205 protein-coding genes, 1 tRNA gene and 12 pseudogenes (1 of these 218 running past the window's edge) are annotated in these 226,414 nt (G+C 63.1%); 130 read left to right on the forward strand and 88 right to left on the reverse strand.

Annotated features, from left to right (window positions below):
• Positions 1-201 precede the first annotated feature (201 nt).
• Positions 202-4,206, reverse strand: a complete 4,005-nt coding sequence (locus tag AC3CCE_RS25035) for a PAS domain S-box protein (protein WP_023834052.1) — start codon at positions 4,204-4,206, stop codon at positions 202-204.
• A 324-nt stretch (positions 4,207-4,530) separates the two neighbouring features.
• On the opposite strand from AC3CCE_RS25035, the gene AC3CCE_RS25040 reads away from it, so the two are divergent.
• Together AC3CCE_RS25040 and AC3CCE_RS25045 are read left to right on the forward strand one after the other, a co-directional pair.
• Positions 4,531-4,989, forward strand: a complete 459-nt coding sequence (locus AC3CCE_RS25040; protein ID WP_023834051.1) for a phasin — start codon at positions 4,531-4,533, stop codon at positions 4,987-4,989.
• A gap of 346 nt (positions 4,990-5,335) precedes the next feature.
• Positions 5,336-5,412, forward strand: a tRNA-His gene (locus AC3CCE_RS25045).
• A gap of 469 nt (positions 5,413-5,881) precedes the next feature.
• Here AC3CCE_RS25045 and AC3CCE_RS25050 read toward each other — a convergent pair.
• From AC3CCE_RS25050 to AC3CCE_RS25070, 5 genes and pseudogenes are all read right to left on the reverse strand, one after another.
• Positions 5,882-6,004, reverse strand: a pseudogene (locus tag AC3CCE_RS25050) (glutathione-dependent formaldehyde dehydrogenase); the annotation flags it as partial.
• A gap of 194 nt (positions 6,005-6,198) precedes the next feature.
• Positions 6,199-6,303: pseudogene (locus AC3CCE_RS25055) on the reverse strand (SDR family NAD(P)-dependent oxidoreductase); the annotation flags it as partial.
• A gap of 68 nt (positions 6,304-6,371) precedes the next feature.
• Positions 6,372-6,689 (reverse strand): hypothetical protein, encoded by a 318-nt coding sequence (locus AC3CCE_RS25060; protein ID WP_031208350.1) that lies wholly within the window; start codon positions 6,687-6,689, stop codon positions 6,372-6,374.
• A 91-nt stretch (positions 6,690-6,780) separates the two neighbouring features.
• Positions 6,781-7,080, reverse strand: a complete 300-nt coding sequence (locus AC3CCE_RS25065) for a hypothetical protein (RefSeq protein WP_156939228.1) — start codon at positions 7,078-7,080, stop codon at positions 6,781-6,783.
• A 1,095-nt stretch (positions 7,081-8,175) separates the two neighbouring features.
• Positions 8,176-8,982 carry an IclR family transcriptional regulator gene (locus AC3CCE_RS25070; protein ID WP_023723361.1) on the reverse strand — a complete coding sequence of 269 codons (807 nt, stop codon included), beginning with the start codon at positions 8,980-8,982 and terminating at the stop codon, positions 8,176-8,178.
• Positions 8,983-9,210: 228 nt separating this feature from the next.
• Between AC3CCE_RS25070 and AC3CCE_RS25075 the strand changes: the two genes are divergently transcribed.
• Genes AC3CCE_RS25075 through AC3CCE_RS25090 form a run of 4 tightly spaced genes read left to right on the forward strand, consistent with a single transcriptional unit; the run spans position 9,211 to position 13,719 of the window.
• Positions 9,211-10,263: an ABC transporter substrate-binding protein gene (locus tag AC3CCE_RS25075; protein ID WP_023723360.1), complete on the forward strand. Its 1,053-nt coding sequence runs from the start codon at positions 9,211-9,213 to the stop codon at positions 10,261-10,263.
• A gap of 26 nt (positions 10,264-10,289) precedes the next feature.
• Positions 10,290-11,789, forward strand: a complete 1,500-nt coding sequence (locus AC3CCE_RS25080; RefSeq protein ID WP_023723359.1) for a sugar ABC transporter ATP-binding protein — start codon at positions 10,290-10,292, stop codon at positions 11,787-11,789.
• On the forward strand, positions 11,786-12,751 hold the full coding sequence (locus AC3CCE_RS25085) for an ABC transporter permease (RefSeq protein ID WP_023710147.1): 966 nt from the start codon (positions 11,786-11,788) through the stop codon (positions 12,749-12,751). The genes AC3CCE_RS25080 and AC3CCE_RS25085 overlap by 4 nt, the downstream gene beginning before the upstream one ends.
• On the forward strand, positions 12,748-13,719 hold the full coding sequence (locus tag AC3CCE_RS25090; RefSeq protein WP_023723358.1) for an ABC transporter permease: 972 nt from the start codon (positions 12,748-12,750) through the stop codon (positions 13,717-13,719). The genes AC3CCE_RS25085 and AC3CCE_RS25090 overlap by 4 nt, the downstream gene beginning before the upstream one ends.
• Here the strand turns inward: AC3CCE_RS25090 and AC3CCE_RS25095 are convergent.
• On the reverse strand, positions 13,693-14,634 hold the full coding sequence (locus tag AC3CCE_RS25095) for an amidohydrolase family protein (protein WP_023710145.1): 942 nt from the start codon (positions 14,632-14,634) through the stop codon (positions 13,693-13,695). The two genes, AC3CCE_RS25090 and AC3CCE_RS25095, sit on opposite strands and share 27 nt — an antisense overlap.
• A 71-nt stretch (positions 14,635-14,705) precedes the next feature.
• Here AC3CCE_RS25095 and AC3CCE_RS25100 point away from each other — a divergent pair, with 71 nt between their 5' ends.
• The 4 genes from AC3CCE_RS25100 to AC3CCE_RS25115 are packed head-to-tail and all read left to right on the forward strand — an operon-like array spanning position 14,706 to position 18,630.
• Complete coding sequence (locus tag AC3CCE_RS25100; RefSeq protein ID WP_352626316.1) at positions 14,706-16,031, forward strand: alanine racemase; 1,326 nt, start codon at positions 14,706-14,708, stop codon at positions 16,029-16,031.
• Positions 16,032-16,069: 38 nt separating this feature from the next.
• The gene (locus AC3CCE_RS25105; RefSeq protein ID WP_023670576.1) at positions 16,070-16,414 is read left to right on the forward strand and encodes a RidA family protein; all 345 of its coding nucleotides are present in this window, start codon (positions 16,070-16,072) and stop codon (positions 16,412-16,414) included.
• Between the two features lie 2 nt (positions 16,415-16,416).
• On the forward strand, positions 16,417-17,427 hold the full coding sequence (locus tag AC3CCE_RS25110; RefSeq protein ID WP_023686805.1) for a succinylglutamate desuccinylase/aspartoacylase family protein: 1,011 nt from the start codon (positions 16,417-16,419) through the stop codon (positions 17,425-17,427).
• A 21-nt stretch (positions 17,428-17,448) separates the two neighbouring features.
• Positions 17,449-18,630, forward strand: a complete 1,182-nt coding sequence (locus tag AC3CCE_RS25115) for a hypothetical protein (RefSeq protein ID WP_352513142.1) — start codon at positions 17,449-17,451, stop codon at positions 18,628-18,630.
• 74 nt (positions 18,631-18,704) lie between these two features.
• On the opposite strand, the gene AC3CCE_RS25120 is transcribed toward AC3CCE_RS25115, so the two are convergent.
• From AC3CCE_RS25120 to AC3CCE_RS25130, 3 genes are read right to left on the reverse strand one after another with little or no spacing between them, the layout of a single operon-like run.
• Entirely contained in the window at positions 18,705-19,556 is an 852-nt protein-coding gene (locus tag AC3CCE_RS25120; RefSeq protein WP_352513140.1) for a TIGR01459 family HAD-type hydrolase, read from the reverse strand.
• Positions 19,553-20,842, reverse strand: coding sequence for an FGGY-family carbohydrate kinase (locus AC3CCE_RS25125; RefSeq protein ID WP_031201226.1), 1,290 nt, complete (start codon positions 20,840-20,842; stop codon positions 19,553-19,555). Before AC3CCE_RS25125 ends, AC3CCE_RS25120 begins: the two co-directional genes overlap by 4 nt.
• The gene (locus tag AC3CCE_RS25130) at positions 20,826-21,869 is read right to left on the reverse strand and encodes a class II aldolase/adducin family protein (protein ID WP_023804496.1); all 1,044 of its coding nucleotides are present in this window, start codon (positions 21,867-21,869) and stop codon (positions 20,826-20,828) included. Before AC3CCE_RS25130 ends, AC3CCE_RS25125 begins: the two co-directional genes overlap by 17 nt.
• 192 nt (positions 21,870-22,061) lie before the next feature.
• On the opposite strand from AC3CCE_RS25130, the gene AC3CCE_RS25135 reads away from it, so the two are divergent.
• The 7 genes from AC3CCE_RS25135 (at position 22,062) to AC3CCE_RS25165 (ending at position 29,589) form a co-directional block, all read left to right on the forward strand.
• A complete protein-coding gene (locus tag AC3CCE_RS25135) occupies positions 22,062-22,844 on the forward strand; it encodes a DeoR/GlpR family DNA-binding transcription regulator (RefSeq protein WP_352513136.1) in 783 nt (260 codons plus the stop codon).
• Positions 22,841-24,220 carry an FGGY-family carbohydrate kinase gene (locus tag AC3CCE_RS25140; protein ID WP_023701286.1) on the forward strand — a complete coding sequence of 460 codons (1,380 nt, stop codon included), beginning with the start codon at positions 22,841-22,843 and terminating at the stop codon, positions 24,218-24,220. Before AC3CCE_RS25135 ends, AC3CCE_RS25140 begins: the two co-directional genes overlap by 4 nt.
• 44 nt (positions 24,221-24,264) lie before the next feature.
• Positions 24,265-25,761: a sugar ABC transporter ATP-binding protein gene (locus AC3CCE_RS25145; RefSeq protein WP_050588083.1), complete on the forward strand. Its 1,497-nt coding sequence runs from the start codon at positions 24,265-24,267 to the stop codon at positions 25,759-25,761.
• A complete protein-coding gene (locus tag AC3CCE_RS25150; RefSeq protein ID WP_023701287.1) occupies positions 25,758-26,750 on the forward strand; it encodes an ABC transporter permease subunit in 993 nt (330 codons plus the stop codon). Before AC3CCE_RS25145 ends, AC3CCE_RS25150 begins: the two co-directional genes overlap by 4 nt.
• Before the next feature lie 76 nt (positions 26,751-26,826).
• Positions 26,827-27,765: an ABC transporter substrate-binding protein gene (locus tag AC3CCE_RS25155; RefSeq protein ID WP_023670567.1), complete on the forward strand. Its 939-nt coding sequence runs from the start codon at positions 26,827-26,829 to the stop codon at positions 27,763-27,765.
• Between the two features lie 66 nt (positions 27,766-27,831).
• Entirely contained in the window at positions 27,832-28,725 is an 894-nt protein-coding gene (locus tag AC3CCE_RS25160) for a sugar phosphate isomerase/epimerase family protein (protein WP_352626317.1), read from the forward strand.
• A gap of 621 nt (positions 28,726-29,346) precedes the next feature.
• Positions 29,347-29,589: a DUF768 domain-containing protein gene (locus AC3CCE_RS25165; protein ID WP_023670565.1), complete on the forward strand. Its 243-nt coding sequence runs from the start codon at positions 29,347-29,349 to the stop codon at positions 29,587-29,589.
• Between the two features lie 33 nt (positions 29,590-29,622).
• Here AC3CCE_RS25165 and AC3CCE_RS25170 read toward each other — a convergent pair.
• Both AC3CCE_RS25170 and xseA read right to left on the reverse strand, forming a co-directional pair.
• Positions 29,623-30,741 (reverse strand): annotated as a pseudogene (locus AC3CCE_RS25170) (DmpA family aminopeptidase).
• An 8-nt stretch (positions 30,742-30,749) separates the two neighbouring features.
• Complete coding sequence (gene xseA, locus AC3CCE_RS25175) at positions 30,750-32,423, reverse strand: exodeoxyribonuclease VII large subunit (RefSeq protein ID WP_023735728.1); 1,674 nt, start codon at positions 32,421-32,423, stop codon at positions 30,750-30,752.
• 91 nt (positions 32,424-32,514) lie between these two features.
• On the opposite strand from xseA, the gene AC3CCE_RS25180 reads away from it, so the two are divergent.
• Positions 32,515-34,713, forward strand: a complete 2,199-nt coding sequence (locus AC3CCE_RS25180) for a bifunctional diguanylate cyclase/phosphodiesterase (protein ID WP_352513127.1) — start codon at positions 32,515-32,517, stop codon at positions 34,711-34,713.
• Positions 34,714-34,719: 6 nt separating this feature from the next.
• On the opposite strand, the gene AC3CCE_RS25185 is transcribed toward AC3CCE_RS25180, so the two are convergent.
• Positions 34,720-35,676 (reverse strand): LysR substrate-binding domain-containing protein, encoded by a 957-nt coding sequence (locus tag AC3CCE_RS25185; RefSeq protein ID WP_023670561.1) that lies wholly within the window; start codon positions 35,674-35,676, stop codon positions 34,720-34,722.
• A 178-nt stretch (positions 35,677-35,854) separates the two neighbouring features.
• Here AC3CCE_RS25185 and AC3CCE_RS25190 point away from each other — a divergent pair, with 178 nt between their 5' ends.
• The gene (locus AC3CCE_RS25190) at positions 35,855-36,145 is read left to right on the forward strand and encodes a DUF1127 domain-containing protein (protein ID WP_023670560.1); all 291 of its coding nucleotides are present in this window, start codon (positions 35,855-35,857) and stop codon (positions 36,143-36,145) included.
• Positions 36,146-36,378: 233 nt separating this feature from the next.
• Here AC3CCE_RS25190 and AC3CCE_RS25195 read toward each other — a convergent pair whose 3' ends face one another.
• The 4 genes from AC3CCE_RS25195 to AC3CCE_RS25210 form a co-directional block, all read right to left on the reverse strand.
• Positions 36,379-37,440 (reverse strand): DUF937 domain-containing protein, encoded by a 1,062-nt coding sequence (locus AC3CCE_RS25195; RefSeq protein WP_352513125.1) that lies wholly within the window; start codon positions 37,438-37,440, stop codon positions 36,379-36,381.
• A 90-nt stretch (positions 37,441-37,530) separates the two neighbouring features.
• The gene (locus AC3CCE_RS25200) at positions 37,531-38,904 is read right to left on the reverse strand and encodes a glutamate--cysteine ligase (protein WP_352513123.1); all 1,374 of its coding nucleotides are present in this window, start codon (positions 38,902-38,904) and stop codon (positions 37,531-37,533) included.
• A 114-nt stretch (positions 38,905-39,018) separates the two neighbouring features.
• Entirely contained in the window at positions 39,019-39,753 is a 735-nt protein-coding gene (locus AC3CCE_RS25205; RefSeq protein WP_023818657.1) for a 16S rRNA (uracil(1498)-N(3))-methyltransferase, read from the reverse strand.
• 31 nt (positions 39,754-39,784) lie between these two features.
• Complete coding sequence (locus AC3CCE_RS25210) at positions 39,785-40,423, reverse strand: hypothetical protein (RefSeq protein WP_352513121.1); 639 nt, start codon at positions 40,421-40,423, stop codon at positions 39,785-39,787.
• An 86-nt stretch (positions 40,424-40,509) separates the two neighbouring features.
• Between AC3CCE_RS25210 and AC3CCE_RS25215 the strand changes: the two genes are divergently transcribed.
• Both AC3CCE_RS25215 and AC3CCE_RS25220 read left to right on the forward strand, forming a co-directional pair.
• The gene (locus AC3CCE_RS25215) at positions 40,510-41,208 is read left to right on the forward strand and encodes a type 1 glutamine amidotransferase (RefSeq protein WP_352513119.1); all 699 of its coding nucleotides are present in this window, start codon (positions 40,510-40,512) and stop codon (positions 41,206-41,208) included.
• Positions 41,209-41,579: 371 nt separating this feature from the next.
• Entirely contained in the window at positions 41,580-41,720 is a 141-nt protein-coding gene (locus AC3CCE_RS25220; protein ID WP_006206855.1) for a hypothetical protein, read from the forward strand.
• Here AC3CCE_RS25220 and AC3CCE_RS25225 read toward each other — a convergent pair.
• The 3 genes from AC3CCE_RS25225 to AC3CCE_RS25235 are packed head-to-tail and all read right to left on the reverse strand — an operon-like array spanning position 41,717 to position 44,486.
• The gene (locus AC3CCE_RS25225) at positions 41,717-42,484 is read right to left on the reverse strand and encodes a metallophosphoesterase family protein (protein ID WP_352626318.1); all 768 of its coding nucleotides are present in this window, start codon (positions 42,482-42,484) and stop codon (positions 41,717-41,719) included. The genes AC3CCE_RS25220 and AC3CCE_RS25225 overlap by 4 nt on opposite strands.
• A 55-nt stretch (positions 42,485-42,539) precedes the next feature.
• A complete protein-coding gene (locus AC3CCE_RS25230; RefSeq protein WP_023815110.1) occupies positions 42,540-43,676 on the reverse strand; it encodes an alpha-hydroxy acid oxidase in 1,137 nt (378 codons plus the stop codon).
• A gap of 12 nt (positions 43,677-43,688) precedes the next feature.
• Entirely contained in the window at positions 43,689-44,486 is a 798-nt protein-coding gene (locus AC3CCE_RS25235; RefSeq protein WP_023695102.1) for an FCD domain-containing protein, read from the reverse strand.
• A 205-nt stretch (positions 44,487-44,691) separates the two neighbouring features.
• Here AC3CCE_RS25235 and AC3CCE_RS25240 point away from each other — a divergent pair, with 205 nt between their 5' ends.
• The 4 genes from AC3CCE_RS25240 to glcF all read left to right on the forward strand — a co-directional run bounded on the left by AC3CCE_RS25240 (position 44,692) and on the right by glcF (position 50,553).
• Positions 44,692-46,014: a DUF3422 family protein gene (locus AC3CCE_RS25240; protein WP_352513115.1), complete on the forward strand. Its 1,323-nt coding sequence runs from the start codon at positions 44,692-44,694 to the stop codon at positions 46,012-46,014.
• A 265-nt stretch (positions 46,015-46,279) separates the two neighbouring features.
• Complete coding sequence (locus AC3CCE_RS25245) at positions 46,280-47,776, forward strand: FAD-linked oxidase C-terminal domain-containing protein (protein ID WP_352513113.1); 1,497 nt, start codon at positions 46,280-46,282, stop codon at positions 47,774-47,776.
• A gap of 235 nt (positions 47,777-48,011) precedes the next feature.
• Entirely contained in the window at positions 48,012-49,223 is a 1,212-nt protein-coding gene (locus AC3CCE_RS25250) for an FAD-binding protein (RefSeq protein ID WP_352513111.1), read from the forward strand.
• A 4-nt stretch (positions 49,224-49,227) separates the two neighbouring features.
• Entirely contained in the window at positions 49,228-50,553 is a 1,326-nt protein-coding gene (gene glcF / locus AC3CCE_RS25255) for a glycolate oxidase subunit GlcF (protein ID WP_352513109.1), read from the forward strand.
• Between the two features lie 4 nt (positions 50,554-50,557).
• Here the strand turns inward: glcF and AC3CCE_RS25260 are convergent, their stop codons facing one another.
• Positions 50,558-51,478 (reverse strand): bifunctional 5,10-methylenetetrahydrofolate dehydrogenase/5,10-methenyltetrahydrofolate cyclohydrolase, encoded by a 921-nt coding sequence (locus AC3CCE_RS25260; protein WP_352513107.1) that lies wholly within the window; start codon positions 51,476-51,478, stop codon positions 50,558-50,560.
• Between the two features lie 270 nt (positions 51,479-51,748).
• Positions 51,749-52,492 (reverse strand): L,D-transpeptidase, encoded by a 744-nt coding sequence (locus AC3CCE_RS25265; protein WP_023686831.1) that lies wholly within the window; start codon positions 52,490-52,492, stop codon positions 51,749-51,751.
• Positions 52,493-52,701: 209 nt separating this feature from the next.
• Between AC3CCE_RS25265 and AC3CCE_RS25270 the strand changes: the two genes are divergently transcribed.
• On the forward strand, positions 52,702-53,340 hold the full coding sequence (locus AC3CCE_RS25270) for a DNA-3-methyladenine glycosylase I (RefSeq protein WP_352513105.1): 639 nt from the start codon (positions 52,702-52,704) through the stop codon (positions 53,338-53,340).
• A gap of 127 nt (positions 53,341-53,467) precedes the next feature.
• Here the strand turns inward: AC3CCE_RS25270 and AC3CCE_RS25275 are convergent, their stop codons facing one another.
• Positions 53,468-53,710, reverse strand: coding sequence for a hypothetical protein (locus tag AC3CCE_RS25275; RefSeq protein WP_352513103.1), 243 nt, complete (start codon positions 53,708-53,710; stop codon positions 53,468-53,470).
• 203 nt (positions 53,711-53,913) lie between these two features.
• On the opposite strand from AC3CCE_RS25275, the gene hisS reads away from it, so the two are divergent.
• The 5 genes from hisS (at position 53,914) to AC3CCE_RS25300 (ending at position 60,640) form a co-directional block, all read left to right on the forward strand.
• On the forward strand, positions 53,914-55,458 hold the full coding sequence (hisS, locus tag AC3CCE_RS25280; protein ID WP_352513101.1) for a histidine--tRNA ligase: 1,545 nt from the start codon (positions 53,914-53,916) through the stop codon (positions 55,456-55,458).
• Positions 55,459-55,630: 172 nt separating this feature from the next.
• Entirely contained in the window at positions 55,631-56,752 is a 1,122-nt protein-coding gene (locus AC3CCE_RS25285) for an ATP phosphoribosyltransferase regulatory subunit (protein ID WP_352513099.1), read from the forward strand.
• Positions 56,749-57,450 carry an ATP phosphoribosyltransferase gene (gene hisG / locus AC3CCE_RS25290; RefSeq protein ID WP_352626319.1) on the forward strand — a complete coding sequence of 234 codons (702 nt, stop codon included), beginning with the start codon at positions 56,749-56,751 and terminating at the stop codon, positions 57,448-57,450. Before AC3CCE_RS25285 ends, hisG begins: the two co-directional genes overlap by 4 nt.
• Positions 57,451-57,679: 229 nt before the next feature.
• A complete protein-coding gene (locus AC3CCE_RS25295; RefSeq protein ID WP_352626320.1) occupies positions 57,680-59,440 on the forward strand; it encodes an AMP-binding protein in 1,761 nt (586 codons plus the stop codon).
• Between the two features lie 96 nt (positions 59,441-59,536).
• Positions 59,537-60,640: a calcium:cation antiporter gene (locus tag AC3CCE_RS25300; protein ID WP_023704465.1), complete on the forward strand. Its 1,104-nt coding sequence runs from the start codon at positions 59,537-59,539 to the stop codon at positions 60,638-60,640.
• A 107-nt stretch (positions 60,641-60,747) separates the two neighbouring features.
• Here AC3CCE_RS25300 and AC3CCE_RS25305 read toward each other — a convergent pair whose 3' ends face one another.
• Complete coding sequence (locus AC3CCE_RS25305; RefSeq protein ID WP_023667719.1) at positions 60,748-61,656, reverse strand: hydrogen peroxide-inducible genes activator; 909 nt, start codon at positions 61,654-61,656, stop codon at positions 60,748-60,750.
• Between the two features lie 140 nt (positions 61,657-61,796).
• On the opposite strand from AC3CCE_RS25305, the gene katG reads away from it, so the two are divergent.
• Positions 61,797-63,992 carry a catalase/peroxidase HPI gene (gene katG / locus AC3CCE_RS25310; RefSeq protein WP_027050224.1) on the forward strand — a complete coding sequence of 732 codons (2,196 nt, stop codon included), beginning with the start codon at positions 61,797-61,799 and terminating at the stop codon, positions 63,990-63,992.
• A gap of 64 nt (positions 63,993-64,056) precedes the next feature.
• On the opposite strand, the gene AC3CCE_RS25315 is transcribed toward katG, so the two are convergent.
• Complete coding sequence (locus AC3CCE_RS25315; protein WP_023681822.1) at positions 64,057-64,734, reverse strand: MIP family channel protein; 678 nt, start codon at positions 64,732-64,734, stop codon at positions 64,057-64,059.
• 319 nt (positions 64,735-65,053) lie between these two features.
• On the opposite strand from AC3CCE_RS25315, the gene AC3CCE_RS25320 reads away from it, so the two are divergent.
• From AC3CCE_RS25320 to AC3CCE_RS25360, 9 genes and pseudogenes are all read left to right on the forward strand, one after another.
• On the forward strand, positions 65,054-66,343 hold the full coding sequence (locus AC3CCE_RS25320) for an RsmB/NOP family class I SAM-dependent RNA methyltransferase (protein ID WP_352627485.1): 1,290 nt from the start codon (positions 65,054-65,056) through the stop codon (positions 66,341-66,343).
• Between the two features lie 84 nt (positions 66,344-66,427).
• Entirely contained in the window at positions 66,428-66,772 is a 345-nt protein-coding gene (locus tag AC3CCE_RS25325; RefSeq protein ID WP_352627487.1) for a TspO/MBR family protein, read from the forward strand.
• An 85-nt stretch (positions 66,773-66,857) separates the two neighbouring features.
• A complete protein-coding gene (locus AC3CCE_RS25330) occupies positions 66,858-68,054 on the forward strand; it encodes an IS256 family transposase (RefSeq protein ID WP_488377099.1) in 1,197 nt (398 codons plus the stop codon).
• A gap of 31 nt (positions 68,055-68,085) precedes the next feature.
• The gene (locus tag AC3CCE_RS25335) at positions 68,086-68,217 is read left to right on the forward strand and encodes a tryptophan-rich sensory protein (RefSeq protein WP_488377219.1); all 132 of its coding nucleotides are present in this window, start codon (positions 68,086-68,088) and stop codon (positions 68,215-68,217) included.
• Positions 68,218-68,301: 84 nt separating this feature from the next.
• The gene (locus AC3CCE_RS25340; RefSeq protein WP_023701303.1) at positions 68,302-68,760 is read left to right on the forward strand and encodes a PaaI family thioesterase; all 459 of its coding nucleotides are present in this window, start codon (positions 68,302-68,304) and stop codon (positions 68,758-68,760) included.
• Complete coding sequence (locus AC3CCE_RS25345; protein WP_023745697.1) at positions 68,760-69,425, forward strand: 5'-methylthioadenosine/S-adenosylhomocysteine nucleosidase; 666 nt, start codon at positions 68,760-68,762, stop codon at positions 69,423-69,425. The genes AC3CCE_RS25340 and AC3CCE_RS25345 overlap by 1 nt, the downstream gene beginning before the upstream one ends.
• 55 nt (positions 69,426-69,480) lie before the next feature.
• Entirely contained in the window at positions 69,481-71,043 is a 1,563-nt protein-coding gene (gene guaA, locus AC3CCE_RS25350) for a glutamine-hydrolyzing GMP synthase (RefSeq protein ID WP_023732330.1), read from the forward strand.
• Positions 71,044-71,341: 298 nt separating this feature from the next.
• Positions 71,342-71,592, forward strand: a pseudogene (locus tag AC3CCE_RS25355) (Arm DNA-binding domain-containing protein); the annotation flags it as partial.
• Between the two features lie 189 nt (positions 71,593-71,781).
• Complete coding sequence (locus AC3CCE_RS25360; RefSeq protein ID WP_023667727.1) at positions 71,782-72,330, forward strand: hypothetical protein; 549 nt, start codon at positions 71,782-71,784, stop codon at positions 72,328-72,330.
• A 172-nt stretch (positions 72,331-72,502) separates the two neighbouring features.
• Here AC3CCE_RS25360 and AC3CCE_RS25365 read toward each other — a convergent pair whose 3' ends face one another.
• A complete protein-coding gene (locus AC3CCE_RS25365) occupies positions 72,503-72,811 on the reverse strand; it encodes a MucR family transcriptional regulator (protein ID WP_155923233.1) in 309 nt (102 codons plus the stop codon).
• Positions 72,812-73,079: 268 nt separating this feature from the next.
• On the reverse strand, positions 73,080-74,426 hold the full coding sequence (locus tag AC3CCE_RS25370; RefSeq protein WP_023667728.1) for a family 1 glycosylhydrolase: 1,347 nt from the start codon (positions 74,424-74,426) through the stop codon (positions 73,080-73,082).
• Between the two features lie 919 nt (positions 74,427-75,345).
• On the opposite strand from AC3CCE_RS25370, the gene AC3CCE_RS25375 reads away from it, so the two are divergent.
• The 7 genes from AC3CCE_RS25375 (at position 75,346) to AC3CCE_RS25405 (ending at position 83,002) form a co-directional block, all read left to right on the forward strand.
• Positions 75,346-76,560: an ROK family transcriptional regulator gene (locus tag AC3CCE_RS25375; RefSeq protein ID WP_023681814.1), complete on the forward strand. Its 1,215-nt coding sequence runs from the start codon at positions 75,346-75,348 to the stop codon at positions 76,558-76,560.
• Positions 76,557-77,810 carry a M20 family metallopeptidase gene (locus AC3CCE_RS25380; protein WP_023667730.1) on the forward strand — a complete coding sequence of 418 codons (1,254 nt, stop codon included), beginning with the start codon at positions 76,557-76,559 and terminating at the stop codon, positions 77,808-77,810. Before AC3CCE_RS25375 ends, AC3CCE_RS25380 begins: the two co-directional genes overlap by 4 nt.
• 31 nt (positions 77,811-77,841) lie before the next feature.
• A complete protein-coding gene (locus AC3CCE_RS25385; RefSeq protein WP_023667731.1) occupies positions 77,842-78,903 on the forward strand; it encodes a substrate-binding domain-containing protein in 1,062 nt (353 codons plus the stop codon).
• A 68-nt stretch (positions 78,904-78,971) separates the two neighbouring features.
• Positions 78,972-80,033, forward strand: a complete 1,062-nt coding sequence (locus tag AC3CCE_RS25390) for a substrate-binding domain-containing protein (protein ID WP_023681811.1) — start codon at positions 78,972-78,974, stop codon at positions 80,031-80,033.
• A gap of 35 nt (positions 80,034-80,068) precedes the next feature.
• On the forward strand, positions 80,069-81,037 hold the full coding sequence (locus tag AC3CCE_RS25395; RefSeq protein ID WP_023686847.1) for an ABC transporter permease: 969 nt from the start codon (positions 80,069-80,071) through the stop codon (positions 81,035-81,037).
• A 12-nt stretch (positions 81,038-81,049) separates the two neighbouring features.
• Positions 81,050-82,249, forward strand: coding sequence for an alanine racemase (locus AC3CCE_RS25400; RefSeq protein ID WP_352627009.1), 1,200 nt, complete (start codon positions 81,050-81,052; stop codon positions 82,247-82,249).
• 9 nt (positions 82,250-82,258) lie between these two features.
• The gene (locus AC3CCE_RS25405; protein WP_023681808.1) at positions 82,259-83,002 is read left to right on the forward strand and encodes an ATP-binding cassette domain-containing protein; all 744 of its coding nucleotides are present in this window, start codon (positions 82,259-82,261) and stop codon (positions 83,000-83,002) included.
• Between the two features lie 40 nt (positions 83,003-83,042).
• Here AC3CCE_RS25405 and AC3CCE_RS25410 read toward each other — a convergent pair.
• Positions 83,043-83,278: pseudogene (locus AC3CCE_RS25410) on the reverse strand (MBL fold metallo-hydrolase); the annotation flags it as partial.
• On the opposite strand from AC3CCE_RS25410, the gene AC3CCE_RS25415 reads away from it, so the two are divergent.
• Positions 83,238-83,402, forward strand: a complete 165-nt coding sequence (locus AC3CCE_RS25415) for a hypothetical protein (protein ID WP_352627035.1) — start codon at positions 83,238-83,240, stop codon at positions 83,400-83,402. The pseudogene AC3CCE_RS25410 and the gene AC3CCE_RS25415 overlap by 41 nt on opposite strands.
• A gap of 16 nt (positions 83,403-83,418) precedes the next feature.
• Positions 83,419-83,543, forward strand: a pseudogene (locus tag AC3CCE_RS25420) (aldehyde dehydrogenase family protein); the annotation flags it as partial.
• 10 nt (positions 83,544-83,553) lie between these two features.
• Here AC3CCE_RS25420 and AC3CCE_RS25425 read toward each other — a convergent pair.
• A pseudogene (locus AC3CCE_RS25425) lies at positions 83,554-83,829 on the reverse strand (GMC oxidoreductase); the annotation flags it as partial.
• A 30-nt stretch (positions 83,830-83,859) separates the two neighbouring features.
• Between AC3CCE_RS25425 and AC3CCE_RS25430 the strand changes: the two are divergent.
• A pseudogene (locus AC3CCE_RS25430) lies at positions 83,860-84,452 on the forward strand (ABC transporter permease); the annotation flags it as partial.
• A gap of 204 nt (positions 84,453-84,656) precedes the next feature.
• Here the strand turns inward: AC3CCE_RS25430 and AC3CCE_RS25435 are convergent.
• The 6 genes from AC3CCE_RS25435 to AC3CCE_RS25460 all read right to left on the reverse strand — a co-directional run bounded on the left by AC3CCE_RS25435 (position 84,657) and on the right by AC3CCE_RS25460 (position 91,559).
• The gene (locus AC3CCE_RS25435; protein ID WP_023667739.1) at positions 84,657-85,508 is read right to left on the reverse strand and encodes a sugar phosphate isomerase/epimerase family protein; all 852 of its coding nucleotides are present in this window, start codon (positions 85,506-85,508) and stop codon (positions 84,657-84,659) included.
• Positions 85,505-86,530 carry an ABC transporter permease gene (locus AC3CCE_RS25440; RefSeq protein WP_023667740.1) on the reverse strand — a complete coding sequence of 342 codons (1,026 nt, stop codon included), beginning with the start codon at positions 86,528-86,530 and terminating at the stop codon, positions 85,505-85,507. Before AC3CCE_RS25440 ends, AC3CCE_RS25435 begins: the two co-directional genes overlap by 4 nt.
• Entirely contained in the window at positions 86,527-87,534 is a 1,008-nt protein-coding gene (locus AC3CCE_RS25445; RefSeq protein WP_352627014.1) for an ABC transporter permease, read from the reverse strand. The genes AC3CCE_RS25440 and AC3CCE_RS25445 overlap by 4 nt, the downstream gene beginning before the upstream one ends.
• A complete protein-coding gene (locus AC3CCE_RS25450) occupies positions 87,527-89,041 on the reverse strand; it encodes a sugar ABC transporter ATP-binding protein (RefSeq protein ID WP_023704356.1) in 1,515 nt (504 codons plus the stop codon). The genes AC3CCE_RS25445 and AC3CCE_RS25450 overlap by 8 nt, the downstream gene beginning before the upstream one ends.
• Before the next feature lie 80 nt (positions 89,042-89,121).
• A complete protein-coding gene (locus AC3CCE_RS25455; protein WP_352627016.1) occupies positions 89,122-90,114 on the reverse strand; it encodes a substrate-binding domain-containing protein in 993 nt (330 codons plus the stop codon).
• A 365-nt stretch (positions 90,115-90,479) separates the two neighbouring features.
• A complete protein-coding gene (locus tag AC3CCE_RS25460) occupies positions 90,480-91,559 on the reverse strand; it encodes a LacI family DNA-binding transcriptional regulator (RefSeq protein ID WP_023667744.1) in 1,080 nt (359 codons plus the stop codon).
• A 1,015-nt stretch (positions 91,560-92,574) separates the two neighbouring features.
• Here AC3CCE_RS25460 and AC3CCE_RS25465 point away from each other — a divergent pair.
• The 8 genes from AC3CCE_RS25465 (at position 92,575) to AC3CCE_RS25500 (ending at position 101,113) form a co-directional block, all read left to right on the forward strand.
• A complete protein-coding gene (locus AC3CCE_RS25465) occupies positions 92,575-93,597 on the forward strand; it encodes a LacI family DNA-binding transcriptional regulator (RefSeq protein ID WP_023686868.1) in 1,023 nt (340 codons plus the stop codon).
• Positions 93,598-93,770: 173 nt separating this feature from the next.
• A complete protein-coding gene (locus tag AC3CCE_RS25470) occupies positions 93,771-94,784 on the forward strand; it encodes an SIS domain-containing protein (RefSeq protein WP_023686869.1) in 1,014 nt (337 codons plus the stop codon).
• Positions 94,785-94,812: 28 nt separating this feature from the next.
• On the forward strand, positions 94,813-96,135 hold the full coding sequence (locus tag AC3CCE_RS25475; protein ID WP_023686870.1) for an ABC transporter substrate-binding protein: 1,323 nt from the start codon (positions 94,813-94,815) through the stop codon (positions 96,133-96,135).
• 10 nt (positions 96,136-96,145) lie between these two features.
• Complete coding sequence (locus AC3CCE_RS25480; RefSeq protein ID WP_023682778.1) at positions 96,146-97,105, forward strand: carbohydrate ABC transporter permease; 960 nt, start codon at positions 96,146-96,148, stop codon at positions 97,103-97,105.
• Positions 97,102-97,962, forward strand: a complete 861-nt coding sequence (locus AC3CCE_RS25485; RefSeq protein WP_023714949.1) for a carbohydrate ABC transporter permease — start codon at positions 97,102-97,104, stop codon at positions 97,960-97,962. The genes AC3CCE_RS25480 and AC3CCE_RS25485 overlap by 4 nt, the downstream gene beginning before the upstream one ends.
• A 21-nt stretch (positions 97,963-97,983) precedes the next feature.
• Positions 97,984-98,838, forward strand: coding sequence for a sugar phosphate isomerase/epimerase family protein (locus AC3CCE_RS25490; RefSeq protein WP_352627020.1), 855 nt, complete (start codon positions 97,984-97,986; stop codon positions 98,836-98,838).
• Complete coding sequence (locus tag AC3CCE_RS25495) at positions 98,835-99,698, forward strand: PfkB family carbohydrate kinase (protein ID WP_023749047.1); 864 nt, start codon at positions 98,835-98,837, stop codon at positions 99,696-99,698. Before AC3CCE_RS25490 ends, AC3CCE_RS25495 begins: the two co-directional genes overlap by 4 nt.
• The gene (locus AC3CCE_RS25500) at positions 99,641-101,113 is read left to right on the forward strand and encodes an NAD(P)/FAD-dependent oxidoreductase (protein WP_352627022.1); all 1,473 of its coding nucleotides are present in this window, start codon (positions 99,641-99,643) and stop codon (positions 101,111-101,113) included. Before AC3CCE_RS25495 ends, AC3CCE_RS25500 begins: the two co-directional genes overlap by 58 nt.
• A gap of 177 nt (positions 101,114-101,290) precedes the next feature.
• Here AC3CCE_RS25500 and AC3CCE_RS25505 read toward each other — a convergent pair whose 3' ends face one another.
• Positions 101,291-102,385 (reverse strand): LacI family DNA-binding transcriptional regulator, encoded by a 1,095-nt coding sequence (locus tag AC3CCE_RS25505; RefSeq protein WP_352627024.1) that lies wholly within the window; start codon positions 102,383-102,385, stop codon positions 101,291-101,293.
• 213 nt (positions 102,386-102,598) lie between these two features.
• Between AC3CCE_RS25505 and AC3CCE_RS25510 the strand changes: the two genes are divergently transcribed.
• From AC3CCE_RS25510 to AC3CCE_RS25555, 10 genes are all read left to right on the forward strand, one after another.
• Complete coding sequence (locus AC3CCE_RS25510; RefSeq protein ID WP_352627033.1) at positions 102,599-103,441, forward strand: ABC transporter substrate-binding protein; 843 nt, start codon at positions 102,599-102,601, stop codon at positions 103,439-103,441.
• A gap of 94 nt (positions 103,442-103,535) precedes the next feature.
• Positions 103,536-105,077 (forward strand): amino acid ABC transporter permease/ATP-binding protein, encoded by a 1,542-nt coding sequence (locus AC3CCE_RS25515; RefSeq protein WP_023710087.1) that lies wholly within the window; start codon positions 103,536-103,538, stop codon positions 105,075-105,077.
• A 59-nt stretch (positions 105,078-105,136) separates the two neighbouring features.
• Entirely contained in the window at positions 105,137-106,264 is a 1,128-nt protein-coding gene (locus AC3CCE_RS25520) for an NAD(P)/FAD-dependent oxidoreductase (protein ID WP_023710086.1), read from the forward strand.
• Positions 106,265-106,451: 187 nt separating this feature from the next.
• Positions 106,452-106,667, forward strand: coding sequence for a hypothetical protein (locus AC3CCE_RS25525; RefSeq protein ID WP_023667757.1), 216 nt, complete (start codon positions 106,452-106,454; stop codon positions 106,665-106,667).
• Positions 106,668-106,680: 13 nt separating this feature from the next.
• Positions 106,681-106,926: a hypothetical protein gene (locus AC3CCE_RS25530; protein ID WP_023667758.1), complete on the forward strand. Its 246-nt coding sequence runs from the start codon at positions 106,681-106,683 to the stop codon at positions 106,924-106,926.
• Positions 106,927-107,100: 174 nt separating this feature from the next.
• A complete protein-coding gene (locus tag AC3CCE_RS25535; RefSeq protein ID WP_023707234.1) occupies positions 107,101-107,289 on the forward strand; it encodes a hypothetical protein in 189 nt (62 codons plus the stop codon).
• 132 nt (positions 107,290-107,421) lie between these two features.
• Positions 107,422-107,565, forward strand: coding sequence for a hypothetical protein (locus AC3CCE_RS25540; RefSeq protein WP_023686882.1), 144 nt, complete (start codon positions 107,422-107,424; stop codon positions 107,563-107,565).
• 10 nt (positions 107,566-107,575) lie between these two features.
• Positions 107,576-109,342 (forward strand): thiamine pyrophosphate-dependent enzyme, encoded by a 1,767-nt coding sequence (locus AC3CCE_RS25545; protein ID WP_023710085.1) that lies wholly within the window; start codon positions 107,576-107,578, stop codon positions 109,340-109,342.
• A gap of 23 nt (positions 109,343-109,365) precedes the next feature.
• On the forward strand, positions 109,366-109,530 hold the full coding sequence (locus AC3CCE_RS25550; protein ID WP_023710084.1) for a hypothetical protein: 165 nt from the start codon (positions 109,366-109,368) through the stop codon (positions 109,528-109,530).
• Between the two features lies 1 nt (position 109,531).
• A complete protein-coding gene (locus tag AC3CCE_RS25555) occupies positions 109,532-110,401 on the forward strand; it encodes an SDR family oxidoreductase (RefSeq protein WP_027050197.1) in 870 nt (289 codons plus the stop codon).
• Between the two features lie 303 nt (positions 110,402-110,704).
• On the opposite strand, the gene AC3CCE_RS25560 is transcribed toward AC3CCE_RS25555, so the two are convergent.
• Positions 110,705-111,217 carry an OmpA family protein gene (locus AC3CCE_RS25560; protein ID WP_023686887.1) on the reverse strand — a complete coding sequence of 171 codons (513 nt, stop codon included), beginning with the start codon at positions 111,215-111,217 and terminating at the stop codon, positions 110,705-110,707.
• A gap of 10 nt (positions 111,218-111,227) precedes the next feature.
• Positions 111,228-111,887: a L,D-transpeptidase gene (locus AC3CCE_RS25565; protein WP_023686888.1), complete on the reverse strand. Its 660-nt coding sequence runs from the start codon at positions 111,885-111,887 to the stop codon at positions 111,228-111,230.
• A gap of 1,009 nt (positions 111,888-112,896) precedes the next feature.
• On the opposite strand from AC3CCE_RS25565, the gene AC3CCE_RS25570 reads away from it, so the two are divergent.
• On the forward strand, positions 112,897-113,061 hold the full coding sequence (locus tag AC3CCE_RS25570) for a hypothetical protein (RefSeq protein ID WP_023667766.1): 165 nt from the start codon (positions 112,897-112,899) through the stop codon (positions 113,059-113,061).
• Positions 113,062-113,271: 210 nt separating this feature from the next.
• Here the strand turns inward: AC3CCE_RS25570 and AC3CCE_RS25575 are convergent, their stop codons facing one another.
• On the reverse strand, positions 113,272-113,883 hold the full coding sequence (locus AC3CCE_RS25575; RefSeq protein WP_352627030.1) for an EF-hand domain-containing protein: 612 nt from the start codon (positions 113,881-113,883) through the stop codon (positions 113,272-113,274).
• A 399-nt stretch (positions 113,884-114,282) separates the two neighbouring features.
• Here AC3CCE_RS25575 and AC3CCE_RS25580 point away from each other — a divergent pair, with 399 nt between their 5' ends.
• On the forward strand, positions 114,283-114,750 hold the full coding sequence (locus AC3CCE_RS25580) for a hypothetical protein (protein WP_023667769.1): 468 nt from the start codon (positions 114,283-114,285) through the stop codon (positions 114,748-114,750).
• Between the two features lie 283 nt (positions 114,751-115,033).
• Here the strand turns inward: AC3CCE_RS25580 and AC3CCE_RS25585 are convergent, their stop codons facing one another.
• On the reverse strand, positions 115,034-115,291 hold the full coding sequence (locus AC3CCE_RS25585; RefSeq protein ID WP_245260390.1) for a hypothetical protein: 258 nt from the start codon (positions 115,289-115,291) through the stop codon (positions 115,034-115,036).
• Positions 115,292-116,430: 1,139 nt separating this feature from the next.
• On the opposite strand from AC3CCE_RS25585, the gene AC3CCE_RS25590 reads away from it, so the two are divergent.
• Positions 116,431-116,655: a hypothetical protein gene (locus AC3CCE_RS25590; protein ID WP_155922421.1), complete on the forward strand. Its 225-nt coding sequence runs from the start codon at positions 116,431-116,433 to the stop codon at positions 116,653-116,655.
• A 254-nt stretch (positions 116,656-116,909) separates the two neighbouring features.
• Here AC3CCE_RS25590 and AC3CCE_RS25595 read toward each other — a convergent pair whose 3' ends face one another.
• From AC3CCE_RS25595 to AC3CCE_RS25610, 4 genes are all read right to left on the reverse strand, one after another.
• Entirely contained in the window at positions 116,910-117,458 is a 549-nt protein-coding gene (locus AC3CCE_RS25595; RefSeq protein ID WP_023667774.1) for a hypothetical protein, read from the reverse strand.
• Between the two features lie 10 nt (positions 117,459-117,468).
• Complete coding sequence (locus AC3CCE_RS25600; RefSeq protein ID WP_023682758.1) at positions 117,469-118,644, reverse strand: zinc-dependent alcohol dehydrogenase; 1,176 nt, start codon at positions 118,642-118,644, stop codon at positions 117,469-117,471.
• A 307-nt stretch (positions 118,645-118,951) separates the two neighbouring features.
• Complete coding sequence (locus tag AC3CCE_RS25605; protein ID WP_488377099.1) at positions 118,952-120,148, reverse strand: IS256 family transposase; 1,197 nt, start codon at positions 120,146-120,148, stop codon at positions 118,952-118,954.
• Positions 120,149-120,517: 369 nt separating this feature from the next.
• Positions 120,518-121,147, reverse strand: a complete 630-nt coding sequence (locus tag AC3CCE_RS25610) for a TetR/AcrR family transcriptional regulator (protein ID WP_352625423.1) — start codon at positions 121,145-121,147, stop codon at positions 120,518-120,520.
• Positions 121,148-121,276: 129 nt separating this feature from the next.
• Between AC3CCE_RS25610 and AC3CCE_RS25615 the strand changes: the two genes are divergently transcribed.
• Entirely contained in the window at positions 121,277-122,173 is an 897-nt protein-coding gene (locus AC3CCE_RS25615) for an NAD(P)/FAD-dependent oxidoreductase (RefSeq protein WP_352625425.1), read from the forward strand.
• Between the two features lie 332 nt (positions 122,174-122,505).
• Here the strand turns inward: AC3CCE_RS25615 and AC3CCE_RS25620 are convergent, their stop codons facing one another.
• The 3 genes from AC3CCE_RS25620 to AC3CCE_RS25630 all read right to left on the reverse strand — a co-directional run bounded on the left by AC3CCE_RS25620 (position 122,506) and on the right by AC3CCE_RS25630 (position 126,063).
• On the reverse strand, positions 122,506-123,219 hold the full coding sequence (locus AC3CCE_RS25620) for an alpha/beta hydrolase (RefSeq protein WP_352625427.1): 714 nt from the start codon (positions 123,217-123,219) through the stop codon (positions 122,506-122,508).
• Positions 123,220-123,329: 110 nt separating this feature from the next.
• Positions 123,330-124,778 carry an NAD-dependent succinate-semialdehyde dehydrogenase gene (locus AC3CCE_RS25625; RefSeq protein ID WP_352625635.1) on the reverse strand — a complete coding sequence of 483 codons (1,449 nt, stop codon included), beginning with the start codon at positions 124,776-124,778 and terminating at the stop codon, positions 123,330-123,332.
• A gap of 58 nt (positions 124,779-124,836) precedes the next feature.
• Complete coding sequence (locus AC3CCE_RS25630; protein ID WP_352625429.1) at positions 124,837-126,063, reverse strand: iron-containing alcohol dehydrogenase; 1,227 nt, start codon at positions 126,061-126,063, stop codon at positions 124,837-124,839.
• 172 nt (positions 126,064-126,235) lie between these two features.
• Between AC3CCE_RS25630 and AC3CCE_RS25635 the strand changes: the two genes are divergently transcribed.
• Positions 126,236-126,934, forward strand: coding sequence for a GntR family transcriptional regulator (locus tag AC3CCE_RS25635; RefSeq protein ID WP_023667782.1), 699 nt, complete (start codon positions 126,236-126,238; stop codon positions 126,932-126,934).
• Between the two features lie 158 nt (positions 126,935-127,092).
• Positions 127,093-127,686, forward strand: coding sequence for a DJ-1/PfpI family protein (locus AC3CCE_RS25640; RefSeq protein ID WP_023667783.1), 594 nt, complete (start codon positions 127,093-127,095; stop codon positions 127,684-127,686).
• Positions 127,687-127,956: 270 nt separating this feature from the next.
• Here AC3CCE_RS25640 and AC3CCE_RS25645 read toward each other — a convergent pair whose 3' ends face one another.
• The 5 genes and pseudogenes from AC3CCE_RS25645 to AC3CCE_RS25665 all read right to left on the reverse strand — a co-directional run bounded on the left by AC3CCE_RS25645 (position 127,957) and on the right by AC3CCE_RS25665 (position 130,491).
• Positions 127,957-128,589: a class I SAM-dependent methyltransferase gene (locus AC3CCE_RS25645; protein WP_352625431.1), complete on the reverse strand. Its 633-nt coding sequence runs from the start codon at positions 128,587-128,589 to the stop codon at positions 127,957-127,959.
• Positions 128,590-128,726: 137 nt separating this feature from the next.
• Positions 128,727-129,326: an NADPH-dependent F420 reductase gene (locus AC3CCE_RS25650; RefSeq protein ID WP_023695174.1), complete on the reverse strand. Its 600-nt coding sequence runs from the start codon at positions 129,324-129,326 to the stop codon at positions 128,727-128,729.
• A 32-nt stretch (positions 129,327-129,358) separates the two neighbouring features.
• Positions 129,359-129,472: an SDR family oxidoreductase gene (locus tag AC3CCE_RS25655; protein ID WP_488377245.1), complete on the reverse strand. Its 114-nt coding sequence runs from the start codon at positions 129,470-129,472 to the stop codon at positions 129,359-129,361.
• Between the two features lie 12 nt (positions 129,473-129,484).
• Positions 129,485-129,706: pseudogene (locus AC3CCE_RS25660) on the reverse strand (SDR family NAD(P)-dependent oxidoreductase); the annotation flags it as partial.
• A gap of 50 nt (positions 129,707-129,756) precedes the next feature.
• Positions 129,757-130,491: an SDR family NAD(P)-dependent oxidoreductase gene (locus tag AC3CCE_RS25665; RefSeq protein ID WP_023699875.1), complete on the reverse strand. Its 735-nt coding sequence runs from the start codon at positions 130,489-130,491 to the stop codon at positions 129,757-129,759.
• A 229-nt stretch (positions 130,492-130,720) separates the two neighbouring features.
• On the opposite strand from AC3CCE_RS25665, the gene AC3CCE_RS25670 reads away from it, so the two are divergent.
• Positions 130,721-131,617 (forward strand): LysR family transcriptional regulator, encoded by an 897-nt coding sequence (locus tag AC3CCE_RS25670; protein WP_023667788.1) that lies wholly within the window; start codon positions 130,721-130,723, stop codon positions 131,615-131,617.
• Between the two features lie 131 nt (positions 131,618-131,748).
• Here the strand turns inward: AC3CCE_RS25670 and AC3CCE_RS25675 are convergent, their stop codons facing one another.
• From AC3CCE_RS25675 to AC3CCE_RS25695, 5 genes are read right to left on the reverse strand one after another with little or no spacing between them, the layout of a single operon-like run.
• A complete protein-coding gene (locus AC3CCE_RS25675) occupies positions 131,749-133,341 on the reverse strand; it encodes an indolepyruvate oxidoreductase subunit beta family protein (protein WP_023692298.1) in 1,593 nt (530 codons plus the stop codon).
• Positions 133,334-135,487: a thiamine pyrophosphate-dependent enzyme gene (locus AC3CCE_RS25680; RefSeq protein WP_352625434.1), complete on the reverse strand. Its 2,154-nt coding sequence runs from the start codon at positions 135,485-135,487 to the stop codon at positions 133,334-133,336. The genes AC3CCE_RS25675 and AC3CCE_RS25680 overlap by 8 nt, the downstream gene beginning before the upstream one ends.
• A gap of 44 nt (positions 135,488-135,531) precedes the next feature.
• A complete protein-coding gene (locus AC3CCE_RS25685; protein ID WP_352511440.1) occupies positions 135,532-136,014 on the reverse strand; it encodes a MarR family winged helix-turn-helix transcriptional regulator in 483 nt (160 codons plus the stop codon).
• Positions 136,014-137,585, reverse strand: a complete 1,572-nt coding sequence (locus AC3CCE_RS25690) for a phytoene desaturase family protein (RefSeq protein WP_352511442.1) — start codon at positions 137,583-137,585, stop codon at positions 136,014-136,016. The genes AC3CCE_RS25685 and AC3CCE_RS25690 overlap by 1 nt, the downstream gene beginning before the upstream one ends.
• A gap of 14 nt (positions 137,586-137,599) precedes the next feature.
• Complete coding sequence (locus tag AC3CCE_RS25695; protein WP_023686911.1) at positions 137,600-138,391, reverse strand: cyclase family protein; 792 nt, start codon at positions 138,389-138,391, stop codon at positions 137,600-137,602.
• A gap of 119 nt (positions 138,392-138,510) precedes the next feature.
• On the opposite strand from AC3CCE_RS25695, the gene AC3CCE_RS25700 reads away from it, so the two are divergent.
• From AC3CCE_RS25700 to AC3CCE_RS25760, 13 genes are all read left to right on the forward strand, one after another.
• Positions 138,511-140,085, forward strand: coding sequence for a phytoene desaturase family protein (locus AC3CCE_RS25700; RefSeq protein WP_352625437.1), 1,575 nt, complete (start codon positions 138,511-138,513; stop codon positions 140,083-140,085).
• A 110-nt stretch (positions 140,086-140,195) separates the two neighbouring features.
• Positions 140,196-141,722: an ABC transporter substrate-binding protein gene (locus AC3CCE_RS25705; protein ID WP_352625439.1), complete on the forward strand. Its 1,527-nt coding sequence runs from the start codon at positions 140,196-140,198 to the stop codon at positions 141,720-141,722.
• A gap of 88 nt (positions 141,723-141,810) precedes the next feature.
• Positions 141,811-142,818: an ABC transporter permease gene (locus tag AC3CCE_RS25710; protein WP_488377220.1), complete on the forward strand. Its 1,008-nt coding sequence runs from the start codon at positions 141,811-141,813 to the stop codon at positions 142,816-142,818.
• Positions 142,811-143,659, forward strand: coding sequence for an ABC transporter permease (locus tag AC3CCE_RS25715; RefSeq protein ID WP_352625443.1), 849 nt, complete (start codon positions 142,811-142,813; stop codon positions 143,657-143,659). The genes AC3CCE_RS25710 and AC3CCE_RS25715 overlap by 8 nt, the downstream gene beginning before the upstream one ends.
• Positions 143,656-144,534 carry an ABC transporter ATP-binding protein gene (locus AC3CCE_RS25720; RefSeq protein WP_023686914.1) on the forward strand — a complete coding sequence of 293 codons (879 nt, stop codon included), beginning with the start codon at positions 143,656-143,658 and terminating at the stop codon, positions 144,532-144,534. The genes AC3CCE_RS25715 and AC3CCE_RS25720 overlap by 4 nt, the downstream gene beginning before the upstream one ends.
• Positions 144,527-145,357: an ATP-binding cassette domain-containing protein gene (locus AC3CCE_RS25725; protein WP_352625445.1), complete on the forward strand. Its 831-nt coding sequence runs from the start codon at positions 144,527-144,529 to the stop codon at positions 145,355-145,357. The genes AC3CCE_RS25720 and AC3CCE_RS25725 overlap by 8 nt, the downstream gene beginning before the upstream one ends.
• Positions 145,358-145,433: 76 nt before the next feature.
• Entirely contained in the window at positions 145,434-146,033 is a 600-nt protein-coding gene (locus tag AC3CCE_RS25730; protein ID WP_352625447.1) for a VOC family protein, read from the forward strand.
• Between the two features lie 141 nt (positions 146,034-146,174).
• On the forward strand, positions 146,175-148,469 hold the full coding sequence (locus AC3CCE_RS25735) for a bifunctional salicylyl-CoA 5-hydroxylase/oxidoreductase (RefSeq protein ID WP_352625449.1): 2,295 nt from the start codon (positions 146,175-146,177) through the stop codon (positions 148,467-148,469).
• Positions 148,466-149,239, forward strand: coding sequence for an SDR family NAD(P)-dependent oxidoreductase (locus AC3CCE_RS25740; protein ID WP_352625451.1), 774 nt, complete (start codon positions 148,466-148,468; stop codon positions 149,237-149,239). The genes AC3CCE_RS25735 and AC3CCE_RS25740 overlap by 4 nt, the downstream gene beginning before the upstream one ends.
• Positions 149,233-149,703: a MarR family winged helix-turn-helix transcriptional regulator gene (locus AC3CCE_RS25745; protein ID WP_023710056.1), complete on the forward strand. Its 471-nt coding sequence runs from the start codon at positions 149,233-149,235 to the stop codon at positions 149,701-149,703. Before AC3CCE_RS25740 ends, AC3CCE_RS25745 begins: the two co-directional genes overlap by 7 nt.
• On the forward strand, positions 149,700-150,512 hold the full coding sequence (locus AC3CCE_RS25750) for an enoyl-CoA hydratase family protein (protein WP_352625453.1): 813 nt from the start codon (positions 149,700-149,702) through the stop codon (positions 150,510-150,512). Before AC3CCE_RS25745 ends, AC3CCE_RS25750 begins: the two co-directional genes overlap by 4 nt.
• Positions 150,512-151,660: an acyl-CoA dehydrogenase family protein gene (locus AC3CCE_RS25755; protein WP_023699858.1), complete on the forward strand. Its 1,149-nt coding sequence runs from the start codon at positions 150,512-150,514 to the stop codon at positions 151,658-151,660. Before AC3CCE_RS25750 ends, AC3CCE_RS25755 begins: the two co-directional genes overlap by 1 nt.
• Positions 151,661-151,714: 54 nt before the next feature.
• Positions 151,715-152,110, forward strand: a complete 396-nt coding sequence (locus AC3CCE_RS25760) for a RidA family protein (RefSeq protein WP_023738338.1) — start codon at positions 151,715-151,717, stop codon at positions 152,108-152,110.
• Here the strand turns inward: AC3CCE_RS25760 and AC3CCE_RS25765 are convergent, their stop codons facing one another.
• Complete coding sequence (locus tag AC3CCE_RS25765; protein WP_352596977.1) at positions 152,111-153,202, reverse strand: LLM class flavin-dependent oxidoreductase; 1,092 nt, start codon at positions 153,200-153,202, stop codon at positions 152,111-152,113.
• A 120-nt stretch (positions 153,203-153,322) separates the two neighbouring features.
• Here AC3CCE_RS25765 and AC3CCE_RS25770 point away from each other — a divergent pair.
• The 5 genes and pseudogenes from AC3CCE_RS25770 to AC3CCE_RS25790 form a co-directional block, all read left to right on the forward strand.
• A pseudogene (locus tag AC3CCE_RS25770) lies at positions 153,323-154,078 on the forward strand (HpcH/HpaI aldolase family protein); the annotation flags it as partial.
• 161 nt (positions 154,079-154,239) lie between these two features.
• Complete coding sequence (locus AC3CCE_RS25775; protein WP_023745664.1) at positions 154,240-155,439, forward strand: pyridoxal phosphate-dependent aminotransferase; 1,200 nt, start codon at positions 154,240-154,242, stop codon at positions 155,437-155,439.
• A 75-nt stretch (positions 155,440-155,514) separates the two neighbouring features.
• Entirely contained in the window at positions 155,515-156,312 is a 798-nt protein-coding gene (locus AC3CCE_RS25780; protein ID WP_023682726.1) for an ABC transporter substrate-binding protein, read from the forward strand.
• Between the two features lie 150 nt (positions 156,313-156,462).
• Positions 156,463-157,137, forward strand: a complete 675-nt coding sequence (locus AC3CCE_RS25785) for an amino acid ABC transporter permease (protein WP_023667812.1) — start codon at positions 156,463-156,465, stop codon at positions 157,135-157,137.
• A 45-nt stretch (positions 157,138-157,182) separates the two neighbouring features.
• Positions 157,183-158,454 carry a cysteine desulfurase-like protein gene (locus AC3CCE_RS25790; protein WP_023740559.1) on the forward strand — a complete coding sequence of 424 codons (1,272 nt, stop codon included), beginning with the start codon at positions 157,183-157,185 and terminating at the stop codon, positions 158,452-158,454.
• Between the two features lie 7 nt (positions 158,455-158,461).
• On the opposite strand, the gene AC3CCE_RS25795 is transcribed toward AC3CCE_RS25790, so the two are convergent.
• From AC3CCE_RS25795 to AC3CCE_RS25805, 3 genes are all read right to left on the reverse strand, one after another.
• Positions 158,462-160,423, reverse strand: a complete 1,962-nt coding sequence (locus tag AC3CCE_RS25795; RefSeq protein WP_023699851.1) for a 3-hydroxyacyl-CoA dehydrogenase NAD-binding domain-containing protein — start codon at positions 160,421-160,423, stop codon at positions 158,462-158,464.
• Between the two features lie 224 nt (positions 160,424-160,647).
• A complete protein-coding gene (locus AC3CCE_RS25800) occupies positions 160,648-161,625 on the reverse strand; it encodes a UDP-glucuronic acid decarboxylase family protein (RefSeq protein WP_023667815.1) in 978 nt (325 codons plus the stop codon).
• 179 nt (positions 161,626-161,804) lie between these two features.
• Positions 161,805-161,987, reverse strand: a complete 183-nt coding sequence (locus AC3CCE_RS25805) for a hypothetical protein (protein WP_023667816.1) — start codon at positions 161,985-161,987, stop codon at positions 161,805-161,807.
• Positions 161,988-162,089: 102 nt separating this feature from the next.
• Between AC3CCE_RS25805 and AC3CCE_RS25810 the strand changes: the two genes are divergently transcribed.
• Positions 162,090-163,370: a nucleotide sugar dehydrogenase gene (locus tag AC3CCE_RS25810; RefSeq protein WP_023686926.1), complete on the forward strand. Its 1,281-nt coding sequence runs from the start codon at positions 162,090-162,092 to the stop codon at positions 163,368-163,370.
• Between the two features lie 31 nt (positions 163,371-163,401).
• Positions 163,402-164,421: an NAD-dependent epimerase gene (locus AC3CCE_RS25815; protein ID WP_023667818.1), complete on the forward strand. Its 1,020-nt coding sequence runs from the start codon at positions 163,402-163,404 to the stop codon at positions 164,419-164,421.
• Positions 164,422-164,491: 70 nt separating this feature from the next.
• On the opposite strand, the gene AC3CCE_RS25820 is transcribed toward AC3CCE_RS25815, so the two are convergent.
• A complete protein-coding gene (locus tag AC3CCE_RS25820; protein WP_023686927.1) occupies positions 164,492-165,388 on the reverse strand; it encodes an AraC family transcriptional regulator in 897 nt (298 codons plus the stop codon).
• Between the two features lie 148 nt (positions 165,389-165,536).
• Here AC3CCE_RS25820 and AC3CCE_RS25825 point away from each other — a divergent pair, with 148 nt between their 5' ends.
• The gene (locus tag AC3CCE_RS25825; RefSeq protein WP_023682721.1) at positions 165,537-166,262 is read left to right on the forward strand and encodes an SDR family oxidoreductase; all 726 of its coding nucleotides are present in this window, start codon (positions 165,537-165,539) and stop codon (positions 166,260-166,262) included.
• A gap of 83 nt (positions 166,263-166,345) precedes the next feature.
• Here the strand turns inward: AC3CCE_RS25825 and AC3CCE_RS25830 are convergent.
• From AC3CCE_RS25830 to AC3CCE_RS25840, 3 genes and pseudogenes are all read right to left on the reverse strand, one after another.
• Positions 166,346-166,519 (reverse strand): annotated as a pseudogene (locus AC3CCE_RS25830) (helix-turn-helix domain-containing protein); the annotation flags it as partial.
• Between the two features lie 74 nt (positions 166,520-166,593).
• Positions 166,594-167,340, reverse strand: a complete 747-nt coding sequence (locus tag AC3CCE_RS25835; protein WP_352625459.1) for an IclR family transcriptional regulator — start codon at positions 167,338-167,340, stop codon at positions 166,594-166,596.
• 268 nt (positions 167,341-167,608) lie between these two features.
• The gene (locus AC3CCE_RS25840) at positions 167,609-168,478 is read right to left on the reverse strand and encodes a helix-turn-helix domain-containing protein (RefSeq protein WP_352625461.1); all 870 of its coding nucleotides are present in this window, start codon (positions 168,476-168,478) and stop codon (positions 167,609-167,611) included.
• A gap of 92 nt (positions 168,479-168,570) precedes the next feature.
• Between AC3CCE_RS25840 and AC3CCE_RS25845 the strand changes: the two genes are divergently transcribed.
• The gene (locus AC3CCE_RS25845; RefSeq protein WP_352625463.1) at positions 168,571-170,115 is read left to right on the forward strand and encodes a 4-hydroxyphenylacetate 3-hydroxylase N-terminal domain-containing protein; all 1,545 of its coding nucleotides are present in this window, start codon (positions 168,571-168,573) and stop codon (positions 170,113-170,115) included.
• A gap of 6 nt (positions 170,116-170,121) precedes the next feature.
• On the forward strand, positions 170,122-170,631 hold the full coding sequence (locus AC3CCE_RS25850) for a flavin reductase (RefSeq protein ID WP_023692271.1): 510 nt from the start codon (positions 170,122-170,124) through the stop codon (positions 170,629-170,631).
• 10 nt (positions 170,632-170,641) lie between these two features.
• On the opposite strand, the gene hpaR is transcribed toward AC3CCE_RS25850, so the two are convergent.
• Complete coding sequence (gene hpaR / locus AC3CCE_RS25855) at positions 170,642-171,037, reverse strand: homoprotocatechuate degradation operon regulator HpaR (protein ID WP_023704722.1); 396 nt, start codon at positions 171,035-171,037, stop codon at positions 170,642-170,644.
• A 201-nt stretch (positions 171,038-171,238) separates the two neighbouring features.
• Here hpaR and AC3CCE_RS25860 point away from each other — a divergent pair, with 201 nt between their 5' ends.
• Genes AC3CCE_RS25860 through hpaH form a run of 5 tightly spaced genes read left to right on the forward strand, consistent with a single transcriptional unit; the run spans position 171,239 to position 175,857 of the window.
• Entirely contained in the window at positions 171,239-171,625 is a 387-nt protein-coding gene (locus AC3CCE_RS25860) for a 5-carboxymethyl-2-hydroxymuconate Delta-isomerase (protein ID WP_352625637.1), read from the forward strand.
• Between the two features lie 11 nt (positions 171,626-171,636).
• On the forward strand, positions 171,637-173,154 hold the full coding sequence (hpaE, locus tag AC3CCE_RS25865) for a 5-carboxymethyl-2-hydroxymuconate semialdehyde dehydrogenase (RefSeq protein ID WP_352625465.1): 1,518 nt from the start codon (positions 171,637-171,639) through the stop codon (positions 173,152-173,154).
• A 14-nt stretch (positions 173,155-173,168) separates the two neighbouring features.
• Positions 173,169-174,149, forward strand: a complete 981-nt coding sequence (gene hpaD / locus AC3CCE_RS25870; protein WP_023686936.1) for a 3,4-dihydroxyphenylacetate 2,3-dioxygenase — start codon at positions 173,169-173,171, stop codon at positions 174,147-174,149.
• 29 nt (positions 174,150-174,178) lie between these two features.
• Entirely contained in the window at positions 174,179-175,054 is an 876-nt protein-coding gene (locus AC3CCE_RS25875; protein ID WP_352625467.1) for a fumarylacetoacetate hydrolase family protein, read from the forward strand.
• Positions 175,048-175,857, forward strand: a complete 810-nt coding sequence (hpaH, locus tag AC3CCE_RS25880) for a 2-oxo-hept-4-ene-1,7-dioate hydratase (RefSeq protein WP_023710038.1) — start codon at positions 175,048-175,050, stop codon at positions 175,855-175,857. The genes AC3CCE_RS25875 and hpaH overlap by 7 nt, the downstream gene beginning before the upstream one ends.
• A 17-nt stretch (positions 175,858-175,874) precedes the next feature.
• Here the strand turns inward: hpaH and AC3CCE_RS25885 are convergent, their stop codons facing one another.
• From AC3CCE_RS25885 to AC3CCE_RS25910, 6 genes are read right to left on the reverse strand one after another with little or no spacing between them, the layout of a single operon-like run.
• On the reverse strand, positions 175,875-176,906 hold the full coding sequence (locus tag AC3CCE_RS25885) for a phosphotransferase enzyme family protein (RefSeq protein ID WP_352625469.1): 1,032 nt from the start codon (positions 176,904-176,906) through the stop codon (positions 175,875-175,877).
• Complete coding sequence (locus AC3CCE_RS25890; RefSeq protein ID WP_023686940.1) at positions 176,903-178,210, reverse strand: aminotransferase class III-fold pyridoxal phosphate-dependent enzyme; 1,308 nt, start codon at positions 178,208-178,210, stop codon at positions 176,903-176,905. The genes AC3CCE_RS25885 and AC3CCE_RS25890 overlap by 4 nt, the downstream gene beginning before the upstream one ends.
• A 33-nt stretch (positions 178,211-178,243) precedes the next feature.
• Positions 178,244-179,593: an aminotransferase class III-fold pyridoxal phosphate-dependent enzyme gene (locus tag AC3CCE_RS25895; RefSeq protein ID WP_352625472.1), complete on the reverse strand. Its 1,350-nt coding sequence runs from the start codon at positions 179,591-179,593 to the stop codon at positions 178,244-178,246.
• Positions 179,594-179,613: 20 nt separating this feature from the next.
• A complete protein-coding gene (locus tag AC3CCE_RS25900) occupies positions 179,614-180,276 on the reverse strand; it encodes an HAD family hydrolase (protein ID WP_023714910.1) in 663 nt (220 codons plus the stop codon).
• The gene (locus AC3CCE_RS25905) at positions 180,273-181,556 is read right to left on the reverse strand and encodes a Tm-1-like ATP-binding domain-containing protein (RefSeq protein WP_352625474.1); all 1,284 of its coding nucleotides are present in this window, start codon (positions 181,554-181,556) and stop codon (positions 180,273-180,275) included. Before AC3CCE_RS25905 ends, AC3CCE_RS25900 begins: the two co-directional genes overlap by 4 nt.
• Entirely contained in the window at positions 181,556-182,326 is a 771-nt protein-coding gene (locus AC3CCE_RS25910) for an IclR family transcriptional regulator (protein ID WP_352511457.1), read from the reverse strand. The genes AC3CCE_RS25905 and AC3CCE_RS25910 overlap by 1 nt, the downstream gene beginning before the upstream one ends.
• Positions 182,327-182,493: 167 nt before the next feature.
• Here AC3CCE_RS25910 and AC3CCE_RS25915 point away from each other — a divergent pair, with 167 nt between their 5' ends.
• The 3 genes from AC3CCE_RS25915 to AC3CCE_RS25925 all read left to right on the forward strand — a co-directional run bounded on the left by AC3CCE_RS25915 (position 182,494) and on the right by AC3CCE_RS25925 (position 186,683).
• A complete protein-coding gene (locus AC3CCE_RS25915) occupies positions 182,494-183,942 on the forward strand; it encodes an APC family permease (RefSeq protein ID WP_352511458.1) in 1,449 nt (482 codons plus the stop codon).
• 63 nt (positions 183,943-184,005) lie between these two features.
• Positions 184,006-185,199, forward strand: a complete 1,194-nt coding sequence (locus tag AC3CCE_RS25920) for a cytochrome P450 (protein WP_352511460.1) — start codon at positions 184,006-184,008, stop codon at positions 185,197-185,199.
• A complete protein-coding gene (locus AC3CCE_RS25925; protein WP_352511461.1) occupies positions 185,196-186,683 on the forward strand; it encodes an aldehyde dehydrogenase in 1,488 nt (495 codons plus the stop codon). Before AC3CCE_RS25920 ends, AC3CCE_RS25925 begins: the two co-directional genes overlap by 4 nt.
• A 177-nt stretch (positions 186,684-186,860) precedes the next feature.
• Here AC3CCE_RS25925 and AC3CCE_RS25930 read toward each other — a convergent pair whose 3' ends face one another.
• Positions 186,861-189,149: a mechanosensitive ion channel family protein gene (locus AC3CCE_RS25930; protein WP_352625477.1), complete on the reverse strand. Its 2,289-nt coding sequence runs from the start codon at positions 189,147-189,149 to the stop codon at positions 186,861-186,863.
• Positions 189,150-189,431: 282 nt separating this feature from the next.
• On the opposite strand from AC3CCE_RS25930, the gene AC3CCE_RS25935 reads away from it, so the two are divergent.
• From AC3CCE_RS25935 to AC3CCE_RS25970, 8 genes and pseudogenes are all read left to right on the forward strand, one after another.
• Positions 189,432-190,034, forward strand: coding sequence for an ANTAR domain-containing response regulator (locus AC3CCE_RS25935; RefSeq protein WP_352625478.1), 603 nt, complete (start codon positions 189,432-189,434; stop codon positions 190,032-190,034).
• 2 nt (positions 190,035-190,036) lie between these two features.
• Positions 190,037-191,275, forward strand: a complete 1,239-nt coding sequence (locus tag AC3CCE_RS25940; RefSeq protein ID WP_031245870.1) for a CmpA/NrtA family ABC transporter substrate-binding protein — start codon at positions 190,037-190,039, stop codon at positions 191,273-191,275.
• Positions 191,276-191,619: 344 nt separating this feature from the next.
• Positions 191,620-192,948 (forward strand): CmpA/NrtA family ABC transporter substrate-binding protein, encoded by a 1,329-nt coding sequence (locus tag AC3CCE_RS25945; protein ID WP_352625480.1) that lies wholly within the window; start codon positions 191,620-191,622, stop codon positions 192,946-192,948.
• A 92-nt stretch (positions 192,949-193,040) separates the two neighbouring features.
• The gene (gene ntrB, locus AC3CCE_RS25950; RefSeq protein ID WP_352625482.1) at positions 193,041-193,931 is read left to right on the forward strand and encodes a nitrate ABC transporter permease; all 891 of its coding nucleotides are present in this window, start codon (positions 193,041-193,043) and stop codon (positions 193,929-193,931) included.
• Between the two features lie 10 nt (positions 193,932-193,941).
• Positions 193,942-194,739, forward strand: a complete 798-nt coding sequence (locus AC3CCE_RS25955) for an ABC transporter ATP-binding protein (protein WP_023751804.1) — start codon at positions 193,942-193,944, stop codon at positions 194,737-194,739.
• Between the two features lie 4 nt (positions 194,740-194,743).
• A pseudogene (nirB, locus tag AC3CCE_RS25960) lies at positions 194,744-196,938 on the forward strand (nitrite reductase large subunit NirB).
• Positions 196,939-196,943: 5 nt separating this feature from the next.
• Entirely contained in the window at positions 196,944-197,273 is a 330-nt protein-coding gene (gene nirD / locus AC3CCE_RS25965) for a nitrite reductase small subunit NirD (protein ID WP_023745647.1), read from the forward strand.
• A gap of 3 nt (positions 197,274-197,276) precedes the next feature.
• The gene (locus AC3CCE_RS25970) at positions 197,277-200,114 is read left to right on the forward strand and encodes a nitrate reductase (RefSeq protein ID WP_352625484.1); all 2,838 of its coding nucleotides are present in this window, start codon (positions 197,277-197,279) and stop codon (positions 200,112-200,114) included.
• Positions 200,115-200,181: 67 nt separating this feature from the next.
• On the opposite strand, the gene AC3CCE_RS25975 is transcribed toward AC3CCE_RS25970, so the two are convergent.
• Genes AC3CCE_RS25975 through AC3CCE_RS25995 form a run of 5 tightly spaced genes read right to left on the reverse strand, consistent with a single transcriptional unit; the run spans position 200,182 to position 204,905 of the window.
• Positions 200,182-201,477 (reverse strand): NAD(P)/FAD-dependent oxidoreductase, encoded by a 1,296-nt coding sequence (locus tag AC3CCE_RS25975; RefSeq protein WP_023710024.1) that lies wholly within the window; start codon positions 201,475-201,477, stop codon positions 200,182-200,184.
• Entirely contained in the window at positions 201,474-202,457 is a 984-nt protein-coding gene (locus tag AC3CCE_RS25980; RefSeq protein WP_023692250.1) for a branched-chain amino acid ABC transporter permease, read from the reverse strand. Before AC3CCE_RS25980 ends, AC3CCE_RS25975 begins: the two co-directional genes overlap by 4 nt.
• Positions 202,454-203,362 (reverse strand): branched-chain amino acid ABC transporter permease, encoded by a 909-nt coding sequence (locus AC3CCE_RS25985; protein ID WP_023745643.1) that lies wholly within the window; start codon positions 203,360-203,362, stop codon positions 202,454-202,456. Before AC3CCE_RS25985 ends, AC3CCE_RS25980 begins: the two co-directional genes overlap by 4 nt.
• Entirely contained in the window at positions 203,359-204,108 is a 750-nt protein-coding gene (locus AC3CCE_RS25990; protein ID WP_023692249.1) for a branched-chain amino acid ABC transporter ATP-binding protein, read from the reverse strand. The genes AC3CCE_RS25985 and AC3CCE_RS25990 overlap by 4 nt, the downstream gene beginning before the upstream one ends.
• Entirely contained in the window at positions 204,105-204,905 is an 801-nt protein-coding gene (locus tag AC3CCE_RS25995) for an ABC transporter ATP-binding protein (protein ID WP_023735676.1), read from the reverse strand. The genes AC3CCE_RS25990 and AC3CCE_RS25995 overlap by 4 nt, the downstream gene beginning before the upstream one ends.
• A gap of 124 nt (positions 204,906-205,029) precedes the next feature.
• On the opposite strand from AC3CCE_RS25995, the gene AC3CCE_RS26000 reads away from it, so the two are divergent.
• The 6 genes from AC3CCE_RS26000 to AC3CCE_RS26025 are packed head-to-tail and all read left to right on the forward strand — an operon-like array spanning position 205,030 to position 209,369.
• Entirely contained in the window at positions 205,030-205,752 is a 723-nt protein-coding gene (locus tag AC3CCE_RS26000) for a GntR family transcriptional regulator (RefSeq protein ID WP_023682687.1), read from the forward strand.
• Position 205,753: 1 nt separating this feature from the next.
• Positions 205,754-206,242: a DUF3830 family protein gene (locus AC3CCE_RS26005; RefSeq protein WP_023667857.1), complete on the forward strand. Its 489-nt coding sequence runs from the start codon at positions 205,754-205,756 to the stop codon at positions 206,240-206,242.
• Complete coding sequence (locus AC3CCE_RS26010; RefSeq protein ID WP_023682686.1) at positions 206,243-206,596, forward strand: TIGR04076 family protein; 354 nt, start codon at positions 206,243-206,245, stop codon at positions 206,594-206,596.
• Positions 206,593-207,648: an aldo/keto reductase gene (locus AC3CCE_RS26015; protein ID WP_352625487.1), complete on the forward strand. Its 1,056-nt coding sequence runs from the start codon at positions 206,593-206,595 to the stop codon at positions 207,646-207,648. The genes AC3CCE_RS26010 and AC3CCE_RS26015 overlap by 4 nt, the downstream gene beginning before the upstream one ends.
• On the forward strand, positions 207,645-208,073 hold the full coding sequence (locus AC3CCE_RS26020; protein ID WP_023818578.1) for a DUF4440 domain-containing protein: 429 nt from the start codon (positions 207,645-207,647) through the stop codon (positions 208,071-208,073). The genes AC3CCE_RS26015 and AC3CCE_RS26020 overlap by 4 nt, the downstream gene beginning before the upstream one ends.
• A gap of 36 nt (positions 208,074-208,109) precedes the next feature.
• A complete protein-coding gene (locus tag AC3CCE_RS26025) occupies positions 208,110-209,369 on the forward strand; it encodes an ABC transporter substrate-binding protein (protein ID WP_023692246.1) in 1,260 nt (419 codons plus the stop codon).
• Between the two features lie 81 nt (positions 209,370-209,450).
• On the opposite strand, the gene AC3CCE_RS26030 is transcribed toward AC3CCE_RS26025, so the two are convergent.
• Genes AC3CCE_RS26030 through AC3CCE_RS26055 form a run of 6 tightly spaced genes read right to left on the reverse strand, consistent with a single transcriptional unit; the run spans position 209,451 to position 214,277 of the window.
• Positions 209,451-210,473: a LacI family DNA-binding transcriptional regulator gene (locus tag AC3CCE_RS26030; RefSeq protein WP_023732245.1), complete on the reverse strand. Its 1,023-nt coding sequence runs from the start codon at positions 210,471-210,473 to the stop codon at positions 209,451-209,453.
• On the reverse strand, positions 210,467-211,258 hold the full coding sequence (locus AC3CCE_RS26035) for a transporter substrate-binding domain-containing protein (RefSeq protein ID WP_023695228.1): 792 nt from the start codon (positions 211,256-211,258) through the stop codon (positions 210,467-210,469). The genes AC3CCE_RS26030 and AC3CCE_RS26035 overlap by 7 nt, the downstream gene beginning before the upstream one ends.
• A gap of 17 nt (positions 211,259-211,275) precedes the next feature.
• Complete coding sequence (locus tag AC3CCE_RS26040) at positions 211,276-212,196, reverse strand: isoaspartyl peptidase/L-asparaginase (RefSeq protein ID WP_352625490.1); 921 nt, start codon at positions 212,194-212,196, stop codon at positions 211,276-211,278.
• Positions 212,197-212,198: 2 nt separating this feature from the next.
• The gene (locus AC3CCE_RS26045) at positions 212,199-212,933 is read right to left on the reverse strand and encodes an amino acid ABC transporter ATP-binding protein (protein WP_352625492.1); all 735 of its coding nucleotides are present in this window, start codon (positions 212,931-212,933) and stop codon (positions 212,199-212,201) included.
• A gap of 1 nt (position 212,934) precedes the next feature.
• Positions 212,935-213,606, reverse strand: coding sequence for an amino acid ABC transporter permease (locus AC3CCE_RS26050; protein ID WP_352625494.1), 672 nt, complete (start codon positions 213,604-213,606; stop codon positions 212,935-212,937).
• The gene (locus AC3CCE_RS26055; RefSeq protein WP_023827980.1) at positions 213,606-214,277 is read right to left on the reverse strand and encodes an amino acid ABC transporter permease; all 672 of its coding nucleotides are present in this window, start codon (positions 214,275-214,277) and stop codon (positions 213,606-213,608) included. Before AC3CCE_RS26055 ends, AC3CCE_RS26050 begins: the two co-directional genes overlap by 1 nt.
• A 177-nt stretch (positions 214,278-214,454) precedes the next feature.
• Here AC3CCE_RS26055 and AC3CCE_RS26060 point away from each other — a divergent pair, with 177 nt between their 5' ends.
• Complete coding sequence (locus tag AC3CCE_RS26060) at positions 214,455-214,631, forward strand: hypothetical protein (protein WP_023692240.1); 177 nt, start codon at positions 214,455-214,457, stop codon at positions 214,629-214,631.
• A gap of 12 nt (positions 214,632-214,643) precedes the next feature.
• Here AC3CCE_RS26060 and AC3CCE_RS26065 read toward each other — a convergent pair whose 3' ends face one another.
• The 4 genes from AC3CCE_RS26065 to AC3CCE_RS26080 all read right to left on the reverse strand — a co-directional run bounded on the left by AC3CCE_RS26065 (position 214,644) and on the right by AC3CCE_RS26080 (position 219,280).
• On the reverse strand, positions 214,644-215,747 hold the full coding sequence (locus AC3CCE_RS26065) for an alcohol dehydrogenase family protein (RefSeq protein WP_488377221.1): 1,104 nt from the start codon (positions 215,745-215,747) through the stop codon (positions 214,644-214,646).
• Between the two features lie 8 nt (positions 215,748-215,755).
• Positions 215,756-217,135, reverse strand: a complete 1,380-nt coding sequence (locus AC3CCE_RS26070) for an aminotransferase (protein ID WP_488377222.1) — start codon at positions 217,133-217,135, stop codon at positions 215,756-215,758.
• Positions 217,136-217,167: 32 nt separating this feature from the next.
• The gene (locus AC3CCE_RS26075; protein WP_352625497.1) at positions 217,168-218,661 is read right to left on the reverse strand and encodes an NAD-dependent succinate-semialdehyde dehydrogenase; all 1,494 of its coding nucleotides are present in this window, start codon (positions 218,659-218,661) and stop codon (positions 217,168-217,170) included.
• Positions 218,662-218,791: 130 nt separating this feature from the next.
• Entirely contained in the window at positions 218,792-219,280 is a 489-nt protein-coding gene (locus tag AC3CCE_RS26080; RefSeq protein ID WP_023686966.1) for an Lrp/AsnC family transcriptional regulator, read from the reverse strand.
• A gap of 82 nt (positions 219,281-219,362) precedes the next feature.
• On the opposite strand from AC3CCE_RS26080, the gene ehuR reads away from it, so the two are divergent.
• The 8 genes from ehuR to AC3CCE_RS26120 all read left to right on the forward strand — a co-directional run.
• A complete protein-coding gene (gene ehuR, locus AC3CCE_RS26085) occupies positions 219,363-220,748 on the forward strand; it encodes a MocR-like ectoine utilization transcription factor EhuR (RefSeq protein ID WP_352625499.1) in 1,386 nt (461 codons plus the stop codon).
• 124 nt (positions 220,749-220,872) lie between these two features.
• Positions 220,873-221,658, forward strand: a complete 786-nt coding sequence (ehuA, locus tag AC3CCE_RS26090) for an ectoine/hydroxyectoine ABC transporter ATP-binding protein EhuA (RefSeq protein ID WP_023682675.1) — start codon at positions 220,873-220,875, stop codon at positions 221,656-221,658.
• A 63-nt stretch (positions 221,659-221,721) separates the two neighbouring features.
• Positions 221,722-222,573, forward strand: coding sequence for an ectoine/hydroxyectoine ABC transporter substrate-binding protein EhuB (gene ehuB, locus AC3CCE_RS26095; RefSeq protein ID WP_023682674.1), 852 nt, complete (start codon positions 221,722-221,724; stop codon positions 222,571-222,573).
• A gap of 163 nt (positions 222,574-222,736) precedes the next feature.
• A complete protein-coding gene (gene ehuC / locus AC3CCE_RS26100) occupies positions 222,737-223,396 on the forward strand; it encodes an ectoine/hydroxyectoine ABC transporter permease subunit EhuC (protein ID WP_023667875.1) in 660 nt (219 codons plus the stop codon).
• A 34-nt stretch (positions 223,397-223,430) separates the two neighbouring features.
• A complete protein-coding gene (gene ehuD, locus AC3CCE_RS26105) occupies positions 223,431-224,090 on the forward strand; it encodes an ectoine/hydroxyectoine ABC transporter permease subunit EhuD (protein WP_352625501.1) in 660 nt (219 codons plus the stop codon).
• A 7-nt stretch (positions 224,091-224,097) separates the two neighbouring features.
• Positions 224,098-224,877, forward strand: coding sequence for an ectoine utilization protein EutA (gene eutA / locus AC3CCE_RS26110; RefSeq protein ID WP_352625503.1), 780 nt, complete (start codon positions 224,098-224,100; stop codon positions 224,875-224,877).
• A 5-nt stretch (positions 224,878-224,882) separates the two neighbouring features.
• Complete coding sequence (eutB, locus tag AC3CCE_RS26115) at positions 224,883-225,869, forward strand: hydroxyectoine utilization dehydratase EutB (protein WP_352625505.1); 987 nt, start codon at positions 224,883-224,885, stop codon at positions 225,867-225,869.
• Between the two features lie 232 nt (positions 225,870-226,101).
• Positions 226,102-226,414 carry the beginning of a cyclodeaminase gene (locus tag AC3CCE_RS26120; RefSeq protein WP_352625507.1) on the forward strand. Its footprint extends 680 nt past the window's final position, so 313 of the gene's 993 nt are visible here — the first part of the coding sequence; the start codon lies at positions 226,102-226,104; its stop codon lies off the right edge, out of view.

Here is a 226,414-nt window from a genome sequence, read left to right on the forward strand (position 1 = left end):
TTCGTAAATTTTTTGGACGGCCGGTAAGGAGTTGTTAAGGCCCGGCGTCGATAGTCGCACGTAACTTGAGGGAGAAATCCCGTTCCTCGTCCCCTGAGGATCAGATTCGCTCAAGCCCCCGTTGTGACAGCAAATCCCATTTAAGGCGTCCTGTTGGACGCCTTTTCTTTGTCCGGGATTCTCGCCCGGGAATGGCCGGCCCTATTCGGCCAGCACCCGCGTCGACGGGAAGGCGACCTCGACCAGCGTCCCTTCGCCCGGCGTCGAGGTGATGGTGAAGCGGGCGCGGTTGGCTTCCACCATCGCCTTGGTCAGCGGCAGGCCGAGACCGGTGCCGTCGCCACGCCCGCGCTTCAGCGCATTGATCTGCTTGAACGGCTTCAGCGCCTGCTCGATCTCGGCATGGCTCATGCCAATGCCGGTATCGCGCACCCGCATGACAACGTCGCCGGAGGTTTCATAGGCGGTCGACACGATCACCTGTCCGCCGGCTTGCGTATACCGAATGGCGTTGGACAGGATGTTGAGCGCGATCTGGCGCACGCTTCTGAGGTCGGCGACGACTTCCGGCAGTCGCGAGGCGAAGCTGGAGCGAATGATGACACGCTCGCGGTTGGCCTGCGGCTGCATCATCGCCACCGTCTCGGCCAGCGTATCGTTGAGCGACACCGCCTCGTAGTCCATTTCCTGCTGGCCGGCCTCGATCTTCGAAATGTCGAGGAGGTCATTGACGAGATCGAGCACATGGTTGCCCGAGCGGTTGATGTCTCTGAGATAGTCGCGGTAGCGGTCATTGGCTACCGGGCCGAACTTCTCGTCCACCATCAGCTCGGAAAAGCCGATAATGGCGTTGAGCGGCGTGCGGATCTCGTGGCTGATGCGGGCGAGGAAATCGGTCTTCTGCGAGGAGGCGCGCTCGGCCACCGCGCGCGCCTGGGTCAGATCCTCTTCGGCCCGCTTCCACTGCGTGATGTCGCGCACCACGGCGCAGAAGCCGCTGTCATTGGGCAGCCTGCCGATGGTCATGAACAGCGGGATGAAGCGCCCTTGCGCCTCGCGCCCGATCACCTCGCGGCCATCGTTCATCACACTCGCCACGCCGGGCTCGGACAGGCCGTTCAGATAGTCGCGCGCCGCGCGCTGGCTTTCGATGGCAAACAGGGAGGCGAACGGTTTACCGGTGACGTCGTCGCTGTCGAAGCCGAACAGCGCCTCGGCCGGCCGGCTGATCGAGCGGATGTCGCCGTCGCGGCCGATCAACACCACACCATCGGTCGCGGTGTCGATGATGGTGCGCATCTCGGCAATGCGCGCTTTGAGTTCGGAGACATCGGGCTGCGTCTGCTCGTCGGCTGCGAGATGCGCAACCATCGGCGGCTCGTTGTCGCCGGTACGTCGCACCACCAGCATCAGCGCCTTGCCGGCGCGCCACGGCACCGAACGCAAAATGGCTTCGATCGGAAATTCCTGGCCCTCGCGCGTCTTCAGTTTGAGTGTGTGGTCGCTTTCGCCGGCCATTTCTGAATAGGGATCGGCAAACAGCGCGTCGAGCCCGCCGGCGTCGCTCAGGTCCTCAAGCGTGTCATAGCCGGTCAGGCCGAGGAATTCCTCATTGGCGTAATGAAGCTCGTCGCCCGAATGGATGAGCAGCGGCACCGGCAGCTTGCCGAGGATCGACGTGTCAGGGGCCTTGTGTTCATCTCCGGCCGAGAATGCCGAAGGCATGAACCCCTCAAGCTTGAGCGGCGGCACTTTCAGGCGCTGTGGTTCTGCCGGCACTGTGTCCGCATCGCCGGCCTTGTCCCCGTCTTCCACGGCGGAATCGGTCGCCTCGTCGGACGGCGCCCAATCCTCATTGTCCTCGGCATCGCGGAAGTCGGCCGACGTCATGCTGTCGTCTTCACCGGCATTGGCCGGCGTCTCGGCAACAACCGGCTGTGGCTCTGCGGCCTCGACGATCTCTTGGGCTTGCGTATCATCCGGTTCGGAAGCCGGCGCAAGTTCGTCGTTGGACGACGTTGCTTCCGTACTGTCTTCGGTGACGGAGCCTGGTTCGGGATCGGCATAGTCGAGCAGGGAGCGCGACACTGTCGGCGCCTTCGCCTCGCCTGCTTCGCTGTCCGCAAGGCCGTCGTCCGGCTGCTCGCCGTCAAGCCGCGTCAGGTCCTTTTCGTCCTCGGCATCGCTTTCCGGCGGTTCGGCCACAGCCGTTTCGCTTTCGGGTGCGGCTGCCGATGGTTCAGCCACGGCAGCCGGACCGGCTTCGTCCGGACTCGAGACCTCGGCGGGTTGTCGGGCTGGCGCGGCTGTTTCAGGCTGGTCCGCCTCGACATGATCCGGCTTGGGCTCATCTGCCTTGGCCTGGTCTGGCGTTACCTGATCCGGATTGGCCGGTTCGGCCTGCTTGGCAGTCTCCGGCTGCTCCGGCGGGGGATTGTCCTTCTTCAGCCGCTCGCCGATTTCGCGGAAAGCGCTGCGCTCCAGCGTCGACAGGCCCCTCTCGCTTGTCGGCTGCTTGTCGTTGGCGGGCTGCCGATGCTCGGCCAGCCGGATGACCTTGTCGGCAAAACGACGTTCCTGCTTCGGCACGATGGTCAGTGCCGGCACTTCGCCCTCGAACGGATCGGCCGCCTTGGGAGCTTCCGCCACGGGCTGTTCCGGGGCCGGCTCGGCTGCTGCCGGTGGCGCGCCATTGGGGACCAGCGCCATGCCGATTGCTTCCGGATCGACCACCGCATCGCCGGCGCGGGCGACGCCGAAACCACGAAAACCTTCGAAGGCGCGGCTGCGGCCATAGACAGGCAGTGCTGCCAGATCGACCGGTATCTTCAGGTCGGAGCCGGCAACCGGCCACAGTACCGAGCGGCCCGACCAGGTGTCGCGCCGTTCAAGCAGGCCCGCGATCTCGCCCGAGGCGTCGAGGCCGAAAGTTGTCGCGACGTCCTTGAAGCGGCGCCCGATCACGTCGGCGGCGGCTTTGCCAACAATGTCGCCGAATTCCGGCGACAGCGCGCTGAACTTGCCGTCGGCGTCGGTGCGCCAGACGAAGCGCAGCGGCGGCGCCGAGCGGTCGACCTCACGTTTGGCGGGAGGCGTAGCCGGTGGGGCTGCGTCAGACGGCAGGGCGGGCGCAGCGGCACTGCTGTCCAACTGCGCACTCTCGGCCGGGGAAACAGAGTCCGGCTCGGCCTGCGCCGGGCTGTCCGGCTCGCCCGCCTGCGGCTCTTCACCGGCATGGAAGTACCAATGATCATGTTGCGCCGGCGCGCTGTCATTCGCCGCCTGCTCGCGGCCGGTCGTCTGCTCGCGATGGTCCGCCTTTGTATCGGTTGACGCCGAAGCATCATGCTCGGTGGCAGCCGGACCTGTCTCCCCGACATCAGGCGCGGCCGCGAGTGGAGCGCCCTGATTCCCGCTTGCGGTGGGGTGGTCAGCCACCGCATCCACCGTTACCGCGTTCTCCGCGGCGGCTTGCGCCGGGCCATCGTCGACCTGCGCTGCAGCAGGTTCGGCATCCAGCTCGCCGACAGGATTTTCCTCGCCGAGCTGATCCTCGTCGATGACCACCAGCAGATGCCTGGACTCGGTCAGGCGCGCGAAGCCGGCCGGATAGGACGTGGCGCCGCCGGGGACCAGCCGCTTGACGATGCGGTCGTCCTGGCTCGCCACGTCGGCGACAAGCGCGGCCAGCGTCTCAGGCCGGATGGCGAGCGCGCCAAAGCCATCCGAAGCCGCCTCGACAGTGCCGGCGGCGTCGACAAAGGCGATGAAATGGCCGTCTTCGGTAAAGCCGCTGATGGCGCGGGCCGCAATGTCGGCAGCACTGCGCGAGCCGGCCTGCGCTGCCGGCACCACCAGCATAATGGCGCTTTCGCCGTCCGGCATAGTCACCGCACTGGCCAGGAAGCCGACGGCGCGGCTGGTGATGCCGGTCGCCAGCCGTACCGTAATGGCGCGGTCGCTGCCGATCTGCGGGAAGCCCGCGGTCGCCATGATCTGGCGCCTGGCGATCAGCGGCAGCTGAGCCGAGGCGCCGATGATGGCCTCGATATCGGGATAGCCGAACACCGCAGCGCCCGGGCCGTTGGCCCAGATCACCTGTTCGAGGTCGGCCGACAGAATCGCGATCGCGTCGCCGGCGGCGAAGCGCTGGCGAACCGCATCAAGCACGGTGACATCGAGGAAAGAGTAGTTCTCGGAAGGCATGCGCTTGGCGGACCCTTTCGGTGAAACCTCTTGGCGAACCCCTCTTGGCGAACCTACAAGGCGGGCAATTTGCAGTTAACGCTTTGTTAATAAAAGCCCGCGCGGCGAAGGTCCACAAGCCATGGCGGGAAGCAGGTGGAATCTCTGGCCACTTGGTTAACAGCCTCTCGGAATGTCCCTGGATAACCTCTTGGGTGACGCATGGGAAGAAATTTATGGTGCACTGCAACAAACATATTGCATCGCACAAAAAAACCGCTATATTGCCATCATACATGAACGAGACGGCTTTTTGTCAAAGCCGCTACCCCGAAAGGATGGAAAATGACCAAGGCCAAGACCGCTGAGACCATCGAAAGCGTCGAATTCCCGAGCTTCGACGCTTCCAAGGCAACCGACCAGATCCGCGCTTTCGCCGAAAAGGGCGTCGAGCAGTCGAAGGAAGCCTACTCCAAGCTGAAGACCGGCGCCGAAGAGACCCAGAAAGTCCTGGAATCGACCTTCGAGACTGCCAAGACCGTTTCCAGCGACCTGTCGCTCAAGACCATCGCCGCTCTGCGCGCCAATGCCGAAGCCGGCTTCTCGCATCTCGAGGCCCTCATCGGCGCCAAGTCGCTGTCGGAAGTGGTCGAACTGCAGACCGCCTTCCTGCGCAAGCGCGTCGAGACCACGGTCGAGCAGGCCAAGGACTTCCAGGCTGTTGCTTCGAAGGCTGCCGAAGACGTCTCCAAGCCGGTCAAGACCGCTTTCGAGAAGGCCCTGAAGGACATCAAGGCCGCCTAATAATTGCGCACAACTCTGCGATGCATCAAAACGTCGCATTTCGTCAGACAAATAGGTGTGCGATAGAGTTGTCCAAATGAATACCCGGCGAGTGGAACCTCCTCCCTCTGCTCTCCGGGGTGACCAGCCAGCACCTCCTCCCGCTGGCTCGTAACAGGAAAAGGCCGGCACCTCCTCCCGCCGGCCTTTTTCTTTTGCCGAAGAAACCGGCGCCTGTTGGCGGAACCGGCTTTGCCTTATCAAAGGCCTTGAATTAGTCTCTGATAGACCGTATTGGACGCATCGCCGAACGACAGAGCGGATCTCGGAGAATGAATTTTCACCACGATCTGGCTCAGGCGAACGTGCCGTTGTAGCTCAGATGGTTAGAGCGCCGGATTGTGGATCCGGAGGTCGCTGGTTCGATCCCAGCCAACGGTACCATCGAATTTCCCGCTAAAGTATTGATTGCCGATCCCGACGATCCACGAGAGATCAAGACACCTGTATGGCCCTTTCGGCAGGGCAGGAAGACCCTGACTGCGCACACACACCGCGGTGCGGATACCCGCGCCGCAGCTTAGGTTTCATCTTACTCCAGCGGTTCGTCGGTCGGCCGAGGCGTCGTGCCTGCCTGACGAGGACGGCCGGCATTGCGATTTGCAATACGGCTGTCGAGCGGCGATCTGGACGCTTGCTGGGCGCCAGCGGTCTTGGGTGCCGTCGGCTTGGCGCCGGAATCGCTGTCTTCAGCATCGCGACGGGGATGTGGCAGGCCGGCGGCGTCAGGCGACCTGACCGGGGGTGTGGCGGCCGGGTTTGTCGATGCGGGTTTATCCTTGGCCATTTTCAACTCTCGCCTTTTCAGCATGCAGACGGCCGGACAACAAAGTCGGGCCATTGGATAGAACGGTCAGCCGTGCGGGCGCATCACCACTTTGATGCAGCCGTCCTCCTTGTCGCGGAAGGTTTTGTAAAGCTCGGGCCCGGCCTCGAGGCCAGCCGGATGGGTGATCACGAATGACGGGTCGATATCGCTGTTGTGAACTTTCTGCAGCGATGTCGCGTTCATCCTGGATCGTCGGATCGGCCACCTGATCGCAGCGTATGTCGCCTTTGCCGTGCCATGTGAGGGCCTGCATGTGCTGTTCCTTGACGACAAGCTCTGCAAGCCCGAACTTGGCTTGATGTGAAATGTTCCCGCTTCGAACGAGCATCCGGCCTCAACCCTTGGGCCGAGCCGGGTTCGGCCATGCCGCAATGCTGCTCGGCCAGGGTGCCGGCCGGCGTTCCATGCGCCGCTGCAACCTGCAGCTTGTTTTTCCAGCCGCTGATCGCCTGCTGCCACGACCGCATCCCTGATCGCTTCGCAGGGCAGAGGTTTGGCGCAAGCGCAGGATCTGCTATCGCGCCAGCATCGCGGCGACAACGAACACGACGGCGGCAACGACGACAAGCGCGACAATGGCCAGCACCGGGCCGTTTTTACTCGGGGCCGGAGCGCGCTCGTCGTCCGGCCGCCGCATTGCATTGGCGAAGCTTGCTTGATTAGCGAAAGCCGGCGTGCCCGTCGCTGCGGGAACCGGCACGGCGCCGGTGTCTGCCGCTTCGGCATCGGTTTCCATAGGCGCCGCCGCCGGGTCGAATCCCGGCGTCTTGTCCTCTGTCACCCCAGACTGAATATCGCCTCTGTCTTCGGCCGGGTTACGTTCGACGTTCATGATGATGCTCCTGCCGCTGGCCCGGGCTTCCCCAACCGCGAGCGGATCAGGATGTTCCATCGGGCGGAATCGCCAACAACGAGGAGCAAATTCAGATAGCCTTCAAACAGATGTCCCTGGTGGCAACGCGGGCCATGCAACCGGTCAGCACCGGATTGGTGGTCTCGTTGTAGTCGGCCATGGTCGGCAACGCGGCAGATTCGGCAAAGTTCCAGTCTGGCTCGCAATGCCCGCTTACGCACACCGCCGCTCGTTGACCTTGAGCTGGCTCGTTCCAGCCACTCCAACCCAAATTGCCAGTCCGGCTCCCGGCGGCGCGCTGTTTGGATTCCGTGGGAACATCAACAGCGCCAGCGAGTTCGGTATGTGCAGCGAGTTCCCTGTTCGCCACATGGCCAACATCCGGAGCTCTTGACTGCCCGCGTCTTCGCTCCTGGAGCGCGGGCCACTCCTCTTAGCCCAAGGTTGCGATCATGAGCAGAAACATTCCGGAAAAGCGGGCCAGGCAGGGTGGCTTGGGGCGACCGGTCCTTGGCGTGCTCTTGGCAGGCCTTGTCTTGGCGCTCGTTGCCTGGGGGATCGCTGAAATCTATGGCGAGCAGGCTAAGACACCGGCGACACAGCAAAACAGCCGGGTTCCATCGCCAGATACTTACAGCCCAAATCCTGGCCAAACGGACCCTGCAAACTCCAAGGCCGACGATGTGAATGGCGAACCGGTGGACCGGAATCCCAAGCTCGACAAGGATCCCACGCCGCGATCAAGCACTGGCGGGGATCAGCCAGGAACGCCGCCAGCTCAACCTGCTTCGCCATAGCGTTCGCGCTAGTTGATAAACACAATTCAAACAGATGCGGAAATGTGGAGGGCGATTTCAGCCAATTTCAAGAGCCGGGTCTGTCAATAATCGCCGGCGCTCTCTGATAGCTGGGGAGCCACAAAACCTCCGCTGATTCTTACCGCTTGCTGGATGGCACTGGCGGCTCCAGACCGACTGCGCGCTGTGTCACGCCGGTAGACCTTTGCACCTCTGGGCGCTTTTGAACTTGCAAGTCGATGGAATCGGGCAAGCTGGGTGTAGATGATGCAGTCGTCATCTTATCGAGGTCCGGCAGCAACACCATCTTTGCGTAGCGTGGAGGAACCAGATGGCCTCCGAAAACAGCGAATATCCCGCACACGAATAAAGCGAGAAGCAGGGCCGTAAGCACATCTGTGAAAATCTCGACAAATCTCATGTGCTCGCTCCGCGCGTAAGGATCCCGCCGCGCTCTCGACAGTAAGAGCGGCGGGATCCTCAACCGGCGATGAAGGGACTTTGATCGACGGTCTTCTCCTAATGTGGCTTCCGGTTGCGTGTTCCCTGGTTCGGACCTTATCCACCGACTATGGGACTAAGGTCCGGAACCTAAATGGAACCAATGGGGAAGAGCGGAATCCATGTGCCTTTAAGAGGCTTCAACCTGAGTGCACGACGGCTGATCGTCAGCCTCCCGCCAGAGACAGTCCACGGGCGCGCTCGCGCAGCAACGCAAGCAGTTCGTCGCGCCGTGGCTCCGGCGTGTCGACGGGTAACACCAAACACAAGGTCCTTTTGATGGCGCCGTGGCCGTCACGGATGGGGGCCGCCATGCACCAGGTGAAACGGTCGGCCAAGGCTGTGGTCTCGCTGAAACCCTGCCGGTGGGCCAAGGCAACATCGGCAAAGAATTCGGCTGGTGCAATGATGCGGCCGTCGGGAAGCCTGTAGTCGCCAGATGGGATGAAATCCCTCAACTCTTGCTCGTTCATATGGCCGAGGAGCAGCCGTCCGGATGCCGTCCATGGGATCGGCACCTCAACCCCAACATCGCTTGAGATCCGGAACGGGCCTGGGGAATCTCGGCAGTCAAGAACGACGTATTTGTTGCCACGCAGGCCGCATAGCTGGACCGTCTCGCCTGTCTCGGCGGCCAACTTATCCAAGGTCTCGATGATGCGACGGTAATGGGCATTGTGATGTGAGTAGGCCCAGCCGAACAGATGCATGGCGCGTCCGAAATAGACGTAACCTTCACCGCCGACGTTTTCGAGCATTTCGGCGTCGAGCAGGCTGTTGACGATCTCGTAGGTGGTCGAACGCGGCGCGCCGATCATTTTGGCGATGTCGCCGACGCGCATTGGCGCGCGGTGCCGCAGCAACGCCTCGAGCAGCATGATGACGCGGTCAATGCCGCGTCGTCGTTCGCCGTTGCGCGGCTCCGCGCCGGCTTCCTTCCCGATCGCATCGTTAGTGCCGTCGCTCATGACCATCCGCCAAAATCATTTCGGTTCTCGTCTCAAGGCGCTTGAAAGATGTCAAGGCTCGGTCTAGCATCCAATTTGTCCGATATACAGACACATTGTCTGAAATACCAGACAAACTAACGAGCCTGACGCAGACAAATCCCGAGGCGACACACGGTTTCCAAGATCCGGGACCGACGGGTTTCCTCGCCCTTGTTCTGCACGTCGAGGCCACAACCTCTGAAGGGAACAGTCATGATGAAATCACCGTTTTTCGCATCCGCCAGCGCGCTTTGCCTCGGTCTCGTGCTGAGCTTTGGCGCCGGCTCGGCAGCCAATGCCGCCGCCAACTGCATCAAGGGCGACCGCAAGGCGCCGTACACGATCGGCTGGGCCAACATCTATTCCGTGCCGACCTGGATGAAGCAGACCCAAGGCACGATCGAAGCCGAAGTCGAGACCCTGAAAAAGCAGGGACTGGTCGACAAGCTCGTCGTCACCGACGCTCAGGGCGATGCCAACGTCCAGATCCAGCAGATCCAGTCGATGATCGATTCCGATGTCGACGCCATCATCCTGATCGCCGGTTCGTCGACCGCACCGGCACGCGTTCTGGCCGACGCCTGCGCCAAGGGCATCGCCATCATCAACTTCGACAGCCTCGTCGATACCGACAAGGTCACCGCCAAGGTCAACACCGATTCTTCGCAATGGGGCGACCAGGCCGCCAAGTTCCTGATCGACGCCATCGGCGGCAAGGGCAAGATCCTGATCCTCAATGGCCCCGCCGGGGTTTCGGTCAGCGATGACAGGCGCAAAGGCGCCGACGCTGAGCTCAAGGCCCATCCCGACGTGACGGTGCTTGCCGAGACCAACACGCCCTACAACGTCGCGCCGGCACAGGAAGCCGTCACCAGCCTGCTCTTCGCCAACCCCGAGATCGACGGCATCCTGTCGCTCGGCGGCGCTCTGTCGGCAGGCGCCGTGCTGGCCCTCGACAAGCAGGGCCGTGAACAGGTGCCGATCACCGGTGAGAACGCCCGGCAGTTTTTGGAACTCTGGAAAGAAAAGGGCTTGAAGAGCTGGGCGACGATGCAGCCGAACTGGCTCGGCGCCTTCGCCACCTACACTGCCGTCCAGGCGCTGGAAGGCAAGGATGTGCCGGCTTTCGTCAAGATTCCGCTGCCGGTAATCGACAATTCCAACATCGACGAATACCTCGCCCGGGCCAAGGACTTCCCGGCTGACGGCTACATCTTTTCTCCTTACGATGAGGAGCTGTTCAAGAAGCTGCTGGCTCAGAAATAAGCCTGAAGGGTGTAGCGTTGACAACCATGGCTCCGCTGCTCGCGGCGCGGGGTGTGTCGAAGTCTTTCTTCGGCAACCCCGTCCTGCGCGACGTTTCAATCGCTCTCCAGCCGGGCCGCGTGCATGCGCTGCTCGGCGAGAACGGCGCCGGAAAGTCGACCTTGATCAACCTTTTGTCCGGCGCCTTGAGACCGGATAGCGGGACGATCGAGGTCGATGGACGCGCGGTCTCACGCATGACGCCGGCTGTTGCGCGGCAGGCCGGCATCGCCGTCGTCCAGCAGGAACTCAGCCTGACGGCCAGTCTTTCCATCGCCGAAAATATTGGTCTCGGCGCCTATCCCAAACGGTTCGGCCTGATTGACTACCGCGAACTCGCTGCGCGGGCGAGGACCGCATGCGAACTTGTCGGGCTGCACGAGCCGCTGTCGACGCCGGTCGGGCATCTGTCGCTCGGCCGCCGCCAAATGGTGGAGATCGCCAAGGCGCTCTACCGCCGGCCGCGCGTGCTCATTCTCGACGAACCGACATCGTCGCTATCGGCAACCGAAACCAAAATTCTCACCGATCTGCTGCAGCGGTTGCGCGGCGAAGGCATCGCCATTCTCTACATCTCGCACCGACTGAACGAAGTCATGGCGCTGTGCCAGCACGTCACCGTTCTGAAGGACGGCACCTGCACGGCCGACCGCACCCTGGAAGGCACCGACGCCGCCGGGTTGGTTCGGCTGATGGTCGGCCGCGATCCCGGTGATCTTTTTCCGCAATGGCAGCCTTCCAGTTTGCCTGCCGACGCTATCTCTGTCCGAAATCTTTCGGCCGGCCTGATGCGCGACGTCGATCTTGATATCAAAACGGGCGAAGTGCTTGGCATTGGCGGCCTGGTCGGGCAAGGGCAGGAAGATCTGCTGCTCGGTCTCTACGGCGCCATTCCGGCACGGACGGCGTCGGCGACCGTCAACGGCGCCTCCGGCCTGCCCGGCGGCGTGCCGAAAGCCAACGCGCTGGGGCTGGCCTATGTGCCCGCGGATCGCAAGCGCGAGGGCCTGCACCTGATCCATCCCATCATCACCAACATGATGCTGCCCGCCTTTGCCAGGCTGCCGGCGCTGAAGCTGCGCAGCCGCCGCGCAGAGCGCGAGACGGCCAAAAGCCTTGCCGCCCAACTCGGCATCAAGGGTCACCTCGGCCGGGCGGCGCAGGCTCTATCGGGCGGCAACCAGCAGAAGGTGGCGCTGGCGAAATGGATGCCGCACGACCCGCTGGTGCTTCTGCTCAACGATCCGACGCGCGGCGTCGACGTCGAAACAAAACGTGAGATCTACATGATGCTTCGCAATTTCGCCGCCGCCGGCAAGGCGGTCGTGCTGCTCAGTTCCGACACGCCCGAACTGGTGCACCTTTGCGACCGTGTAGCCATCGTCCGCGAAGGCCGCATCGTCGCCATGCTGGCGCGTGGAGCGCTGAGCGAGGAAGCCATCGTCTCCGCGGCGATGGGCGCCGAACAGCGGAAGGTTGCGGCATGAACACATCTTCCTCCGCCCGGCAGACCGGCGCGCTCTACTGGCCGGTGCAACTGCGTCGCAATGTCGGCGTGCGCAGCCTGTTTGCCGTCGTCCTGGTGTTTCTCATCGCCTATGGCGTCCTCTTTCCGGGTCTGTTCACGGCGTCCGGCTTCGCCAAATTCACGCAGAGCTGGTTTCCATTGGCTCTGGTCGCGATGGCGCAGGCCATCCTGATGCTCACCGGCGGCATCAGCCTGGCCATCGGCGCGACGGTCAGCTTGGGCGCGGTCATCGCCGCGACGACGATGGCCGGGCCGCTGGGCGTCGCCGGGGGCACTGCCGCAGTGGCGCTGACGGGCCTCGGCATCGGGGCGGCGACCGGCTTCATCGTGGTACGGCTTCGCCTGCCGGCGATCGTGGTGACGCTTGCCGGGTCGTTCATCATCGGCGGCGCCGCACTGCTGATCCTGCCGCGGCCCGGCGGCGCAATCCCGGCGTGGCTGTCCGACCTGCTTGCCGGCAACACACCGGCGGCATTCGTGCTGCTGGTGGTCATCATTCTCCTGTGGAAGCTCTATCTCGCCACGCCGCTTGGCTTGAGCCTCTATGCCGCCGGCGAGAATCCGGTCGGCGCCTATCGCTCCGGCGTGCCGGTCGACGGCGCGCGCATTGCGGCCTATGCGATCAGCGGTCTGCTCTCCACTGGCGCCGGCTTGTTCGTCGCCGCACAGACCGGTTCGGGCGACCCGGTCATCGGCGCCGCCTTTACCCTGAACTCGATTGCCGCTGCGGTGCTCGGCGGCATCGGCTTCCTCGGCGGCCAGGGCACGATGCGCGGCGCGCTTGCCGGCAGCCTGCTGCTCAGCCTGATGATCAGCGTCATGTTCTTCCTCGGCTTCACGCCGGTCGCACAATATGTGGCCCAGGGCCTGATCATCATCGGCGCGGTCGCCATCCCGCAATTCCGCAAGGCACAGCAATGACAGCATGGAATGACAGCGCGGGCGGCAAACGCGCCCTGACGGTCCTGCGCAGCCGGCCGTTTCTCACCGTTGCCATCGTTGCCGCGGTCTGGATCGTGGCGAGCTTCGTTTCGCGCGGCTTCGGCGCTTATGGCCATCTGCGCTATCTGGTGGAGCTCGGCGCCGTCATCGGCCTGGTTGCCGCGGGCCAGACTTTTGTGGTGATCGCCGGCGGCATCGACCTTTCCGTCGCGGCCATCGTCACGGTCAGCGCCGTCAGCCTGCCGCTGCTGTCGTGGCAGGTGGATCCGACCGGCATCACCTCCATTCTTGCCGTTCTGGTGCTGACCACGGCAATCGGCCTGGTCAACGGGCTCGGCGTCGCTTTGCTGCGCGTCCACCCGATGATCATGACATTGGCCATGGCGACATTCTTGCAGGGTCTGTTGATCATCATCGCCGGCGGCAGCGCCGTGACCGCCGAGAACCCGCTGGTCCACTGGCTCGGCAATGGCCGGCCGGCCGGCATTCCCGCTGGCGTATTGTTGTGGGTGGTCGTGTCGGCGATCGTGCTGACCACGATGCATGCGACATCGCTCGGCGCCCGCATCTTCGCCATGGGCGCCAACCCGCTTGCCGCGGCGCTGTCCGGTGTTCCGGTCACGTCCACGACGCTTGCGGTCTACGGCATCAGCGGCTTCTGCTCGGGACTTGCCGGCGTGCTCGTGTTGGGCATGAACGGACAGGGCTATGTCGGCATCGGCGATCCCTATCTGCTCGCCTCGATTGCCGCTGTGGTCCTCGGAGGCACCTCGATCCTCGGCGGGCTTGGCACCTATGCCGGCACCATCCCCGGCGCCATCCTGCTGGTCACCATCACCGCGCTGATCACCGTCGTCAACGCATCGCCCGGCTGGCGCAGCATCCTGTTCGGCTCGCTGATCCTCGGCCTGCTGCTGCTCTCAGGCCGGGAGCAGGCGCGCCGATGACACATCGTCGAGCCGATAGATGCGCCTTGCGTTGCCGAAGAACAGCGCCGTCTGCTCGTCGGCGGAAAAGTCCGCTGTGATGGTTTTGAAGCCGTCATATATGTCATCGAACGAGGCATGCAGGCCGGCGACCGGAAAGTCGCTGCCGAACATGGCGCGACCGGTGCCGAAACAATCGATGCAATGCAGGACGACGGGCTTCAGGCTGTCGAGCGTCCAGTCATGATCGTAGGCGACCAGATCCGATATTTTGATGGCGACGTTGTCGCATTGCGACAGAAGCCGCAGCCCGTCGCGCCATCTCTGCATGCCGTCGGCGTCGCGGTCGATCGGACTGCCGCAATGGTTGAGCACGAATTGCTGATCGGGGAAGGCAGCCGCAAGGCGAGCCGCGCCGGCGAGCTGGCGCGGAAACACCATCAGGTCGAAGGCCAGCCGATGCTGGCCAAGCAAGGCAAGCCCGGCGCGCCAGGCCGGATCGTCCATGATGCCGTCACGGGTCGCAAAACGCCGGGCAGGGTCGGGATCCCAGCTCAATATGTCGCGCACGCCGGCGACACGCTCGAACGCGGCTTGCGCTTCGATCAGCGCAGGCGTCTGGCGACCGGCGAGCGGCACGTGAACGACATAGCGGGCGGCGACGCCGCGCGATTTGTCGAGTGTTTCAAGCCAGCGCGTTTCTCCGATGCAGTCGCCACTCGCCCAGCCGGCTTCGACATGGACGGTGGCGACGACATTATGCCCTATGGCATCGCGCGCATAATCCCCGGGCAGATAGTTCCGCCGCAAGGGGCCAAGCTCGCCGAGGCCGCCGCGCTCGCCGGCCATGGCGTCGAGCCAGGGATGCCGTCCCAGGCTGAGATCCCAAAGATGATGATGGGCGTCGATGATCGGTCCGGCGTAAGGTTCTGGCACGTATCTCTCTCAGGCTGTGACCGGCGATCGATTCTGGCTTCGTTCTGCGACGGTGAAAGGGTTAGCATCGGATGACTGAAAACTCACCGGTTCCAGCCCTTTCGGTGCACGAAAATTTTCAGCTCGACGACCGCATCCGCGGCGTGCCTCCCGGCACAACCGGGCTTGACAGCAGCCTTGTCGCGGCCGAGCATTGGCATCCCGCCGATGGACGCATGGCGCTTCCGGTGCTGACCCTCCACGAGGCGGCCTTCTCCGCCAATCGCGACCTGTTCCTGCGCTATGCGCGCGAACACAATGTTGAGATCGCTCCGCATGCCAAGACGCCGATGGCGCCCGACCTTGCCCGGTCGCTGGTCGAGGCCGGCGCATGGGGCACGACGGTCGCCGACATCAGGCAAGCGACAGTGATGCTGAAGGCCGGCTTGACACGGCTGATCATCGCCAATGAGGTTGGCGGAGCCGGCGGCGCCAACCGGCTGGCCGTGCTTGCTGGTGCCTGGCCGGATGCCGAGCTCTATGTCTTTGCCGACTCGGTCGACGCCGTGAACGCGCTTGCCGAGGCTTGGCGCGCCAATGCGGCACTGCCGCCTTTGCATGTGCTGGTCGAACTTGGTGCGGGCAGGGCGGGCGCCCGCACCACCGCGCAAGCCGAGGCCATCGCCGATGCGATCACGGCTGCCGGCGGGCGGCTGCTGATCGCCGGCGTTACGACCTATGAAGGGGCGGCGGCGCAACCCGAGCCCGGTCGCACCGATGAGGTGATATCCGGCCTGCTGGCAATGACCGCCGACATGTTCCTGCGGCTGCGTGCCCGCGTCGGCGGCGACGCACCGCTGATCGTCACAGCCGGCGGCTCCGCCTTCTTCGACCAGGCGGTCGCGGCGCTTGCACCCCTCGTTTCCAGCGACGGCAACGCAACGCTGGTGCTGCGCAGTGGCGCCATCTTCTTCCACGACCACGGCACCTATGACCGTTCGCTCGGCGCCCTCGATGCCCGCAAGGGTTTTGCCATAGGCGGCATCAGCGCTTCGGCGCGGCATTCCTTTCGCCCTGCGCTACGCCTGTGGGCCGAAGTGCTGTCGCGGCCTGAGCCCGGCCTCGTCATCTGCGGCATGGGGATGCGCGACGTGTCGTTCGACCAGGGATTTCCAACGCTGCTCACGGTCTTCCGCGCCGGGAAGCCGTCGCCGACGCCCATCGCGCGCGCCGAGGTGGTCAAGCTCAACGACCAGCATGCCTTCCTGTCGATTGCGCCTAGCGACGACATCGCCGTCGGCGACGTCATCGAATTCGGCATCTCGCACCCCTGCACCTGCCTCGACCGTTATCGTGTGATCTTCGGGGTCGACGCCACCGGCCACGTCCGCCACGCTTTCCCCACCTGGTTCGGCTGACCAGATCCCCGAAAAAGAGAACCTCGAAAGGATCCGATATGATCAAGTATTTTCAGTCCGGCTCGCGCATGTCGCAGGCAGTCGTCTATGGCGGCCTCGTTCACATAGCCGGCCAGGTGGCCAACGATCGCAAGGCCGGCATCGAAGGCCAGACCAGCGACGTGCTTGCCAAAGTCGAGGCGCTGCTGGTCGAGGCCGGCAGCAGCAAGTCGAAGTTGGTGGCGGTCAACATCTTCCTGCCGCAGATCGGTGATTTCGAGGCCATGAACAGCATCTACGATGCCTGGATCGATCCTGCCCGCCTGCCGGCGCGGGCCTGCGTCGAGGCGCGGCTTGCCGACCCTGATCTGCGCATCGAAATCACCGCGGTCGCGGCGGTCTGACCATGCACACCGGCCTCGCCCACACGCTCGATTTCGACCGCGACGGCAAGACGCTCAGCCATCTAAGCATTCCGTTCTCGATCGATCGCTCGCCCTACTTTCAGGTCAAGGTGCCGATCTGCCTCATCCGCAATGGCGACGGCCCGTCACTGCTTTTGATGGCCGGCAATCACGGCGACGAATATGAGGGCGAGCTGTCGCTGGCAAAACTGGCGCGCCGGCTCGATCCGAAGCGCATCAAGGGCCGCATCACCATCATGCCGATGGCCAACGCCCCTGCGGTGATGGCCGCCAAGCGCTGCTCGCCGCTCGACGGCGGCAATCTCAACCGGGCGTTTCCCGGCGATCCCTCGGGAACGCCGACAAGCCGGCTCGCCAATTTCCTTGAGACGGAGCTGTTTCCTCGTCACGACGTCGTCTTCGATATCCATTCGGGCGGCACGTCGATGGAGCATCTGCCGACCGCGCTGGTCGAACGCAACGCCGATCCCGAGCGCCACCGGCGTGGCGTCGAGCTGATGCGCACGCTCGGCATGCCCTACGGCTTTATCGCTGATAACGGCCAGGCCTCGCCAACCTCGATGGGCGCAGCGCGCCGCGCCGGCGCCGTCGGCGTCAGCGGTGAGTTCGGCGGCGGTGGCACCGCAACGGTCGATTCGATGGCGATCACGGCCCGCGCGCTCGACCGTCTGATGATAGCAATGGGTGTGGTCGACGCGCCGGTTCTTGGCGCGGGCGAAAAGCCTTCGGCGCCGACAAGGCTGCTGTCCCTGTCCAGGCACAGCCAGGGCCTCTATGCCACCCGCCGCGGCTGGTTCGAGCCCGCCGCCAGGCTCGGCGACAGTGTCACTTCAGGACAATTGGCCGGCTGGTACCACGATCTCGAGCGGCTCGATGTTGCCGAGGAGGCCCTACATTTCGCCGAAAGCGGCTTGGTGCTGTCGCGCCGGCTGCACACGATGTGTGAGGCGGGCGACTGCCTAATGCAAGTCGCAGAGCCGGTCGACGGCTGAGCCAAAGGCAGAGGATATTCCATGCAGCAACTGTCCATGTGGACCTATCCCTGGGACATCCAGGATCTCGGCCTGGAGACGGTCGAACGTGATCTTGTCGGGCGCGCCGGGCTCAACATGATCAGCCTGGCGACATCCTATCATGCCGGGCGCTTCCTGCAGCCGCGCAGTCCGCGCCGCAAGGCCTATTTCCCTGAGGACGGCACCATCTATTTCAAGCCGACCGCTGCGCGCTGGGGAAGTCTAGCCATCCAACCCAAGGTGGCTGACGTGATCACCGAGGGCGGCGACGTGCTCGGTCAGCTCATCCGCCGTCGCGACGCGGGCGGGCTAGGCGTTTCGTGCTGGACGGTCTGCCTGCACAACACCCGCCTGGGCATGCTGCATCCGCAGGCCGTCACCCGCAACGCCTTCGGCGATGCCAACTACTACAATCTCTGCCCGTCCCATCCCGATGCGCGCGCCTATGTCCGCGCGCTGATCGCCGACATCTCGCACAGCTATCGGCCGGACCGGATAGAACTTGAAAGCCCGTCCTTCATGGGCTTTGCCCATGAATACCATCACGAGAAGGACGGTGTCGGGCTGACGCCGGAAGACGATTTTCTTTTGTCTCTGTGCTTCTGTCCGTCCTGCGTCGCCCGTGCGGCAAAAGCCGGCATCGATGCCGAGGCGGCGCGTAAGCTCACCAGGCAATGGATCGTCGAGACCTGCGAGCGTGCGGTGCCTGAGCGGCGCTTTCCCGATTTCCCCGCCTGCGGCCTCGACGCCTTTGCGCCGTGGCCGGAGCTCCATGCCTATCTCTTGTGGCGATTCGAGCCAGTGACCAGCCTGGTCGCCGAACTGCGCGAGGTAGCCGATCCCACGACGCGGGTCGTCATTATCGATCTGAAAGACGGCTGGCTTGGCGGTTGCGATCTGGCAGCGCTGGGCAAGGTCTGCGACGGGGCGATCCTGTGCGCCTACGACATGCAGGCCGGCGATGTCGCCAGCCTGATGGCGGCCGGCCGTGCGGCACTGGGCGCGGACAAATTCCTCGGCGCCGGCTACCGGCTGTTCTATCCGGAAATGGCCCGCCCCGACATCCTCGCGGCCAAGGTGAAGCCGGCGCTGGCGCCCGGTGTGGACGGCGTCAATTTCTACAATTACGGCCTCATTCCAGCCGCGCGGCTCGACTGGATCCGCGCTGTTCGGCAGTCTTGAGCCAGCCGGCCAATGCTCGTGGCCACGAGGCGTTGAGGCCGGATTCGGGCGCGAGCGCTGCCGGGTTAATCAAATCAGCGAAACCTGAAGCCATCCATGGTGTAATCCGGGTAGGCGTCCATCGTGTCTAATAGGTCGAACAGGTCAGGTGTGTCCGCCAATATTCCTGACAGAACCAGCACCGTGGCCACGCCGGCAGCAAGTCCGCCGGCGATGTCGTGTTCGACGCTGTCGCCGACGCAGACCACAGTGCTGCGGTCTGGATTGCCTGCCACCGCTAGCGCAGCGCCGAATATAGTGGGGTAAGGCTTGCCGATACGCGTGACGCTACCACCGAGGTCCTCGTAGAGATCCGCCAGCCGGCCGGCGCCGAAGCGCGGCCCCACTGCCGTCAGCATGATCTTGTCAGGGTTGGTGCAGAAGCATGGCACCTGCCGCACCGCAGCCGGCGCAAGAAGCCGGCGATAGTGCTCGAGATCGTAGCGGTCGCCCTCGCTGGCCGAGATCAGCACCAGCTCGGCATCGTCACCGTCCTTGGTCAATGCGAAGGGCAGACCTTCAATCGCCGAGCGGTCATCGTCGCGGCTTATCAACAGGCATTTCGTGTTTGGCAGTAGCTTTCCGGATACCGCCATGTCGTGGAAGAACTCCCACGCGACCTCGCCGGAAGAAACAAAATGGTCCCAGCTTCCCGGTTCGAAGCCGAGCTTTAGCAGCCGGCTCTCGTTGGGCCCCGCCCGCTTGCCGGAGTTCGAGATCAGCACAATGGTCTTGCCGGCGCGCTTCAGCGTCGACAGTGCTTCCACCGCCCCTGGATAGGGGCTGGCACCGTCATGCAGCACGCCGAACTGATCGAGCAGGAAAACATCATAGCGCTCGGCCAGCTGGTTGACGCCGTTGAGGTGTTCGACTGTTTTCGCGCTCATAGAAGCCCCGCCGCGCTTGCGCCCGTCAGCGCCAGTCGCGCCGTGCCGGCGGCGGCTTCGTCCGAAAGTGCCGGCAGGAAATCAACACCAAGTCTGCGCCGCCGGATCGCCGTCCAGGCGGCATTCGCCGCACCGCCGCCGACGCTTCTGACCGACGTCAGCCGCGGCGCGCCGAGCTCGGCGAGCCTGTCATAACCGAGCGCCTCGATCGCGGCGATACCCTCCAACATGGCTTTCAGATAGTCGGCGTCCTCCACCGGTCGGGGCACAAGACGCGGCGGCAGTGCCGGATCGGCGATCGGAAAGCGTTCGCCTGCAGTGGCAAGAGGATAGTAGTCGAGGCCGGTCTCGGTCATCGGGTCGATCGCCATGCTCAGCTCGACGATGCGCGCCAGAGGGAAATGCTGTGTCAGCACCTTGCCGCCGGAGTTCGATGCGCCGCCCGCCAGCCAGACATCTCCAAGCCGATGGCTGTAGATGCCGAAGCGTGGCGCCGAGATAGGCCGGTCGGACAGGATCTTGACGGTCAACGACGACCCCAGCGCGGTGACGCCGTCGCCTATTGCCGCGGCACCTGTTGCCAGGAACGAGGCGCAGCCATCGGTCGTTCCGGCGACGACGGCGATTTCGCGCGGTAAGCCGAACACATCCGCGGCATCCGCGGTGAGCTTGCCGACGACATCGCCCGGCCTGGCGACACCGGGCAGCAACTCCATGCGCATTTCGGTGGCCGCAATCCAGTCCGGCCAGCAGCGGGCCGTGGCGTCGTAACCGGTTTTCAAGGCATTGTTCTCGTCGCTAACATCGAAGCGACCGGAGAATTGTCCCGCGATCCAGTCCGCCTGATGCAGCACCGCGGCAACACCGGGCGTGCGCTGGAACCAGAGCGCCTTGGCAAGACCGGACGTTGCCCCAAGTGCGGCACTGGTCGCTGGGGCTTCGCGAGCGATCGCGACCAGAATGGCGTTGTCGGCGACCGTATCGTTGTACATCAACGGCTCGGCCAGCGGCCGCCCGGCGCCGTCGACCGGCAGCAACGTACCTGAAGTGCCGTCAACAGCGATCGATCGGACCACTGTTCGGTCGATGCCCGAAAGCAGTTCCGCCAGCGCTGCGCCGACCGCTGACCACCACACTGCAGGGTCGCGGGCATTCCGGCCAAACAACTCGAGCGAAACGGCGGAACGCGCGGCAATGGAAAAATCCGGACGCATGGCGACCGCGCGCGCGCCGGACGTGCCGATGTCGATGCCTATGGCAAGCGGCGTGTCAGCGGCTGGCGGCATTGAGTTTCTGGCGATACTTCTCGGCGTCCCAGTTGACCAGTTCATCGTTCTCGGCGGCGGTGAGGTAGTTCAGCCGCGCTGCAATGTCGATGCGTGCCGTCACGTCGGCAAGGCAGCGTTGCATGGCGTCGGCGCCCGCACTGGCATCGCCGCGCATCAGCACGCCCAGCCCCGGAAACAGGATCGCCACGGGGTTTGCACCGCACCGCTCGATGACGCGCGGCACATCCTCACCGGGGTTTGCCACCACCGACCCCCGACCCAGAAAGATGACGTGATCGGGGTAGAGGCTGCCCCCGGACGCCATGCGGCGGCTTTCGGGATCGATGGCGACGGCGTGCGCCTCGATTTCCGCCGGCAGCCTGTAACCGGTTTTCCCGGCCAGCGCCGCCAATCCCGCAACATCCGGTTCCGCCACTTGGCGCGCCGGCCGCGCCAGAAGCAGCGTGACGCGGCGCAGCAGCACTTCGGCCTCGGCGACGGTATCGGCCGCGACGACCAGCCCGTGATTGGCAAGGATCAGCACGTCGACCCCAGCCTGAAGCCGCTCGGCAATACCCTGGGCAAGCGGCAGGCCTGGCCGGAAATAAGGAACATACGCCCATTTGAGACCATCAAGGCGTCTGGCGGCTTCCACCTCGCAATTGGCCTGTACCGCCAGCGAAATGGTTTCGACGCAATGGACATGCAGGACGACGCGCTGCGGCATCAGCGCGTGAACGGTGGTTTCAATCGAAGGGCGCAGGCGCCGGGCGTTGAGCGTCTCGATGGCGAAGATCTGCGGCTGGTCGGCGGCGCTGTCGCGCTGTTCGACAGCCCTGAGCAGCGGCGCCATCGCCACCGGGACCATGATGTCTTCGGAGAGCGCATCCTTCAGCCATGTGCCGGAAGCCTTGATCCACAGCGTGTCGCCGGCTTTCAGCGAGGTGTTGCCGCCGGCGGCCTGGGTCAGATTTGGATTGCGCCCGATGCTGGCCGAAAGCGCCCGCAAAGCAGCCATTTCCTGCGCATCCGCATAGCTCGCCATGGCGCATTTCCTCTATCAGCTCCGTCAGCCTCGCAGCTTCGGATACCCGTCGTGGGATGTTGATGTGTATCGCAGATGCGAGCGACTTACGTCAATAGTGATCTAATGTCATCAAAGGTTCTTGCAATCGGAAAGATGTTGAGTAAGTTACGTCAAATGCCGTGGCAAAAACGGCTCCTGGGAGGAAAACGATTGAGCGACTCCGGCCGCCAGCGTCAGATCGTCGAGTTGCTGCGGGATCGCCCCTTCGCGTCGGTGCGCGAACTGCAGGGGCAGCTCGGCGTGTCGGCGGCGACGGTGCGGCGCGACATCGACAAGATCGACGAGGCCGGTGAAGCACGGAAGGTCTATGGTGGCATCTCGGCGCTCGACGGCGCTTCACAGGCGGGTGTTGCCTATGCCAGGCCCTATGACGAGAACCGCGACCTCGCGGTCGAGGCCAAGCGGCAGATCGCCGCTCTCGCGGCCACGATGGTGCGCGACGGCGATGCGGTCATCGTGCATGGCGGTTCGACCTGCTTCCACCTTGGGGTCAAGCTGGCTGAGCGCAGCATCCGTCTCTATACCAATTCGATGCCGCTCGCGGCCTATCTGAGCGACCACGGCCATTGCAGCCTGACCGTTGCCGGCGGCGATCTGCATCGTGAGCCGGGCATCATCCATTCACCGACCCAGGCGGAGCCGTTCTACGCATCGAAGTTCTTTCTCGGCGCGCAAGGCCTTGGCCAGGAGGGCGTGCTGGAATCGCACCCGCTGCTGGTCCGCTCCATCGCCGATCTCAGCCTGTGTGCCGACCAGATCGTGGTGCTGGCCGACAGCCGCAAACTGTCGATCCACGCCCGTAACATCGCGCTGCCCTTGTCGCGCATCGGCACGCTGGTGACCGATGACGGCCTGTCCGACGTCGACGCGCGCATGCTGGAAGACGCGGGCGTCATGGTGCGCATCGCTTCGGCTTCGGGAGCCATCCAGTGAAGATGGCCGTCCTCGATTTCGGCAAGACCAATTCGAAGCTGTTCGTCTTCGCTCAGGACGGGCGCATCGTCGACGAGCGCCGGACCCGGCCGAACTGGATGCGCAAAGATGGCTTCAGCGTGCTTGATGAGGCAGCACTTCACAGTTGGGCGGTTCGCGCCGTAAGCGAGGCCTCCGACGTCCATGGCGTACAGGGCGTGATGGTGTCGGGCCATGGCTGCACCTTTGCCCTGGTCGACGAGGCGGCGCTGACGCATCCGATACTCGATTATGAGCAAGAGCCGCCCGCTGATATTGCCGCGCAAATTGATCGCCTCGTTCCGGATTTCACCGAGACCTTCTCGCCGCGATTGCCGCTCGGCTTCAACTACGGTCGCCACATGCTGTGGCTACAGGCGGTGCAACCCGGTGCATTCACGGCCGCGAAATCGATCCTCGGCTATCCACAATACTGGAGCTGGCGGTTTGGCGGCCGGGCGGTCTCGGAAGTGTCCTATCTCGGCTGCCACTCGCATTTATGGGCGCCGCGCAAGCGCGACTTCAGTTCGCTGGTCGATATTGAGGGCTGGCGCGACCGGATGCCCGCTTTCGAGCGGGCGGGCTCGGTTGTCGGCGAGCAACGCCTCGGCGACACGAAGCGGCGGATCGCCATCCACAATGGTGTCCATGACAGCAATGCCGCGCTCCATGCCTATCGCCGGCAGGAGCTTGGCCCGGTCACCGTCGTCTCGACCGGCACCTGGGTCGTCGTGCTTAATCCGGATTGCCTGCTCGACGCGCTCGATGGCCAGCGCGACATGCTGGTCAATGTCGATATCGACGGCGGCCCTGTGCCGACCATCCGCTTCATGGGCGGGCGCGAATTCGCCACGATCAGCGACGGCTGGCAAGGCGCGATCGCGCCGGCGGCAGTGCAGCGGGTGATCAACGCCGGCAGCATGGCGCTGCCGAGCTTCGCGCCGGGCGGACCAATGCCCGGCCGCGCCGGCAAATTGGTCGGCCGCATGCCAAGCGCCGAGGAACGCGCAGCCGTGGCGCTGCTCTACGTCGCGCTGATGGTCGACCTCTGCCTCGACCAGATCCATTCGGACAACACCGTGATCGTCGATGGCGGACTGAACGCTGGCGGCCTGCTCGCCGGGCTAGTGGCGCAACTGCGTCCCAGCCAGGCCTTCCTGCAAGGGGCCACACTGGAGGGCAGCGCCACCGGGGCGGCGGCGCTGGCCTTCGAGACCGTCGGCCGCGAATTTGCCGCGGAAGTGCCGGAGCCCGTGCGTGCCGCAAGCTTCACCGGACTTGCCCGATATCGCGACACATGGCGTGGCCTCATCGGCGAGCAGGGCATCCCCCGCGCGGCAGCGGGAGGCGCACGGTGATTGTCGCTGCTCAGGCCGAAGTCACGCGCCAGCCAGTGCTGGAAATGCGGCACATCTCGAAGACGTTCGGGCCAGTCCGCGCCTTGCAGGACGTGTCGCTGACCGTCCATGCCGGCGAAGTCCATGCGCTGATGGGTGAAAACGGTGCTGGCAAGTCGACTTTGATGAAGGTGCTGTCCGGCGCCTATCGGCCTGATGCCGGCGGCGAGATACTGATCGACGGCGTGCCGGTCGCCACCGGCGACCCGATCAAGGCGCGGGCTCACGGCATTGCGGTTATCTATCAGGAACTGTCGCTGGCGCCCAACCTGACGGTCGCGCAGAACATCTTCCTCGGCAATGAGCCGAGGCGTTTCGGCATCGTCGACCGCGACCAATGCTACCGGCGCAGCAATGAGATCATCAAGCGTCTCGGCGTGTCCTTCTCCGCACGGGCTCAGGTTTCCAGCCTGTCGCTCGGCGAGCGTCAGCTGGTCGAAATCGCCCGCGCGCTTTCGACCAGCGCGCGCATCATCGTCATGGACGAGCCAACCACCTCGCTGACCTCGCGCGAGACCGACCGTCTCTTCGAGGTCATCGCGACGCTGAAGTCGCAAGGCATCGCCATCATCTACATCAGCCACCGCATGGAAGAGGTCTACCAGTTGGCCGACCGTGTCAGCGTGCTGCGCGACAGCGGCTATGTCGGCACACTCGAGCGTGCCGAGCTGAACGCCTCGCGCCTCGTCTCGATGATGGTTGGCCGCGACCTGTCCGCTTTTTACAGGAAGGATCATCGCCCGCCGGACAACAAGCGCGCGGTCGCCTTGTCGGTGCGCGGCATGGCGGACGGCAATCTCCTGAAGAACTGCTCCTTCGAACTGTACAAGGGCGAGGTGCTGGCTCTGGCTGGCCTTGTCGGCTCGGGCCGCACCGAACTCGCGCGACTGATCTTCGGTGCCGACAGACGCATCGCCGGCACGCTGGAACTCGACGGCAAGCCCGTAACCATCGGCTCGCCAAGCGAGGCACTGAATGCCGGCATCGCCTATCTCACCGAAGACCGCAAGGAGCTCGGCCTCTTTCTCGACATGTCGATCTCCGACAACATCAGCATGGGCGTGCTGGCCAGGGATGCGCGGCCCGGCGGCTTGCGCGATTTCAAAGCCGCCGAGAGACGTGCTGCCACTGCCGTTTCGGATCTCTCCATCCGCACCAGGTCGGTACAGGCCAATGCCGGTTCGCTGTCGGGCGGCAACCAGCAGAAAGTGTTGCTTGCCCGCCTGCTCGAGACCGAGCCGCAAGTGGTCATCCTGGATGAACCGACGCGCGGCGTCGATGTCGGAGCGAAGTCGGAAATCTACCGGCTGATCGACAATCTCGCCAAAAAGGGCATCGCCATCCTGATGATCTCCAGCGAACTGCCGGAGGTGATCGGCGTTGCCGACCGCGTGCTGGTAATGCGCGACGGCACGATTGCCGGCGAGGTTACGGCGTCCAAAGACCAGCCGCTGCGCCAGGAAGCAATCATGGAACTTGCAACGGGAGCGGCCAAGGGATGACCGACAAGGCGACCGAGATCAGTGGCCAGGTTGTCGGCAGGAGCCGGCGGTTGCGCACCGCCTTCGCCGCCCTTGGCATGCTGCCGATCCTGATCCTGCTGGCGGTCGGCTTCCAGTTGATGAACGCGCGCTTCTTCACCCAGACCAATTTGCTGATCGTCATGCAGCAATCGTCGATCAACATCGTGCTGGCAGCGGGCATGACCTTCGTCATCCTGACCGGCGGGATCGACCTGTCCGTCGGCTCGATACTTGCCGCCTCGGCGATGGTGGCGGTGATGGTGTCGCTGGTGCCCGATTGGGGACTGCTGGGCGTGCCGGCGGCCATTCTCGTCGGCCTCGGCTTCGGCGTCATCAACGGGCTGCTGATCGCCTATATCAGACTGCCGCCCTTCATCGTCACGCTGGGGTCGCTGACCGCTGTGCGCGGCGTCGCCCGCCTGCTCGGCCAGGACACCACGGTGTTCAACTCGGACCTGCCGTTCGACTTCATCGGCAACGGTTCGCTGTTCGGCATTCCGTGGCTGGTCATCATCGCCTTGTCGATCGTGGTGCTGTCCTGGCTGGTGCTCAAGCGCACCGTGCTCGGCACCTGGATCTATGCCGTTGGCGGCAATGCCGAAGCGGCGCGGCTGACCGGCATCAAGGTGCCGCTGGTGCTGCTCTTTGTCTATGGCGTTTCCGGCCTGCTGGCCGGCCTTGGCGGCGCCATGTCAGCGGCCCGGCTCTATGCGGCCAACGGGCTGCAGCTTGGGCAGTCTTACGAACTCGACGCCATTGCCGCGGTCATTCTCGGCGGCACCAGCTTCGTCGGCGGCGTCGGCTCGATCTGGGGTACGCTGATCGGTGGCCTGATCATAGCGGTGCTATCCAACGGGCTCATCTTGGCCGGTGTCTCGGACATCTGGCAGTACATCATCAAGGGATTGGTCATCATCGTGGCAGTCGCCCTCGACCGCTACAGGCTCCAGGCAGGAGCGAGAACGTGATTGACCTTGGTCGCCGGCGTAAACGACCGGTTTGTGTAACGCACCGTGAGAGGCGCGGGGCAATTGGAGGAAAGCAATGAAGACCATCGCTAAACTGCTCTGCGGCGTCGCACTCGCGGCCGCCGCCATCGCGCCCGCATCGGCCAAGGACCTCAACAAGGTCGGCATCTCGGTCGGCCTGCTCGGCAACCCCTTCTTCGTCGCCACCATCAAGGGCATCGAGGACGCAGCCAAGAAGATCAACCCAAAGGTCGAGGTAACCTCAGTGTCGGCCGACTACGACCTCAACAAGCAGGTCTCTCAGGTCGATTCCTTCATCGCCGCCGGGGTCGACGTGATCATGCTCAATGCGGTCGATGCCAAGGCGATCGGCCCGGCGGTGAAGAAGGCGCAAGCAGCGGGCATCGTCGTTGCCGCCTTCGACGTCTCGGCGCCAGGCGCCGACGTCACCGTGATGACCAACAACGTCAAGGCCGGCGAAGAGGCCTGCCAGTATCTGGTCGACCACACCGGCGGCAAGGGCGACTACGTTATCCTCAACGGCCCGGCGTCGTCGTCGATCCTGGAGCGGGTGAAGGGCTGCAAAGACGTCCTTGCAAAACACCCCGACATCAAGATCCTCTCCGACGACCAGAATGCCGAAGGCTCGCGCGACGGCGGCCTGAAGGTCTTCCAGTCGCTGCTCACCCGCTTCGACAAGATCGATGCGGTGTTTGCCATCAACGATCCGACGGCGATCGGCGCCCAGCTTGCGGCCAAGCAGCTCAATCGCTCGGAGTTCATCTTCACCGCAGTGGATGGCGCTCCCGATATCGAGAAGGAACTCGCTTCCGGCACCTCGATGATCAAGGCCTCGGCTTCGCAGGATCCCTACGTGATGGCTGGCCAGTCGCTGACGATGGCGGCTGAGCTGCTTGCCGGCAAGAAGCCGGCGGAGCCGACCGTGCTGCTCGACCCGAAGCTGATCACGGCCGAGAACCTGAAAGACTACAAGGGCTGGACCGCAGCCCGCTAAGCCTCCCAAGGCCGATGCGGCCGGGGCAACCCGGCCGCAACTCAATTCCAGAAACGGGAGACGATCATGTCGCGCATCGGTATTCATTCCTTCGTCTGGTCGGCGAGTTCGGCGCAAGGCGACCTCGAACGGACGCTGGCCAACACCAAGGAGGCCGGTTTCGACCTGATCGAGTTCTCCTATCTTGACCCCGCCAATGTCGACGTTGGCGGGCTGGCCAGGCGCATCGCCGACCTCAAGCTTGGCGTGGCGATCAGCATCGGCCTGCCGGCCGACCGCGACATTTCGAGTGCCGACAAGGCGGTTGCCGCGCGCGGCGTCGAGATCCTCAACGAGACGATCGCGCTCACCCGCGATCTCGGCGGCCAGAAGATTGGCGGCATCCTCAGTACCAGCCACGGCTTGCAGACGCAGGCGCCGACGCGCGATCAGTGGAACCGCAGCGCGGGTACACTTGCGAAGGTTGCGGAGACGGCCAAGGCCGCCGGCGTCACGCTCAATCTGGAGATCGTCAATCGCTTCGAAAGCAATCTTCTCAACACCGCTTCACAAGGCCTGGCCTTCATCGCGGACACCGGCTCCGACAACATCTTCCTGCATCTCGATACCTTCCACATGAACATCGAGGAGGCCGATGTCGGACTGGCTATCCGCCATGCCGCTGACAAGATCGGTTATGTCCATATCGGCGAGAGCCATCGCGGTTTCCTCGGCACCGGCAATATCGACTTTGCCGCCATCTTCGATGCGCTGACCGCGATCGGCTATAGGGACGACCTCAGCTTTGAATCCTTCTCGTCGAAGATCGTCGACGAGAACCTGTCACGGAAGACGGCGATCTGGCGCAATCTGTGGTCCGACAATATGGAATTGGCCCGGCATGCGCGCGCCTTCATCTCAATCGGTCTGGAGACGGCGCAGCGAAAGGCAGAGCTTGTTGCATCGAGACATCGTCCTTAGCAGGAGCGCGCTGCCAAAGCGCCAATGTTGTCGTTCATCCGGCCCGCGCCTTACGTGCAAGGAATCGACGTCGGAGGCGCTGAGTGTGGCGGAGGCAGTCGAGCGGGGTGACGCTGACGAGAGCTTTCTGATTTTGGCCCACGAAACGCAATAAAATCAACATCTTCATACGCCCTCCGGGGCCATCCGATCTCCATACTGGACGGGGATGACGTTTGACACAGCGCGGCGGAAAGAAGCAGGATGGCTGATAGAGTCGACATCGCATAATGATGTCACTATATAGCGGCGGCTTCGACCGTGTAGCTGTGGCGGTGTACCACGAAGCAGCAGAAAATGTGTTACGCGTTGTGATCCCTATTGTGATACAAATCGGCCGTCGACAGCAGGAAAAGATCGTAAGAACAATAGCATAGAGCCGAAGCCGATCCCGGCCAACGTACCACTCTATCAAACAATCAGAACGTGCTCATTGAACCCTTCCCTTCATTCGGCTCTTCGGACCTCCGACAAGATCAACTTGCCGGGCGAAGCCGACTCGGTTCGAATGGCAGCATGCATCCTTTACCGGGTGCGGACGTTTACGGTTACCAACCGGCATAGCCGCCAGGGAAAAGCAGTATGAGTGAACATGCGATCGAGTTCTTGCGCGGATGGATCGGTGAAAAGGTTCACTGCCAGCACTCGCCGGTAAAGATCGAGAAGCAGGCCGAGACCCTCGCCAAGGAGTGCGCGGCCAAGGCCGCTGAGGTCGGCATTCCGCTGGAAGATATCCAGGAAGAAGTCGGCGACATCCAGGAACTGATCGCATCGCGGCTCGAAGAGGCGGCCGAGGCCGACCAGAGCAACGCGGCCAAGCCGTGACGCAACAGGCCTGGCGCCGCCAGGCCTTGTCCTCTATCCAAATCGATCTTTCAGCCAGGCCTTCGGCAGCGCCGGCACGAAATTGCCGTCGCGTCCGCTCATATCCTCATTGGCGACCATTGCATTGAGGATCGCCTCCTCTACGCCTTGCGCCACCGCATCGAAGAACGGATCGATATCGACGTCCGGGATGTAAGCGGCGTTTGCGGTTCATCCCGACGGTGCAAGTGCTGCTTGCGGATTGGCGGTGGTGAAGGCCAGAAAAATGTCGCCCGAACTGTGGTAGCCGAAGCCGCCTGTCATGGCGATGCCGAGCGGCACGCGCTTTGCCAGCCGCTTCATCTGGTGCGGCAGAAATGGCGCATCGGTGGCGACGATGGCGATGATCGAGTCCTTTTCGGCACGCGGCGTGCCTTCGCGCATCGCCGGCTCTACCAGATCGGGCCCGACGCGGGCGCCGCGCAGTGTGAAATTGCGCCGCTTGCCGAAATTCGCCTGCAAGAATACGCCGACCGTATGCCTGATGCCCTGCCACTCGACGATGCGCGATGCCGTGCCCGAGCCGGCCTTGAAGCCAAAGGCAATCATGCCGGTGCCGCCGCCGACACTGCCTTCCTCGATCGCTCCACCGGCGGCACCGTCGAGCGCGGCTTCGACATCTTCGAAGCCGACGTGATGACCGTTGATGTCGTTGAGGAAACCATCATAGGTCTCCGCCGCAACCGGCAGGCCCCAGCCGCTGTCGAGCGCCGCCGGCAGCACGCGTTGCATCCAGCGCAGCGTGCCGTCGCGGGTGACGCCGCAGGAATGCGTGTTGGTGATGGTGACCGGCAGGTTGAAGGCGCCGACTTCCTCGATAATGTGCGACCCCGTCAACTCGCCATTGCCGTTCTGGCTGAAGACACCGGCAAACACCGGCGTGGCGAGCTCAGCCAACGGCCGCGGCAGGATGGCGGTGACGCCGGTGCGCACCGGCCCCGTGCCAACCTCGAGCAGACCCTCGCCGGAAATCAGCGTCGCATAGCCGACCGATACGCCGGGCACATCGGTGATGGCGTTGAAGCCGCCCGGCGTGCCCTCGAAGGCAATGCCGAAAGCACGGGCGCGCGGCTTGCCCGCCGGCGTTTGAAGATGCGGGTCATGTCCGGTCATGCGGTCCTCTAAAAAAGCGAGCCCTGATTGCCCGGTTCTTTCGGTTTGCTGGCCGTCGGCTTTGCGGCGGGTTTGCTGGCGGGCGGCGTGGCCGCTGGTTTGGCAACGGCCTGCACCCGCTCGGCGTCGCCGGTCGCGACTGCATTTACGATGCCGTCGGCGAACTCCAGCTGCAGGCCAGCGCCCGGCGCCACATCAACTGCCAGTTTGATCACCGCGCCGTCGGCATCCTTGACCAGTGCGAAGCCGCGGGCCAGCACAGCCTTGTGCGACAGCGTTGCCATCAGCCTCTCGGATTGGACGATGCGGCCGCGCAGTCGCTCCAGCCTGAGCAGTACCGCTTGCGTGCCGCGTCTCGTCAAAGCTGTCAGCAGATCCCTCTGCACGGTTTGCCGCCGTGCCGTTGGCTCGATCGTAATGCGGCCTTGCAGCAAAGCCAGTTGCTGCCTGTGCCGTTGCAGGGATGCTTTCGCACATTTTGGCAACTGATCCGCCGCACGATTCAACTCCGCGCGCCGGGCTCTCGCCAATGCGCGCAGCGCCCCTTGGGCGCGCAAAAGGTTGCGGTCGTTGGTGCGTCGCGCCTCGGCAATCCGCCGCGACAGCGTTGCCGGAGTGAGCTTCACGGCGAAGAACCGAGCTTGCTTTCTTTCGGTGGAGACCATCAGCCCCCGGCTAAGCCGGCTGGCCGCCTCGTCCAGCCGCCGTCGCGGCAGCGCCAGCAACTGGTCGGGCGAGGGCAGCGCGCGGGCGGCCGCACGCGAGGCCTGCCGCTTGCGTTCGAAATTGCGCAAGGTAGCTGCTTTGAGCCGTGCGCCAAGACTGGCTAGTGTCGCTTCGAGGTCCGCTTTCACCGGCACCGCGATCTCCGCCGCACCTGTCGGCGTCGGTGCCCGCATGTCGGCGACGAGATCGATCAAGGTCCAGTCGGTCTCGTGGCCGACGGCCGAAATCACCGGGATGCGCGAGGCAGCGACGGCGCGCGCCAGCCCTTCATCGTTGAACCCCCAGAGGTCCTCGAGGCTGCCGCCGCCGCGCGCCACGATCAGAAGGTCGGGCGGCACGATCGCTCCATCCCAGGCCAGCGCGTTGAAGCCGTTGACGGCCGCCGTCACTTCCGCCCCCGCCGTCTCGCCCTGCACTCTCACCGGCCAGACCAGCACATGCAGCGGAAAGCGGTCCTTGATGCGATGGATGATGTCACGGATCACCGATCCGGTCGGCGAGGTGACGACGCCGATGGTGCGCGGCATGAAGGGCAGCCGCCGCTTGCGGCCGGCATCGAACAGCCCTTCGGCCTGCAGTCGCCGCTTGCGCTCTTCCAAAAGCGCCATCAGCGCCCCGGCGCCGGCGGGTTCTAGATTGTCGATGACGATCTGGTAGTTGGATTTGCCGGGATAGGTGGTGAGTTTGCCGGTGGCGATCACCTCCATCCCCTCTTCGGGGCGGAATTTCAGCCGGCTCATCGTGCCTTTCCAGACCACGGCATCGAGCCGCGCGCGGTCGTCCTTCAGGGTGAAATAGGCATGGCCGGAAGAGTGCGGCCCACGATAGCCGGAAATTTCGCCGCGCACCCGCACATGGCCGAAGACATCCTCGACCGTGCGCTTCAGCGCGCCGGAAATCTCGCTCACCGTGTATTCGGTGGCATTGGTTCGTGATTCGGATTCTGCGTCGCTCATCGGCCGATTGAGCGGCTGTTGTCGCTCCGCGTCAAGATTCCATAACTTGATCTTAAGCCTGTCCTGATTGACTCTGGGCCAAGGAGGACGCATGAGCGCCCGCAGACAACGCAGCCCGTTGACGTTCCAGGTCACCCTGACGGTGCTGACGCTTGCCGTTTTTGCACTGGCCATCGTTGTCGGCTTCGGCCTTTACGCCACCATGCAGGCCGACCGGGTCTCGCTCGAGCGGCAGAAGGTTTTCCTGGCCAACGGCCTGCAGGACCAGGTCGCCGCGGTAAAGCGCGAGCAGGAAAGCGTCGCCGTCTGGGATGATTCCGTTATCAACGCCAAGGCCGGCAACCAGACCTGGATGGCAGAGAATCTCAGCGTCTGGATGTCCTCGTATTACGGCCACAACCGGGTCTATGTGCTGGACGACGCCAACCGGCCGGTCCACGCCATGCGCGAAGGCAAGGTCGTGTCGCCTGCCGTCTTTGGCGAGGACGAACCCGCTTTGCGGCCGACCATCGCCAGGTTGCGCCAGATGATGAGCAAGGACGCAAGCCAGGCCGGCGCAAAATTCGTTGCCGACGATCTGGTCTCGCTTGGCGGTCAGCCTGCCATACTCAGCGTCATGCCTCTGGTGCCGAGTTCGGATCGCGTCACCCAGGCATCCGGCAGCGAATATCTGCATGTCTCCATAGAGTTCATCAACGACGCGGTGATCGGCAAGATCGCGCAGAAATATCTGCTGGCGGGGGCGCATCTCCTGCCGATGGCTCAGCCGCTTGGCTCTGCTGCCATTCCGCTTATCGACAAACAGGGTGTCATCCTCGGCTATATTGCCTGGGACCAGGAACGGCCCGGCCTGACGCTGGTGGGCAAGGCCAGCCCGGCCCTGGCTCTGGCCGCGCTGGTTGCGGCGAGCGTGCTCGCCTTTCTGCTCCGGCGTCTGCGCCGTGCGTCATCGGCGCTGCAGACCAGCCAGGCCCAGGCGCAATATCTCGCCTTTCACGACACGCTCACCGGCCTGCCCAACCGGGCACTGTTCGAGGACAGGCTGCGGCGTGCCTTGCTTACCTCCGGCAATGAAAGCAAGGTCGCGCTGCTTTATCTCGATCTAGATCGCTTCAAGCATGTCAACGACACGCTTGGTCACCCGGCAGGCGACGAACTCGTGCGCCAGACGGCGGCCAGGCTTCAGCATACGGTTCGCGACGTCGACACGGTGGCAAGACTGGGTGGCGACGAATTCGCGGTGATCCTGATCGATGTCCGCGACGTCAGGAACGCAGAGGATATTTCCGAGAGGGTGCTGCAGAAACTGCAGGAGCCGTTCAAGCTGATGGACGATCAGGTCTTTATCAGCGCCAGCATCGGCATAGCCTTGTCGACAGGCCCTGATGCCGACGCAGACGATCTGCTGCGCAAGGCCGACATCGCGCTCTACGAAGCCAAGAAGAACGGCCGTGGCCGCTACCAGGTCTTCGCCGGCGACATGGACGACCTTTTGCTGCGCAAGCGCAAGGTCGAGAGCGAGCTGCGCAGCGCGCTGAATGGCGGCACCGGTATCAAGCTCGCCTACCAGCCGGTCTTTGCCAGCGACGGCAAGACCATTGTCGGCGCCGAGGCGCTGATCCGCTGGGCGCATGAGGTCCATGGCGCACTGCCGGCGGCGCAGTTCATCGCCATCGCCGAGGAACGCGGCATGATCGGGCAGCTCGGCGCATGGGCCCTGCTGGAAGCCTGCCGCTTCGCCGTGAAGACCAAACTGCCGTGGCTCGCCGTCAATGTCTCGCCGCTGCAATTGCGCGACGCCGGCTTTGCCGAAGAGGTTGCCTCGATCCTCGCCGAAACCGGACTGGCGCCGAAGCGCCTGCAGCTCGAAATCACCGAAAACGTTCTCCTGGAAAACAACGACACCACCAGAGCGGCTCTGGCAGCCTTGCGCCAGTCGGGCGTCGGCATTGTGCTCGACGATTTCGGCACCGGCTATTCGTCGCTGAGCTATCTGCGCCGCCATGCCATCGACAAGCTCAAGATCGACCGCTCCTTCGTGCGGCTTCTCGACGGCGACGGCAATTCGGGCGCCATCGTCAAGGCGCTGATCGATCTCGCCGGCGCGCTCAAGGTCGAGGTCACCGCCGAGGGCGTAGAGACCGAGGTGCAAAAGGCGCTGCTGGTCGCCATGGGCTGCCAGCAGCTGCAGGGCTACCTCTTGTCGCCGCCGCTGGAGCCGGCGCAATTGGTGGCGCTGTCCGGCCTGTCGTCGGCCAACGCAACGACGGAGGCGGCAGCGTCGGCCTGATCGTTCCTACCAGCCAGGCAGGATCTGGTTCGGCTTGCTCCGCTTCATCTTGGCGAAGGCGAGCGAGGCGAAATCGAAGCTTCCCGTTTCTTCGCCGAGCGGCACGGAAATATTGTCGAGGCTTTCCGAGATGTGTCGGGCCAGAGCGTCGACGATTTCGGGACGCGAGGTCTGGCCGCGCATGATGCCGATGCGGCAGTCGGGCAGGGCGCCAAAACCGTCGGCTTCGCCCAGCACCCGCATGCCGGGCCGCAGCGCGCATTCCGGCAGCACCGAGATCGCCAGTCCCGACAGCACCGCGGCGGTGATGACGGTGGCCGAGAAGCTGGTGAACAGGATTCGATAGTCGCGGCTTTGCCGGTCGAGCACATCGACGGCGGCGCGCCGCCAGATGCAGTTCGGCCGGCCGAAGGCCATCGGCAGCACTTCCTGTTCGTGCGTGGCATGGTTGGCCGAGGTCACCCATAGCAGCGGCTCGCGCCGCACCACTTCCGACTGGCCGCGCGTGTCGTTGTGCGTCACCAGCGCAAGATCGAGATTGCCGCGCTTGATATGCTCGACCAAGCCTGGTGTCGGCTCGCAGATGACGGTCAGTTCGACGCGTGGGTTGGAGCGCGTGAAGCGTGCCATGATTTCGGGCAGGAACCGGTCGGCATAGTCGTCGGGGGTGCCGATGCGGATGGTGCCTTCGAGCCGCTGGTCATCGAAGGCGGCCAGCGTTTCGCGGTTGAGATAGAGCAGGCGGCGCGCGTAGGAGAGCAGCTTGTCGCCTTCCTCAGTCAGCCTGTTGGTGCGGCCGTCCTTTTCGAACAGCGGCTTGCCGATCCGCTCTTCCAGCCGGCGCATCTGCATCGACACCGCCGATTGCGTGCGCAGCACTTCCTCGGCCGCGCGGGTAAAGCTGCCGGTATCGGCAATCGAGATGAAGGTCTGCAACTGGTCGAGATCGAGTGGCGCTTTCATCGGTCCAATCCATCACTAGCGTTGATGCTAAAGATTAGAAACATTCGTTGGATTAATCAATCGGTGCGTGGCAAATTCACATTGTCCACATGAAGGCATGTGAATCGAGACCGGAACGGCCGCTGTCCCCAGTGCCGATCGCCTGGTCTTGTCCAGTTCGAGTCTGAAGGAGACCGACATGACCACGTTTGATTTCGCCACCGAGACCTCGCGCATAACCTCGCGTCCGGCCGTTGCGACGCGCGTGGCCAACACCCTTCTCAATGCCTACCAGGCCTGGAAAAATCGCCGGGCCTTCTATCGCCTCGGCGAGATGTCGGACGCCGAACTCGCCGATATCGGCCTGACGCGCGCGGATCTCCATGTCGCCATCGATGTGCCGTTCGGCGCCGATCCGACCGTGAAGCTGCGTGCGATTGCGAGCGATCGTGCCGATACGATCGAAGATCTCGCCCGCCAAATAGCGTGATATCGGGCGCATTGTTTCGGTTGCCGTGAACCTTTCTCAGGCTCGCTGCGACCAACGAGTATAGCAGGCTCCCCACTCCCTGCCGGGTCCCCGCCGGCCAGCCTGCACACTGGCCCGGTCCTCCTCCAGGACCGGGCTTTTCTTTTAAAGCTCCGTCGTCATCGTGCGGTCTGCGCCGCGTCGCTTCGTTCCTTGCTCCGAAGCCGCGAAGGTCAGCGCCCAACTACCGCCAACTACCGCCGGTCCATGTCCCGCTTGAACTGGTCGAAGATCGTTTCCACGCCCTTCTGATAGTCGTCGCGCTGCTGGGCGCCGGTCTCGAACATCTTGCCGAAAATATCGTCGAACGGATTGCGTGGCCTGCCGCTCGGATTGGCCTGCGGTTGCGGCGCCTGGCGCTCCTGCGGTGCCTGTCGCGGCTGGGGTGCTTGCGGCTGCTGCGGCGCCGGCTGCCCACCGGGCAGGCCGAAGCCGCCACCACCGCCTTGCCGCATCATCTTTTCAAAAATCTTGCCCAGCGGGTTCTCGCCGTAAGGGCTCTGCGTCTGTTGCGGCTGTGTTGGCTGTTGCGGCCGGCCCTGCGGTTGCTGTGCCGCGCCACCGCCGAACATATCCTGCAGCACCTTGCCCAGCGGATTGTCGCCATAGGGGTTGGGCGCCTGTTGCGGCTGGCTTTGCGGCTGTTGGGCGCCGCCGCGGAACATGTCCTGCAGCACTTTGCCCAGCGGGTTCTCACCGTAAGGATTGGGTGCTGGCTGCGGCGCAGGCTGTGCCCCGCCGCCCGCCTGCCGCATCATCTGTTCGATGATCTCGCCGAGCGGATTGCTGCCGCCGCCGAAGCCACCGGCGGCCTGCATCTGACCCCCGGTCAACTGGTTTGTCGTCTGCTTGAACAATCCGCCCATCACCATCGAAGCGATGGCCGGCAGCATCTGCTGCAGGATCTGCTGGCTGACGCCGGTCGCCTGCGCGGCCTGGCTGGCCACCGCGCGCGACAGCTCCTTCGAGCCGAACAGATGACCCAGAATGCCATTGCCCTCATTGACGCCTTGCGGTGAGAAAGCCCTGGTCGCGTCCTCGAAGTATTTGGCGTGCTGGCCGCTCGCCATCGCCGTCATGAAAGCGCCTAGCCCATAGGGATCGGCGGTGTTGCGTTGCAACCCTTGCGAGAAGGCCGGCAGCAGAGCGGCGACAGCCGCCTGCGTCTGCTGCATGGAAAGCCCGTACTGCTGGGCAAGCGCCTGCATGCCGTTGCCGTTCTGCGCCTGCGCCAATATGTCGAACAAGGTAGGCATCGGTTTCTCCTCCGGGAAATCCTCGAGGGAGAACCTAGTTCGTTTCGATGTTCGATTGAAGCGGCTTTTGCCGCTGCTCAAGGCGCGACGCTAATACGCATATTCCATGAACACCGGCTCGATCGAGCCGCCCCAGCGCGTGTGGTAGGCCGACAGCATTTCCTCGGCACTGGTGGTACCGCGCGCCACGACTTCGTCCAGCGTGTTGAGGAACGAGGTCTCGTCATAGCCGTCGCGGTTCTTCCTGCCGCGATTTTTCAGCCCAAGGCGCGAAATCGTCATTACATCGCGGCCGATCTCACGCAGCGTCGTGTTGCGGAACGGCGCGGAAATGCCTTGTTCCGGCACCGCATTGCGCATCGCCAGCGTTTCTTCATAGGTCCAGCTCGAAGTCAGCGCCTCGGCGGCGTCGAGCGCGGCCTCGTCATAGAGCAGCCCGACCCAGAAGGCCGGCAGTGCGCAGATGCGGCGCCACGGCCCGCCATCGGCGCCGCGCATTTCGAGGAAGCGCTTCAGCCTGACGTCGGGGAACAGCGTCGACAGATGGTTCGCCCAGTCGCCCATGGTCGGCAGTCCGTCTGGTACTTCATTGCGGGCAGCGCCGGTCATGAACTGGCGGAAGGTGATGTGCGTCATGTCGTGATAGTGGCCGTCGCGGATGACGAAATACATCGGCACGTCGAGCGCCCATTCGACATAGTCGGCAAAGCCGAACTCGGGCGAGAAGCAGAATTCGAGCAGGCCCGAGCGCTGGTTGTCGGTGTCGCGCCAGATGTCGCCGCGCCAGCTCTGCAGCCCGTTCGGCCGGCTGTCGGTGAAGGGCGAGTTGGCAAACAGCGCCGTCGACAGTGGCTGCAGCTTCAGCGACACCTGCATCTTGCGGCGCATGTCGGCTTCGCTTTCGAAGTCGAGGTTCACCTGGATGGTGCAGGTGCGATACATCATGTCGAGACCCTTGGTGCCGACCTTGGGCATGTAGCGGGTCATGATTTCGTAGCGCGATTTCGGCATTTTCGGCGTCTCGGCCAGCGACCATTTCGGGCTGCCGCCGAGGCCGAGAAAGCGGATGCCCATCGGCTCGGCGATCTCGCGGACCTGCGCCAGATGCGCATTGCCCTCGCGACAGGTCTGGTGGATCGTTTCCAGCGGCGCGCCCGACAGCTCGAACTGGCCGCCCGGCTCGAGCGAGATCGCGCCCTGGCCGGTCGGCTCGACCAGGCCGATGATGCGGCCGTCATCGATGATCGGGTCCCAGCCGAGCTTTTGCTGCATGCCTTCGAGGATGGCGCGGATGCCGCGCTCGCCGCCATAGGGCACCGGCGCGTTGCCGTCGACATAGAAGGGGAACTTCTCGTGCTCGGTCCCGATGCGCCACTTGTCGCGCGGCTTGTTGCCTTCGGCCAGATGCTCGACCAGTTCGTCGATGCCTTCGATTGGCCGGAAATCGGTTGTGTCGCGCGCCATGGGGCCCCCTCTGCGGCTCTCGGAGCCCGCCGGCGCTAAATGGACGAAATGTCAGCAGCCGATCAAGCGAAAAATCCTGAGCCACAGGTCAACAGGAATTGATCTTTACGCCTCTTACCAGTCTCCGACCGTCGCCTGCATCACCGCAAGCGCCGCTACAGCTGCTGTGTCAGCGCGCAGGATGCGCGGTCCGAGCGGGATGGCAGTGACGAAGGGGAGCGCCCGCAGCATCTTGCGTTCGTCGTCGGAAAAGCCGCCTTCCGGCCCGACCAGCAGCGCCAGCTTCCTCTCCGGCACCGCCTGCAATGCCGGCAGCGGGTTGTTGGTCGAGGCATCCTCGTCGCAGAAGATAAGCCGGCGTTCCTTGTCCCAGCCGGAGAGCAGGCGCTCGAATTTCTCGGCCTCGCGCACTTCCGGCACCGCCAGTATGCCGCATTGCTCGGCCGCCTCGACGACATTCGCGCGCAGCCGGTCGATGGAGGGTTTTGCCACTTGCGTGTGCTGGGTGATCACCGGCTGCAGGATGCCGGCGCCCATCTCCACCGCCTTCTGCACGAGATAGTCGAGCCGGCCCTGCTTCAGCGGCGCGAAACAATAGACGAGATCGGGCAGCGGCGGTTGCGGCCGCTGCGAGGCCAGCACCTTCAGCCGCACCGCCCTTTTCGACCTGGTGGCAATCGCCGCCGACCACTCGCCGTCGCGGCCGTTGAAGACCAGGATCTCGGCGCCTTCGCCGAGCCGCAGCACATGCGTGAGATAATGGCTCTGCTGCTGGCCGGCATCGAATTCGATGCCTGCCGCGAGGTCGTCCGGCACGAACAGCCGCTGCATCTTGTAATTGGCGCGCATCGCCGAGGAATGGGCGAGGCGGTGCCTGGCGTCAAGTCTCGGCGGAACGATGCCACACCGGTTCAAAACCGTGCCGCAGCACCGAAACGGTCGTGGCCGGTGTGAGCAGGCGCAGCGACCGGCCGGCAAGGCTGTCGAAGGCCGCCGCATCGCCATAGCCTGCGAACGACCAGGGCAGCGCGTTGCCGCCGCGCAGCGCATAGGCCGAGCCGCCATCCGCGATCATCGCTCCGTCCGGCAATTCGGCAAGCTCTCCCATGGTGACATCAGGTGGCTTGCCGCCGGAAGCCAGCCGCTCCTTGTGCAGCCGCTTGTCCACCATTGGCGCGCGCGGTTCGTTTACACCGAAGACTTTGCCGACAAAATCCGTGGCTCGCTCACGCCGGCAATAGAAACAGGGACGGTGCCCGGCGGCCAGCGCCGTCACCTCGTCGAGGAAGAACAACTCGGTCCAGCCGGCCCTGCCGCCCGGCCTGTTCCTGCCCATCGGCTCGCGCCGCGCATTGCGGAATTGGCAGACGCAGATGATCCAGGCCGGCAAGGCCCAACGCTTTTTCAGCAGCGTCTTGGTCTCAGGATCGTGGATGATGCCGCGATTGCCGGTGAACAGGCCGCGCTCGGATATGGCATGGATGGCGCCGAACGGATCGACCCGGTTCTGCAGTGGCATAGCTCTCTCCCGAATACGCATCTTGGCTGCAATACGGGCGACATGATATCGCTCGTCGCGTCATTTCATGTCAGCAGGGTTTTGCGATGCGGGTGCTGGTGGTCCAGAACTACGACAACACCGGCCTTGGCCAGGTTGGTGCCGCGCTCGCCGAAGCCGGCGCCGATCTCGACCTGCGCCGGCCCTACAAGGGCGATGCGCTGCCGGACGACGCGACCGGACACGATGCCATGGTGATGCTTGGCGGCGGTCAGAATGCGCTGGCCGACGATGACTACCCGTATTTCCCGGCGCTGCTCGAACTGACCCGCGATTTCGCCGCCAAGGATCGCTCGGTTCTCGGTATCTGCCTGGGCAGCCAGTTGGTTGCCCGCACTTTCGGCGGTGAGAACCAGATCGGCGGCGCCTCGGAATTCGGCTGGCACAAGGTATCGCTGACGCCGGACGCCAAAACCGATCCGGTGCTTGGCGCACTTCCCCAGGATTTCCCCATCTTCGAATGGCACGACGACACTTTCGCGCTGCCGTCAAATGCGGTGCGGCTTGCCGGCAGCGAAATTGCCGAGAACCAGGCGTTCCGTATCGGCCGCGCTGTCTACGGCTTCCAGTTCCATTTCGAGGCCGACCGGCCGATGGTGAGGGACTGGAGCACATCCTTCGCGCCGCTGATTGCCGATCGCCATCCCGACTGGCAGGATCGCCTCGACAGCGAAATGGCACGCAACGGCCCCGAGGCCGACGCCGCGGGCTTGGCCATTGCCCGCGCCTGGGTGGCGACGATCTGAGACTGGCCGCGCGCAGTCAGCAATTCCAGGAAAAGTGTGAAGCGGTTTTCCGTCCGAAATTGCGTCAGATAAAAGGATAGAGCGGTTCGCCGTAGCGGCGAACCGCTCTATCCGTTGCATAATTGGCACGCGGCGGGGAATCTGCCGGGGACAACTTCTTTCGTCCTTGGTTTGTGGCCGAACGCTATCCTACAAGGCGCGCGCTCTGCATCGGCAATGCAACCGCGATGAACCTTCTGTGTGCTCCGCGCGACACACCGCCGATACAGAATCGACCTACAAGCGCGAAATCGTCGAAACTTTGAGACGAATTCGTTGTTTCAACGCATTGGTAACCGCCTCGTGCCCAGATGCAGGAAGCTCAACTAGAGATGACGTCCGTGAAAGCAGCGCTTCTGTCCTTTGTCATGCTGTCTGCCATCGTTTTGTGCGGTCTCGGCATATATTCCGCCGATGCAGCCAACAACCACCAAGCCGTCGACGGCTACGGCGTCACCGCCGCCCTCCGTTAAAACGCTTTTCCCTGTACCGTCAGGATACGCTTGTCCGCGCCGTCTACGGCGAGCGCGCTGAGCATTCCTGACTGCCAGGCGAGCGTGTCGACATTGACGCGGCTGGGCATAACTTCGGCCTCCGGCACCGGCGTGTGGCCGTGCACGATCACCTTCGGGTAAAGCCCTGGATGGTTGTGGAAGACGTCGCGGATCCAGACCAGATCCTGTGGGCTCTGGCTCTCCAGCGGCACGTCAGGCCTGATGCCGGCATGGCAGAAGAAGAAATCACCTGATATCAGTGACAATTGCAGCGACCGCAGGAAGTCGACATGGGCTTGCGGTACAGCATTGACCAGTGCCTGGTGTCCCCGCCGTAACGCCTCGGCCTTGCCGAACCAGCTTGCGTGTCCCGCTAGGTCGACGCCATAGGATTGTGCCGTCTGCACGCCGCCATAGCGGATGAACAGCCCTTCCGGGTCAGGCTCGTCGAGAAAATCGAGGAAGCCGATATCGTGGTTGCCGGCGAGCATCAGATGCCGTGGATCGCGTTTCTGTGCCTCGATCAGGAAGTCTATGACGCCCTTGGACTCTGGTCCGCGGTCGACATAGTCGCCGAGGTGGATGACGCGCCAATCGCTGGTCGGCTTGTATTCGAGTTCGCTCTCGATGCGGCGATGCATGGCGGCGAGCAGATCGAGCCGGCCATGCACGTCGCCGATCGCATAGAGGCGCATGCCATCGGGCGCGCGCGCGTCGAGGTAGTGGATGCCGGTCTCGGTCAAGGCGGCTTCGTCTCCGTGATCCAGCGAGGCTAGGGTCTAATCGGTGAACAAGACCCTATCGCCGCAACTGGTCCTTGCCCATCTCGGTCACCAGCCGTTTGCCGCACAGTGCCAGCGTGATGTCCATCTCCTTGCGGATGATGTCCAGCGCCAGGGTCACGCCTTGCTTGCCCATGGCGCCCAACCCGTACAGGAACGGGCGGCCGATATAGGTGCCCTTGGCGCCGAGGCAAAGCGCCTTCAGCACGTCCTGGCCCGAGCGGATGCCGCCGTCCATATGCACTTCGATCCTGTCGCCGACGGCATCGGCGATCTCCTCCAGCGCCATGATTGACGACGATGCGCCGTCGAGCTGGCGCCCGCCATGGTTGGAAACGATGATGGCGTCGGCGCCGGTCTCGACCGCCATCAGCGCGTCCTCTTTGTCGAGAATGCCTTTCAGGATCAGCTTGCCGCCCCAGCGCTCCTTGATCCAGGCGACGTCCTTCCACGACAGGTGCGGGTCGAACTGCTCCGTCGTCCACGATGCCAGCGAAGCGACGTCGCCGACGCCCTTGGCATGGCCGACAATGTTGCGGAAGGTGCGGCGCTTGGTGCCGGCAATGCCCATCAGCCAGCGCGGTCGCATGGCGATGTTGGCAATGTTGGCCAGCGTCATCTTGGGCGGCGCCGACAGCCCGTTGCGGACATCCTTGTGGCGCTGCCCCAGGATCTGCAGGTCGAGCGTCAACACCAGCGCCGAGCATTTTGCAGCCTTCGCCCTGTCGATCAGGTCGAGCACGAAATCCTTGTCGCGAAGCACGTAGAGCTGGAACCAGAACGGCTTCTTCGTCACCGACGCGACATCCTCGATCGAGCAGATGCTCATCGTCGACAGCGTGAACGGCACGCCGAATTCCTCTGCCGCCTGCGCCGCCAGCATCTCGCCATCGGCATGCTGCATGCCGGTCATTCCAGTTGGGGCAAGCGCCACCGGCATCGCCACTTTCTCGCCGATCATGGTCGATTCCAGCGAGCGGTTGCTCATGTCGACCAGCACGCGCTGACGGAATTTTATCTTCTGGAAGTCCTCCTCGTTGGCGCGGTAGGTGCTTTCGGTCCAGGCGCCGGAATCGGCATAGTCGTAGAACATCTTCGGCACCCGCCGGCGCGCCAGGTCCTTGAGATCGGCAATGGTGAGGATGTCGCTCATGGTGGTTCCTCGTTAGCCAGTCGTCTTGAAGCCGTCGTCGGCGTCGGAGCGCTGCTTGAGCCTGAGCCGCGACACGCGCTGCCAGTCGCCGCTGCGTTCGGCCTCGAGCATCGAGCGCTCGACATAGGAGATATGGTCCATCGCCGCCTGGCGGGCAGCTGAGGGATCGCCGGCCTTCACGGCTTTGTAGATCGCGCCGTGCTGGGCCAGCAGCGCCTCGCGCGCTCCGGGCACGCTGAACACCAGAAGCCGGTTCTGGAACACGCCTTCAGACAGCAGCCGGTAGCAGGAGCGCAGCGTATGCAAGAGGATGATGTTGTGCGCGCATTCGCACACAGCATGGTGGAACTCGACGTCGATTTCCGCCTCGTCGTCGAAATCGCCGGTGCGGTGCGCCTCGTCCATACGCGCCATGATGCGGTCGAGCAGCGCAATGTCGTCCGCTGTCGCGCGTCGCGCCGCATATTCGGCCGCAACACCTTCGATCTCGCGGCGGTATTCCAGATAGTCGGTCACCGCCTTGCGGTGCATCGAGATGAGGTCGGTCACCGGCTTGGTGAACAACTGGCCGATGACGTCGGCGACATGGGTGCCGCCGCCGGCCTTGGTGATCAGCAGCCCGCGCCCTTCCAGCGCCTTCAGCGCATCGCGCAGGATCGGCCGCGACACGTCGAACTGGCGCGCCAGCTCGCGCTCGCCCGGCAGCCGGTCGCCGGTGCGCAGCACGCCTTCAAGGATCAGGCTTTCGATCTGCTGCACCACCTCGTCGGCGGTGCGCGAATGCTCGATCCTGGAGAAAATATCGCTCAACGGGGGCCTGGGAAATTGAACCGGCGTCGCGCAAGATAAAGCCAGCGTCGCCAACTGGTCAAATTATTTATCCAATTTGCCCAATCGGGTCGGTCTGCGCGTCGCGCCGGCAGGACCTACGATGCTAGATTTTGGTGTTTACGCGCCTCATGGATTGCCTTTAGAGGACGCCATCACACGAAGGGTCGAGAACAGGGGGACCACCGTGTCGGACGAGACGTCCAACCTCGAATTCCAGCCGCGCGCCCAGGGCAGCGTGATGGGCTTTCCCGCGCATGAGGGACGGCCTGGCGCGATCGGCGAGGTCCATGCCCGGCCGCATCCGCTGATCGAGAAGCCGCGCGTGCTTGTGCAACTCGCCTTCATGACCGAGGGCGGCTCCGGCGTCGACATGGCCGTGCTCTCCGAACTGTCGCGGCGCCTCGGCATCGCGGCGCCCGACCGTCATGCCCGCCACCACGCCATGAAGTGGGGCAAGGGTACGCTGCGCTGGGAGCGGCATACGGAATTTTCGACCTATCTGTGGGAAGGACCGCTGGCCGAAAGCAGCAGGGCGCAGGAGGATTCTCCTTTCGGCAACGGGTTCTCGCCGCCGGGAACGGTGATCTCAGGCATAAGGCTGGAGATTCGCAAATGGACGCCGGCAAGCGAGAAGCTGATTGCGGCCTTCGACCCGACGAGCCTCTGCTATTCGCTGGTCGAGCGCGGCAATGCGGCCATCGTCACCGATTTCCGCCAGGACGGCGACGGCCTGACCCGCATCCTGGTGCTTGATCGCGGCCTGACGCCGGCGCGGACCGGCGCGCTGTCGCAGCGGCTGATCGACGTCGAGACGTATCGCACGCTTGCCATGCTCGGCCTGCCGCTGGCGCTGACGCTGTCGGGCCGCGCCCGCCGCATCGAGGACCGGCTGGCGCAGACCACGCTGGAAATGAAGGTCGCTGAAACCCGCGACAGCCAGACGCTGCTCGCCGACCTGACCGAGCTTGCCGCTGAACTCGAGGCTGATGCCGCCTCCAGCCTCTATCGCTTCGGCGCCAGCCGCGCCTATGACGGTATCGTTGTCGAGCGGCTGGAAGCGCTGGAGGAAGAAGCCGTGCCCGGCTACGACACTTGGGGCGGCTTCCTGCAGCGGCGGGTGGCGCCTGCCATGCGCACCTGCCGTTCGGTCGAGGAGCGCCAGGCCAACCTGTCGCGCAAACTAACCCGCGCCACGACGCTGCTGCGCACGTGGGTTGATGTCGAGGTCGAGAAGCAGAACCGCGATCTGCTGGCGTCGATGAACAACCGCGCCCGGCTGCAACTGCGGTTGCAGCAGACGGTCGAGGGCCTGTCGGTGGCAGCAGTGTCCTACTATGTCGTCGGCCTGATCTCCTATCTCGCCAAGGGCGCATCGATCTTCGGCCATGCCTTTGCACCCGAAATCGTCACTGCCGCGGCGGTGCCGGTCTCCATCGTGCTGGTCTGGTGGGGCGTGCGGCGAGTCAGGCGGATGCACTCCGAGCCGGCGAAACATCCGGGGGAGTAGGAGCGCACTTTACCCTCCCCCTTGTGGGGAGGGTCGATCCGCATAGCGGATCGGGGTGAGGGTGCTCGTAAAGAGCTTTCGTCGCGCGGACCCCCACCCCGCTCACTGCGTTCGCGACCCTCCCCACAAGGGGGAGGGTTAAGATCCATAGCGGCAGATTGCCGCTGCGGAAGGCGGGCAGTACGCTCTTTGCCCGACGCGGTGTTTGCAACATCCGGATGTAACTGGTAAAAGATTTTTACCAGCTAAGCGGAGGACGCCGCCGATGTCCGGCCTTGTCATGCCCAAGCCAGACGACGCCACGATGCGAAGGCGCGCAGAGATCGTCGCCGACATGCGCATCATCGTGCCGGGCGAGGGCGTCGTCGACGCCACCAATGAGATGCGCGCCTTCGAAAGCGACGGCCTCACCGCCTACCGGCAATTGCCGCTGGTCGTGGTGCTGCCGGAAACGGTGGCGCAGGTGTCGCGCATCTTGAAATACTGCAACGACCGCAACATCCGTGTCGTGCCGCGCGGCTCCGGAACCTCGTTGTCGGGCGGCGCGCTGCCGCTCGAGGATGCCGTGCTGCTGGTCATGAGCCGCTTCAACCGCATTCTGGCCATCGACTATCCCGACCGCATCGTCGTCGCTCAGCCAGGCGTTACCAATCTTGGCATCACCATTGCCGTCGAGCAGGAGGGCTTTTACTACGCCCCTGACCCATCCTCCCAGATCGCGTGCTCGATCGGCGGCAATGTCGCGGAAAATTCCGGCGGCGTGCACTGCCTGAAATACGGCCTGACCGCCAACAATGTTCTGGGCATCGAGATGGTGCTGATGAACGGCGAGGTGGTGCGCCTGGGCGGCAATCATCTGGACTCGGAAGGCTATGATCTCCTCGGCGTCATGACGGGGTCCGAAGGCCTGCTCGGCGTCGTCACCGAGGTCACGGTACGCATCCTGAAGAAGCCGGAGACGGCGCGCGCTCTGCTGATCGGCTTTCCGACCAGCGAGCAGGGCGGCCAATGCGTCGCCGACATCATCGGCGCCGGCATTATCCCTGGCGGCATGGAGATGATGGACCGGCCGGCGATCCATGCCGCGGAAGATTTCGTCCATGCCGGCTACCCCCTTGATGTCGAGGCGCTGCTGATCGTCGAACTCGACGGGCCGGGCGTCGAGGTCGATCACCTGATCGGTCTCGTCGAAGCGATCGCCTATAGGAACGGCTCCACCACCTGCCGCATCTCGCAATCCGAACAGGAGCGGCTGAGTTTCTGGGCCGGCCGCAAGGCGGCCTTCCCGGCGGTCGGCCGCATCTCGCCCGACTATTACTGCATGGATGGCACCATCCCGCGCAAGGAATTGCCGCGTGTGCTCGCCGGCATGCGCGAACTGTCGGAGAAATACGGCCTTGGCGTCGCCAATGTCTTCCACGCCGGCGACGGCAATCTGCATCCGCTGATCCTCTACGACGCCAACGTGCCGGGCGAACTCGACAAGGCGGAAAGTTTTGGCGCCGACATCTTGCGGCTCTGCGTCAAGGTCGGCGGCGTCTTGACCGGCGAGCACGGCGTCGGCGTCGAGAAGCGCGATTTGATGCCGGAGATGTTCAACCAGATCGACCTCGACCAGCAAATGCGCGTCAAATGCGCCTTCGACCCCAACCATCTGCTCAACCCCGGGAAGGTGTTTCCACAACTGCGCCGCTGCGCGGAGCTTGGGCGCATGCACGTGCATCGCGGCCAGGTGGCGTTTCCGGACATTCCGAGGTTTTGATGGGGGCGGAATGTCTCACGTCGGCGATCCTTCGCGCCCCCCTCTGTCCTGCCGGACATCTCCCCCACAAGGGGGGAGATCACCAGTCATCTCTGCCTTCGCCAATCTTCGACGTTGCTAGAGAGGCGCGGTCGCCAAAGCTGCTAATCTCCCCCCAAGTGGGGGAGATGTCCGGCAGGACAGAGGGGGGCACGAAGGAACTCGACGTCTCTGCACTCGCAAGCGGCGCGTCGCCATGACCACCTTCACTCCCACCTCGTCCACCGAAGTCCTCTCCACCGTCCAATGGGCGGCTGCGGAGGAATCGCCGCTGGAGACCATCGGCCACGGCTCCAAGCGCGGCATCGGCCGGCCACAGCAGAGCGAACACACGCTCGATCTTTCGAAGCTCACCGGCGTCACCCTCTACGAGCCGGCCGAGCTGGTGCTGTCGGCCAAGGCTGGCACGCCGCTTTCCGAGATCGAAAACCTGCTCGCCGAAAACGGCCAGCAACTTGCTTTCGAGCCGATGGACTACGGCCCATTGTTCGGCGGTATCAAGGGAAGAGGCACGATCGGCGGCGTGCTTGCCGCCAACCTGTCCGGCCCGCGCCGGCTGAAGGCGGGCGCCGCGCGCGACCATATCCTTGGCATCAACGCGGTTGCCGGTCGTGGCGAAGCGTTCAAATCAGGCGGCCGCGTCGTCAAGAATGTTACCGGCTACGATCTGTCGAAGCTGATGGCCAACAGCTGGGGCACGCTGGCCGTGTTCACCGATGTCACCTTCAAGGTGCTACCGGCGGCCGAGACCGAGGTGACGCTTGCCATGCGCGGCCTACTCGACGATGCCGCCTCTGCCGCCATGGCGCTGGCGCTCGGCTCCAGCGCCGAAGTGTCGAGCGCGGCCCATCTGCCCGAACGCATCGCCGCGCGCGTTGCCGGGGGCAGTCTAGGCACCGACGCTGCAACGCTGCTGCGCGTCGAAGGGTTTGGCCCATCGGTCGCCTATCGCATTGAGGCGCTGAAGACCCTGCTGAAAAATGCCGGCCCGCTGCAGGAGATCGCAGGTGAGACATCACATACCCTCTGGCGTGACATAAGGGACTGCACGCCATTCGCCGACCGTAGCGAAAAGCCGGTCTGGCGCGTCTCCATGGCGCCGTCTCAGGCCCATCAGATGGTGCTGACGCTGCGCATGCAGATCGGTGTCAGCGCCTTCTACGACTGGCAGGGCGGGCTGGTCTGGCTGCGCATGGAGGAGGGCGATCCCGAGGCCGCCCTGCTGCGCGGGCTGATCAGAAAGCTTGGCGGCGGCCACGCCACGCTGGTGCGCGCCACCCCTTCGCATCGCGCCGCCGTCCCGGTGTTCGAGCCGCAGGCACCGCATAAGGCCGCACTGTCGGCGCGGCTCAAGGCCGAGTTCGATCCCAAGTCCATCCTCAATCCCGGCCGCATGGCCCAAGGCTAAGATAATGCAAACCAACTTCTCCCTTGCCCAGCTTGCTGATCCGCATGTCGCGGAATCGGAGAAGATCCTGCGCAAATGCGTGCATTGCGGCTTCTGCACCGCCACCTGCCCGACCTATGTGACGCTTGGCAACGAACTCGATTCGCCGCGCGGGCGCATTTATCTCATCAAGGACATGCTGGAGAATGGCCGCCCGGCCGACAAGGAGATCGTCACCCATATCGACCGCTGCCTGTCCTGCCTGGCCTGCATGACCACCTGCCCGTCGGGCGTCAACTACATGCACCTGGTCGACCATGCCCGCGCCCATATCGAGGAGACTTACAAGCGGCCGCTGCTCGACCGGCTGACCCGCGCCATGCTGGCCTTCGTGCTGCCCTATCCCGCGCGCTTTCGCGCCGCGCTGAAATTGGCGAGACTGGGCAAGCCATTCATCGGCCTGTTCGAAAGGCTGCCGGCGCTGAGGCCGCTGGGCGCGATGCTGAAGCTGGCACCGGCCTCGATCCCGACGGTCTCGCCAATGGCCTCTTCCGGCATTCATGCCGGGCAGGGGACGAAGAGAGGCCGCGTCGCCATCCTCACCGGCTGCGCCCAATCGGTACTCGACCCCGCCATCAACGAGACGACGATTGCATTGCTGACCAGGCTTGGCGTCGAGGTCGTGGTGCCGCAGGGCGAAGCCTGCTGTGGCGCGCTGGTCCATCATATGGGCCGCGAGGCAGCAGCCCTTGCCTCGGCCCGGCAGAATGTCGATGCGTGGACGCGTGCCATCGACCAGGGCGGGCTCGATGCCATCGTCATCACCGCGTCCGGCTGCGGCACAACGATCAAGGACTACGGCTTCATGCTGCGCCTCGATCCGGCCTATGCCGACAAGGCCGCGCGGATCTCGGCGCTGGCCAGGGACATTACCGAATATCTCGCAAGCCTCGACCTGCCCGAGCCGGTGCGCAAACCCGGCACCGTCGTCGCCTATCACTCCGCCTGCTCGATGCAGCACGGCCAGAAGATCACCCGCCAGCCGAAGGAATTGCTCGCCAGGGCCGGCTTCGTCGTGCGCGATCCGCGCGAGGGACATCTGTGCTGCGGCTCGGCCGGCACCTACAACATCCTGCAGCCGGAGATTTCGGAGAAGCTGCGCGACCGAAAGGTGAAAAACATCGAGGCCACCGGCGCGGAGATCGTTGCCACAGGCAATATCGGCTGCATCACCCAGATCGCTTCGGCTGCAAAGCTGCCGGTGGTGCACACGATCAAGCTGCTCGACTGGGCCTATGGTGGTCCGAAGCCGGAGGGCGTCTCCGAAGGAAACCTGGTCGCCGCCGAGTAAGCAGCTATTCCGCTGCCAGCCGGTCCACCACGCCATACGTCGCCTGGTAGCGCGCGCGCTGGCGGCTGAGCGCGACCATTGTGTTGCGCAAGAGGATCGCCACAGTGATCGGGCCGACGCCGCCCGGCACCGGCGTGATCCAGGACGCGACTTCCTTCACGCTCTCGGTGTCGACGTCGCCGACGATGCGGCTCGTGCCCTCCGGGCCGATCTCGGAATTGATGCCGATGTCGATGACGGCCGCACCGGGCTTCACCATGTCGGCCTTGATCAGCCGCGGCTTGCCGACGGCGACGAACAGCGCATCGGCGCGGCGCGCATGTGCCGCCACCGAGCGCGTCATGTGATGGCACACCGTCACCGTTGCGCCTTCGCTCATCAGCAGGAAGGCAATCGGCTTGCCGACGATCTCGGAATGGCCGACGACGACGACTTCGAGCCCCTTGAGGTCGAGGCCGGTTTCCTTGAGCAGCTCGACCGAGGCCGCAGCCGTGCAAGGCGCGAGGTCGAGTTGATTGTAGACGATATTGCCGATCGACGCCGGATGCATGCCCTCGACGTCCTTCAGTGGATGCACCGCCGCTTGCAGCGTCTTGATCGGGATATGCGCCGGCACCGGCCGCTGGATGATGATGCCGGTGACGCGCGGGTCGGCGTTCAGGCCATGGATCGCCGCCTCGAGTTCGCCTGCGCTGATGTCGGCGGGGAACCGCCGCTCCTCGAAACCGATGCCGGCAAGCGCGGCCTTGGCGCGCTGGTTGCGCACATAGACATCGACGGCAGCGGTATCGCCGACGGTGATCGACACCAGCTTGGGTGGAAAACCTTCGGCGGTGGCGATGGCGGCATCCTCGCGCACGGATGCCATGATGCGCTGGGCGACCGGGCCGCCCCGGAGATAGCGGCTATCGTCTGGCGGAGACATGGCTGAACCTTTGCAGCGAGTTTGGCGCAGGGGAGTTTGGCCGACCCTATAGCAGGGAAAATGCGGCAAGGCAGCGTGAAAGCGAACCGTCATCCCCCTGGCGCGACGTTCTGGCGCAGCCTGGCTCAGCTATAGCCGCAAAGAGAAAGGGCAGCGCGGTTTCCCGGGCTGCCCTTTCCTGACTGGCCGCATCCCCACACGGCCCGTCCCCCGTAAACTCTTCCCGATCCTGAAGCTCTAACCTTTTGGACCAGATGATTCGGTAGCCGACTATATCACGACCACGGTCGTTCCAACATTGACCCTCTCGTAAAGGTCAACCACGTCCTCGTTGCGCATGCGGATACAGCCGGAAGACACCGAGCCGCCGATGGTCCATGGCTGGTTGGTGCCGTGGATGCGGTATTCCGTCGTGCCGAGATAGAGCGCGCGGGCGCCAAGCGGGTTTTCCTCGCCGCCGGCCAGATAGGTCGGGAGGTAGCGGCCCTTGGCGGCCTCGCGCTTGATCATCTCCGCTGGCGGGCGCCAGTCCGGCCAGACGCGCTTGTTGGTGATCTTGTGCGTGCCAGACCATTCGAAGCCAGGCTTGCCGGTGCCGACGCCATAGCGCCGCGCCTTGCCGTTCTTCTCGACCAGGAACAGGAAGTTCTGCGTCGTATCGATGACGATCGTGCCCGGCTTCTGCGGGCCGTCATAGGCGACTTCCTGCGGCAGGTAGAGCGGATTGATCTGCGGCCGCATCACCACGCGCTTGGCCGGCGCCTGCACGGAAGCAGTGCGCACCCGATCGGGTCGCGCCGGCTGCGCATAGCGAAGTCGCGGCTGCTGGACCACCTGTCGGCTCTGCCGCACGATGCCGGGCGCCCGGCCTAGCTGCAGCACCCAGGGTGCGGAAAGGTCGGGGCTCACCATCACCGGCGGCCTGTCGGCATAGCGGTCGTTGGCGGCAGACGAGGTGACGCCGGCGGCCAGAATGGCCACGGCGCCGAGCACGGAACGCAAAAAGATCTTCATCGGAACGCACCTTGATCGTCGAACGGACGGAGGCGGAACTTGCCCCCGGTTGCGCGATCCTTGGCGCGAAGCCACAACCGAAACATGAATCGGAATGCGTAAAATGCCGCTTTGTCAGTAAACCTTTTGGTGTGGTTACCGCCGGGTTCAGGAATCTGGTAAAGCCGCGGTAAATGCAGCGCGAAAGCGCGTTAACGAATGGATTGGCCATGACTCAAGACAACACCGGACTGCTTACCGGCTCCGACGGGATCACGCGCTGCTTCTGGCACGGCAATCTGCCGGACTATCTGCACTACCACGACCATGAATGGGGCCGGCCGGTCGCCGACGACCGCAGGCTGTTCGAAAAGATCTGCCTCGAAGGCTTTCAGTCCGGCCTGTCCTGGCTGACCATTCTGCGCAAGCGCGAGAATTTCCGCGAGGCCTTCGCCGGTTTCGACTTCTACAAGGTCGCTGCCTTCACCGACGAGGATGTCGAGCGCCTGGTCGCCAATGCCGGCATCATCCGCCACCGCGGCAAGATCGTCTCGACCATCAACAACGCCAAACGGGCGTGCGAAATGGTCGACGAGTTCGGCTCGCTGGCCGCCTGGTTCTGGAAGTTCGAGCCGGGGCCGGAGGAGCGGCCGGCGGTGGTGGACATGGCGCATCTACGCGCCAACCCGACGACAGGGGTCTCGATCAGGATTTCGAAGGAGTTGAAAAAGCGCGGCTGGACCTTTGTCGGCCCGACGACGGTCTACGCCTTCATGCAGGCGATGGGTCTGGTCAACGACCATCTCGAAGGCTGCGTGTGCCGGGAGCAGGTGGAGAAGGAACGCAAGGCCTTTAAGAGGCCGAACTAGGGCGCTGTCCCCCTACCTCCCCCTTGTGGGGAGGTCGCGCCGAAGGCGCGGGTGGGGGTATCTTGGCGCCGCACCCCCACCCCGACGCTACGCGTCGACCCTCCCCACAAGGGCGAGGGTAAGGAACTCACGTCCCGCTGGCGCCCGTCAGAAAAAGCCCGGCGACAATCGCCGCCAGTGCCGCAAAGGCCGGATAAATCACCAGCAATCCAGTCATCAGCGCCTCGCGCACGGTGGAACCCTTGCGCTCGTCGGCAGTGACCTCAAACGGACCGGGGCTCGCCGTCACCTGCGCACGGCTCTCGGCCGGCCGCAGCCGGACTTCATGCAAGCCGTCGTCTCTGATGTCGAACTTGTGTGCCGCAGTCATGGCCCCAACCCTTTGTTTCGGCGCGCTTATCGGCTCTGATTGTGTCGGCACGATGCCGCGCCGATGGCGGAATTGTTTCCTTTCGGTGCGTTTTGTTTCGGACGAGAAGGAAAGAGCGCAAACCCTTGCCGCACCAAGCCGCTTCGGTTAGGACACGCCCACTCCAAACAAGTCATCGATTACTAAGCGAAAAGACCCATCCCATGGCCGACAAATCGGAAAAGACGAAAGCGCGGCTGCCGCGCGGCTTTGCCGACCGCAGTGCCGACGATATCCGCGCCGTCGAGAAGATGATGGCGACGATCCGTTCGGTCTATGAGCTCTACGGTTTCGAGCCGGCCGACCAGCCGCTGATCGAATACACCGATGCGCTGGGCAAGTTCCTGCCCGACCAGGACCGGCCTAATGAGGGCGTATTTTCTTTCCAGGACGATGATGAGCAGTGGCTGTCGCTGCGCTACGATTTGACTGCGCCGACGGCGCGTTTCGTCGCCGAGAACTTTGAGCGGCTGCCGAAACCTTACCGCAGCTACCGCTCCGGCTGGGTGTTTCGCAACGAAAAGCCCGGCCCCGGCCGCTTCCGCCAGTTCATGCAGTTCGACGCCGACACCATCGGCACGCCGGGCGTCGCGGCCGATGCCGAGATGGCGATGATGATGGCCGACGTGATGGAAGCGCTCGGCATCAAGCGTGGCGACTACGTCATCCGCGTCAACAACCGCAAGGTGCTGGATGGCGTGCTGGAGGCGATTGGCCTTGGCGGCGATGAGAATGCTGGCCGCCGGCTGCATGTCCTCCGGGCGATCGACAAGCTGGATAAATTTGGCCCAGACGGCGTGGCTCTTTTGCTTGGAGCCGGACGATGGGATGGCGGTAAGGAAGGCGAAGGGGACTTTACTAAAGGCGCGGGCCTTGGCGCAGCTCACATCGAACGAGTGTTGAGCCTTGCAGCATATCCGGATGCATTGGGTGGTGCATTAGGGCTTTCCAACGATGAAACCCTTGCGAGTATGGCAAAGGCAGTAGAGGGCAATGCTCGCGGAGTAGAAGGCTTGGAGGAGCTTTCTGTCATCGCAAAGTTGGCGCATGCATCTGGTTACAACAATGACCGCATCCGCATCGATCCCTCCGTTGTCCGCGGCCTCGAATATTACACCGGCCCGGTCTTCGAAGCCGAGCTGTTGGCCGAGATCCCGAACGAAGACGGCCAGATCGTGCGCTTCGGCTCGGTCGGCGGCGGCGGCCGCTATGACGGGCTGGTCTCGCGCTTCCGTGGCGAGCCGGTGCCGGCGACCGGCTTTTCGATCGGCGTCTCCCGCCTGATGACGGCGCTGAAGAACCTCGGCAAGCTGGACACCACCGATGTCATCGCGCCGGTCGTCGTGCTGGTCATGGACAAGGATACCGATAGCCTTGGCCGCTACCAGAAGATGGTCGCAGAGCTGCGCGCCGCCGGCATCCGCTCCGAAATGTATCTCGGCGGCGCCGGCATGAAGGCGCAGCTGAAATATGCCGACCGCCGCGGCAGCCCGGTCGCCGTTATCCAGGGCGGCGATGAGCGCGCCAAGGGCGAGTTGCAGATCAAGGATCTGATCGAGGGCGCGCGCATGTCGGCCGAGATCACTGACAACGCCGAATGGCGCGCCGCAAGGCCGGCACAGGTCACGGTGGCGGAGAGCGAGCTGGTCGCCGAGGTGAAGAAGATCTTGGCGGCGCAGGTCGCTGACCGTGCGAAGGGTGGCGCTTGAACGCCCCCCTCTGGCCTGCCGGTCATCTCCCCCTCAAGGGGGGAGATTGGATGTCGCGCATGGTTTCGCCAATCTCCGGCGTTGAAGAAGAGGCGCTGCGCTCCAAGCTGCCAATCTCCCCCCTTGAGGGGGAGATGGCCGGCAGGCCAGAGGGGGGTGCCTCGCGCCACGCATGACCTCCCGCTATCCCGCCATCGCATCCGAAATCACAAACCTCTTCGCCACCCGCAACACCCATGCGGTCGAGGTCGCGGTGCTGCAGCCGGCCGACCCATTCCTCGACATGGCCGGCGAGGATCTGCGCCGCCGCATCTTTCTCACCGAAAGCGAGACCGGCAAGACGCTGTGCCTTCGTCCCGAATTCACCATCCCCGTCTGCCTCGACCACATCGCCTCGCAGGCCGGCACGCCGCGCCGCTATTCCTATCTCGGCGAAGTGTTCCGCCAGCGCCGCGAGGGCGGCAACGAGTTTTTCCAAGCCGGCATCGAGGATCTCGGCGACCGCGATACGGCCGAGGCCGATGCCCGTTCGCTGGCCGATGCGCATGCGCTGCTGCAGTTGGTGCTGCCTGGCCAGGAGCTGGCGATCACACTCGGCGACCAGACCATTTTCGAAGCGGTGCTGGCCGCACTCGGCCTGCCGCGCGGCTGGCGCATGCGACTTGCGCGTGCCTTCGGTTCGGCGCCGATGCTGCAGGCAGCGTTGTCCGATCTCGCCAACCCGCCACGCAACGGTCAGCTTGACGGCGAAGTCGCGGCCCTTGTCCTCGATCGCGATCTCGAAGCGCTTTCCGCCCACATTGCTGGCGGCATGGAAGAGGCCGGCCTGCTGGCATCCGGCGGACGCGCGCCCGCCGACATTGCCCGGCGGCTGATCGAAAAGGCCGAACTGCGCAGCGTGCGGTTGTCGAACGAAGCGTTTGCGGCGCTCAGGGATTTTCTCGCCATCGACGTGCCGCTCGACGGCTCGAGTGCTGCGCTCGAAAGTTTTGCGGCCTCTGCCGGGCTTTCGCTGGGCGCGGCGCTGGAAAAATTCGCCGCCCGCGCCAAAGCCATCGAGGCACATGGCCTGCCTGCAAAGACGATCCGCTACGACGCTGCCTTCGGCCGTCCGCTGGATTACTACACCGGCATCGTCTTCGAGATCGCAGCACTTGGTGGCGAGCGGCCGCTGGCCGGCGGCGGTCGCTACGACCGGCTGCTGACCCTGCTCGGCGCCAAGACGCCGATCCCCGGCGTCGGCTTCTCCGTCTGGCTCGACCGCATCGAAGCGCTGCGGGGAGAGCCGCAATGATCACGCTGGCGATCCCATCGAAAGGCCGGCTCAAGGAGCAGGCCTTGGAGGTACTGGCCAGGGCCGGGCTTGCCGTCAGCCTGCCCGGCGATGAGCGCCAGTACCGCGCCCGCATCGACGGCGCCGAGGGCATCGAGGTGGCGTTCCTGTCGGCGTCCGAAATCGGCGGCGAGATTGGGCAAGGTTCGGTCGACCTCGGCATTACCGGCGAGGATCTGCTGCGCGAAAACCTCGCCGACTGGGAGGCGCGCGCCGAAATCGTCGCTCGCCTCGGCTTCGGCCATGCCGATGTCGTGGTCGCGGTGCCCGGCATCTGGCTCGACGTCGATACTATGGCCGATCTCGACGATGTCGCCGCCGATTTCCGCCAGCGCCACGGCAGGCGACTGAGGATCGCAACCAAATACTGGCGGCTCACGCAGCAGTTCTTCTCGCAAAAGCACGGCATCCAGGTCTACCGCATCGTCGAAAGCCTCGGCGCCACCGAAGGCGCACCGGCCGCCGGCCTCGCCGATGTCATCGTCGACATCACCACCACCGGCTCGACCCTACGCGCCAACCATCTCAAGGTGCTGGCCGATGGGGTTGTGCTGGAGTCGCAGGCTTGCCTGGTGGCTGCCCGGAAAGATCGTGCGCCGGCGGATGAGGCGCTAGTGCGGGAAATAGCCGCGAAGATGAGCGCGCTCCCTCCCCCTTGAGGGGAGGGTGGACAGCCGCCAAAGGCGGATGGACGGGTGGGGTCGCTCCGGCAGTGCTCGACGCGAGACGACCCAAGCCGGGTCGACCGTGACCAAGGAAGTCGAGCACTTCGCTGAGGACCCCACCCGCCTCGCTTCGCGAGGCACCCTCCCTCGAGGGGAGGGAAACCACCTGTACTTTCCACCACCCCATCAGGCTGCTAGGCTCACTCATCGGGAGGAGACGGCGATGGCGATCAATCTCGACGAGCTCAAGAACGCCACCAATCTGCGCGGGCGCGGCAGGGCGTTCATCGCGCCGATCGATGGCAGGGCGCATGTCTCCGGCGAGCGCACCCCGTCGCTGCTCGACAAGACGATCCCTCAGCTTTTCTCCGGCACGGTCAGCAAATACGCCACGCAGGATGCTGCCGTCTTCGTCGGCCAGGACAAGCGCTTCACCTGGAGCGAATTGTCGGACACGGTCGATACGCTCGCCGCCGGCTTCCTGGCGCTCGGCCTCGAAAAAGGCGACCGTGTCGGCATCTGGTCGCCCAACCGCTGGGAATGGCTGGTCACCCAATTCGCCACCGCTCGCATCGGCCTGATCCTGGTCAACATCAACCCGGCCTACCGGCTGACGGAGCTGGAATATGCCCTCAACAAGGTCGGCTGCAAGGCGCTGGTCACCGCCGCCAGTTTCAAGACCTCCGACTATCTCGGCATGATCGAGACGCTGGCGCCTGAGCTCGCCAAGGCCACCCCCGGCAAGCTCAAGGCGCAGAAATTGCCGGCGCTGAAGATCGTCATCCGCATGGGCGATGACAACTCGCCCGGCATGTTCAATTTCGCCGACGTGCTGTCGATGGCCGGCCGTGACGAGCATGACAGCCTCGACCGCATCTCCGAAGGGCTGAAGCCGGGCGAAGCCATCAACATCCAGTTCACATCAGGCACGACGGGCGCGCCCAAGGGCGCGACGCTGACCCACACCAACATCGTCAACAACGGCAATTTCGTCACCGCGGCAATCAGGCTCACCGTCGACGACCGGCTCTGCATCCCGGTGCCGCTCTATCACTGCTTCGGCATGTCGATGGGCACGATGGGCTGCGTCACCAAGGGCGCGACCATGGTTTTCCCGGGCGAGGGTTTTGACGCCGGCGCCACGCTGAAGGCGGTGGCGCAGGAACGCTGCACCGGCCTCTACGGCGTACCGACCATGTTCGTCGCCATGCTCGACCATGCGGATTTCGCCAGCTTCGATCTCTCCAGCCTGCGCACCGGCATCATGGCGGGCTCACCATGCCCGATCGAGGTGATGAAGAAGGTGGTGACGCTGATGCATATGGAAGAGGTGACCATCGCCTACGGCATGACCGAGACCAGCCCGGTCTCGTTCCAGAGCAGCGTCGACGATCCGCTGGAAAAACGCGTCTCCACTGTCGGCCGCATCCATCCGCATGTCGAGGTCAAGGCCATCGACGCCGACGGCGCCACCGTCGCGGTCGGCGCGCCGGGCGAGCTTTGCACACGCGGCTATTCCGTGATGAAGGGTTATTGGGACGACGCGGAAAAAACCCGCGAGGCGATCGACAGCGATGGCTGGATGCACACCGGTGATCTCGCCACCATCGACTCCCAGGGCTATTGCAACATTGTCGGCCGGGTCAAGGACATGGTCATCCGCGGCGGCGAAAACGTCTATCCCAGAGAGGTCGAGGAATTTCTCTATCGCCATCCCAAGGTCAAGGAGGTGCAGGTGTTCGGTATTCCCGACGCCAAATATGGCGAGGAGCTGTGCGCCTGGATCGTGCTGAAGCCCAACCAGATCGCCACCGAGCAGGAGATCAAGAATTTCTGCGCCGGCCAGATCGCCCATTACAAAATCCCCCGCTACATCCGCTTCCGCACCGAACTGCCCATGACGGTGACGGGAAAACCGCAGAAGTTTCTGATGCGCGAGGCGATGGTGGAGGAACTGGGGCTGGTGGTGCAGAAGACGGCTTGAAGGTTGAACGCCGGGGGACGGGACTGCCCGGCTTCGAAACGACACTGGGGTGCTCGACAGGCTTCCGCAAGGTTCGCCGAACGCATTGGGGCTTGAATGACTGGTTTCGCACGATCAGCGACTTCCTATGCGATGCCTTTGGCCGCGCTGGCACTAGCCGTTGCGGTCAGAGTCAGCGGGCTATCGGTGGACGAAGGTTCGCCGAGCGTCAGGATTCTCGTCGGAGCGCTCTCGAGTGCGATCATGTTCATCACTATTTTCGTGGTGCTCGATCACGCCGAGGCGGTGGCCCACCGTGTGGGGGAGCCTTACGGCACATTGGTGCTGACTTTTGCCGTGACGGCAATCGAAGTGTCGATCATCGTTTCCATGATGCTGCATGGAGAGAACAACCCCACGCTTGCACGTGAATCGGTCTTCTCGACAGTGATGATTGCCTCCACCGGCGTTGTCGGAATGTGTCTCACGTTTGGCGGCTGGCGGCATCGCAAGCAGGCAATTGTCCGGCAAGGGACCAGCGCATATCTGGCGGTTTTGGCCGCACTGACCGTCATGACGCTTATCCTGCCGACCTACACGCGGACCACCGATCCCGGCACATTTTCGGCAGCTCAGCTTGGCCTGGTAAGCGTTCTTTCCGTGCTGCTCTATGCAAGCTTTGTGTTCGCGCAGACAGTCCGGCACCGGGACGATTTCATCGAAGGACTGGCACACGACCTTTCGGCGCGAACCGCCCCTCACAAAAGCATCTCTTCCAGCGCTCTGCTCCTGGTAATCGGACTGATCGGAATTGTCATGCTCGCCGAGCAGGTCGCCGCAAGTGTTGAAAATGCGCTCGTTGCTTACCAGGTGACCCAGGCTGACAGCATTGTGGGGGCAATGATCGCGGGTCTGGTTTTGATGCCGGAAGCCATTTCGGCGGTTCGCGCTTCACTCAACAATGAGCTGCAGCGCGGCCTGAATGTCGCAATGGGTTCGGCTTGCGCCACGATTGGTTTGACGATACCTGCGGTCGCAGCAGCCAGCCTGCTTACGGGACGAGGGTTGACCCTGGGGCTCCCGGAAGCTGACGCCGTACTTTTGGTTTTAGCGCTTTTCATATGCGGCGTAAGCTTTAGCAACGAAAGGACGACCTTCCTGACCGGAATCGTCCATGCCGTTGTGTTTTTTACGTATGTATTTCTGGTATTTATCCCTTGAGGCTTTGGTGCGATCTGGCGACCAACCATCAAGGCGGGTATTCTCGAACGCGCCTGATTTGAGTTTCTTTTCGGTGTTCCCAAGGCGCCATCTAAGACCCGAACGACTCACACCCCCAGCACCGCCGCATCCAACCCCCGAATGATCTTCGCCAGTTCCACGCATTCATCATGCCGCACCTTGTTGCGGCGCCAGGCGAGGCAGATCGTGCGTTGCGGCATTGGCTCCTGGAACGGCACGATCTTGAGGTCCGGCATGGCGCTGGCCGGCCTTGCCGCCATTTCGGGGATGAGCGTGACGCCGAGACCATGCGCCACCATCTGCAGCAGCGTCGTCAGGCTGGTGGCGCCGTAGCTTGCCATCGCTACGGGACGCACGCTGCCGCACAGGGCCAGCGCCTGTTCGCGCAGGCAGTGGCCTTCCTCCAAAAGCATCAACCGCTCCAGCGCCGGGCTTTCCGGCGGCACCGGTGGCGAGGCGAAGGCTGGATCTCCGGCTGGCACGGCGAGGAAGAAGCGGTCGGCGAACAGTTCCTCGGTGACCAGGCCCGGCTGCTCGAGCGGCAGCGCGGCGATGAAGGCGTCGAGCCGTCCGGTTGCCGTGTCCTCGACCAGTGATGCCGTCACTGCTTCGCGCAGTTCGAGCTGCAGGGACGGAAAATGCCGTTTCAGTTCCGGGAGCACATGCGGCAAAAGATACGGCGCCACGGTCGGGATGATGCCTAGCCGGAAGCGGCCTTCCATGGCCGGGCGGCCGCGCCGGGCCGTCGTCTCGACGTCGCTGATATCGCGCAGGATGCGCTCGATGCGTGGCAGCAGCGCTTGCGCCTCTTCCGTCATCCGCACCGTCTTGCCGCCGCGCTCGAACAGCCGGCAGTTCAGCCTTTGCTCCATCTCGGCGATTTGCGCGGACAGCGCCGGCTGGCTGACACCGGCGAGTTTTGCGGCGCGGCCGAAATGCAGCGTTTGCGCCAAAGCCTCGAAATATTGCATCTGCCGCACGGTCAAGCCAATCATAAGGAAAGCCTATCGCAACAAACAGGAAAGGCAATTTGTTTTTATCGAAGAGACGGCTTAGTCTGGAACCATTCCAGAGTGGCGCGGCTCCCGGCCGGCCCGGAAAAAACAACACATAAATCAGCAATTCGGAGGCCAAGATGGACGCGATGACCGACGACAACAGCGCCGGCAAATGCCCGGTCGCGCATGGAACCTCCGCCAGGACCAACCGCGACTGGTGGCCGAACCAGCTCGACATCGGCGTTCTCCACCAGCAGTCGAGCCTTTCGGACCCAATGGGCGAAGCTTTCGACTACGCCGCGGAGTTCAAGACGCTCGACCTCGACGCGGTGATCGAGGATTTGCACAAGGTGATGACGGATTCGCAGGATTGGTGGCCGGCCGATTTCGGCCATTACGGGCCGCTGTTCATCCGCATGGCCTGGCACAGCGCCGGCACCTATCGCATCGGCGACGGCCGGGGTGGCGCCGGTGCGGGCCAGCAGCGTTTCGCGCCGCTGAACAGCTGGCCGGACAACGCCAATCTCGACAAGGCGCGCCGGCTTTTGTGGCCGGTCAAGCAGAAATACGGCCGCAAGATCTCCTGGGCCGACCTGTTGATTCTCACCGGCAACGTCGCGCTGGAATCGATGGGCTTCAAGACCTTTGGCTTTGCCGGTGGCCGCGCCGATGTCTGGGAGCCCGAGCAGGATGTCGACTGGGGTTCGGAAACCAAGTGGCTCGACGACAAGCGCTATTCCGGCGACCGTGAGTTGCACGGCCATCTCGGCGCGGTGCAGATGGGCCTGATCTACGTCAACCCGGAAGGGCCGAACGGCAAGCCGGATCCGCTGGCCTCGGCCCGCGACATCCGCGAGACCTTCGGACGCATGGCAATGAACGATGAGGAAACCGTGGCGCTGATCGCCGGCGGCCACACCTTCGGCAAGACCCATGGCGCCGGTGATGCAACACTGGTCGGCGCCGAGCCGGAAGGCGCGGGCATCGAGGCGCAGGGCCTCGGCTGGTCGAGCAAGCATGCCACCGGCATTGCCGGCGACGCGATCACATCCGGCCTCGAAGTTACCTGGACGACGACGCCGACCAAGTGGAGCAACAACTTCTTCGACAATCTCTTCAACTTCGAATGGGAGCTGACCAAGAGCCCGGCCGGGGCCTATCAGTGGACGCCGAAGGGCGGCTCTGGCGCGGTTACGGTGCCGGACGCGCACAATCCCTCGAAGCGTCATGCGCCGGCAATGCTGACCACCGACCTCGCGCTGCGGGCCGACCCGGCCTATGAGAAGATCTCGCGCCGCTTCCATGAGCATCCGGAGCAGTTCGCCGATGCCTTCGCCCGTGCCTGGTACAAGCTCACCCATCGCGACATGGGGCCGGTCGTGCGGTATCTCGGCCCGTTGGTGCCGAAGGAAGAGCTGATCTGGCAGGATCCGGTTCCGGCCGTCGACCATGAGCTGGTCAGCGACCAGGACATTGCATTGCTGAAGGCCAAGATCCTGGCTTCGGGCCTCAGCGTTTCGCAATTGGTCTCGACCGCCTGGGCCTCGGCCTCGACCTTCCGCAACTCCGACAAGCGCGGCGGCGCCAATGGCGCGCGCATTCGCCTGGCGCCGCAGAAGGACTGGGAGGTCAACCAGCCTGTCGAACTGGCTACCGTGCTGGCGAAGCTCGAAGCCATCCAGAACGAGTTCAACGCAAGCGGCAAGAAGGTCTCGCTGGCCGACCTCATCGTGCTCGGCGGCGTCGCCGCGGTCGAGAAAGCCGCAACGGATGGCGGCAATGCGGTGAAGGTTCCCTTCACGCCCGGCCGCACCGACGCCTCGCAGGCGCAGACCGACGTCCATTCCTTTGCGGCGCTCGAGCCGAAAATTGACGGCTTCCGCAACTATGTCAGGGGCAAACCGCCGATGTCGGTCGAAGCCATGCTGGTCGACCGGGCGCAACTGCTCAACCTGACGGCGCCGGAGATGACGGTGCTGGTTGGTGGCCTGCGCGTGCTCGGCGCCAACACCGGCGGCTCGAAGCATGGTGTGTTGACCGACAGGCCGGGCACGCTGACGAACGACTTCTTCGTCAACCTGCTCTCGATGAGCACCATCTGGGATCCGGCCTCCGAGCCGGGCTCGCATGAGGTCTATGAAGCACGCGACCGCAAGACCAGGGCAGTCAGGTGGACCGCCACACGCGCCGACCTGATCTTCGGCTCGCATGCGCAGCTGCGCGCGCTGGCCGAGGTCTACGGGTCGGCGGATGCCGGGCAGAAATTCGTTGGCGATTTCGTCAAGGCGTGGACCAAGGTGATGAACGCCGACCGTTTCGACATCGCTGCCTGATACAACCTCCCAAACGAAGGGCGCGGGCCGAGGCCCGCGCCCTTCGTTTTCGCAGGCTTCGAAATCAGTCCTTTTCGAAGATGCGTGCCTTGGCGACGACGCCAGCGATTGCGCCGCCGATCAGCGGCGCAACGATGAACAGCCAGAGCTGGCTGAGGGCTGCGCCGCCGGTAAACAGCGCCGGGCCGATCGAACGCGCCGGATTGAGCGAGGTGCCGGTCACCGGGATCATTGCGAAGTGCAGTCCGGCCAGCGTCAGGCCGATGACCAGGCCGGCGAACGCCGTCGAGTGCTTCTCGGCGGTGACGCCGAGGATGACTGTGACGAAGGTGAAGGTGCCGATCAGCTCCCACAGGAAGGCCGAACTCGTCCCCCATTTCGCCACGTCCCAGCCATTGGCGCCGAAACCGGTGGTGTGCCCGCCGGTCTGGCCGGAGACGATGATCCACAGCGCCAGCGAGGCCAGAATGGCGCCGATGATCTGCGCGATCCAGTAAGGAATCACATCCTTGGCCGGCAGCCGGCCGGCAAGGAAGACGCCGAGCGTGACGGCCGGGTTGAGATGTGCGCCTGAGATGGGACCCACCGCGTAAGCCGCCGCAATCAGGCCGATGCCGAACGCCAGGCCGATGGCTTCCTGGCCCAGCGGCAAGTCGGCGAGAAAGCCACCCGTCGCCACCGACGCCGTGCCGATAAACACCAATAGAAATGTCCCTAGAACTTCCGCAAGATACGTTTTCATTGCCCTCTCCTCGTATCGATCCGTCGGTCCGCTTTTCCGCGCCGCGAATCATGGCGCAAAGAGTATTCCCAACGCAAAAGCTTGGAAAGCAGAGCAATTGCGCCACAGATCGTGCTTACGGCGGCCAGTTACCAACATTAGAGATCTTGCATATATTTGAGATTTGTTATCGCCGGCGGGCGGACATTTGCCGGCGGGGAAAATCGTCGGCCGCGAGCGGAAGGCCTCGTCGCCGCGAAATTCAAGCGGGGTTCAATCTCGACGCGAAACGCTCTAAGAGCAGGCCGAAGGATACTGTGCTCGATAGGTGGAATGACGAATGCGACTGGGCGGACGGCTGGCGGCAGCCATTGAAGTGCTGGACGACATTGGCCGGCGCCACCGGCCGGTGGCCGATGCGCTGAAAGATTGGGGCCTGTCGCATCGCTTTGCGGGCGGCGGCGACCGCGCGGCGATCGGCAACATCGTCTACGACGCGCTGCGCCACAAACGTTCCGCCGGCTGGCTTTTGGGTGAAGACACGCCCCGCGCCATCGGCTTCGGCGCGCTGCTCATCGAATGGGGCCAGACGCCGCAATCGCTTAACGATGCGCTCCAGGGTGACAAGTTCGCGCCGCCGCTGCTCAGCGCCGCCGAGTTGCAGGCGCTGGCCGAGCGCCGGCCTGAAGACGCGCCGGAGGCGGTGCGGGCGGACATACCCGACTGGTGCGCGCCGTTGTTCGAACGAGCCTTTGGCACAGACTGGGTTGCGGAAGGTGCTGCCCTGGCGACCCGCCCGCCGCTCGACATCAGGGTCAATACGCTGCAGTCCGACCGCGCCAAAGTGCTGGCGGAACTCGCCGAAACCGGCGCCAAGGCAGCCGCTATCGCGCCACAAGGCATTCGCATCCCGCCCATCGACGGCGACGGCAGGCACCCGAACGTACAGGCCGAGCCGGCCTTCCAGAAAGGCTGGTTCGAGGTCCAGGATGAAGGCTCGCAGATCGTTGCCGCCCTTGCCGGCGCGCAAGCCGGGATGCAGGTGCTCGATTTCTGCGCCGGCGCCGGCGGCAAGACGCTGGCGCTGTCGGCGGCGATGGCCAACAAAGGCCAGGTCTTCGCCCATGATGCCGAAAAGGCGCGGCTGGCGCCGATCTTCGACCGCATCCGCCGTTCGGAAAACCGCAACGTCCAGGTCGTCACCAAGCCGGCCGAGCTCAGCCCCCTCGCAGGCCACATGGACATCGTGCTGGTCGATGCGCCCTGCACCGGCAGCGGCACCTGGCGGCGCCGTCCCGACGCCAAATGGCGGCTGACGCAGAGACAGCTCGATGCCCGCAAGGGCGAGCAGTCGGCGATCCTCGACGCGGCCAAGGCCTATGTCAAACCCGGCGGCCTGCTGGTCTACATCACCTGTTCGGTGTTCGACGAGGAGAATGGCGAGCAGATCGCCGCCTTTCGCGAGCGCCACAAGGGCTTTGTCCCGGTCGATCATCGCGCGCTCTGGGATATCAGCTTCCCCGGTCACGCAGCGGCCGCCCGGATCGGCAAGACAAGCGATATCTCGCTGTCGCCGGCTCTGAGCGGCACCGACGGGTTCCATTTCTGTGCGCTGCGTCGGGCGAATTGACGCTGCGATTGACAGGCTGACATAGCGCCAGTTGCAGATGCGCGGCGTCGGCCGCCAGACGGGGTAGAATTCTTGCAAAGATATGTGTCGCTTCTGCTTTTCCTCCTTCTGGTGCTCGGCGGAGGCCTGCTGATCGGCTATGCGACGTTGCCGGGTGAATGGTATGCCTCGCTCGCCAAGCCGCCCTTCAACCCGCCCAACTGGGTCTTCGCGCCGGCCTGGACGCTCCTCTATGTGCTGATCGCCGTAGCCGGCTGGCGGACATGGGAGCGGGAACGAGCAGGCGCCGCGATGAAGATCTGGGCCCTCCAGCTTGTTCTGAACTTCGCGTGGTCGCCGACTTTCTTCGGCGCCAAACAGATGGGGCCGGCACTGGTCGTGATCCTGGCTCTTCTCGCCAGCATTGCGCTGTTCATGGTAGTGTGCTGAGAGTTCTGCAAATTCGCTGAGAGGGGGCGGTCATGGCAGGCTGGTGATTGTTCACGTCACCTGATTCCCGCGAAGGAACGCCACCATGACCAAGACTGAAGTTAAGACCGCCAGCGCTGCCGTCAAAGACATTTTGCTTTCGAACCCGGATGGATTGCACGAGGTGCTCCGTGCGGTGATGCAGGAGGTGCTTGAGGCCGAGATGGACGAGGCGCTGGGTGCCTCGAAGAGCGAGCGCACGCCCGAACGGCTTGGCTATCGCTCGGGCTATTACGGCCGTACCCTTGTGACGCGGGTCGGCAAGCTCGAGCTGCGGGTTCCGCAGGACCGTGCCGGGCGCTTCTCCACCGAGCTGTTCGAGCGCTACCAGCGTTCCGAGCGGGCCTTGGTGGCGACGCTGGCGGAGATGTATGTGCAGGGCGTGTCGACCCGCAAGGTGAAGGCGATCACGGAAGAACTGTGCGGCCATGCCTTCTCGGCCTCGTCGATCTCGGCCATCAACAAGCGGCTGGACGAGAGCCTCGCTGCCTTTGCCAGGCGCCCCCTTCAAGAGCCGTTTCCTTACCTCATCCTCGATGCGCGCTACGAGAAGGTGCGTGAAGCCGGTGTTGTCATGAGCCAGGCGGTGCTGATAGCGGTCGGTATCGACTGGGACGGAAGGCGCCAGATCCTGGCCGTGGAGATGGCCAATCGCGAGAGCCGCTCGGCCTGGAGGGACTTCCTCGTCGGCCTCAAGGCGCGCGGCCTCAAGGGCGTCGAGTTGGTCGTGTCCGATGATCACGCCGGCCTGGTGGCAGCGATCGGCGAGGTGATCCCCGAAGCCGCCTGGCAACGCTGCTACGTGCACTTCCTCAGGAACGCGCTCGATCATCTGCCGAGGAAGCACGGCGACGACTGCCTGCAGGAATTGCGCTGGCTCTACGACCGGCGCGATCTCGCAGAGGCCAGGGCTGATCTTGCCGCATGGCTTGCCAAATGGTCGGCACGCTATCCGCGCCTGACAGGCTGGGCCGAGGATGCCATCGAACAAACCCTGACCTTCTTCAGGCTGCCGAGACAGCACCACAAGCATCTCAAATCCACCAACATGCTGGAGCGGCTCAACGAGGAAATCCGCCGGCGCACCTATGTCGTGCGCATCTTCCCCAACACCGAAAGCTGCCTGCGCCTGGTCAGGGCGTTGGCCGTCGAGACCAATGAAAACTGGATGGAGGCCAACCGATACATCAATATGGACGTCCTGCGCGAGCACAAGAAGCTCGCTCTGCGCCAAGCCGCATGACCAGCATCATGGCCGCCCCATTTTGCAGAACTTGACGCACACAACCCTGTTCATAGCCACGGTGTGGAACCGCCATCGGGTTTCCGGCTGGCTGTTTGCGCCCTATGCCGCGTGGGTAGCCTTCGCCACCTTGCTCAACGCGTCGCTGCTCCTGTTGAACTGAGTGCTTTGCTGCAGTGCAGCAAAAGCATTTGCGTGGCGTTCAGGCGTCTGCGATAAGCTTTGCAGGTAAATCAGGGCGATGGCCATGGCAGCAAAGATCGTACCCGCACCCGATTATGAGGACCGCGTCAGGGCGTCGTTCGCCCGCCAGCAGGCGATGGCGACCATCGGCGCCGAGCTGACGCTTGTGACGCCGGGCATCATCGAGATCGAAATGCCCTATTCCCAGGCACTGACCCAGCAGCACGGTTTCCTGCATGCCGGGGTGATTTCGACGGCGCTGGATTCGGCCTGCGGCTATGCCGCATTTTCGCTGATGCCGGAAAATTCCGGTGTGCTGACCATTGAGTTCAAGGTCAACCTCCTGGCGCCCGGCCGGGGCGAACGCTTCCTGTTCCGCGGCTCGGTGACCAAACCCGGCCGCACCATCATTGTCGCCGATGGCCAAGCGTACGCCTTTGCCGCCGATGGCGAGGCCAAGCTGATCGCGACCATGACCGGCACGATGATGACGGTGGTTGGCCGTGACGGGATAGCAGGCTGATGGCCAAAATTACGCGAATTGGTGGCAAGGACGTCCTCTTCGTCATGGCGGCGCAGGCCGAGTACGGTCCGCATCTGCAAAAACTGTTCACGCCGCTGATGACGGGCGTCGGCCCGGTAGAGGCAGGTGTGCGGCTCGGCGCCGAACTGTCATGGCTGAAATCCGAGAAGGCGTTGCCCGATCTCGTCGTCTCGCTCGGCTCCGCCGGCAGCCGCACACTGGAGCAGACGGAAATCTACCAGGCGGTCTCGGTCAGCTATCGCGACATCGACGCTTCGCCGCTAGGCTTCGAAAAAGGCGCGACGCCGTTCCTCGACCTGCCGGTGACCGTCCCGCTATCATTCAGGATACCGGGCATTAAAGAAGCCAGCCTGTCGACCGGCGGCGCCATCATCACCGGCGCCGCCTACGACGCCATCGCCGCCGATATGGTCGACATGGAAACCTTCGCCTGCCTGCGCGCCTGCCAGTTGTTCGATGTCCCGCTTATCGGCCTGCGCGGCATTTCAGACGGTGCAGCCGATCTGCGCCACGTTGGCGACTGGACCGAATATCTGCATGTCATCGACGAGAAGCTGGCGGATGCGGTCGCTCGGCTCGAACAGGCCATCGGCTCCGGCACGCTACACAAGGAGCAGCCTGGGCAAGAGTCGGCGCCGCTCTGAAAGTCGGGTTGCGCACCCCATTGCGCCGACTCGTTTCTTTCTCTAAAGGCTCGCCATGACGACAGCCAATCATCCCGATACAGTCCTGATTGTCGATTTCGGCAGCCAGTTTACGCAACTCATCGCCCGCCGCATCCGCGAGGCTGGCGTGTTTTCCGAGATCGTGCCGTTCCAATCGGCCGAAGCTGCCTTCAAGCGCATCAATCCGAAAGCCGTGATCCTGTCGGGCGGTCCCGCCTCGACATCGGACATCGGCAGCCCGCGCGCGCCGCAGATCGTCTTCGATGCCGGCGTGCCGGTGCTCGGTATCTGCTACGGCCAGATGGCCATGTGCGTGCAGATGGGCGGCGTCGCCGAAAGCTCTAACCATCGCGAATTCGGCCGCGCCTTCGTCGAGATCGAAAAGGACAGCCCGCTGTTCGAAGGCCTGTGGGCGCCCGGCCAGCGTCACCAGGTGTGGATGAGCCATGGCGACCGCGTCATCTCGCTGCCCAAGGGGTTCGAAGTCTTCGGCAAGTCGGAAGGCTCGCCCTTCGCCATCTTCGGCAATGTCGCGCGCAAGATGTACGGCATCATGTTCCATCCGGAGGTGGTGCATACGCCGGATGGCGCCAGGCTGCTCCGGAACTTCGTCCACAACATCGCCGGCATCGAAGGCGACTGGACGATGCGCGCCTATCGCGAGCATGCGGTCGAAACCATTCGCAAGCAGGTCGGCAAGGGCAAGGTCATCTGCGCGCTGTCGGGTGGCGTGGATTCCTCGGTCGCCGCACTTTTGATCCACGAAGCGGTCGGCGACCAGCTGACCTGCATCCTCGTCGACCATGGCCTTATGCGCAAGGACGAGGCCGCCGGCGTGGTGGCGATGTTCCGCCAGCACTACAATCTGCCGCTGATCCTGGTCGACGCGTCGGAAAAATTCATCTCGGCGCTGGAAGGCGAGTCCGACCCCGAGAAGAAGCGCAAGACCATCGGCCGGCTGTTCATCGAAGTGTTCGAGGAAGAGGCCAAGAAACTCGGCGGCGCCGATTTCCTGGCGCAAGGCACGCTCTATCCCGACGTCATCGAGAGCGTCTCCTTCACCGGCGGCCCGTCGGTGACCATCAAGTCGCACCACAATGTCGGCGGCCTGCCGGCGCGCATGAACATGCAGCTGGTCGAGCCGCTGCGCGAACTGTTCAAGGACGAGGTGAGGGCACTGGGCAAGGAACTCGGCCTGCCCGAAAGTTTTATTGGCCGCCATCCGTTCCCCGGACCAGGCCTTGCCATCCGCTGCCCCGGCGGTATCACCCGCGAAAAGCTCGAAATCCTGCGCGAGGCCGACGCCATCTATCTCGACGAGATCCGCAAGGCCGGCCTCTACGACGCCATCTGGCAGGCTTTCGCCGTGCTGCTTCCGGTGCAGACCGTCGGTGTGATGGGCGACGGCCGCACCTACGAATTCGTCTGCGCCCTGCGCGCCGTGACGTCCGTCGACGGCATGACCGCCGACTTCTACCACTACGACATGGCTTTCCTCGGCGCGGCGGCCACCCGCATCATCAACGAAGTCCGCGGCATCAACCGCGTCGTCTACGACGTGACGTCAAAGCCGCCAGGCACCATCGAGTGGGAATGATTCAGGCCACCAAACGGCGCCGAAAATACGCCATTGTACGCCATAATCATTTGATAACACATGTAAATCCATTCGGAGACAATCAGCGACAATCGGTGCGCAGAGATTGGATTGACGGACCGGCTGACGGACCTTCCGCATATTGCTAGCTCAGATTTTTCGAAGTACGGTCAGATCCAATGAGGCTCTGACGGTACTTTTTTAAGCCTTAAAGAATTGAAGATAAAACAAAATTTCTGCCGAAGAGCCTCGAAATTGTACTGACGGTACTTTTCAGACGGATGCCGCCCTTAAGGCAATGAAACCAAAAGAGAAAATCTATAAGATTGCAGGCCGTGACGGCATGTATGTCCGCGCGATGCCCAGTGGTGCGATCTGGTTCGGCTGGACTACAGGCTCAACGGACGCCAGGAGACGGTCTATCTAGGCAGGTATGGACGGGACGGAATCTCGCTTACCCTTGCCCGAGAGAAGTGTCTCGACGCGAAGCGCGCTATTGTCGAGGGACGATCGCCGGCGATCGAGAAACAGCGCGACAAGCGCCGAGTTGTGACCCCGGTCTCCGGCCGACTTCAGCGCCGAAATGGCTACCAAACCAAAGCGATGCCCGGGCCTTCAAGGCCTCTTCTTATTCCGGCCAAGCCGGCCCGGAGCGCCGCATTCACTCACATCCCTTGAACCTGAGTGCAGAGTTGCCGCATCGAAGCCATTTGAGCAGCCGAGTTCGCGCCCGAACCCGTGCTGGTGCTGGCGGTCGTATCGCCAGCTGTATTCGAGGATCCCGACGTGCCGGTGGTTGTACCCGAACCAGTGCTGTTGCTGGCCGTGGTGTTACTGCCGGTCGAACCAGAGCTGCCTGAAGTGCCGGTGGCTGTGCCAGAGCCGGTGCCGATACTCGCCGTTGTATCACTGCCGGTCGAAGCCGAACTACCTGACGTGCCGGTCATTGTGCCAGAGCCAGTGCCGTTACTGGCCGTCATCCTCGAGCAGTCGGAGCGAACCTGTGCCTGCTGTTCAGAGCTCAGGGACGACCAGTTCTTGCGGATCTCATCCTGCGACAGAAGTCTTCCCGAATTGGCGTCGCTGAAGAATGAGCCGGAGAGCTTGCTGTCCCAGCCGCTCGGGATACCGCTTTGGCCGGAGCCGGACGTAGAGCTCATACTGGACCCGGCCGATGAGCCGGACGTTCCGTTCGTGCCGCTGGATGTTCCCGACGACTGCGCCAAGGCCGCGGTGGCGAGACAGAGAGAGATCGCTGTAGCTGTCAAAATCTTACGTTTCATGTGAGTCTCCTTTGGGGTTCGACGCCGTTGCGGCGTCGAATCCTAATCCCGAGGAAAGGCACTTGTTCCTGTAAAGAGTGGAATTCGATGTCATGATCCTTGTGCACCAGCCTTGGCCTCGAATGCGATGCCGGAGCGCTTCAACGACGACTGACGCCTCAGGCGAGAGCTGTCTGCTACTGGGTGTTAGAGGCGATATGCGGAACGCTTCCCGAATAGTTGGGTGCCACCATCGGGTAATTGCGAGGCAGGTTCCATTTGGTTCGGTAATCGTCCGGATTCATGCCCAGTCGGCCAAGGTGCGAACTGCGTCGGGTCTCGGTTAGAGACAGGAGGGTGGCCTTTGCCGCGGCGTATAGCTCGACATGCGGAGCTCGTCTCGACCGCGCACACTCAATATGTTTTACGATGACGCCCCCAGATGTCATATGAGCGAATGCCTTTCCGGCGAAATAAATTGCTCCCAGCAGGTCGACGCTCAGCACCTTCAGCCAGCCCGCTCTAGTGAATGCCTCAGGTTAAAGATTATCAGGCCGGCGCGTTGTTGACGATTATTACCAACCTGCCGAACGCGTGAGCGCAAGTCGACAGCACCGTGATAGCGGCCTCCCCGGCGCGCCCCTTGTCGAACCGATGCGCGCCTTCTCGACCTTGCCTCCACCCACGTCGGCTCACCCGTGCACCTTCGGTGCCCAACCGCATGGCGATGGCCAGTCCAATGCCGCTTGCAGCACCGGTTACAATGCAGTCTTGTTATCCAGGCGCATCGGGTTCGACCTCTTTCTGGGGAGCAGCAAGTGGTTCAGTCCAGCCTTCAGCGACCCGATCCACGCTCAGCAGGCTGCGCGCATAATCCTGTTGCGCGCGAACAATGGCATCGTCTTGCTGTGAGGGAAGAAAGACCGGCAAAGCAAGGCAGACACTTTGTGTGGCCAACAGCTTGTTCCAGTTCGCGATCAGCGCCTTGAAAGCGCGCCCCACCGCCCTCGGATTTCGGTCGAGGTCATAGAGGCCGAGCGGATTGATCCGTCCGTTGTTCTCCCGAAGCGCACTGTCCCAGTCCACCTGATCCGTCAGCGAGTACCAGGTGAAGCCTACGATGGGGATGCCATCGTTGCGGATCCGCAGCACGTTGGCCCACTCTTTCCACAGCCAATAGACGGCCTCGTCTCCATTGGGGCCTTCGCTGATGTTGGTCTCCGTATGCATTACGGGAAGCCGGTAGCGGTTGAAGTACTGCCGCGTGATCTCGTCATAGCCAAACACCTCGCCGGACCCGGACGTCGTTCCGTCTGCCCAAACCCGATGTTCGTTGGTCTGGTAATAGTCGGTGCCCATCACGCAATGCCTGCGCAGATGGCTTTCCAGGAAGAAACTGTATTCTTCGGCCGTCATCCCGTTTTCGAGAAGATAGCGATAGGTGTGCGCGTCGACGTCATGACCGTAGTTGAGGTCAAGCGACAGGAAACGCTCGCTGTTGAACCGTTCCGCTCTGCCGACCGCCTCGGGAGAATCGGCGTGGAAGTATTCCGAGGATTCGCTCTGAATGAAGATGGCGTCCGGCCGCACCTCGAGAATCGCCCGCATGGCAAGCACGTTCGCCTTCACGATGTGCTTGAGGGCGGTGACGAAAGCAGTGTCGCTGCTCAGTTGTTCGTTCCACCATCCCCAGCGGGCCGAAAAGGTGGCGCAGATGAACATCTCATTTATTGGGGTGAAGAGCTGGATCCACGGATAGCGCATCGCGAAATCCCTGGCGTAGTGCTCGAATAGTGTCGGAAAGTCCGGGTTCTGGAAGTTGCCAATCCAGTCCGGCACGCCAAAATGGCAAAGGTCGACGATCGGAAGAATGTCTTTCGCCTTCAGGTCCGCGAAGGTCTCATCGGCGAATGCCCAATCATAACGTCCGTCACCCAGCCATGTTTTGTGGATGGGAGGTCCGTAGCGGAGGAAATGCACCCCGAGATCCTGGACCAGTTCGAAGTCGGTGCGCCATCGTTCGTAGAAGCGGCATTTTTCCATTTCGTCGACGCGCTCCCGGCCTTGTCGAATGGTGGGGGTGCTGTTCTCGATGCCGGTGGCAAACATGAACGTGAACATTGATGGTCCTTAGCCAAGGCGGAGATGCCCGCGCTTGGTCAAACGTTCAGTGCTCGACGCAGTTCCTGCAAGACTGCTTGTCAAGTTCGGTGGGCGCCTGACAACCACGTGCCTGCAAGTGCTATTCACAGTCGGTTGACCGTTCGTTGCGAAAGGCAACGGCACATGGCGGAAAAGCCTTCGAACCGGCTTTTTGCCAAAGCCGGAGAATGGCTGGTCGAGAAGGTTCAGCGGCGATTTCTCCAGCCTCACCCGGCCATTCGGAAAGATGGCGCTACGCTCGTGATTGTGAGCAGGGGCCACCCAGGCATAGGCGGGTCGAGATTGGCGGAATTCTATCCCACGGTTCAAGCGAGCAGCTTGCGCCGAATATGATCGGACTATGCTGGACGGAGAGGTCGGCTTCGGGCCAGCCCAGTTGGCGTCAAACGGGTCTTTGCGAGTTAAGGCGGTATGGTAGTTATCCACGTTTGCAAACTGCAAACGGACGTTCCGCTGCCGGCCCCATTTGAGCCATTCACTGGGACGCAGACCCGCGGTACATCACCGATATTCTCGAAGCCAATAGTTGGTCTCGTTCATCGTCCCATGGTTCGACAGACCCATACGAGAGAATACGAGAGATATGGACCGGCGAACCATCCGCTGTATTGATCTCCTGTAGAAAACAGTGCCCCTCAGAGACTAGCATGATCGTTATTTGTCAATGCGCTGCGAAGCTGTTCGCCCAATTGATTCAAGAAGCTGATCCAGCCACTCCCTGACCGCATTTATCTTCTGCCGAACGGCAGCACCGCGCCTGAATCCTGCCTCCGGATCAATGTTCGCGTGCGCAAAAACGGCCGCTCGCGAACATACATTGACAGGTCCAGTTCCGAATAATAAGTTCGGTCATAGAACGAATTAACGGGAGTTCAATGTGACTGACCTGCCGCGCATATCCCGTCAGTTCTCACAGCGCTCCGTGATGGAAGCGATCGTCCAGGGCGGGCCGATCTCCCGCGCCTCGATCGCCAAGCTGACGGGCCTGTCGAAGCAGACCATCTCCGAAATCATGCGCGGGCTCGAGCAGGAGGGCTGGGTCCAGGAAACCGGCCGCACCAGCGGCCATGTCGGGCGCACCGCCGTCACCTACGAACTGGTCCACGACGCAGCCTATATCATCGCCGTCGACCTTGGCGGCACCAAGGTGCGGGTCGCGCTGACGGACCTTGCCTGCCAGATCTTTGCCGAAGCCGCCACACCGACCGACCCGCGCGGCGGCCAGTTCGTCGTCGATCAGATTGCAGCGCTGGCCTTCGATGCCGCGGCCAGACAGCACGTCGCGCGCAAGAAGATACGCCTGGCCGTCATCGGCGCGCCTGGCGCTCCTGACCCGGCCACCGGCCGCATTTTAATGGCGCCGAACATTGCCGGCTTCGACACAATGAATGTGCTGGATGCCTTCGAAGAAGCGCTCGGCGTCGCGGTGATGATCGAGAACGACGTCAATCTCGCGGTGCTTGGCGAGAACTGGCTCGGCCAAGGCCAGGGCATCGACAATCTCGCCTACATCGCGCTCGGCACCGGCATCGGCAGCGGGCTGATGCTGGGCGGCCATCTGGTGCGGGGTGCTGGGCACGCCGCCGGCGAGATCGGTTTCATGCCGATCGGGGCCGATCCCTTCACCGAGGAATCACTGCGCACCGGCGCATTCGAACGCGCGGTGGCCACCCACGCCATGACCGATCGCTACCACGCTCTCACCGGCAGGCAGGTCTCGGTGCCGGCAATATTCGAGAATGCCGCGCTTGGCGACAAGGACGCGCTCACCGTGCTCGACGAAACTGCCCGCCATCTGGCGCAAGGCGTTGCGGCAATCGCGGCAATCGCCAATCCAGAAAAGTTTATCCTCGGCGGCTCGATTGGGTTGCGGCCCGAAATCCTGTCCAGGGTGCAGGCGCTTCTGCCGCTATGTTTCCCCTATCCGGTCAGGGTCGAGGCGAGCGAACTCGGCGCACGCGCAGCCCTCATTGGCGCGGCGGCAATCGGCCTTGGCCAGTTGCACAACACGCTGTTCGGCGTCGACGCGCCTGATGGCCGGATTTCGCTGCCGCCTGCCCAGGCCGCCGCCCTGAAGGAGGCCGCGATATGACTCACGATATTACCGCCCGCCTGCAGGCAGCGCTCGACCGCGACGACGCACTAACGCTGTTTCGCCGCGCCATCGGCCGAGAGAGCATCACCGGCAACGAAGCCAACTTCGTCGACTTCCTAGAAGCCAGGATGCGCGACCTTGACCTCAGCGGCCTGACCAGGACGGAATTTCTTCCCGGGCGGCCCAACATCTGGGGCGAGCGCAAGGGGGCCGACCAGGGAAAGCGCCTGCTGTTCATGGGCCATACCGACACCGTCCATGTCGACGGCTGGCGCGAGCATTGGGCAGGCACCGAGCGTGAGGATCCGTTCGCCGCCCCGATCATTGATGGTGCTGTCTGGGGCCGCGGCTCAGGCGACCTCAAGGCCGGCATCACTGCTTCGCTGGCGGCACTCGCGCTACTCGACAAGGCAGGCGTTCGCCTCAAGGGCGACGTCGCCTTCGCTTTCATCGGCGACGAGGAGAGCGGCCAGCCCGGCACCGGCATTTCCGCCGGGATCAAGCACTTCGTCGGACGCATCGAGACCGGCGAGGTCACAGCACCCGATTTCAGCGTCTATGTCGAGCCGACCCGCCTGGCCGTTTATGCGGCGCAGATCGGCTTCTTCATCACCGATATCTCGATTACCGGCAAATCCGCCTATTTCGGTGTGCCAGAACTCGGCAAGGATGCGCTCCGTGCAAGCCATGCCGCGATGACGGCGCTTTGGAAGCATTCGGATGAGGTCGCCGCGCGCGCCGAGCACAAACTGGTCGGGCGCGGCTTCCTGCTTATCACCGGGCTTGCCGGCGGCGGCTACATTGCCGTTCCCGAGCGCTGCACGCTCTCGCTGATCCGTAAGCTGTTGCCTGGCGAAGACCTCGACACCGCCGCCGCCGAGATCGAGGCTGCCGTGCGCGGCGCGATCACCGATCCGGATATTTCGGTAGAGTTCGCCTACCCCGCCGGCCGCGACCACAGGCTGGGCGGCACCGCTGCCGAGATCGGCGAAACGCGGGCAGAAGTCGCCATGCTGTCCGACGCGATGGCTGGCGCAATGAGCGGACGCGGCGTCATCGAGGGCGCACCGTTCTGGTCGGAGTCCCCCTTCATCATCAATCAGCTCGGTATTCCTGCCGTCTATTGCGCGCCCGGCGACATCAGGAATTGCCACACATTCGAGGAGCACGTGGATGTCGAGGAATATTTCGCCGGCATAGTCGGCTTCGCCGCCTTCATGGCCCGCTATTGCGGCGTGGCCGACTGAACCACCAACGAAGCAAAATGGGAGAACTGACATGCCGATGAAGACACTGATCGCCGCCGCCTTTGCCGGCGGATTGATGCTTGCCGCCAACCCAGCTTTCGCACAGACGGTCGGCCCGCAGGGCGAGAGCGCCACGCCGAGCGCCGACGTGATCCTAAGCGATGCCGACATCGCCGCGCTCAAGGACAAGGGCTACAAGGCTGCGTTGCTCTGGCACACCTCGTCCGATTTCACCAATGCGGTAACCGCCGGCGCCACCGACGAATTCGCCCGCGCCGGCATCACCATTGCGGTCAAAACGGATGCCCAGTTCGACTCCGCCCGCCAGCGCAGCGACATCGAGACGGCGTTGGCCGCCAAGCCCAACGTCATCTTGGCGCTGCCGCTCGACCCGGTCACCTCGGCAGAAGCCTTCCGCCAGGCGGTCAAGGACGGCACCAAGTTGGTGTTCCTGTCCAACTTGCCCAAGGGCTACAAGCAGGGCACCGATTACGCTTCGATCGTGACTGACGATCTATTCCAGATGGGCAAGCAGGCTGCGGACGCGATGGCCAAGGCGATTGGCGGCAAGGGCAAGGTCGGCTACATTTTCCACGACGCTGCCTACTACGTCACCAACCAGCGCGACCAAGCCTTCAAGACCACCATCGAGAAGGTGTATCCCGACATCAAGATCGTCGCCGAACAGGGCATATCCGACCCGGCCCGCGCCGAGGAACTGGCCAACGCGATGCTTTTGCAGCATCCCGATCTCGACGGCATCTACGTGACCTGGGCCGAGCCGGCCGACGGCGTGCTGTCGGCGCTACGCGGCGCCGGCAACGCCAGGACCAAGATCGTCACGCTCGACCTCGCCGAGCCGGTCGCGCTCGACATGGTCAAGGGCGGCAATGTCGCAGCCCTCGTCGCCGACAAGGCCTATGAACTCGGCCGCGCCATGGCTGCTTCCGGCATGAAGTCGCTGCTTGGCCAGCCGACACCGGCCTTCGTCGTCGCCCCGGCCCTGACCGTCACCAAGGAGAATGTCGCGCAGGGCTGGAAGGACTCGCTCAACCGCGACGCGCCGCAGCCGGTGCTCGACGCGGCCAAGTAAGGCTCTCGCTCGGGCGCGGCCCGCCGCACCGGAGCTTTTCTTCGACACAACAAAAAGGGAACCGGGATATGCGCAAAGCATCTGTAATCATAACGACAGTGGCGAGCCTGCTAGCCATGCACGCCTTCGCCGCTGAAGGCGTCACCACAGGACCGAATGGTGAAAAGCCGGTGCCGGCGAGCAGTCTTACGCTGACGCCAGCCGAAGAGCAGCAGATCAAGGACGGCAAGTTCACCGCCGCCCTCGTCTGGCACGAGATGAGCGAATACACCAACGCCGTCAACGCCGGCGCCCATGACGAATTCAAGCGCCTCGGCATCGAGGTGGTGGCGCAGACCGATGCCGGTTTCGACGCCGCGCGACAGAAGGCCGATATCGAGACGGTGATGGCCAAAAAGCCGTCGATCATCCTGTCGCTTCCCGTCGATCCGGCGACCGCAGCTTCGGTCTACGATCCGGCACGCCAGGCCGGCGTCAAGCTCGGCTTCGTCGACAATTCCCCGGCCGGCTACAAGCAGGGCAGGGACTATGTCACCATCGTCTCCGACGATCTCTTTCAGATGGGCAACAAGGCCGGCATCGCCATGGCCGAGGCGCTCGGCAAGAAAGGCAAGGTCGGCTACATCTTCCACGATGCCGACTTCTACGTCACCAACCAGCGCGACCAGGCCTTCAAGAAGACCATCGAGCAGGACTATCCCGATATGAAGATCGAGGCCGAGGCCGGCATGGCCGACCCGGCGCGCAGCGAAGACATCGCCCAGGCGATGATCACCCAGCATCCGGACCTGGACGGCATCTATGTCACCTGGGCCGAACCGGCGCTGAGCGTGCTTTCGGCCTTGCGCGGTGCCGGCAACACACACACCAAGATTGTCACGCTCGACCTCAACGAGCCTGCCGCGCTCGACATGGTCAAGGGCGGCAACATCGCGGCCCTCGTCGCCGACGAGGCCTACAGCATTGGCGTGACGCTGGCGCGCGCCTCGGCAGGTTCGCTGGTCGGCAAGAAGGCCGAACCATTCTATGCCGTAGATTCCATCGCCGTCACCAAGGACACGGTGAAGGACGGTTGGAGGAAGTCCCTCAACAGGGACGTACCGGCGGCCATCGCGGACGCGGTGAAATAGGCTCGAGGCGAAGCGCTCACCACCGGAGGGATAAAATGTCCAGTGCCAACACCAGCGCCGGTAGCAGCTTCGCAAGCCGCTTCAATCTGCAGCAATATGTCGTCTACCTCGGTTTCCTGGCGATCTTTCTGTTCTTCGCCATTGTGCTGAGGGACAGCGGCTTCCTCACCGTCCGGAACTTATCGAACATCGTGTTGCAGACGACGCCGGTGACGATCATGGCCATCGGCCTGGTCTTCGTCATGTCGGCCGGCGAAATAGATTTGTCGATCGGCTCGATCGTGGCGGTGGCGGCCCTTGCAGCCGCCGTCACCATCAACGCGTACGGCATGCCGGCAGGGATAGTCGCCGGCCTCGGCGCCGGCCTGCTGATCGGCGTCATCAACGGCGTGCTGGTGGCGTATGTCAGGCTGCCCTCCTTCCTGGTGACGCTGGCGACGCTCGGCCTGTTCGCCGGCGTTTCGCGTTCCATGACAGACCTTCGCTCGATCTCGGTGACCAACGAAGCGTTCACCGGCTTCTTCGGTTCCGGCTCGCTGCTCGGTGTCCCCTCACTCGTCTGGTGGTCGGTGATTGCCGTGGCCATCGGCCACCTGGTGTTCCGCGAGACCCGTTTCGGCGCGCATGTGCTGGCGACCGGCGACAATGCCCGCGCCGCAAGCGTATCGGGCATCAGCGTGCCCAGGATCAGGCTCGCCGTGCTGACCATCAGCGGCGGGCTCGCCGGTCTTGCCGGCTTGCTCTATGCCGGTCGCCTGCAGGCGGCGAAATATACTCTCGGCGAAACCGACTTGATGACGGTCATCGCCGCCGTCATCGTCGGCGGCACGCTGCTCAATGGCGGCAAGGGCTCCGTGGTCGGCGCGCTGGTCGGCTCGTTGATGATGGGCATGCTCAACAACGGCCTGATCCTGATGGGCCTGTCGGTCTCCGACCAGATGATCGTGCGTGGCCTCATCATCCTGACCGCAGTCGCCGTGTCGCTGCGCGAAAAGAACCGCTGAAGGAAGCCATCCATGTTTCTCGACATTTTGCGCCGCCGCAACCCCGCCTTCATCGAATCAGCTATCCGGTTGCACCAGCAAGGTAAGCTGCCGGCCAATGCTTATGTGCTCGATCTCGACACGGTTGAGGCCAATGCGCGGGTTCTCAAGAGCGAAGCCAACCGCAACGGCCTGAAGATCTTCGCCATGACCAAGCAGGTCGGCCGCTCCTCGTCGTTCTGCCGGGCTGTGATGCGCGGCGGCATTGACCGCGCGGTCGCCGTCGACATGGCTTGCGCCCGCGCCACCCACAAGGCAGGCATGAAGCTTGGCCATCTCGGCCATCTCCAGCAGGTCGCAAAATTCGAAGCGGCGGCTGCGGCGAAAACCTTCAAGCCGGACTACTGGACCGTGTTCAACGATACCAAGGCTGGGGAAGCGGCGGCAGGCGCCAAGGCGGCCGGCTATGTGCAGGATTTGCTGGCGCGCATCGCCGCCGAAGGCGATATCTTCTATCGCGGTCATGAAGGCGGTTTCGATGCCGCCGACACCGTCGATGTCGCCCACCGGCTGGATGCCGTCGAAGGCGGCCGTTTCGCCGGCATCACCACTTTCCCTGCTCTGCTGTTCGACCATGCTTCGCGGAAAGTGCTGCCGACCCCCAATCTGGCGACGCTCGCGAAAGCTGCGGAAGCGCTGGCTAAGGCAGGCCGCAAGGACATTGAGATCAACGCGCCGGGCACCACCTCCAGCGTCATGCTGGCGGCACTCGCTGAGGCCGGCGCGACGCAGTGCGAGCCCGGCAATGGACTGCATGGCACCACCGCGCTGCATGTCATGGAAGATTTGCCGGAGCTGCCGGCGGTGCTCTATCTCACTGAGGTCTCGCATCTTTCCGGCGGCAAGGCCTATTGCCTTGGCGGCGGCTTCTACATCGATCCGATCTTCCCCGACTACGACGTCAAGGCGATCGTCTCGGCTGAACCGACGACGGCAGGCTCGGCACTGCGCAGCGTCGAGGTGCCGCCGCCCTCGGCGATCGACTATTACGCCATGATCGATGCCGCCGGCGCGAACGCGCCGAAGCCTGGCGACAGCGCCGTGTTCGGCTTCCGTGGCCAGGCCTTCGTCACCCGCGCCCATATTGTCGGCGTGTCGGGCATTTCGACGGGCAATCCGAAAGTGGAAACCATCGAGAACGGCTTCGGTGAACCCTATGCCTGGCCAGTCTAGGAGAAACACATGACGGTGAGCGCGCCCATCCTTCAGCTGCACGACATTCGCAAGAATTTCGGCGGCATCACCGCGATCGAGAGTTTTTCGCTCGAGGTTTTCCCGGGCGAGATCGTTGCACTCGTCGGTGACAACGGCGCCGGAAAGTCGACGCTGGTCAAGATCGTCTCGGGCGTCCACCCGCCCTCGTCCGGCACCATCGTCATCGAAGGAAAACCGGTGACGATGTCGAATGCCACCATGGGGCGCGCGCACGGCATCGAGGTCGTCTACCAGGACCTGGCGCTGGCCGACCAGCAGACGGTTTACATGAACATGTTCCTCGGCCGCGAGCCGCTGAACCGCCTCGGTCTGCTCGACCGCCGCCGCATGATCGACGAGACCGAGAAACTGGTGAAGGAACTGGACGTGCGCATCCCCTCCGCCCACGCCACTATTCGTGATCTCTCCGGCGGCCAGCGCCAGGGCGTTGCGATCGCGCGCGCCACGCATTGGGCAAGCAAGCTGATCCTGCTGGATGAACCGACGGCGGCGCTGGGCGTTGCCGAAACCGCCCGGGTGGAGTCTATCGTCCAGTCTCTGAAGCAGCGCAATGTCGGCATCCTGATCATCAGCCACAGCCTCGACCAGGTCTTCAAGCTCTCCGACCGCATCTGTGTTCTCAGGCGTGGCAAGCAGATTGGAATTCGCGAGACCGCGAAGACCGATAAGAACGAGATCATTGCCATGATCACCGGCCTGCAGCAGCAATAGCAGGAACCTCTCTGAGAGCCCCCGCCCGAGATCCGGATGTGTCGGCGATCACGCGATCGATCAGCTTGTGCCGCCTGGTGATCGCCATCGGCCCGTCCTGGTCGTAGCTGCCTTGCCACTCCGGATGCGGCGCCAGCAGCGCTGGCACATACATCGTGTCGGCCGAAATCATGCGCTGTTCCTTGCCGGAGTTTGCGAGGTAGACCGAGTGGCCGGGCGTGTGGCCGGCGCAGCGATGATCTGGAAGGCGGGCGCGACTTCGGCGCCGTCATGGATGCTGCTGGAGCTGCTGCGTCTGGTGAAGTTGCCTGCATCGCCTGAATTTCTCCAGGCGTATCCGCACCAGCTTTCTGGCGGCCAGCAGCAGCGCGTTGGCACCGCTATCCCAGTCTCGATTTGATAGGACCTATGCAATGTATGGCGGCGCCGACATCACCGTGCCGCCCGGCGGAGTCAAGCTGTCCGGTTTCGGTCGCGACAAGTCGCTGCATGCGCTGGACAGATACACCGTCTCAAAACAGCCTGGATTTCTCTCGGCTGACCGTTTCTCGCTAAGCCCTGCCGAGGATGAAATCGGCGCAGCGGTCGGCGATCATGATCACCGGCGCGTTGGTGTTGCCGCTGATGAGACGCGGCATGATCGAGGCGTCGCAGATGCGTAGGCGCGGCACGCCGCGCACGCGCAATTGCGGGTCGACCACCGCCTGGTCATCGCTGCCCATCCGGCAGGTGCCGCAGGGGTGATAGACCGTTTTGGCATGTTCGAGGATGTGGTCTGTTATGGATTGATCGGAAAGGTCGGCGGCCCCGCCCGGCGACAGCTCCTCGGCGATCACCGCCTGCCCTACGAAACCCGCTTCGAGGATCTGGAATATCTCACCACCGGTCGCACCGATCTGGTCTCGGCTCTTATCAACAACGCCTACACCTCCATTCCCATTCCTCATTCTTTTGTTTTCCTGCTCGTGCTGGCGGCGGTGAGGTCGTTCTGCACCGTACCGCCTTCGGACGATATCTCTACGCCGTAGGCAAAAATGAAGAGGCCGCGCGGTTTTCCGGAATCCGCACCGGCCGGGTTATCATCTGCGCCTATGTGATCTGCGCCGGGCTGACGGCGCTGTCATCCATCTTTCTCGCAATGTACACACGCTCGATCCTGCCAAGCTCGCACGGCAATTTCTACGAGCTCTACGCGATCGCTGCCGCCGTCCTTGGAGGGTTCTCGTTGCGGGGCGGGGAAGGCTCAATCATTGGTGTGGTGCTTGGAACGATCTTGCTGCAGGTGCTTCAGAACCTTGTCAATCTTCTAGGCATTCCCTCCTCACTCAACTTTGCCGTGAGTGGATCGGTGATCCAGATCGGGGTACTGGCCGACCAGGAATACACAGAGTTTCGAAAGCGCCGCGAATTGATGCGGGGCCGGCTCGCAACCGCCGAAGGTAGGCTGTGATGCCCGAGCCGGTGAAATAGGTTGTTCACGGCAGTTGCGATCGCCGACCGGTTGGCTGCTTGCGCCCCGGGGGCAGCCGAAGGCCGGGATCTAAAACGCCGCAATATTGCCTCTCGAGCGGCTCCTGCTTCGACGGCAGTCGCCGCAATGTCGATGCAGTCGGCTCATGATGTGCCGAGTTTCGATCTCGCATGGCGATGTAACTTATGCGATCAGCCCGTACTGCCGTGCCTTGTTGCGCAAGAACGGCAGACCGTTGCCCATTACAACCGCTTCACTCTCGGCCACCGGACGCCACACGCTGAGGCCAAAGGCCAGACGCGGATCCATGTTGATGAAGCTCTCCATCGCGAGCCCGCCCTTGAAGCGGATCGCGGCCAGCGTTGCGAACGTCTCATCCCAATTGCAATTGCCCTCGCCTGGGGTGCCGCGATCAGACTCGGAGAGGTGGATATATTTGAGGTAATCGCGGGCGACGATAATACCGTTGCCCATACCTTTCTCCTCTATGTTCATGTGATAGGTATCAAGGTGCACGAACATATTGTCGGCGCCGACTCTCTCGATTAGTGCCACCGCCTGAGCCGCGGTGTTGATGATGTGGTTCTCGTAGCGGTTCACGGCTTCAACACCGAGTTCGATGCCGCGAGACTTGGCTTGCGCGGCGGCGGACGTCATCACTTTCGCAATGTTATCAAGTTCGTCCTGCGTAGGTGGCACGCCAGTACGCTCGCCGATGCCGCCATAGATTACGCCGCATAGCGCCTGGGCTCCGATGTCGGCCGTCTTGTCGATAGCCACCTTGAGAAAGTCAATCGCCTCCTGTGGGTGGCGCGATGCCCACGCATATTCGGGCAACCCTAGCGAGCACACCGCCTGCATGCCATTTGCCGCCAGCAGCTTGCGGGTGTGATCGGCATCGCAAGAAAATGGATCGGCCAGCGAAATTTCAATGAAATCGAGATCGTATTTTTTCACCGCCGCTACAGTGTGCTCGGCGCCCTCTACGGACCAACCACTCGTCCACATGCTCGTATGAACGCCAAAACCCTTCATCGTGTTATCCTCATGAAATTGAGCTGCCCGGCAGCCCACCGCAAGATCATGACGCCGATCAGCATGATGCCCCAAATGGCTGTGGCCAGGTGCTGGCTGGCGCCCAAGAGATTCAGTCCCGAAGAAAGCAACTGCAAAACGATGAGGGCTAGGAAGACCGAAACGACCTTGCCGAAGCCGCCAAACGGATTCACCCCGCCCAAGAAGCAGGCAAGCACCGTAATCAGCACATAGGACTCGCCATGGCCGACACGGACGGAATTGAATCGTGCCATCATGATAATGCCGGCCAACGCACACATGGCGCCAGACAGCGCGTAGATCAGAATGATCACGCGTCGCGTCGAGATGCCGGAATAGCGCGTCGCCTCGATGTTGGAGCCGACCATATAGTTTGAAAAGCCAAGCCTGGTTCGGGTCATCAAGACATGCCAGACGATGACTGCGCCGAGCAGTATCAGCAGCGGGACAGGAATGCCGACGATGCTGCCGTGACCCAGGGGCTGGATGAATTCGGGAAAGCCCGAAATATCGGCGCCGCGGGTCAGAAACTCGCCAAGGCCGCGCAGGAAAATCATCACCGAGAGCGAAACGAGGATGGGGTGCGCGCCGGTATAGGCTATCACCGGGCCCATGACCAAGCCGCTTGCCGTGCCAACGCCGACCGCAAGAACGGAACCGAGTAGAAAGGCATAGATGCTTGCGTCCGGTCCTCCGTTGGCCTGAAGAACCCAGGCGAGCGTGAGGCCACAGAGATTGGCCGTGAACGTCACGGCGAGATTGATGCCGCCCGAGATGATCGGCATCAACATCGCGAGCGTAAGCAGTCCAAGTTCAGGCAACTGGAAGGCCACCGATTCAAAGGTAGCTTTGGACAGGAATCGCGGCGAGAGAGATCCGAAGAATGCAATCACCAAAATCAATGCCAGCAAAAGTCCGATATTCTCGGCGCCCAACGTGCCGGCAAGACGGCGCAAGAATCCGTGCCGTAGCGCTCCAGTTTCGAGCACGCGCTGCGTCATGTACCCATCCTCTGCCGCAAGCCCGCGAGGATATGCCCGAGCGGCGCGTTGGACAGCGTGATGGCAATCAAGATGATCGCCCCGACGATCATCTTGAAAGCATAGGGAGAGATGCCGAGGAGGTTCAGCCCGTTTTGCGTCACCGACACAAGAAACACGCCAAGGATGCAACCGAGCACGGTGCCGCGCCCGCCACCCAGCCTGGCACCGCCAAGGACAACAGCTGCCAGCACGTCCAGCTCGCGCCCCACCAATGCGTTGGGCACGACTTCCTGGGAATAGTGCACCTGCACAAGTCCCGCGATCCCGGCCATCAAACCAAGCCAGCCGAAGGCAATGAAGTGCATCGCCGCGATGTTGATACCGAGGCGACGGGCGCCCTCCGGGTTATCGCCAAAAGCGTATAGCTGCCGTCCCGTGGTGGTATACCGGATAAGCCCCCAGGTGGCGGCGACGCAGACCGCCATGATCGCAACCGGCAGTGTTAGCTCGGCCCAATTGCCATTCGCCTGTTGGAACTCGAAAAGCACAGTGCGATGCGTCCACCATGCAGGCAGATTGTAGATCGATACACCGTGCGTGAAGAACATCAGCAGGCCGAAAAAAATATTGAAGGTGGCGATGGTGACAACGATTGAAATGATCTGGAAATAGTAGATGAGGCCGGCGTTCACCGCACCCAGGGCGATCCCGACAATTGCCGCCAAGGTGAGGCCGATGAACCAATCACCACCTCCCATTTGGGCTAGAGCCAGCGCCACAACGTATTGAACCACTGACGCGGCCACAGCGAAGGAGATGTCGATGCCCCCAGCGATCAACACCACCAGCAGCCCAACCGCGAAGATCAGATTTGTCGAGCTTGTGTTGAGCAGATTGAAGAGATTAGCAATGGTGAAGAATTTGTCGCTCGCAACGGAGAGACCTGCGCTCATGATGAGAAGAACCACAACGAGCCATGTCTCGGTGGGATGAGCCGGGAAGAGCTTGCCGCGGTTACGCATAGACGGCAGCTTCCAGGTCGCCGAGCGGGATGGCGTGCGGATCGTATTCGGCGACTATCTTGCCCGCAGCCATATGAAGGATACGATCGGCGTTGAAATAGACCTCCGGCACTTCATCGGATATCAGCAGAATCGCCAGGCCTTCGGCAGCGAGCTTGGCGACAATCTCGAAGATGCCGGCCCGCGCGCCAACGTCCACCCCCACGGTTGGCGAATCAAGAATGATCAGTTTCAGGCCGACCGCCAGCCATTTGGCGATGGCCACCCTTTGCTGGTTGCCGCCCGAGAGCGTGGAAATCGCATCGGTCTGCCGCCCGACTTTTATCGCCAATTCCTCGATCCAATGATTGACGAGCGCGTCCTTCTTCTCCGAGGAGATCAGCCCTCGATCAAGGATCTTGTCGAGCACCGGGATAACGGCGTTGTCGGCGATGGACTGAGCTTGTATGAGACCAAGGGACAAGCGGTCTTCGGAGAGATATCCAATACCCGCGCGGATTGCGTCGCGGTTGGAGTTCAGATGAAGAACCGTCCCGTTGAGTGCGATGCTGCCGCGGTCTGGGCGCAGCATGCCGAAAATAGAAAGCGCGAGTTCTGTGCGACCGGCGCCGAGTAGCCCGGTCAGGCCAAGCGTTTCACCTCGCCGTATTGTCAGCGAAACGTCGTCATAGTCGCCTGCGCGGGTCAATCGATCGATCTTCAACACGACGGGTGATCCACTAAGGTTTCTCGTGCTCACGGTTTGGTCGAACGTCTTGCCGGTCATCAGTTCGGTGAGGCGTGATTGGGTCATTCCGGCGGTCGGGAACACCCCAACGACCTTACCGTCGCGCAGAACGGTGACGCGACTTGAGATCTCCAGAACTTCCGCAAGGCGATGGCTGACGAAGACGATGGCCATGCCTTCATTCGAGAGTGTTCGAACGATCGCGAGCAACCGGTCTGTTTCCGATTGAGTAAGCGACGATGTGGGCTCGTCCATGAAAATAACCTTCGCATCGCCGGCGAGCGCCCGGGCGATGGCGACGATCTGACGTTGGGCGATTGCAAAGCTACGCAGAGGCGCGTCGACATCGAGGTCGGCGCCAAGCCGCGCCAACAGCCCTCGCGCCACCTCGCGAATGCGCGAATGATCGACGAGCCGAGGCATGTTGCCGAGGACAGTTCTGATCCCGATATTTTCCGCGACTGTCATTTCAGGAAACAGTGCGAGGTCCTGCCAGATGACTTCCACCCCGGCGCTGCGCGCCGCAGCCGGCGACATGATGTCGACAGACTTTCCGGCGATCGACATGTTTGCGCCGGCTAGCGGCTGACAAACGCCGGTGATTACCTTGATCAGGGTGCTCTTGCCGCTGCCGTTCTCACCGGCGATGCATTGCACTTCACCCGGGAGAACCTCGAAGGCGACATCCTGGAGGGCTCTAACGCCACCAAATGTGACGCTTATGTTGCTAAACGACAGAACCGATGGGAGGTCCTGCGTCGTAGACGCGACGAGGTTCACGGCGGGCCCTTCTGAAATGACAAGGATGGGGCGTGCCGGGATTGATCTGCCACCCCGGCACGCCAGCCATGGTCCGCCATCTAAAGCCCTAGGGCTGCAAGACCATCGACCGTTTCGACCGTGATAGGCTGCACAGCGTCCACGATGATGGTGCCGGTTTTGAAGTCAGGATGAACGACACCCAGACCTTCGATCGTCATGCCGTCGGTGATTTCACCGCCGCCCGCCAGAAAATCAGCCATTGTTACGAATACTTTGCCCGCTTCCAGAGGATTCCACATGTAGCCGCCGTCAATAATGCCGGACTTGAGCATTGCGCTGCCTTGGCTAGGCGAGAATGAACCGACAAGAACCACCTTGTCACCAAGCTTCTGCTCCTCGATCGCGCGTCCGGCGCCGATCGGTCCCTGACTGCCGAACGTCAGGAAGCCGCCGAGGTCAGGATTGGCGGCAAGCACATCCAGAGCCGTCTTTCGGCTGTCATCGGCGCTCTCGGCGACGCCATATCTGTCGCCAACCATCTGCATGTCGGGAAAGTTCTTCTTCAGGTAGGCGATTGCAGCATCGGCCCAGGCATTGTGTGCGGGCACGGTAAGAGAACCCACGTACACGACGTACTTGCCTTTGCCGTCCATTTTCTCGGCAAATAGTTTGGCATGGGCCTCACCGAAACCAACGGCCGAGACCATTTCGAAGTCCCAATCAGCGTTCACCTGGTCCGGCGATTCATGGGTTATGACCTTGATGCCCGTGTCGCGCGCCTTTTTTAGAACCGGCTCGAGAACGTTTGCATCATTCGGCACGACGCCAATTACGCTGACGCCCTGAGCTATCAGGTCTTCGATCGCGCGGACCTGAAGTGCCGGGTCGGCGCTGGTCGGCCCGACCATGAAGCCGTCGTCGCCAAGCTCTTTCGACTTTTCCTTTATTCCCGTTTCCATGGCATTGAACCAGGGAATGCCGCCGATCTTCACGACGACTCCAACCTTGACGTCCTTCGCCAGCGCAGCATTCATTGTGGCGACCGAAAGGGCTGCGCCGAACGCTGCCGCGAGTATAGTTTTTGCTAACATTTAATTCCTCCCTGATTGACGAGTTTTTGGGTTGCCTATTGCCCATGTCGGCTTTGTTTGGCCCACCCCTTTGTGCCCGACGGCATTGACGCACTCGGCGCCGCATTCCTCCCAGAACGCGCCATAAAAGACTTTGAATGCCGGCCGGTCAAGGTGCTAAATAGATTTAGCAAGGCGGTCACGCCACCGGCGTCTAAAAACATTTGTCGATTGATGTAAACGATCCGCCCTTTCGCACTCAGGCTGCACCCGTGGAAACGACATGCGATCCCCCGCCAGCCTTGGGTGGAGGCGGTGCTACCCAGATCCGAGGTGCTGATGAACGGAGTTGAACTTCTGCAACGATGTCTTGCGACAAAGAATTGCTAGTGGTCGATGCTCGATTTGGATGCCGAATCCCAATCTTCTTGGGCGCCGTCATGCTCTCCGGTTCGCCCAAAGCTGGTCGGTACGGTCACCAGCGGAAAGTGGTCTATCGAATAATTCTCCAGAAGCGAAAATCCTTCAGCAATCATCACCTCGACATTCTGTCGGACCATGGTCACATCGAAGGGCAAATGCGCCGCGAATGGATCCCAGTCGAAGCTTCCGACAACAACCCGTCCAAGCTCACTTGAGGCTAGCGTCGAAGTGAACCGCAATGTTCCTTCAAGAGCGGTCACGCCGTTGACGAACATACCTGAGGGCAGATGCCCAAGCTGAGCGTATCGTGCAGCGAGAGACCGAGCAGCGTTGGTCGGTGCGTATCCGCAGCAGTCAATCGTGCCCGGGCCCGTAACAATCCCATGCGCTGCCAGCGCATCGTGAAAACCCAGCAAACGGCTACGTGTTGCGTCATCATCGCTGACCCCGCCAAAGAAGAAGAGATCTTCGGTGGAGCCCCCTCGTTCTTTCAATTTCTGAACAATGATCTCTGTGAGCGCCTTGGCACCCCCGTAGTTGTCAGAAACAACTGAGGGAGCCCGGCGGCCTGGCAGATCGATGTTGATGCACCGGACGCCCGCTGCCCGGCACAGATCATTCAGCGGATCGGGGTCACGAACGCCCGCAAGGAAGAGAAATTCCACCTGCTGGGCCAGCAGGGTTTCCGTCACACTCAACTCGTTATCAGGATTGCGATGGGTGCTGACGACGATCGGGCACAAGCGGTGGACGCGGGATTCCGCTTCAAAGGCTTCGGCCAATCCGGCGAAGAAGCGATTGCGGTAATGTGGCAAGATCATTCCAGCGAGCCCGGATCGGGAAAGCCGCAATCCTCGTGCCTTGAGGTTGACAGCATAGCCAAGCCGCTCAGCCCAATCGAGGATGGTCGCTGCGGTTTCCGCCTTGATCCGGTGCTGTTGCCACGAGCCATTGAGGACGAGACTAACCGCTGTCGGGGACAACTTTGCCGCCACCGCGATGTCATAAATCGTTGACTTGCGTCGGACAGACTTTCTCGCCATTCGTGACGCTCCTACTAGCAGATGCAGTAGACGCTAGTGCGGGGTCAAGGCAACATCTCTAAATTGCGGCAAACGGTTTGGAGGAGCGATCCCACGAAAAGGACGCGGCCTCTCGTGCCTCCGGTCCGGTCTCCCTTATTGTCTCGATCGTTGCAATGACAGCGCCAGGGAAATCGGCAGATTTGGGATTTTCCCTGAAGCTTCGTTCAGCGTCCCTGGAGACACCAACCCCAGCGTTTCGGCTTTGGTCTCCCCGATGATCAATCACCTAGCAAAGGTCGACGAGAAGTTTCGATCAGTTTGGAGCCCACCGTTGGGGATGGTCGGGCGCACGCGTCACGATCGAGTCCCTCCGTTTTCAATAGCGGGAAGATGAAAGCTTTGGGTTTCTGAGTCTCTATCTGGCCCCAAAAGGGTGCTGCCGGATGCGCCTTGTCTCCGGGCGTTGTTTGCGTACTTGGCCGAGGTGCCCTTGCTTGGCAAGTTCCTTCCGCGACAAGGGTCTGCTCGACAGCATTTTCGTCGCTATTGCCAATGCGGAGCCCCGGAGGATCAAAACCGGTTAGCAGCATGATGCCGACGGTTCAGAGCAAGCGACTCAGATTCCCGATTTGCTCAGAGTCCCCCGGCCTGTGGCTCTCCGTGCAGCGGGCCTTGAGCGTCTGGCTCGACCTTTTTGAAAGCTCGCCTCCAATCGCTGGACGAGTTTGGCGGCAAGGCTAGTCGTCTCCATCGGTGTTATGATCGATGCCAGGGAGGCCGCCTGGACCATGGCGTGAACTCATTGCCGTATGCTGGCAGTGCAAGGCAATGAACTGACTGCACAACATGTAGGTGCATTCGTGGATCAAATTTCCAGATAGCCAAACAGCGCGCGTATCTCGATTAGGTGGCAAGGAGTTGCGAAAGCTATGTTCGCAGTTTGAGAATCGTCCGATATGCCGCACAACGATGCCCGCAAGACGAGCCGAGAATGATCTGACGCAATGTTCAGATCCAAGAAGGACGGTTACCTGTGGCCCAGAAAGGAATCACACTAAAGGACGTTGCCGCAGCGGCTAAGGTGTCGCGCGCCACGGCCGCCCGGGCGCTCAACAGCTATGGTTACGTTGGCGACGAGACGGCGCTCCGCGTGGTTGAGGCAGCCGAAAGGCTGGGCTATCGGGCCAACCTCGTCGCGCAGGCGCTGCGCAGCGGACAATTGCCGATCATAGGCTTCGTGCCTGGCGATATCCAGAATCCGTTCTTCGCCCGAATCGCGCACGACATAGAGGTGGAACTGCGCAAGCACCGCCACAATCTTCTGATTGCCAGCAGCGAGGAGAATGTAGAACAGGAGAAAGAACTGCTTGAGAGCCTTCGCTCGCTCAGCATTCGCGGCTTCATCCTTGCCCCAACGTCTGCAACCGACAGCCAGCATATTGTGCAACTGGCCCGCGAAGGCGCGCCGATCGTGCTCATCGACCGCGTGGTAAAGGACCTGCAATGCGACAGCGTCGTCGTCGACAACGAGGGCGGGGCACGCGAGGCAGTGGACTATCTGGTTGGCAACGGTCACCACCGGATCGGTCTTTTGCGCGACGAGTCACGCATCTTTACGGCACAGGAACGCTTGGCTGGCTACCAAAACTCGCTCCACTCGCATGGGATCGCAATCGATGAAGCGCTCATCGGCGTATCGCGCTCGACCGTCGAGCACGCCATCGAAGCCACGATCCGCCTGTTCAGCCGGCGCAATCGCCCGACCGCACTGTTCACGGTGGACAGCCTCATGACGCAAGGCGCGCTTCTTGGCCTGCGTTCAATGGGGCTCTCGATTCCGCATGATGTGTCGGTGGTTGGCTTCGATGACTTCAACCTCGCCACGTTCACCGATCCGCAGATAACGGTCGTGGCGCAACCCATCTCCGAGATCGGACCGCTCGCCGCCAGATACCTGCTGGAGCGGCTTGCCGGCAAAAAGGTTGCACCGCGCCGTACCCGATTTCAGACCCGCTTGATCGTACGCGGATCGGTTGCCCGGCGCGCTGTGCGCTAAAGAGCAAACCCCTCGATTTCGGAGAATTTCGTCTAAAGGACTTGCCATTGGCGAAATTGCGTGCCCATTATTGCTTGTGAGATCGATCTCACATCGGGAAAACGAGCTAGACGGCCCACCGACGCCTAAGGCGGGCTAGAGGCCTGTAACATGCGAAATACAAGGAAAACGTCATGCTGAACTTCGATAGGGACCGCTTCGTGAAGATCCAAAGCGGGGCCGTCGCCGTCGCAGGTGAGGTTCGCTCACTGATGCGCACACTGCTGGCAGATGGCGTCGAGCGGCTGTTTTTCATGGGCACCGGCGGCGTGCAGCTTCTAACCTTGCCCGCGATCGAGTTGGCGCAGCGCTGTTCCACCTTCCCGGTGAGCGGTGCCTATCCGGCGCAGGTCGTGATCGATCCGCCCGCCGGTCTCGACAGCAAGGCCGTGGTGGTCATCCCGTCCTTGTCGGGCACGACCAAGGAAGGCGTCGAGCTCATGGCCTTTCTGAAAAAACGTGGTGTGCGCACGATTTCGCTCACCGGCCATTCGGATACGCCAATCGCACGGGAGGCTGACCACAATTTCACGAACTTCGCCGAAGACGACACCTCGTCGGAATCCTTCTACCTGCAGACGCTGCTGATCGTCCTGGCCCTGCTGGAAGAGCGCGGCGAATATGATGATTTTGATGGCACTGTCGCCGAACTCAAACTGCTGCCGGATCTGCTTGCCGACGCCAAGGCTGCCTTTGAGGACAGGGCGGCCGAACTGGCCCAGACAATCAAGGACGATACCTATCACATCTTCACCGGCGCCGGCTCGGTGTGGCCGGAGGCACACTATTACGGCATGTGCATCCTCGAAGAGATGCAGTGGATTCGCACCCGCCCGGTGCACGCCGCCGACTTCTTCCACGGTACGCTCGAGTTGGTCGAGCCGGGCGTCAGCGTTTTCGTGTTCAAGGGCGAAGATGCCCTTCGGCCCCTGGCCGACCGGGTCGAGAACTTCGCCAGGCGCTACACGGACCGCGTTCGCACGCTGGACGCGGCCTCGGTCAAGTTGCCGGGCATCTCCGCAAAGGTCCGCGGCATGATCTCGCCGGTTCTGCTCGCCACCTTGCTCGAGCGGCTGAGCGCCCATCTCGAGGTGCTGCGCAACCACCCGCTGACCACCCGTCGCTACTACAAACGCGTGGAATATTGATCCCCTCTTACCTCTGAAGGAGCTATCCATGAAACGTTCGCTGCAAGTCGTGGCGGTCACGGTGGCCGCGGTATCATCATTGGGGTTGTCGATAAGCGGCAGTTCCGCCGCTTCGCCGGCTGTCACGGCCGACCCAAACGCCAAGGTGGAATACACCGGCACGCTTTCGGTCCTGACCAAGTTCGGGCTGCAACAGCTGTCGCCCTATTTCGTCAACCTGGCACAGGCCTATGAGAAGCTCCATCCGGATGTGAAGGTCGAACTTATCCAGGAGAGCGACGACAGCGTGAAGGGCAAGACCAAGACGCTGGTCGCTTCCAACTCGCTGCCCGATATCTATTTCTCCTGGACAGGCAGTTGGGGTGGCAATTTCGTGCGCGGCAATCGCGCCGTTGATCTCACGCCCGTCATTGCTGCCGATACCGAGTGGGGCAAGTCGCTGTCTCCAGCCGCCGTCAAGGCGTTCCAGTACAACGGCAAGTTCTATGGCATTCCGCTTTACCAGGATGCCAAGTTCATGGGCTACAACAAGCAGATCTTCGCCAAGCTCAGCCTCAAGGCACCCGCCACTTTCGAGGACTTGCTGACCAGCTGCGATGCCATCCGCAAATCCGGCGTGACACCGATCTCCTTCGGCAACAAGGAGGCTTGGCCGGCGATCCACTTTGCAGGCCAGCTGCTCGCCTACAACGTGCCGCAGGCAACGCTGGAACGCGACTTCGATCCGGCCACCGCCCAATACAGCGATCCAGGCTATGTCGCAGCACTCAAGCAGTTCAGCCAGCTTGTCGAGCGCTGCACCGATGGCGCCGGCGTCAACGGCACATCCTATGCCTCGGCTCTCCAGGCCTTCACCAACGCCCAGTCGGCCATGTACTACCAGGAAATCATCGAGTTCGATCAGGCCGCCACGCCGGAGTCGGCGTTAAAGCCCGCCGATTTCGGATTCTTCCGGCTGCCGGTGCCCGCCGGCGCCAAGGGTGACGCCAAGTCGATCGAGGGCGCGCCGGAGGGCTACATGATCAATGCGGCATCGAAGAACATCCCGCTGGCGATCGATTTCATGAAGTTCGTGACCTCGAAGGAAAATGCGCAGGTCTTGTCTGCGCCACCCTATGGCCAGCCGAGCGCCACCATCGGCGGCGCCTCGGAATCGAACATGAGCGCGGCTGTGGTCGATGGCCTCAAGGATATCAACGCCGCCTCATACCTCATGCCCTGGCTGGATACGGCCAACCCACCGCGCGTCGCCGCCGTCTGGCTGTCCAGCCTGCAGGCGCTGGCGGGCGGCTCGATGACGCCCGAGCAAGTGATGGACGAGGTGCGCAAAGCCGCATCCGCGGCCAAATAAAGCAGCGAGCATGGCAAGGGCCTCGGACACAGTGGACAGCGGCGCCGACATCGGCGTCGCCAGGCCGCAACGGCCAAAGAGCCGGCGGGCCTGCTTCGCCAACCTGTTGTCGTTGCGATGGGCGGCGATCGCGCTCATCCTCATCGGCTGGTTCGTCTATTATCCGATCGTCGACAATTTCATCGTCAGCACCACCGACCAGGACATCTACACCGGCGAGGTCACCAATGTCGGCCTCGCCAACTACGACCGGCTGCTGCATGACCCGGTCGTGCTGCTGGCGCTGTGGAACAACTGCCTCTACGCTCTCATCTCCGTCATCTTCCAGGTCTTCGGCGCGTTCCTGCTGGCGGCCATTATCGAGGACCTGAAAAGCGAAAGCTGGCGCCGGCTGTGGCGCGCCGTCTATTTCGTGCCGTCGGCAATCTCGATCACGGTGACCGGCCTGCTGTTTTATTTCATCTACCAGCCGCAGATCGGCTTGCTGGATGCCGCGCTCAGCCGTGTTGGACTGAGCCAGCTCGTCATGCCTTGGCTCGGCAATGAGCACACCGCCATCTATGCCATCATCGCCATGAGCCAATGGCAGGGTTTTGGCTATTCGACGCTGCTGTTCGCCATTGCCATCCAGAAGATTCCGCGCGACCTCTACGATGCCGCAACGATCGACGGCGCGGGTCCGCTTCGCCGCCTGTGGAGCATCACCTTTCCGCTCACCCGGGAAATGACGGGGTTGATGATCATCGTCACCATCACGGGCGCGTTCCAGGTGTTCAACGAGGTTATGGTGATGACCGCAGGCGGGCCTAACAACAGCAGCCAGGTGCTGGGCACGTGGCTCTACCAGAAGGCCTTCATCGAGGACAATTTCGGCTATGGCGCGGCGATCGCCGCCGTCATCTTCATGTTGACCATGCTCACAGGTGCGGCACAGCTCTGGTACACCAAGCGCCGCCGGGTGCAGCTATGAGTGCGATGGTCGCAGCCGGTCGCAGCCGGAACGTGAATGTGTGGTCGGTCATCGCCAGGACATTGCTCTATTCGTTCCTGGTCTGCCTTGGTGTCGTCGTCATCTATCCGCTGATCTGGATGGCGCTGAGCGGCTTCAAGGACAATGCGCAGATCTTCGGCGATCCCTTCGCCCTGCCCACCCATTGGTCGTGGAACAATTACATGCAGGCATGGAACCAGGGCGTGCGTGGCTACGTGACAGTCTCGGTGCTGGTGACCGTCGCTTCGGCCATATGCACCGTCCTGATCAGCGCCTGGACGGCCTTCGGCCTGACCCGCACCAAGATGTCGGCAAAGCCGCTGGTTATTGCCATCGTTCTGGGCGGCTTGATGCTGAGCCCCACCGTGGCGATCATTCCACTGGTGAAGATGTTGCAGGCGCTCGGTCTCTACAACACCTACTGGGCGCTGATCATTCTCTACACGGCGTTCCGTGTGCCGTTCACCACCTTCCTCATCCGCGCCTACATGCTGGATCTGCCTGAAGACATCGACGAGGCGGCGACGATGGATGGCGCCAGCGAGGGTCAGATCTTCTGGCGCATCACCTTGCCGCTGTGCCGGCCGATCATCATTTCCTGCGTCATCCTGCACGTCCTGTTCGCGTGGAACGAATATCTCTTCGCCATGATCTTCACGAGCGGCTCGGATGTGCAGACGCTGCCGGTCGGACTGACGTCGATCATGGCAACCCACGGGACCAACTATGCCGTGGTGTTCGCGGCCATGACGATCTCGGCGCTGCCTATCGTGATCGTGTTCTTTGGCGCGCAACGCTACTTCATCCGTGGCTTGGCCGAAGGCATCGGCAAATAACAATTCCCGAAAGGAGCCTTCATGCCGCAGCTCGCTGCTCATCAGCTGATCGGAGCCAATTTCAGCTTCCAGCACTTCCCCTTCGATGAGGTCGCCAGGACGATCCGAGGCTTTGGCCTGCGCGAGATCGAGCTGTGGGGGATTGCCCAGCATCTGGACCTGTTCCACGCCACGGACGCGCGTGTCGAATCCGTTCGCCGGATACTCGCCGACAACGAGCTGTCGGCCTGGTGCTTTACGCCTGAGCAGGTGTTGTATCCAATCAACATTGCCTCCGGCGACGCCGCACTGCGCCAGGACAGCATCGAGCGGTTTTGCCGTGCAGCCGACATCTGCGCGGCGCTTGGCGCCCGCTGTCTCTTCCTGACGCCCGGCCGGGGCTACGAGAGCCAATCCCGGCAACCGGCATGGGACCGCGCGGTCGACGCGATCGGCGAGATCGCCCGGCATGCCGCCGCAAACGAGGTGCGCTGCCTGCTCGAGCCGTTGCAGCGGTTCGAGAGCAACCTCGTCAATGATGCGGCAGGCCTGCGCCAAATGCTGGACGAGGTGGGCGCTGAAAACATCGACGTCGTGCTGGACACTGTCGCCATGGCCACGGCCGGCGACACCGTGGCCGGCTATGTCGACCTGTTCGGCTCGCGGCTGGCGCATGTCCATCTGGTCGACGGCACGCCAGGCGGGCATCTGGTGTGGGGGGATGGCACGCTGCCGCTCGGCCACTATGTCAGCGAGCTCGCGCGCCTGGGCTATGCCGGAAAGTTCACCTTCGAGCCGTTCGGCAACGGCTCCTACGCGCTCGATCCGGTAAAAGCCTGGACACGCTGCCTTGGCGCCATCGCGCCATACCTCAATTGCGCAACGGTGCCGGCATGAGGTCGAAGAAGCTTATCGCGGTCGGGGACAATTGCCTTGATGCCTATTTGACCAACAACTTGATGACGGTGGGCGGCAACGCCTTGAATGTCGCGGCGCAATGGCGGCGCAACGGCTGGTCCGCGCGCTATTTCGGCGCCGTCGGGAACGATCCCGAAGGCGACGTGGTGCTTGCCGAGCTGGCAGGTGCCGGCCTATCCCCCGACGACGTCGAACGGCGTCCCGGCGATACGGCCGTCACCTTGCTGCGCGATGAATCCGGCGACCGGAAGTTCCTGCACGAATCCTTCGGTGTGGGCGAAAACTTCATGCCGCTGCCCGCGCATTATGCGGTCATCGCCGCGGCCGACTGGGTGCATCTCGGCACCAACGCCAACAAGCACCTTGTCCAACGATTGGTGGCGGACCATGTGCCGTTCAGCATCGATCTATCGACCGCCCATATGGCGCTGCCGCTCGATGGTGTCCCGCTTTTGTTTGCGTCCGGACCGGACGATGTCGATGTTCCCATCGAGCCATCGCTGGGCGCGCTCAGGGCGGCCGGCGCAAGGCAGGTAGTTTTGACCTGTGGTCGACGCGGCTCCTACTTCGACGATGGCACGAATGTCGTGCATGCGCCGGCGACGCTTGTCGATGTCGTGGATACGTGTGGCGCCGGCGACAGTTTCATTGCCACTTTCCTCGCCGGCTTCCATTTCGGCGGCCTCGGCGCCCTGGAGGCATTGCACAGGGCGTCGATCGCGGCGGCGCAGACCTGCACCCATCTTGGCGGGTTTCCCCAGAGACCGCGTCCGATACCCGATTGGCTGCCAGCCAAATATGCCAGCTTCATTGTCGATGCGCAGGGAGCCCAAGCGTGAGTACAATTCGTTTGCGGCAGCCTGCGGTCGCGCTTGCATCTGACCGGTCGTTTTGGCTGCAGGACATTGCCGCCGCCCCCGCAACCGAGCCATTGCGAGGCGACGAGCGCGCCGACGTGGTGATCGTCGGTGGCGGCTATACCGGTCTGTGGACGGCGCTGCGGATCCTTGAGCTGGCGCCGCAAACGCGGGTGGTCATCCTTGAAGCCGATCTGTGCGGATCGGGGGCCTCGGGGCGCAACGGCGGTCAGGTCCATTCATGGTTCGCCGAAATCGACCAGATCAGTGCGGTCGTCGGTCTCGAGGAAGCGCGCCTGCTGTGCGCCGACACGGTGGCATCGATCGCGGAGCTGAAGACGCTGCAGCAAAACGGCACCATAGACATGGACCTGAGGCTGGACGGATGGTTGTGGACAGCAAGCTCCATTGCGCAGGAAGGCGCTTGGGAGACCGCCGTGGCCTTGACGGCGGCTGTTGGAGAAAACCGTTTCAGCCCGCTGACAGCCGAGGACATTCAACGCCGCACCGGTTCATCGGCCTCCTATGTCGGCGTGGTCGAGACCACTGCCGGCACGGTCCATCCCGCCAAACTTGCCATCGGATTGCGCAAGTTGGCACTGGCACGCAGCGTCATCATCCATGAGCGCAGCCCGGTCCTCGCCATCGAACCCGGCATGACATGCACGGTGCGCACGGCGCATGGCGCGGTACGGGCTGACAAAATCGTGCTTGCCGCCAACGCCTGGCTTTCCGCGCTGCCGGAACTGCGGCGGCATCTTTATGTGGTCGGCAGCGAGGTGATTGCCACTGCCGCCGTTCCCGAACTGCTCGACAGCATCGGCTGGCGCGACGGTGCCTCGATCTGCGATTCCCAGGCCCAGGTGCTCTACTACCAGCGCACCATCGGGGGCAGGGTGGTCTTCGGTCGTGGCAGCGGCAACGTCGCCTTCAGTGGAAATTTCGGCGCCAGCTTCAACCGCAGCCCGGAGCACGGTCGCGACAATATGCGAGAGCTGCATCGGGTCTACCCCTCGCTGCGCGGTGTGGCGATCGAATATGACTGGTCGGGGCCGATCGACTGCGTGCCTGAACACGTTCCTGTCTTCGACCACCTGCGCGATCATCCCAATATCTTCTACGGCATGGGATTTAACGGCACCGGCATCGCGCAGACGCCGATAGCCGGACGCATTCTGGCGAGCCTGGTGCTCGAGCGAAAGGATCGCTGGAGCGAAAGTGGTCTGGTCGGCATCGAGCGGCGCATGTCGCTGCCGCCCGAGCCTTTGCGTTATCTCGGCGCCAGGCTTGTCCGCGCCGCGATGCGCCGCAAGAACGAGGCCGAGATCCGCAACCGAAAGGCGGGCAGGATCACCAATCTTCTGGCGGCCCTGAAGCCAGGCAGGCCCAAGAAGTAGCCGGGCATCTGGCTCATCGTCACGCTCTTCAAACCATGAGCCGGCACGTGCCGTCCCGAAGACGGTGGACGCGGCATTGCGATCAGGGTGCTTGCTGGGTTGATCGACGTACATTCTTAAAGCGGAGTGCGTCGACCTTGTTCTAACGTATTCATGTGGGCCGTATCGCCGTCACACCTATGCTTGGCGCACTTGCGGCTTTCCATTCGAGGGCGGGCCAACGGATCCGCGTGCAATGATGGCGGTCGGCAAAACGAGCTTTTCCGCCGGGCGGGAATCTCCCTTCAATCGCCGGATGAGCAATTCCGCGACGCTCTTGCCAAGCGCGTAGACGGGCTGGTCGATAACGGTGATGGGCGGCGTGGTGACGCTCGTCCAGTCCGCATCATGGAAAGTGATGAGCGAAATGTCGTCGGGAACCCGCAGGCCGCGCTCGCGGGTCACCTTGAAGATCTCCAGCGCAATGACGCTGTCGGAGGCGAGGATCGCCGTCGGCCGATCCGGCGCCGACAGCATCTCGCCGGCAACCCTGCGCGTTTCGGTGGGGCTTGTCGCGCCAAGGCGAACAAAGCGTTCTGGCCGATCAAGTCCGGCCTCTCGGCACACGGTGAGGAAACCGTCGATGCGCTCACGGACCGACGAGGTGTAGATCTGCCCGAGATCGCGGTACTCGTGCCCTTCGGCGTCGACCGCGGTCACATAGGCGATGTTGCGGTGGCCGGCATCGGCTAGAAAGCGGGTCGCCAGCATGGCGATGCCGCGATCGTCGGTCGTGACCGTATCGACATCCAGATCTGCCAGCGCCCTATCCAGCAGGGCAAGCGGTCGGCCCGAGCGGTGGATATCGCGCAGGTGCGCGATGTCGCGCGATTCCGACGGCGTGACGATCAGCCCGTCGACGCGCTTGCCGATGAGCAGTTTCACGGCCGCCTTTTCCGCCTCGATCTTCTCGCCGGAATTGGCCAGGATGACGTTGAACCCGGCTGCCTTTGCCGCGTCGCTGATGCCGCGTACCGCGAGGCTGAAGAACGGGTTCTCGATGTCGCCGACAACCACGCCGATGATGCCGGAGCGGCCGGTCGTCATGCTGCGGGCGAGCTCGTTCGCACGATAGTCCAAGGCCTTGGCCGCGGCCATGACTTCCGCGCGGATCATTTCGCTGACGACGCCGTATCCGCCGAGCACGCGCGCGGCTGTCGCTTTCGAAACATTGGCCGCGCGGGCGACGTCGCTGACCGTTATCGACGGGGTCTTGGGGGCGGTTCTTTTCATCGGATGACGACTACAAGAGTTGTTGACGGGAGGTCAACGTGGCGATAACGATTAACAAAGAGACCGGTCTCACGCAATATGAGACCGGTCTCTTTAAAAGGAGTGGAGCCGAGAGGCGTGACGGACCGTGATTTCGGCAAGGGCATGTCGGCGCGCCAGATGGCGGCTCGACGGAAATACCAACAAGAACAGACCTTCAGAGTGGAGAAAGACATGAGCAGGAAAGAAATTCTCAAGTCGTTGATGTGCCCGGTCAGAACCGGCGCAATGGCTCTTATCGCGATGTGCGTCGGCGCCGGGCTGGTTTCAGGAGCGGCCGCCGCGGATGACAATCCCTATGGCCTCATTGATGCGAAGGTCATCAGCGTCGGAACCATGGGCGATGCCAAACCCTACGCTTTCACCCAGGCCGATGGGTCGTTCACCGGCTTCGACATCGAATTGTTCCGCAACGTCGCGAGCCGCCTTGGCTTCAAGCCCGACCAGGTGATCTTCACCGGCCAGGAATTCTCGGCGCTGATGCCTTCGGTTGCAAACGAGCGTTTCGATGTCGCGGTCGCGGCAATCGGCACGACGGAAGCACGCAAGAAGACCGTCGACTTTTCCGACGGGTATATCGCAGGCTATCTGTCCGTGCTTACTGCCGACAAGGCGATCACGTCGGCGGACGGGCTCAAGGGCAAACGTCTCGGCGTCGTGCAAGGCACGCTCCAGGAAATCTACGCGGCGAAGAATTTTGTCGGAACCGATCTCGTCAAATTCCCCGACAACAACTCCGCCGTTTCGGCGCTTAACAACGGAACCGTGGATGCCCACTTCCTCGATTACGAGGCTGCCAAGGACTATGGCGTTCGCTATCCGAACCTGAAGATCGCGGTCAATATTCCTTCCTTTGACGCGCCGGCCGGCTTCGTCCTGCGCAAGGGCAACGACAAGCTCCGCAATGCGCTGAACACCGCCCTTCACGCGGCCATGCAGGACGGCACCTGGAAAACGCTTTATGAAAAGTGGTTCCCCGGCTCGCCGATGCCCGACCAGTATCTTCCCAAGAAGTAGACCGTACCCGGCCGCTGGCTCTCATGCCGGCGGCCGGATTACGCCGCCGTCCTTGATGCGGACGATGTGAATAGCGCAACCGAAAGGGGGGCGAATGAACTGGCTCGAAAACCTGCGGCGCAGTTTCCTCGACTGGCAGGCCATGGCGGACGTGCTGCCCAGCATGATCACCATCGGATTGAAGAACACGTTGATCCTCGCCGCCGCGTCGACGGTGCTGGGTGTCATCCTCGGCATGATCCTGGCGGTCATGGGCATCTCGCAATCGCGCTGGCTGCGCATTCCGGCGCGGGTCTACACGGATATATTCCGTGGGCTGCCGGCGATCGTCACCATCCTGCTGATAGGCCAGGGCTTTGCCCGCATCGGCCGTGAAATCTTCGGCCCTTCGCCCTTTCCGCTCGGCATTCTTGCGCTGAGCCTGATCGCCGGCGCCTATATCGGCGAAATCTTCCGCTCGGGCATCCAGAGCGTCGAGCGCGGGCAGATGGAGGCCTGCAGGGCGCTCAGCATGAGCTACGGCCAAGGCATGCGCCTGATCGTGATCCCGCAAGGCATCCGCCGCGTCTTGCCGGCCCTCGTCAACCAGTTCATCGGCAACGTCAAGGATTCAAGCCTTGTCTACTTCCTCGGTCTGCTCGCCTCGGAGCGCGAGATCTTCCGTGTCGGCCAGGACCAGGCAGTGGTCACCGGAAACCTCTCGCCATTGCTTCTGGCCGGCGTGTTCTATCTCGTCATCACCGTGCCGTTGACCCATGTGGTCAACTACATCGACAACTCGCTGCGGGTCGGAAAGCAAAAGGCCGGCCTCGTCATCAGCGGCCTGGCCGAAGTGAGCGAACTGGAGGGCGCCACCGGCAGTGCACTTTCGGAGGCCGGCTCTGATGCCCGCTCAGCGCTGCCCCGCTTCAAGGGCGGCAGTCTCGCCATTACCGATCTCGACATGGCCTATGGCGACGTCGATGTTCTCAAAGGCGTCAGCCTGGCAGTCAAGCCTGGCACGGTCACATGCGTGATCGGCCCATCAGGTTCGGGCAAGTCGACCCTGCTGCGCTGCCTCAACCGCCTGGTCGAGCCCAAGGGCGGTGAGGTGTTGCTCGATGGTGCGAGCATCCTGGCGATGAAGCCTGAAAAACTGCGCCGGCGTGTCGGCATGGTTTTCCAGCAGTTCAATCTGTTTCCCGACCACACCGCGCTCGAAAACGTCATGCTGTCGCTGACCAAGGTAAAGGGGCTCCCTGTACAGGAAGCTGAGCGCATCGCCGAGGCGCGCCTTGCCGACGTCGGGCTTGCGACCCGCAAACACCATCGTCCAGGGAGCCTTTCCGGTGGCCAGCAGCAGCGTGTGGCAATCGCTCGTGCATTGGCGATGGACCCGGAGGTCATCTTGTTCGATGAGGTAACGAGCGCACTCGATCCAGAACTGGTGAAGGGTGTGCTCAACCTCATGGCGGATCTCGGCCGGCGCGGCATGACAATGGTCGTGGTGACGCATGAAATGGGCTTCGCCCGCAAGGTCGCCGATCAGGTCGTCTTCATGGATGAAGGCCGCATCATCGAGGCCGGCACGCCTGCCGCGATTTTCGACACGCCGAAAAGCCCGCGTCTGAAGCACTTCCTTGCCGAAGTGCTTTGATCACGCATGAGCCTTCAAGACGGCCGCCCAAACCAACCTCCACCAGTGAAAGATATCTCATGGCTGCATCACATCAGGTTTCCAAGGTCGTTGTTGTCGGCGGCGGCATTTTTGGCGTCTCCTCGGCCGTTCATCTTGCAAGGCTCGGCATCGAGACCGTGCTGGTCAATGATGGACCGCTCGCCAAGGGAGCTTCCGGTCGCTCGCTCGCCTGGATCAATTCGGCGCGCAGGCGCTCGGCTGAATATCATCGCCTGCGCATGATCGGTATCGACCGCTACCGCAGTTTGTCGGCGCGATGCCCGGATGCCGCCTGGCTGCGTTTCGACGGTGGCCTGACGTGGGATGCGGACGATGCCTCAAACGAGATCGCCGATGTCTTCGCTCACGAAAAACGTCTCGGCTATGATGCGCAGCATCTGTCCGCGGACGCCATAAGGTTGGTCGCGCCGGGTGTCTGCGCAAGCGCTGTCACGCCTCAAGGCGCGATCTTCAACCCGGGCGAGGGCTGGGTCGACCTGCCGTCGCTGATTGAAATATTGATCGCGGAATTCGTGGAGCGGGGCGGCCAGGTGGTCACCGAGGCCGGACGCGCTACCGTCACCGTCGCCAACGGCCGCGCCACCGGCGTCACCACCACCAGCGGGATCAGCTTCGCCGCCAACGCGGTGCTTCTGGCGACCGGTGCGGATGTGCCGCGAATGGTCGCAGTGGCCGGTCAGCGTATTGCCGATGGGACACCGATCGCGCTGCTGGTCAGGACCAAGCCAGTCGACTTGCCGCTACGCGCCGTGCTCAACACGCCGCGCGTCGCCATCCGGCCGACGCCTGATGGCGCCCTCGCGCTCGATTCTGCCTGGTCGGAAGAAGAGGTGGTAGTCAATCCGGACGGGACTTATCGCGTAAAAGCATCGACCATCCAGGGGCTTCTCGACGAAGCGTCGAATGTTCTCGACGGTCATCCGAAATTGGAACTGGAGAGCTACGGTGTCGGGCCCAAGCCGATCCCCGGAGACGGCGAGCCGGTCTTCGGCCAGTTGCGGGAGATCGAGGGGTATTACGTCGCCTTCAGCCACAGCGGCGCAACACTTGGCTTGATTGCCGGCGAACTGCTTGCAACCGAGATCGCCACCGGAACAGAGCACCCACTCCTTGCAAGCTTTCGACCGTCTCGATTTTCACTTTAGCCTGCCAATTCGCCTCGGAATGGGATGTAATGTGGCATGCCTGGAGTTTCGCTAGCCGAGACGGCGGCCGCCTGGCCGCTTACGCGCACCTGACAAGCGAATATGTTCCGGAACATTTTCTCCACGTTGAAGTTGGACAGCGCCAGGACCGTCGTTCGTCCAAGCTCAACCAGCGCTGAGAAATTCCATGACCAACCAACACCCCAAGACTAAACAGCCCACGGACAAGGATCTGCGAGACAACCCGGGAATCGGCACCTCGAAGGGCGCGGTCAAGGGCGGCGATATGCTCGACGAGAACGATGCTCTCGATGGGGACAATACGTTCGAAGGCGATGTCGAGAACGATGTCACGCCTCAGGGCGGCATCAATCCTGACCAGACCGGACGCACGAACAAGTAGGAGGCGCCTTGCCATGGCCGGCCGGAAGACCCACGAGCAGCAGCTGCGCATCATCGAAAAGCGCGAGAACACCAGCAATGCCGGCGACGATTTCAATGCCGAGGATGAGCTGAAGAGAACCAAGCAGGAGCGCGAGGCGCGGCAAGACGGCGCCAATCTACGCGACGAGGGCGTGGAATTGACCGACAAGGACGATCGCCAGATGATCCGCGGCGAAAACCAGGAGAGCGAGCACCACAAGCGCAGGCAGGACGACTAAGCCTGCCGTCTTTTTAAGGCTATCGAGGTGCCATCCCAGACTACCGGCACGCCAGGCACCGCATGGTCGAGGCGCACATCGCCCGCCGCGGTGTGCGCGACGAACGAGTCCTTTCGCCACTGAGGCGGAATCCCGGGCGAGAAATCGTCGACGAGGGGTGCGAGGAGTTCGCCTATGGGGACGGTCCGGGCGGCGTTGCGCTCTGGCTATAGGGACCTGCGAAGACGCGACCTGAACATCGGCCAGCTCTGCCGCGAGAGCTTTTGGCGATCAGACAGCCTCGGCCACTACATGCAATCCTCGGCCTCGCAGCAGTTCGATGCCTTCGTCTGTTCGATCGCACCTCGCCTGTTCAGCCGCTGACTGCCGAACAGCGCCTCATCGGGTGGTACTGACACGTTTGCCTTCGGCACCTGACTAGGCGGCCTTGCCTTCGGGCACGGAACATCTCACCGACTTTCTGGTTAGGCAGGCCGGATGTAGGGAGCTTTGCGCATGGCCACTAATTTGGAAGACGGCAAGACCGCTCAATCTTCCGACGAGTTGCATGGCGGCAATCGCGGCGGCAACAAAGACCAGCGTAAGACTGACAAGACCGCGAACAAGAGCAGCCAGGCGGCGGGATCCGCATCGCGGTAAGGACTGAGACATGCCGACCGCCGCGGACATCCTCATCGAGACGCTGATCGACTGGAACGTCGATATCATCTTTGGCCTGCCGGGCGACGGCATCAATGGCATCATGGAGGCGCTGCGCAAGCGGCAGGACCGCATCCGCTTCATTCAGGTGCGGCACGAGGAATCCGCGGCGTTCATGGCGTGCGCCTACTCAAAATGGACAGGCAAGCTCGGTGTCTGCCTCGCAACTTCCGGCCCTGGCGGCACACACCTCCTGACTGGACTCTACGATGCCAAGCTCGACCAAGCGCCGGTGCTCGCCATTACCGGCATGCAGTTCCACGACCTCATCGAGACCTTCACCCAGCAGGATGTCGACTTGACGCGCGTCTTCAGCGATGTCGCCGTCTTCAACGCGCAGGTCTCCGACGCGGCGCATATGGAAAGCCTGGCCGGTCTCGCCTGCAGGTCGGCGCTGGCACGTCGCGGCGTTGCGCATCTGTCGATCGCCAGCGATGTGCAGGAGCACACGCTCTACCAAGCCAAGCGCTCGAAGCGCAACAAACCGTCGCATACGCCGGATCGTTGGTTCGAAGGAAGCAGGCTTCCCGACGAAGAACAACTTGCGAAAGCCGCCGAGATCCTGAACGGGGCGACGAAGGTCGCGATCCTCGCCGGTCGGGGCGCGCTTGGTGCCAGGCACGAGTTGGAAGAGACGGCGGAGCTGCTTGGTGCCCCCGTCGCAAAGGCCTTGCTCGGTAAGGCTGCCTTGCCCGACGATCACCCGCTGACGACTGGCGGCATCGGAATTCTCGGCACGCTGCCGTCGCAGGAAATCATGGAGGAATGTGACGCGCTGCTCGTCGTCGGCTCGACCTTTCCCTACATCGAATACTACCCGAAGCCGGGACAGGCGCGCGGGGTGCAGATCGAGCGCGACCCGCAGCGCATCGGCCTGCGCTATCCCGTTGAGGCCGGCCTTGCCGGCGATGCCGCCGTGACGCTGCGATTGCTGAACAGGCGCCTGAAGCGCAAGGATGATCGCAGCTTCCTCGAGAAGGCGCAGGCGGGCATGCGACGCTGGCGCGAGATGATGGCGCAGTCGGAGCAAAAGGCCGCCACTTCGCTCAAGCCCCAGGTGGTTACACGCGCATTTGGGAAACGATTGCCCGATGATGCGATCCTGGTTGCCGATTCCGGCCAGAACACCGAGATGGCGGCCCGCCATATCGAGCTGCGTGACGGGCAGGCCTTCGGCGTCTCGGGCGCGCTGGCCTCGATGGCATGCGGACTGCCCTATGCGATCGCCGCGGGCCTGGCCTTTCCCGGCCGGCCGGTCTTCGCGGTCGTCGGCGACGGCGGTCTCGCGATGCAACTCGGCGAGTTCTCGACGGCAGTTCGGTACCGGGTCCCACTCAAGGTGCTCGTGCTCAAGAACGGCATGCTCAATCAGATCGCCTGGGAGCAGATGATGTTCCTCGGTAACCCGCAATTCGCCTGCGAACTCCAGCCCATCGACTTCGCCATGGCCGCCGAAGCCATGGGCGGCATCGGCTACAGCGTCTCTCGCGCCGAGGAGGTGGAAGGTGTTCTCGACGCTGCCCTGGCTGCTGAGGGTCCGGTGGTCATCGAGGCCGTGGTCGACCCGTACGAACCGATGATGCCACCGAAGATGCCACCGGATTATGCGAGAAATTTCCGCAAGGCGCTACCGGATACCCCCGGACGCGCGGAAATCGAGGCGAATGTGGCGCAAGAGCCGCTGAGGTCGATGATTACCGCCGGCGAGAAAGACTGACCACACGCAAGAAGGAGCACGAGTTGAACAAGACCGACAGCGGCACCGCAAATCGCGGTTCGCCGGACCTCATGGGCGGCGACCAAGCGTGCAAGGCCGAGGAATGGGGCGGTGGCTCGAAAGCCGCCAAGGGACCGATCACGGAACCGGATCGACACAACCGCAACTCCAACCAAAAAAGGACCTGACATGCAGGATGCCCAGCAGAAATATCCTCAGCCGCCGCTTCCCGAACAGCAGCAGGACATGCCCGGCTACACCGACGAGATGGATCCACGGCCCGACCACGGAGAGGAGAGCTATCGCGGCAGCGGTAAGCTGACGGACCGCGTCGCGCTGATCACCGGCGCGGACTCGGGCATCGGCCGGGCGGTGGCTATCGCGTTTGCACGCGAAGGCGCCGACGTCATGATCTCCTATCTTGAAGAGGACGAAGACGCGCAGGAGACGGCGCGCTTGGTCGAGGAAGCGGGGCGCAAGGCGGTGCTCGCACGCGGCGACATCTCGGACGAAATCTTCGCGCGGTCGCTTGTGCAGCGAGCTATCGATGAATGCGGGCGCCTGGACATCCTCGTCAACAATGCAGCCCACCAGGCGTCGTTCGAGAAGCTGGAGGACATCAGCGCGGAGGAATGGGATCTCACCTTTCGCACCAATGTCTATGCGATGTTCTATCTGTCCCAGGAAGCAGTGAAGCACATGGAACCCGGCTCGACCATCATCAACACATCCTCAATCAACGCGACCAGTCCCTCGCCGGCACTGCTTGCCTACGCCACTACCAAAGGAGCGATCGCCAACTTCACCGCCGGACTTGCAGGTCTGGTAGCTGAACGCGGCATTCGGGTAAACGCGGTCGCTCCCGGGCCGATTTGGACGCCGCTGATCCCGTCGACAATGCCCTCTGAGAAGGTCAAGGAGTTCGGCAAGAACACGCCGCTCAAGCGTCCCGGGCAACCGGCAGAGCTTGCAGCGACCTATGTGCTGCTTGCCTCGGAAGGATCGAGCTACACCACCGGCGCACTCTACGAGGTCACCGGCGGACGGCCGATGCTTTGAGCGAGCGTACCTGCCAGCTCCACGGCGCCCACTCCCCGTAGCACACCGACATGTGGCGAGGCTCATGCCGATCACGATCGCGGACAACCGCCACGTCCGCAAACTGGTCGAGGCGGATGCCGAAGCCTCCCACCAGACCCTGAACCGGAGGTTGGTAGACGGGAAGCTGATTTCATTCCGGGTTCAACCGGAGCGTCAGGTTTCGGGGGGGCAAACGCTGGGTGAATGTCCCCGATAGGCGCATTGCAGCCATGCCGCCGTCGCGTTGTGAGACTGATTTGGCGACCAGCAAAACAGCAGCCTCTACGACTCGTCCCTCTCATCGCGCAAATTAGACACAACGCGGCGGTTCTGCGACCTGCAGGCGGAGTCGGGGCAGTCGCGGACGAGCCTGTCCTTGCCGTAGCCCTTGGCCCACATGCGGTTCCGGTCTATGCCGCCGGCGGCGAGGTAGTCCATCACCGCATCGGCGCGCTGCTGCGACAGCGCCGTTTCACTTGCGCCGGGATCGTCGGCGAAACCCTGCAGCTTGAGCAGCCAGCGCGGATGCTTTGTCAACCAGGCGATCTGGGTGTCGAGGGTGGCCTTGGCGACAGAATCGAGCGCGGCCGAACCTTTCGTGAAATAGGTGCGGCGGCCGACATTGAGGATAAAATCCTCCTCGCTTCCCGGCTGCACGTTCTGGAAGCCGGCAATCTCGGCGTTGGTGACGTCAGGCGTGGACGGGGCCAGCGTGTTGCTGGTCGAGCAGGATGCGGCCACAACCAGCAGGCCGGCTGCGAGCAGCCGGCACGTGTTTTCAATCATGCGGTTCATGATGCGCCAATCATTCGACAGTGGTGGAAGCGGGCGCCTGGTCGGCGATGTGCGGCAGGACCTCCACCGCGGTGCCGATCGGGCACCGCTGGTAGAGGTCGATGATGTCCTCGGGGAACATGCGGATGCAGCCGCTGGAAGCGTCGGTGCCGATGCTCCATGGCTCCAGCGTGCCATGCAGGCGGTAGCCGATGTCGGCGCCGTCGCGGTACAGATAGAGCGCGCGCGGCCCGAGCGGATTGTTGGACGCGCCGCCTGCGATCATGGGCGGTAAGTCCGGTTTGCGCTCACGCATTTCGGGGGGCGGGACCCATTGGGGCCACAGCGCGCGGCGATCGATCGTCGCGCGGCCGTACCATTTGAAGCCTTCCTTGCCGACGCCGACGCCGTAGCGGATGGCAGTCTTGTTTTCCATGATGAGGTAGAGGAAGTGGTGGCGGGTATCGACCACGACGGTGCCGACTGGCTCGCTGCTGAAATACTTGACGATCTGGCGATGCCATCTCTTGTCGATCTTGGCGAAGTTGGTCTTGCGATAGACGAAATCGTTATCGCTTGCGGTACCGGCGAAAAAGGATTTTGCCGCCGCGGCTTGAACAATATTGCCGGTTCCACCGACCGCGACCAGCGCCAGACCGCCGAGCACGACACCCCTGCGTGATAAAACCATCGGCAATCCCCCATGCCTTAAGCCTGGCGAACCATAGTTGAGAATGATTTCGGCTCAAAGTGGAAAAATGCTGCAGTGGGTGGGCCGCAAGCGGTCTGTCCTCTTGACGGCAAAATAGCGGCTGCCCGCCGGCTCACGCCGGCGGTTTTTTTGCGCGGACGGGAACATCCTCGCTCCAAGGGTGTTCTGTCACACCCGGCTCGTTCTTCATCGGTCGTGCCGGTGACCAAGATGTCCCCTCATTCATCATGGTCGGCCCGCGCAGCCTTGACCGCACGCGCGGGCCATCCCATCACAAGGCCCGCTGGCTCAAGCTGGCGGGTTTTTCCGCGTCCATGCGCCGACACTCATCTTCGCATGCCTGTCACAACGAGCCAGGCGGATTCCAGTATCCGCACGCGGCGAGGAGGACTTGCGACATGCCTCGCTGCGGGATTTTCGCGATGAGTCTACCTGGCTCCCGCTGAACGCCATGGCCTGACCACCGGGCGCGTTGGACGACCTTCAAGTCGAAAAAGCCCGCGGCAATCGCACCTTAGGCGAAGAGGCTTTGCTTTGTTGATGCAGTTGTCATCGCATCAATCGTGGGTAGCAACGCGGTTGTTGCGTGTTGTTGGAGAGATGGGGTTTCCCGAAAAGAATGAACATGCGCAGACAAAGAAGCGAGCAGGATGGCCGTGAGTACATCTGCCAAATATCTATTACCTTATATGCGCTCGCTCCTCGGAAGGCGATCCCGCCACCCTCTCGACAGTGAAGATGGCGGGATCTCAACCGGCGACAAGGGACTTCGATCGACGGTGGGTTTCCAATTCGGCGTCCGGCTGCGTGTTCCGCCGTTCGGGCTTCTTCCAACCGCAATCAGACGCAAGTCCTATCCCATAAGACTGATGGCCAAATTCGGAACATCCGCTGAAGCATTGCGTTCGGCAGCCTGAAACCCCAAGGCAAAGGATGACTAATCATGTCGAATTGCGAGACTGCAAAATCACATTCGTTAGGAAATCGCGTGGCTGATCTCACAGCCAAGATGCGTGAAGCGCAGATTGACGCGGGTGAAATGATGGCCTTCCACAAGGTTGCAACTATGTTGGAGGACAGCCAAGGACGTATCAATGGCGACGACTTGATCGCCGCATCCTTCGTTCTGCTGGAAGACCGAGCGCCCGAGTGACCTTGCGTTGGTCGGCTTCGATCGTTCCTCGATCAGCAATGCGAAGCCGTTTTTTTGTCACGGCCGGCGTCTCCGGGACCGCGGGAATAGCGCAAGGCTGGAGGGTGCTGTTAGGGCCGCCGCGCCTAACAGCCAAGAGACACCGCTTCGAATTCGACCGCCAGGCGCTCGCCGGCTTTGTCCGAGGGAGGGCATTCACTTTGAAGGCAGCTACGGCGTGTCCTCGCTATCAGTGCCATGCATGCTGGAGCCATGCATGAAGGACTGGATCTCGTTCACATCGATCTTGCCATCACCATTCTCGTCAACGCTACTGAACATCCTGCCCACCGCGCGTTGAACCTCGTCCTCGGACACCGATCCGTCGCCATCGGTGTCCAACAGCCCGAACATCAGTCGCATGCCGGCACCGCGCATCATCTGATGATGCCAGCGTCCAGCCATTCTGTGTCCACGATCGCGGTCACCGTGGTTCTGCCAACGGTCGCCATCTTCATCGTGGCGGTCAGCATCCTCGTTGCGATCGCCTTGATAGTTGCGACTATCTTCCTCGCGGAAACCCTCTTCGGAACCGCGATCCTGCTGCAGTCGCTCACGGACAGCTTGCTCAACCATCTGGCGGATCATTTCGCGTGTTGGTCCATCCGCTTGTCCGGTCGCATCCGGCAACTGTCCGGCGGTCGGCGGTTCGGTTGCCGGAGCGGGTGCAGGTGTCGAGGGTGATGGTGTTCCGCTTGTCTGGGCGAGTGCGGGGGAGGTCAGGGCAATGAAAACGGCGGCCGCGGCCGTCTTGCTGTGTGGAAATCTCATGGCATGCTCCATCAGTGCTTTCGCTTGAAGGCCAAACTGGAGCTCGATGTGATTGTTCCCCGAAGGGATCAGGTCACGGCGAAGTTACTGAGGCATGCCCCGTCTGAGGTAGATCAGGGTCTTCGCCAGGGAATAATTCGGCTCTTCTTCCCTAGGCACAAGAGGAAGCCGGCGCCCATTTTTGCGGGCAATGAACGTTGGACATTCGGCCTCGCCAATTTCTGCCAATCGATCATACCGACGCACCAATTCCCTCTGTGTCCTCTCCTTTCGTGGGACGGAAGCCGTTTCGACCGCACGCCGTCAATCGCGAATCCCGCGTCCATATGCTGCGCGGCCATGAAGCACATTTTTTATGTCACGGACCTCTGTCCGTCTGGACACCATGTTAGCCAGCGCTAAATCAGAGCAATGCGACGCCTCCTGCTGGGACTTACAGTTTTTCTCTTTTGGACCACGTTGCTTCAGGCCGAGGCGTGGCAGCCCTTCGGCGTCCGACAGCTTGGCTTTAGTTTCGATATTCCTCCGAATTTCGTCCTGACCCAGAATTCGGAGCAGGGCGCGGCTTTTCAGGGCCCAAGAGACGCGTTTCTGGTCGTTTGGGGCGCGCGACTGGGCAAAGCAAGTTTTCGCGCCGAGATTGAACATCGCATGATCGAGGACGAAAAGGCCGGTTGGCGACTGACCTATCGGCGCCTAGCCCCGAAATGGGCTAGCTACTCCGGGGTCAAGAATGGCGAGATTCGCTACGTCCGTGCAATTATGGTCTGCAACCAGCGTGCCGCGCTTTTCACAATGAATTATCGGAAATCCGAAAAGAAACCGTATGACCCTGTTGTTGTGCGCATGGTCCGGTCCCTGAGAGCGGAAGGATGTTAGCCAGCAAAAGGCGAGGTTGCCGTACTGTGCTTCCCTCGGCTAAGGGCCCAGTGGTCAACCCGGCTCCCCAATAGCCCCGCCCAGTCACATGAAAGCAGGCACCGGCAGATATGCGGCCGAACGTTCTCACGCTGGCTCAGCCGCTCAAAGCCCATCACCGAAAAGCTGCTTGGTGCGGTCGCCAGCTAGAGCTACCACTGAGCCATTCCCGCTGCGGCTGGGTAGCGCCTCAGTTCCGTACGCGTTCATACCAAGAACGGGCGGGGCGAACGTCCTGATAGAGCTACGGCTGTAGAAGCGCGCCGCCAAACTGCGCCCACAAGCGCTCGCACTCTCTCGCCCTTAGGCTCGGGGTACCGGGCGCGCCATAGAAGACCATGGCGCCTCGAATGTCGTATCCAAGCACCGAGGCGTTGGCCACGAACTGGATGGCTCTTCCCAAGCTGGTGATGCCGATGTCGACCTCAGCTTTGTTGGTGAGGTCGACCACGCCTACTATTTCCGCATTGGCGCTCCTGCCCGCCAAAACGGCCGTCGACATCGCATCATGCACGGCAAGAAGCATTTCGGTGAGCTGCCCGGTGGAAGGGCTCTACAAACGCTTAAACGTCAGGTTTGTTCCCAACTGGCCTTGGCGGCTTTCCGACGACCAAGAATGCGACTGCGATTACGCTCAATAGAATCACTGCGAACAGGATTGCCATGATTTCCGCGCACTGTATCGGATCACTCCGCGGCGAAGAAAACCCCGCAACATATCTCAGATAGCGGCGGGTGTTCGGCTGTAAGAACCAAACTGGGTCCCGCGGCCTCTCATGTGCGCGTAGTTGACATCGTCTGCTGGACCGAACGGTCAAGCCGAAGAGCCCAGTTCCTCTCAGCATCGAGCAGTTCATTCTGCTCAATCAAGCCATTCATAAACAGCCTGAGTATATGCGCAGCTATGCGCTCTCCGTTCTGCGAAGCAAGAGGTAGGGCGCGCTCTTTGCAGACCGTGTGACAAACCTGGGCGAGCATCTCAATCTCGCTTGGCCCCAAAAACCGACCCGGATACAACATACCGTTTTCCTGTTGGAGAGTTGGAATGGCTATCCATTACGCAGGGTCACCGGCAGCCACAATCAACTATGATAGTGAGATGTCGAGTCCCGGTGGAAAAAACAGTGAGGTCCCAAAAGCGGTCGCGCTTGTCTCCGATTGACAGATGCCTCGACGCTACACCGACCAGCGCTACCGCACCCGCTTCATCGACGCGGCTTTGCAAAGGCCTACGACCAGTTCGCTACCAGCTGCCGGACCGCCCAGGCGAGCATGCCGCCGGCCATTACCGAAAGCGCGATGTCGTGGATGAGGCAGCCTTTTCCCTATACATCCAGCTGTTACGCTGCGCATCTGCTTCGGTTCGAAAACTCGCCGCGAGCCTGGCGTGCTCGCGTGTCCGGGCCGAAAACGCCTTCACAGCCCATATGTTGATAACGACATCGATGAGGCTGCCGCCGACCTCGTTGGCATAGGATGCTTCCCGGCAAGGGCATCGACCAATGCCCCGGGGCCGACCAGCACGAACCTGCGGGGGCTTTCCCGGAACAAAGCGTCGACGATCCGGTTCGGCAGGGAAGCGGCCAAAATTCATGCCATCGGAGATGCCGAGGCAGATGACAGATGAAAGGGAATCTGAAGATGACGAAGTCTCGCGACCGCACCGTTCCCGGCGACGGCAAGATCGAAACCGGCCCGAACACATCTCCGCAACAGGATCCGGCAGAGGGGTCGCGCGAGACAATCGATCGCGAACTCGAGCGGACAGACGACGACAATAATTCCGACGAAGCGGAACGCTTGCGCCGAGACCTGCGGAAAGGGGTGGCGGAAGAGACCGAGCTTCCCGAACGCGGCTCGGCCTGAGGATCGCCGGAACCTGGCCAAGGTACGAGACATGAAGGCTAGACGCCTGGTCGCATCGCTGCTTGCTTCCTGCCTTTAACGCACCGGCCACACAACCATCCGCGGCGGTGATCCAGGGGACGGCGAGAACGGCCACTCGACGGTCCACTCTGTTCCAGCAAACTCGGCTCGCCGAGAGCAACCACCTCTGGCGTTAGGGCCTGACGAGATGCCACCTGTCCAGGTCGCATGGCGCCAGGGTTCGGCAATCTCTATCAGGCTGCGCCGGCCTCCTGGCTGCGCTGCGAGCGGGCACGGTCGCGGGCTGCGGCAGTGCCTCCGGGAAAGCCGCTTCGATCGCTGTAGTCGCGTGGCTTGGTCCCGCTCCGAGAGTGGCGCGCGGTCACGCTTTTCGCAGCGATGATGTCGAGCAATGTGATGCCGGCGACCATCGCAAGCGCAAGGCCCACATTATCGCGCTTTGGGTTGCCAGGCCGATACGCTGTCAGCAATGTCGCGATATCCAGGCCGTCGCCGGCCACCCGGCTCCAAAGCCCGGCCTGCTTGTCCACTGAAAGCGAGAGTATGCCGCTGCTTATTTCCCGCGCCCCATAAGCGCGGATCAGGTCTTCCTTGCCGCGCATGCCGAGCGCGCCGGCAATCCGCTCGGCGCCAACCAGCTCGGCGACGCCAAGCGCGATGCTGAACCAGCCGAGCTTGCGGGCAAGGCCATCGGAGGCCCCGACCGCACTCTGCCCAGTCTTCAGCACTTTGGGATCGCCAGGCGATCGGGTGATGTTGGTAAGTTTGGCAATCACGTTCATGACGATTTCCCTACGGTTTCAGTACAACCTTGATGCAGCTGTCCTGCTTGTCGCGAAACACCTTGTACATCTCCGGTCCCTGCTCGAGCCCCACGGTATGGGTGATGACGAAGGATGGGTCGATCTGGCCATCTTCGATGCGGCGCAACAGATCCTCGGTCCAACGGTTGACATGGGTCTGCCCCATTCGGAAGGTGAGCCCCTTGTTCATTGCCTGTCCCATCGGAATCTTGTCGACCAGCCCGCTGTAGACGCCGGGGATCGAGATCACGCCGGCCGGCCGGCAGACATAGATCATCTCACGCAAAACGTGCGGTCGATCATTTTCCATCAGCATCAACTGCTTTGCGCGATCGTAGACGGTATCGGGCTGGGCCAGCGAGACGTGGCTTTCCATGCCGACGCAATCGATGCACTTCTCCGGGCCCTTTCCGCCGGTGAGTTCCCGCAGTCGTTCGACGACACTTTCCTCGGCGAAATTGATGGCGATGGCGCCGCCGGCCGCGGCCATGGAAAGCCGTTCCGGCAGGCAATCGATCGCCACCACCTGTTTCGCGCCGAGCAGCAGGGCGCTGCGTATGGCCATCTGCCCGACTGGGCCGCAGCCCCACACCGCAACCGTATCGGTGGGCTCAATGTCGCACTGTGCCGCCGCCTGCCAGCCGGTAGGAAAAATATCGCCGAGGAAGAGAACCTGCTCGTCGGTAAGGCTGTCAGGCACCTTTACGTGCGTGGCATCGGCGAACGGCACACGCATGTATTCCGCCTGTCCCCCGGGATAGCCGCCGGTCAAATGAGTGTAGCCGAACAGACCCGCGGTGGTGTGCCCGAACACCTTGTCACCGAGATTCTTCTTGCGGTTTGTGCGTTCGCAAACCGAAAAGTTCTGTCGCTTGCACTGGTCGCACTCACCGCAGATTATGGTGAACGGCACGACGATGCGGTCTCCCTCCTTCAGAGCGCCGTTGACGCCCTTGCCGACCTCGACGACCTCTCCCATCATCTCGTGGCCCATGATGTCGCCGGGCAGCATGGCTGGCACATAGTTGTGGTAGAGGTGAAGGTCGGAGCCGCATATGGCACAACTCGTCACCTTGATGATCGCGTCACGTTCATCCTCAATTTCCGGGTCCGAAACCTGATCGCAGCGTATGTCTTCCTTGCCGTGCCAGACCAACGCTCGCATAGCTTGCTCCTATTTTCGCAAGATCTGTGGGTAGGGACCTCGCGCCTGTCCTAAGCGGGCCGATGCCTGGTTGGATCGACTGTGCCGCTGCTTGTCGAACCACAGGGGCGGACCGATGTTCCGGGAGCTCGAGAGAATTTTTGGGCCATGCCAGACCCGCACCTTGGAAGGATCTGTCGCGGGCACCAGCGGCCTTCCCCGGGGCGCGTCGGGCACGAGCCGCTGGAGCCCGACCCACGAATGGACGTACTCAAGTGTACCGGTTGTGTGCGTCAAGTTCTGCAAAATGGGGCGGCCATGATGCTGGTCATGCGGCTTGGCGCAGAGCGAGCTTCTTGTGCTCGCGCAGGACGTCCATATTGATGTATCGGTTGGCCTCCATCCAGTTTTCATTGGTCTCGACGGCCAACGCCCTGACCAGGCGCAGGCAGCTTTCGGTGTTGGGGAAGATGCGCACGACATAGGTGCGCCGGCGGATTTCCTCGTTGAGCCGCTCCAGCATGTTGGTGGATTTGAGATGCTTGTGGTGCTGTCTCGGCAGCCTGAAGAAGGTCAGGGTTTGTTCGATGGCATCCTCGGCCCAGCCTGTCAGGCGCGGATAGCGTGCCGACCATTTGGCAAGCCATGCGGCAAGATCAGCCCTGGCCTCTGCGAGATCGCGCCGGTCGTAGAGCCAGCGCAATTCCTGCAGGCAGTCGTCGCCGTGCTTCCTCGGCAGATGATCGAGCGCGTTCCTGAGGAAGTGCACGTAGCAGCGTTGCCAGGCGGCTTCGGGGATCACCTCGCCGATCGCTGCCACCAGGCCGGCGTGATCATCGGACACGACCAACTCGACGCCCTTGAGGCCGCGCGCCTTGAGGCCGACGAGGAAGTCCCTCCAGGCCGAGCGGCTCTCGCGATTGGCCATCTCCACGGCCAGGATCTGGCGCCTTCCGTCCCAGTCGATACCGACCGCTATCAGCACCGCCTGGCTCATGACAACACCGGCTTCACGCACCTTCTCGTAGCGCGCATCGAGGATGAGGTAAGGAAACGGCTCTTGAAGGGGGCGCCTGGCAAAGGCAGCGAGGCTCTCGTCCAGCCGCTTGTTGATGGCCGAGATCGACGAGGCCGAGAAGGCATGGCCGCACAGTTCTTCCGTGATCGCCTTCACCTTGCGGGTCGACACGCCCTGCACATACATCTCCGCCAGCGTCGCCACCAAGGCCCGCTCGGAACGCTGGTAGCGCTCGAACAGCTCGGTGGAGAAGCGCCCGGCACGGTCCTGCGGAACCCGCAGCTCGAGCTTGCCGACCCGCGTCACAAGGGTACGGCCGTAATAGCCCGAGCGATAGCCAAGCCGTTCGGGCGTGCGCTCGCTCTTCGAGGCACCCAGCGCCTCGTCCATCTCGGCCTCAAGCACCTCCTGCATCACCGCACGGAGCACCTCGTGCAATCCATCCGGGTTCGAAAGCAAAATGTCTTTGACGGCAGCGCTGGCGGTCTTAACTTCAGTCTTGGTCATGGTGGCGTTCCTTCGCGGGAATCAGGTGACGTGAACAATCACCAGCCTGCCATGACCGCCCCCTCTCAGCGAATTTGCAGAACTCTCAGCACACTACCAGTGTACCAAAATACGTTCGGTCCGCAGGTGTCCTTCGCGGCGGCTGATACCCCATCTGCTCGATTCTTGCGGCCATAACCGGCATTCTCTTCCTCGCCCGCACAGGGTCGGCAGAAGCAGCGCTGTGACCGGAGCAGGTAGGAGATGCCGCTCACCGGCGGGCGCGCAGTCCGACCCCGACGCGATCGACACGAGGTGGATGGGCATCGCGACGGCGGCTCTAGCGGAGTATTTCGCAGAAATACAATGATTAGCGGGCAGGGCAGACTGCTAGCCGTGGGCAGCCATGAACATGGCGACGGCCGACCGGCAATAGGATTCGATTTCGTTGTCGTCCGCTGCTCTCGCCTCATCGAAGCGTGCGATAATCAGGAGATCGGATCCTTTGAAAAGCGCGGCAAACAAGCGGGCGGACCGGAGAGGATCGGGCACGTTCAGAACCGCCTTCGCGTGCAACTGACGCAACAGGGCCTCGATTTGGGCGATGACATTGGCGGGGCCGGCTTCGTAATGGAGCTTGCTTAAGGACTTTGGATTCGTCTGGTCGGCCATGACCATGGCTTCGACACTGCGGACATCTGATCTCAACAGCGTGCGAAGCAGGGACGATCCCACCGCCATGAGCTGATCCTCGACCGAACCGCCGACGCCTTCAAGAAGGGCCTGTGGTGCAAACAACTGATGGCAGCCGGACGCGATGGCCGCGCTGAACAGCGCCTCCTTGTTCTCGAAGTGCCGATAGATGCTGAGTTTGGATATCTTCGCCCGCTGGGCGACCTTGTCCAATGTCGTCGCTTGAAAACCCAATTCCACAAAGAGTTCGGACGCAGCGTCGAGTATCGTTTGGCCAAGCGCCTCGTTGGCGGGCCGGCCGCGCCGGCCCTGGCTATTTTCGGTCACGACAATTCCAGTCCTTGACAGTATCCTAATTCTTGGATTACGATACCATGTAGTTTCTGAAATCCGCAAGCCGATGGGTAGGTTTCAACCAGGTCCAACCGGCCCCTCATCCACAACACGGAGCCCATCATGGATGACGTCATTATCATCGGCGGCAGCTTTGCCGGTCTCGCCGGCGCCCTGCAACTCGGCCGTGCCCGCCGCAAGGTCACCGTTCTCGATACCGGCCTGCCGCGCAACCGCTTCGCCGGCCACTCGCATGGCCTGCTCGGCCACGATCACAAGCCGCCGCTGGACATCCTGGCCGAGGCGCGGCACCAGCTGGCGCGCTATCCCACGATCAGGCTGGTCAATGCCCGGGCCGACAGCCTGTCCGGCGCCATCGACGATTTCTCCGTGCTCACTGGCGATGGCGGAAGCCTTGCGGCGCGCCGGCTGATCCTGAGCTATGGCGTCGTCGACCAGATGCCTGATGTTCCGGGCTTTGCCGAAAGCTGGGGCACGTCCATCGTGCCCTGCCCCTATTGCGACGGCTTTGAAGTCGCCGGCCAGCATTGGGGCCTCGTCTGGTCCGGCCCACAGTCGATGAATCAGGTCAGGCTGTTCCACGATTGGACCGACAGGTTGACGGTCTTCGCCGATGGTCACGACATTCCGCCCGATATCCGGGCCGGTCTGGCGCGCCGCAACATACCTGTCGTCGACGGCCGGATCAGCGAGATCGCCCATCACGGGGGGCATAACGCCACCGTCAAGCTCGATACCGGCCCCAAGGTCGCGGTCGACATCCTGTTCGCGCATCCGCGCAACAAGCCGTCCGCAAGCCTGCATAAATCACTGGGCCTCGCCACGGTCGATACGCCCCTCGGCGTAATCCTCAAGGTCGACGAGCGCCGCGAAACCAGCATGCCCGGCATCTACGCCGCGGGCGACCTCGCCAACCCCCTCACGCCGCCATCGGTCACCCTGGCAATATCGCACGGCGCGATGGCGGGCATCTTCGCCCAGCAGTCGATGCTGGTGTGAGAGCGCAGATTCCCTTCTCCGGGGTGCCGCGGGCTATCGTATTCTGAAGGTTGCGGGCCGGTGTTGCGGAACGTCGGCCCGCTCTCCCCTGAGGGGCGTCTTTGGCCGGCCAGCCTTGAGAACTCAACTGGGCTGCCGGCATGACGGCGATCGCCGACATCGGTTATCAAGCTCAATCACGCTGGAAAGCATGAACCACGTCGACGTCGACATCGCCGGCGGGCTTACGGTATGGCGACCGGTGGCGGGAGATTCGCCACCGCTGTCGGTACCCGATGCTGCGACGCTACTTTGCAGAACGGTCGCGTCCAGCAGCGCTTCTGGCGGAAGTCTCAGGCGGCCACGACGCGGGCCAGCAGTGACGCGGCCTCGGTGCCAGCCAAGCCAAGGTCGCGGACGCTGCTCATGTGATTGGCCCCGCCAAGGGTTGTGTGCGAAACAGTCAGTCCCTGCTTGTCAAGGTGGTCCGTGAAGAGTGCGGCCTGGCTGTGGAACGGCGGCGTTTCATCGGCGCCGACCAAGATATCTACGTCCACGGATGGATCGAAACTGTGATCGATGGGCGAGAATCGGCGGGCCTCCTCGTCGGTGATCGCGATCTCGGCGGCAAGGAACGACATCTGCAATGGCTTCAGGTCGTAAAGGCCGCCAAGCAGCAGCGCAGCTTTGATGCCGGAAGGCCGCTTGTCCCCGTCGAAAAGCATTGTTGCCAGATGCGCGCCGGCGGAATGACCGCTAACGGTCAGCAGGTCGGGATCGCCGCCATGGTGTACGATATTGTCAAACACCCATCGCTTGGCGCGGCGCACCTGGTCGACGATCCTGGCCATCCTGACGGTCGGCATCAGCGCGTAGTCGACAATGACCGCGATCGCACCTGCGTTCGTAACGGTCTCGGCGACGTAGGAATAGTCGCGCTTGGAGAACATGCGCCAATAGCCCCCGTGGATGAACATGTGCACCGGCAGGCGGTCCCGTTTGCCCTCGGGAAAGAACAGATCCATGGTTTCGGTGGCGTCAGCCCCGTAGGCGACATCGGCGACCATGGGAACGTTCGCCCTGGTCTCCTCGCTTCTGCGAACGATCTCGGCGACGATGTCATCGAACTCGACCACATGATCGCGAATGCGAAACGGATCTTTGGCGTGATGTCCGCTCACAGGGTCACGGCGATGTACTTGGCCTCCATGAACTCGGCAACGCCGTGCTTCTGACCGCCTTCGCGGCCTAGCCCGCTCTGCTTGACACCTCCGAAGGGCGCCGCCGGATCCGACATCAGGCCGCGGTTGAGCGCGATCATGCCGGACTCGATCTTCGATGCCACGCGCATTCCTCTGGCCAGGTCGCGCGTGTAGATGTAGGCCGCGAGACCGTATTCTGTGTCGTTGGCCTTGGCGATGACCTCCGCCTCGCTGTCGAAGCGCATGATCGGCGCCACCGGACCGAATATCTCCTCGTGGAGCATGGCGGCGTCAGAGGACACATCGCGAAGCACCGTCGGTGGGTAAAAATATCCTTTGCCTTCGGCGATCGTCCCTCCGCACAAAACCCTGGCGCCACGGGCAACCGCATCGTGAACGAGGCGATCGATGTTATCCACAGCCTTCCTGGTGATCATCGGCCCGCATTCTGTGTCTGAGTCTGTGCCCGGGCCCACGTTGAGTGCCGCCATGCGTTTGCTCAAGCCTTCCGCGAAAGCATCATGGATGCCGGCCTGGACGTAAAGCCGGTTGGCGGCCGTGCAGGCTTCGCCGGCGTTGCGCATCTTGGCAACCATCGCACCGTCGAGGGCTGCTTCCAGGTCGGCGTCGTCGAAGACGATGAAGGGTGCGTTGCCGCCAAGCTCCATGGAACAGGAAATGACGTGCTTTGCGGCTTCGGCCAGCAGCACGCGGCCGACGCCGGTCGAGCCGGTGAAGGACAGCTTTCGCACGCGCGGATCGGCCAGCATGGCCGCCGTCACCGGCCCGGGGGTCGAGGTCGTCAGCACGTTGACGACGCCGGGCGGCACGCCGGCCTCCTCGTAGAGCGCCGCAAGCGCATAGGCCGTCAGCGGCGTCTCGCTGGCGGGCTTCAGGATCACCGTGCAGCCGGTCGCGAGCGCCGGAGCGATTTTGCGTGTCGCCATGGCGGCTGGGAAATTCCATGGCGTGATGAGCACGCAAATGCCGATGGGCTGGTAGTCGACAATGATCCGGTTCGCGCCCGAGGGTGCAAGGCCGAACTCGCCGTTGATGCGGACCGCTTCCTCGGCGTTCCAGCGAAAGAATTCCGCCGCATAAGCGACTTCGCCGCGCGCATCGCGCAGCGCCTTGCCGTTCTCCAGCGAGATCAGCGCGGCCAACGTCTCCATCCGTTCGGTCATCAGTTCGAAGCAGCGCCGCAGTATTTCCGATCGCCTGCGTGGCGGGGTCTCGCGCCAGCCGGCCGCCGCCTTCGCGGCAGCGTCGACGGCGGCGGCGGCGTCTGCGAGCGTGGCGTCGGGAACCGCAGCGATCACGGCTTCGGTCGAGGGATCGACCACTTCGATCACGCGGCCCTCCGATGAGGGCCGCCAGCGTCCGCCAATGTAGAGACCGTGCGAGACCGTGGCGTAGTCGAACATATCTTGATCCTCGTCGGATATGCCTGCGGCAATGTTCATTGGATGAACTCCTGGTCGATCACATCATGGTGGCGGACATGTCGCCGTCATAGGCAGCCCTGACCAGCTGTCGCATCGCGGCGCGGTCGAACGGACGCGGATTGTTCTTGATCAATCGGTCGATGCCGAGCGCCTGCTCGGCCGTCCAGTCGATCTTGTCTTCGGGAAGACCCAGTTCGGCCAATGTCGGTGTGATGCCGATGGCGCCAAACAGCCGGCTCACCTCACGGATGGTGGCGTGCGCCAAGGCATCGGCGCCCCCGCCCTGAAGGGAAAGGCCAAGAGCAGTGCCGACTTCCGCAATCTCCGCGGCTGCTGCGGCCAGATTGTAGGTCATCACATAGGGCAGCATCGTGGCCACTCCCAGGCCATGCGGGGTGTGGGTAAGCGCGCCAACGGGATACTGCACCGCATGGGCGGCGGCCGTTCCCGCCGTACCGAAGGCGCAACCGGCGGCCAGCGCTCCCATCATGACGTCGGCGCGCGCATCCTCGTCCGATCCGTCGCGATATGCCTTTTCCAGACTGCGGCCGAGCAGCCTGATGGCCAGAAGCGCGAAATGATCGGTCAGAGCGCTCTTGCCGATGAACACGTGCTGTTGCGGCAAATGAGGGTCGGCGCCGCGTTTGGCCGCTGTGAAGGCCTCGATTGCGTGCGTCAGCGCGTCGGCGCCGGCGATCGCCGTCAAGGACGGTGGACAGGTCACCGTCAGATCCGGATCGCAAAGCGCCACTGCCGCGATGAGATGCGGACTGGCGATACCCACTTTCAGCGTCCGATCCGGGTCGGAGATCACGGCGACGGGGGTCACCTCGGAGCCTGTTCCAGCCGTCGTCGGCACTGCGATTACCGGAAGGGTAGGGCCGGGTACCTTGAACTCGCCATAGTAGTCCTCGAGCTTGCCGCCATGGCTGAGCAGAAGTGCAGCGCATTTGGCCATGTCGAGGCAGCTGCCGCCCCCGATGCCGATCACCATGTCCGGCTTGAAATCTTTCGCTTGCGCAATGCAGGCGGCGACGCTGTCGCGCGGCACATCCGGCAGCGTTCGGTCGAAGACCAACGTCTCGATCGCCGCGTTGTGCAAGCCAGCGAGAATCTCGGCGAACTGCGACGTCGCCGCGAAGCGCTCATCGGTACAGACGAACGCGCGGCGCCCATATTTGGCGGCGATGGCAGGCAGGACATGGCGCTGGCCTTTGCCGAACAGAATCTCGCTCGGCAGGCGCGCCGCTGCAAACAAGCTCATGCACAAGATCCTGCGAAGACGGGTTGGAAGCCGACAGGCTTGGCTTCGTGCCAGAGGCCGACCTCGGCGCTGCAGGTCATGATCATGCGATATCCTCATAAAATCGTATAGGATATATGATTGAGTTTCGCGGAGCATCATGTTAGTGGGTGGTTCTGTCAAGAGGCAAACGATGCAGAACACGGACCTGACGGTTGACAATGAAGCCCGTGCGACCGGTCGTATTCAGCGCGCCAACAGTCTGGCTGGCGACGTTTACGAAGCAATCTTCGCGCAGCTCATGTCTTTGAGGATTGCTCCGGGATCGCGCATCACCGTCGACAATCTCGTCAAGGAATTCAACGTCTCGCATACCCCCATTCGTGAAGCGCTTGGCAGGCTGGAGGGGGAAGGGCTGGTTCTGAAAACCCACCTGATCGGCTATCGCGCCGCCCCGCAAATCACCCGCCGGCGCTTCGACGAGCTTTACGAGCTGCGTCTATTGCTTGAACCTGCCGCCGCGGCCAAAGCCACCGCAACAATGGACGGCGAGCGCCTTGCCGCGCTGCAGGAGGCGGCCGGCGTCATGGCTCGGCGGGTCGGCAAGGACGAACGCCTGCGCTATTCGAACTTCGCCCGTCAGGACGCGATCTTCCACGACAAGATCGTCGAGTTCGCCCAGAACGAACTCATTCGCGAGACGCTGAATCACCAGCATACCCACTTCCATATCTTCCGCCTGATGTATCACTCCAGGGTGACCGAAGAGGCGCTCGACGAGCACGAGGCTATTCTCGCTGCCTTCGCCGCGGGCGATCCGGACGCCGCCGAAAAAGCCATGCGTGCGCACATCGAAAATTCGCGGGACAGGCTCCTGCCTGCGTTCGAGTAGCCTTGCGATGTTGCTTGCCCGAGGCACCCTCAAGCGCGGCGCGCCGCTGTTCGCCCAGCCTGCCGCCTACGAATTCTACTCCCCGTTCTGAGCCGATTTCGATACCGGGAAGGAGGCGCAGTGCACCTCGCCCCTGAAACAAGCCGAGAGGAAAAGACATGCCAGCCAAAAAAATCCTGATGCTGACCGGTGATTTCACCGAGGAGTATGAAATCTTCGTCTATCAGCAGGCGATGGAAGCGGTGGGACACACCGTTCATGTCGTGTGCCCCGACAAAAGCGCCGGAGACATGATCAAGACATCGCTGCACGATTTCGAGGGCGATCAGACCTACACCGAAAAGCCCGGCCACAACGCGCTGATCAACAAGACCTTTGCCGACGCCGAGAAGCAGCTGAGCCAGTACGACGCTGTCTATTGCGCCGGCGGTCGTGGCCCCGAATACATCCGCACCGACAAGCGGATACAGGCAATGGTGCGCCATTTCCACGAGGCGAAAAAGCCGATCTTCACGATCTGCCATGGCGTCCAGATTCTGATCGCGGTCGACGGCGTCGTGCGCGGCAAGAAGGTGGCGGCGCTCGCCGCTTGCGAGCCGGAGGTGACGCTTGCCGGCGGCACTTATATCGATTTGTCTCCCACCGACGCCTATGTCGATGGGACCATGGTTTCAGCCAAAGGCTGGACCGCGCTTGCGGCGTTCATCCGTGAATGCCTGAAGGTGCTGGGAACGGAAATCCACCATTCTTGAACCGTTTGTCCCGGCGCATCCCTGAGGGGATGCGCCGGCTCCCTCAACGGCGCGGCGACTTCCGTCATTTCATCAAGTTCAGATCAGGAACCTGCGGCAGGTGTGCTCCAGAACCTTGTGCCATCATCACCTCGGACGCCTTCAAGGCGCTGCCGCATCGCGTGCGTGCACCAGCGCGCCATCCTCGTTGAGCTTTCCCAGCTTGACGGGTGCGAACCCGAGTTGATGGACTCAATGGGAGGTCGACATGAAGTCGGCGCCCGGGAGCTGTCAGGGCTTCACGAACCGAAACGCGAAGCGATCGGTCTCGCCCTTGATCGCGGGATCGAACACCTTGATCGAGTGCGGGTCATCCTTGTTCGCGAGCACGGTGCTTTCCGCGTCCAGTACGAAGCCGGCCGCCTCCACCTCCTCGCGGACGAATGCAGGGTCGATCCGATGCAGCGACCGGGTGTCGCTCGTGCCCGACCCAGTGGCGGCGGCGTGGTCGACGATAACGTAGGACCCACCGGGTTTCAGCCGCTTGTAGACAGCTCGATTGAAGTCGGCCGCCGTCGCACCCTTCTTCTGGACCAGGGCGGTGTGAAGATCGTGGTAAAACAGGTGCAGCCATAGGACATCGGCTGGCGGCGTGACCTTCGGCATCGCGACGAGATCCGCCGAGGCGGCTTCGACGTTCTCTCGGCTCGGCTCCTTCGCGAGCGTCCGCATGAGGCCGACCGGATCGTTCTTGAAGTGGGCGACTTCGGCCGGCACGAAGCTGTAGACCCGCCCCTCTGATCCGACGATGTCGGAGAAGAGGCGCGTCCAGTCTCCGTCGCCAGGGTAAACGTCGATCACGGTGGAGCCCGCCTCAATTCGTGCGAACCGGATTAACTCGGATACCTTGGATTGGTCGTACATCGAAATCTCCTTAGGAGTGGATATTCTTCTCCGTGCTCATAGTGATTTCTCCATTTTGCTCGGATCGGATCGCGCTTGATCCGATCCGAGTTCCGATCGAGTGCGTGGTTTCTTTGCCGGTGGGGACGTCGCGCTCGTCAGTCGAATTTGACCAAGTCCTTGAAGATCAGATGACCCCAGCTGTCTCCGCGCGCCTGGACCAGCAGGCCACCTTCCGACACCCCGCCAAGCTTGATCGGCGCGAAACCGAGATTTTCCGCAAGCTCCCCAGTCTGTGTTGCGGCAGCATCATCGTCGCTTGCCAAGAACACGACCCTCCGGCCACCATGTACGGCCGGATCCTGATCAAGCACCGGGGCGACCAGATGGTTGAAGCCCTTGACCAGTTTTGCGCCAGAGAAGGCCTGCGCGATGAACTTGGAAGAAGGTTGTCCTCCCAGTTCCTCAGGGGGCACGCCATAGGCATTGGTCACATCGATGATCGTCTTCCCCTGCCAGGTGGGGAGCGCCTTAGCAACATTCGGGTGCGCCTCGAAGCGGACAGCCAAAAAGATGATGTCCGCCTTGATGGCTTCCGCCAGTTTTTTGGGGATGATGGTGGGTCCGATCGCGGCCGCATCGGCGGCAAAGCTTTCCGGGTCGCGTGTGGTTGCAACGGAAACTTCGATGCCGTTTCGGGCAAACGCCTTGGCAAGGGCCCGTCCGATATTGCCGAATCCTACGATTGCATAGTTCATAGTACTTCTCCGATCTGGTGCTAATGCCGGGGTCAGACTTGCGCCATGCCTCCGTCGACGGCGAGATCCACGCCGGTGACGAAAGAACTTTCATCGGAGGCGAGGAACGTGACGGCAGCAGCGATTTCCGTGGTTTGCCCCTGCAACCCATTGGGATCTACGACGGCATAGAGGCGATCCAGATCTTCCAGGAGCGACACGTCACCCACGACCGTCGTAACGCTTTTCATGATGAAGGCTGCGGCCTCGTTCAGCTCTTTCTCTCTTCGCCCGGTAATCACGACGCGCGCTCCTTCTTCTACGAAGCGCTTGGCTGTGGCCAATCCGATCCCGCTGCTTCCGCCCGTGATGACTGCGATCTTGCCTTCGAGTTTTTTCATAATTCTTTGTCTTTCGTTGCGCACGGGCCAGGTACGGACCGCGCTGGGGGTCAGAGTTGAGCCAGGCCGCCGTCGACGGCGACCTCGCTGGCGGTCATGAAGCTGCTGTCCGGCGACGCGAGAAAGGCGGCCACGGCCCCGATCTCCGCCGGATCGGCCATGCGCTGGAGCGGGGTCATCGCGCCGTAGGCCTTCTGGCCTTCCTCGCCTAACGCCTCCTTCGCGAGTTCGGTCGCCGTCGCTCCGGGCGACAGCACGTTTACGCGGATGCCGGTGCCCTTCAGGTCTTCCGCCCAGGTCCGCGCCAGGTTGCGCACTGCCGCCTTGCTCGCGCTATAGGCAGTGAACCCCGGAGCGCCCGTGGTGCCGGCGCTCGACCCGGTCAGGATGATCGAACCGCCCTGGCTCATCAGCGGCAGCGCCTTCTGGACCGTGAAGATCGTACCCTTCACATTGGTGTCGAAGGTTTCGTCAATGTGCCTGGCGGTGATCTGGCCGAGCGGAAGCGGGCTTCCCGCCCCGGCATTGGCGAAGACGATGTCGAGGCTTCCGCGCTCGGCCTTCACCGCAGCGTAGAGTCGGTCGAGGTCGGCCTCATCCGAGACCGAGCCCATAACCGCGCGGGCATTAGGCCCAAGGTCAGCCACGGCGGCGTCGAGCGCTTCCTGCCGGCGGCCGAAGATGAAGACGAAGGCGCCCTCCTCGATAAAGCGCTTGGCTGCGGCGCGGCCGATGCCCGTAGCGCCGCCGGTTATCACAGCGGTCTTTCCATTCAGTCTGTTCATGTCATGCATCCTTCGTTTCGCCGTCTCGTGTCTTTGGCTGTACGGGAAAGTCCCGCGAGAGCCTCAAGATGGGTTCGCCGAAGTCGGGCGGTGAGTGCGCAATCGCGCACATCGCTGGTGCGAAAACGATCCAGTAGATGATTGAACGCCACGATGACCGCACGAACTTACGGCTGATCGTGTTAGTATGGGCTTTTGCAAGCCGCACTTCGCTGCGCAGGAATGCACCATGATCGACTGGGATGACGTTCGCTACTTTCTTGCTGCCGCGCGCGTAGGCTCGGTGCGTGCCGCCGCCGCACACCTCGGTGTGAACCACTCGACCGTGCTGCGACGCATCGCTCAGCTCGAGGAACGCCTCGGGGCGCAGATGTTCGAAAAGCTGCCTTCCGGCTACCGCCTGACGGCTGCGGGCGAAGAGGTCCTCGATCTCGCGACCCAGATGGAAGCGTCGTCGCACCAGCTGGAGACGCGAGTCTTCGGTCGTGACCAGAGCGCGCGCGGGCTTTTGCGGGTGACGCTTCCACCGTTCCTCGCCACACACCTGCTCATGCCGGATCTCGCCGACTTCGCGCGTTTGCATCGCGACATCGAGATGGAAATCTTGTCGTCCGGTGAGCTGGCAAATCTGACCAACCGAGAGGCCGACGTCGCGATCCGCATTGTCGCCGACCGCAAGACCCTGCCGCTCAATCTTCACGGCCTGAAGGGACCGGAGCTGTTCAGCGGCGTCTACATGTCTCGCGATCGACTAGCCGCGTGGCGTGCGGGCACGCCTGATCCCATCCGGTGGATAGGCATAGACAATCATGGAATTCCGGACTGGGCGCGCGAGGGAGAAGTTCACGTCACGGGAGTACCGTTCAGGACACCTGACGCCGAGACGCAGATCATCGCGGCGCACCAGGGGATTGGGATAACGAAACTGCCGTGCTTCGTCGGAGATGCCGACCCCCTGCTGGTGAGGGTGCCGGGGATCGACGTGCCCATGCATGGGACACTGTGGCTTCTCACGCAAGGCGAGACACGCAAGACGAAGCGGGTGCGGCTCTTCACGGAGTTCGTATCCCGCAGGCTCGCCGCGTACGCTCCGCTTCTCTCGGGGCTGTCCATATCGCGCGACTGACGCCCGGCAGGTCCGCCGGCAACGCTTCCCGCATCCGGGTGGAAGCCGAGCTGCGATCGCCTGAAGCGGCGTGTTCAATCCGCGAATCCAGTGGGAGTAGGAAACGGCGGCAGTAGCGTAGAGGTACCAGCCTAAGCTCGACCTCTTCCCACACCATGATCAGACAACGATGCCACCGTCTTCAGCGCGCCATCGAGCATGTCGCCTTTCTCGTCTTTCAGCGCAGCTTCGCGCAACCGTCTGATCCAGTCGGCAGCGTCATCGCGGCCCTTGACCAGATCGAGCGCCGACAGCACGCGATCGAATTTGGACTGGGCGCGGACGTGGGTGTCGCTGTAGCCCTTGATCAGCCGGCGGCAGTTCAGGATTTCGACGGCGAGCGCGTAATCCTGGGGCACATATCCAATTGCCAATGCATACCACCGCTCCAGATGCGCCGTCTCGACCTTGTGGCGCAACAGGCGCCGTCGCCAGCGGCGCAGGCCGCCGATGAACCAGAGGACCGCAAAGCCGGCAAAGCTGTCGGTGCGAATGCGCCGGCCATGGTTGATGCGACGATCAAGGAAAGCAGCGAGTTTCGGCCGGCTCTCAATGTAGTTGCCCAGCCCCGCCGGCAAGGTGCCGCAGAACTCCTCGATGCGCGGATGGAAATACTCGGTCACCTGCAGGATGGAGCCGTTCTTGACGCCGACCTCGCGGCGCACGCGCTGGGCGCGGGTCGAGCGAGTCTTGAGATCGGCGACGCGGATCATGTCGTCATAGCACAGGGCGTTGGCCAGATGCTTGGCGGCAGCGATGGACAATGCATGGGCATGGCCGGGATCATCAAGCGCAACGGCCTTGTCCAACCGGTCGAGATAGTCGCGGCCATAGGCGATGTCCTGGTAGTCGACGACCTTTCTCAGGCCCCGAAGCGCCATGTCGCGCACCGCCGCGGGCATCAGGTCGATGCGGGCGGCCAGCGCCTGCCAACCCTGCAGCAGGTTCTGCGGACCGCTCACGCGCCCTGCACCCGGAGCGGGGTCGACCGTGGCCGGTTCTGCCGGCTGTGGCGCGGGGGCCGTCGTACCGCGCGCGCGGTCGTAGGCGACGGCGAAGGCAGCGAGGCTGGCTTTCGCGCCTCGGCCGCCGGCGCCGATCGCTTGCTCATAGCTTTCACGCGTGAACGGCAATGCGTCGGAGCCGGCCAGCGCGCCAAGCAGACTGGCCGAGATCATTGAGCCATTGTCCGCGGCGATCTTTTCCATGTCGAAGGCGATGAAGCGTTTCGATGCAGCTTCCGCCGTCGCACGTACCTTGGAAGACGAGGCCCGGCCGTCACCCGGCTCGATCTTTTCCGACACCGCGGCGATACGGTGCGAGGAGGTGATCAGCGTGGTGCGATCGGGCGTGACGAAGCCCCTGATGATGGCGCGGCCGGCTTCCATCAGCTCGGCGGCGATCAATATGTCGACATCGCCTTGCGAAGGCGAAAGGGCAAAGACCGGCAGCCGGCCGGTGTCGCGGGCCATCTCGACGTAATAGATCGTAGCGCCGGTGCGCTGGGCGACGCCGGCGACCGAGGTCGATTGCGCGACATAGGAATTGCGCTCGGCGACATCGGTGATCCAGTCGGCGAGCACGCCTCCGCCCTGGCCGCCGACCGCGAGCAAAGCGAGTTTGATCACCGGCTCGGTATCGGTGGCACCGGATTTCGGGCGCAAGGGCGAAGCCTGGTCAAGCATCGGCGAACGTCAACCTACGGCTCTCGCGGCGGCGCTGCATCAGGCCGATCACGGCGCGGCGAGCGCTTTCCAGGAAGCGGTCCCAGCGGCCCGGATTGTGCACGACATCGGCGCGGTAGAAGGATGGGCACAGCACGGCGGCGTCCGCCACCTCGCCGCAATTGCCGCAGCCGACGCAGCTCTGGTCGATCGATGCCACCGGATCGTCACGCAAGGGATCGTCGAGCGATTTCACCGACAGGGACGGGCAGCCGGACAGCCGCATGCAGGCGTGGTCGCCGGTGCAGATATCCTCATCGACGCCGAACTTCGGCTTGACGACGCGAGTCCCACCCTTGATCGCCTTGTCGACCAGCGGCTTTTCGCGGCGCTGGCGATTGAGCATGCATTCAGACGAGGCAACGATGACCTTGGGACCCTTTTCGTCCGTCGTCAGCGCCTCACGTAACGTGTCCTGCATCTTGGTGATGTCATAGGTGCGGTCGACATGGCGCAGCCATTTGACGCCCATGCCCTTCACCGCCTCGGTGATCGGATGCTTGGTCGACTTGGTCTTGTTGCCCGCACGCGACGACAGGATGTCCTGCCCACCGGTGGCGGCGGAGTAAAAATTGTCGACGATGACGATGACGCCGTCGTTCTTGTTGAAGACCGCGTTGCCGATCGAGGAGGTCAGGCCATTGTGCCAGAAGCCGCCATCGCCGACGAAAGAGATCGACCGCCGTTTGGCGTCGGGCGAATTGAACGCCGATGCCGATGCCGGCCCCAGCCCGTAGCCCATGGTGGTGGCGCCGAGCTCGAAAGGCGGCATGATCGAGAACAAATGGCAGCCGATGTCGGATGCGATGTGGTGGTTCCCGAGTTCCTGCTCGACCAGCTTTGTCGCGGCAAAAATCGGCCGCTCCGGGCAACCGATGCAGAAGCCTGGCGGACGTCCCGGCACGACGTTGATCAGGTCCGCGGCGTCAACGCCGTCGCCGACCTTGTTGGGCGCGCGCACCTCACCCGGCAAGAGATGCGGGGCCTCGGCGCGCAGGAAGGCGCCGATGCCGTCCAGCATGACCTGGCCGGTATATTCGCCGGCCATCGGCAGATACTCCTTGCCGACCAGCCTGGTGCCGCGCCCGGCCTTGTGCAGCATGGCGGCAAAGGCCTGCTCGATGTAGTTGGGCTGGCCCTCCTCGACCACGAGCACCGCCTGCTTGCCTTCGCAGAAGGTGAGGAACTCGTCATCGATCAGGGGATAGACGGCGTTGAGAACGTAGAGCGGCACATCCGTCTCGCCATAGGTGTCGGCAAGGCCGAGCCGCTGCAAGGCGCGGATGACCGAATTGTACATGCCGCCCTGCATGACGATGCCGACCGAGCCATGGTCCGAACCGAAGAATTCGTTGATCTTGTTCTTGGCGATGAACTCCACCGCCGCCGGCCAGCGCTTCTGCACCTTCTCCTTCTCGTGCAGGAAGGAGGCGGGCGGCAACACGATGCGGCCGGTGTCGCGGCGCGGCGCGTCGAGCGCATCGGCCACCGTCATCGGCGGGCGCTTGTTGTCCTTGGCGATGAAATGGCCATGCACATGGCAGCAGCGGATGCGCACCTGCAGCATCACCGGCGTGTTGGATGCCTCGGACAGCTCGAAACCATCCTCCACCGCCTTGACGATCGACGGCAAATTGGGGCGCGGGTCGAGTAGCCAGACCTGGCTCTTCATGGCGAAGGCATGGCTGCGCTCCTGCATGATCGAGGAGCCTTCGCCATAGTCTTCGCCGACGATGATCAGCGCGCCGCCGGTGACGCCGCCGGAGGCGAGGTTGGCCAGTGCGTCGGACGCGACATTGGTGCCGACGGTCGACTTGAAGGTCGCCGCACCGCGAATGGGGTAATGCACCGAGGCCGCCAGCATGGCGGTGGCGGTGGCTTCCGAGGCGCTCGCCTCGAAATGCACCCCGAGTTCGCCCAGAATCTCCTGTGCGTCGGCCAGCACGTCCATCAGATGGCTGATCGGCGCGCCCTGGTATCCGCCGACATAGCCGACGCCGCATTGCAGCAGCGCCTTGGTGATGGCGAGAATGCCTTCGCCCGCAAATTCCTCGCCGGCGCCGAGCCTGAGTTTTTCGACTTCCGAGGCAAAAGAGCGTTCGGCCATTTTTCCAACCTTCCGTTGCCGGCGAAACTTGGCAGCGCGTACGTCTAGATTTCGTGCTTGCGAATGTTCTTGAGCATCTTCAAGAGCGTCGCGATCAGTGCTGCATATTCGGCATCGTCAATATCGTCGAACATTGCCTCGAAGGCGTCATGCATAGCCGGCCAGGCGCGGGTGAACTCTGCGCGGCCCTCATCGGTGAGGAAGACATGGCGGATGCGGCTGTCGGTGACGCCTTGCTCGCGTCGCACAAAGCCTTGTCCCTCCAGCGTGTCGAGCGTGCGGCTCAAGGTCGACTGCTCTATGACGGTGTAGACCGAGAGGTCGTTGACGGTGACGCCGTCGGTGACCGACAGCACGGCCAGCGTGCGGACCTGCGGAATAGTCAGGCCCTGCTTGCGGAAATCGTCGCGCAAGGTGGCGTTGTAGCGGCCCATGATGCGGTTCATCAGATAGGGCGCGAATTGCTGCAGGCCGATCTGGCCGAGGGTCGAAATGCGCTGGCGCCCTTCCGCCACCTTCTGCTCCATCACAGCCTCCCCGCCAGGAGAAAGCCGGAACCGCCGCCGAGGCCTGCGCCCGGATGGGTGGAAGCGCCGATGTGATAGAGGTTTTTGATCCCGGTCTGATGGTTGCGGCTGGTCTTGAACGGCCGCCACAGGAACGACTGGTCGATAGTCGACGAGCCGCCATAGGGGTCGCCGCCAACCAGGTTGATGTTCATCGCTTCGAGATCGGCCGGCGAATAGGCGCGGCGCGCAATCACGCTGCCCTTGAAGCCATCGATGTGGCTGGCGAGAATGGTTTCGACGCGGTCGGCGTAGGCTTCACGCAGCGCCTCGGTCCATTGTCCGTCAGCCGGCGTCTGCAGCTTGCCGGCGGCATCACCCTTGATGTGCCGGGGCGCCTCGGGCAGTTGCAGCCACAGGATCGCCTTGCCTTCCGGGCAGCGCGATGGATCGAGCGCATGCGGCTGGCCGACGCAGATGGTCGGCACTTCCGGCAGCATCCCGCGCGCCGCCTCGTTGCAGGCTTTCGAGACGCCATCGAGCCCCGGCGTCAGGTGCAGCAGCGCCACCTTGTCGAGGCCTTCGCCGCGCCATGCCGGCGGCTTGGCCAGCGCATAGTGGATCTGGAAATTGCCTTTGCCGTAGCGATATTTCTGTGTCGCCTCGACCTCGGCTTTGGGAGCATCCGTGCCGACCAGCCGGCCGTAAAGCTGCGTCGGCGTGACCGAGCAGATGACGCTCTTGTTTGCTGTAATCGTTTCGCCGGATGCCAGCCGCACGCCGGTCGCGCGGCCACCGCTCTGGACGATCGAGGCGACATCGGCGCCGGTGCGGATTTCGCCGCCGCGTTCCCGTATCAGGGCTTCGAAGGCAGTGAGCAGGGTCTTCGCCCCACCCTTGACGATCGGCGCCCCGGCCGCTTCCAGCGCGAAGGCAATGACCTTGGCGATCTGCCCTGAGAAGGCGTCTTCCGGTCCGAGCCCGGCGTGCAGCACCCAGGGCGCCCACAGCGCGCGGATTGTCTCGGACCGATAGGTGCTTTCCAGCCAGCTGCGCGCCGGCACCAGTGCCTCACCCAGAAAAGCGGCAAGGCCACGCGGGCTGCGCCGCCAGGCATCGCCGGCCAGCAGTTTCGCCGTCGGATAGGACCACAGGCTGCCGCCGAGCAGGCCGAACAGCAGGCCGGCATTGCGCTCGATGCTGCCGACATCGTCGGCGTGCCGGTCGCCATCGCCGGGGGCGATCGCATTGATTGCAGCGACGTTGGCGGCGCGGTCGGTGGTGAGCACGGCATGGCTGCCGTCCGGCCGCAGCACGCCGGTTGGCGTGCCGGTGTGACAGAACTCCAGCCCGTGCCGCGCGAGGTCGCTGCCCAATGCCGCAAAGGCCGGCGAGGTGATGAACAGCACGAAGGTGGTCGCCATCACGTCATGGATGAAGCCGGGCGCGGTGATCTCCTCGGTACGCATGCAGCCGCCGATGCGGTCGTTGCGCTCGAGGACGAGCACCTTCGCGCCCTTGCCGCCGAGCATCGCCGCGCAGACCAGCGCGTTGATGCCGCTGCCGACGATGATGTGATCCGGCTGGCTCACCTCAGCGTGCTTTCTCAGCCTTTCGACACCAGCGCCAGCGCGCGGATAGGGCTGCCGGTGCCATGTTCGATCTTGAGCGGTGCGGCGATCAGGATGGCGCCCTTCGGAGGCAACTGGTCGAGATTGCAGAGGCTGGCGAGGCCATAGCGGTTGGCCTTGTGCATCAGCGTGTGGGCCGGAAATGGCGGCTCCATGCCGCCGGCCTTGCCGGCATCGGTGCCGATCGTCTCTGAGCCCCAGCCCTTGATATCCTTGCTGATCAGGAACTGGATGGCTTCGGCTGTCGGACCTGGCGTATGTGGGCCGGTTTCGTTGGCGTTGAGGAATTCGGCTTCCGAGCCATTGCGCTTATACCAGTCGGTGCGCATCACCACCCACTCCCCGGCATTGATGGCGCCATGCTTGGCTTCCCACGCCTTGATGTGGTCGACGGTGAGCAGGAAATCGTGATCGGCGGCGGCTTCCTTCGAGCAGTCGATGACATTGACCGGGCCGACGAAGTTCTGCGCCGGAATGGTGTCGGTGGCGCCGTCCGGATAATCCTTGCCGCTGATCCAATGCTGCGGCGCATCGAAATGCGTGCCCGAATGCTCCCCAAGCTTCAGCCAGTTCCATGCCCACCACGGGCCGTTCTTGTCATAACGGGAGATGTTATGGATCTCGACCTTTGGCGTGTCGACGGCAAGCTCCGGCGGCAGCTTGATAAGAGGCGTGTCGGGTCCGAGTTGCGCAGAGAGGTCGACCACCCTGATGGCGCCTGAAAGCAGCTGGCCGGCGACTTCGCCGAGGAGTTTTTGCGTGTCCATGGTCTGAAGTTCCCTCTTGTCGGTGATGATCAAGGCTCGTCTCGGCCCTTAATATCCTACTAGACGAAAACATATGCATCTGCAATTATCTTTAAGCATAAAGGAAATGGGAACGGGGCGTGAGCGAGTTCGACGCCATCTTTGTCGGGGCGGGCCACAACAGTCTGGCATGCGCTGCGCATCTGGCACTCAAGGGCTGGAAAACCGGGATTTTCGAGCGCAGTGCAGCAATCGGCGGCGCCGTCCAGACACACGAATATACGCTTCCCGGCTTCCGCCACGATTTCGGTGCGATGAATCTGAGCCTGTTCGCCGGCTCCGCCTTCCACCGGAAATATGCAAATGAATTGAAAACCCACGGGCTGGAGTTCGCGCCGGTCGCCGATTGTTTCGCCAGCGCCTTCCCAGACGGACGCTGGTTCGGCGTCAGCAACGACCTGGAAAAGACCGCCACGCGCATGGCCGCGTTCTCCGCTGCCGATGCCGAGACGTGGCGCAAGCTCGTTGCCGCATTCCCTGATGAGGCCGAGCATCTGTTCCGGCTGCTGGGCTCGCCGATGAGTGTGCGTGCGCTTGCCGGCACCGCCTGGAACCTGTGGCGCAAGAAGGGTATCTCAGGCGCGCTCGACACCGGTCGGCTTTTGCTGTCATCGCCTCGCGCCTGGTTGGAGGAAAATTTCGAGTCTGCGCATGTGCGGGCAACGCTCGCCACCTGGGGCATGCATCTCGACTTTGCACCCGACATCGCCGGCGGCGCCGTGTTCCCCTATCTGGAATCGATGGCCAACCAGAGCTTTGGCATGGTGCTGGGCAAGGGCGGCGCCGACACGATCATCCGGGCGCTGGCAGGTATGGTCACCTCGGCGGGCGGCAAGATCGTTACCGGGGCAGAGGTTGCCGAAATCACCGTTTCCGGCGGCAAGGCGACCGGCGTCCGGCTCGCCTCCGGTGAGACGCATACGGCAAGCAAGGCGGTCATTGCCGGCGTCGCGCCCAGGGCGCTGACCGGCAAGTTGCTGCCCAACGGTTCCGGCGACACCGGCTTCGACACGGCTATGCAGAAGTTCCGGCACGCGCCGGGCACGATGATGATCCATCTGGCGCTCGACGACCTGCCGGACTGGCGCGCCGGGGCCGAGCTGCGGCAGTTCGCCTATGTGCATCTGTCGCCCTCGCTCGACGCGATGTCGCGCACCTATCAGCAGGCGATGGCGGGCATGCTGCCGGACGAACCGGTGCTGGTCGTCGGCCAGCCGACAGCGGTCGATCCGTCACGCGCGCCGCAGGGCAAGCATGTGCTGTGGGTGCAGGTGCGCATGCTGCCCGCCGAAATCCTGGGCGATGCGGCCGGCAAGATCGCGCCCGCGCATTGGGATCAGGTCAAGGACGTCTATGCCGAACGCGTGCTCGACACCATCGAGATCTACGCACCCGGACTGCACGCGAAAATCCTCGGCCGTGCAGTGTTCTCGCCAATCGACCTCGAGCGTGAGAACCCCAATCTCGTCGGTGGCGACCAGGTCTGCGGCAGCCATCATCTGGCGCAGAACTTCTTGTTTCGCCCGGCGCGCGGCTATGCCGGCTGGAACACGCCGGTCGCCAATCTGCACCTCACGGGCGCCGCGACATGGCCGGGCGCCGGCAGCGGCGCGGCCTCGGGCTACATGCTCGCGCAACAGCTTGGCGGAAGGTAGCTCGGAAGATTTCAGGAGGGCGACGAGAGGCAAGGCGCTGCTGCCCACGAAGCCTGAAGCTATGAACTGGTAGTGCCGCGCAAAGACAACAAACAACAAGGGGAACGACCATGACAATCAACAGACGCGAATTGCTGGGATACAGTGCCGCGGCACTTGGTGCGGCCGCAATCGGCCTGCCGCAGATCGCCAAGGCAGCGGGCGAACTGACCATCGCCTATAACGTCAACCTGCCGTCCTGGGATCCGACCACCGGACCCTCGGCCGTCAACCCGACGATCCAGGGCCTCTACCAGTCGGTGTTCGACCAGTTCATTCCGCAAAAGCCGGACCTTTCCTTTGCGCCTGGCCTGCTCACCGAATGGGGCTGGAACGACGACCGCACCAAGGTGACGATGACGGTGCGCGAAGGCGTGACCTGGCATGACGGCTCGCCGTTCACGCCCGAGGATGTCGTCTGGTCGCTGCAGCGGGCGGGCGACGAAAAGACCGGCAATCCGATCCAGTTCGTCTGGAAAAACGTCAACAATTTCAAGATCGACGGCAACAAGATCACCGGCGACGTCGTGCAGTTCGATCCGGTCTACTTCAAATGGATGTCGTTCCTGACCGGCTACATCCTGCCGAAGGCCTACTACGAGAAGGTTGGCGCGGAAGGTTTCGAGAAGGCGCCGATCGGCACCGGCCCGTACATGGTGGAAAAATTCGAGCGAAATGCTTTCCTCCGACTGAAGGCCAACCCGCACTATTGGGGCGACAAGCCGGCCTTCGAGAATGTGACGATCAAGTTCGTCACCGACGCGGCGAGCCGCGTTGCCGAGATCGAATCCGGTTCCTCGCAGGTGACGCTGGAGGTCCCCTATGAAGAGTATGACCGGCTGATCGCCAAGGACGGGCTTGCCGGCTCGTGCAAGCCTGTTTCCGACATCGGCATGATCTTCTTCAATGACATTGAAGCGATGCTGGACAAGAACGTCCGCCAGGCCGCTGTCATGGCTGTGGACAAGGAGCTTCTGGTCAAACGGCTGCTGCGCGGCTATGGCCAGCCGATCGCTACGCTGGAGACCCCGGAGTACACGGCCTTCGATGCCTCGATCAAGGTCGAGCACAATCCTGAAAAGGCCAAGGAGCTGCTCGCGGCTTCCGGCTATTCGCCGGAAAAACCGGTCAAGTTCACCATCCAGACGACCAAGGGCTTCAAGCCCAAGGATTATGAGATGATCCAGGCAATCGTCGGCATGTGGCGCAAGGTCGGCATCGAGGCGACGATCGAGGTCTACGACATCGCCAAGCACTATGAACTGCGCGCCGCCGACAAGCTGGCGCCGGCCGCCTTCTACAATTGGGGCAATGCCATCGGCGATCCGACAACGTCGACTGGTTTTGCCATGTATGGGCCGAGCCCGCATTCGGTGTGGGACAGCCAGGACCTGATCGACATGATCAATCCGCTCTGGGGCGAGAAGGACGAGGGCAAGCGCATCGCCGGCTGGAAGGCTGTCGACAAGTATATCGCCGAGCAGGCTTATGTGCTGCCGCTGATTCAGTATGCGCAACCTATCGTGCATGCCAAGGGCGTCAACGTGGTGCAGCATGTGTCCGGCGCGCTGCTGCCGGCGCTGATGACCCCTGCCTGATATCGGCTTGGACTTGCCGCGCGCCGTCCATCGCGACGGCGCGCCTTTATACAGGCATACGAGCCTGCGGGCTCCTGCAAAGATTTACATGCTCCTGCAACAATTCCTGATCCGTCTGCTGACGATGCTGATCACGCTGTTCGGCGTGGCTGTCGTCGTCTTTGTCGTGATCCGCGTCGCGCCTGGTGACCCGATCGCCATGATGCTGCCCCCCGGTGCGACAGATGCCGACATCGACCGGCTGCGTGCACTCTACGGGCTCGACAAGACCATCGTGCAGCAATTCTTCATCTGGCTGTCCGGCGTCGTCAGGGGCGATTTCGGCACCTCGATTTCGCTCAGGCAAGATGTGCTCAGCCTTGTCTTCAATCGTTTGCCGGCAACGCTGGAACTTGCCATCATCGCGCTCGTCATGGCGGTTGGGCTCGGCGGCACGACGGCGATCCTCGGAGCCCGCGAGCGCGGCACGGCGGCCGAAGCCGGCATCGATATCGCCAGCGGCGCCGCCCTTTCCATTCCCGATTTCCTGTGGGGCCTCGTGCTGATCCTTTTGTTTGGCGTGCTGGTGCCGATCTTCGATATCTCCGGCCGCGTGTCGCCGCAGCTCGATCTGCCCTTCGTCACCCAGTTCTATTTCTTCGAGAGCTTGCTTCGGCTGCACTTCGACCTGACCTGGGATCTGCTGAAACACATACTGATGCCGGCAGTAGCCTTGGCATTGCCGCTGGCGGCAATCATCGCGCAGTTGCTGAAACAGTCGCTGAAGGAAGTGCTTGACCTCGACTATGTCGTGCTGGCCCGGGTGAAGGGGTTTTCGGAAACGCAGGTTATCCTGCGCGAGGCGCTGAAGAACGCTGCCTTGCCGACACTGACTCTCGTGGGCGTCCAGTTCACCTTCCTTGTCGGCGGCACGGTCATCGTCGAGCGGCTGTTTTCCTACGAAGGGCTCGGTAACATGGCGATCGATGCCGTCATCAACCGCGACCTGCCGCTGATCCAAGGCATCGTGCTGGTGTTCGCGCTGCTGTTCGTGCTGATCAATCTTGGCGTCGACATGATGTACGCGCTGCTCAATCCGAGGCTGCGCCATGGATGAGGCACGCATCGCCGGGCGCGGACTGGGCCCGAGGCTGTGGCTGGCCGGCGGCTGGCTGCTGCTGGCGCTGCTGGCCGCGATCTTCGCGCCGCTGGTCGCACCGCAGGACCCGCTGGCGCAAGACCTGATGCTGGAACGGCTGCCGCCATTCTGGATGAGTGGTGCGGAATCCGGCTATTGGCTGGGCACCGACAGCCTCGGCCGCGATCTCCTCTCCCGGCTGATCTTCGGCGGCCGTATCGCCTTCATCGTCGCTTTCGCGGCGGCGATCGCCGCCTGCCTTGTCGGCTCAACGCTCGGACTGGTCGCCGGCTATTTCGGCGGCTGGGCCGACCGCATCATTTCACGCATCGTCGATGTCTGGATGGCATTCCCGCCGGTGCTGTTCGCCATCCTGCTGGTCGCGGTGCTCGGCACCGGCCTCAGTTCCGTCATCCTCGCCATCGTCATAATCGACTGGACGCGCTTTTGCCGGGTGATCCGCGCCGAAGCGATGGGCCAGTCGCGCATGGACTATGTCGAGAACGCCCGCATCGCCGGCTATGGCCGCATCGGCATCATGCTGCGCGAGGTGCTGCCCAATGTGGTGCCGTCGATCGTGGCACTGCTGTCGCTGGAGATGGGCATCGCCGTCATCGTGGAGGCCATCCTGTCCTTCGTCAATCTGTCGATCTCGACCGACGATCCGACCTGGGGCGGCATCATCGCCGAGGGCCGGCTGTCGATCCATCAGGCCTGGTGGGTGCTGGTGTTTCCGCTTGTCACGCTGATCCTCACCGTGCTGTCGTTCAGCCAGTTCGGTGAGGCGCTGAAGACACGCTTCGATCCGGTGCTGCGATGAGCGCTTGCCTGGATATTGCCAATCTGAGCGCCGTGCTGCCGAACGGCCAGCGCGTGCTGCGCTCGGTGTCGCTCTCCGTGCAGCCGGGTGAGGTGCGTGCTCTTGTTGGCGAGAGCGGCGCCGGCAAGACGATGATCGGCAAGGCGGTGCTCGGTGTGCTGCCGTCAAGCGTGCGCATCGTCGAAGGCGCCATGCAGCTCGAAGGCGAAGACCTCGGCAGGCTGCAGCCCAAGGCAAGGCGCACGCTGATCGGCGCTCGCACGGCGCTGATCCCGCAAGATCCGTTGACTGCGCTCAACCCGTCGCGCCGCATCGGTCCGCAGATGACTGACCGGCTGGTGCGCATTCTCGGCTGGAACGGTGACAAGGCGGACAAGCGTATCCGGCAATTGCTGGATGAGGTGCAGATCCGCGATCCCGACCGGGTGCTGAAATGCTATCCGCACGAGCTGTCCGGCGGCATGCGCCAGCGCGTGCTGATCGCCGCCGCCTTCGCCGCCGAGCCACGGCTGATCGTGGCCGACGAGCCGACAACCGCGCTCGACGTTACCGTGCAAAAGCAGATCCTTCGACTGATCGCCGAGCTGCAGCGCGAGCATGGCACCGCGATCCTGTTCGTCACCCACGATCTCGGCGTCGTTGCAAAGATCAGCCAGCAAGTGTCTGTGCTCTACGCCGGCAAGGTGGTGGAAGAGGCTGACACAGCCGCTCTCTTCGCCGCGCCTGAGCATCCCTATACGCGGGCATTGATGGCCGCTACGCCGCGCTACACGGATCCCTTTGCCTCGCTGAAGCCGGTGGATGAGACGGTGCTGGCAGGACTCGCTGCGGAGATCGCCGCCTCCGACCAGGCGTGGAGAGGGCCGCATGGTTGAGCCGCTGTTTTCCGTGCGCGGGCTGAAGGTGGCGCTAGCCGACATGACCCGCAAGCCGCTGATCGGGCGCGCGCCGCTGGCCGAGATTTTGAGAGGCCTGGATTTCGATTTGCCGAGGGGCTTGGTGACCGGCATCGTCGGTGAATCCGGGTCCGGAAAATCGACGCTCGGCCGCACGCTTGTCAGACTTCTGGAGCCGAGCGTCGGCAGCATCCATTTCGAGGGCCGCGATATCGCCCATCTGCCGGATGCCGAGCTGCGACCTCTGCGCCGCCACCTGCAGATGATCTTCCAGGATCCGATGTCGTCGCTCAACCCGCGTCGCACCATCGCCGGCATCATTGCCGCGCCGCTCAAGCAGAATGGGCTTGGCGACAGGCTCAAGGAACGCGTCGCCGAGGCATTGCATCGCGTCGGCCTGCCGCAAAGCTTCGCTAGTCGCTATCGTCATGAACTGTCGGGCGGGCAGCGCCAGCGCGTCGGAATTGCGCGCGCGTTGGCGCTTTCGCCGAAATTCGTGCTGGCCGACGAGATCGTCTCCGGCCTCGACGTATCGACGCAGGCGCAGATCCTCACCCTTTTGGAGAGACTGGCCGCGGAGATGGGGCTGACGGTCGCCTTCATCAGCCACGACCTGTCGGTCATCCGGCGGCTGTGCCAACAAGTGATCGTGATGCGCGAGGGCATGATCGTCGAGGCGAGCGCCACCGATGCGCTGTTCGACAATCCCAGGGAGACCTACACGCGCGACCTGCTTGCCGCCATCCCACTGCCTGAGATCGACGCGGACTGGTTGCGGCCAGCAACGAAAGCGCCGGCATAGGACTGTTCACCCCCACGCCGAACAGCGGGCTTCGGACGTGCATGATGGGCAAACCAGCTCGCGAACGGAGGGTGACATGAATTATGCAACCGGCGCCACAATGCTTGCCGCGATCCTGTTCTGCTCGATGGGAACGGCTTCGGCCGATGCGATCCCCGGCATGCGCGGCCACGACCACACCGGCATCACGGTGCCCGACATGAAGCAAGCAGTCGACTTCTTCACCGAAGTCGTCGGCTGCAAGAAGGCGATGTCGTTCGGTCCGTTCGCCGATGACAAGGGCACCTTCATGCAGGATCTTCTGGGCGTCGATCCGAAGGCTGTCATCGAGCAGGTCACCATGGTGCGTTGCGGTTATGGATCGAACATCGAGCTGTTCAAGTACACCGCGCCTGACCAGAAGGATTTGACTCCGAAGAACAGCGATATCGGCGGCTTCCACATTGCCATGTATGTCGATGATGTCGCCGCGGCGAAAGCCTATCTCGACGGCAAGGGGGTGAAGACGCGGATGGGTCCGCTGCCGGTCAAGGAAGGTCCGGCGGCCGGCCAGACCATTCTCTATTTCCAGGCGCCATGGGGATTGCAACTGGAGGCGATCAGCTATCCCGATGGGATGGCCTATGAGAAGGGTGCCGAGACTGTGCTGTGGAGCCCGAAGAACCCGGAGAAGTGATTTCCAGAGCGCGCTTGCGGGGCCAGCCCGCAGGCGCGCCACCCGTGTCCAGCAATCGTTCCAACATGAAACTTTAAGCTTGAAATATTTTATCTCCGGCGCGATACTTGATATGCAGCAAGCGAAGAGGAGATCGCACGGATGAAGGTTGCGGTTCTCGGTGGCGGACCAGCCGGCCTCTACTTTGCCATTTCAATGAAGCTGCGGGACGCCGCCCACGAGATCACGGTGTTCGAGCGCAATCGCGCCGACGATACGTTCGGCTGGGGCGTCGTGCTGTCGGCCGAAACACTCGACAACCTTGCCAAAAACGACCCGGTCAGCGCTGTCTGGATCAAGAAGCATTTCGCCTATTGGGACGACATCGCCGTCATCCATGACGGCGTGCGCACGGTCTCGTCGGGCCACGGTTTCTGTGGCATCGGCCGCAAGCGGCTTCTGGTCCTGCTGCAGCGACGCGCGCGCGAACTTGGCGTGAGGCTGATGTTCGAGAGCGATATCGCCGACCCTCAGCCCTATATGGAGACGCATGATCTGGTCGTCGCCGCCGATGGGCTGAACTCAAGGGCGCGCAACACCTTCGTCGAAGTCTTCAAGCCCGACATCGACACCCGCAAATGCAAATTCGTCTGGCTCGGCACCAACCAGAAATTCGACGACGCCTTCACCTTCATCTTCGAGAAGACCGAGCATGGCTGGGTGTGGGCGCACGCCTATCAATTCGACAGCGAGACAGCGACCTTCATTGTCGAGTGCAGCGAACAGACCTGGGCTGCCTTCGGCTTCGGCGCCATGTCGCAGCAGGAATCCATCGCCGTCTGCGAGCGCATTTTTGACAAACATCTCGGCGGCCACGCGCTGATGACCAATGCCAATCACATCAGAGGTTCGGCCTGGATCAATTTCCCGCGCGTGCTGTGCGAACGCTGGTCCTACAAGAACCTGGCGCTGATGGGCGACGCGGCGGCCTCGGCACATTTCTCGATCGGCTCCGGCACCAAGCTCGCATTGGAAAGCGCGGTGGCGCTGGCCGAATATGTCAAAACCGAACCGGACCTCGACGCCGCCTTCCGCAAGTATGAGGATGCGCGCCGCACCGAGGTGCTGAAGCTGCAGTCGGCGGCGCGCAATTCGCTGGAGTGGTTCGAGGAGGTCGAGCGCTATCTCGGCCTCGATCCGGTGCAGTTCAATTATTCGCTGCTGACCCGCTCGCAGCGCATCAGCCACGAGAATTTGCGGCTGCGCGATGCCAAATGGCTTGAAAGCGCCGAGGAATGGTTCCAGCGCCAGGCAGGGGCAGGCGGCAACAGGCAACGCCGGGCACCGATGTTCGCGCCATTCAAGCTGCGCGACATGCAGCTCAACAACCGCATCGTCGTTTCGCCGATGGCGCAGTACAAGGCCGTCGACGGCTGCCCGACCGACTGGCATTTCGCCCACTATGCCGAGCGTGCCAAGGGCGGTGCCGGCCTTGTCTATATCGAGATGACCTGCGTCAGCCCGGAAGGACGCATCACGCCCGGTTGTCCCGGCTTCTATGCGTCCGAACATGAGGTGGCGTGGAAGCGGCTGGTCGATTTCGTCCACACCGAGACCGAGGCTAAAATCTGCGCCCAGATCGGGCATTCCGGGGCCAAGGGCTCGACCCGTGTCGGCTGGGAGGGCACCGACGTGCCGCTCGCCTCGGGCAATTGGCCGGTCATGGCGGCCTCGGCGATTGCATGGTCACCTGAGAATCAGGTGCCGAAAGCCATGGACCGTGCTGACATGGACAAGGTGCGCGACGAGTTCGTGACCGCCACCCAGATGGCCGATCGCTGCGGCTTCGACATGCTGGAGATCCATGCCGCGCACGGCTATCTGCTGTCGTCCTTCATCACGCCGGTCACCAACCGGCGCACGGATGAGTATGGCGGTTCGCTGGAAAATCGCATGCGCTATCCCCTGGAAATCTTCCATGCGGTGCGTGCCGCCTGGCCGGCGCGAAAGCCGATCTCGGTGCGCATTTCGGCCAATGACTGGGTCGGCATCGAGGGTGTGACGCCGGCCGATGCGGTGGAGATCGCGCGGATGCTGCATTTGGAAGGCGTCGACATATGCGACGTCTCGGCGGGCCAAACCTCGATTGCCGCCAAGCCTGTCTATGGCCGCATGTTCCAGACGCCGTTCTCGGACCGCATCCGCAACGAGGTCGGCATGGCGACGATGGCGGTTGGCAACATCTACGAGCCTGACCATGTCAATTCGATCCTGATGGCTGGCCGCGCCGACCTGGTGGCACTGGCACGGCCGCATCTCGCCGATCCCTACTGGACGCTGCATGCGGCAGTGACGCTCGGCGACCGTGGCGTCAAATGGCCGGATCCCTATCTGCCCGGACGCGACCAGATCTACCGGCTGGCCGAGCGCGATGCGGCGGCGGGGCTGAAAGTATGACGACGGCCTCGGCGATTTCAGGCAAACATGCGCTGGTCACCGGCGGCGGTTCCGGCGTCGGTCGGGCCATCGCACTCGCGCTGGCCGAGGCCGGCATCGAGGTGACCATATGCGGACGGCGCGACGCCGAGCTTGCCAAGGTGGCAGGCGAGAACGGCCGCGTTCACGCCATGCCGGCCGATGTTACCAACGAGGCGGCGATGACATCGCTCTACGCGCAGGCGGAAGCCTTGCGCGGCCCGTTCGACATCGTCGTCGCCAATGCCGGCATGGCCGGCAGCACGCCGGCGCACAGGACCACGCTTGCCGACTGGCAGCGGACGCTCGACGTTAATTTGACCGGCGCCTTCCTGACGGTGAAGCCGGCGCTGGCCGGCATGGCCGCGCGCAAGGCAGGCCGGATCGTCTTCGTTGCGTCCACCGCGGGACTGAAAGGCTACGCCTATGTCGCGCCCTATGTGGCGGCCAAGCACGGCGTGGTCGGGCTGATGCGGGCGCTGGCGGCCGAGACGGCGAAATCCGGCGTCACCGTCAACGCCGTGTGCCCCGGGTTTGTCGAGACCGACATGCTGGAGGCATCCGTCCAGCGCATTGTCGAAAAGACCGGCCGCTCGGCTGGCGAGGCGAGGGCGAGCCTTGCCTCGACCAACCCGCAAGGCCGCTTCATCCAGCCGCAAGAAGTTGCCGCGGCGGTGCTTTGGCTGTGCGGCGATGCGGCGGCGTCGATCACCGGACAAGCAATTTCGATCTCAGGAGGCGAAACATGGTAGCCGGCCCATTGCCCGTACCGTCGGGGCCTGGCAAGGACCGGCTGCGTCTTTGGATCAGGCTGCTGCGTGCCTCGCGCACGATTGAGGCCGAACTGCGCGAGCGCCTGAAGAAAGAATTCGATACGACGCTGCCGCGTTTCGACGTCATGGCCGCCCTCTACCGCGCGCCGGAAGGCATGCTGATGAGCGATCTGTCGCGCTTCCTGCTGGTATCCAACGGCAATGTCACCGGCATTGTCGACCGACTGGTTTCGGAAGGCTTGGTCGCGCGCGCGCGCCGCAATGGCGATCGCCGCACATCCATGGTGCGACTGACCGACGAGGGTTCCAAATCTTTTGCCGCAATGGCCGCGGCGCATGAGGGTTGGATCGGAGAATTGCTGGCCAAGGTCAGCGAGGAGGATGCGCGTCGGCTGACCGGCATGCTGACCTCGTTCCGCAGCAACTGGGAGGGACGCGAATGACTGCGATGGCCGGCCTCAAGCCGAAGCACTTCCTGTGGGAGGTCGAAGGCAGGATCGCCAGGGTGCGGTTAGACCGGCCGGAGCGCAAGAATCCACTGACCTTCGACAGCTATGCCGAACTGCGCGACACATTCCGCGACCTCGTCTATGCCGACGACGTCGACGCCGTGGTGTTTCTGTCCAATGGCGGCAATTTCTGCTCGGGCGGCGATGTCCACGACATTATCGGCCCATTGGTCAAGATGGACATGAAGGAGTTGCTTGCCTTCACCCGCATGACCGGCGATTTCGTCAAGGCGATGCTCAACTGCGGCAAGCCGATCATCGCGGCGATCGACGGTGTCGCGGTCGGCGCCGGCGCCATCATCGCCATGAGCGCCGACATCCGCATCGCCACGCCGGAGGCCAAGACCGCCTTCCTGTTCACCCGCGTTGGCCTTGCCGGCTGCGACATGGGCGCCTGCGCGATTCTGCCGCGCATCATCGGCCAGGGCCGTGCCGCCGAATTGCTCTACACCGGCCGCACGATGACGGCTGCGGAAGGCGAGCGCTGGGGCTTCTACAACAGGCTGGTCGATGCGGCGGCGCTCGAGGCCGACGCGCTCGAGATGGCGGCGCGCATCGTCTCCGGCCCGACCTTCGCGCACGGCATCACCAAGACGCAGTTGAACCAGGAATGGTCGATGGGCCTCGACCAGGCGATCGAAGCGGAAGCGCAGGCGCAGGCGATCTGCATGCAGACGCGTGACTTCGAGCGCGCCTACAAGGCCTTCGTCGCCAAGAAAAAACCGGTGTTCGAGGGCAATTGATGGCTGACAGGAGTTTCCTCAACTGGCCGTTCTTTGAAGATCGCCACCGCGAATTGGCCGAAAGGCTGGAAGCATGGTGCGCCAGGAACCTGCCGGTCGATCACCATGACGTCGATGCCGCCTGCCGCGAGCTGGTGGCCAAGCTTGGCCGCGACGGCTGGTTGAAGCCGACGGCGCTTGATACGGACAATCCGGGACCGCTCGATGTCCGCACTTTGTGCATCATGCGCGAGACGCTAGCGCGCCATGACGGGTTGGCCGACTTTGCCTTCGCCATGCAGGGGCTCGGCACCGGCGCGCTCAGCCTGTTCGGCACGCCTGACCAGCAGCAATGGCTGGCAAAGACCACGGCCGGCAAGGCGATCTCGGCCTTCGCGCTTTCGGAGCCACGCTCCGGGTCGGATGTCGCCAACACCGAAATGACGGCGATCCGCGATGGCGACTTCTATATCCTCAGCGGCGAGAAGACCTGGATTTCCAATGGCGGCATCGCCGATCTCTACGTCGTCTTTGCCCGCACCGGCGAGGCGCCGGGCGCCAAGGGACTTTCCGCCTTTCTCGTACCCGCCGACGCCAAGGGGCTTGGCATCGCCGAGCGCCTTGAGGTGATCGCTCCGCATCCGCTGGCGCGGCTTTCCTTCGATCAGGTGCGGGTGCCGGCTTCGGCGCTGATCGGCAAACCGGGAGACGGCTTCCGCATCGCCATGTCGGTGCTTGACGTGTTCCGCTCGACGGTCGGCGCGGCGGCACTCGGCTTTGCCCGCCGGGCGCTGGACGAAAGCATCAGCAGGGTGGCCGAGCGCAAACTTTTCGGCGCTCCGATGGCAGAGCTGCAGATGGTGCAAGGCCATATCGCCGACATGGCGCTGGACATCGATGCCGCAGCGCTGCTGGTCTACCGCGCTGCCTGGACCAAGGACATGGGCGCGGCTCGTGTCACCCGCGAGGCGGCGATGGCCAAGCTGTTCGCCACCGACAAGGCGCAAGAGGTGATCGACAAGGCTGTGCAGCTGCATGGGGGGGACGGCGTCCGCAAGGGCCATATCGTCGAGAGCCTCTATCGCGAGATCCGCGCGCTACGCATCTACGAGGGCGCATCCGATGTGCAGAAGGTGGTGATCGCACGGCAGGTGATGGGTGCGGCCTGACGGCGATGTATTTGATTTGAGATTGATCTTTAAGAATACCGGGGAGGCTTGAAAATGCACGAGATCCTGCAGCCGGAGGGCTGGGCGAAACCGGTCGGCTACGCCAACGGCATTGCTGCGCGCGGCAGGCTCGTCTTCGTGGGCGGACAGGTCGGCTGGAACGGGCAGTGCCAGTTCGAGACCGACGATTTCGCCGGCCAGGTGCGGCAGACGCTGCAAAACATCGTCGCCGTGCTGGCGGAAGCCGGCGCGGAGCCACGGCACATCACCGCGATGACCTGGTATTTCACCGACAAGGCCGAATATCTCGGCAACCTCAAGGGGATCGGCGAGGCCTATCGCGAGGTGATCGGCCGACATTTTCCGGCGATGGCCGCCATGCAGGTGGTGGCGCTGGTGGAAGATCGCGCCAAGATCGAGATTCAGGCCACCGCCGTCATTCCGGAATAATCAGCCGCGCAGCCCCGCCTGCCTGAGCAGCGGCAGCACATGGTCGCAGAAATAGGGCAGTTCCCTGGTGTAGTTGACGAACGACAGCGCGATGCCCTGGTAGCCATGCCCGGCAATGGCAGCCATCTCGGCGGCGATCGTCTCCGGCGTTCCAACCAGCGGGTAGGTGCCGGCGCCGCCGGCGAAACGCTGCCGGTAGCGGTCATAGGCATGCGGGTCATGCGACTGCGAGAACTCCTTCTTGCCGGCCATATGGGCATCGACCGCATCGTGGTCGGCCAGATCGACGGCATAGCGCGTGTAGTAGGCCTGCGCCTCTTCCATGGTTGGTCGGCAGACGACATGCGCCACCGTGTAGACGCCGACATTGCGGCCAACCTTGTCGGCCCGCTCGCTGATGTCGGCGACATGCTTGCCGGCATCGCCCATTTCCGAAAAGGTGGTGAACAGATAATCGCATCGGGCGGCGGCGAAATCGCGGCCCGGGCCACCGAAAGCCGCGTTCATGGTCACCGGGCGTGGAACCTGCAGGCTCGCCGGCCGGCTGACCGCTTCCTTCAGCCGATAGTAGGGGCCTTCATAGTCCAGAGGCTGGTCCGAGGCGTAAAGCTTTTCCAGGATTTCGATCCATTCGGCGGCCTGGTCGTAGCCCTTTTCGACCAAAGGCGTGCCGAACATGCCGAATTCCTTCGGGTTCCAACCGCAGACGATGTTGAGACCGGCGCGGCCATGGCTGATATGGTCGACAGTTGCCAGCGCCTTGGCGGCATAGAGCGGATGCACCAGCGGCACATGCACGGTCATGAACAGGCCGATCTGCTCGGTGGCCACCGCCAGCGCTGCCGCCCAGGTGAAGGTCTCGAACGACCATTCGCGCACCTTGTTGCGGCCGCCAAAGCCACGCCAGCGCGCGATCGGCAGCATAAATTCCAGCCCGGCGCGGTCGGCGGTCTGCGCCGCCGTCAGATTGTCCTGCCAGCTTGCCGTCCAGCGTTCCGGCACATCGGTGATGGCCAGACCGCCATCGGCATTGGTCGAAAAGACGCCGAGCTTCAGTTTGTTCGAGCCGTGCAGGGGATGCGTTTTGATCATCATGGGAACTCGTGGCGGGAGACCGACACGCTAGGCCCGCGCAAAAATATTTCAAGCCTGAAATAGCTTCGCCTCGCCGCCGATTGCGGATATCAATTTGGAGGGGAAAAGGGGATGGATATGAGCGCGTTCCGTCAGAAGTGCATCGGCAAGACCAATCTCGTCGGCTCCTTCGCCGCTATTCCCCATCCCGTCGCCGTCGAAGTGATGGCGCTCACCGGCCTCGACTTCGTCTGCATCGACTGGGAACATACCCAGATCGCGCGCGACACGATCGAAACCATGGTGCGCGCGGCCGACGTGCATCGCGTGCCGGCCATGGTGCGTGTTCCCGGTCATGCGCCGGAAGCTATCCAGGCGGCGCTCGACAGCGGCGCACAAGGCGTGCTCGTGCCGCGCGTCTCGACCGCTGCTCAGGCCGAGGCGGCGGTGAAAGCCTCGCGCTATCCGCCGCTGGGCGAGCGCGGCGTCGGGCCTGGCCGCGCGGCCGGCTATGGCTATCGCATTCCCGAATATCTGGCCGCGGCCAATGACAGGGTGGTCGTCGCGGTCCAGGTCGAGACATCGGAGGGGCTGGCCAACATCGAGGCGATCGCGGCCATAGACGGCATCGATGTGGTCTTCGTCGGCCCCGGCGATCTCTCCGTGTCGATCGATGCGATCGGGCCCAAAGGCGTGGACAAGCTCAATGAGGCGATCACAAGGATCATCCGCGCGACCGTCGCGCATGGCAGGACATCGGGTATATTTTGCGCCAGCCCACAGACGATCAGCCAGTGGGCCGCTATCGGCGCGAGCTTCTTCGTGCTGGCCAGCGATACGATGTTTCTTGGCGCCGGCGCTGCGGCCAACTGCACCGCTGCGCGCGCCGAGCTGCGGCAGACGGGCGGGATCGGGCAAAAACTTTTTAAGCTTAAAACTTTTTCCTTGAAAAGCGCAGCACATTGGATAGCATCCAAACTCGATGGCGACTGTCGTGCCGGTGGGGCTTGCCGGGCAGTCCGTCGCGGTGCTCCGGGTGGGAGGGGTTTCAGTCCTTGTCGTTCATACTGCCCCAGTCATCGTCCAGCGCGCGTTATGCTTTCGACGGCGTACGTGCCCAGATCCGTGACCTGCACACCGAAAACATTGCCAACCTTGCCGTGCGCGCCCGAGAACTGGGCGACGTGATCGCGCTCTGGTACGGCGAAGGCGACATGGTGACGCCCGCTTTCATCCGCGACGCGGCGAAGGCCGCCTTCGATGAAGGCCAGACGTTCTACGTCCCTAACATGCGTGGGCACCCCCTACTGAACGAGGCGCTGTCGGAATACCAAACGCGCATTCACGGCCGGACGATCCCGATTGCGCGCACCACGGTCACGCCCGGCGGCATGCAGGCGCTGTACCTGGCGCTGGAACTGCTGGTCGATACCGGCAGCAACGTCGTCTATGTCGCGCCGCAATGGCCCAACATCCACAACGCCATCCATCTGATCGGCGGCGAGCCAAGGCCGTTTTCGCTCGACTTCAAGGGCGACTGGCATCTCGATCTCGACCGGCTGTTCGCCACTTGCGATGCGCGCACACGCGCGATCTTCCTGTCGACGCCGTCCAACCCGACCGGCTGGACCGCGTCGCGCGAGGAGATGCAGGCGCTGCTCGACTTCAGCCGGCGCACCGGCATCTGGATCATCTCCGACGAGGTCTATGGCCGGCTCTATTTCGACGGCAATGTTGCTCCTTCCATCCTGCAGATCGCCGAGGATGGCGACCGGGTGCTGTCGGTCAACAGTTTTTCGAAGGCGTGGGCGATGACCGGCTGGCGCATCGGCTGGCTGACGCATCCGTCGGGGGTGGCCGACCAGCTTGGCGCCATGACGCAGTACATCAACAGCGGCACCGCCGCGCCTATCCAGGCAGGCGCTGTCGCCGCCATCCGCCAAGGCGAGCCGCTGGTCGAGGAGATCAGGCAGCGGATCAAAACCGGCCTCGACCTTGCCTATGACAGGCTGGCCCAGATTCCCGGCATCATCCTGCCGACGAAACCGCGCGGAGGCATGTATGCCTTCTTTGCCATGGACGGCGAAAGCGACGCCCGGCAGGCCTGCGCCAGGATACTGGAGACGGCGCGCGTCGGGCTGGCTCCCGGCCACCTCTTTGGAAATTCGGCAGCGGCCTTCCTGCGGATGTGCGTGTGCCGTGAACGCGACCAGATAGCGACCGCGCTCGAGCGCATGGTCGCCGCCATAAATTGACGCCCCGCTGGGAGGTGGGACGGCAACAAACCGTGCGGGAGCAACCCGCCCGATCACAACCAGAGGGAACACAAAATGAGCTTCACTCGTCGCAACCTGCTTCTTCTCGCCGCCACGATCGGCATCGCTGCCGGCCCGGCCACCGCCTTTGCCGCCGATGTGCTCAATGTCGGCGCCTACCCGACCAATCCGCCCTTCGAATACAAGAACGAGAGCGGCACGTTCGAGGGCTTTGAAGTCGACATCGTCAACGAAGCGGCCAAGCGTGCCGGCATGACCACCGACATTGCCGACCTCGGCTTCCAGGCGCTGTTCGCGGCTGTCAGTTCCAACCGCATCGATGTCGCGATCTCCTCCATCACCATCACGCCGGAGCGACTGAAAACGCTGTCCTTCACCCAGCCCTATTATGACTCCGACATGGGCATTGCGACGAAGACCGATAGCGCTGTTAACACCGAGGCCGACCTCAAGGGCAAGATCGTCGGCGTGCTTTCAGGCTCGACCGGCGAGACCTGGGTCAAGGCGCATCAGGAGGCTGACGGCTACAGCGACGTGAAGGGCTATGACACGCAGCAGAATCTTCTGCTCGACCTCAGCGCGGGCCGCGTGGACGCCGCCGTCAGCGATATTCCGGGCATGGAATACTCCTTCACCAAGATGAAGGACCTGAAGGTCAAGCAGCGCATCAAGACCGGCGAACAGTACGGCCTGATGATGAGCAAGGACCATCCGCTGCTCGGCAAGCTGAACGACGCGCTGACCGCGATGAAGAAGGACGGAACGCTGGCCGCGATCCACAAGAAGTGGTTCGGCAGCGACGCGCCAGCCGATTCCTCGACGGTCAAGGAAATGCCGCTGCCCAAGGCCTGACCGGCAATGCACTTAAATCGTGCCGGCTCCCAGGCCGGCACGATTCATTTCACGCTCCGGCGCCTGCTGCCACACGGATAGCCTCATCGGAGGCAAGGTCGATTGGTTTTAACTTGAGCATCCTTTGCTCTGGGGTTCGGGAACGCTCCCATGTCGCTGATCGACACCTTCTTCAATCCTGACGTGATAATGTCCAGCCTGCCGGCGCTGTTGCGTGGCTTCCTGAACACGCTGCTGCTCGGCATTTTGAGTATCGGCATCGGCATTCCCATCGGCCTGGGGATCAGCCTGTTGCGGCTCTATGCGCCGAAGCCGCTGCGCTGGCTGGCGGTCGGCTACACCGACATCTTCCGCGCCCTGCCGGTGCTGGTGGTGCTGATCCTGATCTATTATGCGCTGCCCTTCCTCGGCATCCGTCTGTCGTCCTGGGCCTCCGCCGTGACGGCGTTCGCCATCATCATGTCGGCCTATTCAGCAGAAGTGTTCCGCTCCGGCATTGAGAGCATTCCGAAAGGCCAATTCGAGGCAGCACAGGCGCTCGGCCTGCCTTTCCTTTTGACCTTGCGCAAGGTGGTGCTGCCGCAGGCGATCCGCGTCGTCATCCCGCCGATGACCAGCAATTGCGTCTCGATGTTCAAGGACACGTCGCTCGCTTCCACCGTTGCGCTGCCTGAACTGTTGAAGGAAGCGACCAACGCGCAGTCGCTCTATGCCAATCCCTCGCCGCTGATCGGCGCCGCTTTGGTCTATCTCATCTTCCTCTGGCCGATGGTCCGCCTCGTCAGCCTGCTCGAAGACCGCTTCAAGACCGAGAAGACGCGCTGACCTCATCAACCGTCCCGCTTCCCAAGCCATTCGCAGGAGATACAGTTGAGCAATTCCCAAGCCGCCGGCGGCTTTCCGGTCGACACCATCCGCGCCATGTTTCCGGCCTTGCAGCGCGCCGGTGATTTCATCTTCATGGACAACGCCGCCGGCGCGCAGATCCCGCAGAGCGTGCTCGACGCGGTGACCAATCACCTGGTCTCGCACAATGTGCAGCGTGGTGGTCGCTATGGGCGCTCGGTCACGGTCGACCAATCGGTTGCGGATGCTCGGACGAGCGTGGCCTTGCTGATCAACGCCTACAGTCCGTCGGAAATCTGCTTCGGCATGAACGCCACCTCGTTCATTCGCCTGGTCAGCCTCGGCATCGGCCAGATGCTGGCCAAGGACACAGAGCGCGACGAGATCGTCATCACCGATATGGACCACGACGCCAACATCGCCACGTGGCTGGCGCTGGAGCCCGCCGGAGCCAAGTTCAAATGGTGGCGCATGCGCGAGGACGGCAACCTGCATGTCGACGACCTCAAGCCGCTGGTTTCCGATCGCACCCGTCTCGTCGCCTGCACGGTGACCGCGCATTCGATCGGCTCGATCGTCGAAGTCGCTTCGGTGGCCGCGATCGCGCATGCGGCCGGCGCCGAAGTGTTCCTTGACTGCGTGCATTACGGACCGCACGGGCTGATCGACGTGCAGGCCTGGGACTGTGATTATCTCGTCTGCTCCGGCTACAAGAATTTCTCGCCGCATATGGGCTTTCTGTGGGGCCGCTTCGAAACGCTGAAGCGGCTGCCGACCTTCCGCGAGGATTTCATCCCCGACGAGCCGCCTTACAAGGTCGAGGCAGGCACCTTCATCTACGAGAACGTCTCGGGCATGGATGCCGCAGTGCAGTACCTGGAACTGATCGGCCGCAATCTGGCGCCCTCCAACAACCGCTCGCGGCGCGACAACATCGTTGCCGGCATGGGCGCCATCCGCGATTACGAAGTGCTCCTGGCGCGTGAGATGCTCGCCGTGCTCAAGGGATGCAATGCCACGATCTACGGCGTCGCCGAGGAAGCCCGCATCAACGAACGCGTGCCGACATTCTGCTTCAACATCGGCAAGCTGTCGCCGCAGCGGATCGTCGAGGAAATGGCTGACATGCAGATCGGCATCCGCGACGGCCATATGTATGCGCCCCGGCTGATGAAGCGTCTCAACCTGTCGATGGACAGCGGCGCCATCCGCGCCTCGCTGGTCCATTACAACACGGTCGACGAGGTCAGGCGTTTCGGCGAGGCACTGCGCGCCGTCATCGCAAGGCTGTCGTAGCTGGTCCTTAAACCTCTCCGGCGCGGAACATCGGCCCGCCCTTGTGGGCCGGGAAGCCATAGCCGTTGATCATCACCAGATCGATGTCGGAGGCACGCGCCGCGATGCCTTCGGCGAGTAATGCCTTGCCCTCGTCGGCCATTGCCGCCAGCAAGCGCGTGACGATCTCATCGGGCGAAAAGCGGCGCGGCACGATGTCCTTGGCCGCCCGAACGGCCTCGATCAGCGCGGCCACTTGCGGGTCGCTCCTGCGCTCGCCGTCGGAATAATCGTACCAGCCGCGCCCGGTCTTGCGGCCGAAGCGGCCGGCCTCGCACAGCCGGTCGGCGATCTCGACATAACGTGCTTGCGGATCGCGCATCGCCGCCTGTCGCTTGCGCCGCGCCCAGGCTATCTCCAGCCCAGCCATGTCGTTGACCGCGAAGATCCCCATCGGGAAGCCCCAGGCCTCCAGCGCGGCATCCACCTCTTCCGGTGCTGCGCCATCCTCCACCATGAACTCCGCCTCGCGGCGGTAGGCCGAATAGAGGCGGTTGCCGATGAAACCCTCGGTAACGCCGCACACGACAGGCAGCTTGCCGAGCTTCCTGACGAACGCGATAGCCGAGGCGAGCACATCGGGCGCCGTCGCCGCGCAATCCACCACTTCGGTGAGCCGCATGACGTTGGCCGGGGAGAAAAAATGCAGGCCGGCGATCCGTTCGGGCCGGGCGGTTGCCGAGGCGATCTCGTCGGGGTTGAGGTAGCTGGTGTTGGTCGCCAGTATGGCGTCGGGGCGGACGATACGATCAAGCTTCCGGAAGAGTTCGGTTTTTACCGCGAGATCGTCGAACACTGCCTCGATGACCAGATCGGCCTGCACCAGCCTGCCGGCGTCACTGGCCGCTTCAAACCGGCTCAGCGCCTCCCTGCGGGCATGATCGGTGAGTCGGCCGGATTGGACCGACTTGTCGAGAAGGCCGGCGATCCGCTCGTATCCTTTTGCCGCGGCGTCGTCGTTCTGCTCGATGCCGATTACGCGATAGCCGGCATTCAAGGCCGAGACCGCGATGCCTGCACCCATCAGGCCGGTTCCGACGATACCGACGGTCTCGACCTTGCGAGGCGTGATACCCTCCAGCCTGTCGACTTTGCTGGCTTGCCTCTCGGCAAAGAAGACGTGGCGCAACGCTGCCGCCTCGCGAGAATCCCGGAGGCGCAGGAAGGTCGCGCGTTCGTGCACAAGACCGTCCTCAAGTCTGGCCGTGGACGCGGCCCGGACCAGTCTCACGGCCTCTGCAGGCGCGATCTGTCCACGGCTGCGGGAAAGCACCTTTCTTGCGGCTGCCGCGTCGGCCTCAGGTTGCGAGCGCGGGACGGAAAGCGCACCCGTGCGCCGCAGCGGTTGGCCAACGAGACGGCGGGCGACATCGAGCGCGCCTTCGGGAAGATCGTCCGCAATGGTATCGATCAGACCGAGAGCGAGAGCTTCGTCGGCATTTGCGGGCCGACCCGTGCCGATCAGGTCAATTGCGGCGACCGTGCCGATGAGGCGGGGCAGGCGTTGGGTTCCGCCGGCCCCGGGCACTAACCCGAGCTTGACCTCGGGCAGGCCGAAGCTGGCCGCCTTGCTGGCCACCCGGTAGTGGCAGGCCAGCGCAATCTCGCAGCCGCCGCCGAGCGCCGCGCCGCCTACTGCCGCGACGATCGGTTTGGCGAAGCTCTCCATCGCTTCGATCACGTCAGGCAGTGTGGGCCCGATAGCGGGCTTGCCGAATTCCTTGATATCGGCGCCACCGATGAAGGTGCGCCCAATGGCGGTCAGCACCACGGCAGACACTTCATCCGACGCCGCACGCCCAAGCGCAGCCATCAGTCCGGCCCTGACATGGAGGGACAGCGCGTTGACCGGCGGATTTTCGATCGTGACGATGAGAACGCCATCGACGATCTTGCCTGTGACACTCTCGGAAAATCGTGCTGTGTTCATGGAGTTTTATTCCGGAACAACGGCAAATCTTCCTCCTCCTTCTGCTCTCCGCCAAATGCCGGTGTCCCGGCTCGGACGGATGAAGCGCCATGGATCTTCAAAATAATTTCAAGCTTAAAATAATTAGAATTCGAAAAACTTCAAGCCTACCGGAGTCGACTGCAAAAGGCGTCGCTACCACGACGGTGATCGGTCAGACTTGACGGTTGCACTGCGGTGCCGGGTCAAGGCGAGTTTGTGGAAACCTTCGGCAGCAGGGCTTTGAAATAGTCGATCGTCTGTTGCAGCCCGGCTTCTAAAGTCACCGTCGGCTCCCAGCCGACAAGCCTTTTGGCAAGGGTGATATCGGGCTGGCGGTGCCGCGGATCGTCTTGCGGAAGATCGCGGTAAATTATATCCGAACCTGATCCGGTCATCTGCGTCGTCAGTTCGGCCAAGCGCCTGATCGTTACTTCCCTTGGATTGCCGATGTTTACTGGACCGGTCACCTCCGGCCCCGTATCCATGAGGCGCAGCATGCCGCTCACCAGGTCGTCGACGTAGCAAAACGACCTTGTCTGTGAGCCGTCGCCGAAAATGGTTATCGGTTCACCACGAAGCGCCTGCACGATGAAATTTGAGACAACCCTGCCGTCTGCCGGGTGCATGCGCGGCCCGAACGTATTGAAAATCCGCGCGACCTTGACCCACAAGCCATGTTGTCGGTGATAGTCGAAGAACAGCGTTTCGGCGCAGCGTTTGCCTTCATCGTAGCATGAGCGCGGCCCGATCGGGTTTACATTGCCCCAGTAACTCTCGGGCTGCGGATGCACAGACGCGTCACCATAGACCTCACTGGTGGAGGCCTGAAAGACTTTGCATTTCAGCCGCTTTGCCAATCCAAGAACATTGATGGCGCCGTGCACGGCGGTCTTGATCGTCTGAACCGGGTCGTACTGGTAGTGAACAGGCGAGGCCGGACACGCCAGGTTGTAAATCTCATCAACTTCGACGTAGAGCGGAAAGGTCACGTCATGGCGCATGAATTCGAAGCGGGGATGCTTGGCCAAATGGTCGATATTGCGCTTTGATCCGGTGAAAAGGTTGTCGACACACAAGATTTCGTCGCCTCGTTCCAACAGGCGGTCAATAAGATGCGAGCCGATAAACCCTGCGCCCCCGGTAACGAGAATGCGTCTGCGGCTGTCATAGAGTCTGGCCAATTTCTGCTCCCAGGCAAATGCTGATCGACCAGATATCGGTCGCCACACGCAGGATACGACGTGTCCGCAGCCAATGCACAAGGACCAAACTGAAATTTCGCAGATCCGCTCGGTGCCGATGCGAATTCCGATCCCGGCATTTGGTTTGATCAGAAGGCACGATTGAGGCCGATAGTGGCCTATGGATTGGCAGCAGAGAATATCAGCCCTGTCGTCAGGGCCGCCGCTGCGTAGATGGCCGGCAGAACCTGACGGTTCACCCCAATCCGCAGCAGAGAGTGGCTCGAAACCCGGTCCTGCTGGATTTTATCCACAACATCGATGGCATCGGCGGATGGCAACATGAAAATGGCAACGACCATTTTTCGTGAGACATTCCTCTTCGCGATAGAGCATCGTTGAATTGGCCAACAGCCTGCCATACAAGCACGTCGGCTCAACAGGTGGCTCGAGGAACCCCACGGATGTCCGAACGCATTGCAGTTATCGGCCTGGGTTATGTCGGCCTGCCGGTAGCCATTGCCTTTGGGAAGGTTTTCCCCGGCACCATAGCTTTTGACATCAGCGAGCGTCGGATCGGGGAATTGCGTGGCGGCGTCGATCGTACGGGGGAAGTTGACGCAACGGCGCTCAAGGAGACCTCGATAGGGCTGACCACCGACCGGGAGATGTTGAAAGGCGCTACTTTCTTCATCGTCGCCGTGCCAACCCCTATCGACGCAAATCGCGCTCCCGATCTAGCTTCTTTGAAACTGGCGTCCGAACTCGTCGGCGAGGCGGTGAGCAAAGGCGCCGTCGTCGTTTTTGAGTCGACAGTCTATCCAGGTGTGACCGAAGATTTCTGTGGGCCGATCATCGAGCAGGTTTCCGGCCTGCGACATCCCCGCGACTTTGCCCTCGGCTATTCGCCCGAACGCGCCAACCCCGGCGATCGGGAACACTCGCTGCAAAAGATCGTCAAAGTCGTCTCCGGCGAGAATAACGAGACGCTGGAGCGCGTCGCGAACGTTTATGGCCGTATCATCGATGCCGGCGTCTACCGCGCCCCGTCGATCAAGGTGGCCGAGGCAGCGAAGGTTATCGAGAACACCCAGCGCGATCTGAACATCGCGCTGATGAACGAACTGGCAATGATCTTCGAGCGGCTCGATATCCGGACGCAGGATGTTCTTGATGCTGCGTCGACGAAATGGAACTTCCTTCCCTTCAAACCGGGGTTCGTCGGCGGCCACTGCATCAGCGTCGATCCATATTATTTGACCGCCAAGGCCGAGGCCGAAGGTTACCATCCGCAGATCATCCTCGCCGGACGTCGCATCAATGACGGCATGGGGGCCTTCGTCGCCCAGCAGGTTGTCAAACGGCTGATTGGTTCTGACACGCCCGTCAAAGGGGCTTCTGTCGGCATTCTCGGGCTGACATTCAAGGAGGACGTGCCGGATTTGCGCAACAGCCGCGTTTTCGACATGGTCAAGGAACTAAGGCAGTTCGGAATTGTCCCCAAAGTCCATGATCCCCTTGCCGATGTCGAAACCGCTCGGCGTGATCACGGCGAAACAATCCTGCCGCTCGATGAGATAAACGATTTGCAGGCGCTTGTTCTGGCGGTGCCTCACAGGCAATATCTCACCAACGAAAGAGCGCGTCTTTTTCAAATGATCAGGCCGGGGGGGACACTGTTCGATGTCAAGTCGGCCATCAAGCCCAATGAAGTTCCCGACAACATAAAATACTGGAGCTTGTAAAGCTCGCCTGAAATTAACGCTAGGATATGCAGTGACATCAAGCAGGCCGATACTGATCACCGGCGCAGCCGGGTTCATAGGGTTTCATCTTTGCCTGAGGCTGCTTGCCGAAGGAGGCCAGGTTATCGGCCTCGACTCCATGAACGAGTATTATGACGTCAGCCTGAAGCAGGCTCGTCTCGAGCGGCTGAAAGCGTTTTCGAATTTTTGTTTCGAGCATGCCGATCTCACGGAGCGGGACCGTATTTCGGAGCTCTTCCTTTCGGCCGCGCCGGAGGTTGTCGTCAATCTCGCGGCGCAAGCCGGCGTACGCTATTCGATCAGCAATCCGCACGCCTATGTGGAAAGCAACCTCAGCGGCTTTGTCAACATCCTGGAAGGATGCCGGCAGGCGTCCGTCGGCCATCTGGTCTATGCATCGTCGAGTTCGATTTATGGCGGCAGCACCCGCATGCCGTTTTCCGTGCACGATCCGGCGGACCATCCGCTCAGCCTTTACGCCGCAAGCAAGAAGGCGAACGAGCTGATGGCGCACACATACAGCCATCTGTTTGGACTGCCGACCACCGGGCTGCGTTTTTTCACCGTCTATGGTCCGTGGGGGCGGCCGGACATGGCGCTGTTCATCTTCGCCAAGGCTATCCTCGCCGGCGAGCCGATCGAGGTCTTCAACTATGGCAACATGCAGCGGGATTTCACCTATATCGACGACATTGTCGAAGGTATTATCCGCGTCATGCAGCAACCCGCGACACCCAATCCTGAGTGGAAAAGTGTCGCGCCAGACCCAGCGACCAGCAACGCCCCGTTCAGGATTCACAACATCGGCGGCAATTCGCCCGTTCAACTGAACCGATTGATCGAGGTGCTCGAAGACGCGCTGGGACGCAAGGCAAACCGCAACCTCAGGCCACTTCAGCCAGGCGACGTTCCGGCAACTTTCGCCAATGTCAGCTCGCTCGAGGAGGCGACCGGCTTCAAGCCCAAAATCCCGATCGAAATAGGGGTTCCGCGCTTTGTCGAATGGTACCGGGAGTTCTACCGAGCATGATCGGACGCTTCGCCACCTGGAGGCGGCTGGCTCCTGACCAGCCATGGCTGGCGCATGCCGCTCGGAAAACTCAATAAGCCGCAGCCGAACTGGGTGTCGCCTGAAGGCGGTCAATATCTTTCCGGGGCGGCGCACCGAACAGGCGACGATATTCTCGGCTGAACTGCGAAGGGCTGTCATAGCCCACCGCGAACCCGGCCGTGCCTGCGTTTGCGCCGCCGGCAAGCATAATCCTTCGCGCCTCCTGCAGGCGCAGCTGCTTCTGGTATTCGAGCGGGGTCATGCGCGTAATCGCCTTGAAATGGGCATGAAGGGACGACGCGCTCATGCCTGATGCCGCCGCAATCTCTTCGATGCGCAGTTGTGCCTGGAAATGATTGCGGATCGTGGCGATGGCGCGGCTGACCTGGTTCAGGTGGCTGTCCACCGACGCCATCTGGCGAAGCGTGTCACCGTGCGGTCCGGTGAGGAGCCGGTAAAGGATTTCGCGTTCGATCAGCGGCGCCAGCACGGTGATGCTCTCGGGGCGATCGAGCAGCCTGACAAGCCGACAGGCGGCATCGATCAGGTCGGGGTCACTTGGATAGGCAGCTAACACCGGCAGATCCCTGCTGGGGGATGCACGTCCTTCTTTCACAAGCAGTTCGGCCAGCGCGGTGGAATCAAAATCTATCTTGCAACAGAGGTAGGGCGCCGCCGGGCTCGCCTCCAACACATGCCCGACCAGCGGCAGGTCGACCGAGACGAGCAGGTAGCTCGATGCGTCATAGACCACGCTCTGGTCGGCCAGCGAGACGCGCTTCGATCCTTGGGCGATTATGCAAAGCGACGCCTCGTAGACCGCAGGCACGGGTGCACTGGGCTGGTTGGCGCGAATGAGCGACAGCCGCGGCACCGCAGTGCCGGCCATGCCAGATTTCGGCGCAAAGCGGGTGATCAGCTCGGCGAGTTCATTGATTTTCTCCATGCCGCATAAATCTTCATGGCGCGAAATGTTGCAAGGCATTTCGAGTTCATTTCGAGGATCGTGCAAACTCTTTGGACGATCACGCTACCGCCCTTTGCCGGTTCGCCGCCATCTATCTCCCCGTCACCGCAGCGAAAAAGGAACGATCATGACGGGACTTAAAGACAAGGTTGTACTCATCACCGGCGCCTCCAGCGGCATCGGCGAAGCGACGGTTCGGGAACTTGCCGGTGCCGGCGCCAGACTGTTCATCGGGGCCCGCCGCACCGAGCGGCTCAAGGCGCTGGCCGCAGAAATAGGCAAAGGCGTCGCGTGGCGCGAACTCGACGTGACTGACGCGGCGAATTTCGACGCCTTTGCCGATGCCGCTCATGCCGAATTCGGGCAGATCGATGTGCTGGTCAACAATGCCGGCGTCATGCCGCTGTCGCCGCTTGCCGCGCTGAAGCGCGATGAGTGGTCTCGCATGATCAATGTCAACATCGGCGGCGTGCTGAACGGGATCGCCGCGGTGCTGCCGCGCTTCGTCGCCCAGAAGAATGGGCATATCGTCAATGTCGCCTCGGTCGGCGCGCATATCGTGCTGCCCACCGCGGCGGTCTATTGCGGCACGAAATATGCCGTCTGGGCAATCACCGAGGGGCTGCGGCAGGAGCATGACGACATCCGCGCCACGATCATCTCCCCCGGAGTGACCGCAACCGAACTAGGCGACGATATCAGCGATCCTCAGGTCGCCACGGCTCTGAAAGAATGGCGGCAGAAGTCGCTCACACCGGACGCCATTGCACGGGCGATCCGTTTTGCGCTTGATCAACCCGATGGCGTCGACGTCAACGAAGTGATCGTGCGGCCAACCGCTGCCAATATGTAGAACTTGCTGCCGGATGCCGGCTTTCGGCGAGCTAGGGCGCTCTCCGAGATCGGCAAACGGCCCACCCCTTAATGCACCCGCCCTCAGCCTCTGGCGCAACTCCCGCGGGCCACATCGTACCGGCTCTCGAACGCGCGCGAAAAATGCGCACTCGAATTGAACCCGCAAGCAAAGGCGATTTCCGAGATCGTGGGCGACGCTCGGGCGGGCGACAACAATTCTTCCTTGCTGCGCTCCAGCCGCCTGTCCCAGACGAAGCGTTCCGGTCTCGCGGCAAGGCCGGTGCGCCGCTGGGAACCCGCTAATCATCTCCCCTGCGACGGTAGAGATGTCAGGCTTCGCCGGCCAGGCGCGCTGAAATCAGCCGCGCCGCCTTGATCACCGCTTCGCCCTGGCTGGCCGCCATGCTGTCATCGGCGCGTGACACAGGCGAGGCCACCGCCAGAGTGCCTAAAGTACGGCCATCGGAGCCGAGGATTGCCGCGGCTATGCTGTGGACGCCTTCTTCATAGCCTTGGGAGCTCGAGGAATAGCCGCGCTTGGCGGCAAGCCGGATCGCCTTCATCAGCCTGTCGGGCTGCGTCACCGTGTGTGGCGTGAAGGTCGGCAACGGCTTGTCGACATAGGCCTCGGCCGCTTCCTGAGGCGAAGCGGCGAGAAAGGCGATGCCGGAGGCGGTGCCGTGCAAGGGCAGCACCTGGCCGACATCGACATTGACCCGGTTGGCCTTTGCCGAGAGTTCGACGTGGACGGTCAGCAGTGCGCCGGCGCTGAATTCCGACAGATGCACCGTTTCGCCTGTTTCCAGCGCCAGCTCGCGAACCACAGGTGCTGCCACGCGCACGAAGGGAAAATGCGCGTCGCGAAAGCGGGCCAGCCGCGACAGGCCGGCGCCGAGCCGGTAGCGGCGGCTTGCCGGCTCTTGTTCGATCAGGCGGTGGTCGGCCAGCGCCATCAGCAGGCGCCGCGCCGTCGCCTTGTCGAGGCCGGTTTTGCGGGCGAGCTCGGACAGGCCGATCTCCGGTTCGCCGAGCGTGAACTGCTCCAGCAGCGATATCGCTTTGCCGACTGTGCTCATCGTGCATCCTCAAGATACTTCGCATGGGACGAAAGCCAATCCACCTTGCAGTCCGCTCATAGCACATCAAACGGTGGTTCAAATAACGAACCGTTTGGAACCGACAAAAAACACCAGCAAGTTTCGCGGCGACATCAATCTCGATGCGCCGCGCCGTGCGCGGGGTGATGCTGCGCGGCAACACCTATCAACAGGTGGATCAACTTGGCGGCGCTGCGCCTAGCCGGCGTGTCGGCCCAAACGCCTGATCCTGGCCGGCGCGGAAGCTTCAACTCTGCCCCAGCTGCGCGCGGCGCCAGGCGGCGGGCGCCTGGCCAACCCGCTCCCGGAAGAAGCGTGAGAAATAGGCCGGATCTTCGAAGCCGATTTCGTAGGCGATGTCCTCGACGGTGCGCACGGTGAACAGCAGCAAGCGCTTGGCCTCCAGCAACCGTCGCTCCCCCATGAGTCGCTTGACGCCGCTGCCAAGCACCGTATGGGCGGCCTTGTCGAGAAGATGCGGTGTCGTGGCCAGCGCCCCGGCGTAGCGGTCGACGGGCCAGTTGTCGCGGAAATGCGCATCGACCAGGCGGCGCAAGCCGCGCGCCAATGCAGCATCGGAAGAGCCAGTGGGATCCATTACCTCGGGACCAAGGCGCGCGATGTGCGAGAGCGCGACGGCAATCAGCGCCGGCAGGGTCTTGTCACTCCCGGCCTGCGCCTCGGCATATTCCGCGGCGATCATCTCCAGCACCGCCGCAAGCCTTTTCCACGCGACGTGCTGAGGAAGGCTATCGGCAAAGACCGGCCGATCCAATGGCAGCAGGCTGTGAGCGGCTATTGCCGCAAGCGCATCATCGGCGACCGAAACGACGATGGCGTCGGTGCCGGGCCCGATCGAGAAGCCATGCACGATGGTGCTCGGCACGAAGCTGACGGCCGGTGCCGAAAAGTCCCAGGATTGGTCTTCGATGCGGTAGGTGCCGGAGCCGCTGGTCCAGTAGGTGATCTGGCCCATTTGCGGATGCTTGTGCGCGGCAACCTGGCCGAGATGAATATTGCCGCGCGCAAGCACCGTCTCGACATGCAGGAAGCCGACATCGAGCGGCCGCACCGGCTCGCCATAGACAAAGAAATCAGGAATGGAATTGAGGCTCATAGCGCCGGAAAAAGTCCAATCGGTTTTGCCGTTACGTCCTAACCGATCCTTGCCAGGAGCGCTAGAGTTGATGCCATAAGTGGAGGAACATCATGCGATCGGAAGACTTTCGTGCCGACAATGGGCGCCCGTTCACCGGGGCCGAGTATATGGGGAGCCTGCGCGACGGCCGCGAGGTCTACATCAACGGCGAGCGCATTGCCGATGTCACCACCCATCCGGCGATGCGCAATTCGGCGCGGTCGCTGGCGCGCCTCTATGATGCGCTGCACGATCCCAAGCGGCAGGGCACGCTGACCTCGCCGACCGATACCGGATCGGGCGGCTACACCCACAAATATTTCCGCGTCGCCAAATCCTCCGGCGAACTCGCGGCCCAGCAGACCGCGATCGCCGAGTGGTCACGCATGTCCTATGGCTGGATGGGCCGCACGCCCGATTACAAGGCGGCACTGATGAACACGCTCGGCGCCAATGCCGACTGGTACGGCCCGTTCAAGGACAATGCGCTCGCCTGGCACAAGCGTGCGCAGGAAGCCGTGCTGTTCATGAACCACGCCATCGTCAACCCGCCGATCGACCGCCACAAGCCGGCCGAACAGGTGAAGGATGTCTTCGTCCACATCACCAAGGAGACCGACGCGGGCATCTATGTCTCCGGCGCCAAGGTGGTGGCGACGTCCTCGGCGCTGACCCACTACAATTTCCTGGCGCAGAGTTCGGCGACGGTCACCGAAGATCCGTCGCTGTCGGTCATGTTCATCGTGCCGATGAATGCGCCGGGGGTAAAGATGTTCTGCCGCGTCTCCTATGAGCAGACGGCCAACACGGCGGCGGCTCCGTTCGACTATCCGTTGTCGTCGCGCTTCGACGAGAACGATGCCATCCTGGTGCTCGACAATGTCTTCATCCCCTGGGAGGACGTGCTGGTGCTGCGCGACGCGCAGAAAATCCTGTCCTTCCATCCGGCTTCGGGCTTCATGCATGGCTATTGCTTCCAGGGCTGCACACGCTTTGCCGTCAAGCTCGACTTCCTCGCCGGCCTGCTGGCCAAGGCGCTGCGCGCCACCGGCGGAGATGCCTTCCGAGGCAACCAGGCGGCGCTGGGCGAGGTCATCGCGCTCAGGCACATGTTCTGGAGCTTTTCCAACGCCATGGCTTATAATCCGATCCCCTGGGCGAATGGCGCTGTCCTGCCCAACCTGGAAGCAGCCCTTGCCTACCGGACTTTCATGTCGGAAGCCTACCCGCGCGTCATCGACACGGTGCGCCGGGTGATCGCCTCCGGCTTGATCTACCTGCCGTCATCGGTGCGCGACTTCAACAATCCCGACATCGATAAATACCTCGCGCAATATGTGCGCGGTTCCAACGCCATGGGCCATGTCGAGCGCATCAAGATCATGAAACTGTTGTGGGACGCGACCGGCACCGAGTTCGGCGGCCGCCACGCGCTCTACGAACTCAACTATGCCGGTGCGCCGGAAGAGGTGCGGCTGCAGGTGTTGAAGGGCGCCGAACGCGGCGGCCGGCTGAAGGCCATGGAAGAACTGGTCGACACCTGCATGGCCGACTATGACGAGAACGGCTGGACGGGAGATACCTGGGTCAATCCGCTCGCTTCTACGGCCGGGTGATGTCAGATGGCCACGCAGATTTCGAAGGCCGATTTCCGCGACGCCATGGCAAGGGTCTGCGCGCCGGTCAACATCGTCACGACAGATGGTCCGGCCGGGCGCGGCGGCTTCACCGCCACCGCCATGTGCAGTGTGTCGGACGAACCGCCGACACTGCTGGTGTGCATGAACGGCCGCTCGACGCAGGCCGCCATGTTCCTCGCCAACCGGCGCTTCTGCGTCAACGTGCTGACGCATGACCATATGCACCTAGCCGGCAAGTTCGCCGGCGCGACCAGGGACATGGAGGCACGCTATTCGGCGGCGCGCTGGCAAACGCTGGCCTCAGGCACGCCGGCGCTGTCCGATGCGATCGTCAATTTCGATTGCGAGATCGAGGATGTGCACATCGTCGGCACGCATAACGTCATGATCGGCCGCGTTATTGACGTCAGGCACGGCAGCGGCGGCTCGGCGCTGCTCTATGTCGACCGCAACTACACGCAGCCGACGCGGCTTGGCAGTTTTGGCGGCTGAGCGGGAGCAGTCAGCTCTCGCCGGCGATCAGGCTCTCCAGCAGATCGAGCAATTGCTCGAGCCTCTCATGTCCGAAGCGCTGTTCGATGTCGCGGTAGATGACGAGGCGTTCCGGCGACAAGGCATCGATCAGGGCGGAACCCGCCGGGGCGATCGTCAGCACGACACGGCGGCCATCGCCTTCCGCCTTGTTGCGGGTGATGAATTTTCGGCCCTCGAGCGTCTTGATGATGCGTGTCAGGCTGGGCGGCAACACCGAAGCGCGATCGGCAAGTTCCGTCGCCTCGACAGGGCCGGCCTCGCTCAGAACGCGCAGCACACGCCATTGCTGTTCGGTCACGTCATGCGCCGCCAGCATAGGGCGAAACCGCGCCATCACCACTTCGCGGGCATGGAGCAGCGCCATCGGCAGAGAACGACGGGTGTTTTCAGGCAGCAAGAAGCAGCGTCCCCAATGATGCGGGCGGTCGGCGGGACCGCACGCCAAAACCTGAGCTTTCCATCCCGTATCGTCGCCTCAACTTGGATGCAAGGCTTGACTTCAGTGATGCTGCATGTAATTAACGCGTTAACTACAGTAGCGCAACAATCCGGGAGGCGAGACGCGGTGCCTCACTTTTCCATCGAGTATTCGGCCAACCTCGATGCCAAGGTCGACATGAGCGAATTGTGCGCGCTGGTGTTGCGCACCGTGCTCGGCACCGGGCTGTTTGAAACCGGCGCGGTGCGGGTGCGGGCCTTCCGTGCGGAAGCCTATGCCATCGCCGACAGCCTGCCGGAAAACGCTTTCCTCGACATGTCGTTTCGCATTGGAACCGGGCGCAGCGCCGAGGACAAGAAACGAACCGGGGAGGCGGTCTTCGCCGCGGTGAGCGAATGCCTTGGCCCCCTGTTCGATACTCCGCATTTCGCTCTTTCCCTGGAGATCAGGGAGATCGACCCGGTCCTGAGCTGGAAGAAAAACGCAATCCATCCGCGACTGCGCGGCAAGTGACGGAAGCTGATATGTCCAACCTCGAAGGCAATCTGAAAAAGGCCGAGGCCTATCTGGCCCGTTTCAAGCGCGACAGCGTGCTGAACCAGATCGGCGGCGAAGCGGTGCCGGCGGTGGATGGCTCGACCTTCGAGAGCATGTCGCCGGTCGATCTCAAGCCGCTGGCCAAGGTCGCGCGTGGCAGTGCCGCCGATATCGACCGCGCCGCCAAGGCGGCAAAGGCGGCGTTCCCGGCCTGGGCCGCCATGCCGGGCGACGGGCGCAAGAAGCTGCTGCACAAGATAGCCGATGCGATCGAAGCGCGCGCCGAGGAGATCGCCTTCGTCGAGTGCATGGACACCGGCCAGGCGCTGAAATTTATGGCCAAGGCCGCGCTGCGCGGCGCCGAGAATTTCCGCTTCTTCGCCGACCGCGCGCCGGAAGCGCGCGACGGCGAGACGCTGCGCACGACAGGCCAGGTCAACATCACCACGCGCGTGCCGATCGGCCCGGTCGGCATCATCACGCCGTGGAACACGCCGTTCATGCTGTCGACATGGAAGATCGCGCCGGCGCTGGCGGCAGGTTGCACCGTCGTCCACAAGCCGGCCGAATTTTCGCCGCTGACCGCTCGCCTGCTGGTCGAGATCGCCGAGGAGGCCGGCCTGCCGAAAGGCGTGTGGAACCTGGTCAACGGCCTCGGCGAGCACGCCGGCAAGGCGCTGACCGAGCACCCTGACATCAAGGCGATCGGTTTTGTCGGTGAGAGCCGCACCGGCTCGATGATCATGAAACAGGGCGCCGATACGCTGAAGCGCGTGCATTTCGAACTGGGCGGGAAGAACCCGGTGATCGTCTTCGCCGACGCCGATCTCGAACGTGCGGCGGATGCGGCCGTGTTCATGATCTACTCGCTCAACGGCGAACGCTGCACCTCATCGTCGCGGCTTCTGGTCGAAGCCTCGGTCTACGACACATTCACGGATCTGGTTGCGGAGAAGGCAAAGCGCATCAAGGTTGGCCATCCGCTCGATCCCAAAACGGTGGTTGGTCCGCTGATCCATCCGGTGCACGAGGAAAAGGTGCTTTCCTATATCGAGATCGGCAAATCGGAAGGCGCGGTGGTAGCCGCCGGCGGCGACAAGTTCGCCGGTCCGGGCGGTGGCTGCTATGTCAGCCCGACGCTGTTTACCGGCGCCACCAACAGGATGCGCATTGCCCAGGAAGAGATTTTCGGGCCGGTGCTGACTGCCATTTCCTTCAAGGACGAGGCCGAAGCGCTGGCGCTGGCCAACGACACCCAATACGGCCTGACCGGCTATCTCTGGACGTCGGATGTCACCCGCGCCTTCCGCTTCACCGATGCGCTGGACGCCGGCATGATCTGGGTCAATTCGGAGAATGTGCGGCATTTGCCGACGCCGTTCGGCGGCGTCAAGAATTCCGGCATCGGCCGCGACGGCGGCGACCATTCCTTCGATTTCTACATGGAGACGAAGAACATCGCCTTCGCCACTTCAGCGCACACGATCCAGAAACTCGGCGGCTGACCGGAGGACATCGCATGCCACTGCCCAAACCAAACCTCTATCCCGCCTTCAACATCGTGCGCCTCAGCCATGTCGAACTGGCGGTCACCGACCTTGCGAAATCCCGCGCCTTCTATGTCGACACGCTTGGCCTGCAGGTTACCGACGAGACATCGGAAGCCATCTATCTAAGGGCGTTGGAAGAGCGCGGACACCACTGCATCGTGCTGAAGAAGGCCGGCAGCGCCGAAGCCCGCGATCTCGGCTTCAAGGTTTTTTCGGATGAGGATCTCGACAAGGCCGAGCATTTCTTCAAGGCAAAAGGCCTGCCGGTCGAGTGGGTCGAGCGACAGTACCAGTCGCGCACCTTCCGCACCCGCGACCCGCACGGCATTCCGCTCGAGTTCTTTGCCCAAATGGAAAGGCTGCCGCCGATTCATCAGAAATATGCGCTCTACAAAGGCGTGAAGCCGCTGCGCATCGACCACTTCAACTGCTTCTCGCCCAATGTCGACGAGTCCGTCGCCTTCTACAACGAGCTTGGCTTCCGCGTCACCGAATACACCGAGGATGCGAGTAGCGGAAAGCTGTGGGCGGCCTGGACGCACCGCAAGGGCGGCGTCCACGACATCGCCTTCACCAACGGTGTGGGTCCGCGCCTGCATCACGTCGCCTTTTGGGTGCCGACACCGCTCAACATCATCGACCTGCTCGACCTGATGGCGACGACGGGTTACCTCGCAAATATCGAGCGCGGCCCCGGCCGGCATGGCATTTCCAACGCCTTCTTCCTCTATGTTCGCGATCCCGACAACCACCGCATCGAGATCTACTGCTCGGACTACCAGACGGTGGATCCGGATCTGGAGCCGATCAAGTGGGACCTCAAGGACCCGCAGCGCCAGACGCTGTGGGGCGCGCCCGCGCCGAAAAGCTGGTTCGAGGAGGGCAGCACCTTTGCCGGCGCGGCCGCACGCCAACCGGATTTGACGGCGTCGCCGATCATCGCACCGTGACCACAGACGCGAACCTGACGGAGACCGGGATGACTGCACATGGGCGGCTCGCCACCTTCACCGTCGGCGGCAAGACGCGCTATGGCGTGGTCACAGATAAGGGCGTCATCGACCTGTCGGCGCGGCACAGCCAGTGGCCGACGCTGCGCGAAGTGATCGAGGCCGGCGTGCTACGGCGGCTGGCGGAAGAGGCCGAAGCCTACGCCGTCGATTTTCCAGTCGGCGCCATCGCTTATGAAATCCCTGTGCCGTCGCCGGAAAAGATCATCTGCGTCGGCGTCAACTACCCGGACCGCAACGAAGAGTACAAGGACGGCCAGGCCGCGCCTTCGAACCCGTCGCTGTTCATCCGCTTCCCCCGCTCCTTCGTCGGCCACAACGCGCCGCTGGTGCGGCCGCCGGAATCGCCGCAGCTGGACTATGAGGGCGAGATCGTCATCGTCATCGGCAAGGGTGGACGACGCATCGCCGAGAGGGATGCGCTTGACCATATCGCGGCACTATCCCTGTGCAACGAAGGCACCATTCGCGATTGGGTACGGCACGCCAAGTTCAACGTCACGCAGGGCAAGAATTTCGACCGCACCGGCTCGCTCGGTCCGTGGCTGGTGCCGTTCACCGACGAGGCGCAGATTGCCGACATCGCGCTGACCACCCGCGTCAATGGCGAATTGCGCCAGCAGGACCGCACCAGCCGGATGATCTTCTCGTTCCGCAAGATCATCGCCTATGTCTCCACCTTCACCACGCTGGTGCCAGGCGATATCATCGTCACCGGTACGCCGACCGGCGCCGGCGCCCGCTTCGACCCGCCGATCTGGCTGAAGCCGGGCGACGTGATCGAAGTCGAAGCCGACGGCATCGGCGTGCTCCGCAACGGCGTCGTCGACGAGGCAGCATCGTGACCCCCGAGCAAGTTGAAGATGCCGCGGCAAGGCTGTTCGAAGCCGAGCGTTCGCGCCGCCAGATCCGTCTGCTCAGCCTCGATTTTCCCGACGCGACGATGGAGGATGCCTATCGCGTCCAGGCAGCGCTGGTGAAACGCAAGACCGATGCCGGGCTGACCCCGAAGGGCTGGAAGATCGGCCTGACATCGAAGGCGATGCAATATGCGCTCGCCATCGACACGCCGGATTCGGGCGTGCTGTTCGACGACATGTTCTTCAACGACGGCGCGACGATACCCGTCGGCCGCTTCATCCAGCCGCGCGTCGAGGCCGAGATAGCCTTCGTCATGAAGGCGCCGCTGAGGGGCCCAGGCGTGACCATCTTCGACGTGCTCAACGCCACCGATTATATCACGCCGGCGCTCGAAATCCTCGACACGCGCATCGAACGCGTCAATGCCGAGACAAAGAAGGCGCGCACTTTCTTCGATACGATTTCCGACAACGCCGCCAATGCCGGCATTGTCATCGGCGGCCGGCCGCAACGACCCGATGAAGCCGATATGCGCTGGATCGGCGCCATCGTCTCGCGCAATGCGGAGGTCGAGGAGACCGGGCTTGGCGCCGGCGTGCTCAACCATCCCGCGATGGGCATTGCCTGGCTGGCGGACAGGCTCGCCCGCTACGGCATGTCCATCGCGGCCGGCGAGGTGGTGCTGTCCGGATCGTTCGTGCGCCCGGTCGAGGCGCGGCCCGGCGATACGATCGTCGCAGACTTCGGCAGCTCGGGAACGGTCAGTATCCATTTCGCCAAGAGCTGACGGCTCTCATCGGCTCGTCAGTTGGGCTGTTCGCCGCGCAAGTAGTCAATCACCACATCGGCTGCGATGGTCGACATGCGCAAGCCGACATCCCTGGTGATGTCGCCTTCGACGCGGCTTTGCACCCAGCCAAGAAACGCGAAGGCACGCAAGGCGGCGAATAGAGGCAATGCGGCGATGTCCTGCGGGGTCAGCGCACGCTCTTGCTGGTAGCCGTCAAGCAAAGCGGTTTCGATCAGCGGGTAGATCGCCTCCTCGCGGTTCTGGTAGAGGGCGACGGCAAGGTCGTACATGTGCCAGCCATGGCCGCAATCGTCGAAGTCGATGATGCGTACGGCACGGTCATGGATGAGCACGTTCTCGCGCACCAGATCGGCGTGGATGATGCCGAAATTGCGCGCGCTGCGCTCATGTTCCGACAGCGCCTTCACTGCCTTGTCGCGCGCCTGCAAGACCAGCGCGCGGCGAGGACCATCGAGAAAGGGCGAGGTCTCGAACCGGCCCCAGACCGGGTTCGCACCGAAGAAGCCGTCGAAGTCCCAGGCATGGCGGGCGAAGCCCGCGGGCGGCGTCCACGAGGCAGTGACATTGTGCATATGGGCGATGGTCCGCCCGATCGCCGTGAAGATCTGGATCGACTGGTCGGCCGTGTAGACCAGTGGCACGCCGCGTGCGCCCACGGCGCGGCCCTCCAGCCAGCTCAGGCAATCGGCCTGCCGGGGCTGCGCCGAGGTGGCCGTGCTGACAAGCACGAACGGATCGCCGGCCTGTGTTGCGACGCAAGACGGCGTGGCGACGCCGGCGGATTGCAGGAAGCCCATCCATTGCAGTTCCGAACGCAGCGCGGCGTCCGTGTGGTAGCCGAGCCGGTGGATGCGCATGGCTGCCGGCTGGCCATCCGGCAGCCGCACGCGGAAGACGGCGTTCTCGCGGTGCTTCAGAAGTTCCGGCTCAGAGTTGCGGACGCCCCAATGTTCGAGCGCACGCCTGGCGAGCTCCGTGACATCGGCTGCCGTTTCGGGCTCGCATTGGGTGGAAACAGAATTCACGCCGGCACTCCCCCGACTTCGCCCAGCACCTCGTCCAGCAGGCCGATCAGGAAGTCGGCATTGTCGCGCGAGAACGGCATGGGCGGGCGGATCTTGAGCACATTGCCGTGGATGCCGGTCTTGCCCATCAGCACGCCGCGATGGCGCATGCGATTGGCGACCTGCTCGGCAATGTCGGGCGCCGGTTCGCGCGTGTCGCGGTCGTGGACCAGCTCGGCGCCGAAGAACAGTCCGGCGCCCCTGACCTCGCCGATGCACTCATGCCGATCGGCCAGCGGGCGCAGCAGGCCAAGCGCATAAGCGCCGACGTCTTGCGCGTTGGCGACAAGGTTTTCCTGTTCGATGACGTCGAGGACGGCATTGGCGACCGCGCAGGAGACCGGGTTGCCGCCGAAGGTGTTGAAGTAGCGGAAAGCGTCGCGGAAGGTCGCCAGTATCTCCTTGGTGGTGACCACGGCCGCGATCGGATGGCCATTGCCCATCGGCTTGCCCATGGTGACGATGTCGGGGACGAAGCCGGCGCGCTGATGGCCCCAGAAATGGCTGCCGGTGCGGCCGAAGCCGGGCTGCACTTCGTCGGCGATGACCAGACCACCGGCTTCGCGCACGGCCCCCAAGGCGTCGTCGAAAAATCCGGTGGGCAGAGCCGGGAAACCTTCATTGGCGAGCAGCGGACACAAGATGATGCCAGACAGGCCAATGCCGTCCTGTGCCAGCGAAGCGATCGCTTGACGCACGGCGTCGCCGAAGGCCTTGCCATTGGCCATCGCATCGGGATGGCGATAGCTGTCGGGGGCCGGCACCAGCCTGACATGGGGGGCGCGGCCGCGGATCGGAGGCATGCGCGTGCTGAGCTGCGAAACCGCCGCCGTGTTGCCATGATAGGTGGCGTCGGTGGCGATGATGCCCATATTGCCGGAGGCGGCCTGCGCCATGCGCAGCGCTATGTCGTTGGCCTCGCTGCCGGTACAGGTCAGGATTGCGGTGGCGAGGCTTGCATCGAAGGTCGCCGTCAGCCGCTCGACATAGTCGAGAATTGCGGTGTGCAGATAGCGTGTGTGGGTGTTGAGCAGGCTTGCCTGACGGCACAAGGCCTCGACCACATGCGGGTGGCAATGGCCGACATGGGCGACGTTGTTGTAGGCATCGAGATACTTGCGGCCGTCGGCATCGTAGAGCCAGACGCCTTCGCCGCGCACCAGGTGCACGGGCTCGTCGTAGAACAATTGCGATTTCGCGCCGAGCAGGCGGGCACGCCGCTTGACGAGCGCTTCCTCGCTCGGGTTCTTCTCAGATTGGGTCATTGCGTACCAAACTCCATTGCGTCAGCGGGTCTATCAGGCCCTCGACAGACCTGCATCGATGGCCTCGCCGATCTTTGCCACGTCGGCGGCGCCGATGATCAGCGGCGGCGACAGGATGATGTTGTTGCCGGACACGCGCAGCATGACGCCGGCGTCATAAGTGGCTTCCGAAACCACGGCCATGGTCTTCTTGTCCACCGGCTTTTTCGTCGTGCGATCGGAGACCAGCTCTAGCGCAGCCATCAGGCCCTTGTACCTGATGTCGCCGACGATCGCGTGCTTGGCTTTTAGCCCCTCCAGCGTCGCCGCGAGCTCGATGCCGCGCGCGGCTGCGTTCTCGTCCAGGCGAAGCCGCTTGGTCTCGGCAAGTGCAGCCAGCCCTGCCGCGCAGCCGACAGGATGGCCGGAATAGGTATAGCCATGACCGATCGCCCCGAAGCTGGTCTTGTCGGCCTCGAAGACGTCGGCGACCTTGGCGCCGATCAAGATGGCGCCGAGCGGGAAATAGCCCGAGGTGATCGCCTTGGCGATGGTCATGAAATCCGGCTTCACGCCGGATAGCCGCGAACCCGACCAGGCGCCGGTGCGACCGAAGCCCGTGACCACCTCGTCGGCGATCAGCAGGATTTCGTGGCGGTCGCATATCTCGCGGACCAGCGGCATGAAGCTGGCATGCGGAACGATGACGCCGCCGGCGCCGAGAACCGGCTCCATGATGAAGGCGGCAATGGTGTCGCCGCCCTGGAAGGCGATCTCGTCCTCCAGCGCTTTGGCGCACAGTTTGGCCAGCCGCGCCGGATCGGTCTCATCGAACGGATTGCGGAAGGTCCAGGGTGCGGGAATGTGGAAGACGCCGGGCATAAGCGGCTCATAGTTGCGGCGGAAATTGGCGTTGCCGTTGACTGACGCGCCACCGAAATGGGTGCCGTGATAGCCCTTCTTCAGCGCGAGGAATTTTGTCCGGTCGCCCTGGCCGCGGATCTTCCAGTATTGGCGGGCGAGCCGCAGTGCGGTTTCGACCGAATCCGAGCCGCCCGAGGTGAAGAAGGTCCGCACCATGCCTTCCGGTTCGAACCATTCGCTGAGTTCGTAAGCGAGCTCGATCGACGGGCCGGTCGACGTGCCGCGAAACCCGGAATAGTAGGGCAGGGCGCTGAGCTGGTCGGCGATGGCCTTCTTAATGGGGTCGCAGGAGTAGCCGAGATTGACGTTCCACAGGCCGCCAACCGCATCGAGCACGGTGTTGCCGTCGATGTCGGTGACCATCACGCCTTCGCCTTTCATGATCACCTTTGGCGGGTTGGCCCGCATCTCGGCCGGGTGTGCCATCGGATGCCAGATCGGCTTGGCGTTTTTCTCGGTGAGGAAATTGATGTCGCGCATCGCAAGGCTCCGCAAATGTCTCAGGAGATGAGGTCGAAATGGCCGAGGGCCTCGGCATAGGAAAGTGCCGGCCGCGCGACGTCGAAATGAACGGTGCGCATGCCGGCGGCACGGCCGCCATCGACATTGCGCTGCTGGTCGTCAACGAACACACAGGCGCCGGCAGGCAGGCCAAGCGCCTCGGTGACGAAGGCATAGGCGCGCGGATCGGGCTTGAGGATGCGGGTATAGGTGGCGTCAACGATGGTGTCGAACAGCTCGAGCAGCGGCAGCCGCTGACGGAAGCCGGCGCCATAGAACAGATCTAGCTCGTTGGACAGGATCGCCAGGCGAAATCCCGCCGCATGCACGGTCCGGATGGCGCGGACGGCTTCGGGCCGCACGATCTTTTCCGGCTCGGCTCCGCGTGCGCGCTGGACGAATGTCTCCATCGCCTGCCAGTCCTCGCCGACGAGCCGGCCGACTTCGCTGGTGCGGGTGCGCCAATAATCGCGCTCGCTGATCTCGTCGGCCTGCATGGAGCGCCACAGCAGATCTGAATCCGGGTCGAACGGCCCGTGCCATTGCAGCGTTCCCGGCGCGAGGCCGAGCGCCTGTTCGGTCAAGGCATGGGTCTCGAAAAGGGTCCGGGTGACGACGCCGCCGAAATCGAGGACGAGCGCCTGGGCAGGAACAGCGCTCACGCAGCCACTCCCTTGGCCGGCATGCCGCGCGGGATGATGCCTTCCTCGACCCAGCGGTCGAAGATTTCGAGCGCCTTGCCGACGAACTCGTCGCTGTTGATGTGGGCGTCGATCTCGTGGAACTCGACGCCGGCGGGAATGGCCTTGCGCATCTCATCGGTGAACGCCGCGAGGGCTTCGGGTTCGTACAGCGGCTCGCCCTGCGCATCCCATTCCTGGATGCCGCCGGAGGGCAGGATGAAAGCGGAGCGCCCCTTCGACGCACCGAGCTTGGCGGCGATGGTCCTGGCGACTTCACGGCGGTCGGCGGCATCGACGGTGATCGAGCCGATCAACCTGTTATGAGCATGGAACGGCCGCTGCGCGAACTTTGTCGGCAGCGCCTGCCAGGTCGGCAAATCGACCATGTCCACGGCGCCAGGGGCTGCGATCTGCGGAATGCCGCGGGCGCCGGCATTCTCCAGCCGGTCGGCGCCGGAGCTGACGACCGAACCGGCAAGATGATTGGTGATCTCCTGCAGGCTGAAGTCGAACACCGCGCAGAAATGGTCCTGGCTGGCGATCGATTCGAAGGCCCGGCCCCCCATCCCGGTGGTGTGAAAGACTGCGACGTCATAGCCGCGCTGCTCCAACGCCGGCTTCAGCGTCTTCATATAGCGCAGGCAACTGCTGCCCAGCGAAGTCATGCCGATGGTCGGTCCGACCGCCGGGGCCGAAGCACGAGATGCAAGCACGATCCTCGCCGCACCGACCACCGCGCCGCAGGCCTGGGAAAGGACCAGCTTGCAGACGGTGTTGAGGCCGTAGAGCCCGCCTGCCCACAGGATCATCATCAGGTCGGGCGCGACACGCTCGGGCGGAATGAGATGCGAGTAGGCGATGGTCGAGACTACGAATTTCGGCACGCCGAGCGGCAGGCACAGCGCGACATCGAGCGCCAAATCGGTTCCCATCGAACCACCGATGGCGATGAAGGCGTCGATCTCGCCGCGCTGGTGAAGCTGGCGCACCAGCTGAACGGCGCCGACGGCCATCAATGTCATGGCGGTGTTTTCATCGCCGCTCGAGACGATTTCGGCCATCGTCACGCCAGCGGCCCGCGCAACGGCATGCTTGTCGTGATCGGGACTATAGGCGGGGGCGCCTAGCACGCTAACATCCATCATCACGGCGCGGCCACCGGATGCCTCGATACACGCTTTCATGAACAGCAGTTCGTCGGTCTTGGTGTCGCCCGTGCCGATGACCAGGATGCGGGGCGTCGCCATATCTGCAGACATCAGGCCTGCCTCCTCAGGGTTTGCAGGTTTTCGCCATTGAGGCGCATCGAAATCTCCCGTGCCGCGGTCACAACCGCAAGCCCTCGTTCCACGATCGTAGCCGGTGTCGTCCTGGCCTTCGGGGCTGCCACCGCAATTGTCCCCAGCGCAAGACCATCGGCGGCGCGGATTGCAGCCGCGACGCCGATCACGCCGTCCTCATGGCCCTGGTCGCAGATCGAATAGCCGCGGTCGCGCGCCTCGCCGATCGACTTTGAAATGGCGGCCGGCTCGACGAGGGTATGATCGGTGAAGGCCTCAAGCGAACCTGTCAGGCATGCTTTCACCGTCGCGTTGTCGGCGAAGGCCAGATAGGCGATGCCGGAGGCGGTGGAATGCAGCGGCAGAAGCTGGCCGATATCGATGTTCACCCTGTTTGCCCAGCTTGAATGCTCGACATGGACGGTGATCAGTCTGTCGACGCCGAATTCCGACAGATGCACCGTCTCGGTTGTCGAACCCGCCAAATCCTGCGCCACGGGAATTGCCGTTTGCAGGAACGGGAAGCAGGCTTCGCGGATACGCGCCAGCCGCGACAGGCCGGCGCCGAGGCGATAGTGCCGCGTGCCGGCATCCTGCTCGACGAAGCCATGGCCGCCCAGCGCCATCAGCAGCCGCCGCGTCGTCGCCTCGTCCAAGGCGCACCGCCGCGCGAGATCGGAAAGTCCGAACTCGGGCTCGTCCGCCGTGAACAGCTCCAGAAGTGAAATCGCCTTGCCGACCGTACCCATCCAGCCTCCCGCTCGGATAGAAACTTAATGTGTGAATTAACTTGACAGGCATCCGCATTCTTTGCAAGTCTATATTCAAAATAAGGGTTCAAATAATGAACCGATGGCATTTTAGGGAACAGGCCGAGCGGCCGCGAACCCAGGGGTTCGTAAGACTGGAGGGACAAATGTCAGCAGTTTCGGAACTGGCGCCCGCCAACAGGCTGCGCAAGAACAGTCTTGGCGTCGGCGCTATCACCTTCATGGTGATTTCGGCGGCGGCGCCGCTCACCGCGGTCGCCGGCGGCACGCCGCTCGGCATGCTTATGGGCAATGGGGCGGGCTTTGCCGGAACCTATCTTATCGTGACCGTGTTGCTGCTGCTGTTTGCGGTCGGCTACGTCGCCATGTCGCGCCATGTCGGCAATGCCGGCGCCTTCTATGCCTATGCCGCGCGCGGGCTCGGCGGTTTTGCCGGCGGCGCAACCGCAATCATCGCGATCCTGTCCTACAACGCCATGCAGATCGGGGTCATGGGCCTGCTGGGGGCCGCGACCGCCGGCCTGTTCGCCGGCTGGGGCATCGACCTGCCCTGGTGGGTGTGGAGCTTCATCGCCGTCGCCATCGTCGCGGTGTTGGGCTACCGCCAGGTCGACCTCTCGGCCAAGATCCTGACGGTGCTGGTGCTGTGCGAATACATCGTGGTGCTGGTGTTAGACCTCGCCATCCTCAAGACCGGTGGCGACAGCGGCCTCTCGGCGGCGCCGTTCAGCTGGACCCAGATCGTCAGCGGCTCGCCCGCCATCGCCATCCTGTTCTGTTTCGCCGCCTTCATCGGTTTCGAGGCGACGACGATCTACGCCGAGGAAGCCCGCGACCCCAAGGTGACCATTCCGCGCGCCACCTATTTCTCCGTGCTGCTGATCGGCGTCTTCTACATGGTCACGGCCTGGCTGATGGCGGTCGGCGCCGGCGTCGACAAATTGTTGCCGGCACTGCAGGCGCTTCAGGATCCGACGACTTTCCTGTTCGGCCTGTCCGACCGCTACGCCGGAACCATGCTGTCGCACGCCATGGGCATCCTGTTCGTGTCGAGCCTGTTTGCCGGCGTGCTGGCGTTCCACAACGCGGTTGCCCGCTACATCTACGTCTCGGGCCGCGAGAAGCTGTTGCCTGAAGCGATCGGCGTGACGCATTCAGTGCACCAGAGCCCGCATGTCGCTTCCGTCATCCAGAGCGTGTTGGCAGCGATCGTCATCGGACTGTTCGCGATACTCGGCCTCGATCCGGTTCTGGCGCTGTTTTCCTGGCTGACCAATGTCGCGACGCTGGGAGTCATCGTCATGATGGCGGTGGCCTCGCTCGCCGTGGTGATGTACTTCCGCGCCAACCCGTCGACGCAGGAGAATGCGCTGAAGACCACCATCCTGCCTGGGCTGGCCTTCATCGCTTTCGTCGTCATCATCTACCTGATCGTCATTAATTTCGGTGGCCTGTCCGGGGCCGGTGGCTTCCTTGGCGTGTTGCTGCCGGGGCTGGTGCTGATTGCCGCGGTGGTCGGCCTGCTGCTTGCCGGTGCGTTGAAGAGCCGGGATCCGGTTGCCTTCGAAAATCTCGGCGTGCCGCTGAAGGACTAGGACAAAGGACAAGGGGGTAGCGCGTTCGGCGCCGCCCCTTTCCATCGCAAGGGAGTAACGGCGTTGAGCTTTGCCGAGAGCATCACCGTTGAGGCGCTGGAAGCCGATCCGTATCCGATCTATGCGGAACTGCGGCGCAGTGCGCCTGTCGCTTTCGTGCCGGCGGTCAATCTCTGGTTCGTCACCCGCTGGAAGGACGTCGAGACCGTCGCAAAGTCACCCGACATCTTCTCCGCCGTCGTCGGTACGTCTCCGGTCGAACGCTCGTTCGGCAAGCCGACCATCCTGACCACCGACGGCGAAACGCATAGACAGCTGCGCCAAGGCGTCGATCCGAAATACCGGCCGCGCACCGTCGCCGCCTATGCCGGCGATCTCGTACGGTCGATTGCCGAACCTTTTCTCGACCGGATCGCCGAACAAGGCTCCGCCGAGCTGATGGCGGATTATTTCGAGCCGGTGTCGACGCTCAGCCTGGCGCGCTCGCTTGGCCTTGCCGACATCGACATACCGACGCTGCGCCGCTGGTTCTATGGCCTTGCGCAGGGCGCCATCAATTTCGAGAACGACCCGAAGCGGCAAGAGATCGCCGACGCGATCAGCGCCGAGGTCGGCGCAGCCATCCGGCCGACTCTGGATACACTTGCGCGCGCACCCGACGACTCGGCGCTATCGCATATGCTGCATGACGGCATGCCGGAAGGCACGACGCGGCCGATCGATTCCTTGATGCCAAGCATCAAGGTCATCCTGCTTGGCGGCATGCAGGAGCCCGGACATGGTGCCGGTTCGATCCTCGCCGGCCTGCTTGCGCATCCCGAACAAGTGCGGCAGGTGCTCGCCGATCCCGAGACCTTTGTGCCCAGGGCTGTCGATGAAGGCTTGCGCTGGGTGGCGCCGATCGGCACCCAGACGCGGCAGACGACGCGGGCGGTCGAGCTTGGCGGCGTAACGATCCCTGCCGGCGCCGCGGTCGCTGCACTTGTCTCCTCGGCAAGCCGCGACGAGAGCCGCTTTGCCGATCCAGACCGCTTCGACATCAACCGCAGGGAAGGCAATCATGCCGCCTTCGGCTTTGGTCATCATTTCTGTTCGGGCCGGTTTTTCGCGCGCGAGCAGATGTGCCTTGCGTTAAGGCTGCTGCTCCTGCGCTTCCCCGATCTCAGCCTGGTGCCAGGCAAGGTGCCGGTGTTTCGCGGCTGGGAATTCCGCGCGCCAACCACGTTGTATGTTTCCCTGGGAGTCCGCCACCAATGATCAGCCAGAATGCCATCGACGCGCTGCGCAAGACGGAGATCGGCGAGCGGGGCTTGTTTATCGACGGCGTACAGGCCGCAGCGACGAGCGGCGCGACGCTGGCGGTGATTTCGCCGATCGACGGCCGCCCTTTTGCCAGCATCGCCGACGGCAATGCCGCCGACATTGATCGCGCGGTGCGATCGGCGCGAAAAGCATTCGAGAAGGGTTCATGGTCGCGCGCCGCCCCTGCCTTTCGCAAGAAGGTGCTGACGAAATTTGCCGAGCTGATCGAAGAAGATGTCGACGAGCTGGTCGTGCTTGGCGTGCGCGACAACGGCACCGAGATCGGCATGGCCTACAAGGCCGAGCCACTGTCGGCGGCCGGCACCATCCGCTACTACGCCGAGGCGATCGACAAGGTCTATGGCGAGATCGCGCCGACGGCCGACAATGTGCTCGGGCTGATCCACAGGGAGCCACTCGGTGTCGTCGGCGTGATCGTGCCGTGGAACTTCCCGCTGATGATCGGCGCCTGGAAGATTGCGCCCGCACTGGCCACCGGCAACAGCGTCGTCGTCAAGCCGCCGGAGATCGCGTCGCTGACCTTGCTGCGGCTGGCCGAACTCGCAAGCGAGGCTGGACTTCCCGAAGGCGTGTTCAACGTCGTTACCGGTCATGGTGCTGTCGCCGGCGAAGCGCTTGGCCTCCATATGGATGTCGACGCCATCGCCTTTACCGGATCGGGGCCGGTCGGCCGGCGGCTGCTCGAATACTCCGCCCGTTCCAATTTGAAGCGGGTCTTCCTCGAGCTTGGCGGCAAGTCGCCCAACATCGTCTTTGCCGACGCTCCGGACCTGAAGCAGGCGGCGGTCGTCTCGGCCAACGGCATCTTTCGCAATTCAGGCCAGGTCTGCGTGGCGGGCTCGCGTCTGCTCGTCCAGTCGTCGGTCTATGATCTTTTCATGGACGAACTTGTCTCGGCAACCACGCGGCTCAAGGTCGGCGACCCGCTCGATCTCGCCAGCGATATCGGTGCGGTATCGAGCGCCGAACAGCTGGACAAGAATCTCGGCTTCGTCGCCATGGCGCAAGCCGAAGGCGCCCGTCTCGTCGCCGGTGGCGAACGGATACTGACCGAGACTGGCGGCAGCTACATGGCGCCGACGATCTTCGAGAACGTGACGCAAGAGATGCAGTTGGCGCGCGAGGAGGTGTTCGGACCGGTGCTCGGCGTGATGCGCTTCGGGACCGAGGAGGAGGCGGTGCATCTCGCCAACTCCACTGTCTACGGACTTGCCTCGGCGGTGTGGACCGCCAATCTTTCCACGGCCCATCGCATGGTGCGCGCCATCAACGCCGGTGTCGTCCACGTCAACACCTATGGCGGAGCCGATATCACCGTGCCGCTTGGCGGCGTCAAACAGTCCGGTTTCGGCCGTGACAAGTCGCTGCATGCGCTGGAGAAATTTGTCGACCTCAAGACCGCCTGGATTGCGCTCTGAGCCTCGCGGAAAGGCCAGCATATCTGCTCTTTTCGTCAAGCTTGGCCTCAGAAACGCCACGCTGGTGCTGGTTGGCGGCGATCGCGTCACCGCTATCGGCAGTTCCGACTAGCGTGGTGTCGTGGGTCCTGGTTTTGCGCGGAAAGCCGTGTTGCGGCCGGCCGGTATCACGGCGTCCTACTCCGTTGTGCTCGCTTTTTTTCTGCGCCGATTGGTGTGCGACTGGGCGACGGCCATTCGTAATTCGGGTGTGATCTCCAAAGGCGCATTCTCTGTCCCATGCGGGTCTTGCAGCCCCTGGACGTGGACGGTCGGGAATGGGAGTTCGATGCCCTGCTCCTTGAAGGCCTGGCGGAGGCGCAAAAAGAACCTGCCTTTCATGCTGAAGGCGCCTCCAGGTCTGGTCGTAACCTTGACCCTCAAGACGATGCCGTACTCGCCGAACTCCTGCACGCCCTGCATCTTGATCGGTTCGATCACCCAGTGTTTGAACTCCGGATCTTCGGCCAGTTCCAGGCCAATTCGCTTGATCAGTTTGCGAGCAAAGTCGATATCGGTGTCATAGCCAACGGTGATGTTGAATTTGTCGGTGACCCAGTCACGGCTCTGGTTCTGCACGGCGCCGAGTTCACCGAAAGGTATCGTGAACAGCGGACCACGATGGTGGCGCAGCTTCACCGAGCGCAGCGAAAAGCTCTCCACCGTACCCCTGTAGCTGCCCGATGAAATGTATTCGCCGACACGGAAAGCATCGTCGAGCAGATAAAACACGCCAGAGATCACGTCCTTGACGATGGTTTGCGCGCCAAAACCCACGGCGACGCCGACGACGCCGGCGCCGGCGATCAGCGGGCCGATCTGGATTCCGATCGAAGCGAGCATCATCAGCACCGCCATCACGATGATCACCGCGAGCAGAATGTTCTGAATGATCGGCAACAGCGTGTGCAGCCGCGCCTGATGCGGATCGAGGGTGAGGATGTCCTCCTCGCCCATCACGGCTTGCGGTATCGCGACGCCCAGCTTTCGTTCGATCAAGGCTTTGATGATCGACCAGCCGAAATCGGCAGCAAGGGCAATGACCACGACGTTGATCAAGCCGCGCAATATGAGCATGGTGGTCGTATCGCTGCCGCGCATGGATTGCATGTCCAGGCCCAGTACGCGTGCGAGAAGGTAAGCCGCCGCGAGGATGAAAATCATCCGGATACCGCGATCGATGACAGCGATCGTTACCGCCGGGATCGTCGGCCGGCCCGCATCTTCCGAACCGGGCCGCAGGACGAAATTAACCCCGCGCTCTGTCAGCACAATTGCCAAAGGCAGGAAGAATGCGGTGAATGTAAACCAGAAGAATGTGTAGAGGCCGGCAATGCGTTCGAGGAACAGAACGACGAAATAAGCCGTCAACAACCATGTCACTGCCGTGTGACCGCTGTGGCGCGCGCCGTCTCGCTGCGTTCTTGGCCGACGCCAAATGGCCAGCAGGAAGAGCAACAGCAATATGAAATCGGCGCCGACGGACAGGACCATCATTCCGTCCTGGTCTATGCCGAGACCCGGCAAGAGGACAAACGCGGCGGCGAAGAAGGCGAAAACGCCGACGATCCGGGGCAGCCAATAAGCCCAATGGTCAGCAGCTCCGTCGGTGATCGGCAGGGCACGAACCTCGATGGCGTGCTCGACCTCCATGAAAGAAGGGACGAGTGTGGCCATCACGTATAGGCGCACAGCCCACGTAAAGACCGCAGCCATCAGAAATGTCAGCACAATCTCGCGGATGAGCGCTGGCCAGTCGAACAGCATGAACGCACCGGCGCTGCCCAGCGCGAACGAGCCGATCATCATGCTGGAATAAAGCGTGCGGCCGCCGATCTTCTTGGCCCGCCCGATGGGCGTATCTCTGGGTTGCGCGATGATCCAAAGACGAAATGGACGGGTGAGCTTGTATATTGCCCAGGTGAGCGCCAGGCCGGCAGCGATAAAGATCGCAATCAGCACCAATATGCTGACGGGGCCCTTGCTGGACATATCGTCCATGGTATTGGCCCGGACGCGCGCGAACTGGTCCGGCAGCGAAGGCAAGGTTCGCACGATCTTTTCGATGTGATGCTTGATCCGATCGAGCGTCGAGGATGCCATAGTATTCATCTGGCCCGGTGCGGCCACGGCGTCGGCCGGCGGAGCGCTAGTCTCGGCAGGCGCTTCCGTCGATCCTGCGCCCTGATTTCGTTGCTCGGCCACCCAGGCCTTCACCGACGGATCGTCGAGAAGCTCGAACAGCTGTTTGACCTTGTCGGGCGTGACGGCGGCCGGTGCCTGGGCCTGTGCCGGACCAGCCAACAGGAGGGCGATGCCAAGGACGAGCGGCCCGGCTATCAGGACGAACATCGCCGTCAGGTTCCCGGGACGCCGTGCTGGGCGCGCCGGCTCCCTGGCCCCCAATCGTCGTTTCATGAGCAGCATCGTGCGGTAACCTTCCGGTCAGATCGGCGAGCAAGGACAGCTATGTCCGTCGTTGCCCCCACCTTTAACAAGCCGATGTTGCGGTGCAAGTCTCATCGCACCTAGACCGTTGGGTAGGGCACCAGGCGACCAGCAAGGCTGTCATCACCAGTGCCAGCGTTGCGCTGCATTCCTTGTCCCGACCACCTAGACCGGGTCATTGTCGGTCGTCGGTTGCTCCGCGGCGGGAGCCTGTGACCATGCCGCATTGCACAATTTTGCGACCTTGCCCACAATGCACGCATGGTCCGCAGCTCACTCGCCGTCCTGGTCATCGACGAAAACCGTATCCGCGCCGCGATCATCGAGGCAGGTTTGCGCGAGGCCGGCCATGAGCGGGTCACCGTCATCCACGACGTGACCGGCATTGCGCGGCGGATCGCCGAGATCGAGCCGGACGTCATCGTCATCGACCTGGAAAACCCGAACCGCGACATGCTGGAAAACATGTTCCAGCTGTCGCGTGCGGTGAAGCGGCCGATCGCCATGTTCGTCGACCGATCGGACCAGGCATCGATCGAAGCGGCGGTCGATGCCGGCGTTTCGGCCTATGTCGTCGACGGCCTCAGGCAAGAGCGCGTCAAGCCGATTCTGGACATGGCGGTCAGCCGCTTCAACGCTTTCTCGCGCATGGCGCGCGAGCTGGAAGAGGTTCGAGGCGAGCTTGAGAGCCGCAAGGTGATCGACCGTGCCAAGGGCATCCTGATGAAGTCGCGCGGCCTGACCGAAGAGGGCGCCTACACGCTGCTGCGCAAGACGGCGATGAACCAGAACCGCAAGATCGGCGACATTGCCCAGAGCCTGGTGACTGCCGCCGGGCTGCTCGGGCCGTCGGAGGACGAATGAGCATGAGCGCCGAGCACCAGATCACCGCCGGCTTCATGCCGCTCTTCGACAGTGCCGTGCTGGTTGCGGCGGGTGAGCTTGGATTTGCCGCGCGCGAGGGCATCGATCTCACACTGCACCGCGAGACCTCCTGGGCCAACATCCGCGACCGCATCGCCATCGGCCATTTCCACCTGGCGCACATGCTGGGGCCGATGCCGCTCGCCTGCAATCTCGGGCTGACGCCGCTTGCTTCCGAGACCATCGTGCCGTTTTCGCTCGGGCTTGGCGGCAATTGCGTCACCATCTCCAACGCCGTCTGGGAAGGCATGGCGGCACACGGCGCCATACCCGATCTCGAGCCCGCGCGCGCGGGCGCAGCCCTTCGTGCCTTCATTCGCGAGCGCGCCGGGGCTGGCGGCGATCCGCTGCGCTTTGCCGTGGTGCACCCGCATTCGGGGCATAATTACGAACTGCGCTACTGGCTTGCCGGATGCGGCATCGATCCGGAGCGCGAGATCGAGATCGTCATCGTGCCGCCGCCCTTCATGGCCGATGCGCTGGCCGCTGGGCGGATCGACGGCTACTGCGTCGGCGAGCCCTGGAACAGCGCCTCGGTCGCTGCCGGCACCGGCCATATCGTCACCGTCAAGGCGCTGCTGTGGCGCAACAGTCCGGAGAAGGTGATCGGCGTGCGCAAGGCCTGGTCGCAGGAGAACCCGGTCGCGCTGGCAGCATTGCTGCGCGCGCTGCATCATTCGGCGCGCTGGTGCCAGGATCGGGGCAACCACGCCGAACTGGCTGGTGTGATGGCTCAAGCTGGCTTCCTCGGCCTGCCACCAGCTGTCCAGATGCCGATCCTGACCGGCCATCTTGAACTGGGCGGCGGCGCCGAACTGGATGTCGACGACTTCTTCCTGCCCTTCGACAAGGCGGCGAACTTTCCGTGGAAGAGCCATGCGCTGTGGTTCTATACGCAGATGGTGCGCTGGGGGCATGTCGAGCACACGCCGGAAAACCTTGTTATCGCCCGTGACTGCTACCGTCCCGACCTCTACCGCTCGGCGCTAAAGCCGCTTGGCGTTGCACTTCCCGGCGCCAATGCGAAGGTCGAGGGCGCGCTTAAGGTCGCCACGGCTGTCGGTGCGACCGGGGCAGGCCTGGTGCTTGGGCCGGACGGCTTCTTCGACGGTCAGACCTTCGACCCCGACGAGATCGACGGCTACATAGGGCGCCAGAAAGCGGCTCGCGCGGAAGCCTGATCATTCTCGCGCCATTCTTGTGCATTGCACAAAAAATGTGCGTGCGATTGCTGTAGTGAACAATCTTTGATCTGCTTGCGATGTCGCCTCGCGTGCCGGCATCTGGCGCGTAATGTTGATTTCATTTAGGTTTTTCGTTTCACCCAAAACTGGCACGGTTCCTGCTTTGAATTAGTCAGGCCCTTCGCGGGTCACGGAACAGGCGTCCAATGGCGGGCGCCACAGGCAAAGCTGCCGCTCAGGTCAACGACGCGATCCCGGATGTACGGACGCGCGAGGCCTGGACGGCGGCTTTTTTGTTTTGGGCCACTCGACGAAGCCCTCGCGTTCAACCGGAGATCACGATGAAAGAAAAAATAGGGAAATGGATCGGGACGGGAACATCGCTCAAGGATGTGACGCGCCGCGATTTTCTTGTCAGCAGCGCCATGACGGCCGGCCTGTTCGTGGCGGCCCGCAAGCTCTTCCCCTCGGGCGCCTATGCCGCCACGACCGCTCCCGAGATCACCGGCGCCAAGCTCGGCTTCATCGCGCTGACCGACGCGGCGCCGCTGATGATCGCCAAGGAGAAGGGGCTGTTCGTCAAGTTCGGCATGCCCGACGTCGAGGTGCTCAAGCAGGCCTCCTGGGGCGCGACGCGCGACAATCTGATGCTCGGCGGCGCAGCCAACGGCATCGACGGCGCTCACATCCTGACGCCGCTGCCCTATCTCATGCACACCGGCAAGGTGACGCAGAACAACCAGCCGATGCCGATGGCTATCGTGGCGCGGCTCAACTACGACTGCCAGGGTATTTCGGTTGCGCAGGAATACGCCGGCACCGGTGTCGGCCTCGACGCCTCCAAGCTGAAGGACGCCTTCGCCGCCAAGAAGGCGGCCGGCAAGGAAATCAAGGCCGCCATGACGTTCCCGGGCGGCACGCATGATTTGTGGCTGCGCTATTGGCTGGCCGCCGGCGGCATCGATCCCGACAAGGACGTCTCGACCATCGTCGTGCCGCCGCCGCAGATGGTCGCCAACATGAAAGTCGGCAACATGGACGTGTTCTGCGTTGGCGAACCGTGGAACGAACAGCTCGTCCACCAAGGCGTTGGTTTCACCGCCGCTACCACCGGCGAACTGTGGAAGGGTCATCCCGAAAAGGCGCTCGGCCTGCGCGCCGAATTCATCGACAAATACCCGAACGCCACCAAGGCGATCGTGATGGCCGTCATGGAGGCCCAGCAATGGTGTGAGGCCACGGAGAACAAGGACGAGATGGCCGCCATCATCGGCAAGCGGCAATGGATGAACGTGCCTGTCGCCGACATTATCGGCCGCCTCAAGGGCGACATCAACTACGGCAATGGCCGCGTGGCCACCGGCACTGACCTCTACATGAAATTCTGGAAGGGTGGCGTCTCCTATCCCTACAAGAGCCACGACAGCTGGTTCCTCGCCGAAAACATCCGTTGGGGAAAATTCGCGCCGACCACCGACATCAAGACGCTGGTCGATCAGGTCAATCGCGAGGATATCTGGCGCGAGGCGGCGAAGGATCTCGGCGTTGCCGCAGCCGATATTCCGGCCTCGTCGTCGCGCGGCGTCGAGACCTTCTTCGACGGCAAGATTTTCGACCCGGCCAACCCGTCGGCCTATCTCGACAGCCTGAAGATCAAGGCATCGGCTTGACCAGCGCAAACGGCGCGTTCCGCCGTTTGTCGCCCCAGCGCAACGGCGCTTCGCCGTTGTCGACCGCATCGACCCCGGAGTTATTGTCAGACATGTCCATCCAAGCCATTGAGGAAACCACGGTGGAGGCGTTCCCCGCGAAGCCTGCCGCGGTCATCGCTTTCACCGCCAGGGCGCGGCGCCGCTTCGACCCGATCGCGATCGCCGGCAGGCTGGCCACCGCCCTGGTGCCGCCGGTCATCGTTATCGCCTTCATGCTGGTCGTGTGGCAGATCGCCTGCTCGTCGCCGACCGCCAGCCTGCCGCCGCCCAGCCAGGTGTGGAACGAGGCCTATGACCTGATCGCGCATCCGTTCTTCAACAACGGCCCGCAGGATATCGGCCTTGCGTGGCGGGTGCTGATCTCTCTGCAGCGCGTCGCCATCGGCTTCGGCCTGGCGGCGATCGTCGGCGTCGCGCTCGGCGCCCTGGTCGGCCAGTCGATCTGGGCCATGCGTGGCCTCGATCCAGTGTTCCAGATACTGCGCACCGTGCCGCCGCTGGCCTGGTTGCCGCTGTCGCTGGCTGCTTTCCGCGATTCCAGCCCGTCGGCGCTGTTCGTTATCTTCATCACCTCGATCTGGCCGATCATCATCAACACCGCCGTCGGCGTGCGAAACATTCCGGAAGACTACCGCAACGTCTCGCGCATCCTGCGGCTCAACCAGTTCGAATTTTTCGTCAAGATCATGGTTCCGGCAGCTGCACCTTACATCTTCACCGGCCTCAGAATCGGCATCGGCCTGTCCTGGCTCGCCATCGTCGCCGCCGAAATGCTGACCGGCGGCGTCGGCATCGGCTTCTTCATCTGGGACGCCTGGAACTCGTCGCGGCTGCCCGACATCATCGTCGCGCTCGCCTATATCGGCGTCACCGGCTTCTGCCTCGACCGCCTGGTCGCTGCGGTCGGCGCTTTCGTCACCCGCGGCACAACGGCAAAGTGAGGAGAGGGCGATGACGGCCTATCTGAAGCTCGACCATATCGACAAATCCTTTGCCCGCGGCAGTCAGGTCAGCGAGGTGCTCAAGGACATCAGGCTGACCATCGACAAGGGCGAATTCGTCTCCATCATCGGCCATTCCGGCTGTGGCAAGTCGACCTTGCTCAATCTGATCGCCGGGCTGACCAAGGTTTCCGCCGGCGCCGTGCTGCTTGAAAACAAGGAGGTCGACAGCCCCGGACCCGAGCGCGCCGTGGTGTTCCAGAACCACAGCCTGCTGCCATGGCTCACCGTCTACGAAAACATCAGCCTGGCGGTGTCGAAAGTCTTTGGCCGTTCCAAGAGCAGGACCGAGCGACATGACTGGATCATGCGCAATCTCGATCTCGTGCAGATGGCCCATGCCAAGGACAAGCGGCCGGCCGAAATATCGGGCGGCATGAAGCAGCGCGTCGGCATTGCCCGGGCGCTTGCCATGGAGCCGAAGATCCTTTTGCTCGACGAGCCGTTCGGGGCACTCGACGCGCTGACGCGCGCCCATCTGCAGGATGCGGTTATGGACATCCATTCCAGGCTCGGCTCGACGACGATCATGATCACCCACGATGTCGACGAGGCGGTGCTGTTGTCCGACCGCATCGTCATGATGACCAACGGTCCGGCGGCGACAATCGGCGAGGTGCTTGCGGTGCCGCTGCTGCGGCCGCGTCGACGCGTCGAACTCTCTTCCGACCGCACCTTCCTGCGCTGCCGCGAAGCGGTGCTGAAGTTCCTCTATGAACGCCACCGCTTCGTCGAAGCCGCGGAGTAACGCCATGACCGAAAAACTCGTCATCATCGGCAACGGCATGGCCCCCGGGCGCATGCTGGAGCATCTGCTCGAACAGGCGCCGGGCCGCTACACCGTGACCATTTTCAACGCCGAGCCGCGGGTGAACTACGACCGCATCATGCTGTCGCCGGTTCTCTCCGGCGAAAAGGCCTATGAGGAAATCATCATCCACGGCGACGGCTGGTACATCGCCAACAACATCACCCTCTACAAAGGTCACAAGATCGTCGCCATCGACCGGGCGGCCAAGACAGTCACCTCCGATCACGGCGTCACCGAGCCTTACGACAAGCTCGTCATCGCCACCGGATCGGTGCCCTTTATCATTCCGGTGCCCGGCCATGATCTGCCGGGGGTGCTGACCTATCGCGACCTCGACGATGTTCAGGCCATGATGCTTGCCGCCCAGTCGCGCGCCAAGGCCGTGGTCATCGGCGGCGGCCTGCTCGGGCTGGAGGCGGCAGCAGGTTTGAACGCCCAAGGCATGGACGTCACCGTGCTGCATGTCATGCCGACATTGATGGAGCGTCAGCTCGATCCAGCCGCCGGCTATCTCCTGCAGCGCGCGGTGGAACAGCGCGGCATCAAGGTCATCACCAAGGCCAACACCCAGGCGATCACCGGCAACGGCAAGGTCGGGCAGGTGGAGCTTGCCGACGGCACTATTATCCCGGCAACGCTGGTGGTGATGGCGGTCGGCATCCGGCCGAATGCGGCGCTGGCCAGGGAGGCCGGCATAGCCGTCAATCGTGGTATTGTCGTCGATGCCGGCATGCGCAGCAACGACCCCGACATCTACGCGCTCGGCGAATGCGCCGAGGTCTACGGCCAGGTCTACGGGCTGGTCGCGCCGCTCTATGAGATGGCGCGCGTTGCCGCGAACCAGTTGGCCGGCAACGAGGCAGCGGCCTTCGTCCACATGGACACGCCGACCAAGCTCAAGGTCACCGGCATCGACCTGTTCTCGCTTGGCGACTTCGCCGAAGGCGAGGACCGCCAGGAGATCGTGCTGCGCGATGCCGCCGCCGGCGTCTACAAGCGCCTTGTGCTCAAGGACGACCGCATCATCGGCACCGTGCTTTATGGCGAGACGGCGGATGGGGCCTGGTTCAACGATCTCAAGAAGAAGCAGACCGACATATCGGAGATGCGCGACACGCTCATCTTCGGCCAGTCCTACCAGGGAGGTGCCCCGCTGGACCCTATGGCGGCCGTTGCAGCCTTGCCGGATGATGCGGAAATCTGCGGCTGCAACGGCGTTTGCAAGGGAAAGATCACCGGCGCGATCACGGCCAAGGGCCTGGCTTCGCTCGACGACGTGCGCGCCCACACCAAGGCATCGGCTTCCTGCGGTTCGTGCACCGGGCTGGTCGAGAAGCTGATGGTGCTGACCATCGGCGACAAATACAACCCGGCCGCCGTGCAACCGATGTGCGGCTGCACCACGCTCGGCCATGACGAGGTGCGCCGGCTGATCATCGCCAAGAGCCTGAAGACCATTCCCGCCGTCATGCAGGAGCTGGAATGGACGACCTCCTGCGGCTGCGCAAAATGTCGGCCGGCGCTCAACTACTACCTCGTCTGCGACTGGCCGAACGATTACGCCGACGACTATCAGTCGCGCTTCATCAACGAACGCGTCCACGCCAACATCCAGAAGGACGGCACCTATTCGGTGGTGCCGCGCATGTGGGGCGGCGTCACCAACGCCGCCGAACTGCGCGCCATCGCCGACGTCGTCGACAAGTTCGAGATACCGATGGTCAAGGTCACCGGCGGCCAGCGCATCGACATGCTGGGCATCCGCAAGGAGGATCTGCCGGCGGTGTGGGCCGATCTCGGCCAGGCCGGCTTCGTCTCAGGCCATGCTTACGCCAAGGGCCTGCGCACGGTGAAGACCTGTGTCGGCTCCGACTGGTGCCGCTTCGGCACGCAGGATTCTACCGCGAGCAGGGCCGCTATCTCGAGCGCATCTACAAATGGGCCAAGCGCATCGGCATCCCCGAGATCAAGCGCCAGATCATGGACGACGGTGCCAAGCGCAAGGCCTATTACGAACGCTTCGTCTTCAGCCAGAAATTCGCCCAAGTCGACCCGTGGTCGGAACGCGTCTCCGGCAAGGACAAGCACGAGTTCCGGCCAATGGCTTCTGTCGGGTTTGCGCAGGCTGCGGAGTGATTAAAATGGACTGGATCGCAATCGGCTCGCTCTCCGACATCCCCCGCCGCGGCGCGCGCTGCGTCGACACACCCGAGGGTAAGATCGCCGTCTTCCGCACGCAGGACGATCAGGTCTATGCCATCGACGACCATTGCCCGCACAAGGGTGGGCCGCTGAGCCAAGGCATCGTCCACGGCACCGCCGTCACCTGCCCCTTGCACAATTGGGTCATTTCGCTGGAGACGGGCAAGGCGCTCGGCGCCGACGAGGGCGTGGTGCGCACCATTCCTGTGCGGATCGAGGGCGAGCACCTGTTCATTGCGCTGAAAGCGCTGGCCAGCCGCGCGGCCTGAAGCATGGAACCTGGCGAAGCGCGCGAGGTGAGGACCACCTGCCCCTATTGCGGGGTAGGTTGCGGCGTGCTGGCGAAGGTCGCCGCGGACGGTGAAGTCACTGTCCGCGGCGACCCCGACCATCCAGCCAATTTCGGTAGGCTCTGCTCGAAGGGTTCCGCGCTTGCCGAGACCATCGACCTCGACGGCAGGCTGCTCTACCCCGAAATCCACGGCCGCCATGCCGGCTGGGACGAGGCGCTCGATCTCGTCGCTTCGACCCTCTCGCAAACCATCGCCGAGCATGGTCCGGACTCCGTCGCCTTCTATGTCTCGGGCCAGTTGCTGACCGAAGACTATTATGTCGCCAACAAGCTGATGAAGGGCTTCATCGGCTCGGCCAACATCGACACCAATTCCCGCCTGTGCATGGCCTCGTCGGTTGCCGGCCACCGCCGCGCCTTCGGCTCCGACACCGTGCCGGGCACTTACGAGGATCTCGAGCTCGCCGACCTGATCGTGCTGGTCGGCTCCAATCTCGCCTGGTGCCATCCCGTGCTCTTCCAGCGCATCGCGACGGCCCGGGAAAAACGACCGGAGATGAAGGTCGTGCTGGTCGATCCTCGCCGCACCATGACCGCTGATATCGCCGACATGCACCTGGCGATCGCACCGGATGGCGACGTTGCTTTGTTCACCGGACTGCTCGCCTGGCTCGGCCGGCACAACGCGCTCGAGCGCGGCTATGTGACCGCACACACGACCGGCTTCGGCCAAGCTCTCTTCGCCGCATCGGCGCTCGACCTTGCCGGCATTGCCGCCGCCACCGGCCTGAGCGAGGACGAGCTCACCCGCTTCTACAACCTGTTCGCCGCGACTGCGAAAACCGTCACTGTCTACAGCCAGGGAGTGAACCAGTCGTCTTCGGGCACCGACAAGGTCAACGCCATCATCAACTGCCACCTCGCCACCGGCCGCATCGGCAAACCTGGGGCAGGGCCGTTTTCGGTGACCGGCCAGCCCAACGCCATGGGCGGCCGCGAGGTCGGCGGCATGGCCAACATGCTGGCTGCCCATATGGAGATCGATAACCCCGAGCACCGCGACCGCGTGCAGCGTTTCTGGAATGCGCCGGCCGTCGCCCAAAAGCCCGGTCTGAAGGCGGTCGAGATGTTTCAGGCGATCGCCGCCGGCCGCATCAAGGCACTGTGGATCATGGCCACCAACCCGGTCGATTCGATGCCGGATGCCGATGCCGTCGAGGCAGCGATCAAGGCCTGCCCGTTTGTCGTGGTTTCGGATGTGCTGGCGAGCACGGACACCGTGCGTCACGCCCATGTGCGGCTACCCGCCGCCGCCTGGGGCGAGAAGGACGGCACCGTGACCAATTCAGAGCGCCGCATCTCGCGCCAGCGCAGCTTTCTTGCGGTGCCCGGCGAGGCGCGGCCGGATTGGCAGATCATTGCCGAGGTGGGCAAGCGGATGGGGTTTGGCGAGGCGTTTGCGCATGTGACGCCGGCGGAGGTTTTCGCCGAACACGCCGCGCTGTCGGGTTTCGAGAATGACGGCGCGCGGGATTTCGATATCGGCGCTTATGGTGCGATCGATGCCGACGCCTATGAAGAATTGGCTCCGTTCCAATGGCCGGCGCCGAGCCCAGCCACCCCCCTCTGGCCTGCCGGCCATCTCCCCCGCAAGGGGGGAGATCAGCCGTCGCCTCGGCCTTCGCCAATTACCAACGATGCAGAAGATATGCCGGCGTCAAAGCTGCCAATCTCCCCCCTTGCGGGGGAGATGTCCGGCAGGACAGAGGGGGGTGTTCAAGCGGGACTTGACCCTTCCAGCACCCGCTTCTTCGCCAACGGCAATTTCTACAATCCCGACCGCAAGGCGCGCTTCATCGCCATTCGTCCCATCGTCGAGACACGCACCAGCCCGGACTATCCGCTGATCCTCAACACCGGCCGTGTTCGCGACCATTGGCACACGATGACCCGCACTGGCAAAAGCCCACGTCTCTCCCAGCACATGGCCGAGCCCTTCGTCGAGATCCACCCGGCGGATGCCACGCATCACGGCATTGGCGACGCCGACATCGTGCGCGTCTCCAGCCTGCGCGGGGATGTGCTGGTGCGCGCGCTGGTGACGGCACGCCAGCGCCGGGGGAGCGTGTTTGCGCCGATGCACTGGACCGATCAGTTTTCGGCAAAGGGCCGCCTCGACACGCTGACCGCGCCTCTGACCGATCCGGTTTCCGGCCAACCTGCGCTGAAACATGTCGGCGCCCGTATCGAGAAATTCGCCGCGAGAGCCTTCGGCTTCGCTGTGGTGCGCCGCAAGCCGGTGGCGCTCGCAGCAGATTACTGGGCCGTGGCCAAATGCAAGGGCGGCTGGCGGGTGGAGCTTGCCTTTGCCGGCGATGACATCGACTGGGCTGGTTTTGCTGGTTCGCTTTTCGATGTTCCCGTAGCCGACATGCTCGCCTATCACGACCGCGATACCGGCCAGCATCGCATTGCTGCCTTTGACGACCAGCACCTCGCCGGGGCTTTGTTTATCGCGTCGGGACCGGTGGCGGTTTCGCGGGGTTGGGCGGCACAGCAACTCCAGGAGGTTCACACCAGCCAGCGCGAACGCTTCAGGATCGTCGCCGGTCGCGCCGGCGCCGATCGGCCCGATGCGGGCGCGACCGTCTGCTCCTGTTTCAGCGTCGGGGTCAACCAGATCGTGGCGGCAGTGGCGGCCGGGTGCACGACAGTCGAAGCCGTAGGCGGCGCCCTGAAGGCCGGCACAAATTGCGGCTCCTGCCGGTCCGAGATCCGGGCGGTCATCCAGGCCAATCGGGTTCAGGCTGCGGAGTAGGTGCGGCTGGATCTGACGATATCCTCTTGGGCCACCATGGTCATCGATTGCGGAAGGTGGTGGCTGTCTAATCCAGCCGGTCGCGCAGGATGCTCCAGGGGAGCAGCATATTCGGTGCATAGCGCACGAGCTTGTGCAGCGGGATCGGCGCTGGCGGCGCGAAGGGGAGCGGCAGATCGCGGGCGTCCGTTCCGCTCGCCCAGTTGGCCAGCACCTTGCCCATTGCCGTGGTCATGGCGATGCCGCGGCCGTTGCAGGCGAAGCCTGCGATCAGGCCTGGGCCGAGGTCGATGAGACGCGGCAGGAAATCCGGCCCCACCGCCGCCACGCCTGTCCAGCTGTAGGCAAGCGGCGGCAGGTCAGGCAAATCGAGATGCCTGGCGAGCCGTCGCCAGATCGTTTGCGGCACCCGCGTCTCGGCGCCGGCTCCGACGACATGCATGCCGCCGCTGATCAGCCGGTTCTGGCCATCGCAGCGGCACGTGAACAGGTTGCGCCTGGTGTCGCCAACGCCCTGGCCGCCGGGCATCAGGCGCGCGCGTATGGCGCGCGACAGCGGCGCAGTGGCGATCTGGAAGACTTTCAGCGGGATATACGTCCGTGCCAGTGTCGGGTTCAGCTCTCCACCATAGGCGTTGGTGGCGACCAAGACCTTGCCCGCTCGCACAGTGCCGGACGCAGTCTTCAAGGCCCAGCCATCCGGCGTGCGGTCGATGGAAGTGACACGCGTCTGCTCGAAGATGCGTGCGCCAACCTTTTCCGCGGCGTCGGCCAGGCCGCGCGCATACTCGACCGGATTGAGGACGCCGCCCGAGTTGTCCATCCAACCACCGGCGTAGCCGCCGATACCGGTGAGCGTCGTGACCGCCTTGGCATCGAGCGTTACGGTCGGCCTGCCCCGCGCCGCCCATTGCTCGGCGCGCGATCGCGTCTTTTCCAGCGCGGCGGACGAATGCGCCGGCTGGATCCAACCGTTCTGCACAGCGTCGCATTCGATGCCATGCCGCTTGATCAGGCCGAAGACGAGGTCAGCGCTTCCCGCGGCGAAATCGATCAGCCTCCCGCCGCGCTCGGGTCCGAGTTCGGCGATGATGTCGTCTGGATCCCGCTTGGCGAAGTTCGGAACGACGAAGCCGGCATTCCGGCCGGTCGCACCCCAAGCGATGAATTCGGCTTCGAGGACCGCGACCGAAAGCCCTTTCTCAGAGGCATGCAATGCCGTCGACAGGCCGGAAAAGCCGCCGCCCACAATCGCGAGATCGACGTCGAGTCCGCCTTGCAGCGCGCCCCGGTCGCGGCGGTTGCGGCTGACGGCATGCCAGAGCGAAACGCCATACGCTTGCTGCCGGATCATGGCATTCATGATCCGGCCTCGTTCTCGTTGGCCGCCGCCTTTGTCTGTGTGCCGGGCTTCGGTCGGCGCGGCCGGTCGCCGAACAATCCGTTAGGCCGGATCAGCAGGATGACGCAGAGCATGACGCCGATGGCGACGATCTGCAGTGAGGCCGCGCGTGCTTGCTGCTCGGGCGCAAACAGCACGCTGGTCAGCGTGCCCGACCCCGCCCATATCGCCCAGACCAGGATGCTGCCGGCAACGGCGCCGGCATTGCTGCCCGAGCCGCCGACGATCAGCATCACCCAGACCTGGAAGGTCAGGATCGGCAGATAGTTATCGGGCGCGATGAAGCCGGTGAAATGCGCCTGCAAAGCGCCGGCCAGCGCCATGATAGCGCCGCCGACGGCGAAGGCCTGGACGCGGTAGAAGCGCGCGCTCTTGCCCAGCGAAATCGCCGCTCGCTCGTCCTCGCGCAGCGCCTTGAGCACGCGGCCCCAGGGGCTGCGCGACAGGTGCTCCAGAGCGAGATAGGCGATCAGCGTCACAGCCGAAACGACGGCGAGGTTCGACAGGTTGAACAGCAGCGGCGTTTCGGCAAGGCCGCCGAACGGGCGCGGGATGAAACCGATGCCGAACGGGCCGCCGGTGAGTTTCTGCGCGTTGAGCGCGACCAGCTGCACGACGACGGCGACGCCGAAGGTGGTGATCGCCAGGTAGTCGGATCGCAGACGCAGCGTGGCCATGCCGGTAAGTGCTGCGGCGATACCGCCGACGACCATGGCGCCCGCCCAGCCGACCAGGATCGGCAGACCGAAGCCGCCGAAGCGCGCGGCATCGTCCGGGGTCGTCAGCAGCGCCGATGTATAGGCGCCGATGGCGACGAATCCGGCAAGGCCGACATTGAAAAGGCCAGTCAGCCCCCACTGCAGATTGAGCCCCAGTGTGACCAGCGAAAAGATCAGTGCGGTGGTCAGGAAGAAGGCGCCGTAGCCGAGCAGGTCCATCAGCGTTCCCTCACACCAAACAGGCCGATCGGCCGAACGAACAGCACCGCCATCAGGATGATGAAGGAGATTGCGGCGCGCCATTCGGCGCCGATCAGCTGCACCGCACCGGCTTCGGCAAGACCGATGATCAAGCCGCCGAGCACAGCGCCCGGAATGCTGCCGATGCCGCCGAGGATGGCTGCTGCAAACATCGGCAGCAGCATGTCGAAGCCCATGAACGGGCGGATCTGCACCAGAATGCCGATCATCACGCCGGCCACGCAGGCCAGCGCCCCGCCGATGATCCAGGTGACACGCACAACGGAGGCAACATCGATACCGACGATGCGGGCCAGCGCTGCATTCTGGCTCAGCGCCTGCATGGAGCGGCCGGTCTGCGTGCGTGTCATCAACAGATGCACGCCGAGCACCAGCACGGCGGTCAGCAGCAGAAGCGCGATCTGATCGGGCGTGATGCGGATGCCGAAGCCGACCGGCATGGCGATCTGGATCGCGCGGCTGAAATAGGTCGGCCGTGAGCTGAAGGTGAATTCGAGCAGGCTGCGCAGCGCCATCGAGGCGCCGAAGCTCGCCATCACCACGATGATGGCTTGCCCCTGCGAGCGAAGCCGCGAAAACAGCACCTTGTCGAGCAACAGCGCCAGCAGGGCGGTGAAAGTCATGCCGACAACCAGCGCAACCAGCAGCGGCCAGCCGAAAGACAGCGGTCCAATGGGCGCCACCTTGCCGAACATCGCGCCGATGGCGCTGACGACGGCGAGCGTCGCATAGGTGCCCCAGGCCATGAAGTCGCCATGGGCAAAATTCGAGAAGCGCAGGATCGAATAGGTCAGCGTCACGCCGATGGCGCCAAGTCCGATCATCGAGCCGGTCAGCAACCCATCGACGACAAATTGCAGGCTCATGCCGCGCCTTCCTTGCCGGCGTGAGACGGGCGTTGGCCGAGATAGAGTTCGGCGACGACAGGATCGTTCCACAATTCGGACGCCACACCCTCGTGCCGGTCCTTGCCTTCGACCAGCACATAGGCGCGGTCGCCGATGGCCAGCGCTGCCTTGGCGTTCTGTTCGACCAGCAGGATGGTGACGCCGGACCTGCGGATGCCGGCCAGCATCTCGAACACCATCGATACGAATTTCGGCGACAGGCCGGCCGACGGCTCGTCGAGCAGCAGCACCTTAGGATGGACGATCAGCGCACGTGCGACGGCGAGCATCTGCCGCTGTCCGCCCGACAGATTGCCGGCGGCGGTGCGGCGCTGGCGGACGAGGTCGGGGAAGGCCGCATACATTTCCTCGATGCGGGCAGGGATTTCGCGTCGCTCGAGGATGCCGCAGGCGACCTTCAGATTGTCCTCGACCGACATCAGCGGGAAGATGTTCTCCGTCTGCGGTACGAAGGCCAGGCCGAGCCGAACCATGGTGTGCGCGGGAGCGGCGGTGATGTCCTTGCCGTCCAGAAATACGGTGCCGCCGGTGATCGGGACAAGGCCGGCGATCGCCTTGATGAAGCTCGACTTGCCGGCGCCGTTGGGACCGAGCACGACGACGATCTCGCCCTTGCCGACGGTGATCGAGGCGCCGCGCACGATCGGCACGCCAAGCTCATAGCCGGCTTCGAGGTTGCGCACGTCGAGGACGGTCTCGTTCATGTGGCGCCCCCGAGATAAGCCTCGATGACGCGCGGGTCGCGGGCGACTTCCTCTGCCGTGCCTTCGCTGAGCAACTGGCCGCTCGCCATGACCAGCACGCGGTGGCAGAGCCGCGTCACCATGTCGATATTGTGCTCGATCAGCAGAAAGGTGATGCCGTGCGCGTTGATGTCGCGGATGCGGTCGATGATGATCTCGAGCAGCGTCGCGTTGACGCCGGCGGCCGGTTCGTCGAGCAGGATGATCGCCGGATCGGCCATCATGACGCGGGCGAGTTCGAGCAGCTTGCGCTGGCCGCCGGAAAGCACGCGTGCCGGCTCGTGCGCCAGCCGAGCGAGCGAGACGAGCTCCAGCAGCTCGAGTGCCTTTGCCCTGGCTGCTCTTTCCTGTGCCGCCACTCGCCACGGCGTGACGAAGTTGGCGAGCAATTTTTCGCCGGCTTGGCCCTGCGCCGCCAGCATGATGTTTTCGATCAGCGTCAGATTGGGCAGGGGGCGCGGGATCTGGAAGGTGCGGCCAAGACCACGGCCGATACGCAGATGAGCGGCTTCGCCGGAGACGCGCGTGCCATTGAGCAGGATATCGCCGCTGGTTGGCAATATGCTGCCCGCCAACAGATCGAACATCGTCGTCTTGCCGGCGCCATTCGGCCCGATCAGGCCGAGGATTTCGCCCGCTTTGACATCAAACGAGACATCGTTGACGGCGACAAGGCCGCCAAAACGCCTGACGACGTTTCGTGCCGTCAGAACTGGCGCACGGGTCTCCTGCCGTTGGCGCTCCGCTGCATCGCTCATCAAACCCTCTGGCCGAAGACGATCGTTGTCGCCTCCTGATTTTTGATTTGTGATCACACTTGCGTTGATCACGCTATTCGGCTTTAATTTCATTCGCAAGCCGAAAACGGGGCAAATGCCGGTAATGCAGAAGGCTGCCATCGACAAGAACAACGGGACGATCGCAGCCCAGCTTACGCCGGTCGGCCGCGAGACGGTGCAGGATCGCGTCTATTCCGAGTTGCGCCGTGCTCTGATCGGTGGCCTTTTCGAGCCAAACCAGGTGCTGACTATCCGCGGTCTCGCCGATGCGCTGGTCACCTCGACCATGCCGGTACGCGAAGCGCTTGGACGGCTGATCACGGAAAAGGCGCTGGAGGCGCTGCCCAACCGCTCGGTGCGCGTGCCGCCGATCACGCTGGAGCGCATCGACGACCTCCTGCGCGCCCGCTCACTCATCGAAGGCGAAGCGATCGCGCTTGCCGCCACGCGTATGAGCCCGCGCCAGATCGCTTCGATCGAAGCCATGCTGGGCGAGTGGGACGAGATGCGGGCCCTGAAGCACAAGAAGGATATCGACCGCGAAGCGACGCTCAACCAGAGCTTCCATTTTGAGATCTACCGCTGCTGCGGCTCGGCTGTGCTGATCCCGATGATCGAAAGCCTCTGGCTTCAATCGGGACCCTGCATCCGCGTCGCCATCTATGCCTTCTCCGAGGCCGGGGAGGTCGATACCGCGCACTATCACCGCGGCATTGTCGCGGCACTTGCCAAACAGGATGCGCTAGCGGCGCGCGAGGCGCTGGTAGCCGACATCAGCCGCCCCTTCGCCTTCCTGCGCGACAAACTTCAATCGGCGAAGGACTGACATGCCCAAGCCCGCCATCGGCATCACAGAACCACGCTCGAAGCTTTCCGTGACGGCGCTGCTATTGCCCGAAAAGGCGCCGGAGAATGCCGCCTTCCTGCTGGCTTATCTGGCGCAGCCACGCATCATCCCAGGCATCCATGCGATGTGGACAGGACCGGAAATCTCGTGCCCGGTTCCGTCAGCCGATCTCCACGGCCAGGCCTATGCCCAGTCTTTGCCACCGGAGAATGCAACGCTGACGCCGCAGCCCGGCGATATCGTGCTGTCCTATGTGCCGCCACGCGTGTGGGGCGGCAATCCCAATGCCATCTTCGATATCGGCCTGTACTACGGGCAGGGGGCGCGGCTGCTGTTCCCGATCGGCTGGCTGGCCGGCAGCGTGGTCGCGCAAGTGCTTGCCGGAGAGCGCGATCAGTTTGCCGCCGCCTGCGGCGTCATCCGCCGCAACGGCGCCTGTGACATCACCTTCAGCCTGGTGGAGGCCTGAATGGCCGACGACAGTTTCGAACTCTTCGATCTGCGCGTCGAAGCGGTCATCCCCGAGGGCAAGCCGGTCTATTGCGGCGCCAGGGCCGGCGACTATTTCGAACTCAAGGGCGAAATGCTGTCGCTGCCGGCGGGGCAGGGTTTTTCGATTTACTCGATCTCCGCCGTGTTGCCGCTCCTGGCGGCAAAGCAGCGCCCGACGCATGCAAATGACTGGATGACCTCGGATGCCGAGATCGCCTGTCCCGATCCCAATTGCGCCAGCCGGCTGCGGATCGTCAGGCTGGCCAAGCGGCGGTTCAGCCATGCCCAAACCACGGCTGTGCCGCTGCCGAAGGAGACCGACAAAAGATGAGCGCCAGGACCGTCGAACTCAGCCCCGGCTATACGATCTCGCGCGTCATCCGCGGCGGCTGGCAGCTGGCCGGCGGCCATGGCGCTATCGACCGCAGGCAGGCCGTGACCGACCTCATCGCCACCTTCGATGCCGGCATCTGGACCTATGATTGCGCCGACATCTACACCGGCGTCGAGGAACTGATCGGCGCCGCGCGCCTGCGGCTGGCCGGCGAGCGCGGTCTCGATGTTGCGGCCAGGATGAAGGTGCACACCAAGCTGGTGCCGGACCTCGAACGACTGGCAAGCATCAGCCGCGACTACATCAGGGGCATCGTCAATCAGTCGCTTCGCAGGCTGAAGACGGAGCGGATCGATCTTGTGCAGTTTCACTGGTGGGATTATGACCAGCCTCGTTACGTCGAGGCGATGGGTTGGCTCGACGAGCTTCGGCTGGAAGGCAAGGTGCGCAATCTCGGCACCACCAATTTCGATACGCCGAGGCTAGCCGAAATCCTCTCCGCGGGCATCCCGCTGGTCAGCCAGCAACTGCAATATTCAGTGCTCGACCAGCGGCCGGCAAACAGCCTTGCGGGCCTTGCCGCTAAGAACGGTGTCCGCTTCCTCTGCTACGGCTCGGTGGCGGGCGGCTTCCTCAGCGACAAATGGCTTGGCGTGGCCGAGCCCTCCACGCCGCTCGAAAACCGCTCGCTGGTCAAATACAAGCTGATCATCGACGACTTCGGCGGCTGGGAGCTGTTCCAGTCCCTGCTCAAGGCGCTGAAAGCGGTCGGCGATCGCCACGGCGTCGACATCGCCACCATCGCCTCGGCATGGGTGCTCGAGCAGCCGCAGGTCGCGGCCGTCATTGTGGGTGCGCGCAACCAGGCACATGCGCTGGCCAATACGAAAATCATGGACGTCGCGCTCGACGCCGACGATCGCGCGCGGATTGCTGCCGCCATCGCACAAGGCACCGGCCTCGCGGGCGATGTCTACGCGCTGGAGCGCGACCGTCATGGCCGCCACGGCTCGATTATGCATTACAACCTCAATGCGGGGAAGAAATGAGCGGAGAGCCTTCCCTTTTTTCGCGTGCCAGCGCTGAAATCATCGACCTGCATCGCTTCTTCGTCGACTGGTTTGTCGCCGCGCGAGCCGACGCTGTGGAGTTCGGCCGCTTCGAGGCTGTCATGGGCGAAAGCCTCACCATGGTGGCGCCGAATGGCCAGATCCTCGATCGCGACGCGGTCGTAGATCATGTCCGGACAAGCCGCGCCACTTGCGACGACGGTTTTGCCATATCGATCGAGGACATCAGGCCGGGTTGGCAGGACGCGGACACGATCGTCATCTTCTACATCGAGGCGCAACTGCGCGCCGGCAAACACAGTCGCCGGCAGTCCAGTGCGGTCTTCACCACCAGTTCATCGGCACCAAACGGCGTCGAATGGCGGCATCTGCATGAGACCTGGCTGCAGGCGCCGGAAGGCTGAACAGGCAAAAGTTCAAACAAGAAAAGGGGAACGGCAATGAAGAAGACGATACTTCAAATCACCACAGCACTGGCTCTCGTGACGATGGCCGGCGCCGCACACGCAGCGGACTGCAAGATCACCGTCGGCCTGGTCATGGAGCTCACCGGTCCGGCCGGCGAATACGGCCAGGCCGGCGCGAAGTCCGTCGAAATGGCCTTCCGCGACATCAATGAAGCCGGTGGCGTACGCGGCTGCGATCTCGCAACCGACACGCGCGACAGCCAGAGCCAGGGCAATATCGCGGTCGATGCCGCGACCCAGCTGGTACAGGTCAAGAAGGTGCCGGTGATCATCGGCGGCATCATCTCCTCGGTGTCGATCCCGATCCTGACCTCGGTCACCGGGCCGGCCAAGATCGTGCAGGTGTCGCCGGCTTCGTCCTCGCCGACGCTGACCGCCCTTGGCCGCGACGGCAAGACCAACGGCATCTTCTTCCGCACCATCACGTCGGATGCGCTGCAAGGCGTGGCCGCCGCCAAATACGCCATCGACAAGGGCTTCAAGAAACTGTCGATCATCCATGTCAACAACGACTTCGGCGTCAACATGGTGGCCGAATTCTCGCGTGCCTACAAAGCGCTCGGCGGCACCATCGTCTCCGACACGCCCTATAATGAAAAGCAGTCGAGCTATGCCTCGGAAGTGACGGCGGCGATGGGAGGCGAGCCGGACGGACTCTACCTCGTCAGCACGCCGGTCGACGGCGCAACGGTCGCCCGCACCTGGATATCGCAGGGCGGCGTGCAGAAATTCCTGCTCAATGACGGCATGAACAGCCCGGACTTCATCGAATCCGTCGGCGCCGATTATCTGAAGGATGCCTATGGTACCTCTTCCGGCACCAGCCCGACGGCATCCACCGACTATTTCCTGAAAAACTACAAGGAGTTTTCGGGCATCGAACCGTCGAACCCGGCAGCCGACCGTTCCTATGATGCCGGCGCCATTGTCGGTCTCGCCATTGCCATTGCCGGCTCCGAGGATCCAGCCAAGATCAAGGATGCCATGTACAAGGCGGTCGATCCTGCCGGCACACCGATCTATGCCGGCAAGGACGAGTTCGCCAAGGCGCTCGGCCTGATCAAGGACGGCAAGCCGATCCGCTATGAAGGCGTCATCGGTCCGGTCAGCTTCGACAAATATGGCGACATCACCGGTCCGTTCCGGCTGTGGAAGATCGTCGACGGCAAGGTGACGACCGACGGTGAAATGACAACCGACGACGTCAACGCGCTGCAGGCGAAATTGCAGTAGGCGCCGGTACATTGTCCGGCGCGATCTCCGTTCGATCTCTGGGAGATCGACGCCGGACAAGCAGTCCAACATCGGCGCTAGTTACGCGGTCAAGCGCGAAATCAGCCGGGTCAATATAACGACAGGCGGCTGGCCGGGCATGAAGACCTGCGGATTGGAGAGGGCGCCGACGATATGACCCACATAGTCTGATTTGTCGTAGCCGATTGACGATATCGGGTAGGCGTCGAAATTGGTCAGGGACACATTGTCGAAGCCATAGAGGCGGAAGCGGCTGGGCCGGTTGTCGGGGAAATCCGCCCGGCAGACATCCAGAACACCCATGGCCATCGCGTCGGACGTACAAAAGACCGCATCGGGACAGCCGCGTCCCGTCAGGCCGGCGGCTGCCGCATAGCCCGACTCGTAGGAATAGTCTCCCTGGACCGTCTGCAGCAGTTCAATTCCATGATGCCGGAACGCTTCGAGGTAGTGGCCGATGCGCAGCTGTTCGACCCGCGAGGACGAACGGCCGGTCAGCAGGCTGGCCGTGCGCGCGCGCTTGGCCGCCGCATCCGCCACGGCCTCGGCGATGCCGACGCCTTCATCGGGAATGACGGTGGGTGACAGATCGTCATGCAGTCCGTTCAGCATGATGACCAGGTCCGAGCGAAACATGCGCCGCACCGTCGCTGCATCGGCAAAGTCGGAGAACACCACGGCGGCATCGACATGATAGGCAACGCCGTTGCGCAGAAAATCCTCGACCCCTTCCGCCGAGCCGATGCGGATGAGGATGACCTGCTTGCCGATCGACTGGATTGCGTCGAGCAGCCGGTCGAACAGGTCGAGATCTGAAAGGTCGTGAATGTGGTTGACCACGACGGCAACCAGATTGACGGTCTTGGTGGTCAGGCTTTGCGCCAGGAGATTGGGTTTGTAGCCGAGCTGCGCGGCGGCCTGCACGACACGTTCGCGTTTGTCCGCCGAGACCGGTCGCGGTCCGCTCGACAGCGCACGGCTGGCCGCGGCACGCGACACGCCTGCCAGCCGCGCGACATCGGCGATCGTTGCGACGGCGCCTCGAGTGTGCGCCGATCGGTTACCGGTAGTGGGTGTCACCACAGCGGGTTGAGCGCCGGCGGGTTGGAGTCCGGCCCCCACCACTTCTTGTAGGTCGTCTCATAGGTGCCCGACTGGATGAAGTCGGACACGAACATGTCGAGCCAGCGGACGAATTCGGGATCGCCCTTGGCGACCGCGATGCCGATCGGATCGTTGGAATAGAGGCCAGGCAGCGTCACCAGGCTCGGTGTCTTGGTCGCGAGGTAATCGAGCAGCGAGGAATCCTCGATCGCCGCATCGACGCGCTTCTGTTGCAGCTGCAGAACCCCGTCGGGCGCGAACTGGTCGACATAGACGAGCTCTGCTTCCGGCACGGCCGCCTTGAGGAAGGTTTCGCCCGTGGTGCCGCGGCCGACGACAACCTTCTTGCCGGCGAGCCCCTTGAGGTCGGTTATCCCGGCATCTTTCTGGACGATGACGCGCAGCCCGGCCCGGTTGTAGGGGATGGTGAAGTTGACGGTCTTGGCCCGCTCGAGCGTTGCAGAGGTGTTTGCGACCGCGACATCGATCTGTCCCGACACCAGCATGGAAATACGCGCATCGCCCGAGACGTCGACGAACTCGACCGGCACGCCGAGCTTTTGCGCCAGCAGCGTCGCGACATCGACATCGTAGCCGACAGGGTTGTTTTGTGCATCGCGAAACCCGATCGGCTCGCCGCCGAGCGACACGCCGATGCGAATGGTGCCGCGTGAGCGGATGTCGTCAATCATGCCGGCAAGGGCTGGAAATGCCGAACCGGCCACGATGGCCAGCGCGGCGAAGGCACGCAGTACGGTTTTCATGGTTCCTCTCCTTATTTTCAAGTGACGCGTCTTGCCGCCCGCAATTCGGGTGCGGGCATGGAATCCTTCCAGAGCCAGTAGCGGACCTCGCCCTCGCATCTGAAATTCACCACCTCGTGGTTCTGCTCGGCGTCGACGGCGTGGATGACCACTCCGGCCAGGAAGCCGGTGTCGAGTTCAGCCAGTTCCTCGACCGCCAGCGCGACCGCATCCGACAAGGATCGGCCAAGCTTCATGGCCAGCACGACGGTCCGTGCGGTGGCGCAGCGCATCGTCATCTCGCCGGTATGGGTGCACGCCGCCGCACCATAGCGGCTGTCGGCGTAAAAGCCTGCGCCGGGAATGGGAGAATCGCCGAGCCGGCCCGGATATTTCCACGCCCAGCCCGAGGTCGAAGTCGCGGCATGGATGCCGCGCCGCGCATCCGCCGACATGAAGACGGTGGTGTCGCGGACGCGCTCGGGATCGGTTATAGTACGGCTGAGCGGCGCCAGATCGATATCGGGGAATTTCGCCAGCTGTTGCGGTGTGAGTTCCTGTTGCAGCCGCTCCCACCAGACGCGCTTAGAGTCCTCGAACAAGACTTCGTCTTCGGCAAAACCGATTTCGCTGGCAAAGCGCCGCGCCCCTTCGCCGGTCAGCATCACATGCGGCAGGCGCTTCATTACCTGCTGCGCCAGGGCGGCGACGGCCAAGGTCCTTGGCACAGCCCCGACTGAACCGACCTCTCGTGTATTGCCGTCCATGACGCCGGCGTCGAACTCCATCTCGCCCAGCATGTTCGGCCAGCCGCCATAACCGACGCTGCGAACCTTGACCTCTTTCTCCACCATGCCGATGCCGGCAACCATCGCGTCCAGGCTGACGGCGCCATCGCGCAGCATTTGCACCGAGGTTTCGAATCCCGGCCATGCTTCGTTGTTGGCTAACAGCAGCATTCCTAGTCCTTGCGCATCCTGGAGAGAAACTGCGCAACCCGCGGCTGCGCCCGGCCGCCGTCCGCGGCGAAGAAACGGTCCGTCGGCAGATCGACCACCAGCCTGCCCTTGTCGAGGAAGACGATGCGGTTGGAAATCTCGCGCGCGAATTCGATCTCGTGGGTGACGAACAGCATGGTCGTGCCTTGCGCGGCGAGCTTTGCCAGGATGGCCAGCACCTCGGAAGTCATTTCCGGGTCGAGCGCACTCGTCACTTCATCAAGCAGCAGATAGCGCGGCTGCATGGCGAGCGCCCGGCAGATGCCGACACGCTGGCGCTGCCCGCCCGACAACTGCGCCGGGTAGGCGTCGGCCCGATCGGCGAGGCCGACGGACTCGAGCAGCTTGCGCGCCAGCGCCTCGGCCTCAGGGCGCGGCATCTTCAGCACCTCGATCGGGGCGAGCGTAATGTTCTGAAGCGCGCTCATATGCGGATAGAGGTTGAAGAGCTGGAAGACGGTGCCTGAGCGCTTGCGCGCCTCGGCCAGCTCCTTCGGCTTGCTGACATCGAAATCGTCGACCGTGATGCGGCCCGACTTCAGCTTTTCGAGGCCGTTGATGCAACGGATCAGTGTCGACTTGCCGGACCCCGACGACCCGAGGATCGAGACCACTTCGCCGGGCGCGATCGTCAGGTCGACGCCGTCCAGCACAGTGACCTCGCCGAACGCTTTGTGCACGTTTTCGATCTTGAGCATGTTAAAGCCCCCGCCAGGCGCTGCGCGCCCGCAGGCGGTTTTCAAGACGCTCGCCAAGCAGGGCGACCAGCTTTGCCGCGCCATAGTAGAGCAGCCCGACGACGGTCCAGACCACGAACGGCTTCAAGGTTCGCATGTTGAGGATGTGGCCAATCTTGGTCAGGTCGACGACGCCGATGACAGAAATCAGCGACGTCACCTGAAGCTGGTTGACCAGCAGCGCGACGAGCGGGCCGACCGCGAAGGCGGCAGCCTGGGGCGAAACGATATGGCGCAGGACCTGCCACCGGGTCAGGCCGAAGACACGCGCGGCCTCGACCTGTTCGCGTTCGATCGACTCGATCGCCGAGACCGCGATGACATAGACGAATGCCGCGGTGTTCGCCGACAGAGTGATGGTCGCTGCGGTGACCGGCGTCACCCTTATATGCAACAGCGCCGGCAGGCCGAAGAACACCAGGAACAGCTGCACCAACACCGGCGAGTTCTTCAACAGCTCCGACAGGAAGGTGACGACCTGGGCCAGAACCGGCACACGGTAGAACCGCACCAACGCCCAGCTCAGGCCAATCAGCAGTCCGATCAGAGAGGTGACGAGAAACAGCGCGATGTTGGTGCCGAGACCTTGCGCCAGCAGGATCAGGTCGTAGGAGGTGAAGTCGCTGAACCGCATCAGTCGACCGCCTCCATCATGTCCCGATTGAGATGGCGGTGGAGCAGGGTGACGCCCAGCGAGACCAGATAGGTCAGGGCCGCGTAGGCGCAAAGCAGCACCACATAGACCTCGAAGGGCCGATAGGTCTGCGAGACGACGATCTGGGCTGAGCCGGTGAGCTCGTTGAGCGTGATGGTCGAAAGGATCGAGGATGTCAGGATCATGTTGATGAGCACGGATCCGAGCGGTCGCACGGAGGTGCGCAGCGCAATCGGCAGCACGATGCGGGTGAAGATCTTGCGCCTGGACAGGCCGCTCACTTCAGCGGCGTCGATGATGCCCTGGTCGATGGCGAGGATGCCGGCGCGAATGATGTCTGAGGCATAGGCGCCGCCGGCAATCGAAAGCGCCACGACGCCGGTGGTGAAGGCATCGATGTAAATGCCGAGCTCGGGCAGGCCGTAATAGAAGAAGAACAGCTGGACGATGAACGGCACATTGCGGAAGAGATCGACGTAGACGAAGGCGATCCGTCGAAGCAGTGCCGAGGCGGAGGTGCGTGCGATCGCCACCAACGCGCCCATGACGACGCTTCCCACCAGCGACAGCGCGCAAGCCGCCGCCGTAAGTTCGGCGCCGCGCGCCAGAAAACCCAGATGCGGGAGCAGAATGGACAGATCGAAATGCACCGGCGGTCCCCAGTGAAACCGGTTTCACTCTTTTGGCTTTCGCCTCGTCTGTCAAGATGCAGGGTCTGGTTGCCGCCTGTGGCTTGCATTCGTTGCGATGATTCCGGTTCGCCTCATGCGCGCTATGTCTCAAGCGCCGGCAATTCGCCGCCGGCTTTCAGCTCGAGGACGCCGCCTATGCCAGCCGCGCGTCGCCGCAATCCCTCGGCCATGGCGGCTGGGGGCGGCGCCCTCGATTTTGCCGATCCCGGCGCCGGTGTCGGATTCGGCTACGTCACCAACCGCATGCTGGGTTTCGACGACGTCGATCCACGCCGCAAGGTGTTGATTGATGCCGTTTACGACGCGCTCTGACGTTGGGAGCCGTTATGCGCGGATGTTCCACATGGCGTCCGGCACAACCACCAGCTTGCCGACGAAGTCCTTGGCAACAAAGTCTGCCTGCGCCTTGTGAAAATCGGAGAGCCTGTAGACGCCGCCGACCAGCGGCCGGATTTTCTTCGCTTCGATGTATCCAATGATGCGGCGGAAGTCGGCGCGCGTGCCCTGGCTCGATCCGTGCAGTTGCAGCTGCTTGAGATACATGGTCCTGAGATCGAGCTGCACGACCGGGCCGGCGATGGCGCCGGCGGTGGTGTAGCGGCCTTCAGGTCGCAGGATGCGCAGCAGGTCGTTGAAGATCGCGCCGCCGACGAGATCAGCGACCACATCGATCGGCTGGTCGCCAGTGGCTTCATTCACGGCGGCGGGAAGATCGGCAACCCCACGGGTAATGACCGCTTCGGCGCCGATGTCGCGCACCGCCTGCTCCTTGCCCTTGCCGACGACCGCATAGGGAATGGCGCCGCGCGCCCGCGCCAGCTGCACGATGCCGGAACCGACGCCGCCTGAGGCGCCGGTGACCAGCACGCGTTCGCCGGCTTTCAGCCCGGCGCGCTCCAGCATCTGTTCGCCGGTGAGGTAGGCGCAGCAGAAGGTGGCGAGTTCGACGTCGCTCATGTCAGTATCGACGAAATGCGCATTCTCGCCCGGCACCGTCTGGTACTCGGCGTACCCGCCGTCGCGACCGTGGCCCATATAGTCAATGTCGGCGAGGAAATCGTCGTCGCGGTTGTAGATCGAAAAATCGACCATTACCCGTTCGCCGATACGGCCCGGGGAAACGCCTTCGCCGACGGCAGCGATGGTGCCGACCGTGTCGGTGCCCTGGATGCGCGGGAAGGTAAGCGTGTTGCCTTGCCGCCGCCACGTCGACACGGCGGCAGCGTCCTCCTCCGTGCCATAGGCGCCCTGGCGTACCCAGACATCGGTGTTGTTCATACCGCAAGCGCTGACCTTAACCAGCACCTCGCCGGCGGCAGGCACAGGCACTTTCACATCGCTGCGATAGACGAGCTTTTCCGGTCCGCCATGCCCGGTGAGCAGCACGGCGGCCATGGTGGCGGGGAGGGTCTTGGTCATGGCATTCATGGTCGATCTCAGAGATTGGAAAACACGCTGTTGACGGCATCGGCGGTTTTCGAAACGACGATGTCGGCTTCCTCACGCGTCAGGCAGAGCGGCGGCGCGAAGCCTAGTATGTCGCCCTGCGGCATGGCGCGGCCGATGACGCCGCTGGCGGCAAGTGCTGTCGCCACTTGCGGCCCGATCTTGAGCGAGGCGTCGAAGAACACCCGGTCGTCCTTGTCGGCGACAAATTCGACCGCCGCCAGCATGCCATCGCCGCGCACGTCGCCGACGTGTCTGTGCCCGCCGACAGCCTTGGTCAGTTCGGCGCGGAAATAAGCGCCGGTCTCACCGGCGTTCGTTACCAGGTCCAGTTCGTCGATCAGTTCGAGATTGGCGACACCTGCGGCGACGCAGATCGGATGCGCGGCATAGGTCCAGCCATGGCCGAGCGAACCGAGCTTGTCGGAGCCCTGCACCAGCACCTGCCACATCTTGTCGGCAACGATGACACCCGACAGCGGCGCATAGGCCGAGGTCAGCCCCTTTGCGATGGTGATGAGGTCCGGCTTGATGCCGTAATGGTCGGAGCCGAACATGGTGCCCAGACGGCCGAAGCCCGTCACCACCTCGTCGGCGACCAGCAGCACGTCATACTTCTTCAGCACCGCCTGGATCTTCTCCCAGTAGCCGGCCGGCGGCGGCACGATGCCGCCAGTACCGAGGATCGGCTCGCCGATGAAGGCGGCGACGGTTTCGGGACCTTCGGCCAGGATCATCTCTTCAAGCTTGTCGGCGCAATGCTGCGAGAACTGCTCCTCGCTCATCGAGCGGTCGGCGCGGCGGAAATAATAGGGCGCCTCCGTGTGCAGGACCGGCGCGCGCGGCAGGTCGAAAGCGTTGTGGAACAGGTCGAGCCCGGTCAGTGATCCCGTCATCACGCCCGAGCCGTGATAGCCGCGCCAGCGCGAGATGATCTTCTTCTTCTCCGGCCGTCCCAGCACATTGTTGTAGTACCAGATCAGCTTGATGTTGGTCTCGTTGGCATCCGAACCCGAGAGGCCGAAATAGACCCTCGACATGCCCTTCGGCGCGCGGTCGATGATCATCTTGGCCAGCGTGATCGAGGCCTCGGTCCCGTGGCCGACATAGGCGTGGTAGTAGGCGAGGTTCTTCGCCTGGGTGGCGATCGCGTCGGCGATCTTCTGGCGGCCATAGCCGACATTGACGCAATAGAGACCGGCAAAGGCATCGATGCTCTTCCTGCCATTGTTGTCCCAGACGGTGACGCCTTCGCCGCCGGCCATGATGCGGGTCGGCAATTCACCCCGCGCATGCGTGCCCATATGGGTCGAAGGATGGAAGAAATGGTCGCGATCCCAGGCATTGAGTTCGTTGGATTGGTCGAGCATTTTTTGACTCCTTGAGAGATGGCCGGACGGACTTATGCGACGTCCAGGCAGAGGTACTTCAGATCGGCGAAAGCTTCGAGCCCATGGCGCGAGCCTTCGCGGCCGATGCCGGATTGCTTGACGCCGCCGAATGGGATCGGCGCGCCGGTGATCTTGACGCGGTTGATGGCGACCATGCCGTAGTCGAGCGCGCGGCCCATACGTTGCTGGCGGGCGCCGTTCTCGGTAACGACATAGGCGACGAGGCCATATTCTGTGGCGTTGGCACGGGCGATCACCTCGTCCTCACTGTCGAACGGCGTGACTGCGGCGACCGGCCCGAAAGTCTCCTCGCGCATGATCAGCGCTTCGTCGCTGACATCGGCCAGCAACGTCGGCTGGTAGAACAGCGGCCCGGCCTGATGCCGCTTGCCGCCGGTGAGGCAGCGCGCGCCATGGGCGACGGCATCGGCGACCTGTTCCTCGACCTTGGTCACGGCGCGCTCATGCATCAGCGGTCCGATATCGATCTTGTCGGTAAGGCCGTTGCCGGTGCGCAGCGCCTCGATACGCCTGGCAAAAGCGGCGCAGAAGCGATCGTAGATCGGGCGCTGGACGTAGATGCGGTTGGCGGCGAGGCAGTCCTGGCCGGAGGTGGCGAATTTGGCATCGATGGCGATGCTCACCGCCTTGTCCAGATCGGTATCGGCAAAGACGATCAGCGGCGCGTGGCCCCCAAGCTCCATCACCAGCCGCTTCATCGTCGGCGCGCTTTGCGCCGCGATCAGCCGGCCGATCTCGGTCGAGCCGGTGAAGCTTATGGCGCGAACGCGCGGGTCCTCGCACATGCGACCGACAATGGCAGCAGCCTTGCCGGTGATGACATTGAAGACGCCGGCGGGCAGGCCGGCGCGCTCGCCGAGTTCAGCCAGCGCCAGCGCCGACAGCGGCGTCTCCGAGGACGGGTGTGCGACGATGGTGCAGCCGGCGGCGAGTGCGGCGGCCGCCTTGCGGGTCAGCATCGCCGCCGGAAAATTCCAGGGCGTGACGACGCCGACAACGCCGAGCGGCTCGCGCCTCACCATCATCTCGGCATTCGGCAGATGGCTGGTGACGCTCTCGGCGTTGAGGCGCTTTGCCTCTTCGGCATACCATTCGACGAAAGAGGCGGCATAGTCGATTTCGCCGAGCGATTCCTGCAGCGGCTTGCCTTGTTCCAAAGTCATCAGCAGGGCAAGGTCGTCTTTCGCCGCGATGATCAGCTCGAACCATTTTCGCAGAATTCTCGACCGCTCCTGCGGCAGCAGTGACCGCCAAGCCGGGAAGGCACGCGCGGCGGCACCGATTGCCCTTGTCGTTTGCTGCGCATCGAGCGCGGCGACAAACGCGACCGTCGCGCCTGTGGCCGGATCGGTGACTTCAAAGCTTTCGGCCGCTTCGCTCGCGGTCCAATGCCCATCGACATAGGCAAGCTCGCGCAGCAGCCGGCGGTCGGAGAGGCGGTCGAGCGCCTCATGGCGATGCGAGCGGGCAAAATGCGCGGACATGGTCGAGGCCTCCCGGTTCGGACGATGCGGGAAGACTATCCGTCACATGCAGACAGAGAGACTGTTTCGACGCCCTGAAGGAGAGAGAACTCTCTCTATTGTGCCGTCCCGACAGACATTCTCTCCGGGCTTATGCCGACGCCGGCAGCAGGTCGGCTATCGGCAGCACGATTTCGTCCTTCACCGTCTTGGTGACGATGTAGGTGAAGTAGCGGTCGATGCCGATCTCGCGCTCCAGCAGGTCGTCGACCAGCCGCTGATAGGCGTCGATGTCGCGCGTCATCACCTTGACCACATAGTCGACGCCGCCGCCCACCGACCAGCAGGCGACGATTTCGGGGATGTCGCGGATGACGCGTTCGAAGCGGTCGAAATCGGCCTGGCGATGGCTGGCCAGCGTCACCTCCATCAACACGGTGGCGACCGGCGCCACCACGCGCATGGCGATCCTGGCGTGGTAGCCCGAGACGATGCCTGCCTTCTCCAGCTTGCGCAGCCGCATCCAGCACGGCGTCGGCGACAGCCCGACCTGTTCGGCCAGCGCCAGCTTGGTGATGCGCCCGTCGCGCTGGATGGCGTCGAGTATCCTGAGGTCGACCGCGTCGAGTTTCGATGTCATCGGCGTCCGCTTTTTGTCGGCATCACCATGACGGCGCATTATTTCGATTGTCAATTGCACTGATTTCGATCTCTATTAAGTCATGACATCATGGCAACCCGACCCTGCGCTCATCCGCCGGCCAGCCTATCAAACGCTGGCCGACCAGTTCGCCCGCGCCATTCATGACGGGCGGCTGGCCAACGGCGCGCGGCTTCCAACGCATCGAAGGCTGGCAGACGATTTAAAACTGTCGGTGCAGACGGTCAGCCGCGCCTACGAAGAACTGATCCGGCGCGGCCTGATTTCGGGCGAGATCGGCCGTGGCAGCTTTGTCCAGACGCAGCGCCGCGACCCGGAGCCGCCCTATCTGCCGGAGCGCCTCGGCGAGGTCATCGATCTGTCAATCCTGAAGCCGGTCTGCGAGCCGATGCATTTGGAGCGGCTGAAGCAGGCGCTGGGCTGGCTGGCCGAAAACCTGCCATCCAGTTCGGCGTTGTCGTTCCGGCCCAACATGGTGTTCCCGCGTCACCGCGCGGTGGCTGTCGAATGGCTGAAACTGTGTGGGCTCGACACCTCCGCACAGAATATCAGCCTGACCAATGGCGCGACCGCCGGGATGACCGTGGCGCTGATGAGCGTTGCGCCGCCGGGATCGACTGTCGCCACCGAGGCCATCGGCCACCACACGCTGGTGCCGCTGGCGCGCTATCTCGGCTTCAACCTGGAAGGCCTGCCGATCGACGGCAATGGCCTGATCCCGGACGCGTTGGACGAGGTCTGCCGGCTCACCGACATTCGCGCGGTATTCGTGCAACCGTCGGTGATCAACCCGACGGCGACGCTGATGGACGCTCGGCGGCGCGAAGAGATCGCCGCGGTCGCGCGCAAGCACGACATCGCCATCATCGAGAACGATGTGCTGGGTCCGCTGATCGAGGACCGGTCGCCGCCGGTCGCCGCCTTTGCGCCGGAGCGCACGCTCTACGTCACTTCCTTCACCAAGATCACCGTACCTGGCCTGCGCATCGGCTATCTCGCGGCGCCCGACCGCTATGTCGCCGCCGTTGCCAACCGGCATCTGGTGTCGAACTGGATGGCGACGCCGCTGGTGGCCGAGATCGCCACCAAATGGGTGACCGACGGCACGGCGATGGAACTCGTTCGCTGGCAGCGCGCGGCATTGCGCCGCCGCCAGGACATCGCAGCCGAGGTGCTGGGCGGGGTTGGTTATCGCGCCAGGCGCGACGGGCTGCATGTCTGGTTGCAACTGCCCGCGGACCGTGCCGAGGAAAGCTTCGTCGCCCAGGCCCGCCTGCAAGGCGTGGCGATCGCGCCCGGCACCTCCTTCCGCATCTCGGATGCGCCCTGGCATCCGGCGGTGCGCATCTCGCTCGGCTCGACCACCGAGGGGGAACTGCGCGCCGGCCTCGGCGTTGTCACCAAGTTGCTGCTTGGCGATCCGGAGCATCTGCTGCTCGCAATCTAAGCGGGAATTGCTCTGGAATCATGCAGTGCCGGAAATATTGTCATGATTTTATTTTCCCAATTGACATGATTTGGCGCGTTCCGCATCGTTAAGGGCACAGGCTTCTCCAGCAGGGGAAATTCATTTGTCCTCACCCATCATCAAGGTCGACGCCATTTCGAAGAGCTTCGGCTCGTTCAAGGTACTGGACGGCCTGTCGATGCAGGTCATGCCCGGCGAGAAGCTGGCGCTGATCGGCCCGTCCGGCTCGGGCAAGACGACGATCCTGCGAATCCTGATGACGCTGGAGAAGATCGACGGCGGCCATATCCAGATCGATGGCGAGCAGCTCTATCACATGGAGCGCAACGGCCAGCTGCTGCCCGCCGACGAGCGGCACCTGACCAAGATGCGGCAGAAGATCGGCATGGTCTTCCAGCTGTTCAATCTGTTTCCGCACAAATGCGTCATGGATAACGTCACGCTGGCGCCGATGCTGACCAAGGGCACGCCTCGCGCCGCCGCTGAAAAGCGGGCCATGGAACTGCTCGACATGGTCGGCATGGCCGACAAGGCGAAGTCGATGCCGGCGCAGCTGTCCGGCGGCCAGAAGCAGCGCGTGGCGATTGCCCGTGCGCTGGCATTGTCGCCGAAGATCATGCTGTTCGACGAGGTGACGTCGGCCCTCGATCCGGAGCTGGTCGAGGAGGTGATGAATGTCATGCGCAAGCTCGCCGCAGAGACCGACATGACCATGCTGCTGGTCACCCACGAGATGGGCTTTGCCCACGACTTCGCCGACCGCGTGCTGTTCTTCGACCGCGGCAAGATCGTCGAAGAGGGCAAACCAGACGAGATTTTCCGCCATCCAAAGCAGGAGCGCACGCAAGGCTTCCTGAAGAAGATCATCGCAGCCGGACATCGTGTCTGACCGCTTTGCGGGGCGGAAGACCGCCCCAGACAAAACCAAGAAGACAACAAGGAGTTGGGAACAATGAAGAAACTTGGCATTCTGGCCGGCGTCGCCGGTCTCGCACTGACGGCGGTGCTCGCCGCGTCGAGCACCGGTTCGGCCGATGACAGCAAGCTCGAGCAATTGAAGGCGCAGGGCTTTGCCCGCGTCGCGATCGCCAACGAGCCGCCCTATACGGCGGTCGCCGCCGACGGCAAAGTTTCGGGTGCGGCGCCCGACGTGGCGCGCGAGGTCTTCAAGCGTCTCGGTGTTGCCGACATCGTCGCTTCGATCTCCGAATATGGCGCGATGATCCCCGGCCTGCAGGCCGGCCGCTTCGACGTCGTCACCGCCGGCCTGTTCATGAAGCCGGAGCGTTGCGCGGCGGTCGTCTATTCCGAGCCGGTGCTGTGCGACGCCGAGGCGATGTTGGTCAAGAAGGGCAATCCGAAGGGCTTCAAGAGCTACGAGGACGTCGCCAAGGACACGTCAGCCACCATCGGCGCGCCCGGTGGCGGCACCGAGGAGAAGCTGGCGCTCAACGCCGGCGTGCCGCGCGAGCGCGTCATCGTCGTGCCGGACGGCCAGAGCGGCCTGAAGATGCTGCAGGACGGTCGCATCGATGCCTATTCGCTTCCCGTCCTGTCGATCAACGACCTCGTCAAGAAAGCCAACGATCCGAACCTCGAAGTCATCGCCCCGGTGGTCGGCGCGCCGGTCTATTGCGACGGCGCCGCCTTCAAGAAAGGCGATGAGGCCCTGCGCGATGCCTTCGATGTCGAGCTCGCCAAGCTGAAGAAATCCGGCGAGTTCGCCAAGATCATCGAGCCCTACGGCTTCTCGGCGGCAGCAGCGATGTCGACCACGCGCGACAAACTCTGCGCGGCGAAATAGGGCCGTTTTGCCTTCTCCCCGTTCACGGGGAGAAGGTGGCCCGAAGGGCCGGATGATGGGCGGCGCCAGGTTCTGAGAATTTAGCGCTGCCCCTCATCTGTCTGCCGGCACCTTCTCCCCGTGTACGGGGAGAAGGAGCTAGAACCCAACCGTTGGAACCCGAATGACCCAGTGGTCCGGCTACCTCGGCCTGATATTGCAGGGAGCGCTTGTCACCATCGAGCTGACGCTGATGGGGTCGGTGCTCGCCCTGATCATGGCCTTCCTCGCCGGCATGGGCCGCGTGTCGCGCTTCTTTGCGCTGCGCTGGCTGGCCACCGCCTATATAGAATTCTTCCGCGGCACCTCGATCTTCGTGCAGCTGTTTTTTGCCTATTTCGTGTTGCCGTTGATCGGCCTCGAACTGACGCCGCTGCAGGCGGGTGTGCTGGCGCTGGGCCTCAATGTCGGCGCCTATGCGGCCGAGGTGGTACGCGGCGCCATCCAGTCGGTCGGCCGCGAACAATATGAGGCCTGCATCGCGCTCAACCTCGGCCGCTGGCAAGGCATGCGCCATGTCATCCTGCCGCAGGCGCTGCTGGTCATGCTGCCGACCTTCGGCAACAATGCCATCGAACTGCTCAAGGCGACCTCCGTGGTGTCGCTGATCTCGCTCGCCGATCTCACCTTTCAGGCGCAGGTCGTGCGCTCGCAGACCGGCAACACGCTGGCGCCGTTCACCACCATCCTGATCATCTATTTCGCCCTGGCGCTGATCATCTCCTGGGGCGTGCGTTCTCTGGAACGCCGCATGGCGCGCGGCCTCGACGGGGTGCGCGTCTGATGGCCAATGCCCTTCTGATAAATTGGGCCTCCTGATGGATTGGGATTGGAACTTCGTCTGGGAGATCCTGCCGACGCTGATCCAGGGCGTGAAGATCACCATCCTGGCAACGCTGCTCGGCTCCGTGCTGGCCGCTATCGTGGGTCTGGGCATCGCGCTGGCGCGACGCTCGCCCAACAAGGTCCTGTCGCGCACCGTCGGCTGGGCGGCCGAATTCATCCGCGGCACGCCACTTCTGGTGCAGCTCTATTTCATCTTCTACGTGCTGCCGGATTTCGGCATCCTGTTGCCGCCGCTGGTCGCCGGCGTCATCGGGCTCGGCTTGCACTACGGCACCTACACGGCGGAAGTCTATCGCGCCGGTATCGACAACGTGCCGCGCGGCCAGTGGGAGGCGGCCAAGGCCTGCAATCTGAGCGCCACGCAGACCTGGACCAACATCATCATTCCGCAAGCGATCCCACCGATGATCCCGGCTCTGGCCAACTATTTCATCGCCATGTTCAAGGAGACGCCGCTCCTATCGGCGATCACCGTGCTGGAGCTGATGAACCAGGCCAAGAGCGTCGCCAACACCTACTACCGCTACATCGAACCGATCACGCTGGTCGGCGCTTTCTTCCTCGTCATCAGCCTCTTCTCGGTCGTGCTGCTGCGCTGGCTGGAACATCGCTACGGCACGATCGAAAGGTAGTCCTGTGATGAAACCGCTGCCCGAGATCAGGCTGATGCCGACAAGGCCGGCGCTCGACGCGCGTCCGCTGGAAAAGCGCGTCGGCCTGATCATCCTTGCCACCGACCACACCAGCGAACCGGATTTCCGCCGCATGGCGGCGAGCGAGCGCATCGGCGTCTATGTCGCGCGCATTCCCTACAAGAATCCGACGACGCCGGAAAACCTTCGCAAGATGCAGCCGGAGCTGGCGGCGGGCGCCGCGCTGATCCTGCCAGACGAGCCGCTCGACGCGATCTGCTACTCCTGCACCTCGGCCTCGGTGGTGATTGGCGACGCCGAGATCGAGGCGGCGATCCAGTCTGCCAAGCCGGGTGTTCCTGTGGTCACGCCGCCCATGGCAGGCGTCCGCGGGCTGAAGGCGCTGGGTGCCAAGAAGATCAGCATCCTCACCCCTTACACGGTCGAAACCTCCAGGCCGATGGCGACGTATTTCGCCGAGCGCGGCTTTGAGATCGTCAGCTTCACCTGCCTCGGCTTCGAGGACGATCGCGAGATGGCGCGCATTGCGCCGGCAGCGATTGTCGATCTCGCACGAGAGGCGACACACGCTGAGGCCGACGCACTGTTCGTGTCCTGCACCGCATTGCGCGGAGCGCTCGCGGTTCCCGGCGTGGAACAGGCGATCGCTCGCCCGGTCGTCACCAGCAACCAGGCGAGCGCCTGGAACTGTTTGCGGTTGTGTGGCGACGGGACGTCGCATCCCGAATTTGGCCGTCTGATGACGCTGCCTTTGCCGCGCGATTGACGATCATGACGACAGTCACCCTTAACGATATTCGTGCCGCCCGGGAGCGAATTGCCGGCAAAATCGAACGCACGCCGACAGGGTTATCTCACAGCCTTTCCGAACGACTGGGCATCCCCGTCCACCTCAAGCTTGAACACCGCCAGACCACCGGCAGCTTCAAGCTGCGCGGCGCCTCGAATGCCGTTGCTTCGCTGAGCGCCGAGGAGAAGGCGCGCGGCGTGGTCGCGGCGTCGACCGGCAATCATGGCCGTGCGCTGGCCCATGCCGCGAAGCTCGAAGGCATGCGTGCGGTGATCTGCATGTCGCGACTGGTGCCGGGCAACAAGCTCGACGAAATCCGTCGGCTTGGCGCGGATGTCCGCATCATCGGCAACAGTCAGGACGAGGCGCAGCAGGAGGTCGAATGGCTGGTGGCGCAGGAGGGACTGGTGATGCTGCCGCCCTTCGACCACCCGGCCATCATCGCTGGGCAGGGCACGCTTGGACTGGAGATGATCGAGCAGGTCCCGGATGCCGCTCTCGTCCTCGTCCAGCTTTCCGGTGGCGGCTTGGCCTCGGGCATCGCCGCAGCTATCAAAGGCACTAGCCCCAGGACAAAAGTGATCGGCGTTTCGATGGAACGTGGCGCTGCGATGAAGGCCAGCCTCGACGCCGGCCGGCCGGTCGAGGTTGAAGAACTGCCGACACTGGCGGATTCGCTCGGCGGCGGCATCGGTCTCGACAACCGGCTGACCTTCGCCATGTGCCGCGATCTGCTCGACGACGTCATCCTGCTCACCGAGGACGAGATCGCCGCCGGCATCCGACATGCCTATGAACAAGAGCGCGAGATCGTCGAAGGCGCCGGTGCGGTCGGCATCGCTGCGCTACTCGCCGGCAAGGTCAGGGCGACCGGGCCGGTGGTCGTTCTTCTCTCGGGCCGCAATATCGACATGAACACGCATCGCAAGATCGTCTGCGGTGACGCAATCGCGGAGCGCGCGGCATGAAAACTCTCCCACGCCGAATTCCCGCCCACCCCCCTCTGTCCTGCCGGACATCTCCCCCGCAAGGGGGGAGATCGGCAGCTTCGATGCGGTCGCTATTCTTGCTGCGCTGGAGATTGGCGAAGGCAGGAGTGCAGTCCAATCTCTCCCCTTGCGGGGGAGATGGCCGGCAGGCCAGAGGGGGGTGTGACGGAACACTATCCTTCGTGGTGCGCGCTAGTATGGAGCGCGACACATGAGCCGGATGACGATCCTCACCGAGAAGGAACTGCGCACAATCGTGCCGCTCGATCTCGACGCGGCCGCCTGCGTCGAAAACGCTTTCCGCGCGCTCGCCACATTGCCGGTGGCGATGCCGCCGATCCTGCGGTTGGACATTCACGAGCAGCGCGGCGAGGTCGATGTGAAGTCGGCCTATGTGCCTGGAATAGACGGTTTCGCCGTTAAGATAAGCTCCGGCTTCTTCGACAATCCGAAGCTCGGTCTGCCCAGCGGCGGCGGCATGATGGTGTTGCTCTCGGCAAGAACCGGTGTGGTCGAGGCGCTGC

It is taken from the genome of Mesorhizobium sp. P160187 (assembly GCF_057766425.1).

Excerpts from the sequence above, each read along its gene's own strand:
- AC3CCE_RS25035 (WP_023834052.1), bottom strand. The coding sequence starts at position 4,206 with ATGCCTTCCGAGAACTACTCTTTCCTCGATGTCACCGTGCTTGATGCG.
- AC3CCE_RS25040 (WP_023834051.1), top strand. The coding sequence starts at position 4,531 with ATGACCAAGGCCAAGACCGCTGAGACCATCGAAAGCGTCGAATTCCCG.
- AC3CCE_RS25060 (WP_031208350.1), bottom strand. The coding sequence starts at position 6,689 with ATGAACGTCGAACGTAACCCGGCCGAAGACAGAGGCGATATTCAGTCT.
- AC3CCE_RS25070 (WP_023723361.1), bottom strand. The coding sequence starts at position 8,982 with ATGGTCATGAGCGACGGCACTAACGATGCGATCGGGAAGGAAGCCGGC.
- AC3CCE_RS25075 (WP_023723360.1), top strand. The coding sequence starts at position 9,211 with ATGATGAAATCACCGTTTTTCGCATCCGCCAGCGCGCTTTGCCTCGGT.
- AC3CCE_RS25080 (WP_023723359.1), top strand. The coding sequence starts at position 10,290 with ATGGCTCCGCTGCTCGCGGCGCGGGGTGTGTCGAAGTCTTTCTTCGGC.
- AC3CCE_RS25085 (WP_023710147.1), top strand. The coding sequence starts at position 11,786 with ATGAACACATCTTCCTCCGCCCGGCAGACCGGCGCGCTCTACTGGCCG.
- AC3CCE_RS25090 (WP_023723358.1), top strand. The coding sequence starts at position 12,748 with ATGACAGCATGGAATGACAGCGCGGGCGGCAAACGCGCCCTGACGGTC.
- AC3CCE_RS25100 (WP_352626316.1), top strand. The coding sequence starts at position 14,706 with ATGACTGAAAACTCACCGGTTCCAGCCCTTTCGGTGCACGAAAATTTT.
- AC3CCE_RS25105 (WP_023670576.1), top strand. The coding sequence starts at position 16,070 with ATGATCAAGTATTTTCAGTCCGGCTCGCGCATGTCGCAGGCAGTCGTC.
- AC3CCE_RS25110 (WP_023686805.1), top strand. The coding sequence starts at position 16,417 with ATGCACACCGGCCTCGCCCACACGCTCGATTTCGACCGCGACGGCAAG.
- AC3CCE_RS25115 (WP_352513142.1), top strand. The coding sequence starts at position 17,449 with ATGCAGCAACTGTCCATGTGGACCTATCCCTGGGACATCCAGGATCTC.
- AC3CCE_RS25120 (WP_352513140.1), bottom strand. The coding sequence starts at position 19,556 with ATGAGCGCGAAAACAGTCGAACACCTCAACGGCGTCAACCAGCTGGCC.
- AC3CCE_RS25125 (WP_031201226.1), bottom strand. The coding sequence starts at position 20,842 with ATGCCGCCAGCCGCTGACACGCCGCTTGCCATAGGCATCGACATCGGC.
- AC3CCE_RS25130 (WP_023804496.1), bottom strand. The coding sequence starts at position 21,869 with ATGGCGAGCTATGCGGATGCGCAGGAAATGGCTGCTTTGCGGGCGCTT.
- AC3CCE_RS25145 (WP_050588083.1), top strand. The coding sequence starts at position 24,265 with ATGCGGCACATCTCGAAGACGTTCGGGCCAGTCCGCGCCTTGCAGGAC.
- AC3CCE_RS25150 (WP_023701287.1), top strand. The coding sequence starts at position 25,758 with ATGACCGACAAGGCGACCGAGATCAGTGGCCAGGTTGTCGGCAGGAGC.
- AC3CCE_RS25155 (WP_023670567.1), top strand. The coding sequence starts at position 26,827 with ATGAAGACCATCGCTAAACTGCTCTGCGGCGTCGCACTCGCGGCCGCC.
- AC3CCE_RS25160 (WP_352626317.1), top strand. The coding sequence starts at position 27,832 with ATGTCGCGCATCGGTATTCATTCCTTCGTCTGGTCGGCGAGTTCGGCG.
- AC3CCE_RS25165 (WP_023670565.1), top strand. The coding sequence starts at position 29,347 with ATGAGTGAACATGCGATCGAGTTCTTGCGCGGATGGATCGGTGAAAAG.
- xseA (WP_023735728.1), bottom strand. The coding sequence starts at position 32,423 with ATGAGCGACGCAGAATCCGAATCACGAACCAATGCCACCGAATACACG.
- AC3CCE_RS25180 (WP_352513127.1), top strand. The coding sequence starts at position 32,515 with ATGAGCGCCCGCAGACAACGCAGCCCGTTGACGTTCCAGGTCACCCTG.
- AC3CCE_RS25185 (WP_023670561.1), bottom strand. The coding sequence starts at position 35,676 with ATGAAAGCGCCACTCGATCTCGACCAGTTGCAGACCTTCATCTCGATT.
- AC3CCE_RS25190 (WP_023670560.1), top strand. The coding sequence starts at position 35,855 with ATGACCACGTTTGATTTCGCCACCGAGACCTCGCGCATAACCTCGCGT.
- AC3CCE_RS25195 (WP_352513125.1), bottom strand. The coding sequence starts at position 37,440 with ATGCCTACCTTGTTCGACATATTGGCGCAGGCGCAGAACGGCAACGGC.
- AC3CCE_RS25200 (WP_352513123.1), bottom strand. The coding sequence starts at position 38,904 with ATGGCGCGCGACACAACCGATTTCCGGCCAATCGAAGGCATCGACGAA.
- AC3CCE_RS25205 (WP_023818657.1), bottom strand. The coding sequence starts at position 39,753 with ATGCGCGCCAATTACAAGATGCAGCGGCTGTTCGTGCCGGACGACCTC.
- AC3CCE_RS25210 (WP_352513121.1), bottom strand. The coding sequence starts at position 40,423 with ATGCCACTGCAGAACCGGGTCGATCCGTTCGGCGCCATCCATGCCATA.
- AC3CCE_RS25215 (WP_352513119.1), top strand. The coding sequence starts at position 40,510 with ATGCGGGTGCTGGTGGTCCAGAACTACGACAACACCGGCCTTGGCCAG.
- AC3CCE_RS25220 (WP_006206855.1), top strand. The coding sequence starts at position 41,580 with ATGACGTCCGTGAAAGCAGCGCTTCTGTCCTTTGTCATGCTGTCTGCC.
- AC3CCE_RS25230 (WP_023815110.1), bottom strand. The coding sequence starts at position 43,676 with ATGAGCGACATCCTCACCATTGCCGATCTCAAGGACCTGGCGCGCCGG.
- AC3CCE_RS25245 (WP_352513113.1), top strand. The coding sequence starts at position 46,280 with ATGTCCGGCCTTGTCATGCCCAAGCCAGACGACGCCACGATGCGAAGG.
- AC3CCE_RS25250 (WP_352513111.1), top strand. The coding sequence starts at position 48,012 with ATGACCACCTTCACTCCCACCTCGTCCACCGAAGTCCTCTCCACCGTC.
- glcF (WP_352513109.1), top strand. The coding sequence starts at position 49,228 with ATGCAAACCAACTTCTCCCTTGCCCAGCTTGCTGATCCGCATGTCGCG.
- AC3CCE_RS25260 (WP_352513107.1), bottom strand. The coding sequence starts at position 51,478 with ATGTCTCCGCCAGACGATAGCCGCTATCTCCGGGGCGGCCCGGTCGCC.
- AC3CCE_RS25265 (WP_023686831.1), bottom strand. The coding sequence starts at position 52,492 with ATGAAGATCTTTTTGCGTTCCGTGCTCGGCGCCGTGGCCATTCTGGCC.
- AC3CCE_RS25270 (WP_352513105.1), top strand. The coding sequence starts at position 52,702 with ATGACTCAAGACAACACCGGACTGCTTACCGGCTCCGACGGGATCACG.
- AC3CCE_RS25275 (WP_352513103.1), bottom strand. The coding sequence starts at position 53,710 with ATGACTGCGGCACACAAGTTCGACATCAGAGACGACGGCTTGCATGAA.
- hisS (WP_352513101.1), top strand. The coding sequence starts at position 53,914 with ATGGCCGACAAATCGGAAAAGACGAAAGCGCGGCTGCCGCGCGGCTTT.
- AC3CCE_RS25285 (WP_352513099.1), top strand. The coding sequence starts at position 55,631 with ATGACCTCCCGCTATCCCGCCATCGCATCCGAAATCACAAACCTCTTC.
- hisG (WP_352626319.1), top strand. The coding sequence starts at position 56,749 with ATGATCACGCTGGCGATCCCATCGAAAGGCCGGCTCAAGGAGCAGGCC.
- AC3CCE_RS25295 (WP_352626320.1), top strand. The coding sequence starts at position 57,680 with ATGGCGATCAATCTCGACGAGCTCAAGAACGCCACCAATCTGCGCGGG.
- AC3CCE_RS25300 (WP_023704465.1), top strand. The coding sequence starts at position 59,537 with ATGACTGGTTTCGCACGATCAGCGACTTCCTATGCGATGCCTTTGGCC.
- AC3CCE_RS25305 (WP_023667719.1), bottom strand. The coding sequence starts at position 61,656 with ATGATTGGCTTGACCGTGCGGCAGATGCAATATTTCGAGGCTTTGGCG.
- katG (WP_027050224.1), top strand. The coding sequence starts at position 61,797 with ATGGACGCGATGACCGACGACAACAGCGCCGGCAAATGCCCGGTCGCG.
- AC3CCE_RS25315 (WP_023681822.1), bottom strand. The coding sequence starts at position 64,734 with ATGAAAACGTATCTTGCGGAAGTTCTAGGGACATTTCTATTGGTGTTT.
- AC3CCE_RS25320 (WP_352627485.1), top strand. The coding sequence starts at position 65,054 with ATGCGACTGGGCGGACGGCTGGCGGCAGCCATTGAAGTGCTGGACGAC.
- AC3CCE_RS25330 (WP_488377099.1), top strand. The coding sequence starts at position 66,858 with ATGACCAAGACTGAAGTTAAGACCGCCAGCGCTGCCGTCAAAGACATT.
- AC3CCE_RS25340 (WP_023701303.1), top strand. The coding sequence starts at position 68,302 with ATGGCAGCAAAGATCGTACCCGCACCCGATTATGAGGACCGCGTCAGG.
- AC3CCE_RS25345 (WP_023745697.1), top strand. The coding sequence starts at position 68,760 with ATGGCCAAAATTACGCGAATTGGTGGCAAGGACGTCCTCTTCGTCATG.
- guaA (WP_023732330.1), top strand. The coding sequence starts at position 69,481 with ATGACGACAGCCAATCATCCCGATACAGTCCTGATTGTCGATTTCGGC.
- AC3CCE_RS25370 (WP_023667728.1), bottom strand. The coding sequence starts at position 74,426 with ATGTTCACGTTCATGTTTGCCACCGGCATCGAGAACAGCACCCCCACC.
- AC3CCE_RS25380 (WP_023667730.1), top strand. The coding sequence starts at position 76,557 with ATGACTCACGATATTACCGCCCGCCTGCAGGCAGCGCTCGACCGCGAC.
- AC3CCE_RS25385 (WP_023667731.1), top strand. The coding sequence starts at position 77,842 with ATGCCGATGAAGACACTGATCGCCGCCGCCTTTGCCGGCGGATTGATG.
- AC3CCE_RS25390 (WP_023681811.1), top strand. The coding sequence starts at position 78,972 with ATGCGCAAAGCATCTGTAATCATAACGACAGTGGCGAGCCTGCTAGCC.
- AC3CCE_RS25395 (WP_023686847.1), top strand. The coding sequence starts at position 80,069 with ATGTCCAGTGCCAACACCAGCGCCGGTAGCAGCTTCGCAAGCCGCTTC.
- AC3CCE_RS25400 (WP_352627009.1), top strand. The coding sequence starts at position 81,050 with ATGTTTCTCGACATTTTGCGCCGCCGCAACCCCGCCTTCATCGAATCA.
- AC3CCE_RS25405 (WP_023681808.1), top strand. The coding sequence starts at position 82,259 with ATGACGGTGAGCGCGCCCATCCTTCAGCTGCACGACATTCGCAAGAAT.
- AC3CCE_RS25415 (WP_352627035.1), top strand. The coding sequence starts at position 83,238 with ATGATCTGGAAGGCGGGCGCGACTTCGGCGCCGTCATGGATGCTGCTG.
- AC3CCE_RS25435 (WP_023667739.1), bottom strand. The coding sequence starts at position 85,508 with ATGAAGGGTTTTGGCGTTCATACGAGCATGTGGACGAGTGGTTGGTCC.
- AC3CCE_RS25440 (WP_023667740.1), bottom strand. The coding sequence starts at position 86,530 with ATGACGCAGCGCGTGCTCGAAACTGGAGCGCTACGGCACGGATTCTTG.
- AC3CCE_RS25445 (WP_352627014.1), bottom strand. The coding sequence starts at position 87,534 with ATGCGTAACCGCGGCAAGCTCTTCCCGGCTCATCCCACCGAGACATGG.
- AC3CCE_RS25455 (WP_352627016.1), bottom strand. The coding sequence starts at position 90,114 with ATGTTAGCAAAAACTATACTCGCGGCAGCGTTCGGCGCAGCCCTTTCG.
- AC3CCE_RS25460 (WP_023667744.1), bottom strand. The coding sequence starts at position 91,559 with ATGGCGAGAAAGTCTGTCCGACGCAAGTCAACGATTTATGACATCGCG.
- AC3CCE_RS25470 (WP_023686869.1), top strand. The coding sequence starts at position 93,771 with ATGCTGAACTTCGATAGGGACCGCTTCGTGAAGATCCAAAGCGGGGCC.
- AC3CCE_RS25475 (WP_023686870.1), top strand. The coding sequence starts at position 94,813 with ATGAAACGTTCGCTGCAAGTCGTGGCGGTCACGGTGGCCGCGGTATCA.
- AC3CCE_RS25480 (WP_023682778.1), top strand. The coding sequence starts at position 96,146 with ATGGCAAGGGCCTCGGACACAGTGGACAGCGGCGCCGACATCGGCGTC.
- AC3CCE_RS25485 (WP_023714949.1), top strand. The coding sequence starts at position 97,102 with ATGAGTGCGATGGTCGCAGCCGGTCGCAGCCGGAACGTGAATGTGTGG.
- AC3CCE_RS25490 (WP_352627020.1), top strand. The coding sequence starts at position 97,984 with ATGCCGCAGCTCGCTGCTCATCAGCTGATCGGAGCCAATTTCAGCTTC.
- AC3CCE_RS25495 (WP_023749047.1), top strand. The coding sequence starts at position 98,835 with ATGAGGTCGAAGAAGCTTATCGCGGTCGGGGACAATTGCCTTGATGCC.
- AC3CCE_RS25505 (WP_352627024.1), bottom strand. The coding sequence starts at position 102,385 with ATGAAAAGAACCGCCCCCAAGACCCCGTCGATAACGGTCAGCGACGTC.
- AC3CCE_RS25510 (WP_352627033.1), top strand. The coding sequence starts at position 102,599 with ATGAGCAGGAAAGAAATTCTCAAGTCGTTGATGTGCCCGGTCAGAACC.
- AC3CCE_RS25515 (WP_023710087.1), top strand. The coding sequence starts at position 103,536 with ATGAACTGGCTCGAAAACCTGCGGCGCAGTTTCCTCGACTGGCAGGCC.
- AC3CCE_RS25520 (WP_023710086.1), top strand. The coding sequence starts at position 105,137 with ATGGCTGCATCACATCAGGTTTCCAAGGTCGTTGTTGTCGGCGGCGGC.
- AC3CCE_RS25525 (WP_023667757.1), top strand. The coding sequence starts at position 106,452 with ATGACCAACCAACACCCCAAGACTAAACAGCCCACGGACAAGGATCTG.
- AC3CCE_RS25530 (WP_023667758.1), top strand. The coding sequence starts at position 106,681 with ATGGCCGGCCGGAAGACCCACGAGCAGCAGCTGCGCATCATCGAAAAG.
- AC3CCE_RS25535 (WP_023707234.1), top strand. The coding sequence starts at position 107,101 with ATGGGGACGGTCCGGGCGGCGTTGCGCTCTGGCTATAGGGACCTGCGA.
- AC3CCE_RS25540 (WP_023686882.1), top strand. The coding sequence starts at position 107,422 with ATGGCCACTAATTTGGAAGACGGCAAGACCGCTCAATCTTCCGACGAG.
- AC3CCE_RS25545 (WP_023710085.1), top strand. The coding sequence starts at position 107,576 with ATGCCGACCGCCGCGGACATCCTCATCGAGACGCTGATCGACTGGAAC.
- AC3CCE_RS25555 (WP_027050197.1), top strand. The coding sequence starts at position 109,532 with ATGCAGGATGCCCAGCAGAAATATCCTCAGCCGCCGCTTCCCGAACAG.
- AC3CCE_RS25560 (WP_023686887.1), bottom strand. The coding sequence starts at position 111,217 with ATGAACCGCATGATTGAAAACACGTGCCGGCTGCTCGCAGCCGGCCTG.
- AC3CCE_RS25565 (WP_023686888.1), bottom strand. The coding sequence starts at position 111,887 with ATGGTTTTATCACGCAGGGGTGTCGTGCTCGGCGGTCTGGCGCTGGTC.
- AC3CCE_RS25575 (WP_352627030.1), bottom strand. The coding sequence starts at position 113,883 with ATGGAGCATGCCATGAGATTTCCACACAGCAAGACGGCCGCGGCCGCC.
- AC3CCE_RS25580 (WP_023667769.1), top strand. The coding sequence starts at position 114,283 with ATGCGACGCCTCCTGCTGGGACTTACAGTTTTTCTCTTTTGGACCACG.
- AC3CCE_RS25585 (WP_245260390.1), bottom strand. The coding sequence starts at position 115,291 with ATGTCGACGGCCGTTTTGGCGGGCAGGAGCGCCAATGCGGAAATAGTA.
- AC3CCE_RS25590 (WP_155922421.1), top strand. The coding sequence starts at position 116,431 with ATGACGAAGTCTCGCGACCGCACCGTTCCCGGCGACGGCAAGATCGAA.
- AC3CCE_RS25595 (WP_023667774.1), bottom strand. The coding sequence starts at position 117,458 with ATGAACGTGATTGCCAAACTTACCAACATCACCCGATCGCCTGGCGAT.
- AC3CCE_RS25600 (WP_023682758.1), bottom strand. The coding sequence starts at position 118,644 with ATGCGAGCGTTGGTCTGGCACGGCAAGGAAGACATACGCTGCGATCAG.
- AC3CCE_RS25605 (WP_488377099.1), bottom strand. The coding sequence starts at position 120,148 with ATGACCAAGACTGAAGTTAAGACCGCCAGCGCTGCCGTCAAAGACATT.
- AC3CCE_RS25615 (WP_352625425.1), top strand. The coding sequence starts at position 121,277 with ATGGATGACGTCATTATCATCGGCGGCAGCTTTGCCGGTCTCGCCGGC.
- AC3CCE_RS25620 (WP_352625427.1), bottom strand. The coding sequence starts at position 123,219 with ATGGTCGCCGATGTCGCCTACGGGGCTGACGCCACCGAAACCATGGAT.
- AC3CCE_RS25625 (WP_352625635.1), bottom strand. The coding sequence starts at position 124,778 with ATGTTCGACTACGCCACGGTCTCGCACGGTCTCTACATTGGCGGACGC.
- AC3CCE_RS25630 (WP_352625429.1), bottom strand. The coding sequence starts at position 126,063 with ATGAGCTTGTTTGCAGCGGCGCGCCTGCCGAGCGAGATTCTGTTCGGC.
- AC3CCE_RS25635 (WP_023667782.1), top strand. The coding sequence starts at position 126,236 with ATGCAGAACACGGACCTGACGGTTGACAATGAAGCCCGTGCGACCGGT.
- AC3CCE_RS25640 (WP_023667783.1), top strand. The coding sequence starts at position 127,093 with ATGCCAGCCAAAAAAATCCTGATGCTGACCGGTGATTTCACCGAGGAG.
- AC3CCE_RS25645 (WP_352625431.1), bottom strand. The coding sequence starts at position 128,589 with ATGTACGACCAATCCAAGGTATCCGAGTTAATCCGGTTCGCACGAATT.
- AC3CCE_RS25650 (WP_023695174.1), bottom strand. The coding sequence starts at position 129,326 with ATGAACTATGCAATCGTAGGATTCGGCAATATCGGACGGGCCCTTGCC.
- AC3CCE_RS25665 (WP_023699875.1), bottom strand. The coding sequence starts at position 130,491 with ATGAACAGACTGAATGGAAAGACCGCTGTGATAACCGGCGGCGCTACG.
- AC3CCE_RS25670 (WP_023667788.1), top strand. The coding sequence starts at position 130,721 with ATGATCGACTGGGATGACGTTCGCTACTTTCTTGCTGCCGCGCGCGTA.
- AC3CCE_RS25675 (WP_023692298.1), bottom strand. The coding sequence starts at position 133,341 with ATGCTTGACCAGGCTTCGCCCTTGCGCCCGAAATCCGGTGCCACCGAT.
- AC3CCE_RS25680 (WP_352625434.1), bottom strand. The coding sequence starts at position 135,487 with ATGGCCGAACGCTCTTTTGCCTCGGAAGTCGAAAAACTCAGGCTCGGC.
- AC3CCE_RS25685 (WP_352511440.1), bottom strand. The coding sequence starts at position 136,014 with ATGGAGCAGAAGGTGGCGGAAGGGCGCCAGCGCATTTCGACCCTCGGC.
- AC3CCE_RS25695 (WP_023686911.1), bottom strand. The coding sequence starts at position 138,391 with ATGGACACGCAAAAACTCCTCGGCGAAGTCGCCGGCCAGCTGCTTTCA.
- AC3CCE_RS25705 (WP_352625439.1), top strand. The coding sequence starts at position 140,196 with ATGACAATCAACAGACGCGAATTGCTGGGATACAGTGCCGCGGCACTT.
- AC3CCE_RS25710 (WP_488377220.1), top strand. The coding sequence starts at position 141,811 with ATGCTCCTGCAACAATTCCTGATCCGTCTGCTGACGATGCTGATCACG.
- AC3CCE_RS25715 (WP_352625443.1), top strand. The coding sequence starts at position 142,811 with ATGGATGAGGCACGCATCGCCGGGCGCGGACTGGGCCCGAGGCTGTGG.
- AC3CCE_RS25720 (WP_023686914.1), top strand. The coding sequence starts at position 143,656 with ATGAGCGCTTGCCTGGATATTGCCAATCTGAGCGCCGTGCTGCCGAAC.
- AC3CCE_RS25725 (WP_352625445.1), top strand. The coding sequence starts at position 144,527 with ATGGTTGAGCCGCTGTTTTCCGTGCGCGGGCTGAAGGTGGCGCTAGCC.
- AC3CCE_RS25730 (WP_352625447.1), top strand. The coding sequence starts at position 145,434 with ATGAATTATGCAACCGGCGCCACAATGCTTGCCGCGATCCTGTTCTGC.
- AC3CCE_RS25735 (WP_352625449.1), top strand. The coding sequence starts at position 146,175 with ATGAAGGTTGCGGTTCTCGGTGGCGGACCAGCCGGCCTCTACTTTGCC.
- AC3CCE_RS25740 (WP_352625451.1), top strand. The coding sequence starts at position 148,466 with ATGACGACGGCCTCGGCGATTTCAGGCAAACATGCGCTGGTCACCGGC.
- AC3CCE_RS25745 (WP_023710056.1), top strand. The coding sequence starts at position 149,233 with ATGGTAGCCGGCCCATTGCCCGTACCGTCGGGGCCTGGCAAGGACCGG.
- AC3CCE_RS25750 (WP_352625453.1), top strand. The coding sequence starts at position 149,700 with ATGACTGCGATGGCCGGCCTCAAGCCGAAGCACTTCCTGTGGGAGGTC.
- AC3CCE_RS25755 (WP_023699858.1), top strand. The coding sequence starts at position 150,512 with ATGGCTGACAGGAGTTTCCTCAACTGGCCGTTCTTTGAAGATCGCCAC.
- AC3CCE_RS25760 (WP_023738338.1), top strand. The coding sequence starts at position 151,715 with ATGCACGAGATCCTGCAGCCGGAGGGCTGGGCGAAACCGGTCGGCTAC.
- AC3CCE_RS25765 (WP_352596977.1), bottom strand. The coding sequence starts at position 153,202 with ATGATCAAAACGCATCCCCTGCACGGCTCGAACAAACTGAAGCTCGGC.
- AC3CCE_RS25780 (WP_023682726.1), top strand. The coding sequence starts at position 155,515 with ATGAGCTTCACTCGTCGCAACCTGCTTCTTCTCGCCGCCACGATCGGC.
- AC3CCE_RS25785 (WP_023667812.1), top strand. The coding sequence starts at position 156,463 with ATGTCGCTGATCGACACCTTCTTCAATCCTGACGTGATAATGTCCAGC.
- AC3CCE_RS25795 (WP_023699851.1), bottom strand. The coding sequence starts at position 160,423 with ATGAACACAGCACGATTTTCCGAGAGTGTCACAGGCAAGATCGTCGAT.
- AC3CCE_RS25805 (WP_023667816.1), bottom strand. The coding sequence starts at position 161,987 with ATGGTCGTTGCCATTTTCATGTTGCCATCCGCCGATGCCATCGATGTT.
- AC3CCE_RS25810 (WP_023686926.1), top strand. The coding sequence starts at position 162,090 with ATGTCCGAACGCATTGCAGTTATCGGCCTGGGTTATGTCGGCCTGCCG.
- AC3CCE_RS25820 (WP_023686927.1), bottom strand. The coding sequence starts at position 165,388 with ATGGAGAAAATCAATGAACTCGCCGAGCTGATCACCCGCTTTGCGCCG.
- AC3CCE_RS25825 (WP_023682721.1), top strand. The coding sequence starts at position 165,537 with ATGACGGGACTTAAAGACAAGGTTGTACTCATCACCGGCGCCTCCAGC.
- AC3CCE_RS25835 (WP_352625459.1), bottom strand. The coding sequence starts at position 167,340 with ATGAGCACAGTCGGCAAAGCGATATCGCTGCTGGAGCAGTTCACGCTC.
- AC3CCE_RS25840 (WP_352625461.1), bottom strand. The coding sequence starts at position 168,478 with ATGAGCCTCAATTCCATTCCTGATTTCTTTGTCTATGGCGAGCCGGTG.
- AC3CCE_RS25845 (WP_352625463.1), top strand. The coding sequence starts at position 168,571 with ATGCGATCGGAAGACTTTCGTGCCGACAATGGGCGCCCGTTCACCGGG.
- AC3CCE_RS25850 (WP_023692271.1), top strand. The coding sequence starts at position 170,122 with ATGGCCACGCAGATTTCGAAGGCCGATTTCCGCGACGCCATGGCAAGG.
- hpaR (WP_023704722.1), bottom strand. The coding sequence starts at position 171,037 with ATGGCGCTGCTCCATGCCCGCGAAGTGGTGATGGCGCGGTTTCGCCCT.
- hpaE (WP_352625465.1), top strand. The coding sequence starts at position 171,637 with ATGTCCAACCTCGAAGGCAATCTGAAAAAGGCCGAGGCCTATCTGGCC.
- hpaD (WP_023686936.1), top strand. The coding sequence starts at position 173,169 with ATGCCACTGCCCAAACCAAACCTCTATCCCGCCTTCAACATCGTGCGC.
- AC3CCE_RS25875 (WP_352625467.1), top strand. The coding sequence starts at position 174,179 with ATGACTGCACATGGGCGGCTCGCCACCTTCACCGTCGGCGGCAAGACG.
- AC3CCE_RS25890 (WP_023686940.1), bottom strand. The coding sequence starts at position 178,210 with ATGACCCAATCTGAGAAGAACCCGAGCGAGGAAGCGCTCGTCAAGCGG.
- AC3CCE_RS25895 (WP_352625472.1), bottom strand. The coding sequence starts at position 179,593 with ATGCGCGACATCAATTTCCTCACCGAGAAAAACGCCAAGCCGATCTGG.
- AC3CCE_RS25905 (WP_352625474.1), bottom strand. The coding sequence starts at position 181,556 with ATGTCTGCAGATATGGCGACGCCCCGCATCCTGGTCATCGGCACGGGC.
- AC3CCE_RS25910 (WP_352511457.1), bottom strand. The coding sequence starts at position 182,326 with ATGGGTACGGTCGGCAAGGCGATTTCACTTCTGGAGCTGTTCACGGCG.
- AC3CCE_RS25915 (WP_352511458.1), top strand. The coding sequence starts at position 182,494 with ATGTCAGCAGTTTCGGAACTGGCGCCCGCCAACAGGCTGCGCAAGAAC.
- AC3CCE_RS25925 (WP_352511461.1), top strand. The coding sequence starts at position 185,196 with ATGATCAGCCAGAATGCCATCGACGCGCTGCGCAAGACGGAGATCGGC.
- AC3CCE_RS25930 (WP_352625477.1), bottom strand. The coding sequence starts at position 189,149 with ATGCTGCTCATGAAACGACGATTGGGGGCCAGGGAGCCGGCGCGCCCA.
- AC3CCE_RS25935 (WP_352625478.1), top strand. The coding sequence starts at position 189,432 with ATGGTCCGCAGCTCACTCGCCGTCCTGGTCATCGACGAAAACCGTATC.
- AC3CCE_RS25940 (WP_031245870.1), top strand. The coding sequence starts at position 190,037 with ATGAGCGCCGAGCACCAGATCACCGCCGGCTTCATGCCGCTCTTCGAC.
- AC3CCE_RS25945 (WP_352625480.1), top strand. The coding sequence starts at position 191,620 with ATGAAAGAAAAAATAGGGAAATGGATCGGGACGGGAACATCGCTCAAG.
- ntrB (WP_352625482.1), top strand. The coding sequence starts at position 193,041 with ATGTCCATCCAAGCCATTGAGGAAACCACGGTGGAGGCGTTCCCCGCG.
- AC3CCE_RS25955 (WP_023751804.1), top strand. The coding sequence starts at position 193,942 with ATGACGGCCTATCTGAAGCTCGACCATATCGACAAATCCTTTGCCCGC.
- nirD (WP_023745647.1), top strand. The coding sequence starts at position 196,944 with ATGGACTGGATCGCAATCGGCTCGCTCTCCGACATCCCCCGCCGCGGC.
- AC3CCE_RS25970 (WP_352625484.1), top strand. The coding sequence starts at position 197,277 with ATGGAACCTGGCGAAGCGCGCGAGGTGAGGACCACCTGCCCCTATTGC.
- AC3CCE_RS25975 (WP_023710024.1), bottom strand. The coding sequence starts at position 201,477 with ATGAATGCCATGATCCGGCAGCAAGCGTATGGCGTTTCGCTCTGGCAT.
- AC3CCE_RS25985 (WP_023745643.1), bottom strand. The coding sequence starts at position 203,362 with ATGAGCCTGCAATTTGTCGTCGATGGGTTGCTGACCGGCTCGATGATC.
- AC3CCE_RS25990 (WP_023692249.1), bottom strand. The coding sequence starts at position 204,108 with ATGAACGAGACCGTCCTCGACGTGCGCAACCTCGAAGCCGGCTATGAG.
- AC3CCE_RS25995 (WP_023735676.1), bottom strand. The coding sequence starts at position 204,905 with ATGAGCGATGCAGCGGAGCGCCAACGGCAGGAGACCCGTGCGCCAGTT.
- AC3CCE_RS26000 (WP_023682687.1), top strand. The coding sequence starts at position 205,030 with ATGCAGAAGGCTGCCATCGACAAGAACAACGGGACGATCGCAGCCCAG.
- AC3CCE_RS26005 (WP_023667857.1), top strand. The coding sequence starts at position 205,754 with ATGCCCAAGCCCGCCATCGGCATCACAGAACCACGCTCGAAGCTTTCC.
- AC3CCE_RS26010 (WP_023682686.1), top strand. The coding sequence starts at position 206,243 with ATGGCCGACGACAGTTTCGAACTCTTCGATCTGCGCGTCGAAGCGGTC.
- AC3CCE_RS26015 (WP_352625487.1), top strand. The coding sequence starts at position 206,593 with ATGAGCGCCAGGACCGTCGAACTCAGCCCCGGCTATACGATCTCGCGC.
- AC3CCE_RS26020 (WP_023818578.1), top strand. The coding sequence starts at position 207,645 with ATGAGCGGAGAGCCTTCCCTTTTTTCGCGTGCCAGCGCTGAAATCATC.
- AC3CCE_RS26025 (WP_023692246.1), top strand. The coding sequence starts at position 208,110 with ATGAAGAAGACGATACTTCAAATCACCACAGCACTGGCTCTCGTGACG.
- AC3CCE_RS26035 (WP_023695228.1), bottom strand. The coding sequence starts at position 211,258 with ATGAAAACCGTACTGCGTGCCTTCGCCGCGCTGGCCATCGTGGCCGGT.
- AC3CCE_RS26040 (WP_352625490.1), bottom strand. The coding sequence starts at position 212,196 with ATGCTGCTGTTAGCCAACAACGAAGCATGGCCGGGATTCGAAACCTCG.
- AC3CCE_RS26045 (WP_352625492.1), bottom strand. The coding sequence starts at position 212,933 with ATGCTCAAGATCGAAAACGTGCACAAAGCGTTCGGCGAGGTCACTGTG.
- AC3CCE_RS26050 (WP_352625494.1), bottom strand. The coding sequence starts at position 213,606 with ATGCGGTTCAGCGACTTCACCTCCTACGACCTGATCCTGCTGGCGCAA.
- AC3CCE_RS26060 (WP_023692240.1), top strand. The coding sequence starts at position 214,455 with ATGCCAGCCGCGCGTCGCCGCAATCCCTCGGCCATGGCGGCTGGGGGC.
- AC3CCE_RS26065 (WP_488377221.1), bottom strand. The coding sequence starts at position 215,747 with ATGAATGCCATGACCAAGACCCTCCCCGCCACCATGGCCGCCGTGCTG.
- AC3CCE_RS26070 (WP_488377222.1), bottom strand. The coding sequence starts at position 217,135 with ATGCTCGACCAATCCAACGAACTCAATGCCTGGGATCGCGACCATTTC.
- AC3CCE_RS26075 (WP_352625497.1), bottom strand. The coding sequence starts at position 218,661 with ATGTCCGCGCATTTTGCCCGCTCGCATCGCCATGAGGCGCTCGACCGC.
- AC3CCE_RS26080 (WP_023686966.1), bottom strand. The coding sequence starts at position 219,280 with ATGACATCGAAACTCGACGCGGTCGACCTCAGGATACTCGACGCCATC.
- ehuR (WP_352625499.1), top strand. The coding sequence starts at position 219,363 with ATGACATCATGGCAACCCGACCCTGCGCTCATCCGCCGGCCAGCCTAT.
- ehuB (WP_023682674.1), top strand. The coding sequence starts at position 221,722 with ATGAAGAAACTTGGCATTCTGGCCGGCGTCGCCGGTCTCGCACTGACG.
- ehuC (WP_023667875.1), top strand. The coding sequence starts at position 222,737 with ATGACCCAGTGGTCCGGCTACCTCGGCCTGATATTGCAGGGAGCGCTT.
- ehuD (WP_352625501.1), top strand. The coding sequence starts at position 223,431 with ATGGATTGGGATTGGAACTTCGTCTGGGAGATCCTGCCGACGCTGATC.
- eutA (WP_352625503.1), top strand. The coding sequence starts at position 224,098 with ATGAAACCGCTGCCCGAGATCAGGCTGATGCCGACAAGGCCGGCGCTC.
- eutB (WP_352625505.1), top strand. The coding sequence starts at position 224,883 with ATGACGACAGTCACCCTTAACGATATTCGTGCCGCCCGGGAGCGAATT.